This is a genomic window from Myxococcaceae bacterium JPH2, assembly GCA_016458225.1.
In the GTDB taxonomy this organism is placed as follows: domain Bacteria; phylum Myxococcota; class Myxococcia; order Myxococcales; family Myxococcaceae; genus Citreicoccus.
On record JAEMGR010000005.1, the window covers coordinates 343,682 to 572,828 of the forward strand.

At 70.3% G+C, this 229,147-nt stretch carries 192 protein-coding genes and 3 pseudogenes (1 of these 195 only partly in view); 96 read left to right on the top strand and 99 right to left on the bottom strand.

What is annotated here, in order from left to right; all coding sequences use genetic code 11:
• Positions 1–4: 4 nt before the first annotated feature.
• The 3 genes from radA to JGU66_10325 all read left to right on the top strand — a co-directional run bounded on the left by radA (position 5) and on the right by JGU66_10325 (position 3,343).
• A complete protein-coding gene (radA, locus tag JGU66_10315) occupies positions 5–1,366 on the top strand; it encodes a DNA repair protein RadA (protein ID MBJ6761157.1) in 1,362 nt (453 codons plus the stop codon).
• Between the two features lie 116 nt (positions 1,367–1,482).
• Positions 1,483–1,797 (top strand): hypothetical protein, encoded by a 315-nt coding sequence (locus tag JGU66_10320; protein MBJ6761158.1) that lies wholly within the window; start codon positions 1,483–1,485, stop codon positions 1,795–1,797.
• A 43-nt stretch (positions 1,798–1,840) separates the two neighbouring features.
• Positions 1,841–3,343 (top strand): HAMP domain-containing histidine kinase, encoded by a 1,503-nt coding sequence (locus JGU66_10325; protein ID MBJ6761159.1) that lies wholly within the window; start codon positions 1,841–1,843, stop codon positions 3,341–3,343.
• On the opposite strand, the gene JGU66_10330 is transcribed toward JGU66_10325, so the two are convergent.
• The 3 genes from JGU66_10330 to JGU66_10340 form a co-directional block, all read right to left on the bottom strand.
• On the bottom strand, positions 3,273–5,123 hold the full coding sequence (locus tag JGU66_10330; GenBank protein MBJ6761160.1) for a methyl-accepting chemotaxis protein: 1,851 nt from the start codon (positions 5,121–5,123) through the stop codon (positions 3,273–3,275). The genes JGU66_10325 and JGU66_10330 overlap by 71 nt on opposite strands.
• A 228-nt stretch (positions 5,124–5,351) precedes the next feature.
• Entirely contained in the window at positions 5,352–6,155 is an 804-nt protein-coding gene (locus JGU66_10335; protein MBJ6761161.1) for an iron-containing redox enzyme family protein, read from the bottom strand.
• Between the two features lie 201 nt (positions 6,156–6,356).
• Positions 6,357–6,920: an NUDIX hydrolase gene (locus JGU66_10340; GenBank protein MBJ6761162.1), complete on the bottom strand. Its 564-nt coding sequence runs from the start codon at positions 6,918–6,920 to the stop codon at positions 6,357–6,359.
• 149 nt (positions 6,921–7,069) lie between these two features.
• Between JGU66_10340 and JGU66_10345 the strand changes: the two genes are divergently transcribed.
• Entirely contained in the window at positions 7,070–8,476 is a 1,407-nt protein-coding gene (locus JGU66_10345) for a sigma-54-dependent Fis family transcriptional regulator (GenBank protein ID MBJ6761163.1), read from the top strand.
• 175 nt (positions 8,477–8,651) lie between these two features.
• Positions 8,652–9,725 (top strand): TetR family transcriptional regulator, encoded by a 1,074-nt coding sequence (locus tag JGU66_10350; protein ID MBJ6761164.1) that lies wholly within the window; start codon positions 8,652–8,654, stop codon positions 9,723–9,725.
• Here the strand turns inward: JGU66_10350 and JGU66_10355 are convergent.
• Positions 9,722–10,261 (bottom strand): hypothetical protein, encoded by a 540-nt coding sequence (locus tag JGU66_10355; GenBank protein MBJ6761165.1) that lies wholly within the window; start codon positions 10,259–10,261, stop codon positions 9,722–9,724. The genes JGU66_10350 and JGU66_10355 overlap by 4 nt on opposite strands.
• Before the next feature lie 144 nt (positions 10,262–10,405).
• Between JGU66_10355 and JGU66_10360 the strand changes: the two genes are divergently transcribed.
• Positions 10,406–11,464 (top strand): hypothetical protein, encoded by a 1,059-nt coding sequence (locus tag JGU66_10360; protein MBJ6761166.1) that lies wholly within the window; start codon positions 10,406–10,408, stop codon positions 11,462–11,464.
• A 6-nt stretch (positions 11,465–11,470) separates the two neighbouring features.
• Here JGU66_10360 and JGU66_10365 read toward each other — a convergent pair whose 3' ends face one another.
• On the bottom strand, positions 11,471–11,785 hold the full coding sequence (locus tag JGU66_10365; GenBank protein MBJ6761167.1) for a tetratricopeptide repeat protein: 315 nt from the start codon (positions 11,783–11,785) through the stop codon (positions 11,471–11,473).
• 62 nt (positions 11,786–11,847) lie between these two features.
• Here JGU66_10365 and rsfS point away from each other — a divergent pair, with 62 nt between their 5' ends.
• Genes rsfS through JGU66_10380 form a run of 3 tightly spaced genes read left to right on the top strand, consistent with a single transcriptional unit; the run spans position 11,848 to position 14,083 of the window.
• Positions 11,848–12,384: a ribosome silencing factor gene (rsfS, locus tag JGU66_10370; GenBank protein MBJ6761168.1), complete on the top strand. Its 537-nt coding sequence runs from the start codon at positions 11,848–11,850 to the stop codon at positions 12,382–12,384.
• Between the two features lies 1 nt (position 12,385).
• The gene (locus JGU66_10375; protein MBJ6761169.1) at positions 12,386–12,850 is read left to right on the top strand and encodes a 23S rRNA (pseudouridine(1915)-N(3))-methyltransferase RlmH; all 465 of its coding nucleotides are present in this window, start codon (positions 12,386–12,388) and stop codon (positions 12,848–12,850) included.
• Positions 12,851–12,910: 60 nt separating this feature from the next.
• The gene (locus JGU66_10380; protein MBJ6761170.1) at positions 12,911–14,083 is read left to right on the top strand and encodes an RNA ligase RtcB family protein; all 1,173 of its coding nucleotides are present in this window, start codon (positions 12,911–12,913) and stop codon (positions 14,081–14,083) included.
• A 16-nt stretch (positions 14,084–14,099) separates the two neighbouring features.
• Here the strand turns inward: JGU66_10380 and JGU66_10385 are convergent, their stop codons facing one another.
• The 3 genes from JGU66_10385 to JGU66_10395 form a co-directional block, all read right to left on the bottom strand.
• Positions 14,100–15,449, bottom strand: coding sequence for a CotH kinase family protein (locus JGU66_10385; protein MBJ6761171.1), 1,350 nt, complete (start codon positions 15,447–15,449; stop codon positions 14,100–14,102).
• Positions 15,450–15,547: 98 nt separating this feature from the next.
• Complete coding sequence (locus tag JGU66_10390; GenBank protein ID MBJ6761172.1) at positions 15,548–16,195, bottom strand: HAD-IA family hydrolase; 648 nt, start codon at positions 16,193–16,195, stop codon at positions 15,548–15,550.
• Between the two features lie 39 nt (positions 16,196–16,234).
• Entirely contained in the window at positions 16,235–17,227 is a 993-nt protein-coding gene (locus tag JGU66_10395; protein ID MBJ6761173.1) for an AraC family transcriptional regulator, read from the bottom strand.
• Between the two features lie 172 nt (positions 17,228–17,399).
• Here JGU66_10395 and JGU66_10400 point away from each other — a divergent pair, with 172 nt between their 5' ends.
• From JGU66_10400 to JGU66_10410, 3 genes are all read left to right on the top strand, one after another.
• The gene (locus JGU66_10400) at positions 17,400–18,062 is read left to right on the top strand and encodes an SDR family NAD(P)-dependent oxidoreductase (GenBank protein MBJ6761174.1); all 663 of its coding nucleotides are present in this window, start codon (positions 17,400–17,402) and stop codon (positions 18,060–18,062) included.
• Positions 18,063–18,078: 16 nt separating this feature from the next.
• Positions 18,079–18,579 (top strand): DUF1772 domain-containing protein, encoded by a 501-nt coding sequence (locus tag JGU66_10405; protein MBJ6761175.1) that lies wholly within the window; start codon positions 18,079–18,081, stop codon positions 18,577–18,579.
• 72 nt (positions 18,580–18,651) lie between these two features.
• Positions 18,652–18,843 (top strand): hypothetical protein, encoded by a 192-nt coding sequence (locus tag JGU66_10410; GenBank protein ID MBJ6761176.1) that lies wholly within the window; start codon positions 18,652–18,654, stop codon positions 18,841–18,843.
• A gap of 10 nt (positions 18,844–18,853) precedes the next feature.
• On the opposite strand, the gene JGU66_10415 is transcribed toward JGU66_10410, so the two are convergent.
• Entirely contained in the window at positions 18,854–19,819 is a 966-nt protein-coding gene (locus tag JGU66_10415) for a TetR/AcrR family transcriptional regulator C-terminal domain-containing protein (GenBank protein MBJ6761177.1), read from the bottom strand.
• Between the two features lie 138 nt (positions 19,820–19,957).
• On the opposite strand from JGU66_10415, the gene JGU66_10420 reads away from it, so the two are divergent.
• The 4 genes from JGU66_10420 (at position 19,958) to JGU66_10435 (ending at position 27,342) form a co-directional block, all read left to right on the top strand.
• Positions 19,958–21,085 carry an FAD-dependent monooxygenase gene (locus tag JGU66_10420; GenBank protein ID MBJ6761178.1) on the top strand — a complete coding sequence of 376 codons (1,128 nt, stop codon included), beginning with the start codon at positions 19,958–19,960 and terminating at the stop codon, positions 21,083–21,085.
• A 163-nt stretch (positions 21,086–21,248) separates the two neighbouring features.
• Positions 21,249–22,790 (top strand): 2,3-bisphosphoglycerate-independent phosphoglycerate mutase, encoded by a 1,542-nt coding sequence (locus tag JGU66_10425; protein ID MBJ6761179.1) that lies wholly within the window; start codon positions 21,249–21,251, stop codon positions 22,788–22,790.
• A gap of 37 nt (positions 22,791–22,827) precedes the next feature.
• Positions 22,828–23,529, top strand: a complete 702-nt coding sequence (locus tag JGU66_10430) for a ComF family protein (protein ID MBJ6761180.1) — start codon at positions 22,828–22,830, stop codon at positions 23,527–23,529.
• A gap of 168 nt (positions 23,530–23,697) precedes the next feature.
• Positions 23,698–27,342 (top strand): DUF3857 domain-containing protein, encoded by a 3,645-nt coding sequence (locus tag JGU66_10435; GenBank protein ID MBJ6761181.1) that lies wholly within the window; start codon positions 23,698–23,700, stop codon positions 27,340–27,342.
• 22 nt (positions 27,343–27,364) lie between these two features.
• On the opposite strand, the gene JGU66_10440 is transcribed toward JGU66_10435, so the two are convergent.
• A complete protein-coding gene (locus tag JGU66_10440; GenBank protein MBJ6761182.1) occupies positions 27,365–29,533 on the bottom strand; it encodes a bifunctional alpha,alpha-trehalose-phosphate synthase (UDP-forming)/trehalose-phosphatase in 2,169 nt (722 codons plus the stop codon).
• 154 nt (positions 29,534–29,687) lie between these two features.
• On the opposite strand from JGU66_10440, the gene JGU66_10445 reads away from it, so the two are divergent.
• The 5 genes from JGU66_10445 to JGU66_10465 all read left to right on the top strand — a co-directional run bounded on the left by JGU66_10445 (position 29,688) and on the right by JGU66_10465 (position 36,388).
• Positions 29,688–30,947 carry a HAMP domain-containing protein gene (locus tag JGU66_10445; protein ID MBJ6761183.1) on the top strand — a complete coding sequence of 420 codons (1,260 nt, stop codon included), beginning with the start codon at positions 29,688–29,690 and terminating at the stop codon, positions 30,945–30,947.
• Positions 30,944–32,299 (top strand): sigma-54-dependent Fis family transcriptional regulator, encoded by a 1,356-nt coding sequence (locus JGU66_10450; protein ID MBJ6761184.1) that lies wholly within the window; start codon positions 30,944–30,946, stop codon positions 32,297–32,299. The genes JGU66_10445 and JGU66_10450 overlap by 4 nt, the downstream gene beginning before the upstream one ends.
• A gap of 802 nt (positions 32,300–33,101) precedes the next feature.
• Entirely contained in the window at positions 33,102–35,351 is a 2,250-nt protein-coding gene (locus tag JGU66_10455; protein ID MBJ6761185.1) for a hypothetical protein, read from the top strand.
• 5 nt (positions 35,352–35,356) lie between these two features.
• Positions 35,357–35,959, top strand: a complete 603-nt coding sequence (locus JGU66_10460) for a hypothetical protein (GenBank protein MBJ6761186.1) — start codon at positions 35,357–35,359, stop codon at positions 35,957–35,959.
• A gap of 66 nt (positions 35,960–36,025) precedes the next feature.
• Positions 36,026–36,388 (top strand): hypothetical protein, encoded by a 363-nt coding sequence (locus tag JGU66_10465; GenBank protein ID MBJ6761187.1) that lies wholly within the window; start codon positions 36,026–36,028, stop codon positions 36,386–36,388.
• A 6-nt stretch (positions 36,389–36,394) separates the two neighbouring features.
• Here JGU66_10465 and JGU66_10470 read toward each other — a convergent pair whose 3' ends face one another.
• Positions 36,395–37,411 carry an NADP-dependent oxidoreductase gene (locus tag JGU66_10470; protein MBJ6761188.1) on the bottom strand — a complete coding sequence of 339 codons (1,017 nt, stop codon included), beginning with the start codon at positions 37,409–37,411 and terminating at the stop codon, positions 36,395–36,397.
• An 86-nt stretch (positions 37,412–37,497) separates the two neighbouring features.
• Between JGU66_10470 and JGU66_10475 the strand changes: the two genes are divergently transcribed.
• Complete coding sequence (locus tag JGU66_10475; protein ID MBJ6761189.1) at positions 37,498–38,676, top strand: acyl-CoA dehydrogenase family protein; 1,179 nt, start codon at positions 37,498–37,500, stop codon at positions 38,674–38,676.
• Position 38,677: 1 nt separating this feature from the next.
• Here the strand turns inward: JGU66_10475 and JGU66_10480 are convergent, their stop codons facing one another.
• A complete protein-coding gene (locus JGU66_10480; protein MBJ6761190.1) occupies positions 38,678–40,153 on the bottom strand; it encodes a PLP-dependent aminotransferase family protein in 1,476 nt (491 codons plus the stop codon).
• A gap of 46 nt (positions 40,154–40,199) precedes the next feature.
• Positions 40,200–40,667, bottom strand: coding sequence for a rhodanese-like domain-containing protein (locus JGU66_10485; protein MBJ6761191.1), 468 nt, complete (start codon positions 40,665–40,667; stop codon positions 40,200–40,202).
• A 331-nt stretch (positions 40,668–40,998) separates the two neighbouring features.
• On the opposite strand from JGU66_10485, the gene JGU66_10490 reads away from it, so the two are divergent.
• From JGU66_10490 to JGU66_10505, 4 genes are all read left to right on the top strand, one after another.
• On the top strand, positions 40,999–41,430 hold the full coding sequence (locus tag JGU66_10490) for a 2,4'-dihydroxyacetophenone dioxygenase family protein (protein MBJ6761192.1): 432 nt from the start codon (positions 40,999–41,001) through the stop codon (positions 41,428–41,430).
• Positions 41,431–41,611: 181 nt separating this feature from the next.
• Entirely contained in the window at positions 41,612–42,313 is a 702-nt protein-coding gene (locus JGU66_10495; GenBank protein ID MBJ6761193.1) for a peptidylprolyl isomerase, read from the top strand.
• Between the two features lie 11 nt (positions 42,314–42,324).
• Positions 42,325–43,050, top strand: a complete 726-nt coding sequence (locus JGU66_10500; protein MBJ6761194.1) for a phospholipase — start codon at positions 42,325–42,327, stop codon at positions 43,048–43,050.
• A 27-nt stretch (positions 43,051–43,077) separates the two neighbouring features.
• Positions 43,078–43,494: a YjbQ family protein gene (locus JGU66_10505; protein ID MBJ6761195.1), complete on the top strand. Its 417-nt coding sequence runs from the start codon at positions 43,078–43,080 to the stop codon at positions 43,492–43,494.
• 11 nt (positions 43,495–43,505) lie between these two features.
• Here the strand turns inward: JGU66_10505 and JGU66_10510 are convergent, their stop codons facing one another.
• From JGU66_10510 to JGU66_10540, 7 genes are all read right to left on the bottom strand, one after another.
• Positions 43,506–44,138 (bottom strand): LysE family translocator, encoded by a 633-nt coding sequence (locus JGU66_10510; protein ID MBJ6761196.1) that lies wholly within the window; start codon positions 44,136–44,138, stop codon positions 43,506–43,508.
• Positions 44,139–44,180: 42 nt separating this feature from the next.
• Positions 44,181–45,791 carry a L,D-transpeptidase family protein gene (locus JGU66_10515; protein ID MBJ6761197.1) on the bottom strand — a complete coding sequence of 537 codons (1,611 nt, stop codon included), beginning with the start codon at positions 45,789–45,791 and terminating at the stop codon, positions 44,181–44,183.
• Between the two features lie 648 nt (positions 45,792–46,439).
• Positions 46,440–47,243, bottom strand: coding sequence for an ABC transporter permease (locus JGU66_10520; GenBank protein MBJ6761198.1), 804 nt, complete (start codon positions 47,241–47,243; stop codon positions 46,440–46,442).
• A gap of 5 nt (positions 47,244–47,248) precedes the next feature.
• Positions 47,249–48,019, bottom strand: coding sequence for an ABC transporter ATP-binding protein (locus JGU66_10525; protein MBJ6761199.1), 771 nt, complete (start codon positions 48,017–48,019; stop codon positions 47,249–47,251).
• Positions 48,020–48,030: 11 nt separating this feature from the next.
• Entirely contained in the window at positions 48,031–49,398 is a 1,368-nt protein-coding gene (locus tag JGU66_10530; protein ID MBJ6761200.1) for a sigma-54-dependent Fis family transcriptional regulator, read from the bottom strand.
• The gene (locus tag JGU66_10535; GenBank protein ID MBJ6761201.1) at positions 49,398–50,837 is read right to left on the bottom strand and encodes an MCP four helix bundle domain-containing protein; all 1,440 of its coding nucleotides are present in this window, start codon (positions 50,835–50,837) and stop codon (positions 49,398–49,400) included. The genes JGU66_10530 and JGU66_10535 overlap by 1 nt, the downstream gene beginning before the upstream one ends.
• A gap of 49 nt (positions 50,838–50,886) precedes the next feature.
• Positions 50,887–51,351, bottom strand: coding sequence for a hypothetical protein (locus JGU66_10540; protein ID MBJ6761202.1), 465 nt, complete (start codon positions 51,349–51,351; stop codon positions 50,887–50,889).
• A 317-nt stretch (positions 51,352–51,668) separates the two neighbouring features.
• Here JGU66_10540 and JGU66_10545 point away from each other — a divergent pair, with 317 nt between their 5' ends.
• From JGU66_10545 to JGU66_10560, 4 genes are all read left to right on the top strand, one after another.
• On the top strand, positions 51,669–51,902 hold the full coding sequence (locus JGU66_10545) for a hypothetical protein (protein ID MBJ6761203.1): 234 nt from the start codon (positions 51,669–51,671) through the stop codon (positions 51,900–51,902).
• A gap of 226 nt (positions 51,903–52,128) precedes the next feature.
• Entirely contained in the window at positions 52,129–52,722 is a 594-nt protein-coding gene (locus JGU66_10550; protein ID MBJ6761204.1) for a GAF domain-containing protein, read from the top strand.
• A gap of 120 nt (positions 52,723–52,842) precedes the next feature.
• Positions 52,843–54,696 carry a serine/threonine protein kinase gene (locus JGU66_10555; GenBank protein ID MBJ6761205.1) on the top strand — a complete coding sequence of 618 codons (1,854 nt, stop codon included), beginning with the start codon at positions 52,843–52,845 and terminating at the stop codon, positions 54,694–54,696.
• Between the two features lie 72 nt (positions 54,697–54,768).
• Positions 54,769–58,536 carry a tetratricopeptide repeat protein gene (locus JGU66_10560; protein MBJ6761206.1) on the top strand — a complete coding sequence of 1,256 codons (3,768 nt, stop codon included), beginning with the start codon at positions 54,769–54,771 and terminating at the stop codon, positions 58,534–58,536.
• A gap of 56 nt (positions 58,537–58,592) precedes the next feature.
• Here the strand turns inward: JGU66_10560 and JGU66_10565 are convergent, their stop codons facing one another.
• The 6 genes from JGU66_10565 to JGU66_10590 form a co-directional block, all read right to left on the bottom strand.
• Positions 58,593–58,874, bottom strand: a complete 282-nt coding sequence (locus JGU66_10565; GenBank protein MBJ6761207.1) for a DUF2277 domain-containing protein — start codon at positions 58,872–58,874, stop codon at positions 58,593–58,595.
• A 9-nt stretch (positions 58,875–58,883) separates the two neighbouring features.
• A complete protein-coding gene (locus tag JGU66_10570; GenBank protein MBJ6761208.1) occupies positions 58,884–61,727 on the bottom strand; it encodes a CHAT domain-containing protein in 2,844 nt (947 codons plus the stop codon).
• A 154-nt stretch (positions 61,728–61,881) separates the two neighbouring features.
• Positions 61,882–62,385: a hypothetical protein gene (locus JGU66_10575; GenBank protein ID MBJ6761209.1), complete on the bottom strand. Its 504-nt coding sequence runs from the start codon at positions 62,383–62,385 to the stop codon at positions 61,882–61,884.
• Between the two features lie 26 nt (positions 62,386–62,411).
• Entirely contained in the window at positions 62,412–63,137 is a 726-nt protein-coding gene (locus JGU66_10580; protein ID MBJ6761210.1) for a hypothetical protein, read from the bottom strand.
• Complete coding sequence (locus JGU66_10585; GenBank protein MBJ6761211.1) at positions 63,134–63,667, bottom strand: RNA polymerase sigma factor; 534 nt, start codon at positions 63,665–63,667, stop codon at positions 63,134–63,136. The genes JGU66_10580 and JGU66_10585 overlap by 4 nt, the downstream gene beginning before the upstream one ends.
• Before the next feature lie 133 nt (positions 63,668–63,800).
• Positions 63,801–64,925: an isoaspartyl peptidase/L-asparaginase gene (locus JGU66_10590; GenBank protein MBJ6761212.1), complete on the bottom strand. Its 1,125-nt coding sequence runs from the start codon at positions 64,923–64,925 to the stop codon at positions 63,801–63,803.
• Positions 64,926–65,192: 267 nt separating this feature from the next.
• Between JGU66_10590 and JGU66_10595 the strand changes: the two genes are divergently transcribed.
• A complete protein-coding gene (locus tag JGU66_10595) occupies positions 65,193–65,861 on the top strand; it encodes a type 1 glutamine amidotransferase (protein MBJ6761213.1) in 669 nt (222 codons plus the stop codon).
• A gap of 3 nt (positions 65,862–65,864) precedes the next feature.
• Here the strand turns inward: JGU66_10595 and sufT are convergent, their stop codons facing one another.
• Genes sufT through JGU66_10630 form a run of 7 tightly spaced genes read right to left on the bottom strand, consistent with a single transcriptional unit; the run spans position 65,865 to position 72,162 of the window.
• Positions 65,865–66,425 (bottom strand): putative Fe-S cluster assembly protein SufT, encoded by a 561-nt coding sequence (gene sufT, locus JGU66_10600; protein ID MBJ6761214.1) that lies wholly within the window; start codon positions 66,423–66,425, stop codon positions 65,865–65,867.
• A gap of 16 nt (positions 66,426–66,441) precedes the next feature.
• Complete coding sequence (locus JGU66_10605; GenBank protein MBJ6761215.1) at positions 66,442–66,894, bottom strand: SUF system NifU family Fe-S cluster assembly protein; 453 nt, start codon at positions 66,892–66,894, stop codon at positions 66,442–66,444.
• A complete protein-coding gene (locus tag JGU66_10610) occupies positions 66,891–68,120 on the bottom strand; it encodes a cysteine desulfurase (protein ID MBJ6761216.1) in 1,230 nt (409 codons plus the stop codon). The genes JGU66_10605 and JGU66_10610 overlap by 4 nt, the downstream gene beginning before the upstream one ends.
• The gene (gene sufD, locus JGU66_10615) at positions 68,117–69,436 is read right to left on the bottom strand and encodes a Fe-S cluster assembly protein SufD (GenBank protein ID MBJ6761217.1); all 1,320 of its coding nucleotides are present in this window, start codon (positions 69,434–69,436) and stop codon (positions 68,117–68,119) included. The genes JGU66_10610 and sufD overlap by 4 nt, the downstream gene beginning before the upstream one ends.
• The gene (gene sufC, locus JGU66_10620) at positions 69,433–70,212 is read right to left on the bottom strand and encodes a Fe-S cluster assembly ATPase SufC (protein MBJ6761218.1); all 780 of its coding nucleotides are present in this window, start codon (positions 70,210–70,212) and stop codon (positions 69,433–69,435) included. The genes sufD and sufC overlap by 4 nt, the downstream gene beginning before the upstream one ends.
• Before the next feature lie 4 nt (positions 70,213–70,216).
• Positions 70,217–71,653 carry a Fe-S cluster assembly protein SufB gene (gene sufB / locus JGU66_10625; GenBank protein MBJ6761219.1) on the bottom strand — a complete coding sequence of 479 codons (1,437 nt, stop codon included), beginning with the start codon at positions 71,651–71,653 and terminating at the stop codon, positions 70,217–70,219.
• Complete coding sequence (locus JGU66_10630) at positions 71,650–72,162, bottom strand: SUF system Fe-S cluster assembly regulator (GenBank protein MBJ6761220.1); 513 nt, start codon at positions 72,160–72,162, stop codon at positions 71,650–71,652. Before JGU66_10630 ends, sufB begins: the two co-directional genes overlap by 4 nt.
• A 208-nt stretch (positions 72,163–72,370) precedes the next feature.
• Here JGU66_10630 and JGU66_10635 point away from each other — a divergent pair, with 208 nt between their 5' ends.
• A complete protein-coding gene (locus tag JGU66_10635; protein MBJ6761221.1) occupies positions 72,371–73,558 on the top strand; it encodes an ABC transporter substrate-binding protein in 1,188 nt (395 codons plus the stop codon).
• A gap of 57 nt (positions 73,559–73,615) precedes the next feature.
• On the opposite strand, the gene JGU66_10640 is transcribed toward JGU66_10635, so the two are convergent.
• From JGU66_10640 to JGU66_10665, 6 genes are read right to left on the bottom strand one after another with little or no spacing between them, the layout of a single operon-like run.
• Complete coding sequence (locus tag JGU66_10640) at positions 73,616–73,804, bottom strand: hypothetical protein (protein ID MBJ6761222.1); 189 nt, start codon at positions 73,802–73,804, stop codon at positions 73,616–73,618.
• Positions 73,782–74,045 (bottom strand): hypothetical protein, encoded by a 264-nt coding sequence (locus JGU66_10645; protein MBJ6761223.1) that lies wholly within the window; start codon positions 74,043–74,045, stop codon positions 73,782–73,784. Before JGU66_10645 ends, JGU66_10640 begins: the two co-directional genes overlap by 23 nt.
• A gap of 22 nt (positions 74,046–74,067) precedes the next feature.
• Entirely contained in the window at positions 74,068–74,931 is an 864-nt protein-coding gene (locus tag JGU66_10650) for a hypothetical protein (protein MBJ6761224.1), read from the bottom strand.
• Positions 74,925–76,052 (bottom strand): hypothetical protein, encoded by a 1,128-nt coding sequence (locus JGU66_10655; GenBank protein ID MBJ6761225.1) that lies wholly within the window; start codon positions 76,050–76,052, stop codon positions 74,925–74,927. Before JGU66_10655 ends, JGU66_10650 begins: the two co-directional genes overlap by 7 nt.
• Complete coding sequence (locus JGU66_10660; GenBank protein ID MBJ6761226.1) at positions 76,049–77,611, bottom strand: hypothetical protein; 1,563 nt, start codon at positions 77,609–77,611, stop codon at positions 76,049–76,051. The genes JGU66_10655 and JGU66_10660 overlap by 4 nt, the downstream gene beginning before the upstream one ends.
• Positions 77,590–78,342, bottom strand: a complete 753-nt coding sequence (locus JGU66_10665) for a pilus assembly protein (GenBank protein ID MBJ6761227.1) — start codon at positions 78,340–78,342, stop codon at positions 77,590–77,592. The genes JGU66_10660 and JGU66_10665 overlap by 22 nt, the downstream gene beginning before the upstream one ends.
• Positions 78,343–78,538: 196 nt before the next feature.
• Between JGU66_10665 and JGU66_10670 the strand changes: the two genes are divergently transcribed.
• Positions 78,539–79,201, top strand: a complete 663-nt coding sequence (locus tag JGU66_10670; GenBank protein ID MBJ6761228.1) for a hypothetical protein — start codon at positions 78,539–78,541, stop codon at positions 79,199–79,201.
• 186 nt (positions 79,202–79,387) lie between these two features.
• On the opposite strand, the pseudogene JGU66_10675 reads toward JGU66_10670, so the two are convergent.
• The 3 genes and pseudogenes from JGU66_10675 to JGU66_10685 all read right to left on the bottom strand — a co-directional run bounded on the left by JGU66_10675 (position 79,388) and on the right by JGU66_10685 (position 83,809).
• Positions 79,388–80,071, bottom strand: a pseudogene (locus JGU66_10675) (hypothetical protein).
• A 30-nt stretch (positions 80,072–80,101) separates the two neighbouring features.
• Complete coding sequence (gene hemW, locus JGU66_10680; GenBank protein MBJ6761229.1) at positions 80,102–81,307, bottom strand: radical SAM family heme chaperone HemW; 1,206 nt, start codon at positions 81,305–81,307, stop codon at positions 80,102–80,104.
• A gap of 12 nt (positions 81,308–81,319) precedes the next feature.
• Entirely contained in the window at positions 81,320–83,809 is a 2,490-nt protein-coding gene (locus JGU66_10685; GenBank protein ID MBJ6761230.1) for a plectin 1 isoform 8, read from the bottom strand.
• A 195-nt stretch (positions 83,810–84,004) separates the two neighbouring features.
• Between JGU66_10685 and JGU66_10690 the strand changes: the two genes are divergently transcribed.
• Positions 84,005–86,605, top strand: a complete 2,601-nt coding sequence (locus JGU66_10690; protein ID MBJ6761231.1) for an insulinase family protein — start codon at positions 84,005–84,007, stop codon at positions 86,603–86,605.
• A gap of 299 nt (positions 86,606–86,904) precedes the next feature.
• Positions 86,905–87,516: a hypothetical protein gene (locus tag JGU66_10695; protein MBJ6761232.1), complete on the top strand. Its 612-nt coding sequence runs from the start codon at positions 86,905–86,907 to the stop codon at positions 87,514–87,516.
• Between the two features lie 807 nt (positions 87,517–88,323).
• Here JGU66_10695 and JGU66_10700 read toward each other — a convergent pair.
• Both JGU66_10700 and JGU66_10705 read right to left on the bottom strand, forming a co-directional pair.
• Positions 88,324–89,364, bottom strand: a complete 1,041-nt coding sequence (locus JGU66_10700; protein MBJ6761233.1) for a hypothetical protein — start codon at positions 89,362–89,364, stop codon at positions 88,324–88,326.
• Positions 89,361–89,726: a hypothetical protein gene (locus JGU66_10705; GenBank protein MBJ6761234.1), complete on the bottom strand. Its 366-nt coding sequence runs from the start codon at positions 89,724–89,726 to the stop codon at positions 89,361–89,363. The genes JGU66_10700 and JGU66_10705 overlap by 4 nt, the downstream gene beginning before the upstream one ends.
• 40 nt (positions 89,727–89,766) lie before the next feature.
• Here JGU66_10705 and prmA point away from each other — a divergent pair, with 40 nt between their 5' ends.
• The 10 genes from prmA (at position 89,767) to JGU66_10755 (ending at position 101,834) form a co-directional block, all read left to right on the top strand.
• Positions 89,767–90,636 carry a 50S ribosomal protein L11 methyltransferase gene (gene prmA, locus JGU66_10710; protein MBJ6761235.1) on the top strand — a complete coding sequence of 290 codons (870 nt, stop codon included), beginning with the start codon at positions 89,767–89,769 and terminating at the stop codon, positions 90,634–90,636.
• Between the two features lie 54 nt (positions 90,637–90,690).
• Complete coding sequence (locus tag JGU66_10715; protein ID MBJ6761236.1) at positions 90,691–91,755, top strand: AraC family transcriptional regulator; 1,065 nt, start codon at positions 90,691–90,693, stop codon at positions 91,753–91,755.
• 101 nt (positions 91,756–91,856) lie between these two features.
• A complete protein-coding gene (locus JGU66_10720) occupies positions 91,857–92,339 on the top strand; it encodes a DUF962 domain-containing protein (protein ID MBJ6761237.1) in 483 nt (160 codons plus the stop codon).
• Positions 92,340–92,358: 19 nt separating this feature from the next.
• Positions 92,359–92,871, top strand: a complete 513-nt coding sequence (locus JGU66_10725) for a DUF962 domain-containing protein (GenBank protein MBJ6761238.1) — start codon at positions 92,359–92,361, stop codon at positions 92,869–92,871.
• Positions 92,872–92,974: 103 nt separating this feature from the next.
• Positions 92,975–93,709: a 16S rRNA (uracil(1498)-N(3))-methyltransferase gene (locus JGU66_10730; GenBank protein MBJ6761239.1), complete on the top strand. Its 735-nt coding sequence runs from the start codon at positions 92,975–92,977 to the stop codon at positions 93,707–93,709.
• A gap of 109 nt (positions 93,710–93,818) precedes the next feature.
• A complete protein-coding gene (locus JGU66_10735; GenBank protein MBJ6761240.1) occupies positions 93,819–94,088 on the top strand; it encodes a GlsB/YeaQ/YmgE family stress response membrane protein in 270 nt (89 codons plus the stop codon).
• An 840-nt stretch (positions 94,089–94,928) separates the two neighbouring features.
• Complete coding sequence (locus JGU66_10740) at positions 94,929–95,813, top strand: RDD family protein (GenBank protein ID MBJ6761241.1); 885 nt, start codon at positions 94,929–94,931, stop codon at positions 95,811–95,813.
• Positions 95,814–95,879: 66 nt separating this feature from the next.
• Entirely contained in the window at positions 95,880–98,900 is a 3,021-nt protein-coding gene (locus JGU66_10745) for a FrgA protein (GenBank protein ID MBJ6761242.1), read from the top strand.
• Positions 98,901–98,922: 22 nt separating this feature from the next.
• On the top strand, positions 98,923–100,452 hold the full coding sequence (locus tag JGU66_10750; GenBank protein ID MBJ6761243.1) for a HAMP domain-containing histidine kinase: 1,530 nt from the start codon (positions 98,923–98,925) through the stop codon (positions 100,450–100,452).
• Positions 100,449–101,834 carry a sigma-54-dependent Fis family transcriptional regulator gene (locus JGU66_10755; GenBank protein ID MBJ6761244.1) on the top strand — a complete coding sequence of 462 codons (1,386 nt, stop codon included), beginning with the start codon at positions 100,449–100,451 and terminating at the stop codon, positions 101,832–101,834. Before JGU66_10750 ends, JGU66_10755 begins: the two co-directional genes overlap by 4 nt.
• Before the next feature lie 9 nt (positions 101,835–101,843).
• Here JGU66_10755 and JGU66_10760 read toward each other — a convergent pair whose 3' ends face one another.
• The 4 genes from JGU66_10760 to JGU66_10775 all read right to left on the bottom strand — a co-directional run bounded on the left by JGU66_10760 (position 101,844) and on the right by JGU66_10775 (position 108,416).
• Positions 101,844–103,208 (bottom strand): wax ester/triacylglycerol synthase family O-acyltransferase, encoded by a 1,365-nt coding sequence (locus JGU66_10760; protein MBJ6761245.1) that lies wholly within the window; start codon positions 103,206–103,208, stop codon positions 101,844–101,846.
• A 51-nt stretch (positions 103,209–103,259) separates the two neighbouring features.
• Entirely contained in the window at positions 103,260–104,258 is a 999-nt protein-coding gene (locus JGU66_10765; protein ID MBJ6761246.1) for a class I SAM-dependent methyltransferase, read from the bottom strand.
• A 157-nt stretch (positions 104,259–104,415) separates the two neighbouring features.
• Positions 104,416–105,210, bottom strand: a complete 795-nt coding sequence (locus JGU66_10770) for an ATP-binding cassette domain-containing protein (GenBank protein ID MBJ6761247.1) — start codon at positions 105,208–105,210, stop codon at positions 104,416–104,418.
• Between the two features lie 125 nt (positions 105,211–105,335).
• Positions 105,336–108,416 carry an aminotransferase class I/II-fold pyridoxal phosphate-dependent enzyme gene (locus JGU66_10775; protein MBJ6761248.1) on the bottom strand — a complete coding sequence of 1,027 codons (3,081 nt, stop codon included), beginning with the start codon at positions 108,414–108,416 and terminating at the stop codon, positions 105,336–105,338.
• A gap of 156 nt (positions 108,417–108,572) precedes the next feature.
• Here JGU66_10775 and JGU66_10780 point away from each other — a divergent pair, with 156 nt between their 5' ends.
• Genes JGU66_10780 through JGU66_10790 form a run of 3 tightly spaced genes read left to right on the top strand, consistent with a single transcriptional unit; the run spans position 108,573 to position 111,080 of the window.
• Positions 108,573–109,037, top strand: coding sequence for a hypothetical protein (locus JGU66_10780; protein MBJ6761249.1), 465 nt, complete (start codon positions 108,573–108,575; stop codon positions 109,035–109,037).
• 37 nt (positions 109,038–109,074) lie between these two features.
• Entirely contained in the window at positions 109,075–109,656 is a 582-nt protein-coding gene (locus JGU66_10785) for a hypothetical protein (protein MBJ6761250.1), read from the top strand.
• Positions 109,657–109,703: 47 nt separating this feature from the next.
• Positions 109,704–111,080: a hypothetical protein gene (locus JGU66_10790; protein MBJ6761251.1), complete on the top strand. Its 1,377-nt coding sequence runs from the start codon at positions 109,704–109,706 to the stop codon at positions 111,078–111,080.
• 18 nt (positions 111,081–111,098) lie between these two features.
• On the opposite strand, the gene JGU66_10795 is transcribed toward JGU66_10790, so the two are convergent.
• Together JGU66_10795 and JGU66_10800 are read right to left on the bottom strand one after the other, a co-directional pair.
• Positions 111,099–112,259: a site-2 protease family protein gene (locus JGU66_10795; GenBank protein MBJ6761252.1), complete on the bottom strand. Its 1,161-nt coding sequence runs from the start codon at positions 112,257–112,259 to the stop codon at positions 111,099–111,101.
• 171 nt (positions 112,260–112,430) lie between these two features.
• Positions 112,431–112,643 (bottom strand): DUF2892 domain-containing protein, encoded by a 213-nt coding sequence (locus JGU66_10800; GenBank protein MBJ6761253.1) that lies wholly within the window; start codon positions 112,641–112,643, stop codon positions 112,431–112,433.
• A 308-nt stretch (positions 112,644–112,951) separates the two neighbouring features.
• Here JGU66_10800 and JGU66_10805 point away from each other — a divergent pair, with 308 nt between their 5' ends.
• A complete protein-coding gene (locus tag JGU66_10805; GenBank protein ID MBJ6761254.1) occupies positions 112,952–113,623 on the top strand; it encodes a hypothetical protein in 672 nt (223 codons plus the stop codon).
• Here the strand turns inward: JGU66_10805 and JGU66_10810 are convergent.
• Positions 113,620–114,447 (bottom strand): polyphosphate kinase 2 family protein, encoded by an 828-nt coding sequence (locus tag JGU66_10810; GenBank protein MBJ6761255.1) that lies wholly within the window; start codon positions 114,445–114,447, stop codon positions 113,620–113,622. The two genes, JGU66_10805 and JGU66_10810, sit on opposite strands and share 4 nt — an antisense overlap.
• A gap of 166 nt (positions 114,448–114,613) precedes the next feature.
• Here JGU66_10810 and JGU66_10815 point away from each other — a divergent pair, with 166 nt between their 5' ends.
• The 5 genes from JGU66_10815 to JGU66_10835 all read left to right on the top strand — a co-directional run bounded on the left by JGU66_10815 (position 114,614) and on the right by JGU66_10835 (position 119,534).
• Positions 114,614–116,176, top strand: coding sequence for an acyl-CoA carboxylase subunit beta (locus tag JGU66_10815; protein ID MBJ6761256.1), 1,563 nt, complete (start codon positions 114,614–114,616; stop codon positions 116,174–116,176).
• A 127-nt stretch (positions 116,177–116,303) separates the two neighbouring features.
• Positions 116,304–116,900: a hypothetical protein gene (locus JGU66_10820; protein ID MBJ6761257.1), complete on the top strand. Its 597-nt coding sequence runs from the start codon at positions 116,304–116,306 to the stop codon at positions 116,898–116,900.
• Between the two features lie 38 nt (positions 116,901–116,938).
• Positions 116,939–118,453, top strand: a complete 1,515-nt coding sequence (locus JGU66_10825) for an acetyl-CoA carboxylase biotin carboxylase subunit (GenBank protein MBJ6761258.1) — start codon at positions 116,939–116,941, stop codon at positions 118,451–118,453.
• Positions 118,454–118,486: 33 nt separating this feature from the next.
• Entirely contained in the window at positions 118,487–118,996 is a 510-nt protein-coding gene (locus tag JGU66_10830) for a biotin/lipoyl-binding protein (GenBank protein MBJ6761259.1), read from the top strand.
• Between the two features lie 16 nt (positions 118,997–119,012).
• Positions 119,013–119,534, top strand: coding sequence for a YfbM family protein (locus JGU66_10835; protein MBJ6761260.1), 522 nt, complete (start codon positions 119,013–119,015; stop codon positions 119,532–119,534).
• 14 nt (positions 119,535–119,548) lie between these two features.
• Here JGU66_10835 and JGU66_10840 read toward each other — a convergent pair whose 3' ends face one another.
• Positions 119,549–120,433 (bottom strand): TSUP family transporter, encoded by an 885-nt coding sequence (locus JGU66_10840; GenBank protein MBJ6761261.1) that lies wholly within the window; start codon positions 120,431–120,433, stop codon positions 119,549–119,551.
• On the opposite strand from JGU66_10840, the gene JGU66_10845 reads away from it, so the two are divergent.
• From JGU66_10845 to yhbY, 3 genes are all read left to right on the top strand, one after another.
• The gene (locus JGU66_10845; GenBank protein MBJ6761262.1) at positions 120,432–121,244 is read left to right on the top strand and encodes a hypothetical protein; all 813 of its coding nucleotides are present in this window, start codon (positions 120,432–120,434) and stop codon (positions 121,242–121,244) included. The two genes, JGU66_10840 and JGU66_10845, sit on opposite strands and share 2 nt — an antisense overlap.
• 92 nt (positions 121,245–121,336) lie before the next feature.
• Positions 121,337–124,156, top strand: coding sequence for a DnaJ domain-containing protein (locus JGU66_10850; GenBank protein MBJ6761263.1), 2,820 nt, complete (start codon positions 121,337–121,339; stop codon positions 124,154–124,156).
• 67 nt (positions 124,157–124,223) lie between these two features.
• The gene (yhbY, locus tag JGU66_10855) at positions 124,224–124,514 is read left to right on the top strand and encodes a ribosome assembly RNA-binding protein YhbY (protein ID MBJ6761264.1); all 291 of its coding nucleotides are present in this window, start codon (positions 124,224–124,226) and stop codon (positions 124,512–124,514) included.
• A 12-nt stretch (positions 124,515–124,526) separates the two neighbouring features.
• Here yhbY and JGU66_10860 read toward each other — a convergent pair whose 3' ends face one another.
• On the bottom strand, positions 124,527–125,495 hold the full coding sequence (locus tag JGU66_10860) for a hypothetical protein (protein ID MBJ6761265.1): 969 nt from the start codon (positions 125,493–125,495) through the stop codon (positions 124,527–124,529).
• 201 nt (positions 125,496–125,696) lie between these two features.
• Between JGU66_10860 and JGU66_10865 the strand changes: the two genes are divergently transcribed.
• A complete protein-coding gene (locus JGU66_10865) occupies positions 125,697–126,080 on the top strand; it encodes a hypothetical protein (protein MBJ6761266.1) in 384 nt (127 codons plus the stop codon).
• Between the two features lie 12 nt (positions 126,081–126,092).
• Here the strand turns inward: JGU66_10865 and JGU66_10870 are convergent, their stop codons facing one another.
• Positions 126,093–128,585, bottom strand: a complete 2,493-nt coding sequence (locus JGU66_10870) for a cellulose binding domain-containing protein (GenBank protein ID MBJ6761267.1) — start codon at positions 128,583–128,585, stop codon at positions 126,093–126,095.
• A gap of 182 nt (positions 128,586–128,767) precedes the next feature.
• Here JGU66_10870 and JGU66_10875 point away from each other — a divergent pair, with 182 nt between their 5' ends.
• From JGU66_10875 to JGU66_10885, 3 genes are all read left to right on the top strand, one after another.
• Positions 128,768–129,349 (top strand): dihydrofolate reductase family protein, encoded by a 582-nt coding sequence (locus tag JGU66_10875; protein MBJ6761268.1) that lies wholly within the window; start codon positions 128,768–128,770, stop codon positions 129,347–129,349.
• Positions 129,350–129,409: 60 nt separating this feature from the next.
• The gene (locus JGU66_10880) at positions 129,410–130,600 is read left to right on the top strand and encodes an acyltransferase (GenBank protein MBJ6761269.1); all 1,191 of its coding nucleotides are present in this window, start codon (positions 129,410–129,412) and stop codon (positions 130,598–130,600) included.
• Positions 130,601–130,686: 86 nt separating this feature from the next.
• On the top strand, positions 130,687–131,121 hold the full coding sequence (locus tag JGU66_10885; GenBank protein MBJ6761270.1) for a DoxX family protein: 435 nt from the start codon (positions 130,687–130,689) through the stop codon (positions 131,119–131,121).
• A gap of 14 nt (positions 131,122–131,135) precedes the next feature.
• Here JGU66_10885 and JGU66_10890 read toward each other — a convergent pair whose 3' ends face one another.
• Positions 131,136–131,780 carry a YdeI/OmpD-associated family protein gene (locus JGU66_10890; GenBank protein MBJ6761271.1) on the bottom strand — a complete coding sequence of 215 codons (645 nt, stop codon included), beginning with the start codon at positions 131,778–131,780 and terminating at the stop codon, positions 131,136–131,138.
• Positions 131,781–132,316: 536 nt separating this feature from the next.
• Between JGU66_10890 and JGU66_10895 the strand changes: the two genes are divergently transcribed.
• The 4 genes from JGU66_10895 to JGU66_10910 all read left to right on the top strand — a co-directional run bounded on the left by JGU66_10895 (position 132,317) and on the right by JGU66_10910 (position 138,303).
• Positions 132,317–133,498, top strand: a complete 1,182-nt coding sequence (locus JGU66_10895) for an efflux RND transporter periplasmic adaptor subunit (GenBank protein MBJ6761272.1) — start codon at positions 132,317–132,319, stop codon at positions 133,496–133,498.
• Positions 133,495–136,680 (top strand): efflux RND transporter permease subunit, encoded by a 3,186-nt coding sequence (locus JGU66_10900; GenBank protein MBJ6761273.1) that lies wholly within the window; start codon positions 133,495–133,497, stop codon positions 136,678–136,680. Before JGU66_10895 ends, JGU66_10900 begins: the two co-directional genes overlap by 4 nt.
• A 154-nt stretch (positions 136,681–136,834) precedes the next feature.
• On the top strand, positions 136,835–137,350 hold the full coding sequence (locus JGU66_10905; GenBank protein MBJ6761274.1) for a hypothetical protein: 516 nt from the start codon (positions 136,835–136,837) through the stop codon (positions 137,348–137,350).
• A complete protein-coding gene (locus JGU66_10910; protein MBJ6761275.1) occupies positions 137,347–138,303 on the top strand; it encodes an HTTM domain-containing protein in 957 nt (318 codons plus the stop codon). The genes JGU66_10905 and JGU66_10910 overlap by 4 nt, the downstream gene beginning before the upstream one ends.
• Here the strand turns inward: JGU66_10910 and JGU66_10915 are convergent.
• The 5 genes from JGU66_10915 to JGU66_10935 all read right to left on the bottom strand — a co-directional run bounded on the left by JGU66_10915 (position 138,300) and on the right by JGU66_10935 (position 145,626).
• Positions 138,300–139,397 (bottom strand): Gfo/Idh/MocA family oxidoreductase, encoded by a 1,098-nt coding sequence (locus JGU66_10915; protein ID MBJ6761276.1) that lies wholly within the window; start codon positions 139,395–139,397, stop codon positions 138,300–138,302. The two genes, JGU66_10910 and JGU66_10915, sit on opposite strands and share 4 nt — an antisense overlap.
• A 119-nt stretch (positions 139,398–139,516) precedes the next feature.
• Positions 139,517–141,484: a sulfatase-like hydrolase/transferase gene (locus JGU66_10920; GenBank protein MBJ6761277.1), complete on the bottom strand. Its 1,968-nt coding sequence runs from the start codon at positions 141,482–141,484 to the stop codon at positions 139,517–139,519.
• A 123-nt stretch (positions 141,485–141,607) separates the two neighbouring features.
• The gene (locus JGU66_10925; protein MBJ6761278.1) at positions 141,608–142,651 is read right to left on the bottom strand and encodes an MBL fold metallo-hydrolase; all 1,044 of its coding nucleotides are present in this window, start codon (positions 142,649–142,651) and stop codon (positions 141,608–141,610) included.
• A gap of 157 nt (positions 142,652–142,808) precedes the next feature.
• Positions 142,809–143,348, bottom strand: coding sequence for a transglycosylase SLT domain-containing protein (locus tag JGU66_10930; GenBank protein ID MBJ6761279.1), 540 nt, complete (start codon positions 143,346–143,348; stop codon positions 142,809–142,811).
• A gap of 157 nt (positions 143,349–143,505) precedes the next feature.
• The gene (locus JGU66_10935; GenBank protein ID MBJ6761280.1) at positions 143,506–145,626 is read right to left on the bottom strand and encodes a catalase; all 2,121 of its coding nucleotides are present in this window, start codon (positions 145,624–145,626) and stop codon (positions 143,506–143,508) included.
• A gap of 127 nt (positions 145,627–145,753) precedes the next feature.
• Between JGU66_10935 and JGU66_10940 the strand changes: the two genes are divergently transcribed.
• Complete coding sequence (locus tag JGU66_10940; protein ID MBJ6761281.1) at positions 145,754–146,527, top strand: haloacid dehalogenase-like hydrolase; 774 nt, start codon at positions 145,754–145,756, stop codon at positions 146,525–146,527.
• A gap of 13 nt (positions 146,528–146,540) precedes the next feature.
• On the opposite strand, the gene JGU66_10945 is transcribed toward JGU66_10940, so the two are convergent.
• Positions 146,541–147,773, bottom strand: coding sequence for a hypothetical protein (locus tag JGU66_10945; GenBank protein MBJ6761282.1), 1,233 nt, complete (start codon positions 147,771–147,773; stop codon positions 146,541–146,543).
• Between the two features lie 30 nt (positions 147,774–147,803).
• Positions 147,804–149,351, bottom strand: a complete 1,548-nt coding sequence (locus tag JGU66_10950; protein MBJ6761283.1) for a right-handed parallel beta-helix repeat-containing protein — start codon at positions 149,349–149,351, stop codon at positions 147,804–147,806.
• Between the two features lie 287 nt (positions 149,352–149,638).
• On the opposite strand from JGU66_10950, the gene JGU66_10955 reads away from it, so the two are divergent.
• Complete coding sequence (locus JGU66_10955; protein ID MBJ6761284.1) at positions 149,639–150,769, top strand: AI-2E family transporter; 1,131 nt, start codon at positions 149,639–149,641, stop codon at positions 150,767–150,769.
• Between the two features lie 7 nt (positions 150,770–150,776).
• On the opposite strand, the gene JGU66_10960 is transcribed toward JGU66_10955, so the two are convergent.
• Positions 150,777–152,087: a neutral/alkaline non-lysosomal ceramidase N-terminal domain-containing protein gene (locus JGU66_10960; GenBank protein ID MBJ6761285.1), complete on the bottom strand. Its 1,311-nt coding sequence runs from the start codon at positions 152,085–152,087 to the stop codon at positions 150,777–150,779.
• Between the two features lie 164 nt (positions 152,088–152,251).
• Between JGU66_10960 and JGU66_10965 the strand changes: the two genes are divergently transcribed.
• The 6 genes from JGU66_10965 (at position 152,252) to JGU66_10990 (ending at position 162,491) form a co-directional block, all read left to right on the top strand.
• A complete protein-coding gene (locus JGU66_10965) occupies positions 152,252–153,628 on the top strand; it encodes an amidophosphoribosyltransferase (protein ID MBJ6761286.1) in 1,377 nt (458 codons plus the stop codon).
• A gap of 4 nt (positions 153,629–153,632) precedes the next feature.
• Positions 153,633–155,279: a sensor histidine kinase gene (locus JGU66_10970; protein MBJ6761287.1), complete on the top strand. Its 1,647-nt coding sequence runs from the start codon at positions 153,633–153,635 to the stop codon at positions 155,277–155,279.
• Positions 155,276–156,628: a sigma-54-dependent Fis family transcriptional regulator gene (locus JGU66_10975; GenBank protein ID MBJ6761288.1), complete on the top strand. Its 1,353-nt coding sequence runs from the start codon at positions 155,276–155,278 to the stop codon at positions 156,626–156,628. The genes JGU66_10970 and JGU66_10975 overlap by 4 nt, the downstream gene beginning before the upstream one ends.
• A gap of 136 nt (positions 156,629–156,764) precedes the next feature.
• Positions 156,765–158,111, top strand: coding sequence for a TolC family protein (locus JGU66_10980; GenBank protein ID MBJ6761289.1), 1,347 nt, complete (start codon positions 156,765–156,767; stop codon positions 158,109–158,111).
• A gap of 33 nt (positions 158,112–158,144) precedes the next feature.
• Entirely contained in the window at positions 158,145–159,338 is a 1,194-nt protein-coding gene (locus JGU66_10985) for an efflux RND transporter periplasmic adaptor subunit (protein ID MBJ6761290.1), read from the top strand.
• 18 nt (positions 159,339–159,356) lie between these two features.
• Positions 159,357–162,491, top strand: coding sequence for an efflux RND transporter permease subunit (locus JGU66_10990; protein ID MBJ6761291.1), 3,135 nt, complete (start codon positions 159,357–159,359; stop codon positions 162,489–162,491).
• Positions 162,492–162,543: 52 nt separating this feature from the next.
• On the opposite strand, the gene JGU66_10995 is transcribed toward JGU66_10990, so the two are convergent.
• Both JGU66_10995 and wecB read right to left on the bottom strand, forming a co-directional pair.
• A complete protein-coding gene (locus JGU66_10995; protein MBJ6761292.1) occupies positions 162,544–163,623 on the bottom strand; it encodes an RluA family pseudouridine synthase in 1,080 nt (359 codons plus the stop codon).
• Between the two features lie 58 nt (positions 163,624–163,681).
• Positions 163,682–164,806 carry a UDP-N-acetylglucosamine 2-epimerase (non-hydrolyzing) gene (gene wecB / locus JGU66_11000; protein MBJ6761293.1) on the bottom strand — a complete coding sequence of 375 codons (1,125 nt, stop codon included), beginning with the start codon at positions 164,804–164,806 and terminating at the stop codon, positions 163,682–163,684.
• Positions 164,807–165,030: 224 nt separating this feature from the next.
• On the opposite strand from wecB, the gene kdsB reads away from it, so the two are divergent.
• Complete coding sequence (kdsB, locus tag JGU66_11005) at positions 165,031–165,771, top strand: 3-deoxy-manno-octulosonate cytidylyltransferase (GenBank protein MBJ6761294.1); 741 nt, start codon at positions 165,031–165,033, stop codon at positions 165,769–165,771.
• A 2-nt stretch (positions 165,772–165,773) separates the two neighbouring features.
• The gene (locus JGU66_11010; GenBank protein ID MBJ6761295.1) at positions 165,774–166,616 is read left to right on the top strand and encodes a hypothetical protein; all 843 of its coding nucleotides are present in this window, start codon (positions 165,774–165,776) and stop codon (positions 166,614–166,616) included.
• A gap of 44 nt (positions 166,617–166,660) precedes the next feature.
• On the opposite strand, the gene JGU66_11015 is transcribed toward JGU66_11010, so the two are convergent.
• Positions 166,661–167,509, bottom strand: a complete 849-nt coding sequence (locus tag JGU66_11015; GenBank protein ID MBJ6761296.1) for an aldo/keto reductase — start codon at positions 167,507–167,509, stop codon at positions 166,661–166,663.
• A 161-nt stretch (positions 167,510–167,670) separates the two neighbouring features.
• On the opposite strand from JGU66_11015, the gene JGU66_11020 reads away from it, so the two are divergent.
• From JGU66_11020 to JGU66_11045, 6 genes are all read left to right on the top strand, one after another.
• Positions 167,671–169,377, top strand: coding sequence for an ATP-binding cassette domain-containing protein (locus tag JGU66_11020; protein MBJ6761297.1), 1,707 nt, complete (start codon positions 167,671–167,673; stop codon positions 169,375–169,377).
• 299 nt (positions 169,378–169,676) lie between these two features.
• Positions 169,677–169,910, top strand: a complete 234-nt coding sequence (locus JGU66_11025) for a hypothetical protein (GenBank protein ID MBJ6761298.1) — start codon at positions 169,677–169,679, stop codon at positions 169,908–169,910.
• Positions 169,911–169,993: 83 nt separating this feature from the next.
• A complete protein-coding gene (locus JGU66_11030; GenBank protein ID MBJ6761299.1) occupies positions 169,994–171,637 on the top strand; it encodes a CTP synthase in 1,644 nt (547 codons plus the stop codon).
• A complete protein-coding gene (gene kdsA, locus JGU66_11035; protein MBJ6761300.1) occupies positions 171,634–172,464 on the top strand; it encodes a 3-deoxy-8-phosphooctulonate synthase in 831 nt (276 codons plus the stop codon). Before JGU66_11030 ends, kdsA begins: the two co-directional genes overlap by 4 nt.
• 32 nt (positions 172,465–172,496) lie before the next feature.
• Entirely contained in the window at positions 172,497–173,078 is a 582-nt protein-coding gene (locus JGU66_11040; protein MBJ6761301.1) for an HAD-IIIA family hydrolase, read from the top strand.
• A 34-nt stretch (positions 173,079–173,112) separates the two neighbouring features.
• Positions 173,113–173,733 (top strand): response regulator, encoded by a 621-nt coding sequence (locus JGU66_11045; protein ID MBJ6761302.1) that lies wholly within the window; start codon positions 173,113–173,115, stop codon positions 173,731–173,733.
• Between the two features lie 104 nt (positions 173,734–173,837).
• On the opposite strand, the gene JGU66_11050 is transcribed toward JGU66_11045, so the two are convergent.
• Together JGU66_11050 and JGU66_11055 are read right to left on the bottom strand one after the other, a co-directional pair.
• A complete protein-coding gene (locus JGU66_11050; GenBank protein ID MBJ6761303.1) occupies positions 173,838–174,278 on the bottom strand; it encodes an Hsp20/alpha crystallin family protein in 441 nt (146 codons plus the stop codon).
• Between the two features lie 200 nt (positions 174,279–174,478).
• Positions 174,479–174,673 (bottom strand): CPXCG motif-containing cysteine-rich protein, encoded by a 195-nt coding sequence (locus JGU66_11055; GenBank protein MBJ6761304.1) that lies wholly within the window; start codon positions 174,671–174,673, stop codon positions 174,479–174,481.
• Between the two features lie 81 nt (positions 174,674–174,754).
• Between JGU66_11055 and JGU66_11060 the strand changes: the two genes are divergently transcribed.
• Positions 174,755–175,594 carry a general secretion pathway protein GspE gene (locus JGU66_11060; GenBank protein MBJ6761305.1) on the top strand — a complete coding sequence of 280 codons (840 nt, stop codon included), beginning with the start codon at positions 174,755–174,757 and terminating at the stop codon, positions 175,592–175,594.
• A 9-nt stretch (positions 175,595–175,603) separates the two neighbouring features.
• Here the strand turns inward: JGU66_11060 and serB are convergent, their stop codons facing one another.
• The 3 genes and pseudogenes from serB to JGU66_11075 all read right to left on the bottom strand — a co-directional run bounded on the left by serB (position 175,604) and on the right by JGU66_11075 (position 179,228).
• Positions 175,604–176,800 (bottom strand): phosphoserine phosphatase SerB, encoded by a 1,197-nt coding sequence (gene serB / locus JGU66_11065; protein ID MBJ6761306.1) that lies wholly within the window; start codon positions 176,798–176,800, stop codon positions 175,604–175,606.
• Between the two features lie 66 nt (positions 176,801–176,866).
• Entirely contained in the window at positions 176,867–178,441 is a 1,575-nt protein-coding gene (locus JGU66_11070) for a serine/threonine protein kinase (protein ID MBJ6761307.1), read from the bottom strand.
• Positions 178,442–178,527: 86 nt separating this feature from the next.
• A pseudogene (locus JGU66_11075) lies at positions 178,528–179,228 on the bottom strand (response regulator).
• Between the two features lie 104 nt (positions 179,229–179,332).
• Here JGU66_11075 and JGU66_11080 point away from each other — a divergent pair.
• The 7 genes from JGU66_11080 (at position 179,333) to JGU66_11110 (ending at position 187,609) form a co-directional block, all read left to right on the top strand.
• The gene (locus JGU66_11080; protein MBJ6761308.1) at positions 179,333–179,821 is read left to right on the top strand and encodes an NAD(P)H-dependent oxidoreductase subunit E; all 489 of its coding nucleotides are present in this window, start codon (positions 179,333–179,335) and stop codon (positions 179,819–179,821) included.
• Positions 179,822–179,856: 35 nt separating this feature from the next.
• Entirely contained in the window at positions 179,857–181,197 is a 1,341-nt protein-coding gene (nuoF, locus tag JGU66_11085) for an NADH-quinone oxidoreductase subunit NuoF (protein ID MBJ6761309.1), read from the top strand.
• Positions 181,194–181,700, top strand: a complete 507-nt coding sequence (locus tag JGU66_11090; protein ID MBJ6761310.1) for an NADH-quinone oxidoreductase subunit J — start codon at positions 181,194–181,196, stop codon at positions 181,698–181,700. The genes nuoF and JGU66_11090 overlap by 4 nt, the downstream gene beginning before the upstream one ends.
• 80 nt (positions 181,701–181,780) lie before the next feature.
• Positions 181,781–182,083 (top strand): NADH-quinone oxidoreductase subunit NuoK, encoded by a 303-nt coding sequence (gene nuoK / locus JGU66_11095; protein ID MBJ6761311.1) that lies wholly within the window; start codon positions 181,781–181,783, stop codon positions 182,081–182,083.
• Between the two features lie 25 nt (positions 182,084–182,108).
• The gene (gene nuoL / locus JGU66_11100) at positions 182,109–184,331 is read left to right on the top strand and encodes an NADH-quinone oxidoreductase subunit L (GenBank protein ID MBJ6761312.1); all 2,223 of its coding nucleotides are present in this window, start codon (positions 182,109–182,111) and stop codon (positions 184,329–184,331) included.
• A complete protein-coding gene (locus tag JGU66_11105; protein ID MBJ6761313.1) occupies positions 184,328–186,034 on the top strand; it encodes an NADH-quinone oxidoreductase subunit M in 1,707 nt (568 codons plus the stop codon). Before nuoL ends, JGU66_11105 begins: the two co-directional genes overlap by 4 nt.
• A gap of 15 nt (positions 186,035–186,049) precedes the next feature.
• Complete coding sequence (locus JGU66_11110; protein ID MBJ6761314.1) at positions 186,050–187,609, top strand: NADH-quinone oxidoreductase subunit N; 1,560 nt, start codon at positions 186,050–186,052, stop codon at positions 187,607–187,609.
• A gap of 508 nt (positions 187,610–188,117) precedes the next feature.
• Here JGU66_11110 and JGU66_11115 read toward each other — a convergent pair.
• From JGU66_11115 to JGU66_11140, 6 genes are all read right to left on the bottom strand, one after another.
• The gene (locus JGU66_11115) at positions 188,118–189,548 is read right to left on the bottom strand and encodes a sigma-54-dependent Fis family transcriptional regulator (protein MBJ6761315.1); all 1,431 of its coding nucleotides are present in this window, start codon (positions 189,546–189,548) and stop codon (positions 188,118–188,120) included.
• Positions 189,545–192,061, bottom strand: a complete 2,517-nt coding sequence (locus JGU66_11120; GenBank protein MBJ6761316.1) for a GAF domain-containing protein — start codon at positions 192,059–192,061, stop codon at positions 189,545–189,547. The genes JGU66_11115 and JGU66_11120 overlap by 4 nt, the downstream gene beginning before the upstream one ends.
• Positions 192,058–193,974 (bottom strand): selenocysteine-specific translation elongation factor, encoded by a 1,917-nt coding sequence (selB, locus tag JGU66_11125; GenBank protein ID MBJ6761317.1) that lies wholly within the window; start codon positions 193,972–193,974, stop codon positions 192,058–192,060. The genes JGU66_11120 and selB overlap by 4 nt, the downstream gene beginning before the upstream one ends.
• A gap of 269 nt (positions 193,975–194,243) precedes the next feature.
• A complete protein-coding gene (locus JGU66_11130) occupies positions 194,244–194,957 on the bottom strand; it encodes a phosphoribosyltransferase domain-containing protein (protein MBJ6761318.1) in 714 nt (237 codons plus the stop codon).
• A 118-nt stretch (positions 194,958–195,075) separates the two neighbouring features.
• Positions 195,076–196,107, bottom strand: coding sequence for a Glu/Leu/Phe/Val dehydrogenase (locus tag JGU66_11135; protein ID MBJ6761319.1), 1,032 nt, complete (start codon positions 196,105–196,107; stop codon positions 195,076–195,078).
• A 33-nt stretch (positions 196,108–196,140) separates the two neighbouring features.
• Positions 196,141–197,034 carry an Hsp33 family molecular chaperone HslO gene (locus JGU66_11140; GenBank protein ID MBJ6761320.1) on the bottom strand — a complete coding sequence of 298 codons (894 nt, stop codon included), beginning with the start codon at positions 197,032–197,034 and terminating at the stop codon, positions 196,141–196,143.
• 275 nt (positions 197,035–197,309) lie between these two features.
• Here JGU66_11140 and JGU66_11145 point away from each other — a divergent pair, with 275 nt between their 5' ends.
• Entirely contained in the window at positions 197,310–197,987 is a 678-nt protein-coding gene (locus JGU66_11145; protein MBJ6761321.1) for a succinate dehydrogenase, read from the top strand.
• Between the two features lie 116 nt (positions 197,988–198,103).
• Here the strand turns inward: JGU66_11145 and JGU66_11150 are convergent, their stop codons facing one another.
• Both JGU66_11150 and dacB read right to left on the bottom strand, forming a co-directional pair.
• Complete coding sequence (locus JGU66_11150) at positions 198,104–198,604, bottom strand: single-stranded DNA-binding protein (protein ID MBJ6761322.1); 501 nt, start codon at positions 198,602–198,604, stop codon at positions 198,104–198,106.
• A gap of 192 nt (positions 198,605–198,796) precedes the next feature.
• Positions 198,797–201,013 (bottom strand): D-alanyl-D-alanine carboxypeptidase/D-alanyl-D-alanine-endopeptidase, encoded by a 2,217-nt coding sequence (dacB, locus tag JGU66_11155; GenBank protein ID MBJ6761323.1) that lies wholly within the window; start codon positions 201,011–201,013, stop codon positions 198,797–198,799.
• 360 nt (positions 201,014–201,373) lie between these two features.
• Here dacB and JGU66_11160 point away from each other — a divergent pair, with 360 nt between their 5' ends.
• Positions 201,374–201,841 (top strand): D-tyrosyl-tRNA(Tyr) deacylase, encoded by a 468-nt coding sequence (locus tag JGU66_11160; protein ID MBJ6761324.1) that lies wholly within the window; start codon positions 201,374–201,376, stop codon positions 201,839–201,841.
• On the opposite strand, the gene JGU66_11165 is transcribed toward JGU66_11160, so the two are convergent.
• From JGU66_11165 to JGU66_11215, 11 genes are all read right to left on the bottom strand, one after another.
• Positions 201,838–202,908: an alpha/beta fold hydrolase gene (locus tag JGU66_11165; protein MBJ6761325.1), complete on the bottom strand. Its 1,071-nt coding sequence runs from the start codon at positions 202,906–202,908 to the stop codon at positions 201,838–201,840. The genes JGU66_11160 and JGU66_11165 overlap by 4 nt on opposite strands.
• Positions 202,909–202,978: 70 nt before the next feature.
• On the bottom strand, positions 202,979–203,824 hold the full coding sequence (locus JGU66_11170; GenBank protein ID MBJ6761326.1) for a hypothetical protein: 846 nt from the start codon (positions 203,822–203,824) through the stop codon (positions 202,979–202,981).
• A 22-nt stretch (positions 203,825–203,846) separates the two neighbouring features.
• Entirely contained in the window at positions 203,847–204,308 is a 462-nt protein-coding gene (locus tag JGU66_11175) for a PTS sugar transporter subunit IIA (protein ID MBJ6761327.1), read from the bottom strand.
• A 246-nt stretch (positions 204,309–204,554) separates the two neighbouring features.
• Positions 204,555–205,193, bottom strand: a complete 639-nt coding sequence (gene raiA / locus JGU66_11180; protein MBJ6761328.1) for a ribosome-associated translation inhibitor RaiA — start codon at positions 205,191–205,193, stop codon at positions 204,555–204,557.
• Positions 205,194–205,374: 181 nt separating this feature from the next.
• Positions 205,375–206,160 (bottom strand): hypothetical protein, encoded by a 786-nt coding sequence (locus JGU66_11185; protein ID MBJ6761329.1) that lies wholly within the window; start codon positions 206,158–206,160, stop codon positions 205,375–205,377.
• Positions 206,161–206,177: 17 nt separating this feature from the next.
• Positions 206,178–206,810, bottom strand: coding sequence for a GNAT family N-acetyltransferase (locus tag JGU66_11190; protein ID MBJ6761330.1), 633 nt, complete (start codon positions 206,808–206,810; stop codon positions 206,178–206,180).
• A gap of 39 nt (positions 206,811–206,849) precedes the next feature.
• On the bottom strand, positions 206,850–208,367 hold the full coding sequence (rpoN, locus tag JGU66_11195) for an RNA polymerase factor sigma-54 (GenBank protein MBJ6761331.1): 1,518 nt from the start codon (positions 208,365–208,367) through the stop codon (positions 206,850–206,852).
• A 250-nt stretch (positions 208,368–208,617) separates the two neighbouring features.
• Complete coding sequence (gene lptB, locus JGU66_11200) at positions 208,618–209,355, bottom strand: LPS export ABC transporter ATP-binding protein (protein ID MBJ6761332.1); 738 nt, start codon at positions 209,353–209,355, stop codon at positions 208,618–208,620.
• The gene (locus JGU66_11205) at positions 209,352–209,981 is read right to left on the bottom strand and encodes a hypothetical protein (protein ID MBJ6761333.1); all 630 of its coding nucleotides are present in this window, start codon (positions 209,979–209,981) and stop codon (positions 209,352–209,354) included. Before JGU66_11205 ends, lptB begins: the two co-directional genes overlap by 4 nt.
• Positions 209,974–210,522 carry a hypothetical protein gene (locus tag JGU66_11210; protein MBJ6761334.1) on the bottom strand — a complete coding sequence of 183 codons (549 nt, stop codon included), beginning with the start codon at positions 210,520–210,522 and terminating at the stop codon, positions 209,974–209,976. The genes JGU66_11205 and JGU66_11210 overlap by 8 nt, the downstream gene beginning before the upstream one ends.
• 12 nt (positions 210,523–210,534) lie before the next feature.
• Positions 210,535–211,461 carry a lysophospholipid acyltransferase family protein gene (locus JGU66_11215; GenBank protein MBJ6761335.1) on the bottom strand — a complete coding sequence of 309 codons (927 nt, stop codon included), beginning with the start codon at positions 211,459–211,461 and terminating at the stop codon, positions 210,535–210,537.
• 18 nt (positions 211,462–211,479) lie between these two features.
• Here JGU66_11215 and astB point away from each other — a divergent pair, with 18 nt between their 5' ends.
• A complete protein-coding gene (gene astB / locus JGU66_11220) occupies positions 211,480–212,802 on the top strand; it encodes an N-succinylarginine dihydrolase (protein ID MBJ6761336.1) in 1,323 nt (440 codons plus the stop codon).
• Positions 212,803–212,945: 143 nt separating this feature from the next.
• Complete coding sequence (locus JGU66_11225) at positions 212,946–213,467, top strand: YbaK/EbsC family protein (protein MBJ6761337.1); 522 nt, start codon at positions 212,946–212,948, stop codon at positions 213,465–213,467.
• Positions 213,468–213,485: 18 nt separating this feature from the next.
• Here the strand turns inward: JGU66_11225 and JGU66_11230 are convergent, their stop codons facing one another.
• On the bottom strand, positions 213,486–216,104 hold the full coding sequence (locus JGU66_11230; protein ID MBJ6761338.1) for an O-antigen ligase family protein: 2,619 nt from the start codon (positions 216,102–216,104) through the stop codon (positions 213,486–213,488).
• A 372-nt stretch (positions 216,105–216,476) separates the two neighbouring features.
• On the opposite strand from JGU66_11230, the gene JGU66_11235 reads away from it, so the two are divergent.
• On the top strand, positions 216,477–216,767 hold the full coding sequence (locus JGU66_11235; GenBank protein MBJ6761339.1) for a hypothetical protein: 291 nt from the start codon (positions 216,477–216,479) through the stop codon (positions 216,765–216,767).
• On the opposite strand, the gene JGU66_11240 is transcribed toward JGU66_11235, so the two are convergent.
• The 7 genes from JGU66_11240 to JGU66_11270 form a co-directional block, all read right to left on the bottom strand.
• Positions 216,764–217,930: an acyltransferase gene (locus JGU66_11240; protein MBJ6761340.1), complete on the bottom strand. Its 1,167-nt coding sequence runs from the start codon at positions 217,928–217,930 to the stop codon at positions 216,764–216,766. The two genes, JGU66_11235 and JGU66_11240, sit on opposite strands and share 4 nt — an antisense overlap.
• On the bottom strand, positions 217,927–219,225 hold the full coding sequence (locus JGU66_11245) for a UDP-glucose/GDP-mannose dehydrogenase family protein (protein MBJ6761341.1): 1,299 nt from the start codon (positions 219,223–219,225) through the stop codon (positions 217,927–217,929). The genes JGU66_11240 and JGU66_11245 overlap by 4 nt, the downstream gene beginning before the upstream one ends.
• 102 nt (positions 219,226–219,327) lie before the next feature.
• Positions 219,328–220,299 carry a nucleotidyltransferase family protein gene (locus tag JGU66_11250; GenBank protein ID MBJ6761342.1) on the bottom strand — a complete coding sequence of 324 codons (972 nt, stop codon included), beginning with the start codon at positions 220,297–220,299 and terminating at the stop codon, positions 219,328–219,330.
• 49 nt (positions 220,300–220,348) lie between these two features.
• Positions 220,349–221,407, bottom strand: a complete 1,059-nt coding sequence (locus JGU66_11255) for a nucleotidyltransferase family protein (GenBank protein ID MBJ6761343.1) — start codon at positions 221,405–221,407, stop codon at positions 220,349–220,351.
• Positions 221,404–222,891 (bottom strand): undecaprenyl/decaprenyl-phosphate alpha-N-acetylglucosaminyl 1-phosphate transferase, encoded by a 1,488-nt coding sequence (locus tag JGU66_11260; GenBank protein MBJ6761344.1) that lies wholly within the window; start codon positions 222,889–222,891, stop codon positions 221,404–221,406. The genes JGU66_11255 and JGU66_11260 overlap by 4 nt, the downstream gene beginning before the upstream one ends.
• A gap of 104 nt (positions 222,892–222,995) precedes the next feature.
• Positions 222,996–224,141 carry a glycosyltransferase family 4 protein gene (locus JGU66_11265; protein MBJ6761345.1) on the bottom strand — a complete coding sequence of 382 codons (1,146 nt, stop codon included), beginning with the start codon at positions 224,139–224,141 and terminating at the stop codon, positions 222,996–222,998.
• 32 nt (positions 224,142–224,173) lie between these two features.
• Positions 224,174–225,316 carry a glycosyltransferase family 4 protein gene (locus JGU66_11270; protein MBJ6761346.1) on the bottom strand — a complete coding sequence of 381 codons (1,143 nt, stop codon included), beginning with the start codon at positions 225,314–225,316 and terminating at the stop codon, positions 224,174–224,176.
• A gap of 131 nt (positions 225,317–225,447) precedes the next feature.
• On the opposite strand from JGU66_11270, the pseudogene JGU66_11275 reads away from it, so the two are divergent.
• Positions 225,448–226,609: pseudogene (locus JGU66_11275) on the top strand (acyltransferase).
• A gap of 32 nt (positions 226,610–226,641) precedes the next feature.
• Positions 226,642–227,235, top strand: coding sequence for a class I SAM-dependent methyltransferase (locus tag JGU66_11280; protein ID MBJ6761347.1), 594 nt, complete (start codon positions 226,642–226,644; stop codon positions 227,233–227,235).
• A gap of 61 nt (positions 227,236–227,296) precedes the next feature.
• On the opposite strand, the gene JGU66_11285 is transcribed toward JGU66_11280, so the two are convergent.
• Positions 227,297–229,147 carry the 3' end of an RHS repeat-associated core domain-containing protein gene (locus tag JGU66_11285; GenBank protein ID MBJ6761348.1) on the bottom strand. The gene runs 4,239 nt beyond the window's last position, so the window shows 1,851 of its 6,090 coding nt (coding positions 4,240–6,090); the start codon falls outside the window, past its right edge; the stop codon is at positions 227,297–227,299.

Genomic DNA, 229,147 nt, shown 5'->3' on the forward strand with positions numbered 1-229,147 from the left:
ACCCATGGCGAAGGCGAAGACGCACTACACCTGCCAGGCGTGCGGGTATCAGTCGGCGAAGTGGCTCGGGAAGTGCCCGGACTGTGGCGCGTGGAGCTCCCTGGTGGAGGAGTCCGAGGCGAAGGCGGAGGACAAGCGCCCGGCCTGGGGCGCCTCGGGCGGTGCGGCGAAGCCGGTGCTGCTGCAGGACGTGACGGGGGAGACGGAGGCGCGGCGCCAGACGGGCATCGCCGAGTTCGACCGGGTGCTGGGCGGCGGCGTGGTGGCCGGCTCGCTCGTGCTCCTGGGCGGAGACCCCGGCATCGGCAAGTCCACGCTGCTGCTCGCGGCGTTGGACCGGCTGGCGCGCCACGGCCCGGTGCTCTACGTCTCGGGTGAAGAGAGCCTCCGCCAGACGAAGATGCGCGCCGAGCGCCTGCGCGTGGAGAGCCCCGCCATCCACCTGTTCGCGGAGACGGACGCGGAGCGCATCCTGAACGCGGCCGAGGCGCTCAAGCCCCAGGCACTGGTGGTGGACTCCATCCAGACCATGTACCTGCCGGACCTGGGCAACGCCCCGGGCAGCATCACCCAGGTGCGCGAGGTGGCCGGGCGGCTGATGGCCTTCGCCAAGCGCAGCGGCGTGCCCACCTTCATCGTGGGCCACGTCACGAAGGAAGGCTCCATCGCGGGCCCGCGCGTGCTGGAGCACATGGTGGACACCGTCCTCTACTTCGAGGGCGAGCGCGGCCACCCGTTCCGCATCCTGCGCGCGCACAAGAACCGCTTCGGCTCCACCAACGAGATTGGCGTCTTCGAGATGAAGGGCGCGGGCCTCGTGGAGGTTCCGGACCCCTCCGCCCTCTTCCTGTCCGAGCGCCCCACGGGCAAGTCCGGCAGCGTGGTGACGAGCACGCTCAACGGCACCCGGCCCCTGCTCGTGGAGGTCCAGGCGCTGGTGGCCCCCACCGGCTACGGCACCGCGCGGCGCACGGCCATCGGCGTGGACGGCAACCGCGTGGCGCTGCTGGCCGCCGTGCTGGAGAAGAAGGAGGAGATTCCCCTCGTGGGCTGCGACCTGTTCGTCAACGTCGCCGGCGGCATGCAGTTGAGCGAGCCCGCGTGCGACCTGGCCGTGTGCGCGGCGCTGGTCAGCAGCCTCCAGAACCGGCCGCTCGACGGCAAGACGCTGGTGCTGGGCGAAGTGGGGCTCGCGGGCGAGGTGCGCGCGGTGGGCCAGGTGGAGGCACGCCTCGCCGAGGCCGCGAAGATGGGCTTCCAGCGCGCCGTGCTGCCCCTGGGGAGCGCGCGCCGCGTGGAGGGCTCGCGACTCCAGCTCGTCGGCGTGGAGACGCTCGGCGAGGCGCTGACCGCCATGTTCGACTGACCGCGCGCTCCACGCTCCGTCGCGGACACATTCACTTGAAGTGAATTTCATTTCACGGTGCGATGGGGCTCCCGGCTGCGCCAGACCCGGCGCCCGGTCCGCGACAGGGAGCAACCATGAAGCGCTGGATGACGTGGGCAGCAGTGGGGCTGGCGGCCATCACCCTCGGGGCGTGCGGCGACGTGGGAAGCATGGAGCCCATGGACGAGGCGCCGGCCCAGGTGGAGCAGGGCATCGGCACGTCGCCTCTGTGCACGTCCGGGCAGACGTTGCAGGGCAAGACGGAGGTGACGGGCGCCTGTGGGACGTGTACCCAGGGAGGAGCCGCGGGAGCCAAGGGCGCCTACTATGAGGCGTGCTGTGGCTCCGGCGGCTGTACGGGCTGGAAGCTCATCAAGATGGTCTGCGTGACGCCCTGTGAGCTGAACTGAGCCCCACCGAGGGCAACGAGGAGGGCCGCAAGGCTCCGCGCGGATGAAGCATCCCTTTGCATCCTCGCGCCCGTGGGAGGCGCTCGGCTCGCTGTCCGCGCGGCTCCTGGTGGCGTTCCTCGTGCCCACCCTGCTCTTCCTCACGCTCGCGGGCGTCACGGTGTACGCGTTGGCGCGCGCGAGCCTTGAGGACGAGCTGGGCACGGGCCTGTCCGCGCTGGCCGCGGCCACGGCCAGCCAGGTGAATGGCGAGCGCATGCTCACCATCGAGCCCGGAGATGACCAGGGCGGCACGCGCACGTGGCGAGCGCTCGCGAGGCTCCTGGATGGCGTGCGCACGGCCAGCGGGGTGCGGCGCATCTACGCGGTGGACACGGCGGGACGCGTGCGCGCGGACTCCACCGGCAGCCTCCCGGTGGGCGCCGAGGTGCCCGAACTCGCGAGGGACCGGCTGGAGCTGTCGCGCGTGTTCGCGGGCGGGCGCGCGGCCAGCCAGGTGCTGTTCACGGGCTCGGACGGACAGCTCTACAAGACGGGCTACGCGCCCATCCTCCAGGACGGACAGGTGGTGGGCGCGGTGGCCGTGGAGGGCAGCGCCGCGTACTTCGTCCCGCTGCGCCGGATGGGGCGCGCCTTCGCGGTGGCGAGCGCGGTGGCGCTCCTGGTGTTGGCGCTCATCGCGGTGCTCACCGCGCGCGGGCTGGCGCGACCGCTCGGGCGACTGATGGACTCGGCGCTGCGCATCGGCCGAGGCGACCTGACGACGCCGGTGCCCCCCGAGCCCACGCGCGAGATTGGCGTGCTCGCGCGCGAACTCGAAGAGATGCGCCGCGCGCTGGAGGGACGAGACCGTCAGCTCAAGCTCATGCTCGCGGGCGTGGCCCATGAGGTGCGAAACCCGCTGGGCGGAATCGCGCTGTTCAGCGGGCTCTTGGACGAGGACCTCAAGGCCGGCTCACACCCGGAGGCCGGCGCGCATGTCGCGCGCATCCAGCGCGAGGTGGCGTACCTGCAGCGCATCGTCGAGGACTTCCTCGCCTTCGCGCGCGAGCAGCCGCTGGCGCGTGCTCCCGTGGAGGCCCCCGCGCTCGTGGACGGGGCGTGTGAGCTGCTCTCGATGGAGGCGGAAGCCCGCGGCGTGGTGCTGGAGGTGGACGCCGCGCCCGCGCGCCTGGAAGCAGATGGAAGCCTGCTCACCGCCGCGCTGGTGAACCTGGTGAAGAACGCCGTGCAGGCCTCGCCGCCCGGTGCCCCCGTGCGCGTGACGGGCCACGCCCAGGATGGCCGCTACACCATCCACGTGCGCGACCAAGGCCCCGGCGTCCCGGAGACCCAACGCGAGCGCATCTTCGAGCCCTTCTTCACCACGCGCGAGCAGGGCACCGGCCTGGGCCTGCCGCTCGCGCGAAAGATTGCCCGCGCGCACGGCGGCGAGCTGGCGCTGACGTCTCAGCCCGGCGCCACCACCTTCCTGCTCACCCTGCCGCTGGCGCCCCAGGAGGCTCCGGAGCCACAGGCACGGGGTCCTCGTCCTCGTGGACGTTGAACTGCTCCGCCATCCGCTCCACTTCGTGTGACACGGACTGGAGCGCGCGAGTGGCCTCGCGGGTGGACTCCAGGCGCGTGAGCGTGGCGCCCATGATTTGGGACAGCTCGCCGATGGCGGTGAACACCTGGGTGAAGCCCGCGTTCTGCGCCGTGACGGCGGAGGCAATCTGCCGCGCGGCGGTGGAGCTCTCCTGGGAGATGCGCGACAGCGCGCGCAGCGAGTCCCCCGAGGCGCGCATCTGCTCCAGCCCCTCGGACACCTGGGCCTCGCCCACCATGCCCATGCGGGCCGCGTCACCGATGCCGCGGCTGATCTCCAGGAGGATGGAGTGGATGCGTCGGGTGGCCTGGATGGACTGGTTGGACAGCCCGCGCATCTCCTGCGCCACCACCGCGAAGCCCCGCCCCGCCTCGCCCGAGCGCGCCGCCTCGATGGCCGCGTTCACCGCCAGGAGGTGGGACTGGTCCGCCAGGTCCTTCACCGCCTCGGTGATTTCGCCAATCTGCGTGGTGCTGTCCGCCAGCCGGGACAGCCGCTGCTGGATGCCGTCCACGGCGCCGCGGATGGCGGTGAGGCCCTTGAGGCTCTGCGCCACCGCTTCCTCGCCGGTGCGGCCCAGCTCCTCGGCGCGCGCGGCCACCAGGAGCACGGACTCCGCGCGCTGCGCCGCCGCGACAGACGTGCGTTTGATCTCCTCGCTCGTCACCTGCGCCTCGCGCAGGGCGGCGGCCTGACGGGTGATGCTCTCGCGCTGCTCGTCGTTGGCGGTGCTCAGGTGACCACCGGCCTCGCTCAGCTGCGACGCGGAGGCTTGCAACGCCCGAGGCAGCCGCCGCAGCTTCGCGAGCACGGCGTTCATGCCCGCGGCCAGGTCGCCAATCTCGTCGGTGGAGACCCACGCGGGCGCCTGCGCGCGGCCCGCCGCGAGTGACTCGATGGCCGTGCGCACCGCGCCCGCCGCGCTCGCCTGTCGCCGCGCCAACAGCCACGTGGTGGCCGTGGGCAGCAGCAGGAGGATGCCGCCCACCCACGCCAGGGCCCAGCCCAGCTCGGATGCGAGCGCATCCCCCAACTCCAGCACCCGCGCCGCCGAGCGGTGCGCCCCATCCGCCACCATCTGCGCCATCAGCGTGTCTCGCAGGTGCAAGAGCTTCATCACCACCACGCAGCCGCTGAGCATGAGCGTGGACAGCGTGGAGCCCACGAAGGTGAAGGGCAGGAACCACGCGAGCCGAGGCCAGGACAGCCCTTGCCCCGTCAGCACCAGCTCCGGCTGACGGCGCTGCTCGGCCAGGGCCAACGGCAGGAGGGCCCGCTCCAGCGTGATGCAGATGGGGAAGCCCAGCACCACGCCACACGCCAGCCCGATGAGCGTGCCCACGCCCACGCGGAACAGGTCCTTCTGGAACCACAGACACACGGGCAGGCTGAAGAAGAACCCGCCCAGCGTCCACGCCACGCACGACGAGGCCACCGCCGCGCGCCACGGCAGCCGGAGGATGCGCTCCAGCCTCGCGCCCGGCGCATCCGAGGCGCGCGTCCGCAGGGCGTGCGTGAGCAGCGCGCGCAGGGCCACATAGGGATAGAGCAGGCCCAGCAGGACGACGATGGGCGGCAGCACCACGGCGACCGCGAGCACGCCGTCGCGGCCCGCCACGCCCATGGTCATTCCATTCAGGTATGCGGCCACGGGCGCCACCGGCAGCACCCAGGCCGTGAAGACGCCGAGCGCACGCCGGGAATGCACCCGGATGTCATTCTCTTCTTCCTCACGCATGGACGCGGCGCCCCCTCGTGGGCCCTTCGCGTCGCGGAAATGGAGGCGCGCGGCGCTCGGCCCGGCCTCAACACTGGCCCTCGTCGCCGACCTCCGCAGCGCATCGCGACGAAAGTCCAGCGCGCTGCCGGCTGGCTGACACGATTCCTCGCGCGGACGCGAGACAGCGGACACGCGTCGCGCCTCCGCGGTCCGGAGTCCGAGTCGCAGGGTGTGCGTCGCCGTCCGTCAATCGGAGACGCACGCGGCGATGGCCGTGGCATACAGCCGCAGCACCGTGCGCGCCGCGACCTCCACGCGCGCGGGCTCGTCGGTGGTGTCGTCGGTGGCGAGCTTGATGAGCTCCAGCGCCTCGTCCGGGTGCGCGTCGTCGTAGCGCGCGTGCGCCTTGAGCCACATCATCGACGTCGCGTCGATGCGCGCCCCATCCGCGGCGTAGGCCCGGAAGGGCTGCGCCACCTCGCGCGTCCACACGCCGGTGATGCCCTCGATGGCCCAGTTGGACGCGGCCACGCCCTCGGCCAGCGTGCCGCGCGCGCACACCGCCACGAGGTAGTCGTGCAGCGCGGCGACCTCCGGCAGAGGCTGTTGCTGGAAGAGCGCGGTCGGATCCACGCCCAGGGCACGCACCCAGTCGATGTACCACTCGGCGTGCCGCGCCTCGACGGCCAGGTTGCGCAAGAGCCACCGCCGAGCGCTCGCGTCGCCCTCGCGCTTGCCGTACGTCGTCTTCACCAACGACAGGGCCATGTACTTGGGGAAGGCCTCGACGATGACGAAGAACTGACTCAGCACCCGGCGCCAGCACCGCAGCGGTGGATGCTCACCGCGCGCGGTCTCCGCGAACAGCGCGGGCCAACAGGCCGTGCGCCACTCGGGCTCCAGCCGCGCCATCATCGCGCGCAACCACTCAGGATGCGGTGTGACCCTCAACTCGGCGGGGGCGTAGCGCTGGCCCTCCGCGCTCGCCCGCGAGGCCGCGACATTCCGGCCTGGCGCCGGATGCGCTCCCCCTTGAACAGTGAACGACATGGAACTCCCCCCTCCCGGTCTCCCGGGGAGCGATGGGCCTTCCCTTCGGCCTTCGCCCACCCCGACCCCACCTAGGGTGGATACAACTTTCTGCTTCGGCCATACCCCCGCCGCGCGGGCTCGCACGAAGCGCGCCGAGTGTGGCCCAGTAGAAGGCCACGGGTGTTCACCGGGGACCGTCGGCCCGTCCCCGGAGTGCCGTCACGCGAAGCGGCGGGCCTTCTCCAGCAAGCGGCGCAGCGGGGCCTCGTCGGCCCGGGCGAGCGCCTCGTCCCACGTGAGCCACTGCGCACCGAACGACTCCGCGGGGTCATGCGCCAGGGCTTCGGGGTCGTCGGCCACGAACAGGAAGCGCACATCGAGGTGCTCGTGGCCGGGCTCGTCCTTGCGCGCGGGGATGCCGTGCACGTCCACGTCCAACGGCACGGGCGCGGCGGGATGGGGCCTCACGCGGCAGCCTGTCTCCTCACGCGCCTCGCGCAGCGCGGTGGCCTCCATGCGGCCGCCGTCCGCGGGCTCGGCGTGTCCTCCGGGCTGCAGCCAGCGCTTCAGCTTGGCGTGGTGCAAGAGCACGAGGCGCTGCCCCGTGGGATCCACCACCACGGCGCTGCCGGTGAAGTGAGCGGGGGCCTGCGCGCGCGAGAACGGCAGGGGCAGCACGGCGGCGAAGTGGCGCATGCGCACCAGGTCCTCGCGCTCCTTGTCGTCCTCGGGGACGTGGCGCGCGAGCAGCTCCTGGAGCGGAGACGGAGTGACATCGGACATGCGGCGGGTAGACACCACCCCCGCGCGCGACGCCAGCGCCTTCGCATGCCGAGCGTGCGGGCGGCCACGACCGGTGTAGGGTGCCACGCCGGGCGCGCGCCCAGGCCACGCGTCCGCGATACTCCTTGCCCCTGGAGGCCCGAGCACCCATGGCCCGCATCCTCGTCATCGACGACCACGACACCCTGCGCGAGGGAATGACCGTCACGCTCACCCGCGCGGGCCACGCGGTCTCCGCGGCGCGCAGCGGCGCCGAGGGCCTGGCGGCCTACAAGAAGTCCCCGTTCGACCTGGTCGTCACGGACCTGAAGATGGACGGCATGGACGGCATCGCGGTGACGCGCGCGCTCAAGCACGCGGACGCCAACGCCGTGGTACTGGTGGTGACGGCGTTCGGCACCATCGAGACCGCCGTGCAGGCCATGCAGGAAGGCGCCTCCGACTTCATCACCAAGCCCTTCGCCCCGGACGTGCTGCGCGCCAAGGTGGACAAGGGCCTGGAGCTGGCCGCCACGCGGCGCCAGGTGGAGAAGCTGACCGCGCGCACCGCCGCGCACGACGCGGACGCGGCGCTCACCCACGGCAGCCTCGTGGGAGACAGCGAGCCGGTGCGCAAGCTCCTGGCCCAAGCGCGCAAGGCCGCCGCGACGGACGCCACGGTGCTGGTGCGCGGAGAGAGCGGCACCGGCAAGGAGCTGGTGGCGCGCATGCTCCACCAGGAGTCACCGCGAAAGGACGGGCCCTTCGTCGTGGTGCACTGCGCGGCGCTGGCCGAGACACTGCTGGAGAGCGAGCTGTTCGGCCACGAGCGCGGCGCCTTCACCGGCGCGGTGAAGCGCAAGCTGGGCCGCTTCGAGCTGGCTGACGGCGGCACCCTCTTCCTGGACGAGGTGGGCGAGATTCCCGCCTCCGTGCAGACCAAGCTCTTGCGCGTGCTCCAGGAGCGCGAGCTGCAGCGCGTGGGTGGCGAGGAGACGCTCAAGGTGGACGTGCGCGTGGTGAGCGCCACCCACCGCGACCTCCAGGCCGAGGTGAAGGCGGGCCGCTTCCGCGAGGACCTCTACTACCGCCTGCACATCGTCCCGCTCCAGCTCCCGCCCCTGCGCGAGCGCCCCGAGGACCTGCCCCTGCTGGCGCGTCACTTCGTCGCCAAGCACGGCCCCCGGGTGAACCGCCGCGTGACGGGCATGGACGACGGCGCGCTGCGAGCCCTCACTCGCCACGCGTGGCCGGGCAACGTGCGCGAGCTGGAGAACTGCATCGAGCAGGCGCTCGTCTTCGCCGAGGGCGACGTGCTCACCGAGGCGGACCTCCCCTCGCACCTCACCGGCGGCTCGGCCCGCCTGGACGCGGGGCTGCCCGTGCCGCACGGAGATCGCCCGCTTCCGGACATCCTGGAGGACCTGGAGCGCCAGCTCATCGCCCGCGCCTACGACAAGGCGGCCGGCGTGAAGACCGAGACCGCTCGCCTGCTGGGCATCAAGACCTCGGCGCTGTACTACAAGCTGGAGAAGTACGGCTTCCTCCCCAAGGGAGAGCGCCCCGAGGAGGGGTGAGCCTCGAAAATCCATCACTCCCGCCCCCGCACCATGACTTTCCACCAGCCTCCCGCCCACCCTCGCCCACCCTCGGGCGCGCCAAGTGCTTGGAGCGCGGGGGCTTTCGTCGACCCAGGGGGATTGGATAGGACACGGGCAGGCTGGCATCCGCCTTGCTGAAGGACCCCTGGAGATGAAGCTGCGCGCCCTCGTCATGCTGGCCTGTCTCGCGTTCGGGGCCCCCGCTGGGGCGGCCTCGGGGCTGGATGTGGCGCGCACGCGGGCCCAGGAAGCACGCGCGGAAGCCCGCTCGCTGCGCACCCGGCAACAGGCCCTGCGGGATGAGCTGAACGGACTGGCCGCGCGCATCGAGACACTCAAAGCCGAACACCAGGGCCGGCTCAGCCCCGGGTCGGAGCTGGAGACCGCGCTGCGCCGCTCGCAGGAGCTGAGCGGAACGCTGACCGGGCTGGCGCAGTCGGTGTCCGGCGCCGAGACCGAGGTGGAGCGCGCTCACCTCACGCTGCACACCGAGCTGTCCGATGAACTGTCGCGGCTGCGCGCGGCGTGGGACCGAACCTCGGAGCGCACCCAGCGGACGCAGTTGGTGGAGCAGATGCGCGCGGTCCGGATGGAGCGCGAGGCGGTGCGCGCCGCCCTGCCCGCCTCGCGCGTGCCCGCGCTGAACGAGGCCACGGCGGGAGGCGATGATCCCGAGGACCTGCTCGCGCGCGCGGACACGCTGCGCGACAGCCAGGACAAGGCGCGGCTGCGGCTCGGCGCCCTGCGCGCCCGCATCACCGAGGTGCGCGAGGAGCGCGACCTGGATCGCCGGATGAACGACTTCCTCGGCGAGGAGTCGATGTTCGACGAGCACGACCGGCACCTGCGACTGCGGACGAGCACGAGCCGGGGCCTCGAGGTGGAGACGACGCAGCGGCGCGGAGGCGGCTCCCTGGCGGATTCGCCTCCCATGGCCAACGTGGGGGAAAACGGGCCGGGACCGACGACGTCGCCCGGCGAGGAGCCCGGCAAGGGCGGCCCCACGAATCCTCCCCCGACCTTCAACACCTACCGGGCGAGCGACCGCCGCACGGACGTGGTCGCCCCGCGCGCGCAGGCGCTGGCCGCGGGTGCGCCCGAGGACCTCGGCGAGTTGGAGGCGGAGGCCACGCGGCTGGAGTCGCTGGTGCGTGACCTGGATGGCCGCGCCACCGCGCTGGAGCGCCGCGCGAAGGAGCTGATCGCTCCGGTGATGGCGCCCTAGAGAAGGCTCACGGCCACGTCCAGCACCACCGTGGCCTGCAGGCGAACTTCCTTCTCCGGCAGCCGACCACTGCCGCGCACGATGATGCCCATGGTGGGGGCGGCGACGAAGTCGCGCAGGTCCACGTCCTCGGCGCGCAGCGGCAGCTCGGGGTTGGGCAGGGAGAGCTGCACCTCCGCGATGCCCTCGCGGTGCGCCATTCTCGACTGCTTGTCTCCCGCGCGCGCGAAGAACTCGAGCGCGTCCAGGAAGCGCAGGTCCTGGTCGTTCGGCCCCAGCATCTTCAAGGTGACGGAGCGCACTTGGACGCCCTTCACGTCGGACTTGGAGACGCCCTGGTTCTTGAAGTCCTGGTTCTGGTCGAAGTCCAGCGCCGCGAAGCTGCTGATGGCGGGGAAGGCGTTGAGGGGCGTCTCGACCCCGGGGGGGCTCGCGGGCACGGTCGTCTCGCCTTTCACCTCCGTGATGAAGGACGAAGACGAGCAGGCGACGAGCCACGGGCAGGCCGCCGCCGCGAGGACAGACATGAAGCGCATGGGCGCAATCTATCGGGTGCCCGGGTGGCCCGTCATCGGAGAGGCGGCCGGGCCGCGTCCACTCGAAGGCCCGGCGAGGCCACGGGGGCCCGCCCTCCCGAGGCTGGGGCGTGCAGGCGGGGGCCGGGATATGGTGCGCGCGCTTTGGCTCGCCGCCTCCGCTCGCTGCTCATCGTCCTGGTCGCCGCGTTCGGGGGAGGTGTGCGCGCGGAGGGCTGGCAGACCGCGCTGAAGGGCACGGCCCGTCTGCTGGTGGACAGCAACGCCCCGCGCGACTACGCGTCCGGGCCCGAGGCGCCGTCCACCCTGGACCTCGCGCTCAGCGTGCTGGGCGCCGCCGAGGCACGGCGGACAGGCGAGCGCACGCAGCTGCTCGGCCGCTACGAGCTGGGCGCGCGCAAGTACAGCGCCTTCCCCGGCGAGGACACCCTCATCCAATCCGGCGCGGTGGAGGGCTCGCTCGCGCTCGGGACCGAGTGGGGCGTGGGCGTGGAGGGCCACGCCAAGGACCGCAGAGGCGGCTCGCGCGCGTACTCGGACCTGGGGGCGAGCCTCTTCGCCGAGTACGCCCCGGACGTACGGCTCGCGCTGCGACTCAACCTGGGGCCTCGGCGCTTCGTCTACCGCGCCAATCCCTCGGCGAACTTCGGCGGCCTGGAGGTGGGCGGGCTCGCGCGCTACCGCTTCAACCGGCGCCACAGCCTGAACGTCTTCGGGGGCTGGGGCTCGCGCGGCTACGGCACCCAGGCCCGGCTCCCAGGAGACGCGGTCCCCGAGACGTACACCCGCCGCCACGACGGCGCCATCCAGGTGGGCGCGGGCTACGCATACCGAGGCCCGGTGGCGCTGGGCCTCACGTACACGTACCAGGAGACGGACTCCAACAGCTTCGGGGAGACGATGCTCCGCCACCGCGTGACGGCCAACGCGGGGGTGCGCCTGCCGTGGCGGCTGTCGTTGTTCGTCCAGGGCTCGCTCGGGCTGTCGCGCTACCCGGACGGCATCTACCTGTCGCCCGAAATCATCCTCGTGGAGGAGGACGAGGGGCAGGACTCGCTCTCACTCAAGCTCACGCGACCGGTGAGCGAGCACGTGGACCTGGAAGTGTCCTGGGGCCTGTGGAGTACGCGACTGCCCCACAACGGGCTGTCGTATTCGCGTCAGCTCATGGGCGTGGGTATCACCTGGCGGGATGCCCCGTAGTCCCGCTCAGCCCAGGTCCTCGAGCCGCGCGTCAATCTCCTCGGCGAGCCCCGGGTGGTTCTGGGAGAGCGCGTGCGCACGGGCCCGGCCGAACACCTCGCGGGCCTGGTCCGTCTGGCCGGCCGCGGCATGGGCATCCCCCAGGGACACCAGGGCGGCGGCATAGTTCGGGTCCAGTCGGACAGCGGACTCCAGGGCCTGGATGGCCTCGGCGTACTCCCGGCGCTCCAGGTGCAGCTTGCCCAGGGAGAACCAGGCCATGGGGGCGGCGGGGAACTGGGCCACCATCTTCTTGAACTGTTCAAGGCGGGCGTCGCTCATGGACGGAAGCAGATAGAGGACCGCTGGCGGGTTGCCAAGGGTGCGGTAGGGTGCCGTTCCACATGGCTACGAAGAAGAAGACGAGCACCCCCAAGAAGACCGGCACGCGGGCCCCCGCGGGCAACAAGAAGCCGGCGGCCAAGAAGCCCTCGGCCAAGAAGTCCGCGGCCCCCCGGGCTCCCGCGCGCAAGAAGGCGCCGGCCAAGAAGAAGGCCCGCGTCGTCGCGCCGCCGCCGCCCCCCGCCGAGAACGCCCATGCGAAGGCGCTCGCCCACCGCATTGGCCAGCTCCTGCTCGACAAGAAGGCCCTGGACGTCGTCATCCTCGACATGCGCGGGATGACCTCGTACGCGGACTACATCGTCATCGCGTCCGGCGAGGCCGACCGCCAGGTGAGCGCCATGGCGGAGCACGTGCAGATCCAGCTCAAGCAGGGCCCGGACGCGGTCCGCGCGCTGAGCACCGAGGGCATGGAAACGGGCCAGTGGGTGCTGCTGGACTACGACGAGGTGGTGGCGCACCTGTTCCTCGGCGACGTGCGCGCCTTCTACGACCTGGACGGCCTGTGGGCGGATGCCCCTCGGGAGAAGCTGTCCTGACGTGAAGGTCCGTCTGCTCTCCATCGGCAAGGACCGCTCGGGCTTGTTCGAGCCCGCGGTCCAGGAGTACGCGCGCCGGCTCGGGCACTACACGCGCTTCGAGCTGGTGGAGCTGTCCGAGGCCAGCGGGAAGAAGCTCAAGGCCGGTGAGGCGAAGTCCGCCGAGGCCGACGCCATCCTCGCCAAGCGCAAGCCCCAGGACTGGCTCGTGTCCCTGGACGAGCGCGGCCAGCTCCTCGACTCCGTGGAGCTGAGCCGCTACGTGGGCAAGGCGCAGACGGGCGCCAAGGACCTGCTGTTCGTCATCGGTGGGGACGAGGGCCTGGATGACCGCGTGCGCGCGGCCTCGGACCGGGTCCTGTCGCTCTCGAAGATGACCCTGCCCCACCGGATGGCGCGCATGGTGCTCGTCGAACAGCTCTACCGCGCGTTCACCATCCTCAAGGGTGAGCCCTACCACAAGTAGGCGGGCAACCCCGTGGGGCGGACCGTCAGGCGCTCCGCGAAGCCCCCGTCGGAGCCGGCCATGTCGCCGCCCGACCTGAACCTTCCTTCCTCTCCGTCCTCCGAGCATCCCTCTTCCGAGCCGCTCGTCCGCGTCATCGCGTCGCCCCAATCGTGGGTGGAGGGCGAAGCGGTGCGACAACTGGAGGCCGTGGCGCGCTGGCCCGGCATGCGCCAGGCGGTGGGACTCCCGGACATCCACCCGGGCAAGGGCGCGCCGGTGGGCGCCGCGTTCGTGTCCGAGGGCTGCTTCTATCCGTACCTCGTGGGCGGCGACATCGGCTGTGGCATGGGGCTGTGGGACACGGACCTGCCGGTGCGCAAGGCGAAGGCGGAGCGCTGGGCCGCGAAGCTGGACCTGGAAGGCCCGTGGGCCGGTGACGCGGAGGCCGTGCTCGCCGAATACGGCGTGAAGCCCACGGGCTTCGAGACCGCGCTGGGCACGGTGGGCGGCGGCAATCACTTCGCCGAGGTGCAGCGCGTGGACGCGGTGCACGACGCCCGCGTCTTCGAGGCGCTGGGCCTCGCCGCGGACCGCCTGCTCCTGCTCGTGCACTCGGGCTCACGCGGCCTGGGAGAATCCATCCTCCGCTCGCATGTGGACCGTCACGCGGCGGGCGGACTGGCGGCGGACTCGGATGAAGCGCGGAGCTATCTCACGCGCCATGACGCCGCGGTGGAGTGGGGCCGGGCCAACCGAGCGGTGGTGGCCACGCGCCTCTTGGACGGAATCGGGGCGAGCGGCCGGCGCGTGTTGGATGTCTGTCACAACAGCATCACCCGCGTGCAGGAGCAGGACCGCGTGACGTGGCTGCACCGCAAGGGCGCGGCCCCCTCCGACGCGGGGCCGGTGGTGATTCCCGGCAGTCGCGGAGCGCTCAGCTATGTGGTGATGCCCGTGGGCAGCGGCGTGCTCAGCGCGCAAAGCCTGGCGCACGGCGCGGGCCGCAAGTGGACGCGCACCGCCGCGCGCGAGCGCATCCGCGAGCGCTTCACCGCCGAGTCACTCACGCGCACGACCTTCAAGAGCCACGTCATCTGCGAGGACCGCGACCTGCTCTACGAAGAGGCGCCGCCCGCATACAAGGCCATCGACCGCGTGGTGACGGACCTCGTCGAGGCGGGCCTCGTCCGCGTGGTGGCCACCCTGGCCCCGGTCCTCACCTACAAGACACGCGGACAGGCCGCGGAGTGAGCGCGCGCGAGGCACGTCAGCGAAGCTGCTGATCCACTCTCTCCCAGTGCTGCCGCACCCACTCGCGCAGGGCCCGCACCTCGTCGTCATGGCCCACGATGTCCGTCCGGTCGCTCCACCGCGGGAACGTGGCATAGGCCACGCCCCACTTGCCCTCGTCCTTGCGCGCCGCCTCCGCCAGCTCGCTCGCGGCGATGTCCACGAGCCCCAGGACGTTCTCGACCCGAAGGCTTCCGTGCAGCAACGCGCGGTAGCGCGCGCGCAGGGGGGCGGCGATGTCCGGGGCCGCGAGCATTCGCGCGAAGAGCTGGTTGGGGCCGGAGAAGTCGTCCCACGCCTCCGCGTCCACGCGGCGCGTGTCCCATTCCTGGCCGAAGCTCGCGTCCATGTCCCAGGGCACGAAGCGCCACTTCCCCTCGGGCCCGGAGTCGCGGAAGTGGTACGCGTTCTTCGCCACCGAGTCGCGCGCCTGGATGAGCGTGCCGAGGATCCACCAGTCCTCGTAGTCGCGAGACACCAGCCACTCCTCGCGGTGCGCGACGAAGTCCTCGGGTGACGCATCCGCGACGAACGCCGTGAGCGCCTCGATGTGGGCGAAGGCCGCGTCCCCCTTCTTGGGCTCCCCGTCCTTCTTCTCGAAGCCCTGGTTCAGCGAGTGCTTGGACCTCCCGCTCTCATCGAGCCGCGAGAAGTTGGCGTTCCAGTCCACGGCCTTGAACAGCTCGCCCTCCGCGTCCCAGCCTTGCTGGGCCAGGAGGTGCCGGTCGACGTGGTCCACCACGGTGTAGAGCCCCTCGTAGCGGCCATTCACGTAGACGACGGCGCTCGACGCCTGCACCTGCGCGTGCTCGGGCGACAGCAGGTTCCACAGCATGAAGGACAGGCGCGTGCGCAGATAGGAGTTGTCATTGAAGGGACTGATGAGGGTCACCTTGTGGCGCGCCGCATCGAAGGAGTCTCCCTCGAACTCCAGCGTGTAGCTGCGCTTGGGGAACGCCATCGACGTGCTGCCGTGCGCCTTCAGCGACAGCGCATAGCAGCGCCCCAGGTGATAGAGGCGCGCGGGGTGCTCGTCATCGTCGTCCGGCAGCGAGTCCGGGACGAAGAGGTGGAACACGGGGAGCCCATCCTCCTGCTGGTCCACGGCGGGATTCACGGAGGGCCGCGCGTCGTAGGCGCTCACGCCTCGCGAGCCGCCGCTGACCACCTCCCACGGGAGGCCCACCGCGGTCGGAGTCTCGCGCGGTCCCGCGCCGGGACAACCATCAGGCCAGGGGGCGGAACCGTCTCCCGGTGCACACGCGGCCAGCGTCATGCAGGCCATGCCCCACAGCACACCTTCGATGCCCGTTGCAGTTCGCCCCATGCTGGCTCCCTCGCAAGGCGCGAACCTACGCACGCCCCCTCGGTCGCGGCAGCGGCACTCCAGGCCGGGGCCATCCGGACAACACCTGCGACGACGGGTCAGCGCAGCGGAGGCAGCAGCTCCAGCAGTCGCAGCAGGTTGGGCTGCAGCTCATCCGGCCCCGCGGCCGTGAGCTCCTCGACGGAGTGCGTGCCCCACGTCACGGCGTAGGTGCGCAGCCCCGCCGCGCGCCCGGCCCCCAGGTCGAGCGAGGTGTCACCCACCATCCACAAGCCGCGGGTGCCCAGCGCGGCAAGCGCGCGGTGAATCACGTCCGGGGCGGGCTTGTGAGGAAAGCCGTCCGTGCCCTGCACGTGGTGCAGGAGCGGCGACAGTCCCATCGCCTCCACGAAGCGATGGGCCATGTCGCTGCGCTTGGTGGTCGCGACAGACAACAGATAGCCGCGCTCGCGCAGCACCTGCAGCACCTCCGTCACGCCCGGGAAGGGCCGTGAGCGTCGGTGGAAGTTGCGCGGATAGTGCTCGCGGTAGGTGACGCACAGCTCCGCCACCCGGTCCGCGGGCGCGAAGCGCGCATACATCGCCTCGAGCGGATGCCCGATGAGCGCGCGCACCTGCGCATGGGAGGGAGACTCCAGGCCCAGGTGCGTGAAGGCATGGAGGAAGCTGTCGATGATGTCCGGCAGCGAGTCGACCAGCGTGCCGTCGAGGTCGAAGAGGATTCCACGGGTGTCGGAGACGCTCACCCGGACGTGCATACGCCAATCCAGCGCGGCTGGGCAGCTTCACGCATCCGGGCCAGGAGGCGAAGGGAGCGCACCCGCGGCGCCTCGTCCCCCGCCTTTGCGCGCGGCGCCCGGGGATATCCCAAGGAAGCGCTTGAAGGCCCGACTGAAGGCCGCCTCGGACTGGTAGCCCATCCGGTTGGCGAGTTCCCCCAGCGAGACGCCGTCCTCCTCCTGCAGCCACGTGTGCGCGACGTGCATGCGCCAGCGCCCCACGTAATGCATCGCGGGCTCGCCCACGAGTTCGGTGAAGCGCGCCGCGAACGCCGAGCGAGACATGGCGACCTCCGCCGCCAGCGACTCGACGGACCAGGGCCGCGCCGGCTCGCGGTGGATGAGCGCCAGCGCGCGGCCAATCTGCGGATCCTGCAACGCGCCCAACCATCCCGTTCGCGCCGCGGGGTCCTGCTCCAACCACGCACGAATGGCTTGGATGACCAGGATGTCCGCCAGCCGCGTGATGACGGCCTCGCCCCCGGGACGCAGCCCGCGCGCCTCGGCCGCCATGAAGCGCAGCGTGCCTCCGAGCCACTCGGCCTGCGACTCGTTCGAGGCGTCCACGCACATGACGCGCGGCAGGAGCTTGACGAGGTGGCGCGCCGCCGGATGGTCGAAGCGCACCGCGCCGCAGATGAGGTTCGCGGGCGCGCCGCCCTGCCCGTGTCGCAGCACCTCGTAGCGCTCGCTGAGCAGCTCGCGCGGCAGGTCGAACAGGTTCGCGGCGGGGACGCCCGGCTCGCTCGTCAGCGCGTGCCCCGTTCCGTGCGGCACCAGCGCGAAGTCCCCCGGCTGCAACAGGCGGGGCTCCAGTCCATCCAGCTCCAGCCAGCACCGGCCCGACGTCACCACATGGAACATCAGGCAGTCGTCCATGGGCGGCAACGCCAGCCCCCACGGCGCGGTGAACTCGGAGCGGCAATAGAACATGCCGCTCATCCGCAGCAGGTGCAGCGCCTCGCCCACCGGGTCCACCCGAGTCCATGGATTCTTCATGGCCCGAGCATCGGTGTTGCCGCATCGTTCGTCCAGGCGTTCTGGACGAACGAGCATGAACCAGCGACTTCCAGGCATTGAGAAGCCAGCCCCAAAAACGCATCTTGGATGGCGTGCAGGGCGAGCCAACCGCGACTCCGCGGCGCTTCTCCTCCCTGCCTTGGAGTCACCAATGAAGGTCCTCGTTCTGGGTGCCACGGGCGGTTCGGGTCGTGCGGCGGTGGAGCAGCTCCTGTCCGCGGGCCATGAGGTCACGGCGTTCACCCGGCGCGCCGAGCCCACTGAGAACGCGCGCGAGCGCCTGCACACCTTCGTGGGGGACGTGATGAACCCCGAGGATGTGGAGCGCGCCGTGAAGGGGCAGGACGCGGTCATCATCACGCTGGGCATTCGCGAGAACCCGCTGCGCGTGCGCTTCTTCGGCGCGGCGCACACGCCCATGGACGTGCGCTCGGCGGGGACTCGGAATGTCGTCTCCGCGATGCGCCAGCACGGGGTGCGCAAGCTGGTGGTGCAGACCAGCTACGGCGTGGGCGTGACGCGCCATCGCCTGGGCACCGTGGACGCCCTGTTCTTCAAGCTCCTGCTCAAGCCGCAGATCGCCGACACGGAGAAGCAGGAGGAGGTGGTCCGTGAGAGCGGGCTCGACTGGGTGATTGCCCAGCCGGTGCACCTGACGGACGCGGCGGAGCAGCCCATGCCGGCGCTGTCCACGGAGGGAGACACCGAACTCATGAAGGTCTCTCGCAACAGCGTGGGCCGGTTCCTCGCGCACGCGGCGCAGAGCGCGGCGTTCATTGGCCGGTCCGTGGCCGTCTCCGGCGCCGCGGCCTGAGGTCATGAGGTCCCCCATGCTCGACCGCTCCGTCTTCATCGCGAAGCTCTTGGCCGCCGTTGGCTGCGGCCTCATGGCTGGCGTCTACCTGCCCTTCTCCACCTTCCTCATGCGAGCGCTGACGCGGCTGCCGCCCGCGCAGGGAATGGCGGCGATGCAGTCCATCAACGCCACCATCGTGAGCGGGGGGCGCCTTCATCCCGCGTTCGCCACGCCCTTCGCCGGAACAGCGCTCCTGTGCGTGGCGCTGATCATCTACGCCCTGACGCGAGGTCGGCAGGAGCCCCATGCCCTCCTCCTGCTCGCGGGCGGCGTGCTCTACCTCGTGGGCCACATCGTGGTGACGGGGCTGGGCAACGTGCCGCTCAACGAGGCGCTCGCGGTGGTGGACCCCACGAGCACCGAGGGCACTCGGCTCTGGGCGGACTACCAGGTGCGGTGGACGCTGTGGAACACCGTGCGCACCGTGGCCTGTCTTGCGTCCGCCCTCGCGTTCTCCCTCTCGCTGCGCGCTTGAACAGCTCGCTTGAATTGCATGAAATGCCGAGGTGGCGCGAATAGATCGCGCCTTTCCGGAGGAGCGGTCGTCATGCTGAAGCAACTGTGGGTGGGTGCCTCGCTGATGCTGGGCCTGGGGTTGGGCTTCGTCGCGGGAGGCCAGGAGCCCGCGGCCGCGGGCTGGAAGTGCACCATGAATTCTCAGTGCGACCGCGCCTGCGGCGCACCGCGATGTGGCATCTGCGACTACGAGGGCACGTGCTGGTGCGGCTGCATGCCGTAGCGGCACGTGACTATCTCGCGGCGGCTCTCCTCTTCCGCCGCTCGAGGGAATGAGCGAAGCCATCGAGCAGGGCCGCCAGCCCCTGCTCGAACAGCGCATCGAGGTTCAGCGTGTAGCCCTCCGCGGGCAGCTCTCGCAGGAGGGCAGCGAAGGTCGGGAAGCGCCCCGACTCCGCGATGGACTTCAACGCGGTCTCCTGGGTCGCGCCCCACTGGTCGTCCGACAGGCCCGTGGCCGCCTCGGCCTGGGCCTCTCGCTCCAGGTTGGCGGCGAGCCCCTGCATGTGACTGAAGAGCAGCACATGCGCGTCCAACAACGCCGGTCCTTCGAGTCGCAGGGCCTTCAGCGCGCGCAGCGACCACTCCGCATGCGACAGCAGGCCCGGCAGCGGCAGCGGCCTCGTGAGCGGGCTGAGCTGGGCCAACCACGGGTGACGCCGGAACAGCGACCACAGCGCTCGGCCCGCCAGCTCCAACTGCGCGCGCCAGCCCTCGGGTGGAGCCTCGGGGTAGACGTACTCTCCGAACGCGGCGTCGGCCATGAGCAGGACGAGCTCCTCCTTGTCGCGCACGTGGCGATACGACGACATGGTCGACACCCCGAGCCGTGACGCGACGCCGCGCATGGACAGGGCGGAGAGGCCCTCGGCATCGGCCATCTCGATGGCGACGCGCACGAGGCGCTCGCGCGACAGCTCTCGCTCGGGGTCCTCGGGAGGCCGAGGCGGCGGTGGCGGCGCGGGCACTCCGCGCGCGAGCACCACGATTCCGACGCGGGGCTCGCCACGCACCAACCCTTCCTGGTGCAGGACGTTGAGCGCCTTGGTCGCCGTGGCGAGCGCCACGCGCCACTTGCGAGCAATCTGCCGAGTCGACGGCAGACGCGCACCTGGCGCGAGGGCTCCGGAGGTGATGCGCCGCCGCAGCTCCTCGGCGATGCGCAGATAGGGAGGCGGCGTGGGCGTGCTCACGGGCACCTCGCCGCTGTCCTAGGACAGCCGTGCTCGCGCCGCGTCCAGACCATCGCTGTCCTAGGATAGATTCGCGTCCCGGCCAATTGGCACCCCTCCGCGTACGTCGTACACATCACAGCGTACACCGTACAGGGAGGCGACATGAAGACCGTACTGATTTCTGGGGCGAGCATCGCGGGGCCCGCGCTGGCGTGGTGGCTCCGTCACCATGGATTCGAGCCCACCGTGGTCGAGCAGGCCCCCGCGCCGCGACTCGGCGGACAGGCCATCGACATCCGCGGCGTCGCGCTCCAGGTCATCGAGCGCATGGGGCTCCTGGCCGAGGCCCAGCGGGTCCGCACTCGGATGAAGGGCATGTCCGTGTTGGATCCAGACGGGAACGAGCGGATGCGCACCGAGGAGATGACCTTCAGCGCGGGCCAGCTGGACAGCGCGGACCTGGAGGTGCTGCGCGAGGACCTCACGCGCATGCTCCTCGAGCGGACCCAGCCCCAAGTGGAGTACCGCTTCGGCGACTCCATCACCTCGCTCAGGCAGGACGCGCGAGGCGTGCACGTCGAGTTCAAGCATGGCCCCCCGCGCGACTTCGACCTCGTGGTGGGCGCGGATGGCCTGCACTCGAACGTGCGGCGCCATGCCTTCGGCCCCGAGTCACAGTTCGTGCGCCACCTGGGGACGCAGCTCGCCATCTTCCGCGCGGAGAACTTCCTGGGCCTGGACCAGTGGCAGGTGTGGATGCGCGATGGCGACGCGGGCTTCGGCATCTATCCCGTGCGGGACAACACCGAGCTGCGCATCACCGTCGGCTTCGGCGGTGGGGCCCAGGACACGTCCTTGCGCGACCCCGAGGCCCAGAAGCAGCTCGTGGCCGAGCGGCTCGCGCACCTGCGCTGGGAGACGCCTCGCATCCTCCGCGCCATGTGGGACGCCCCCGACTTCTACTTCGACGCGATGGCCCAGGTGCACCTGGAGCACTGGTCTTCGGGGCGCGTGGCGCTGCTCGGTGACGCGGCGTGGTGCGCCTCGCCGCTGTCGGGGCAGGGCACCAGCATGGCCCTGGTGGGCGCCTATGTCCTGGCCGAGGAGCTGGCTCGCGCGCAGGGCGACTTCACCGGCGCATTCCGTCGCTACGAGGAGCGCCTGCGCCCCTTCATCGCGCTCAATCAGGCCCTGGCCACGGAGAACCCGGGCGGCCGGCCCTCGGAGGAGTCGCTCGCTCGGGCGAAGGACGCCATCTGCCTGGATGCCCCGGCCCCCGCGCCACGGTGACGTGTGCCCAGGGCGGGCCAGCGGCCGGCCCATCGCCCCCATGACTCCACCGACGCGGCACGTGGGAGAGGCTCGCCAGGAGGGGCCAGCCGTCCCTCTCGAAAGCCCCGCCGCGCGACTTTTGTGCTCTCCGCCCCGGCGCCCGCGTGATTAGGGTTCGGGCATGACACCCGCCCACAAGGTCCTGCTCTGCATCCTGGACGGCTGGGGCATCCGCGCCGAGCGCGACGCCAACGCCATCCTGCTCGCTGGCACGCCGCACCTCGACCGGCTGACCCATCCCTACCCCTCCACCGAGCTTCAGACCGCCGGTCTCGCGGTGGGCTTGCCCGATGGCCAGATGGGCAACTCCGAGGTGGGCCACACCAACATCGGCGCGGGGCGAATCGTCTATCAGGACCTGGTGCGCATCAATCGCGCGGCGGCCTCTGGCGAGCTGGCCCAGAACCCGGTGCTGCGCGCGGCGATGGATCAAGCCAAGGCGGACGGCAAGGCGCTGCACCTCCTGGGGCTCGTGTCTCCGGGTGGCGTGCACTCCTCCATGGAGCACCTGTACGCGCTGCTGCGCGCCACGCGCGAGCGGGCCCTGCCGCAGGTCTACGTGCACGCCTTCCTCGACGGTCGCGACACGCCGCCACAGAGCGCGCTGGGCTACGTGGAGGAGCTGGAGCGCTTCCTCAAGGACACGAAGGCCGCGCGCATCGCCACCGTGAGCGGGCGCTACTACGCCATGGACCGCGACAAGCGCTGGGACCGCGTGCAGCTCGCGTATGAGGCGATGGTGCACGCCGCGGGCCCCAAGGCTCCGGACGCGCTGTCCGCCATCCGCGCCTCGTACGCGGAGAAGGTGACGGACGAGTTCGTGAAGCCCACCGTCATCACCCACGGCGATGGCTCGCCCGTGGGGCGCATCCAGGATGGCGACGTCGTCCTCTTCTTCAACTTCCGCGCGGACCGGGCGCGGGAGATGACGCGCGCGCTCGCGGATCCCAGCTTCAAGGATTTCGACCGAGGCGGTCTGCGACTGGGGCGCTACGTCTGCATGACCCAGTACGACGAGACCTTCGACTTGCCCGTGGCCTTCGGGCCGGATCAGCCGCAGGACATCTTCCCGGAGCTGCTGTCGCGCCAGGGGCTGCGCCAGCTGCGCACCGCCGAGACGGAGAAGTACGCGCACGTCACGTTCTTCTTCAACGGCGGGCGCGAGGTCGTCTACCCGGGCGAGGACCGCCACCTGGTGCCCAGTCCGCGCGACGTGAAGACGTATGACCTGAAGCCGGAGATGTCCGCGCGCGAGCTGACGGCCGAGCTGGTGAAGCGGCTGGACTCGGGCAAGTACGACTTCGCGCTGGTGAACTTCGCCAACCCGGACATGGTGGGCCACAGCGGCCGGCTGGACGCGGCGATGCAGGCGGTGCGCGTGGTGGATGAATGCCTGGGCATTCTCGGCAAGGCGTGTGAGCGCAACGGCTGGGTGATGGCCATCTCCGCCGACCACGGCAACTGCGAGCAGATGACCGACCCCGTCACGGGCGAGCCGCACACCGCGCACACGCTCAACCCCGTGCCGTTCCACCTCATCCACCCGGACTTCCGAGGACAGAAGCTGCGCCCCGGCATCCTCGCGGACATCGCGCCCACGCTGTGCAAGGTCATGGGCCTGCCCACGTCCGCGGAGATGAATCGCCAGGGCCTGTTGCCGTGAGGTCTCGGGCCCGTCGCCTCGGGAGGAGCTGCTCCGCGTGCTGACGGCGCTCCTGGACCTGCTGTACCCACCGGCGTGCATCGCGTGCGCCCGGGTGCTGTCTGGCCCGGGCTCCGCGTTCTGCGAGTCCTGCGACACCGCGCTGGAGCGCCTGCCTCCCGCGTGCTGCCGCGCCTGCGCCGAGCCCGGGACCTTTCCCGCCGAGACGTGCCCGCGATGTCGCGCCGCCCCACCGCCCTTCACCCGCGCGTGGGCGCCCTTCGCGCATGAGGGTCCCATCGCGCGCGCCATCCACCGGTTCAAGTACGAGGACCATCCCGAGCTGGCCGCGCCGCTCGGCGCCCTGCTGGCGGATGAAGCGCGGCGCTTCCTCGCCGACGCGACGGGCCCGGTGGTGGCGCTGCCGCTGCACACCCACCGCTTCCAGCAGCGCCAGTACGACCAGGCACACCTGCTGGCTGGAGCACTTGCGCAGGCCTCGGGTCGCGAGGCCCCGGTGGGCTGGCTCGAGCGCACCCGCGACACGCGGCGACAGGTGGGCCTCAGCGAAGCCGAGCGCGCCGCCAACGTGGCCACCGCCTTCCGTGCATCCTCCGAGGTCGCCGGTCGCTCGCTCGTGCTGCTGGATGACGTGTTCACCACGGGCGCCACGGCGCGCGCCGCCGCCTCGGCCCTGCTCACGGCGGGCGCGGTGCGCGTGGACGTGCTCACCCTGGCCCGGGCGTTCACGCTCACCTGAGCCCCCGCCTCCCCACTTCTCCCACACCGCCATCCGTTCTAGGTTGGCTGCTCGTCGCTCGGCGTTACGTGGCAGGGGAAGGCCCAGGGGGGGCCGCCTGTTCACCGCCGTCGTCGCCCCAGGCCCACGCGGGACCTCTCGCGCTGGACGCCCTACCGAGGAGAACGGATGTCGCGCTTCAAATGGCTGTCCGCAGTCTTCGTGCTCACCTGCCCGTTCCTGGTGCAAGCGAAGCCGAGCGCGGACGAGACGGCCAAGGGCTACATGGCCGAGGCCCAGCGCCTGGCCTCGTCGCCCCGCGGCGGCGCCGCCCTCCTCCGAGTCCATGGCCTCATCGACGACGTGGAGGACCTCACCCCGCTGGTGAGCACCTACCAGTCGCTGGCCTCGAAGCGCAGCGCGGACCCCGGCACGCGCGCCACCGCGCAGATGCTCCTGATGGACGTGGAGCGCTCCCGCGGTCGCCTCGTGCGCGCCAATGAAGTCCGCCAGTGGCTGGGCTTCATCGGGGACTACTACGTCGTCGGCGGCTTCGAGAACGAAGGCAAGGCCGGCTGCGACACGGACTTCGGGCCGGAGTCGGCCACGCTGGACCTGGGCGCGCGCTACCCCGCGGCCAAGGGACATGAGGCCGGGTGGCGCAAGCTGTCCGTCAGCCCGGCGGATGGCTACGTGGACCTGTCCGCGGCGGTGCGGCCCAACCGCGAGTCGGTGGCCTATGCCCTCACCTGGCTGGAGATGCCGCAGGACACGCGCGTCACGCTGGGCCTCGGAACGTCTGGCGCCTTCCGGCTGTGGGTGAACGGCCAGCAGGCCGCGAAGGAGGACCGCTACAACCTGCCCCGCCCCGACCAGGCGCGCGTGTCGGTGAAGCTGAAGAAGGGCCTCAACCGCGTGCTCCTCAAGGTGTGCCAGGAGTCCGGCCCCCTGGGCTTCTACCTGCGCTCCGAGTCCACCTCCGCGCGCGCCAACCTGCCCGCGAAGGCGCCCGCGCTGGAGCGCAACGCCGCGCCCGCGCCCCAGGCACTGCCCACCCTCACGTCCTCGCTGCGCACCCTGGTGGAGCGCAACCCGAAGGACGCTTCGCTGCGCGGCGACTACGCGCAGGTGCTGGCGTACTTCCGCGCGTATGACGAGCGCGAGCACACCGCCACCACCGAGGCCGCGCTCGCCGCCGAGGCCGCGCCGCAGGACGCGCGCCTTCAGTACCTCGCCAGCGAGACCCAGCGCGATGACCTGAACGACCGCCGCCGCTTCCTCGAGTCCGCCGTGAAGGCGGACCCCACGTACATGGATGCCCGCGTGGCGCTGGCCGAGCACGAGCTGGACCGCGGCCACCCCGAGCGCGTGCTGGCGCTCCTGGAGAACAACCTGGACTCGGCGGACGCGCGCCTGCTCCTGGCCCGCGCGTACGAGACGCTCGGTGAGCGGCCTCGGGCGCAGACGCTGGTGGAGGAGACGTTCCGCCAGTTCCCCCGCACGCCTGGCGTGGTGCGCGCCGCGGCGCAGGTGTCCCGTCAGCTCGGCCGTTCGAAGGAGGCCATGGACCGCATGCGCGTGGTGCTCGCGCTGCGCTTCGACGACACCGGCACCCGTCGCCAGCTCGCCTCGCTGCTCGCGGACGCGGGTCAGGTGGAAGCCGCCGAGCGCGAGTACGCGCAGCTCCTGGTGCTCAACCCCTTCGACAACGGCGCGCGCGTGCGGCTCGCGGAGCTGAAGGCCTCCAACGGTCAGGTGGACGAGGCCGCGGCCCTGTTCGCCGAGGCGAAGGCCCTGTCTCCCGACGAGCCCGAGGTGCACGAGCGCGAGGGCCGGGCGCTGCTCGCCGGTGGCAAGCGCGAGCTGGCGCTGGCCGCCTTCGAGCGCTCCCTGGTGCTGCGTCCGCAGAACCCGGGCCTGAAGGAAGCCCTGCGCACCCTCAAGGGCGAGGCCGAGGCCGCGGGCACCCAGTACCTGGTGGACGCGCGCCCGCTGCAGAAGGAAGCAGAGGCCTACGCCAACGAGGACGCCGTCTACCTGGTCGACAACACCTACGTCCGCGTCCAGAAGAGCGGCCTGTCCAGCCGCCTCCAGCAGATGGTGGTGAAGGTGCTGAACCAGCGCGGCGTGGACTCGTTCCGCAGCCTGCCCGTCACGTACTCGCCGGACCGGCAGGAGGTGCGCGTGCTGCGCGCCCGCGTCACCAAGCCGGACGGCTCGGTGGTGGAGAGCTACGGCGACAACGACCGCAACATCAACGAGCCGTGGACGGGCATGTACTACGACGCCCGCGCCAAGGTGATCTCCTTCCCGTCCCTCGCCGCCGGCGACACGCTGGAGCTGACGTACCGGCTGGACGACACCGCGCAGGACAACCTGCTGTCGGACTACTGGGGCGACGTGGAGAGCGTGCAGGGCGTCTACCCGAAGGTGCGCTTCCAGTACCTGGTGGACATGCCGAAGGAGCGGCCCCTGTACTGGAACAAGAGCAAGCTGGCCGGCGTGCAGCAGGCGCAGGAGACCGTGGACGCGGGCCGCGTGCTGTACCGCTTCAACGCGCGCAGCGTCTCCAAGGTGGTGCCCGAGCCCGGCATGCCCGGCTGGTCCGAGGTGGCGCAGAACCTCCACGTCTCCACGTACAAGACGTGGGACCAGGTGGGCCGCTACTGGTGGGGCCTGGTGCGCGACCAGCTCCAGCCCAACGCCGAGCTGAAGGCAACGGTGGAGCAGGTGCTCCAGGGCGTGGACCGCAAGGACGAGCTGGCGGTGGTGCGCGCCATCTACTCCTTCGTGGTGACGAACACGCGCTACGTGGCGCTGGAGTTCGGCATCCACGGCTTCAAGCCCTACCGCGTGGACCGCGTGCTCGCGCGCCGCTTCGGTGACTGCAAGGACAAGGCGAGCCTCATCCACGCCATGCTGAAGGTGGCGGGCGTGGACAGCCGGCTGGTGCTCCTGCGCATGCGCAACCTGGGCACGCTGGACGCGGAGCCCGCGTCGCTGGCGGCCTTCAACCACGCCATCACCTACGTGCCCAAGTTCGACCTCTACCTGGACGGCACGGCGGAGTTCCACGGCGCCAAGGAGATGCCCAGCGCGGACCGCGTGGCCAACGTGCTCGTGGTGGATCCGGACGGCAAGAGCAACTTCCTCGTCACCCCCGAGGCGAAGGCCGAGGACAACGCCACGCAGCTCTCCATGGACGTGACGCTCCGGCCGGACGGCGGCGCCGAGGTGCAGGGCGCCAGCACGGTGGCGGGCCAGTCCGCGCCGGACTACCGCCGCGCGTACCGCCCCGAGGCCACGCGCAAGTCGACCTTCGAGCGCGCGTGGGCGCAGAGCTTCCCCGGCCTCACCGTGCGCGAGGTGAAGCTCAGCGACACGACCAAGCTGGACGATGACGTCACGCTGAACTTCCGGATGAGCATCCCCCGCTACACGGAGGTGCTGCCCGGTGGCAGCCTGCGCTTCCTGCCCTTCGGCACGGGACGCACGTACCAGCAGGCCTACGCCGCGCTCGCCGAGCGTCGCTTCGACCTGGTCATGCAGGGCCCGTGGCTCAACACGTTCGCGCTGCGCTACACGCTGCCGGGCGGCTACACGGTGGCGGAGCTGCCGCAGGCCGTGGAGGAGCAGACGCCCTTCGGTCGCCTCAAGCTCTCCTACCGCGTGGAGCAGGGCACGCTCATCGCCGAGGGCGAAGTGGCCCTCACCCAGGCGCGCATCAAGGCGGAGGACTACCCGAAGTTCCGTGAGTTCCTCGGCCGCGTGGACCGCGCCTTCGGTCGCCGCGTCCTCTTGCAGGGCCCGGGCGTGAAGACGGCGTCGCGCTAGCGTCGTCCGTGACTCGCGGGGCTCAGGTGAGCAGCCCCGCGAGCAGGCGCCGCAGCTCCACGGGTCCCTCCTGACGGTACGCCGCGCGCGTGGGCTTGTTGCCCACGTGAATCGTCAGCCCGCCCTCGGGCACGGCGGCGAAGAGGTCCTCGTCCGTGCGGTCATCTCCGGCGGCCACCACCAGGGCGTCGTCGGGTTGGCCATCCAGGATGGACGTCACCACGCGGCCCTTGTGCACGCCGCGCGGCCGCACCTCCACCACCTTGTCGCCGGGGAGGATGTCCATGGGCTCCTGCGCGAAGACTTCGTACAGGTGCAGGCGCAGCTCGCGAGACTGGAGCGCACCGAACTCCGGGTCGACCAGTCGGTAGTGCCACGCGAGCGACGCGGTCTTCTCCTCCACGAACGAGCCCGGCACCCGCTCCGCGAAGGACTTGAGCACGGGCCTGGCGCGGTCCTTCCACTCGAAGGCCGCGCCCGGCAGCATCGCCCACGACTTCCCGGGCCCCTCGCGCGTCCACAGGCCGTGCTCGGCGTGCAGGCCCAGCGGCAGGTGTCCGAACCATGCCTCCAGCGTCTCGCGAGGCCGACCGCTCACCACGTGCACGGACGTGTTCGGCCGCGTGGCCAGTTGCTCCAACAAGGTCATCAACTCCGCGTCCGGCGAGGCCTGCTCCGGCGTGGGCGCGAAGCCCACCAGCGTCCCGTCGTAGTCCAGGAGGAGCACCAGGTGCGGCGCGGCCCGCATGCGCGCGAGCGCCTCGGCGCCGCTCTCCGGACGCGCCCTCGCCGTGACGGCGGGCAGGGACTGCAGGCGCTCCAGGAAGGCGTTCACCCACCAGTGCACGTCGCGGGTCTTCACCTGCTCGCGCAGGGCGCGCATGCGGGCGCGGCGCTCATCCTCGCCCATCTCCAGCGCTAGCTCGATGGCGTCCGCCATGGCCTCCACGTCGTACGGATTGATGACCACGGCCTCGCGCAGCTCGGCGGCGGCGCCGGCGAACTCGCTCAGCACCAGCACGCCATCCTCATCCGGACGCGCCGCGCAGAACTCCTTGGCCACCAGGTTCATGCCGTCGCGCACGGGCGTCACCAGCATGACGTCCGCGGCGCGGTAGAGGCCGGTGAGCTGCCGCTCGCCCACGGAGCGGTAGAGGTAGTGCACGGGCACGTTGTCCACCGTGCCGTAGAGGCCGTTGATGCGCCCCACGAGTTCGTCCACCGTCTCGCGATACGCGGCGTAGGCGTCCACCTGCGTGCGGCTCGGCACCGCCACCTGGATGAAGCGCAGCCGCGAGCGCCACGCGGGCTCGCGCTCCAACAGGCGCTGCACCGCGAGCAACCGCCGCGGAATGCCCTTCGTGTAGTCGAGCCGATCGATGCCCAGCAGGATGCGCTGCCCCTGCGCCCGACTGCGGATGGACGTCACCTCCTGGAGGACGCCGGGGTCCTTCGCCAGTGACTCGAAGGCCGCCGCGTCGATGCCCATGGGGAACGCGCCCACCCGCACCTGGCGCCCCTGCCAGTGGACACAGTCGATGTCCGTGTCCAGGCCGAGCTGCCGCGTCAGCGAGCCCGAGAAGTGCCGCACGTAGCTCACCGTGTGGAAGCCGATGAGGTCCGCGCCGAGCAAGCCGCGCAGGAGTTCCTCGCGGTGCGGCAGCGTGCGGAAGATTTCAGAGGATGGGAACGGGATGTGGTGGAAGTAACCGATGCGCGCCTCGGGCAGGCGCTGGCGCAGCAAGCCGGGCACCAGCATGAGCTGGTAGTCGTGCACCCAGACCGTGTCCCCGGGCTGATAGTGGCGCGCGACCAGGTCCGCGAAGCGCTCGTTGACCTTGCGATAGGTGTCCCAGTCGCGGTCCTGGCGGGGGATGCGGTCGAGCAGGTAGTGACACAGCGGCCAGAGGACCCGGTTCGAGTAGCCCTCGTAGTAGCGGCTCACTTCGCTGGCGGACAGGTACAGCGGCACGCAGCGCTGCGCCGCGAGCTGGGACTCCACCTGTCCGCGCTGCTGCGGCGACAGGCGCGACACGTCGCCAGGCCAGCCAAGCCACATGCCCTCGGAGCGCGCGTGGGGCCGACTCAGGCCCGTGGCCAGGCCACCGGCGCTGCGCACCACGGAGACGCTCTCCTTCTCCACCTTGACGGTGACGGGCAGTCGGTTCGAGACGAGAAGGAGTCGAGACATGGTCCCTCGACCTGTATTCATTCTCGTCGGGAATGGCTACCACTGGAGCGAGGGCGTGCCGGATGCTGGACCGCCCCGAGCGTCCGACTCCAGTACCAGGAGACTGTCACCCAACAGGGCCACGCGCGCGCGGGTGAGGTATGAACGGCCCATCATGCGCGGCCCTCCGTCGCTCTCCGCGTCCTCCACTGCGAACCTCGAACCGGGCGTGCCCGGGCCCGAGCGGCCGCCCCTGCGTTTCCGGCGGCGGTTGCTCGCGGTGATGCTCGTGACGGGGCTCGTTCCCCTCGTCCTCTTGGGCCTGCTCGCGCAGGGTGCGCTGGAGCGCGTGCTCTCCGTGTCCATCGCGCCCGTGGAGCGCGTGCTGGAGGACGTCGCCTCCGAGATGGATGCGCGAGGGCTTCCTCAAGATGCGCTGCGCGAAGCGCGGCTCAACCTCGCGCAGGCGGAGCTGGCACGGCGCGCCCTCGCGCGGAGGGTCCCCGCGTTCATCGCGGGCCTCGTGCTCGTCGCGGCCGTGCTGCTCGCGGGGGCGGCCGTGCTGCTGGGCCGCGCCCTCACCCGCCCCATCGTCACGCTCACCGACGGTATGTGGGCCTACGCGCGCGGAGACCTGGGCGTTCGACTGCCCACCCCGGAGCCTCCACGCGACGAGCTTCAGTTCCTCCTCGCGCGCTTCAACCACATGGGCCAGGAGCTGCTCGCCCAGCGAGATCGCCTCCGCGCCGCCGAGCAGATCGCCGCGTGGCAGGACGTGGCCCGCGCGCTCGCACACGAGCTGAAGAATCCGCTCACGGCAATGAAGTTGTCGCTCGCGCGTCTGTCCCGGACGGATGCGAGCACCGCCCCCGACCCCACCCGCATCGCCGAGGCCGTGGCCCTCCTCCAGGAAGAGGTGGACCTCCTGATGCGCATGACGCAGAGCTTCTCCACCTTCGCGAGACTGCCGGCCGCGCGCTTCCAGCCCGTCGCGCTGAGGCCGCTGCTCGCCGAGGTGTGCGCGCTCTATCAGGGCACCTCGCCCGTTCCGGTGGAGCTGCTCTCGGATGAGGACACCGCGCTGCACGCCGACCCCGATGGCCTGCGCCGCCTCTTCGGCAATCTCGTGAAGAACGCCACCGAGGCCTCGCTGCCCGGCGCGGGCCCCGTGCGCGTGCGCATCGAGCCGCGTGACGCTCGCGCGGTGCGCGTCATCATCCACGACCGGGGCCCCGGCATCCCGCATGTGGTGGAAGGCCCCGCGCTCACCCGCGGACTCTTCAGCACCAAGCCCGAGGGCAGCGGACTGGGCTTGCCCATCGCGCAGAAAATCGTCCACGAGCACGGCGGCGTGTTGCGCCTGGAGCCCTCACCCGAGGGCGGTACGCTGGCGCTGGTGGACCTCCCCCTCTCTCCGCCCACGCCCCTCGCATGAAGCCCGGCCTTCGCGTTCTCGTCGTCGATGATGACTCCGGCGTCCTCAAGGCCCTGCGCGGGCTGTTGGGGGACGAGGGCTTCACCGTCCTCGAAGCCTCGTCCGCCGCCGAGGCCTCGCGCCTCCTGCTCGATGCGTCCACGCCTCCGCCCGCGCTGATGTTGTTGGACCTGCGCATGCCCGGAGAGACGGGCCTGGAGCTGCTCGCGCGCCTGCCTCGGCCCCTGCCCGCGCCCGTGGTCGTCCTGTCCGGTGAAGCCTCTCCCGCCGAGGCGGTGCAGGCCCTGAAGCTGGGCGCCACCGACTTCGTGGAGAAGCCGCCGTCCCCCGAGCGGCTCCTCACCGCCCTGCGCAACGCGCTGGCGTTGGACACCCTGCGCGAGGAGCGCGAGCGGCTGCTCGGTGAGCTGGCTCGACCCGGGCACCTCGTGGGGGACAGTCCCGCCATGGAGTCGCTGCGACAGCTCATCACGCGCGTGGGGCCTCGCGACACCGCGGTGCTGATCACCGGCGAGACGGGCACGGGCAAGGAGCGCGTGTCGCGCGCGTTGCACCTCGCCTCGGGACGCAAGGGGCGACTGGTCGCCGTCAACTGCGCGGCCATCCCCGCCACGTTGCTGGAGAGCGAGCTGTTCGGCCACGAGAAGGGAGCGTTCTCCGGCGCGCTGTCTCGGCGCGTGGGCCGCATCGAGCAGGCCCAGGGCGGCACGCTGCTGCTCGATGAAATCGGAGACATGCCGCTGGAGCTTCAGGCCAAGCTCTTGCGCGTCCTGGAGACGAAGGAAGTGGAGCGGCTGGGCGGAACGACGCCCGTGCCGGTGGACGTGCGCATCCTCGCGGCCACGCACCAGGACCTGTCCCGAGGCGTGAAGGAAGGCCGCTTCCGACAGGACCTGCTCTTCCGCCTCAATGTCCTGCCGCTCCAGGTTCCGCCGCTGCGCGAGCGACTGGAGGACCTGTTGCCGCTGGCCCGCGCCTTCGCGGCGGAGTTCGCGGGCCATCACGTGTCCCTTGAACTCCAGCCGGGAGCAGAGGCCGCGCTGCGCGCCTATCCCTGGCCCGGCAACGTGCGCGAGCTGCGCAACGTCGTCGAGCGCGCCAACCTCCTGCGCGGCGAGGGCCCGCTGAGCTTGAGCGCGGCCTCGCTCGGCGCGCCGACCGCACCCGCGCGAGGACCGAGCCCGAAGCTCACCGAGAAGAGCTACCGCGAGCACGTGGAGGACTTCGAGCGCGACCTCATCCGCGCCGCGCTCCAAGAGGGTGAAAGCATCGCGGGCGCAGCGCGGATCCTCCAGGTGGATCGCGGCAACCTCTATCGCCGCATCCGAGCGCTGGGGCTCCCCGTCACCTAACCCGCGCTCACCAGCGCGAGGGCTGGGAGGCCAGCCAGTCCTCGCCTCCTCGAACAGATTCGACAGGCACCGCGTGCGCGCGGGCCCGCTTTCGCACCCAATGCTTGAAGTCATTCAATCATCCACGACACGAGCGCCCCGGGTCCCAGCGTGCAGCGCGCCCGACGCAGCGCACTCGGACCTTCCCTGCCCTTCATGTCGTCCGCCGCCCATGTGTTACGGCGGCACGAGCGAAGAGGCATGATGACGCCGCGCGGCCCCACTCCCTCAGGAACGTCCGATGTGGAACTCACATCGCGCGGGAACATCAGGATGTGGCCGTGACATCTCGCAGGCGAACTCTCGCCAGTCCTTTCGGGCACTTGCCCTGAACCTCCGGTTGGAACGGCCCGTGCTCTCTCTGTCGCGCATGAAACGCACCGCGCTTCTGATCTCGCTCCTCTCGCTGACGGCCACCGCGCAGTCCCAGCCGAACGCGGCTCCACCGGCCCCAGCATCGGCCCCCACACAGCCCAAGGCTCCGGCCTCGTCCGCGAGCCCCGGAGCAACGACCTCCGCGCAGCCCAAGGCCGCATCCGCGAGCCCCGCAGCGCCGACCTCCGCGCAGCCCAAGGCCACGCCCGCGAGCCCCGGAACGCCGACCTCCGCACCCGCCGCGCAGCCCGAAGCGCCGGCCTCCGCACCCGCCGCTCGCGCCGAGGCGCCGACTTCCGCTCCCTCAGAACAGACAGAGACGCCGGCCACTCGCTCCGAAGCGGAGACGCTGACCGCACGTGCTCGCGCGGACGAGACGGGCGCGACCGTGTCTTTCTCCGTCCGGGGTTCGGCGAACCGGCACCGCTGCCCCGAGCCGGACTGGGACGACGACGAGGACACCGGGGGCAGCTCGGTCCTCGCGCCGCTGCGACTGAGCATCGATGGCCGCGCGCATGACGTCGGCCGCATCGAGCTGCATGGACTCCAGCGCCTCGACGCGGGCCAGGTGCGCGCGCTCGTGGGCATCCCCGAGGCGGGCGCGGTCGATGCGCGACAGGCGGATGTCCTGCTGCATCGGCTGGCCCGCACGGGACTCTTCGCGCGCGTGGAGCCTCGCGTGCAGATGGCGGAGGGCGCCCCCACGGTGCTCGACGTCATGCTGGAGGAGAACCCGCTCGTCACCAGCGTCACCTTCGAGGGCCTCCAGGACGTGCAGGCCCGCGAGCTGATGGACTCCCTCTTCTTCCGCACGGCGGACCTCCGCGACGACGACTCGGAGGACGAGGACGACGACGAGCGCCCCGCGGGCTTCGTGGCCACCCTGCGCATCCACGGAGCAACCGGCTCCCTGTCGGTGTCGCGTCCGTGCGCGTCCAGCGAGCCACCCGCCGCGTGGCTCGCGCATGTGGAGCACGGCGTCTTCCGTCCCGGCCTCGTGCTGGGAGGAATTCCGCGCGCGCTGGAGCATGCGCTGCGCGAGCTGCGCGACGACGGCTACCTGCTCGCGAACCTGGACGCGGAGCTGGATGCCCAAGGCCGCTTGCGCGTGCGGGTGGACGAGGGCCGCTTGGAAGACGTGGACGTGCGCGGCGTGGACGCGGACACCGCGGCGCAGGTGCGCGAGGCCCTCGGGTTGAACAAAGGCGATGTGTTCCTGCGCAGCGATGCCCGCCGCGCGGCCCGCCGCCTGGAGTCGAGGCTGCCTTTCCTCCGACTGCAGAACGTGGGCGATGACGGCCTGGACCACAAGGGTGAGGTCCGCGCCACCGAGGAGTCCGTCCCCGACGGCGGCCGGCGCTATCACGCCGCCATCGCCGAGGAGCAACCGCGACACTCCACCCACGAGTCGACGGACGACGAGTGGAGATGGACGCGCTACTTCGGCGAGGGCTCGTGGGACTGGGACACGGAGGGCCTCTCGCTGGAGGGTCGCAAGCTCGTCGTCTACCTGCGCCCGCGCCCCATCTCGCTGCGGCTCCTCCCGCTGCCGGTCCACACGCAGGTGACGGGCTTCGCGCCCGGCGTGACGACGCAGCTTCGCGCCTGGGACCCGCGCAACCGAGTGAACCCCACGGTGGACGCGGCGCTCTTCATTCCGCTGCGCCTGCGGCACCAGGAGATTCCGGATGATCCCGAGGGCACGCGCCGGCAGCGCAAGCTGAACCTGTTGGCGGGCCTGAAGGTGCAGATTCCCGCCGCCGCCGTAGCGGAACTCGGCGTGCAGGCGCATGACTTCACCGACACGGCCGACCGCTGGCGCATGGGCGACATCGACTCGGCGCTCTATTCGTTCCTCATCAACCGGCCGGACCGAGAGTACTTCCGACGCAAGGGCCTCGCGGCCTTCGCCACGGTGCGCTGGACGGACACCGCGCTCGTCGGCGTCGAGTACCGCAACGACCGCTACGAGTCGATGCAGCCCTTCGCGCCGCCCCTGAGCCTGTTCCGTCGCGACTCCGCGCCCTTCATCAACTCGCCGGTGAGCGAGGGCCGCTTCGAGTCCGTGGTGGCGCGCCTGGAGTACGCCAGCGAGGCCAAGGCCTCGACGAAGGTGGGCTCGCTCTTCCGCACGCCGGAGACGTCCCTGTTCCATCTGGAAGAGGACGATGACCGCCGCCTCTCGCTGCGCAGCCTCGTCACGCTGGAGGTGGGCCACGGCCCGAATGCGGACGGCGCGGATGCTCGCTTCTGGAAGCTGCTGGCGGACACGACGGCGGAGCTTCCGACGGGGTGGCACTCGGGCCTCCAGCTCCGCGCGCGCGTGGCGGGCGGTCATGCCCTGCCCTTGCAGAAGCAGGAGAGCCTGGGCGGATGGACCGCGCTGCGCGGCTACGGCTTCAAGGAGTTCCGCGGCGACGTGTCGGTGCTCGGCACCTGTGAGTACCGCTGGCACGCCTTCGGCCTCTTCGCCGACGTGGGCACGGTGCACGGCACCGAGGGCTGGACGGATGCGCGGCTGGGCGCGGGCGGCAGCTTCCACTTCGGAGACGGCGTGCGCTTCGACGTCGCATGGCGCACGGACGACAAGGCTTCGGCGACGCCCGAGGCCCGCCTGTTCTTCGAGCGGACCTTCTGAGGCCCATGCGACGTTACGTGAAGCGGACCGGGCAGTGGCTCGGCGCGGCGTGGATGGCCGCGACGGGACTGCTCGCGTCCAACGCGCGCGCGGACGAGCCTCATGTCGCCTGCGTCGCGACGGTGTCCGGGCGGCGCGTGCTGGTGAAATCGCAGGCCTTCTCGTTCATGTCGTCGGAGCTGGACCGGTTGGTGCGACTGGGGCTCGCCGGCAAGCTGGAGGTCGAACTCACGCTCCTGCGCAAGCGCGCGCTCTGGTTCGACACGCGGGTGGAGGGCGCCGTGCTCACGCAGGTGCTGGCCTTCACGCGCGGAGGCTATGTGCTCGACGGGAGACCCCTCGCCTCGGCGACGGAGCCACTGGATTTGGAGCGCGTGGCCTGGTCGCTGGAGACCACTCCCGCCGCCGATGAGCGCTGGGTGGTGCGGATCAACGTACGGCTCCACGTGGTGACCGCGGCGAGCCTGGGCCGAGTCGCCGAGTGGCTCACCCAGGGCCCGGACGATGGCGAAGCCCGCTCGCCCTTGTCGAAGACCTTGCTGAGGTCCGTGGCCGAGGACCTGGCGCGCGACGCCTCTGGCCGGTGCGACGTCACCCGCGTCCCCTGAAAGTCCCAGCCGTCTCCACGTCAACTTTCACGCGCCCGGCCTCGTCGCCGGGCGCGAAGGAGCGTCATGCGCCTTCTCATTCCGCTGATGCTGCTGAGCCTCGGAGTCATCGAGCCACACCTGCCGCGCCTGCTGCGAGAGCCCGCGCGCAGCGCACGTCGCGCCCTGGAGACGCGCGACACCCCAGCCCCCGTCCCACCCGGAGCCGTGCGCGTCTTCATGCCCGACCCCTCAGCGCCGTTGGGAGCGCACGTGCCGGTCCTCTACCTGGGGGGAGGACAGGCGCTGTTCCTCCCCGAGGGCGCAAGAGAGGTCCGCGCGACCCGAGTGCCCTCCCCCAGCGAGTTGGTCTCACTCATCCGTCGCCGGGACATCGTCATCGTCACGATGGACGCGGAGGCGCCCTCGGCGGAGGTCATCCCGCGCTGACGCGCGCTAGGTCGCCACGCGCACGAGCGCGCGCCCGAAGTTCTCGCCTCGGAACAGGCCCGCGAAGCCCGCGGGCGCGGCGTCCAGTCCCTCCACCACGTGCTCGCGGTATCGCAAGCTCCCATCCCGCAACCAGCCCGAGAGTTCGGCGCGCGCCGCGGCGAAGCGCTCCGCGTGGTCCAGCACCACGAAGCCCTCCATCCGCAAGCGGCGGGTGATGAGATGCGTCGTGTTCTTGAGGCCCACGCGCTCGCGCGGTGGCACGCCGTAGTCCGCCACGAGCCCGGACACCACGACGCGGCCCCGCATCGCCATGCACGCAAGGCCCGCGTCGAGCACCGCGCCGCCCACGTTGTCGAGGAAGACGCTGGCCCCCGCGGAGCAGGCCCGCTGAAGCGCGGCCTCCAGGTCCACCTCCGCGCGATGATCCACGGCCACGTCGAAGCCCAGCGTGTCCACCAGCCAGCGGCACTTGGCGGCGCCGCCCGCGATGCCCACCACGCGCGCGCCCAGCCGCTTCGCGAGCTGCCCCGCGAGGGAGCCCACCGCGCCCGCCGCCGAGGACACCAGCACCGTGTCGCCTGCGTTCGGACGACCCAGCTCCAGGATGCTGAAGTGCGCCGTCATCCCGGGGATGCCCAACACGCCCAGCTCCGCGGACACCGGCTCCACGCCCGCCTCCACCTTGCGCAGCCCGCGAGTCCCCACCACCGCGTGCTCGCGCCACCCCCACGCGCCCACCACTCGGTCGCCCGCCGCGTAGCGCGGATGCCGTGACTCCAGCACCTCGCCCACCGCCGCGCTGGGGATGACCTCGCCGGGCTTCAGCGCGGGAGCGTAGGAGTCCACGCCGCCCAGCCGCGCGAGCGTGCCGGGATCCAACGAAGAGAACAGCGTGCGCACGCGCAGCTCACCGTCCCCGGGCTCCGGCACCGCGTCTGACTCGAGGCGGAACTGCTCCGGCTCCGGCAGCCCGGGAATGTGCCGAGCCAGGACGATCCGACGACTGGTGATGACACCCATGCGCGCCTCCCTCGTACCGAGGCGTCACCATGGTGTCTCCGTGGCCTCATGGCAACCGGACGGACGGCCCCCCTAGGCTGCCGCGCATGACGAGCCCTGCCCGTGAGCTGCCCTCCGACACCCCGCTGTGGACCCGCCTCCAGACGCTCGCGCCCCAAGTGGCCGCGCGCTCGGAGGAGATCGAAGCGGCACGCACCCTGCCCAAGGACCTCGTGCGAGCGCTGGCGGAGACGGGCCTCTTTCGCGCGGTGGTGCCCGAGGCCTATGGCGGCCTGGAGCTGCACCCCGCTCGGACCTTCGAGGCGCTGGAGCTGCTCGCGCGCGCGGATGGATCCGCGGGCTGGTGCGCGATGATTGGCGCGGCGACGGCGGTGACGTCAGGCTGGCTGCCCGAGTCGGCCGCGCGCGACATCTTCTCCGCGCCGGAGGTCATCACCGGCGGCGTGGCGGCGCCCTTCGGACGCGCCGAACGCATCGACGGCGGCTACCGCGCCACGGGCCATTGGACGTGGGCGAGCGGCAGCCAACACTGTGACTGGCTCGTGGGAGGCGTGGTGGTGACGGAGGGAGGCACGCCCCGCATGCAGGCCCCTGGCATCCCGGAGACCCGGCTGCTCTTCTTCCCCGCGAAGCACGTGGTGCTGCACGACACGTGGTTCGCGTCAGGACTCTGCGGCACGGGCAGCGGAGACATGGCGGTGACGGAGGTCTTCGTGCCCGAGACTCACGGCTTCTCGTTGATGACAGGGCGTCCCACCGTGGACCGCCCGCTGTTCCGCTTCCCCGTGTTCGGAATGCTCGCGCTGGGAATTCCCGCGGTCGCGTTGGGCATCGCGCGCCGGGCCATCGACGAACTCGTGGCGCTCGCGTCCCAGAAGAAGCTCCTCACGGAGCGGCGACTGCTGGCCGCGCGCCCCGCCGTGCAGGAGGCCGTGGCCGACGCCGAGGCCACCCTGCGCTCGGCCCGTGCGTTCGCGCTCGAAACCATCCACGCGGCCTTCGACGAGGCCACGCGTCAGGAGGTCTCGGTCCGCACGCGCGCGGAGCTGCGGCTCTCGCTCACCCACGCCACGCGGAGCGCCGCGCGCGTGGTGGACCGGATGTATGAGGCCGCGGGAGGCACCGCGGTCTTCCGCGCGAGCCCGCTCCAGCGCTGCTTCCGCGACATCCACACGGCCACCCAGCACGCCATGGTCGCACCGCCCACGCTGGAGTTGATTGGCGGCCATCTCCTGGGGCAGCCCACGGACACCTCGCGCCTGTGACTTAGAGCACCGACGCCAGCGTGGCCACGGCGGTCCGCAGCGAGGCGGTCTCCACGCCGGAGAAGCCCAGCACGAGTCCTCGCGTTCGCCGGGGTCCCAGGTAGTGGATGGACAAGGGCCGTGGATCCAACCCGCGCTGGGCCGCCCGAGCAACGAGCGCCACATCGTCCTCGCGCCCCGCCAGCGTCACGGCCACATGCATCCCCGCGTCCGCCGACCCCACCGGCCGCAGGCGCTCCGAGGCCGCGCGGCGAAGGCCATCCAGCAGGGCCTCGCGGCGCTCGGCGTACAGCCCTCGCATGCGTCGCACGTGCGCGGTGAAGTGGCCGCGCTCCATGAAGTCCGCCATGGCGGCCTGGGAGAGCGGCGCCGTGTGTCCGTCCGTCAGGGCCTTCGCGCGACTGAACGGCTCCACGAGCGCCTCGGGCAGCACCAGGTACGCCAGCCGCAGCGAGGGAAACATCACCTTGTTGAAGGTGCCCACGTACAGCACGCGTCCCGCGTCGTCCAAGCACTGCATGGCGGAGAGCGGACGGGACGTGTAGCGGAACTCGCTGTCGTAGTCGTCCTCCACCACCCACGCTCCCGCGCGCCGCGCCCAGTCGAGCAGCGCCAGCCGACGCGGCAGGCTCATCGTGAGGCCGAGCGGGTATTGATAGGACGGCGTCACGTAGGCCAAGCGGGCCTCGGGCGCGCGCGCGATGCCGTGCTCCACGCGCAGCCCCTCGTCATCCACCGGAACGGAGATGAGTCGAGCCCCAGCGAGTGAGAACACGGCGCGCGCGCCCAGGTAGCCTGGCTCCTCCAGCCACACCGCGTCCCCGGCCTCCAGCAGCAGGCGCGCCACCAGGTCCAGCGCCTGTTGCGTGCTGGAGACGATGAGCACCTGCCGCCATCCGCAGCGAACCCCGCGAGACGCCGCCACGTAGGCGGCCACGGCCTCGCGCAAGGGACGCCAGCCCGCCTCGTCGCCATAGGCCAGCAGCCGCGCGCCCTGGCTCCGCCCCTGGCGCTGGAGCGAGCGCCGCCAGAGCGACAAGGGGAACGCCTCCAGCGCGGGCATGCACGGGGTGAGCGGGAGAAGGTCCGCGGGCTGCTCCGGGAGGATCAGCTCGGACACCCGTCGCGCCCGCCCCTTCAACACAGGCGGGGGCACCGGGCGTCGCGAGGCCGCGCGAGTCGCCCCATGCGGCGGACGGGCGTGCTCGGGCAGCGCCACCACCGAGCCCGAGCCTACGCGCCGCTCCAACAGTCCCTCCGCGTCGAGCTGCGCGAAGGCCTGCTCCACCGTGTTGCGAGACAACCCCAGCCGCTCCGCCAACGCGCGCGTGGATGGCAAGCGGCTGCGCGGCGCCAGGCCGCCCGTGAGGATGGCCTCCCGCAGCCGCTCATAGAGCTGCCGATGCAGCGGGCCCTGCTCGTGGCGCAGCCCTTGGAGCGAGGGAAGGAAGAACGAGGGAGATGCGCCGCGTGGCATGTCGCGCGAGCCTAACGTGTCCCGAGCCCGAGCCGGGACCGAGCCGCTACACCTCGCCTTGCATCCCGAACACCGGGACGCCGCGCGGCAGCGTGCCCTCAGTGGGGAAGCCCTCCTTCACCCAATACTCGATGCCGCCCAGCAGCTCCTTCACGCGGAAGCCCAGCGCGGACAAACGCACGGCGGCCCGCGTGGCGCCGTTGCAGCCCGGGCTCCAGCAATACACGACGATGACATCCTCCTTGGACAGCGCCGCCGTCGTCTCGGCCGAGAGCGTGCGCGTCGGCAGGTTGAGCGCGCCCGGAATGTGTCGCCGCGCGTAGGCCTCGGGTGAGCGGGTGTCCACCACGACGAAGCCCTTGCACCCGCGCTCCAGGTCCAGCTTCAGGTCGGCCGCGTCCGTCTCCACCGACAGCTTGGCCAGGAAGTGCTCGCGCGCGGCCTCCGGCGACGCCGCGGGGGTTTCCAGCACGAAGGAGAAGTGGGGCGTGTGACTCGGGGTGGCGGGACGCATGATGGGCTCCTGGGCGGAACGACGAACGGGCGGCACTATCGTCCCGAAGTGGTCTCCCCAAAAGGTCCACTTCCGCTCGGAAGATGGGACCACTTTCGCTCGCCTGCTCGCTCAGTCACGGGCACCCCACGGGTTCCCCTGCTACCGCATGAGAAAATGCGACCCACGTCGTCACTCGGCGGACAGCATGCGTGAAATCTTCTGTTCCATGTCTTTGATTGAAGCCTGACGTGAAACACCGACACATTCCGTGTTGACCGAACTTGCAAGGTTTTCTGGTTGGAGCGTTAGAATGGTTGTCGCAACACGACGGTCAACCAAGGAGGCTGTCATGGCCAACAGGCAGATGATGGATGTCCTGGTGCACAGCTCGGAGCTCCCGTGGAAGCCGCTGGGCCCGGGAACGGCATACCGGCTGCTGAGGGTGAGCGCGGAGACGGGGGTGTGGACCGTGATGCTGAAGATGGAGGCAGGCGCCGTCTTCGCTCCGCACAAGCACCTGGGCGCCGCGGAGATCTTCATGCTCCAGGGCCTCACTCGAGACAGGCAGGGTCTGACCCGCACGGGGGACTACCTGTACGAGCCCATCGGCGTGGAGCACGAGGCCACCACGGCCATCGAGGACTCGCTCATCCTCTTCACCGCGCACGGCCCCATCGCCTTCTACAACGACAAGGGCGGCATCGGCATGGTGCTGGACTGGGAGTTCTTCGCACAGGCGGAGTCCCAGGACCCGAACCTGAGCATCAAGAAGGCCGCCTGAGACGGATTGCCACACACCTCACGGGCTGACTCGGGGTGTCTGGCTATCACCGGCGGTGTCTGTCTTTACCTGTCGTCCCCCCGCACGGCCGCGTCCTCTTCGTTCCATCGGGAACGGAGGGACAGGCCGCCTCGCATTCCGCGCCGCGCGCGCCCTCAAAGCAGCATAGGATGCGCGCGCCATGCGCACTCGCCTCCTGACCCTGGGTTTCCTCTGCCTCGCACTGACCGCCTGCTCCAAGGACAAGGAGAAGGAAGGACAGTCTGGGGGCAAGCCGTCCACGACGACCGCGCCGCAGAGCGTGGAGTTGAACACCGACGCCGCCACCGCCAAGGGCTGGCAGAAGAAGGCCCTGGAGGGCCAGGAGCTCTTCGCGACCCTGACGACGAACCAGGGCGTCATCGTCGTGAAGCTCTTCTCCAAGGACGCGCCCAAGACGGTGTCCAACTTCGTGGGCCTGGCCAGCGGCGAGCAGCCGTGGATTGACCCGGCCACGGGCCAGCGCGTGGAGGGACGCCCGCTGTACAACGGCCTCACCTTCCACCGCGTCATCCCCGGCTTCATGATTCAGGGCGGCGACCCCACCGGCACGGGCCGGGGCAGCCCGGGCTACCGCTTCGAGGATGAGTTCCAGGGCACCCACTCGTTCGACAAGCCGGGCATCCTGGCCATGGCCAACGCGGGCCCGCGCACGAACGGCAGCCAGTTCTTCATCACCACCTCCACGCCCGCGTACCTCAACGGCCGCCACACCATCTTCGGTGAGGTGGTGAAGGGCTACGAGGTGGTGGAGAAGATCGCCAACGTGGCCCGGGACGCGCAGGACAAGCCCGCGGAGCCGGTGGTCATCCAGTCCATCCAGGTGAGCGACTCGCAGCCGTGACGAACCTGCGCATGCGCCAGGTCGCGACGCGACTCGGTGACCTGGAGTGCCGCGTGGTGGACGCGCTGCCCGAGGGCGCCACGCCCTCGCTGGCCGTCGTCCTGTGCCATGGCTTCGGCGCGCCGGGGACGGACCTCGTCTCCCTGGCGCCGGAGCTGGCTTCGCTGGAGCCTCGGCTCGCCGAGTCCGTCCGCTTCGTGTTCCCCGCCGCGCCGCTGACGCTCGCCGAGTTGGGCATGCCCGCGGGGCGCGCGTGGTTCCACCTGCCGCCCGAGCTGCTCATGGGGCAGGAGCGGGACTGGACGCGCTTCACGCAGGAAGTGCCCGCGGGGATGCCAGCCGCGCGCCGCGCCGTGATGAACACCGTGTCCGCGCTGTCCGCCGCCACTCGGCTTCCTTACGGCCGCATCGTGCTGGGCGGCTTCAGCCAGGGCGCCATGGTGACGACGGACGTCTCGCTGCGATTGGAGGAGGCTCCCGCGGGCTTGAGCATCCTCTCCGGCACGCTCACGGCGGAGCCGGAGTGGCGGACTCGCGCCGCGGCTCGCAAGGGGCTGCCCGTGTTCCAGGCCCATGGCCGCTACGACCCGGTGCTGCCCTTCCAGGAGGCCGAGCGGCTGCGCGACCTGCTGGTGGAGGCCGGCCTGGCGATGGAGTTCCTACCTTTCGACGGGCCCCACACGATTGCGTCCGAGGAGCTGGAGCGACTGGCCGCCTTCCTCGTGGCGCGGCTGTAGCGGGCGCGAGCGACGCGGGAGGCGCGCATGTACCACGCGAGGGAGCTGACGGTGTCCACCCGAGGTCGCGACTTCGTGGACATCACCCGCGACGTGCAGGAGGCGGTGCGCGAGAGCGGCGCGAAGCAGGGCCTGTGCACCGTGTTCCTGCATCACACCAGCGCGTCGCTCATCCTCTGCGAGAACGCCGACCCAGACGTGCGCCGCGACCTGGAGGCGTTCTGCTCGCGGCTCGTGCGAGATGGGGATCCGCTGTTCCAGCATGACGCGGAGGGGCCGGATGACATGGCCGCGCACATCCGCACGGTGCTGACGCACAGCTCGCTCACCGTGCCGGTGAAGCATGGCGCGGCGGACCTGGGCACCTGGCAGGGCGTCTACGTCTGGGAGCACCGCACGTCGCCCCACCGGCGTCGCGTCACCGTGTCGGTGCTCGGCGGCTGAACGTCGCGCGGCTACTTTCGCTCCAGCAGCGCGAGCCGCAGCCCCAGGCCCACGAACACCGCGCCCGTGACGCGCTGGAACCACGGCGTGCCGCCGAGCCGCTGCTTCGTCCACCGCCCCGCCCCGCTCGCCACCCACGCCACGCACGCGAGCACCAGCGTGCCGGACACGTTGAACATCACGCCGAGCAGCACGAACTGCCCCGTCACCGCCCCGCGCGCCGGGTCCACGAACTGAGGCAGGAAGGCGAGGAAGAACAGCGCCACCTTCGGGTTCAGCACGCTGGTGACGATGCCCTGGCGGAAGATGGCGCCCATGCGCGCGCGCTCCACGACGGGGGCCTGGAGCGTGGCGGGCACCTTGCTCAACAGGGACTTGAGCCCGAGGAACACGAGATACGCGGCGCCAGCGTACTTCACGACCGCGAAGGCGAACGGCACCGCCATCAGCATGCCGGACAGGCCCGCCGCGATGGCGAACGTGTGCACCAGGCCACCCATCGCGATGCCGAACGCGGAGACGAAGCCCGCCTTGCGTCCCTCGCTGGCCGAGCGCGCGAGGACATAGAGCATGTCCGGCCCCGGCGTGACGTTGAGGGTGAGCGTCGCGGCGAGGAACACCAGGAGCGTGGAGATGGGGGGCATGGGCTCACTCTAATCCGAGCAAGTCCCTGTGGCCGTACCCGCTCAGCGCGTGTTCACCGCGACGGACACCTTGCGGCCGGGCTTGGACATGACGCGCGACTGCCCACGGATGCGCACCCAGGAGCCTGGGACGTCGTGCGTCGCATGGACCATGGACCAGCCCAGGGGAACCTCCGGTGCGGTCCACGCGTAGAGGGCCCGTGCGTCCTTGGGCGCCAGGTTGATGCAGCCATGGCTCACGGGCTCGCCGAAGCGGTCATGCCAGTAGGCCGTGTGCAGCGCGAAGTCGCCCTGGAAGAACATGGTCCACGGCACCGTGGCCACCGTGTACGAGGCCATGCCCGTGCGGCCTCGCATGTCGGCCTCCGCGAACTTGACCCAGATGCGATAGAGGCCCTCGGGCGTGTCGGTGCCCGGAGCGCCGGACGAGATGAGCGTCGCGTAGACAGGCCGCTCGCCCTCGTAGGCCACGAGCACCTGCGCATCCAGGTCCACGTCCAGCCAGCGCTCGCCGGGCTCGACCTGCGGCGGAGCCGGCAGATACCAGGCGACGTGCAGATCATCGCGCGCCACCCAGTGCTCCTCGGCGATGCGCACCCAGCGACCATCGGCGGACAGCTCGTGCATCGCGACCAGCGTGCGCGGAGGAAGCTGCGTCGCGCGAGGGGCCCGCGCATCGGGGGCACGGCGAACCTCCACGGCGGCGCGCGGCGTGACGCGAGACTGGGCCCACGCGAACGGGTTGGGCAGCTCGGCGAGCGTGTCCGCGTCAAGCCCGCTGAAGTCCGAGGGTCGGTACTCGCGCAGCGCGCGCGCCTCGAAGTAGCGGCCATCGGTGGTGCGCCAGAACGTGCGCCGCCCCACCTTCACCTGCCCACTCAACTTCACGGTCACCGAGCCCTTCAGGAGCACGCCTTTGCGACGCGCGCGAGCGAGTCCGAGGCTCGGGTACGCGCGCACGCGATGGCCCACCACGCGCGCGTAGATGCCCGGGGTCAGCTCGCCCTCCAGGACACGGGGCAGCTCGCGCACACGGGGCTCGCGGAAGTTGGGCTCCAGGTAGCGCTCGCAGACCCAACCCTGGGGCTCTATCTCCACCCACGCCTCGCAGTCAGGTCCACGCATGGCACCCTTCCAGCGCACGCGCATGTCCTGCGCCACCGTGCCCAGCGGCTCCGAGTCCTGCCGAGGCGCCGAGCGCACCGCGATGGAGCGGCGAACCCGCAGCGAGCCCGCATCGGGGGCATACGCGATGACCTCCACGCCCGCGTCCCCGCCCGATGTCGCCACGCGAGGCTCCGGCTCCAACGGAGGGACCTCGGACTCGACGGGAGCCTCGGCGTCCACGAGGGGCTCTCCATCCGGGCCCAGCGGCAGGATGGGGACATCGTCTTCGGTGATGACGACGGGAGCGTCCTCGCCGGGCAGGGCTTCCTCCTGCTCGGAGTGGGACGCGCCAGAAGCGTGAGGGCCCGCGCTGAGGGACAGCTCCTCCGCACCTGCGTGCGCGCCCTCTGGCTCGGAGGCGAGGTCCACCACGGGCGAAGGCTCACCCCGAGGCCGCCCTGACTCCGACTGCGGCTCCGTGCGGCGCCAGGTGGACAGCAAGTCACCATTGCCGCGCGGTGGAGCAGCAGCCGTGCCGCCCGCCATCGCATGCGGATCCGCGGAGGCCGCCACCACGTCCGAGACCGCGCCAGGAGCGCCCAGTGTCGTGGCCGCAGTCGCTCCCGGTCCTCCCGTTGGCGCCACAGCCGAAGGCGCCCCACCTGTTCCCTGTGGTGCACCTACCGCGGCAGGTGGATCCGACGGCGCAGGCCCGCCCCCTTCAGGATGCGCATGGCTGTCCCCCGCCGTGGCATCTGCTCCCGCCACGGCAGCGGGCCCATTCGGCTCGCGCATGCCCGGTGTGGCAGCAGTCGCCGGAGCGTCGCCCGAGGGGGGCGGTCGCTCCTCGCGGAGGCTGGCCTCCGTCGCATCCTCATGCGGAGAACGCGAGTCAGAGCCTCCTCTCAGGGAGGATGCACCCGGAGCGGCGGGAGCATCGGGAGCAGGAGCGGAACACGCGGCGATGAACAACGGCAGAGCGAGCGAGAGCCAACGCGTCATCTGCGAGACACGGTACGGATCCGCGCTGACAGTCTCAACGTCGTCTCAGGTGCGATCGCCTGCGCGGGACTCGGCGGGAGTGCGTATCCCGTGCGCCCTCAACGGTGCTTGCCGCGAGGAGTGGAAAGTCCGCCACCTCCCGTCGCATTGCAGGCAGCGACCCACGACCCGCGGGCGGGCCGGACGCCGCGCTCAGCTCAAACTTTCCGCGCTGTATCGAGCAATCAGTCCCGTGCGCACCGCGTGCCGGTACACCCGCGTGAAGAACCCACACGCGAGCAGGATGTGCAGCACCGCGAGCCCCGTGCCCCACACCAGCGACGACGCGGGGAACGTCTCACCGGCGAGGATGGCGCGCATGCCCTCGAACACATACGACGGCGGCAGCACGCGCGAGATGGCCTGCATCCAGGGAGGCAGCGTGGACACCGGATAGAAGACCCCGGCGAACGGCGACAGCAGGCTGGGGATGGGCCACACGAACCACTCCGACGCGGGCCCGAAGCGCAGCACCAGCGCACTGCCGAACACGCCGAGCGCGATGCCGAACAGGAACAGGATGAGCAGGAACGGCAGCAGCGCCAGCCCGTAGGCGGAGAAGGACAGCCCGAAGCCCGCCGTCGTCAGCACCAGCATCACGACGAGCCCCACCGAGCTGGTCGCGATGCTCGACGCCACCAGGCCCGTGACGTACTCGGAGATGGAGAGCGGCGTGGCGAAGAAGTTGAGGAAGTTGCGCGACCAGACGTCCTCGAAGAAGGCCATCGTCACCCCCTGCATCACGCGGGTGAAGAAGTCCCAGAGGAGCACCGCGCCCAGCAGCACCGGCACGAAGTTGAAGCCCGACGCCGTGACGCTGTTGAGGTAGCGGGTGATGAACCCCCACAGCACCATGTCGATGGCCACCCACGCGAACAGGGGCAGCACGCGCGCGGGGCTCCCACGCAGGAGGTAGAACTGGCGCAGCGCGATGGCGGCGACTCGGCCCAGACGCATGGCGCTCACGCCTTTCCCAGCGCGAGCGGCTCGCGCGCGACGGTGATGAAGAGTTCCTCCAGCGTCTGCTTGCCGTGCTCGCGCGGAAGCGTCCGCGGGTTCCCCTCGAGAAGGATGCGTCCCCGCGCGAGGAACAACACGCGGTCACACACCTCCTCGACCTCGTACATGTTGTGCGACGTCCAGAGGACACCGCCCGGCCCCTCGGCGGCGAACGCACGAATCTTCGCGCGCAGGTCCTGCGCCGTCGCGGGGTCCAACGACGCGGTGGGCTCGTCGAGCAACAGGAGGTGAGGACGGTTCAACAGCGCCTTGGCCAGCGCCACGCGCGTCTGCTCGCCCGAGGAGAGCACGCCGCACTTCACGTCCCGGAACGCCTGGAGGTCGAACTGCGCCAGCACCTCCTCGATGCGGGCCGCGAGCGCGGGCACCCCGTACAGCAACCCGAAGATGCGCAGGTTCTGGACGACGGTGAGGTTGCCGGGAAGCGGCGCGTACACAGCCGCGAAGTTCGTGCGCGCGAGCGCTCGCGAGCGCTCGGTGGCGAGGTTCACGCCCTCGATGTGGATGCTGCCCTCGCTGGGCTCCAGCACCCCGAGCAGCATGTTGATGGTCGTGCTCTTCCCCGCGCCGTTGGGCCCCAGGAGCCCGACAATCTCGCGAGGCTTCACGTGGAACGACAAACCCTCCACGGCCACGGCGTCGCCATAGCGCTTGCGCAGCGCCGCGACCGCCAGCACCGGGCGCGTGGAGACTTCTTCGGAAGGTGAGGACATGGGAACGGCCTTCAGCTCCGCCCCTCTCCCGAGGGAAGGGGGGGCTCGCCCTGCTCGGGCGTCTCCAGCAGTTTGTAGAGCGTCTTGCGATCCACCGCGAGCAGCCGCGCCGCCTCGCTCTTGTTGCCGCCCACGTGCTGGAGCACGTGCGCCGCATAGCGCCGCGACAGCTCGGCCAGGCTGGGGAGGTCTCCGGCCAGTCCGCCCGTGAGCCGCTTGGGCGCGTCCCCGATGGGCTCGGGGAAGTCCTGCGGCCCCAGCACGCCCGTCACGTTGAGCGCGAGCGCGCGCGCCACCACGTTCTCCAACTGGCGCACGTTGCCCGGCCAGTCATACGCGGTCAGCCGAGACATGGCGTCCGCGGTCACCACCGGCCGGGCCCCGCCGCGCGCGTGCAGCGACGCGAAGTGATCCACCAGCGAGGGGATGTCCTCGCGCCGCTCGCGCAACGGGGGCAGGTGCAAGTGCACCACGTCCAGCCGGTACAGGAGGTCCTCGCGGAACAGCCCCTCGGCCACGCGCGCCTTGAGGTCCTTGTTCGTCGCCGCGAGCACGCGCACGTCCACCTTCACGGGGACGCTCTCGCCCACGCGGCGAATCTCGCCCTCCTGGAGCACGCGCAGCAACTGGGACTGCACCTTCATCCCCACGTCGCCAATCTCGTCCAGGAACAGCGTGCCGCCGTGGGCCTCCTCGAAGAGGCCGCGCCGCGCGCCCGAGGCGCCCGTGAAGCTGCCCTTCGCGTGGCCGAACAGCTCGCTCTCCATCAGCGACTCGGTGATGGCGCCGCAGTCCACCGGGATGAACGCCGCCTGCGCGCGCGTGGAGCGCCGGTGCAGCGCGCGGGCCACCATCTCCTTGCCAGTGCCCGTCTCGCCCGTAATCAACACCGGGACGTTGCTCGTGGCCGCGCGAGCCACCTGCTTGTAGACCTCCAGCAGCGCGGGGCTGCGGCCCACCAGCGACGTGCGCTCCACCTGCTTGCGCAGCGTGCGGTTCTCCTCCACCAACCGCTTCTGCTCCAGCGCCCGCCGCGCCACGCGCAGGATGGCGTCCACGTCGAAGGGCTTGGGAAGGTAGTCGAACGCGCCCTGCTGGATGCTGTCGAGCGCGCCCTCGATGTTGCCAAACGCCGTCACCACGATGACGGGCGTGTCCGGCAGGTTCGTGCGCACCGCCTGGAGCACCTTGAGCCCGTCGCCCGGCTCCGGCATGGCCATGTCGGTGAGCACCAGGTCGAAGGGCTGCTCGGCGATGCGCTCGGCCGCGCTCTTCGGATCCGCCGCCTGCGTCACCGGCCCCAGCATGCCCAAGAGCCGCTGCAGCAGGTCCCGCGCATGCGGGTCATCGTCCACGACCAGGATTCGCGCTGTGCTCATCAGGGGGCCTTGCGCGCTGCACTAGCACGGTTCTGTCCGGACTCCACGGTCGCGAGTGCTCCCGCGGACAACGTGGAACCGGAGACCTTGGGGAAGCGCACCGTCATGCGGGTGCCCTTTCCCTCCTCGGAGTTCACCACCAACGCGCCGCCATGCGCCTCCACCACGCGCCGGGTGGTGGCCAGGCCGAGTCCGTGGCCTGGGATGCCGCGCACTTCGGGCGCCCGGAAGAACGGCTGGAACAGCGAGGCCTGCGTGGCGGCGCTCATGCCCAGGCCGTTGTCCGTCACCTCCAGCACCGCGTCCGTGCCCTCGGTGGCCACCCGCACCGTCACCCGAGGCTCCGGCCGGCCCGCCGTGTACTTCACCGCGTTGGACAAGAGGTTGCGCGCCACCACCTGCAAGAGCTGGCCGGGGCAATCCACCTCCACGCCCGCCTCCAGCTCGCGCTCCAGCGCCACGCCCTGCGCGGCGGCCGTCTGGCTCACCTCCAGGAGCAGCGTGCTCACCGCCGTGTCCAGCTCTCCCGCCGTGCGCTCGCCGCGCGTGCCGGCCCGACAGAAGCGCAGGAGCGCCTCGATGAGTTCGCCCATGCGCACCGCGCTCGACTCGCACTGGGCCAGCATCTCCAGCACGCCCGGGTTCTTCACCTCGCCCGAGCGCCGCACCAGCGTCAGGTAGCCCTTGAGCGGCGCCAGCGGGCTCATCAGGTCATGCGCCACGCGTCGGGTGAACGCGTCCAGCTCCTGGTTGTGCCGCCCCAGTTCCTCCAGCTGGCCCTGGATGGTGGCGTCCTGGCGGCGCAGCACGGACATGATGTGCAGGCCCACCATCAGGGACACGAGGATGGCCAGCAGCGTGGCCCCCGCGCCCAGCGCCGTGTTGCGCACGCGCAGCGTGGCCAGGTGGCCCAACAGCTCGCGCGTGCCATCCGAGTTCTCCTGCGCGAGCTGCCCCGCCAGCGCATCCACCTCGATGGCCATGGGGCGGATGCCCTCCACCAGGTGCCGGCGCGCGCGCTCCGCCTCGCGTTGGCGAGAGAACACCGCCGCCGCGCGGACCTGATCCGCCAGCCCCTGGCAGGCCGCGTTGAAGCGCAACCACACCGCCTTCTCCCCCAACGGCATGTCGCGCGTGTACGCGTCCGAGGCCAGCCGGATGTCGGAGAGGATCTCCTCCATCACCGCGTCGGCCTCCTTGCGCTCGGCGTCGTCCGTGGCGCGGATGTGCGCCTCGATGGCGGACTCCAGCGACATCACGTACACGCGAATGCGCCCGATGAGGTCCGCGCGGTTGAGCGCCTCGCGCACCAACCCGTCCACCTGGCGCCCGGTGCGCATCTCCGTCCACAGCGTGAAGCCGGTGACGGCCGACAGCAGCACCACCACGAAGAAGAAGCCCGCGCGGTAGCCGCGCAGCGGTGTCCGGGAGTTCATCACCACAGCGACTCCACCGGGCACGGCCCTTGGCGCCTCGGCCCTCGTTCCATCAATGAGAGGTCCCGTCCTCAGCACCCGCCGCCCCCCCATCCTCTCCCTGGCGATGAGGGAGCGGCGGCAAGGTCCGACGGCGCGCGCGCTCCAGCGCGGACTCGTACCAGACGTCCGACAGCTCCTCGTGCATCGCGGCCAGCTCGCGCTGCTTCGCCTGAAGCTGCGCGTTGTGCTCCTCCAGGGCGTGGCGCTCCAGCTCCGCGCGTCCCAGCTCGTCCATCCGCAGCGCGCGCTCCAGCAGCTCGGCCTCCGCTCGCTCCTGCGCCTGCTCCTCCAGCGCGGACTCCGTCGCGGCCAGGCGCACCGCCAGGGCCTCTGTGCGCTCACGCTCCAGTTGGTAGGCGCGCTGCCACCGGTCCGCCTCCATCACCTGGGCCTCCAGCCGCTCGGGTGCAATGCCCACCGCGGCACACCCCATCCCGACCCATGCCACGCCCGTTGCGACCAGGAGGTACCGCATACACCGTCTCTCCCTGCCCCTGGCCCCGCGACATGCGGAGCGAGAACGGGCCGGGCCTGCCATCGCATGATTCTGACGCGGACGGCCGACGCAGCTTGCTCAAGAGAGGGGGTGTCGTCAAAGCAACCCGCGCCTGCTTGGGGAGCCTGCACCCAATGTTTGCATTCCAACTGAGGAGTTTCTCCCCAGGCGCAACGGGAGGGCAACGCGCGAACCCAGCGGAGTTGCTGTGAATGCCGTCCTGGCATGGCGGGTGCTCAAGCCCCCGTCCGCAAGCCGACGCAATCCCGCGCCGGACCGTCGCATCGGAGCGTTCCATGAAGACCCTGATCGTCGCCGCTGTCCTCGCCGCCACCACCGCGTTTGCCAACACCCCGGCCCCGGCCGCCGCCGAGACCAAGCCGGCCGCCGCCGAGGCGAAGACGGAGGCCGCTGCCCCCGCTCCCGAGGCTGCTCCTGCCGCCGAGGCCAAGCCGGAGGCCAAGCCCGCGAAGAAGGGCACCAAGAAGGCCGCTGCCGCGAAGGACGCGGCCGCCCCGGCCACCAAGTAGTTCGCTGTCCTCCGCCTGTTCGCGGAGTCACCCGAGGGCGCCCTTTCAAAGGGGCGCCCTCGTGGCGTTTCTGGGGATTCCCTGTCCTCTCGGCGGCTCTCCGAGCCTTCCAGCATTGCTGTGATTTGACAGGACGGCGGGAAATCTGCTTAATACGACTTAAGCGAGTGACGTCTCATTCGCGACAGGTGTGGATCCCCCCCATCCCACCTATCGGGAGAGCCCCATGGTCGAAGCCTTCGTCAAAGTGTCCGAAGCCTCGCGGTTGCTGCTGGAGAAGGGGCTCGTCCCCGCGACCGGCGCCGAGGCTCTGGGCATGGTGGCGCACGCGCTGGGCGTTCACCGGGCCTTCATCTTCGAGAACCGCGCCCCCTCCTTCTCCACCAAGGGCCGCTTCGTGGCGGACCTGCGCCACGCGTGGGCCAAGCCCGGAATCGCCTCGCCGCTGGCGAACGCCTCCTTGCGCACCTTCGCCTTCCGGGACTTCGCGCCGGGCTGGGCGGACATGCTGGAGGGCGGGCTGGCGGTGGCGTGCCCCACGGTGGAGGCCCCGGTGATGATGCGCGAGCTGCTCGTGCAGCAGGGCGTGCACTCCTCGCTGCTCTGCCCCATCACCCCCGCCCGCGAGTGGTGGGGGTTCATCGGGTTCGAGGACTGTGAGCGCGCGCGGGTGTGGCGGCCGGAGGAGATCTCCATCCTCAAGTCGCTGGCCCGCGCCGTGGGCGCCTCCGTGCGCCAGGCGCAGATGCGCGCCTCGCTGAACCAGGTGCGCTCCACGCTGCGGGGCTCCGTGCTGCAGACGGCCTCCAGCGACTCGTGAGCCCGTCAGGCCCGCCTGCCTGACTGCTGGGGTGGGCTCTACCCGGGCCCATCGTCGGGGCGACAGTGCGCCGCCGCGCCGCCGCGAATCTGTTAGCCTGCGGGCCGCGCACGCCCCCCCATGTCCTCGATTGAACCCACGGCGATCAGCCGGCACCGCACCCCGGACCTCATCACCGGCTACCGCCTCGAGAAGCTCGTTGGAACGGGAGGCATGGGCGAGGTCCACAAGGCCACCCAGCTGTCACTCGGCCGAACCGTGGCGGTGAAGCTGCTCAACCCGGAGCTGGCGAAGGACCCGTCCTTCATCGCGCGCTTCCAGAAGGAAGCCGCGGCCCTGGCCGCGCTGAGCCATCCCCACGTCGTCTCCATCGTCGACAAGGGCAACACCACCACCACGTACTACCTGGTGATGGAGTTCGTGGACGGGCCCAGCCTGCGCGAACTCATGCGCACGCCCCCGCAGGACTCGCCTGTCCTCCTGCGGCGCATGTTGGAGATCTGTCGGGCCATCGAGTACGCGCACGGCCGCGGCGTCATCCACCGGGACCTGAAGCCGGAGAACATCCTGCTGGACCAGCAGGCCGGCGGCATCGCCAAGGTGTCTGACTTCGGACTGGCCTCCTTCCTCGACGACGCGAACGCCTCGTCGCGCTTCGCCCTCACGTCCACGCACGTGTCCATGGGCACCGTGTCGTACATGGCGCCCGAGCAGCGCGTGGACGCCAAGAGCGCGGACGCGCGCGCGGACATCTTCTCGCTGGGCGTCATCCTCTACGAGATGTTCACCGGCGAGGTGCCGCTGGGCACCTTCGACCTGCCCTCGCGCCGCCGGCCGGGGTTGGATCCGCGGGTGGACGGCATCGTCACGCGCTGCCTCAAGCCAGACCCCGCGGACCGCTATCAAACGGTGACCGCGCTCATCACGGACCTGGAGCCGCTGGTCCCAGGCAGCCTGCCGTCGCTGGCGCCGCTGCGGCTCACCCGCATGCAGCGCTTCCGCCACGCGATGCGCCGGCTGGTGGGCGCCACGCTGCGCGCCGCGGCCGTCGTGGTGGTGCTGGCCGCGCTGGCCGTGCTCGGCGTGGCGTGGCTGCGCGCCGGCGAGCGGCGCCCCTCGGTGGCACCGGGCGCCGCCATCATGGCGGACCTGGGGCCGCCCTCGCCGCGCACGGGCACGGGCCGCCTGGAGACGGGCTCGGAGAAGCGCAAGGTGGTGCTGGGCGAAGGCCCGGACGCCCCTTCCGTCCTGGTGGCGGGCCGCCCCGTGGCCTTCGAGGACAAGGCGCTGGTGTTCCCCGCCGTGGACGGGCAGTCGCGCGTGGGTCGCGCGCGCCTGGACGTGGTGGGCCTGGAGGGTGACATCGCGGAGCTGACCGCGCGCGTCCGCGCCGACGCGCCTCCGCCCACCTTCAGCCGCCGAGCGCGCGCCGTGCTGTATGGCCCCTCGCCGGAGCCCGTCGCCGCGCTGATGCTCGTGGGCAGCACGGGCCGCTACGTGGCGCTCCTGCACAACGGCGCGGGCGCGCCGCTGGCGCTCGAGTGGGCGCTGGGCGAGCGCCGCGGCACCATGCTCGGGCTCGCCTCTCCCGAGGGCGAGGCCCGGCTGGAGCTGGCCGTGGACGCCGACGGCGTGCTCCAGGCCTACGTCGGCAGCGGCAAGGACCGCCGCGCCATCGCCGAGCCGCTGGACCTGGGGCCCGGCTGGCAGGAGCAGTTCGGCGAGGCCCCCACCCCCGCGTTCGGCTGCGTCGAGGGGACGTGCCGCGCGGAAGGCCTCACCTACGCGGTCCGGCGCGCGCCCCCGCCCCCCGTGGACGCGCCCCCGGTCATCGCGACGCCGCCCCCGCGCACGGTGGCCGTGGCGGTGCCCACCAAGGCCGTGGTGCCCACCAAGCGAGTGGCCACCCCGCCCCCCCCGCCCAAGCGCCAGCCCGTCAAGCAGCCTCCCCCCAAGCCCCCCAAACGCCGGTAGCACCCGCGCGGTCGGAGAAGGCGCAGGGAATATGGCCTCGTGCGTGGGATTGCACTATCCCTCGACACTCCTATGCGCACCCTCCACCGCGGACTCGCAGCGCTCGCTCTCGTCGCCGGACTGACCGGCTGCCCCAAGCCCACCGTCACGCCCCGCGTCCTGGAGGCCGCCGCCGAGCGCGCGCAGAGCGGCTCCCCCGAGGCGCGTACCCTGGCCTTTGCCGGCTTCCACGCGTACCTCGTGGCGGGAGACGCGGCGCTCGCCCAGCAGCGCTTCGACGCGGCGCTCGCCAAGGATCCAAACGACCCGTACGCGCTCCAGGGCCAGGCCCTGCTGGCCCGCCGCGCGGGACGCACGGCGCCGGCGCTGACGGCCTCGCTGGAGCTGGTGAAGCGCGCGCCGAGACACCCGCTCGCGGTGCCCGCCGCGCGCTACGCGCTGGACCTGGTGGGCACCGCGCCCGCGATGGATGACGCCATCCTGGAAGGCGTCGAGGCCGCGCTGGCCGCGGGCGTCCAGGGCGAGGCGGCGTACCTCCTGCGAGGCGCGCGCCTGTCCATCCACAACTTCCGCGGCGACACCGCGCGCCAGGCCCAGGACCTGAAGGACCTGGGCGGGGTGAGCGAGGCGACGGTGGTGGGGCCCTTCTCGCCCTTCCACATCCTGTCCTTCCGGGATCAGCTCCCCCCCGAGAAGGACGGCTCGCTCGCGGGCCCGTTCACCGGCGCGTTCGGCCCGCTGGCCACGCGCACCGTGCACGCGCCGGACGGGCGCCTGGACCTGGGCGGTGAGCCGGGCCATGGGGACATGTACGTGCTCGCGTTCGACGCCGAGGTCACCGAGCCAGGTGACTACGTGGTGCGCTCGGTGAGCCAGACGTCGCACCGGGTGCTGCTGGATGGCACGCCCGTGCTGGAGCGCCAGCGGTGGACGCGCGCGGCCTCCACCGTGACGGCGCGCGCGGTGTCGCTGAAGGCGGGCAAGCACCGCATCGTGACCAGCGTGTCGCGCGACGAGACCACGGGCGTCTTCACCTTCGCGCTGCTGCGCGCGGACGGGAAGCCCTCCACCATTCGCTACACCGCGGCCACGGGCGCGGCCCCGGCGTGGGGCGGCGGCGTGAGCACCACCGAGGCCCCGCTCCACTACGCCACCACGGAGGACCTCGCGGCCGCGCTGCGCGGTGAGGCCGGCGACACCCTGGCCACCTTCCTCGCCGTGCGCGACGGCATGGGCCGCGATGGCGACGGCTCGCGGCGGCTCATGGGCACGCTGCAGCCCACCTCGCCCGCGCTGCTCGCCTTGCGCGCGGAGCTCGCGTCGCAGGACCGCACCATCCCCGCGAAGGTGGCCCGTGGCCGCGCCACGCGCGACCTGGAGGCCGTGCTCGCCAAGGACCCGGGCAACGTGGCCGCGCAGCTCCTGCGCGCGGACCTCTTCCTGGATGAAGGCCAGGCGGCGCAGGCCCTGGAGGCACTGAAGGCCGCGCGCGACGCGGCGAAGCCCACGGGCTCCGCCGTGCACCTGATGCTGGCCCGCGCGGCGCTCGCGCTGGACGTGGATCCGCAGGCGGAGGTCGCGCTGGAAGCGGCCCTGGAGGCCCAGCCCGGCCTCTGTGACGCCGTGGCGCTCCAGTACAACCTCGCTCGCAAGCGCGACGCGGTGTCGCGCGCGGACGCGCTCATGAGCGCGCAGGAGAACTGCCCCGGCGCCCTCGCGCGGCAGGCGGACCATGCGCGCACCCGCGGAGAGCCGGAGGCCGCGGCCCAGGCCTACGCCACCATGCTGGCGCGGGACCCGGACAACGTCACCACCGGCGCCGCGCTCGCCAACGCGTACATCGGCCTGCGCCGCTTCGATGACGCCACCCGCGTGCTGCGCTCGCTCTTCGCCATCTGGCCGCGCAACAAGGAGCTGCTGGAGCGCCTGGCCGACGTGCGCGAGTACGCGGGCGACAAGGCCGAGGCCCTGACGCTGCGCGAGCAGGCGCTGATGCTGGACGGAAGCGACCTCACCCTGCGCCGAGCGGTCGAGCGCGCGAAGACGGGCAAGGAGCTGCTCCAGGCCCACGCCATCGACGGACGCGAGGCCATCCGCGCCTACGAGGCCGCACCCGTCACGGGCGGCAGCGCCGCGGCCTACGTCCTGGACGCGGCCGCCGTGCAGGCCTTCCCGGATGGCTCGCTGGTCAACCGCATCCACACCATCCAGAAGGCGCTGGAGCAGTCCGGCGTGCAGGAGATCGCCGAGGTCAACCTGCCTCGCGGCGCGCAGCTGCTCGCGCTGCGCACGCTGAAGGCGGACGGCCGCGTGCTGGAGCCGGAGAACATCGAGGGCAAGGACACCATGAGCCTGCCCGGCGTGCAGGTGGGCGACTACGTCGAGGTCGAGTACCTGCTGGCCGAGGGCGACCGTGGCCCCGCGCAGCCGGGCTTCGCCGCGTCCGCGTTCTATTTCCAGATCGCCAACCAGCCCAACGCGTGGTCCACGTACACGGTGGTGGCGCCCAAGGGCAGCAACCTGCGCGTCGACGCGCACAACATGAAGGCGTCGGAGCCGGTGGTGCAGGGAGACCAGGAGGTCTTCCACTACGACGCGCGCCGCGTGCCGCCCTTCATCCCCGAGCCGGACGCGCCGCCCTCTGGCAACGAGTACCTGCCGTTCGTCGTGGTGGGCACCGGGGCCACGGGCAATGACGGGCTCGTGCAGGTGTACGGCGACGCGTTCCAGGACCGCTGGCAGCGCACGGCCGAGGTGGAGGCCTTCGCGAAGCAGGCCACCGAGGGAAAGACGGGCATGGAGGCCGTCAAGGCGCTGCACGCGGCGGTGATGAAGCGCTTCTCCGGCCGCGACACGGGGCTGGGCCAGTCCGCGGCCTCCACGGTGGCGCAGGACCGCGGCAGCCGCCTCACGGTGCTGAAGGCGGGGCTGGACGCGCTGGGCATCCCCTCGCGCGTGGCCGCCGTGCGCACCTTCAACACGCCCCCCGCGCCGTACCTCTTCCCCAACGAGCAGCTCTTGCCCTACGCCGCGCTGCACGTGGAAGTCCCGGGCGAGGCGCCGGTATGGGTGGACACCTCGGTGCGCTTCGGCCCCTTCGGCGAGCTTCCCGAGACGGCCATGGGCGAGCGCGAGGCGTACCTGATGCCCGAGCCCGGCAAGGCGCAGCAGAAGGTCACCACGCCCGCGCTGAAGGAGCGGCCGGGCAAGCAGGTGAAGCTGGACCTGGAGCTGTCCACGGACGGGAAGCTCACGGGCAAGGGCGACGAGGTCTACACGGGCTTCGAGGCGGCGCAGATCGCCGAGGCCTTCGAGCAGCTCTCCGCCGAGAGCCGCAACCAGGCGCTCCAGGGCGCGGTGTCGCGCTACTTCGGGGGCGCGGAGCTGTCCTCGGTGAAGCTGGACCGAGCGACCGAGGTGGGCGCGCCGTTCGTGCTGCACTACGAGTTCACCGTGCCGCGCTTCGGCCGCGTGGAGGGTGACCAGAAGATGGTGCTGGGCGCGCTGACCTTCCCCGCGCTCCTGGGGCGTCGCTACGTCGAGCTGAGCTCGCGAGACACGCCGCTGTTCATCGACAGCATGGAGGCCAGCCGCACGCAGGTGACGCTGACCATGCCCCAGGGCTGGAAGCTGGCGGATCCGCAGGCGTCGCTGAAGGTGGACAGCGACTTCGGTCACTTCGCCCGCACGGAGAAGCAGGAGGGCCGCACGCTGACCCTCAACGAGTCGCTCCAGGTTCCGCGCAACCGCATCTCGCCGCGTGACTACGAGAAGTTCTCGGCCTTCGCCGGGGACGTGGACCTCATCCAGGTGCGCGAGATGTTCCTCGTGAAGCAGTAGCGCCCACGACGGCGCGGTCATCTTCGGGGCCACGGGCACTCGCCCGTGGCCCTTCGTCATTCCTGGGGACGCGCGCGCTCGGCCTTCTTGAAGCGCAGGCGCTTCATGGACTCGAAGCGGGCGCGGTCACGAGGCGGAGTCGTCGCCACGAGCCCCTCGAGCATGCGCTTGGAGCTGCGGTAGATCTCCTCCACGGCGACCTCGAAGGCGTCGGTGTTCTGCTTCGACGGATTGCGAGTCCCGGCGATCTTCCGGACGAACTGGAGCGCCGCCGCACGGATGTCCTCGTCCGTGGCGGGCGGCGCGAAGTTGAACAGGGGCTTGATGTTGCGGCACATGCCTTCACCCTAACGCCCTTCATCGCGGCCGACATGCCTCCAACGCCAGCCCAGCCCTAGCGCGCTCGCGAGAACCAGCACGCCCACGACCCAGGCCCACTCCAGGCCGGCCCATCCACGCGCTGCGCGAGGTGTCACCGCGGCCCATGCCCCGTCGCCCAGGACGACGACACCCGCCCAGGCAGCGGCCGGCAGTCCCGCCTCTTGGGCATCCAGTTGGGCAGCACGCAGCGCGGCGGCGGCGCTCTGCCCCGAGGCCAGATGCGCGTGAAAGCTCCGCATGAGCGAGGCCGTCTCGTCGTCGCGCAGCGGCCACAAGCTCGCCACGACCGCGCGCGCCCCCGCCTCGAAGAACGCGCGGGCCAGACTGAAGACCCCTTCGCCCGGGAGCGCCGCACCCGAGGCACTGCGGCAGCTCGACAACACCACCAACGCATCCGAGAGCCCGAGCGAGACAATCTCGCGAGGCTGCAACATGCCGTCCTCGTCCGGCCCTCCTGGAGCGAGCACGAGGGCCGAGCGCTCGGGGTCCTCGGGGTCGACCGCCGCGTGCGCCGCCACGTGAAGCAAGCGGATACCGTCTGAAGCCGCCGTCTGCACGGAAGCGTCCGTCCCCCCGTGGCCTGGGGATGTCGCAGGCCGCGGCCCACCCGATGACGGTGCGGAAGCCTTCGAGACGGGCACGGCGGCACCCTCGCCCGGCCGTGCAGGCGGGACGGTCGCGGCCTCCTTCAGTGCTCGCTCGGAGGCTTCGGTGCCCACCAACAGGCGCGGAGTGAGCGAGGAGTCCCGCAGGATCTCCTCCACCGCGTGCCCCTCCGCGCGGGCCTGAGGGAGCGCACCGAGCTTCGTCACCTCATCGAAGACGCCTTCACGCGTCTGCGTCACGCGCTGCGCGGTCATGGTGCCCGCGCCTCGCTCCGGATCCGCCAGCACCAGCGCCTGCCCTCCCGGTGTGGGCATGGACCGCTCGCGCCAGTAACGCCACAGGCTCGCGGAGGGAACCCGCGCGAGCTCGTATCGCGCCACGAGCGGCGGTCCGTCCGGATGCTCGCGAAGCATGGCGAAGGGCATGTCATGCAGGGGACCATCTGGCACGAGCAACAGCCTGCGCACGCCCGGCGGGAGGTCCGTCAACGCGGGCGCGAGCAACTGCGCATACAGCGCCGAAGCCAGTCCCCCTTCCGAGCCATCCCGCCGCTCGATGAGCCCCGAGAGCAGCGCCGCCGCGGAAGTCAACGTGGAGCGCTCCGGCAGCCGATAGGCACGAGTGCCCGCACGCGTCACGGACATGACCCACGCCCCTCCCGCGGGCTCGTTGAACACGTCCCGCTCCGCGCCCACGAGAAAGACGAGCAGGGCCTCATCCTCGGCGAGCGCATGCTCCGTCGCGTCGAGCGAGACAATCTCCGAGACCGCGCGCCGAGGCCGGGGCCGCAGGTCGAGTTCCTCACGCTCCAAGTCGCTCACCTCGCGACGCGCCGCCTCACGAGCCTCCGCGGAGAGCGACGTCTCCAGCAGCTGCCGCTGCACCGCCACCAATCGACGCATGACCGCCGCGCGGGCCGGCGCCGTGTCCTGTCGCTCCGGCAGCGCTCGCGCCGACGCCAGCGCATCCAGCAACGTCCTCGCGCGCAGCCGCTCGCTGATCTGAAACGCCCGGGAGAGCGCCTCACGCGGAGGCACCCGGGGCGTCGGAGCTGTCCCGGCCTCCAGCATCAGCCCCGCGAGTCGATGGTAGTCCCCTACCCAACGCGCGAAGAGCTCCGCCTGACTGAAGGCGTCACCTTGCAGCTCGCGAAGCGCCTCGATGGCCCCCAGGAGGTGCTCGGCCTCGTCGAGCGCTTGGGGAAGCGGTCGGCCCCGCAACGCCACCGTGGCCCGCGCCCGCCACGCCGAGAGCACATAGAACGCACGGCCATGGTCGAGCGCCTGCCGGAGCGCCTCATCCGCTTCGCGCTCGGCGGCCACGGGATTCTCCCGAGCCATCCGCTCCGCACGCGTCCAGAGACAGGCGATGCGACGCTCGGGCTGGGACAGCTCATCTGCCAACGCCAGACAGCGCTGAAGACAGGCCTCCGCCTCGACCTTCGCGTCCGGAGTGTCGCCCAGAAGCTCGGCGATGAGCCGCAGCGCCTGGGCCTCGAAGACCTTGCTCCCCGCGGCTTCCGCGGCGCGAAGGGCCTCGCTCGCGAGCCCCAAGACCTCCGCCCGCACCCCAGGCTGCGGGTCCGTCTCTCCTCGGTACATCGCGAGGTTCGCGAGATCGAACCGCACCCGTGCCTCCGTCGCGGGCTCGCGGGTCGCGCGCGCGAGCTCCGCCAATCGGAGATAGACCTCGCTCGCCTCGTCCAGTCGCCCGAGCCGTTCGCTCACCCTGCCCAGCGCGGTGAGGCACTGCTTCTTCAAGCCGTCACTGCCCGAGGGGAACGTCAGCGCCTCCGCCTGCTTGAGCAGACGCCACGCATGCCCCAGGTCCCGCCCCGCGTCGGACAGCGCGGACGCCTCCAGGATGAGCGCACGCGCGCGAAGCTGAGGAACCCCGGACGCATTCGCGACCTCGCTCACCCGGAGTTCCCATTCCTTGGCCTCCTCCGTCCGTCCCTGCAGCGAGAGCACGTTGCGCAGGTTGATGCCCGCGAGCACCTCCCCTTCCGCGTCGTGCTGGGAACGGAAGCCCAAGGCCGCGCGGCGGTACGAGGACTCGGCGACCTTCGGCGTGGCCAGCACCTCCACATGACCGAGGACCAACGACAACCACGGCCGCTCGGGATGACGCGGGATGAGGGACGTGAGGCGACGCCGAGCCTCCTCGCGCCCCTCGGCGCCCTGCGCGTTGCGGTAGAAGCACATCGCGGAGTCGGAGTCCTCCGGATGCGCGAGGAAGCGCGCCTCGCACTCGGCCAGCGCCGAGGGCGCATCGGCCCATGCCACACCCCGCCCGGCCACTCCCGTCACGAGGACGAGGAGGGCCGCATGGAAAAGGACCTGTCGCGCTTCGGGCACATCAGATTGTGAACGCGAGCTGCCAGTACTCGCAATCCGTCACCGGCTCAGGAGTCCCCCCGGTCTCCTCGCGCGTCGGAACAGGACAGACGCGGTGCGGTGAGGTGAGAGTCCCAGGTCCCGACCAGCGCTCGAAGGTCAGGACCGGAGCGGCGAGCTGAATCGTCCCCACCGGGACGAACACCTGCGCACGCACCCCGTCCGCCGTCGCGGCCCGGTGGCGCAGCCGCAGTGGCGTGCTCGCGCTCACCCACCCGGACGACTCCGCGAGCACCGCCCCCGCGCTGTCCACCAGCCGCACCGTCACCAGGACGCTCGCGTTGGTCCGCACGCCGGTCTCCACCAGCGAGGCCACCACCGAGTCCCCCGCGCTGCCCTCCAAGGGCCGTGTCCGCACGCTCACGAAAGGCCCCGAGGTCTGCGCGAACGCGCTCGCACTCATCAACAGCCCCACGCTCAGGACAAACGCCCCCCAACCACTGCTCCACTTGCCTCGTGCCGCCATGGTCTCCCCCTCTGTGAAACACCGACTCAGTCGAGCCGGTTCATGAACGTCGCGCCGCGCCACACGCGGCCATCGGGCAGGTGCGCTTCCACCTGCCAGAACACACGGGCCCCCGACGGCAGGGGCGCGAGCACCTCCGCCGGAACCCGATACACATTGCGCTCCAGCCGCTCCACGCGGTGCACCACGCGCAGGTCCTCCGAGGAGAACCGCACGCTCCAACGCGTCCCCTCCGGCCCGCCCCGCCAACGCAAGACACAGTCAGCCCGAGCGAGCACCGCCCCTTCGCTCAACTCCGACACCACCGTGGCCGTCTCGGCGCCGCGATACGTGCCGGACCCCTCATCCACGCGCGTCACCCACAACCCCGCGAGCCCCACCACGAGCATGGCCGCCATCGCGCTCCACAGCGGCCGACGCATGACGAAGCGGGTGCGTCCCTCGCGCGCTCCCGGCTCTCGGGCACGAGCCGCCGTGCGCTCCCCCAGCGCGGAGTCCATCGGCGTGGCACTCGCCGCCGCCACCGACAGGGCATGCGCGAGCCGCCACGCCTGCGCCCAGGAGGGGTCCGCCGCGACACGCTCGAGCACCTCCGCGCGCTGCGCGGGCGTGGAGGCCCCCGTCACCACGAGCCAGATGCGCTCGGCCTCCTCGGAAGTGGGCACGACTCCCTCACCGGACTGGAATGCGGCGCGAAGCCGCGCGAGCGCGGCGCCATCGAGGACTGCGTCGTCGGGCGACTGCTCGCTCATGGTTCGATTCCCTTCTTGGAGAGGCACGCACGCAGCGCGCTCATGCCTCGGTAGACGAGGTTCTCCGTCCGCTTGTCCTCCCACCCCAGGAGCGCGGCGGCCTCGGGGACGCTGTGTCCCTGCAAGTGGAGCGTCACCGCCTGCCTGCGGTCGGTCACCAACCGGGACAGGCAGTCGCGCACGGCCCGACCAATCTGCGAGGCCCCCGCGGAGCGCTCGGGGTTATCCGGCGCCTCCGGCTGGGGTGCACCTGTCTCCAGGTCCTCGAGCGCCACCTCGCGCCGACGACTCTGCCGCCGCAGCTCGTCAATCAACGCGGTGTAGGCCACGCGGTACAGATAGGCCTGGGACAGCTGTGCGCGGTCCGGCTCGCGCCGCTGCAGCTCCACCACGCGAATCATCGCGGACTGGAGCAGGTCCTCTCGCCAGGCCCGCTGCGTCCCCGGACACACACTGGCCACCGCCCGTTCCAGGTCTCGCCGCAGCGCCTCGAGCCCTGGCTCTGGGACCACCGCCAGGGGCACGGCCATGCCATGTCTCGGTTCCACGTCGAGGACCTCCCTCACAACCCCATCAACGTGGCTCGCGATTATTTCCCCTCACCCTCCCCCGCGAAAATCTCCGGGCCCCGCTGTCCCACATCAGAGCCGAGGCGGCGCGCGGTCACTCCTGGAAGATGGCCACGTGCGGCACGCCATCCTCGCCGATGACGCCCCGGTACATGCCGCTGGAGTTGAAGGGCAGGGTCACGTTGCCCTGGCTGTCCATGGCGATGACCCCGCCCTCGCCGCCCGCCTTCACCAGCACGTCGTTGACGACGACGTGGGCGGCCTCGGCCAGCGGCAGGCCCTGGTACTCGACGCGCGCGCAGATGTCGCGCGCCACGGTGTAGCGGATGAAGAACTCACCATGCCCCGTGGCGGACACCGCGCAGCGCGGATCCGCGTAGGTGCCCGCGCCAATGACAGGCGAGTCGCCCACCCGTCCGAACCGCTTGTTCGTCATGCCGCCCGTGGACGTTCCCGCCGCCAGATTGCCCGAGGCATCGAGCGCCACCGCGCCCACCGTTCCGAACTTGTGGTCCCCCGTCACCGGATCCATCCCGGCCGGCAGCGACGACGAAGGAGATGTGCCCGGAGGCGCCGCTTGCTGCGTCTCGCGCTCCTTCTCCAGCGCGCGCTGAAGCGACTGCCAGCGCTCCTCCGTGTAGAAGTACTTCGGATCCACCCACTCCATGCCCTGCGCGCGCGCGAAGGCCTCCGCGCCATCGCCCACCATCATCACGTGCGGCGACTTCTCCATCACCAGCCGCGCCAGGTCGATGGGATTGCGGATGTGACGCACGCCCGCCACCGCGCCCGCGGCCCGCGTGCGCCCATCCATGATGGCGGCGTCCAGCTCGTTCACGCCATCGTGGTTGAAGACCGCGCCCTTGCCCGCGTTGAAGTACGGCGAGTCCTCCATCACATGAATCGCGGCGCTCACCGCATCCAGGCTGCTGCCGCCCCGAGCCAGCACGGCATGCCCCGCCTGCAGTGACTGAGCGAGCGCGGCACGCACCGCCGCCTCACGCTCGGGGGACAGGTTCTCGCGCGAAATCACGCCCGCGCCGCCGTGGATGACGAGCCCCCACTTCGGCTTCGGCCGGGGCGTCGCCTCATCGTGCGCCATCGCCTCGTCTCGCCGCGCGGAGACGGACCGCGTGCTGGCGGCGCAGCCCAGGGTGAGCATCACCAGCGAGGCAGCCACCAGGTGGCTCCAGGAACCAGACGAGAGTGAAGCAAGCATGCGAAGGGCCTCCAAGGCAGCCAGCGGCCGAGCCTCGGCGGACAGGAGCCGGAGCGAAGCCGCGCACGAGCCCGGTCGGTAGCACGCCCGCCCCACGCGGGACAACGCCACCTCGTCACAGCGCGCCCTCGACTGGACGCTGCCACGCCAGGGCGCGGGCAGGGGCTGGTCAGCGCAGCGCGGTGCGGTTCCCCTCGGCGCGCGCCATCCCCATCGTCTCGGACAGCAATGGGTCGTGCGACCACGCCCACCCCGAGGGAGGCCGCGATGAAGAAGCTGTCAGGGATGCGAGTGGCCGTGCTGGCGGCCGAGGGCTTCGAGCAAGCCGAGCTGACGCGGCCCGTCAGGAAGCTGGAGCACGAGGGCGCGACGGTGACGCTCGTCTCGCTCAAGCCCGGCGCGGTGCAAGGAATGGCGCGCCACGCCCCGGGTCGAGCCAGGCACGTGGACGCGACGCTGCGCGAAGCGAAGGCAGCGGACTTCGACGCGCTGGTGCTACCGGGCGGATTCTTGAGTCCGGACCTGCTGCGCCAGAACGCGCTCGCCTTGGACTTCGTGCGCGACGCGGACACGCTGGACCTGCCCATGGCCATCATCTGCCACGCGCCGTGGGTGCTCGTGTCCGCGGGGCTGGTGGAGGGACGCCGACTGACGTCGTGGCCCGGCATCCGCGACGACGTGCACAACGCGGGCGGCCTCTGGGTCGACGAGCCGGTGGTGCGCGACGGCAACTGGGTCACCAGCCGGGACCCTCACGACCTCGCGGCCCTGGAGCGCGCGATGGTGGACCTCTTCGCCGAGCACAGGGAGCGCAGGCCCGAGGTCGCCGACCGCGAGCCCTCACCCCCGAAGAAGCGCTGGCCCAAGTTCTTCGCGGGCGTCCTGGCCACGGCGGCGCTCGGTCTCACCGCGCGCCGTCTGGCCGCCGCGCGCTGACGCTCACATCCACCCGAGCTGGAGCCGCGCGACATCCGTCATGCGGCTCTGGTCCCAGGGCGGCTCCCACACCAGCTCCACCTGGGCCTCCTTCACGCCCGGCAGCGCGGACACCTTCGAGCGGACGTCCTCCACGAGCACCTGCCCCATGCCGCAGCCGGGCGCGGTGACCGTCATGTGGATGTCCACCCGCTGGCCACCTTCGGGCAGGGGCGTGGCCTTGCACACGTACACCAGGCCCAGCTCCACGATGTTCACCGGAATCTCCGGGTCGAACACGGTGCGCAGCTGCTCCCAGACCTTCTCCTCGCTGAACTCCTCCGCCGCAGCGTCCGACGCCGGAGCGCCCGCTTCGGGGACCTTCGCCGCGAAGTCCGCGCCCAGCGCGGAGGTGTCCTTCTCGTTGATGCGGAAGAGCTGACCGTAAGGGTCCTGAACGGTGACATTCCCGCCCAGCGTCTGCATCACCCGCAGCTCCGCGCCCGCGGGCAGCGACACCTTGTCCCCACTGGGGATGAGCATCGCGTCCACGTCGCGCTCGAGCACCGTCATCATGCCTCGCATGTCCGCCTCTCCTTCCCTATTCCGTGGACACCGAGGTCGAGCGGCCTTCCAGCGCGGCACGCAACGTGTGCCACGCCAGGCTCGCGCACTTCACGCGCGCGGGGAACTCGCTCACACCGGAGAGCACGGCCAACTTTCCCAGTGACTCCACATCCACCGCGCCGGGACCTTCCGTCACCAGGGTGTGCACCCGCTCGAACAGCGCCACGGCCTCCGCGAGCGTCCGGTCTTTCACTGCGCCCGTCATCAGCGACGCGGACGCGCGAGAGATGGCGCAGCCCTGTCCCTGGAAGCCGATGTCGCGGATGACGTCTCCCTCCATGTGCAGCGTCACGGAGAGCTGGTCGCCACACAGCGGGTTGTAACCCTCGGCTTGGCGGTTGGCGTCCGGCACCTCGCGGAAGTTGCGCGGGCGCTTGGAGTGCTCCAGCACCACCTCTTGATAGAGGTCCTGCAAGTCGGAGCTCACTGGAACACCTCCCGCACCTTGTGCAGCCCTCGGACGAGCGCGTCCACGTCCTCGGTCGTGTTGTAGAAGGCCAGCGACGCGCGCGCCGTGGCCGCCACGCCGAAGCGCTTCATCAGCGGCTGCGCGCAGTGGTGGCCCGTGCGGATGCACACGCCCTCGCGGTCCAGGATGGTGCCCACGTCGTGGGGATGCACGTCCGCGAGAGTGAAGGACAGGACGCCCGTCTTCTCGCTCGCCGTGCCCACCAGCGACACGCCCGGCACGGCGCTCAGCGCCTGCGTCGCGTACGTCAGCAGCGCCTGATCATGCGCGGCAATCGCCGCCATCCCCACCGACTCCAGATAGTGGATGGCCGCCGCCAGTCCCACCGCGCCGGCCATGTCCGGCGTGCCCGCCTCGAAGCGATGCGGCACGCGGTTGTAGACCGTCTTCTCCATCGTGACGGAGAGGATCATGTCCCCGCCGCCCTGATATGGCGGCATCGCCTCCAGCACGTCCAGCCGGCCGTAGAGCACGCCGATGCCCGTGGGCCCGAAGAGCTTGTGGCCACTGAAGGCATAGAAGTCGCAGCCGAGGTCCTGCACGTCCACCGGCAGGTGCGTGACGGCCTGCGCCCCGTCGAGCAGCACGGGGATGTTCTTCGCGTGCGCCATGCGGACCAGCTCGCGCACGGGGTTCACGGTGCCCAGCGCGTTGGAGACATGCGTCACCGCGAGGATGCGCGTGCGCTCGGTGAGCAGCGCATCCACCGCGCCCATCACCAGCTCGCCCCGGTCATCCACCGGAATCACGCGCAGCTTCGCGCCCACCGCGTCGCAGACCATCTGCCACGGGACGATGTTGGAGTGATGCTCCATCGCGGAGATGAGCACCTCGTCGCCGGGGCCCACGTGCTTGCGCCCGTAGGTGGACGCCACCAGGTTGATGGCCTCGGTGGTGCCGCGCACGAAGACAATCTCTTTCGCGTCGCGGGCATTGATGAACCGCCGCACCGACTCGCGCGCGTCCTCGTAGGCCTGCGTGGCGCGCTCGGAGAGGATGTGCACGCCGCGGTGCACGTTGGCGTTGTCGTGCGTGTAGAAGCGGGTCAGCGCGTCGATGACGGCCTGGGGCTTCTGCCCCGTGGCCGCGCTGTCCAGGTAGACCAGCGGTCGGCCCCGCACATCCTGATGCAGGATGGGGAAGTCCGCGCGGACGCGGCGCACATCGAATCCAGGCGTGCTCATGCCATCACCTCGAGCCGGGGCCCGCCCGGCAGCTTCAACGCCAGCATCGCTTCCACGCGAGCCCGGACGTCGCCCTCGGGCACGGCCCGCACCAGCTCACTGGCGAAGGCGTGCGTGAGCAGCCGCTCGGCCTGGACGCGGTCGATGCCGCGCGAGCGCAGATAGAACAGCGCGTTCTCGTCCAACCGTCCCACCGCCGCGCCGTGGGCGCACTTCACGTCGTCCGCGAAAATCTCCAACTGCGGTCGCGCGTCCACCTGCGCCGTCTCCGACAGCAACAGGTTGCGGCTCGTCTGTCGCGCGTCCGTGCGCTGGGCGTTCTCGCGAACCCGCACGTGCCCGTGGAAGGCGCCGTGCGCGCGGTCATCCAGCACACCCTTGTACAGCTCACGGCTGGTGCAGCGAGGCACCGCATGGTCCAGGTCCGTGCGGTGATCCAGGTGCTGCGTGCCCTGCCCCACGAAGAGACCATTGAGGGTGCAGTCACCGCCCTCGCCCGCGAACGCCGCGTAGACCTCGTTGCGAGCCAGCGCCGCGCCCAGATTGAACGCATGCGACGCGAAGCGGCTGTCTCGGCCCAGGCGCGAGTGCAGCATGCCCAGGTGCAGCGCCGCGTCGCCCTCCACCTGGAGCTTCACGTGATGCAGGCTCGCGTTGTCGCCCAGCGTCACCTCGGTCACCGTGTTGGTGAAGCTGGCGCCCGCGCCGGCATACGTCTCCACCAGCGTCGCCTCGCTGCCCTCCTCGGCCAGGACGACGACACGCGGGCTGGACAGCACGGACTCGTCCCCCGCGCGAGACAGGAAGAGCACCTGCACCGGCACCTCGCTGCGAACGCCACGCCCCAGCCGCAGGAACACGCCATCCTCCAGCAACGCGGCGTTGAGGGCGACGAAGGGATGCGCCTCCGCCCGGGCACGTTGTCCCAGGACCTCGGCCAGCACCGCCTCGTCATCGCGCAGCGCATCGCGCAGGGGCTTGAGCGTCATCCCACGCGGCAGGCCGCTCAGCACCGACAGCGATGAGTCCAGCCGTCCATCCACGAAGACCAGCCGGGGACCCGCGCTCGACAGCCGCGCCACCTCGGCCGCCACGTCCGCGCCACCGACGACCTCGCGAGCGAGCACGAAAGGCCGCGCCTCCACGGGCGCCACGCTCGTGTACTTCCACTCCTCGTCGCGCGGCGTGGGGAGCCCCTGCCGCTCGAACTGGCGCAGCGCATCCTCACGCAGGCGCTTCAGCCAGGCGGGAGCATCCGCGCGCTCCGCCTGGAAGCGCGTCGCCACGTCCAGGTAGTGGGCGAGGCCAGACGTCACGACCGCGCCTCCTTCGGCGCCTTCGCCTGCTCCAGGCCCAGCCAGCCGTAACCCTTCTCCTCCAGCTCCAGCGCCAGCTCACGTCCACCCGAGCGGACGATGCGCCCCGCGGACATCACGTGGACGCGATCCGGGACGATGTAGTCGAGCAGCCGCTGGTAGTGGGTAATCACCACCATGCCGCGCTCCTTCGAGCGCAGCGCATTCACGCCACCCGCCACGATGCGCAGCGCATCGATGTCGAGGCCCGAGTCCGTCTCGTCGAGCAGCGCGAGCCGAGGCTGCAGCACCGCCATCTGGAAGATCTCGTTGCGCTTCTTCTCGCCGCCGGAGAACCCCTCGTTCACCGAGCGGTTCATGAACGCGGTGTCGAGCTGCACGAGCTTCGCCTTCTCGCGAGCGAGCTGGAGGAAGTCCATCGCATCCAGCTCCTCCAGACCGCGCGAGCGGCGCTGCGCATTGAGCGCCGTGCGCAGGAAGTGGAGGTTGCCCACGCCCGGAATCTCCACCGGGTACTGGAAGCCGAGGAAGACACCGGCCAGCGCGCGCTTCTCCGCGGGCAGCTCGAGCAGGTCCTGCCCGTCGAACGAGACCTCGCCCTGCGTCACCGTGTACGCCTCGCGGCCAGCGAGCACGCCCGCCAGGGTGCTCTTGCCAGAGCCGTTGGGCCCCATGATGGCGTGCACCTCACCGGGGCCGACCTCCAGGTCGATGCCCTTGAGGATGTCTTTGTCGCCCACGCGGGCGTGCAGGTTGCGAACAGACAGCAGTGCCATGGTGTTACCCCACGCTCCCTTCCAGACTCACCCCGAGCAGCTTCTGCGCCTCCACGGCGAACTCCATGGGCAGCTCCTTGAAGACCTGCCGGCAGAAGCCGTTCACGATCATCGACACCGCGTCCTCCTGCGAGATGCCGCGCTGCCGGCAATAGAAGAGCTGGTCCTCGCCAATCTTCGACGTGGACGCCTCGTGCTCCACCTGCGCGGACGCGTTCTTCACCTCGATGTACGGCAGCGTGTGAGCGCCGCACTTGTCACCGAGCAACAACGAATCGCATTGCGTGTAGTTACGCGCGTCCTTCGCGCTCTTCAGCACCTTCACCAGCCCTCGGTACGTGTTCTGCCCGTGGCCCGCGGAGATGCCCTTGGACACGATGGTGCTCCGGGTGTTCTTCCCGATGTGCACCATCTTCGTGCCCGTATCCGCCTGCTGGCGGTGGTTGGTGAGCGCCACCGAGTAGAACTCCCCCACCGAGTTGTCGCCCTTGAGGATGACGCTCGGGTACTTCCAGGTGATGGCCGAGCCCGTCTCCACCTGCGTCCACGAAATCTTCGCGTCGCGGTGCGCGATGCCGCGCTTGGTGACGAAGTTGAAGATGCCGCCGCGCCCCTCGGCGTCGCCGGGGTACCAGTTCTGCACGGTGGAGTACTTGATGTTGGCACCGTCCAGCGCCACCAGTTCCACCACCGCCGCGTGGAGCTGATTGGTGTCGCGCATTGGCGCGGTGCAGCCTTCGAGGTAGCTCACCGTGGCGCCCTCGTCCGCGACGAGCAGCGTGCGCTCGAACTGGCCCGTGTCCGCCGCGTTGATGCGGAAGTACGTGGACAGCTCCATGGGGCAGCGCACGCCCTTGGGCACGTAGCAGAACGAGCCGTCGCTGAAGACCGCCGAGTTGAGCGCCGCGAAGAAGTTGTCCGAGTACGGCACCACCGAGCCCAGGTAGCGCTCCACCAGCTCGGGGTGCTCGCGCACGGCCTCGGAGAACGAGCAGAAGATGACGCCTGCCTTGTACAGCTTGTCGCGGAACGTGGTGGCCACGGAGACGGAGTCGAACACCGCGTCCACCGCCACGTTCTGCAAGAGCTTCTGCTCATGCAGCGGGATGCCGAGCTTCTCGTAGGTGCGGAGAATCTCGGGGTCCACCTCGTCCAGGCTGACCTTCTTCGGCTTCTGCTTCGGCGCCGAGTAGTAGCGGATGGCCTGATAGTCGATGGGCGCGTAGCGCACGGCCTGCCAGCGCGGCTCCTTCATGGTGAGCCAGTGGCGATAGGACTTCAGGCGCCACTCCAAGAGGAAGGACGGCTCCCCCTTCTTGCGCGAGAGCTGACGGATGACGTCCTCGTCCAACCCGGGAGGCAGCGTGTCCGCCTCCACATCGGTGACGAAGCCCGCCGAGTAGCCCCGGCGAGTCAGCTCCTGAAGGGTGTCGGTGCTCATGAACGAACTCCTGGAACGGAAACAGAAACAGCGGCGGAGGCCGGAGCCACCGCGTTCGAGCCACGGCCCAGCTGCACCAGCCGCTCGGGCATCCGCGGCGCGGGCGCGCACAGGTCCGCCAGCGTCAAGCGCCCCAACGCCTCTTGAATGGCCTGGTTGATCAGCCGCCAGTGGCTGCGCACCTGGCACACGGATTCCAGCTCACACGGGGCGCCGCCCGACGTGTGCTGGCCACATTCCGTGAGGGACACGGGCCCTTCCAGCGAAGCCACCAGCTCCGCCAGGGAGATGTCCGGGGCCGGCCGGGACAGGCCGTAGCCTCCGCTCGCCCCACGGTGCGAAACCACCAGTCCCGCCGCCAGCAGGCCCTTGAGCACCTTGCTGGCCGAGGGCAGCGGCACGCGAGTCCGCGCCGCCAGCTCGCGCGTCGTCCGGGTCTCCCCGTCTGCGCGAGCCAACTCGGTCATCAGCACGATGCCGTAGTCGGTCATCTTGCTCATCCGGAGCATAGGTGCGGAGTTCTCCTTCCTTCGCCGAGGCCCTCGGGCCGCTGCGGGCTCTTACGTAATGTGGACTGCTCTAGTCCACATTCAAATCAACGGGCAGCGCGGACCTGTCGGGAAGGAGGGCCTGCGCCCGAGGGGGCCCCCGGTGTTCCCGTCGGCGGGTAGGCGCTAGGGTGGGGCCTCGCCGCACTGCCCGTGAGGAGCACGAACAATGCGTCTTCCCCTGCCGCTGCTGCTCGCCGCATTGGCCCTGCCAATGCTGGCCTGTGAGAAGAAAACCGCGTCCGCCGCGCCCGCCCCCGATGGCGCTCAGGCCGCCGCGCCCCAGGCCGATTCCGCCTCGGACACGATTCTCATCGGCGAGGTGGGCAGCCTGACCGGCAGCGAGGCCACGTTCGGCATCTCGGCGCGCAACGGCATCGAGCTGGCGCTGAACGAGGCGAACGCCGCGGGCGGAGTGAAGGGCAAGAAGGTCGCGGTGCGCGTCTATGACAGCCAGGGTCGCCCGGAAGAAGGCGCGCAGGCGGTGACGCGGCTCATCGCGCAGGACCACGTGTTGGCCGTGCTGGGCGAGGCGGCCTCGTCGGTGTCCATGGCCATGGCGGAGAAGGCGCAGGCGGCGAAGGTGCCGATGATTACGCCCACCTCGACGAGCCCCGAGGTGACGAAGAAGGGCGACTTCATCTTCCGCGTCTGCTTCATCGATCCGTTCCAGGGCCTGGTGATGGCGAAGTTCGCGCGTGAGAACCTCAAGCTCGACAAGGTGGCGGTGCTCACGGACAACAAGAGCGCCTTCTCCGTGGGGCTCGCGGATGTCTTCAATCAGAAGTTCAAGGACTTCGGCGGCGAGGTGACGGGGAACAAGAGCTACTCCAAGGGCGACACGGACTTCCGCGCCCAGCTCACCGCGTTGAAGAAGGTGAAGCCGCAGGCCGTGTTCGTGCCGGGCTACTACACGGACGTGGGCATCATCGCGCGGCAGGCCCGCGAGATAGGGCTGACGGTGCCGCTGCTCGGCGGAGATGGCTGGGACTCGGACAAGCTGTTCGAGCTGGGCGGGTCGGCGTTGGAGGGCAGCTACTTCTCCAATCACTACTCACCGGATAATCCGGATCCGCGCATCCAGGACTTCCTCAAGAAGTACAAGCAGGCCTACGGCTCGGTGCCGGACAGCGTGGCGGTGCTCGCGTATGACGCCGCGCGGTTGCTGGTGGATGGCATGCGGCGCGCGCCCGACCTGAGCGGCCCGGCCATCCGCGACGCCATCGCCGCGACGAAGAACTTCCCGGGCGTGGCGGGCACCGTGAACCTGGACGCGAACCGAGACGCCGTGAAGGAGGCCGTGGTGCTCAAGGTGGCCAACGGCAAGGCGGAGTTCGTCACCACCGTGGCGCCCTGAAGCACCTGGAGCGCCGGCCCCGTCCCGCTCAGCGGGGGACGGGGCGCGGGCGAGACATCAGGGCACGGGCGACTGGATGACGAAGTACATCGACTGGAAGTACTTGTTGAGGCCGTTGATGAGCGCGACGGTGTACGGCCAGCTCAACACGGTGAAGCCGAACAGGGCCGCAGACACCACGGCATACTCCGTCATGGCTTGACCGCGACGGCGGCGGCGCAGCTCAGTGCGAGGAGTCGGCGTCATCGGTGTCTCCCTTGCGCGGGGTGTAGCCCCCCGTCTTGCAGTCCTTCTGGCAAGCGTCCTTTTCCTCGACGCACGCTTCAATGCACTTACCCGCCATCTTGCCGGCGGTCTTCTTGCACACGGCCTTGCAGACTTCGGCGTCGCTCTCACACTGCTTCGAGCAGGATTGAGCGCGAGCGGGAGCGCTCGCCAACGTCAGGGCCAGGGCACCCGCCAGGGTCCACATTCCAAGCAGCTTCATTTTCGCGTCCTCCGTTCGGCGCTCACTCAGAGGCCTGAGCGCGCTGCATCAGCGACAGGTTGAACTCCACGCCGGTGCCGGTCTGCCGCAGCAGCATCTGGCCCACGGTTCCATCATGGCTCACTTCAAACGAGCGGGACTGGCCCGCGGACTCTGCCGAGCTGCCCGCTTGCCAACCGCGAGCCTCCAGCGCCTTGCGCCAGTCTGACTCAGACTCGGCCAGCGAGTCCTCGGACATCTTGCCGGTCACGACGTGGTTGGTGGCGCCTTCCATCTTCAGGGAGATGAGCTGAGGCGCAACCGCCGAGGCCGGCATGGGCATCCAGTCCGGCACCTTCGAACCGCGGTCGGCCAGATTGGCCATCTGCCCCGCGGACACGAACACCAGCGTCTCGCCGCCCTGCGCCAGCACGGACACCAGCCGGATCTCATCATCCGCCGGGCTCCAGTAGCCCACGTAGCCGCCGTTGGTCCCCAGGTCCGCGCTCAGCGGGGGAAGTCCTGCATCCACCAGCAGGCCGCGGTAGTGCGACAGCACCTGGCGAGGCGAGTCCTTGGTGGAGAACCACGCGACCGCGATGGGGACATCCGGGCCCAGGTAGTCCGCCGCGAGGGCCTCGGGCGCTGTGGAGTCACCCGGGTACGGCGGGAAGCCCGACAAGGAGCGCTCCAGGATCGCCTGATCCTCCCGCGAGCGCTCGGGCGAGCGGGAGGTCGGAGGCAGCATCGCGGAGGCCTTCTGCTCCACCTTCTCGAGTGGCGACTCCGACTCGCGAGAGTAGACGGCGTCCTCCCAGGCAAAGCCCAGGAGCGCGCCCGCCACCGTGACTGCGAACAGCAACAGCGACAGCCGGACCGGAAGACTGGTGCGAAGCAGCTTCAGCACTTCTCAGCCTGCTTGCAGCCCATGTAGTTGTTCCCGCGCTTCTTGTAGCTGTCCCGGGTGCGGTTCTTGTCCCAGTCCTGCCACTCGGTGTTGAAGAAGCGGGTCTTCGAGCCTGCCACGGTGATCTCCTCCGTGGGCTCCGCGCCCTTCTGCGGGGCAATGGCCACGGCGGGCCGGGTCGGATCATCCGCCTCGAGGCCCATGATGGGACCCGTGAGCCGCGTCGCCAGCAGCGCTGGGCTCAGGAGCTGGTCGCTGATGGCGTTCGCGAAGAACTGCGCCGAGTAGGTGACCACCAGCGGGTAACCGATGTTGAACTTGTTCTGATAGATGTTCTCGACGCGATTATAGAACTCGCCCTTCTTGTCACCCGGGCGAATGTCCGCGTCGTCAGTCAGCGCCCACGTGTCCGTGAGGATCGCCAGCCTCTGTTCCTTGATGTAGTAGGCGTTGTCGCTGGACCCCTGCTGCGAGTTGGTGTGCGTCGCGGCGGCGCCGCCCTGCCAGTGCTTCTTGGTGAGCTTGTCCACCTCGCTGAACTGAGGGAACAGCGTCTCGGGCAAGAGGTAGTTCTCCACGATGGCGCGCGCGGAGCACTTGATGATGCCGCCGTTCGTGAACTTGCTCATGAACTCCTTGTGGATGGGCACGCCCAAGCCGCCCGCGCCCTTCTCAGGTGCCTCGCACGTGACCTGCTTCGCGTTGGCGTTGACCCAGCACACGTGGGCGACCAGCGCCTTGTGGTGGTCCGTGTCTGCGCAGTCCTTGTAATTCACCGTCTCATCGCCGTCCGGGTCGCTGCTGGGAACGGTGACGAACTCGGTGGGCCGGTCCGTGCCAGACTCGTGGTCGCAGAACATCAAGCGCGCCTGCTTCTGGACCACGCTGGCGCCACCCGCGGGCGCCTTGGCTCCGGCCTTCTTCAGGTCCTTCGAGTAGTCCTGCACGGTGAAGTCCCACACCGTGGAGAGCGCCGCTTCCTGCGAGTCCAGCGAGTAGCGCAGGAGGTCGTCCAGGAAGATGGCGTACATGAAGACGGGGATGAAGACGATCATGCTGAGGGCCGTCTCCACCGCCGCGGCCCCTCGCATGTGACGACGCTGACGCAGAAGCTTCTTCACAGGGACACCCCCGGAACGTTGGCGATCGTGGCGCCGTCCATGTTGCCCGCCAGCCCCAACACCTTGGCGGCCTCCTGGCCGTCACGGAACGGATGCAGCTTGGCGCGCCAGTACGGGTTGAAGAGCGTGGGCGCCTCCGCCCAGCCGTTCTGCCCGAAGCGATGGTAGTAGACGAGCGCCTTGGAGAGCGCAGCGCCCTCGTCCGCGGCGAGCACGAGCGTTCCGGTGCCCTGCGCGCCGTGGTTGAACTTGATGGTGGCGGAGGAGTTGATCTCCCAGTCCGCCTTCGACGCGTTGCCCACGCGCAGCTTCTTGGTGACGTAGCTGTAGGCGCGCGGCTGGCCGTAGTCCTTCTTCTCGTCCGTGCTCCCGCGGAACTTCATGAAGCAGTTGCCCGAGCCGATGCAGCTCGTCAGGGCCTTGGCCATCACGCCCTCGAACTTGTGGTTGCCCTTGTGCGCGTTGTTCGGCTTGTGACCGCCGTTGCCGCTGTCGCTGTAGACCTCAGCGCTAAAGGGCATCCACGGCGAGATGCCGTCCTTCCACTGGGCAAACATGGCGCCACCGTTCTCCCTGGACGTCACCACCTTGCCCTCCTTGCCGGACTTGCCCTTGAGCTTCCAGCCGCTCTTGTCCTCCGCGACAGAGCTGCCGCCCTTGCTGACGGCAGGAATGGGGAAGTGCAGTCCGTCCCCCGGGATGTCGTTCATCAGCTCCTGGAGGTAGGAGGGGTGCATGATCATCAAGGGGAGGATGGTGGCTGCGAACCCCGTCGCTCGGGTGGAGGGCCAGACCGGGCGGCTCGCGTTGGCGATCTCCGTCATGGTCTTGCTCGCGGCCTGGCGAGAGGTACTGCCCTCACCGCCCATGCACGGCAACCCATCCACGGCGCAGTTGAACTCGTTGGCGTTGAGCCCGCCCACGGCCGCCGAGAGCGTAGACGCGCCCGGGGCGTTGTAGTCGGTCAGATCCTTCAGGTTGCTCGAGCTTCCATCCAGCACCGTCTTCGCGGTCTTGAGATGCACCGCGTCCTGAGAGGCATGGATGGTGTCGATCATCCGATCCAGATTTTCGACGACCTTCTCCATGGTCTCGTCGAGGTCCTTGACCTTGTTCCCGTAGTTTCGAGATTTGTTTCCGTACTTACTGGCGATGCGTATCGCCTTGATGCCGTGGATGCAGTGCTTGATGCAGGTCCAGCAAGCGCACTGCGCGAACTCCATGGCGGCGATGATGTAGAAGTTGATCTTCTGTGCACTCATCATGTCCGAGGTCAGGCTCGCCGCGGACACGTACGCGTGCATGCTGGTCATCGCCACGTAGGAAGCGGCGATGGCCCGGTTGCTGGCCGCGTAGTAGTTCAGCGCGCGCGCCTCCATGACGGCCATGGAGTAGGCGAGGCTGTCGCTATGCTGTTGGAGGCTGACCTTCTCCCGCAGCGCGTGGCTGAGGTTGAAGCTCAACGTCGTCATCAGCGCCATGATGAGGAACGACAGGCAGGCCAGAACCAAGGACTGGCCACGCGCCTTGCGCTGCTTCATTGCCAGGTGAAGACGCATTCGTTTCTCTGGGGCAGGGGGTTTTGGGAGAGGAAGAAGTTGGACTGCATCCGCATCGTGTAGGTCGCGCGGATGGGAAGGACGTAGTGGCGCTGCGCGGCCGCGGCCTCGTACTGGCCATCGTTCTTGCGGAACTTGCGCTCATTCTGAGGCGTCTTTCCCAAACGGAGCACGGGCGGCAGCTCCCGGGCTCGGACGATTTGGTAGATCACCATGTCCGCGAAGGGGATGGGCATCCGATAGTTGAACGTGACCTGCACGCGCAGCTTGGTGCGCTGGCCCTGGGCCCAGTCATCGCTCGCGGAGTTCTTGGGGTTGTCGAAATCGAATTCCCCGCTCCCGCCACCCACCTCGTTGCGCAGGGGACCACAGATGGTCACCTCCGCGTACTTCAGGGCACTGTCCATCATCTTGTTGGCCATGACTTCGGGCCAGGCGAACTTGGCCGCGAACTCCGACCCGCTGGTCACGGTCTTGATGTACTCGGCGCCGCCCGAGGGCTTGCTCACCATGGGGAGCAGGACTCCGAGTGCGGCCTTTTCCATCTGCCCGACGTTGGCGCTGTGGATGGAGCCCGCTCGCACGGCCTTGTAGGCCGCGTACTTCGTCATCAGCCGAGCCTGATGCATCAGTCCAAGCTGGAGAGTCCCGAGGATCAGGAATACAAAGAGAGGCAGGACGATAGCCGTCTCGACGGCGGCCTGCCCATCCTCACGATTTCGCGCCTTCATCCCTGGAATCCACATATGCCCGGAGTGTACCGGCACTCGGATGGAGGACTGGCGAGGGAAAGCAGATGTCACACAAATGTCACATACGACCCGTTGTGTTTTTCCTCAAGTCCATGGCAGCCGGCTACTCGACCGATAGACGGGCTCCACTGGGCCGTGCAGCGGAGCGGTAGGAAGCGGCAAAAAGGAGCAGGGCATGAACTGGCACGTGGGTATGAAGGTGGGCCTGCTGGTGACGGTGTTGTGCGCGGTGGCCTGCAGCGACAAGAAGGATGATCCCGGAACTCCAGGCGAGGGTGTTGAGCGTCCCGGCATGGGGACGTCGACGAAGCCTCCGGAGGGGGCACCCTTCACGCTGCCCGCGGGGGTGGAGTGGATCAACCCCACCATCAAGAGCTACAACGCTGTATTCCCGGAGAAGTGCCACGACAAGAAGGAGTCGGACGGCCGAGGGAGCGGTGACCTGGTCCGGCTGTGCCTGGCGCTGCGCAACACGACGACCCAGCTCGTGCGCGTCACCTTCCCCGCCGGGATGATCTTCATCTCCGAGAGCCTGGACGTGCAGAACGGCGTCCTCGTCCAGGGAGAGACGGTGGAGTTGCCCCCCACGCAGGAGTTCTACGTCCCGCTGTTCCTCTACTGCCTCAACTCAGATCGCAGCGGCAGCTACCCGGATGATGAGTTCCGTCCCGGCCCCATCACCCAGTACAAGGACTTCCTGGACTTCTTCACGCTGCTGGCGAACAAGAAGCTGCCGCCGTCCTCGGCTGAGCTGCAGCAGGCCGTGTGGCACCTGTCCACTGGCGACGGCCTCAGCGACAAGGACCGGAACGTCATCAACGGCTTCAGCGCCAAGTAGCTGGCACAGTCCGCCCGAGGCGCTCCCGTGAGCGCCTCGGCGCGGGTGTTAGTCTTCGGCGCCGGACTCGTCCGCGCTGTCACCGGCATAGCGGTTCATGCCGTAGCCATAGCCGCCATTCGACGCGGGCGGGACGTAGTGGCGGGAGACGTAGATGCCCGCTCCCAGGACAATCAGCGCCAGCACCGCATACAGCGCGGGGCGGCTGGGATTGGCTCGCCATGCCCAGCCGCGCTCGCGACGGCGCTGGAAGCGCGGAGCTACCGAGTACTCGCGCCAGGCCTCCTCACGCATGTCCGCCGCGGCGTCCGCGTTGCCCTCCAGGGCCAGAGCGCGAGACAGGAGCCAGCGGCCCTCGACCGTTCCCTGACGGGCCTGAAGGAAGCGCGTGAGAGCTTCCTGCGCGCCCTTCGCGTCGCCTCGTGCCAGCCGGAAGCGACCGCGCTCCAGGTCGATGGCGCCTTGACGGTACGACTCATTCTGTCGCGCGGCCTCGTCCAGGAGGAGTTCGCCGCGACGCGAATCCCCCGCTCCGAGGTACGCCACGCCCAACAGGAACAGCGTGTCCACGTCGTCGTCGCCCGCGTCCAGGTTGGGCTTGAGGATGTCCACCGCTTCCGCGTAGCGCTTCTGTCCCACTCGGATGTCCGCCAGCTCGGCGCGGGCGCGGCGATCATGCGGGTTGGTGAGGATGGCGCCCGCCAGCTCCCCGGCACGCTGCCAGCGCTTGAAGCTCCGCAGCGGACTGGGCAGCACCTGCAGGGTGAAGCGGTCCATGCCCCAGAGGGTCACCACCACGAGGACCAGCGACAGGAGCGGACGCCCCGTCAGCAGCGAGAAGAACATCCACAACATCCAGGAGCTCGACATGGCGTTTCAGGTTCCCTCGGGCGCTGACCGCTAGAGCAGCCGGGCGCAAACGGCGCTGTGTACATCCAGGCCTCGGTCCGTCAAGGCCAGTCGCCCCTCTCGGAGCTTCGCGAATCCATGCTCAACCAACCGGGCTACCTCTTCCCGCCGCGACTCCACGGGTTGGCTGTATCGCGCACACACGGCCTCCCAGTCCACCCCTGACACCAGCCGCAACCCCATGGACAGTCGCTCCGCGAAGAGTTCCTCGGGCCCCAGGGACTCGCGGCTCGCTTCGGGCAAACGGCCCTCTTCCACCGCGCGGAGATAGACCTCTGGGCTGCGCTGATTCACGTACCGGTGCGGCTCGGGGGACAGCAGCATTCCCGTGGCGCCCACGCCCAGCGCGAGGTACTCGCCGCCCGTCCAGTAAAGCGCGTTGTGCCGCGAGCTGAGTCCTGGCCTCGCGTGGTTGGAGACCTCGTAGCGATTCAGGCCGTGCGCGCCGTAGACCTCGCGCAGCGTGCGCGCCATGGCCACGACCTCGTCGTCCTCGGGGAGATGGAGTTCGCCGCGCGCGAGCTGCTTCGCCAGCGGCGTGTCCTCCGCGAGCACCTCGCGCTCCACCGTCAGCGCGTAGGTAGACAGGTGCTCGGGATTGAGCGCGACCGCGCGCAGGGCGTCCGCCTCCACCTGCTCGCGCGTCTGTCCGTGCACGCCGTAGATGAAGTCCAGGGCGACCACCGGGAAGTCCGCGCGCCGGGCCGCGTCCACCGCAGCTTCCACCATGGCCGCGTCATGCGCGCGCCCCAGGGCCTTGAGTGTCTGGGGTTGGAAGGACTGGACGCCCAACGTCAGTCGATTGACGCCGGCGGACCGGAAGCCCGCGAAGCGCTCGGCATCCGCGCGCTCTGGGTTGCCCTCCAGCGACACCTCCGCGCCGGGAGATAGGGACAGGCGCGCCGCGAGGCCATCCAGCACTCGAGCCACATAGCGGGGATGCCACAGCGACGGCGTGCCTCCGCCGAGGAAGACGGAGTCGAGCGGGCGTGTGCGCAGGTCGGGCTGGGCCGCCAGCCGCGCATCCAGCTCCGCGAGCACGGCCGTCGCGTAGCGCTCCTCGGGAACCTGCTTGGCCACCGCCACCGCGAAGTCGCAGTACGGGCACTTGGCCAGGCAGTAGGGAAAGTGCAGGTACAGCCCGAAGCGCGCGGCGGCCATGCCCGTCAGCGGGTCGATGGGGGACGAGAAAGGCATGCGGACCAAACCCTACTTCCCGCCCTTCAATTGCGCCTCCAGGCGCGCCACCTTCGCCTTCAGGCTGGCCGCTGTCTCCAGTGCCGTCTCGGCGGCCATGAGCTTGCGCTTCATGGAGGCGACGTCCGCCTTGAGCTGGTCCCGCTCCGCCTCCCAGCCCGAAGGAGCGGCCGAACCCGCCGCGGCCGGCTTCGCCTCGACCGCCTGTCGCGCCGCCTGCTCGGCCTTCAGCGCGGCTTCCGCCTGCGCCAGCTTCGCTTCCAGCGTCGCTCGCGTCGCATCAACGTCCTTCGCTCGCGCCGCCTGCTCGGCCTTCAGCGCGGCTTCCGCCTGCGCCAGCTTCGCTTCCAGCGTCGCTCGCGTCGCATCAACGTCCTTCGCTCGCGCCGCCTGCTCGGCCTTCAGCGCGGCTTCCGCCTGCGCCAGCTTCGCTTCCAGCGTCGCTCGCGTCGCATCAACGTCCTTCGCTCGCGCGGCCTGCTCGGCCTTCAGCGCCGCTTCGGTCTGCGCGAGCTTTGCCTCGGCATCCTTGGCGCGCGCGGATTGAGCAGCCTGCGCCTCCGAGGCTCGGCGCTTGGACTCGGAGGTCTCCAGCGCTCCTTCCAACATCTTCACGCGCTGCTGGAGGCGATCCACCTTGTCGGCCTCCGCGCGCGCGGCGGCGAGCTGCTCGGTGATGGCCGCGAGTTGCTCTCGTGCGCCGTCCTCGCCCTGCGCGAGAGCGTCCACGCGGGCTTCGGTCTCCGCGGCTCGGAGCCGCTCGTCCTCGTGCGCGGCCTCGGCGGCTTCGCGGCGAGCCTGCTCCAGCGCGAGGTCTCCCTGCGCCTGCGAGACGACGCCCTGCAGTCGGGCCAGCTCCGCCTCGCGCTGCCCCGAGGCGGTCTCCAACATCGTCACGCGGGCCGACAGCCCCACGCGCTCCGCTTGCGTGGTGGCGACCTTCATCTCCACCACCGCGAGGTCCTTCTTCAGCGCATCCCGCTCGGCGCGCGCGGCCTCGACTCCGGCGGACAGCTCCGCGACCTTCGCCTCCGCCTCGTGCACCGCTTCGCCCAGGGCGGCTGCGTCGGACTCCATCCGGTCGCGCAGCGAGACCTGCTCCACCTCGGCGGCCTCCAGGTGCTCCTTCAGCGCCGCAATCTCAGCCGTCAGCTCTTCGGCGCGCCCGGCCTGGGCCTGGGCCTCTTCGCGGGCTCGGGCCAGCTCCGCGTCGAGCGCCGTCACCCGCGCTTGCGCCTGGGTCAGCTCCGCGGTCCGGTTCTCCAGGGCCTTGCGCAGCGCGGGCAGCTCCGCCGCCTCGGTCGTGCGCGCGGTGAGCGCGGCCCGCAGCCCCACGGCATCCGCGTCCTTCAGCGCGAGCGCGCGCTCCAGCTCGGAGACCTGCCCCTGGAGTCCTCGGAGCCCCTCCTCCACCACCGCGAGTTGGCGGCGCGCGTCGTCGCGCTCGGACTCCAGCGTCACCGCGCGCGACTGGGCTTCCTCGAGCGAGCTCTTGGACCAGTCGCTCTCGCTCTCCAGTGTTCCCAGTGCGCCTTGCGCCTCGGAGAGCGCGGCTTCCAATTGGGCGCTTCGCAGGGTCGCGGCGTCGCGCTCCTGGACGCTCGTGTCCAGCTCCGCCGTCAGCCGCTCCACGTCCGCCAGGTTGGCCTGGTACTGCTCCTGGACGGCCTCCAGGGCGCCCTTCGCCTCGGACTTCTCCGCGGCCAGTTCGGCGACCCGGTCCTGCGCCAACCCGAGGGCCTCCTTGGCTCCAACCAGCTCCTCGGCGAGCGCCCCACGGGACTCTCGCTCGGACTGGAGATCCGCGCCCAGCCGCGCCAGCTCGGCTTCGACTTCCGCCAGGGCCCGCGAGAGGTCCTTGCGGTCCGCCTCCACCGCGGCCAGCTCCGCTTCGGCCTGGTCGCGCTTCGCTTCCAGCTCGGCGGCCCGCGCCTCGGCCGCCGCGGCGCGCTTCTCCTCGCGCGCCGCCACCTCCGTGGCCTGCGTCAGCTTCACCGGCGAGTCCTTCACGCCGGCCAGGAGGGTGCGCGCCTCGATGGACTCCTTGCGCGCCTTCTCCAGGGACACCTTCACGCCGGCCAGCTCGCCCTCGCGCTCCGCGTACAGCGTGCGGGCCCGGGCCAGCGTCTCCGTCTTCTGCTTCACGACGGCGCGGAAGAACTCCAGCTTGTCCTCCGGCGAGGCGCCCATGGGCAGGCGCGGCTCGGGGGGCTCGCCGAAGGGGTCATTGCCCAGGGGTCGACGCACCACCGCGGCGGGGGCGGCCACGCTCGGGGCAGCCGGGGCCGGGCTCGCCGGGACGGCAGGAGCCGAAGCGGCCGGGCGACGCGGCGGCAGGGGCGGCGGAGCGGAAGCCGCGGGCGAAGGTGCGGAGACGGGCCTGGGAACCGAAGGAGGCCTGGGGGTTGCCGGAGGGGGGGAGGCAACGGCGGCGTTGCCATCGTCCAGCATGTCCCGCAGGTCCGCGAACGGATCCACCTCGTCCGAGGGTGACGACGGCATGTGCGTTCCGCAGGTTACCGGCCACGGGCGGTTTCCACCAGGGACGCGTGAAGCCCCCCAGCGCTTCCTCGCCCCCGAGGGAGTCCGGGTGCACAGTCTCCTCGACGCCAAGGCCACTGGACGTTAGCCAGTGAGGGAAACATCACACCTCGCCTTGCCTCACCGCAGGCGCGGTGACAGCTTCGGACGCTCCTTATGGCCATCCGCTACGCCCTGCCCAACGGGCTCACCGTCGTCTTCGAAGAGCAGCACGCCGCCAAGGTCGCGGCCTTCCAGGTCTGGGTCAAGGCCGGCAGCGCGGATGAGCGACCCGACCAGGCCGGACTCGCCCACCTCCATGAGCACATGCTCTTCAAGGGCACCGAGCGCCGGGGACCCGGTGAGATTGCCCGCGACGTGGAGGCCCATGGCGGGGAGATCAACGCCTGGACGTCCTTTGACCAGACGGTCTACCACATCGTCATCGCCAGCCAGTTCGCGCGCACGGGCCTGGACATCCTCGGGGACGCGGTGCGCCGCTCGTCGTTCGATGCCGAGGAGCTGTCGCGCGAAATCGAGGTGGTGTGCGAGGAGATCAAGCGCAGCCTCGACACGCCCACGCGGCGCGCCTCGCGCGACCTGTTCTCCACCGTCTTCCAGCAGCACCCGTACCGGCTGCCCGTCATCGGCACCGAGCAGAGCGTGCGCAGCTTCACGCGCGACAAGGTGCTGGAGTTCTACCGGCGCCACTACACGCCCAAGAACCTGGTGCTCTCGGTCTGCGGAGACCTGACCGAGGCCGAGCTGCGCGAGTGGGTCGACGACATCTTCGGCGGGGACTGGGGCCGTCCCTACGAGGGTCCCGTCGCGCGCGCGGAGGAGCCCGCCCAGACGGGCCGGCGCATCTCCCTGCGCGAGGATCCGGTGAAGGAAGCCCACCTGCACCTGGCCTTCCGCATCCCTCAGTCGGAGCACCCGGACGTGCCCGCGCTGGACGTGCTGGCGATGATCGCCGGCCAGGGCGACGCCTCGTGGCTGGTGCGCGAGGTGAAGCGCCGGCAGAACCTGGTGAACGACGTGCACGCGTACGCGTACACGCCCAAGAACCCCGGGTTCTTCGCCGCCTCGCTGCAGTTCCCCGCGCAGCATGCCGCGCGCGCCCTGGAGGAGACGGCGCGCGTGCTGTCCACGCTGCGCACCACGCGAGTTTCCGAGGAGGAGCTGGCCACCGCCAAGGCGCTGGTGGAGGCCGAGGCCGTCTACCAGCGGGAGACGGTGCAGGGCACGGCGCGCAAGATGGGCTCGTACCAGACGAGCCCCGGCGGGCTGGAGGCCGAGGCCCGCTATCACGAGGACATCCGCCGCCTCACGCCCGAGAACCTGCGCGACGTGGCCGAGCGCTACCTGCGCCTGGAGCATGCGATCGTCACCGGGCTGATGCCGCCGGACACGGGCTTCACCGAGGCCCACGTGAACGAAGCGCTGGACCGAGCCGCGAGCGGCGCTCCGCTCACGCCTCCCGCGCGGCGGTCTCGGCCTGCTGCCTCGGGGCCGTCATCCCTGCCCGGCGTGTCTCGGACGGGCAGCGCGTCCGCTGTGGTGGAGGAGCGCCTGCCCTCGGGCGCCCGCATCGTCGTGCGCGTGGAGCCCGCGGTGCCGCTGTTCGCCCTTCGCGCGGCGCTGCCCGGTGGCCTGCGCTACGAGACCGCCACGGACAACGGCATCTCCGCATTGCTCGCACGCAGCATCACGCGCGGAACACCCACGCACAGCGCCGAGGATATCGCGCAGCTTGTGGACGCCTACGCGGGCACGCTCAGCGGGCAGAGCGGCCGCAACTCCGTGGGCCTGCGCGGCGACTTCCTCTCGCGTCACTTCGAGGCGGGCTTCCGCCTGTTCGCGGACTGTCTGACGAATCCGTCGTTCTCCGAGGAGGAGGTCGCGCGAGAGCGCACCCTGCTCCTGCAGGACATCCTCACGCGCGAGGACAAGCCGTCCGGCGTGGCGCTCGACCTCTTCTCGCGGACGCTCTTCCACGCGCATCCGTATCGCTTGCCCACCACGGGTGAGCAGGCGGCGGTGGAGAAGCTCACGCCCGAGTCCCTCCGCGCGTGGCACGCGGCCCACCTGGACCCTTCACAGCTCACGCTGAGCGTGGTGGGTGACGTGAAGGTGGACGCGGTGCTCGCCCTGGCCAATGAGTACTTCGGCAAGTCGCGAGGCCGCGCCGCGCCGCCGCCCGTGATTCCCCTGGAGGCCCCGCCGAGCGCGGCCCGTCAGGAGAAGAAGCTCCTGGCGCGCGCGCAGTCCCACCTGGTGCTCGGGTTCCAGGCGGCGCGCATGAACGACCCGTGGCGATTCCCCCTGGAGGTGCTCTCCACCGTGCTGTCCGGTCAGGGCGGGCGGCTCTTCGTCGAGCTGCGCGACAAGCGGTCCATGGCCTACAGCGTGAGCAGCTTCTCCGTCGAGGGCGTCGACCCTGGCTACTTCGCCGTCTACATGGGCACCAGCCCGGAGAAGGTGGACGCGGCGCTGGCTGGCATCCGCGCGGAGTTGGAGCGCGTGCGTGACGAGCCCATCCCCGACGCGGAGCTGCTGCGCGCCAAGCGCAACCTCATCGGCGCGCATGAGATTGGGCTCCAGCGCAATGGCGCCCGCGCCGCGTTGCTCGCGCTCGATACCTGCTACGGCCTCAACCAGGAGAACTTCCTCCACTACGCCGAGCGCGTGGCGGCGGTGACTCCCGAAGAGGTGCGCGACGTGGCGCGGAAGGTCATCGACTTCGACCGGTCCGCGCTCGCCATCGTCGGGCCCTGAGCGCACCGCGCGCGGTCACTCCTCTCGCGGCATGGCGCGATGGGAGTGAGTCAGACAGCACCCGAGCCCATCACGCCCCTGAACGCGAGTCTGTCCGGCCTCTGGGCAGACCGCGTGTGGGGCTCGTGATAGGGATTGTGTGCTCCCTGGCACATCCGTCCCACTTTCATTGAACTGAAGGCCCGGGCTCCATGCGGAAGCAATTCAGAGGTCTCTTTCTGCAGGTCGAGAAAGACAAAGACGCCTTCAACCCAAGCCAGCACTAGGCCAGCTCACGGTTCGGTCGCGACTTCTCCTCGATGAAGTACCGCGCGTTGCTGGAGCACTATCAGGAAGCAGCCGAGGCGATTTCAAAACAGTTCGGCTGCGCCAACTGTCGGGGCACGGAATCGCTGCGCAGTTGCCTCGAGGCGTATCGGGTGCTCAAGCAAGTGAACGTCCAGGACGTCCCGGGCTGGACCCTGTTTCAGCAGAACCATGGGGGAACGCTCGACGGACTCACCCCGCTGCTCCAGAACACGTACGGCGCGAAATTCAGCGATGAGTTTGGCAAGACGTTCAGCCAGAAGACGCTGAAGGAGGGGATCTTCCACAACAAGCAGCCCGTCAACGCGCTGGGCAGCAAGTGGTACGGCGACCTCAAGGTGCTGCTGGTCTCGAAGAGCGGACAGCCGCCGCTGCGCAAGCACCTGCCCAAGGGCGTGGGTGTCGCCATCACCCAGGCGTCCGCCAAGGCGCACGCGGTCGTGGCTCGGTGTATCGCGCCGTCATCCTGGCGTTCGCGAAGAAGCAGGCCCGCGCGGGCGGATGGTCGGGCGGCGAGCCGCGCAAGGTGCTGGACCGCGCTCGCGCGCTCATCAGCTACTACCCGAAGACGCAGCCCACGGGCTCCAATCCCTTCATCCACTTGAAGGAGTTCGAGACCGAGTGCAGCAAGTCCGGAACCGGCGACGTGCTCGACGTGGTGGAGAAGCACTGCACCTCGGCGAACAACTGGTTGTCCGCGGGCGAGGTCGAGTTCGCCAAGCAGTGCGGCGAATGTGAGAACAGCCAGGGCGCGCTCGACCTCGTCGGCCGCTTCGTGGACAGCCGCGTGTCCCAGGGCGCCACACTCGACCTCATGGTGGGGGTGCTCTACTCGACCATGACGGAGACGGCGTCAACGGGGGACACCCCGTTCGACCTCGCGTGCGCCATCGCCTGTTTCACGACGACGACCATCTGCGAGAAGCTCCAGGGACTCGCGAAGAACTCGGACGTGGCGAAGCGGATGATGGAGACGTACCACGCCGAGGCGCCCCTCTTCGTCGCGTACATGGAGACGCTCTTGCTGGGCATGGGCCTGCAAGGCACCACACACCTGCCCAAGGTGATGGAGGAGGTCCACGAGCGCGACAAGGCGGGCGCGACCTTCCTCGGCGTGCAGACCCGGCCGCTCTCTTCGCTCGAGCAGTACCGCGGGCCGACGGCCAAGGCCATGGAGCTGGCGGCGACCACGCTGGGCCTGTCGTGGAAGGACCTGCGCATCGACGAGGACGCCCTCAAGACCCTCACGCGCGTATCGCCGAGAGGGGTTGATTGCCCATCCGGACAGGCCGCTGGGCAGCACCATCAAGTTCCAGAACGTCCAGGGCGCGCTGGACATCCTCAAGGAGTACTTCGGCGACGAGAAGCGCGCCAAAGAGGTCCTCGCCATCACCTGCGAGTGAGCGCGCGGCTCACGGGTGAGGGGGACTCGGCGCTCCGGGAGCGGGCGGTGCCTCGGACGGAGGCACCGCGCCTGACGCGGGCGGTGAGCCTTGCGGCGTTGGCCCTGCTCCTGGCGGGGGCGCGGGCTGCTCCAGTCGCGAGGGCACCTCTCCCGCGAGCGCCGCATCCAGTGCTTGCAACCAAGGCCCCGTGGGCGCGCCTGGAATCGCGGAGCAGCCGCGGATGAGCTGGCGCAGGCTTCGCAGTCGCTCGGGCGCGAGATGGGCCTCCTCCGCGAACTTCCGTGCGTCGGGCGATGACGTCAGCCAGGGCAGGCACGCGCGAAACAGCTCCAGCCGCGTCTGTCCATCGCCCATGAACAACACCGGGGCGGCATCCAGTTGCACCGCGGTCCACTCGCGGCGTCGCAGCTCGTCGGCCGTGAAGGTCACCTGTCCCTGCTGAGTCGCGCGGGGCTCGACCACGGGCCCCAGCGGGCCCGACAGTGTCACCGCACCTTCCGCGGGCGCGGGCTGACATGGCACTTCGCGCAGCGCGGTGAGTTCGTCCGCCGGACGGGTCTCGCGCTCCTCCTTCGCGGTGGCGAGCTGGATGATTCCGGTGACGAGCGCGGGCACGCCGACAATCAGCACGCCCACGCCCCACCCTGTCGCCACCTTGCGGCTGGAGGCACCGTAGTGCCCGTCTTCGTCGAGGGTGTCTCGATTGGGCTGATCCGAGAACAGCGTCCGGCCGATGACGAGGAAGCCACCCACCGCCGTGAGGATGCCTCCGGTGCTCACCGCCGCCGCCGCAGGCGTGGTGCGCCGCTGCGTGATGACGGTCTCCGTGTATTGCGTGTGCTGCTCGGTGCGGCAGATGTCCGCCGTGGAGAAGCGCAGCGTGAGCTGAGGCCAGGACGTCTCGACCGACGCGAACGTCACGCGCTCCCCCAGCGTGTGCTCGCGCGTCTCGGTGCGCAGCGCGGGGCCTCGTTCCACCCGGCGATCCGCGTCCAGCGAGGCACAGCCCACGGACAGCCCCAGCAGCACCACGCCCAGCCGCTTCATGGCGTCGCCCCCTGGAAGAAGGCCGCTATGTCCGGGCAGTCCGACAGCGCGCGCCGCACGTCCGAGCACGCGGGGAGCTGGTTCAGCTCCGTGCCCTGCCGGAGCAGCGGCTCGCGACACTCCAGGAAGCGCTCGCGCGAGGGGTCCACGAAGGTGAAGTCCTCCGCGCCGCAGCCCGTGCGCTCGCGCAGGGTGCCCGCGCAGTCCGCCGGGCCCACCGACAGCGTCCCCGCCACGCCCGGGCAGCTCAGCGAGGCGCACAGCCGGGTGATGACGTCCTGACAGACCGCGACGTCGGGGGCGGGGGGACCGGAGCAGGCGGTCAGGCACAGAAGGGGCCAGAAGACTTGAGCGAGTCTCACGGCGCTCCCACGCTACGCACGGTGCGGTAGAAGGGCCCGCATGTCCCAGACCTATCTGTCACTCACCGTGGAGTTGCCCGAGGAAGAGTCCGAGGCCGCACAGGACCTCCTCCACGAGGGCAACGCCCTGGGCCTGGAAGTCCGCGACCGCGAGCAGCCGACCATGCCGGGCGTGCGCGCCCCCGCCCCGGGCGAGGCCCTCATCGTCGCCTACTTCGAGGATCGCGAGACCGCCGAGGACGCCCAGGCCAGCATCGCCGAGTCCTTCCCCCACGCCCGCCACAGCCTGGAGGAGCAGCCCCAGCAGGACTGGAGCGAGCAGTGGAAGTCGCTCATCAAGTCCGTGCAGGTGGGCCGCCTCTGGGTGGGCCCGCCCTGGGAGGCGGACAAGGCGCCCCAGGACAAGGTGCGCATCGTCATCGAGCCGAAGATGGCCTTCGGCACCGGCGACCACCCCACCACCTCGCTGTGCCTCGCGGCCGTGGACACGTTCATGGCCACCCACCCGGGCGCCACGGTGCTCGACGTGGGCACCGGCACGGGCGTGCTCGCCATCGCCGCCAAGAAGCTGGGCGCGAGCACCACGGTGGGCACCGACAACGACCCCACCTCCGTGGAGCTGGCCCAGGAGAACTGCGTCGACAACGGCACCCCGGACATCGACGTGTCCGGCCGCGAGCTGACCCAGGTCTCCGGCACCTTCGACCTGGTGCTCGCCAACATCCTGGCCAACACGCTCATCGAGCTGGCGCCCCTCATCGTCGCCAAGGCCCACGGGCGGCTCATCCTGGCCGGAGTGCTGGCCCACCAGCGCCAGGACGTGGAGGACGCCTACCGCAAGCTGGGCTGCACCGTGCTCGAGGGCGCGCAGCAGGGCGAGTGGGTGCGCATCGACTTGGACAAGCGCTGAGCGCCATCCGCCCTTGGAACCTGGGGGGCGGGGCGCGCTAGCCTCCGCTCCCGCGTGGCGACGCCCCCCTCCTCCCAGCCTCCGCAGCCCTCGACCGAGGTGCGCTCCCAGCTCGTGGGACCGCTGCTCGCGCACCTGCGCGCGGCCGGACATGAGCCGGGAGCGCTGGTGCGTGAGTTCGGCCTGCCGCTCGACGCCCAGGCCCTGCCCGAAGTCCGCCTGCCCCTGCCCACCCTGCGCGCCCTGCTGGAGGCCGCCGAGCGCCTCAGCGGTGATGCCTTCCTCGGGCTGCACGTGGCGCAGGGGCTACCCCGAGGCACCTACGGCCTCGTCGAGTACATCGCCCGGGCCTGCTCCACGCTGCGCGACACGTTCCGCGCGCTGGCTCGCTACATGGCGCTGCTCGACCCGGCGTGGGCCTCGGCCTTCCGCGACCTGGGGCCCGAGGGCGGCACGTTCACCTATGGCATCCCCGGCGAGCCGCTCGCCTACGGGCGCCACGCCAGCGAGTTCGGGCTCGCGCTCTTCGTGCACACCGGACGTCAGCTCACCGAGCAGCCCTGGCGGCCCCGCGCTGTCGCCTTCGCGCATCCCGCGCCGGTGGACCTCACGCCGCTCGTGGAGCACTTCGGCGTGACGCCGACCTTCGGCGCCGGCCACAACGCGCTCACCCTGGACGCCGCCACGCTGGACCTGCGCGTGACCGGAGGAGATCCAGCCCTGCTCTCGGTCCTGGAGCGCGCGGCCACCGTCCCCCCGCCACCGCCCGCCCCCGAGCCCTCGCGCGGCGACTTCGCGGTCCGCGTGCGCGAGGCCATCCGGGCCACCCTCCAGGACGGCGCGCCCCAGATGGCCGAGGTGGCGCGGGGCCTCCACGTGAGCGCGCGCACGCTGCAGCGACGGCTGGCGGAGCAGGACACCACGTTCCAGGACGAGGTCGACGCGGTGCGCAACACGCTCGCGCGCCAGTACCTGGCGGATCCGCACCTGGGGGTGAGCGAGGTGGCGTTCCTCTTGGGGTTCGCGGAGCTGAGCACGTTCGACCGCGCGTTCAAGCGGTGGACGGGCAAGACGCCGAGGGCGTGGCGGGACGGGGCGGGCTCGGACGTGGCCCCCTGAAGTTGGCGTCCGGGGCCAGGAGTTTGGCGCGCCGGGCCAGGAAACCCGCGCGGACATCTCCTAGCTTAGAGAGTCGAAACGACTCTTTCCTTGGAGACCCCATGCTCAAGCCCCAGGTGGTCGCGCTCTTCGACGAGTACGCGTCCGCGCACCAGCACCCGACGAACCGGCTGACGCACAAGATTGCCATCCCCGTCATCGTGCTGCACATCGTGGCGATGCTCGACTGGGTGAAGCTTTTGGCCGTGCCAGTGCTGCCCGGCGGAATGCTGACGCTGGGGATGGTGGCGTGGGCGCTCGTGACGCTGTGGTACCTGCGCGCGGACGTGAAGCTGGGGCTGGCGGTGTCGCTCTACTTGGCGCTGTGCATTCCGCTGGGCCGCATGATGCCGATGTGGTCCGTGGTGGCCATCGCGGTGGGCGGCTGGGCCATCCAGTTCGCGGGCCACGCGGTGTGGGAGAAGAAGTCCCCGTCGTTCTTCACCAACCTGGTGCACGCGCTGGTGGGCCCGCTGTTCTTCGTGGCCCTGCTCACCGGGGACTACGCCCTGAAGTCGGAGACCACCGCGCCCGCTCGGGCGTGAGGCGCCCCTGGACCTCGCCATGACCTTCGCTGACAAGCTGCGCGCCTGGATGCCCCTGCACGAGAACGGCGTGAGCCGCGCCGCGCACTTCGTGGGCACGTATCTGTTCATCTTTTCGCTGTGCGTTCCGCTCGCGTGGGTGACTCTGCCGGGCGGCCTGGGCCTCACGGCCGCGCACGCGCTCGTGGCGGCGGTGGTGCTCTACGCGCTGACGCTGGAGTGGACCGCGGGCCTGCTCATGGCGCCGCTGCTGGTGCCCACGCTCCTGGCCGCCCTCGCGGTGGCGAGCCTGCCCACGGGCGTGGCGGCGGGCGTGGCCCTGGGCGTGATGGTGGCGCGCTTCGCGCTGGTGGTGGGCGCGCACGTCGTCTTCGAGAAGAAGACGCATGGCCTGTCCCTGGGCGGCCCGCTGCTGTTCTTCATCGAGCCCGTGTACCTGCTGACGCTCGTCCTCTTCGGAATGGGCTTCAAGCGCGAGCTGCACGCGCGGGCCACCTCGGTCGGGAGCGCCGCGCCCAGCGTCGCCGTGTAGTTCCCGTGTCGTTCCGAGGCGGTTCCGGGGACGCGCCGCGACGGGAGGCTGGCGCGCGGCGGCGTCCTGCTGAATCCTGCGGCCCTTCCAGGAGCCCGCCGCCGTGGTCCGCCTCTTCGTCCCGCTGCCTCAGCCCATCCCCTCCGAGGTGACGCTCACCACCGAGCGCCGCCACTACCTCGTCCACGTCCTGCGGCTGGAAGCGGGCGACGCGCTGGAGGTGTTCGATGGGCAGGGCCGCGCCTGCGACGCGCGCGTGGTGGAGCTGACGCCGGAGCACGTGCGGCTCTCGCTCGGCGAGGCCCGCGTGACGCCGCCCCGGCGCGAGGTGGCCGTGGTGCAGGGGTTGCCCAAGGGCGACAAGCTCGAGTGGGTGCTCCAGAAGGGCACCGAGCTGGGCGCCTCCGCGTTCTGGCCCGTGGACACCGCGCGCAGCGTGGTGAAGCTGGAGCCCAAGCGGGCCATGGAGCGCACGGGCCGCTGGATGAAGATTGTCGAGGAGGCCGCGCGCCAGTGCCGTCGCAATGACGTGCCGCCCGTCCACACGCCTCGGCCGCTGTCCGAGGCCGTGCAGGCGCTCACGCCGGGCACCGTGGTGTTGGTGCTGGATGAAGAAGAGTCCGCGGTTCCCCTGGGCGAGGCCTTCCGCGCCGCCGGCCCGGGCACGCCCGTGGCGCTGGTGGTGGGGCCCGAGGGAGGGCTTGCTCGCGAGGAGGTGTCCGCGCTGTGGGCGCTCGGCGCTCGGCCCGTCACGCTGGGAGCGCGCATCCTGCGCACGGAGACCGCCGCGCTGGCCGCCTTGGCGGTGATGATGCACCTGGACGGCGAACTCGGATGACGGCCGAGGAGCCAAGCGCTCCTCCCTCCCCGGTTCTCACGTCCGAGTTGGGATTCCTACGTTTCTCCCATCCGGGGCCGCGCGCGGTCCCACCACAGGAGAACCACTCATGGGGATCATCGCGTTCATCATCATCGGTCTCATCGCGGGCCTCATTGCCCGAGCCATCCTCCCCGGGCGGCAGAGCATGGGGGTCATCGCCACCACCCTGCTGGGCATGGTCGGCTCGCTGGTGGGTGGGCTCATCGGCTCCCTCTTCGAGCGCAACGGGAAGCTCTTCGAGCTGAAGACCTCGGGCATCATCATGTCCATCGTCGGAGCCATCATCGTGCTGCTCATCGTGCAGTCGGCAAGCAAGCACCGACGCGTCCACGCCTAGGGCGCGAGGGTGACGAGCCCCTGACGGTTCCCCGGGCGAGGGGCCTCGGGGGCTTGTACTTTTCTTGCTCCCCGCGCTGGGACGGCCTTTCATGGCGGCCGCTGCCTGCATCGCCGGGAGGAAACGTTGTCCAAGTGCTTGAAGTGCGGAGCCACGCTGCCGCCCGAGGGAGATTGCACCGCTTGCGCCACGACGCTGCGTGACGCGCCCGTGCCGGCCGTCCCCAGCCTGCTCAACCGGGACATCCACATCGACCGCCGCTCGCCCGAGCGCGCCGCGACTCCCAACGCCGTGCCGGCCTTCTCCGACCTCGCGCGCAGCCCGGTGACGCCGCCCGGGATGACTCCCGCGGTCCGCCCGTCCGCGCCTCGCGCCGCGCCGCAGGCGCCCGCGCCCCGCGTCGCGGTGCCCCAGCAGCCGCCCGTTCCTCGCGTGGCCGCGCAGCCGCCCGCTCCGGGAAGCGTCCCGGCCCCGCCTCGCATGGCCGCCCCCGCCGCCCCGGGGAGTGTCCCCGCGCAGCCCGCCGCCCCGCGCATGGCCCCGCCCGCGCAGCCGCGCATGGCCGCGCCCCATCCCGCCGTTCCGAGCGGTGTTCCCGCGCAGCCCGGCGTTCCGGGTGGAGTCCCCGCGCAGCCCGCCGCTCCGCGCGTGGCCGTTCCTCCTCAGCAGCCCGCGATGGCTCGGCCGGCCGCCCCCGTGGCCCCACAGCAGCAGCCGGTGCCGCGCGCCGCCGCGCCCCAGATGGCCCCTCCGGCCCAGGCGCCCGTGGCCGCGCCGCGCGCCGTGGCGCCTCCGCCCGCCGTTGCTCCGATGGCACCGCCGCCGGCCGTCGCGCCGATGATGGCTCCGCCGGCCGTTGCCCCGGTCGCCCCGCCTCGGGCCGCTCCCGTGGCGATGTCCCACGCGCTGCCCGGTGTCGCCGCGCCGCGCGCGCCCGCCCCGGACTACGAGCTGCCCCTGACGGGCTCTCCGATGACGCCCGCCTACGGGACCCCGCCGGTGCACCGCGCCTCAGCACCCGCGCCGACCGAGACGGATCCGCTCTTCCTGGACGTGCTGGGTTCCACGCCAGCCCCGGATCTCTTGCCACAGATGGATGACCTCCCGATGGAGGCCCCTGCTCACGCCGAGCCTCCCGCGGTGGAGCTGGCGCCCGCCCCCATCTCCGAGCCGCCCGCCATCGCCCGTCCCCAGGGCCCGCTGCCGGGGGTCGCGCTGAAGCCGCGCGTGCCCACGACTCCGGGCGTCGAGGAAGTGCACGCTCGGCCGGCCTCCCTGTGGCGCCGGGTGCTGTCCTTCAGCGTGGACACCGCGGCGATTGGCGCCGTGGCGGCTGCCTACATCACGCTCGCGTCGTCGGTGGCGGGCGTGAAGGCGCCGCACCAGGCGGGCCTCACGGGGCTGGACGCGTTCGTCGCGTGGCTGCGCGCGCTGCACACCGTGCTCTTGCCGGGCATGGTGCTGATGCTCGTGCTGGCCACCGCCTACTGCGCGGTGGCGGCCATCTTGTGGAACGGGCGGACGCTCGGACGGTTGCTGCTGGGGCTTCGGCTGGTGGACACGCACGGCCTGGCCCCCGCGCCGGGACGCGCCATTCTCCGTGCCATGCTGGCCAGCCTGTCCTTCTTCCTGTTCCTCGGCGGATTCTGGATGGCGCTGTTTGATCGCCGCGGACAGACGCTGCATGACAAGCTGACGTCCACCTTCGTCGTCCAACCGAGCTGAGCAACGACTCGCTGAGTAACGACTCATTGTTCCTTGCGGCCGCGGCCGTAAGATGCCGCGCCCTTCATGCCAGCCCGCCTCGCCCAGCTTCTCGTCTCGCGCACCCTGCTCACCCAAGAGAAGGCCGCGGAGGTCCTGCGTCAGCAACAGGCGCAAGGGGGCCATGTCGACACGGCGCTGCTGGAGCGCGGGATGGGCGAGCAGGATGTGCTCGCGCTGCTCGGTGAGGTCTCGGGCGTCAAGCCGGTGAACCTGATCGACTTCGAGCCGAACCCGGACGTCGCGTCCTTCATCCCGCCGAAGATCGCCGAGCGGCTGTGCGTGGTGCCGCTGTCGCTGGATGGCAACACGCTGCACGTCGCCTGTGGCTATCCGGTGCCGAAGAAGGAGCTGGAGGAAGTCGGGTTCCTGCTCGGCAAGCCGCTGGAGCTGTGGGTCGCCATCGAGCTGCGCGTCCGCGAGTGGATCTCCGTCATCTACCGGCAGCCGCTCGCGCCTCGGTTCTCGCAGCTCTCCGCGATGGTGGATCCAGAGCGGCAGGGCATGCCGCCGCCTCCACCTCCCGAGGCACACGAGGACTCGCTCACCGTGGACATGGTGGAGCAGTTGGCGCGCTCGGTGGCGCAGGAGCCCGTGCCCACCGAGGCTCGCCCCGCGCCCGCCGCCGTCCCGCCGCCCGCGTTCGTGCGCGAGCCGCTGCGCCTCAACAGCCCGCCGCCTCCGCCGCCGCCCGAGGCCAGCACGGTGCCGCCGCCCGCCTTCGTGCGAGCGCCGCTCCGGCTGAACATGCCGAGCGATGCCGCACCCGCGAAGCCGGCGACTCCGCCCGCCACGGGGACCGCGCCGTCGCAGCCCGCGCGCGCGCAGCAGGGACAGCCCGCCGCGAAGCCCGCGACCGCACCGACGGGGCCTTCGACCGCACCAGCACCGCAGGGCGCGCCTGGGCCGCAAGGACCTGCGTCCACGCAAGGCACGTCCTTGGCGCCCAGGGCGGCTTCCGCACCGGGCACGACCTCGTCGCAGGGGACTTCGTCCGCGCAGGCGTCGCCAGGCCCGATGGCCTCGCAGCAGGGCGCCTCGCACGGGACTTCCACCACGCAGGGGCAGAACGCAGCGGCTCCCGCGAAGGCTCCGCAGGCGGCTTCGTCCGCGCAGGCAAAGCCGAGCGCAGCACAGGGCGTCGCAGCGCCGGGAGGGGCACCTTCCGCCTCGCCCGCGCCGCAGCAGCCGCTGGCTCCGCCGAGCGGAACCACGGGGGCATCGCCTCAGGGGAACCGTCCTCCCGCGCCGCCCCAGGCTCCGCGCCCCGCCGAGCCCCCGCAGGTGTGGCCTCCGTCTCCAGCGCCCACCAGCCCCCCGACGATGCGCTTCGCGGCCATCGCGACGCCCGGTCGCAACGACCCTCCCGCGCCTCCGCCGCGCACCGAGCCGTCGTTCCTCGTCTTCAGCAACCCCGCTACCCCGAAGCCCGCGCGCGGGCCCGAGGGCGCCCCGTCGCGTCCCGCCGCGCAGCCGCCCTCCGGACAGGACGTCCCGGACTGGACGCTGGCTCAGGCGCGCGCCGCGCTGAAGGACGCGTCCAAGGACCGTGACAAGCTGATGGACGTGGCGCTGCGCTTCGGCCGCCGCACGTTCGACTACGTCTCCGCCTTCGCCGTCATGCGCGGCGCGGGCGTGGGCTGGGATGCCCGCGGTGAGGGCATGCTCGGCGAGCCGCTCCACCAGGTGTCCATCCCGCTCGACGCGAGCAGCGTCTTCCGCACCGTGGCCGTCACGCGCGGCAGCTACGCGGGCCCCCTGCCCCCGGACGCGCTCACCAAGCACTACCTGGAGCTCTTCGGTCGGCAGGCGCCGCGCACCGTGTTCCTGTACCCGGTCGAGGTGAAGGGCCGGCTGGTGGCCATCCTCTACGGCGACTGCGGACAGAAGCCCATCAGCCAGCGCCGCCTGTCCGACTACATCCTGTTCTGCCAGGACCTGCCCGCCGCCTTCCAGGAGCTCATCCTCTTCCGCAAGCAGCGCGTGTCCGAGCTGCGCGGCAACGAGCCCACCGACTTCTCCATCGACGAGGACGTGCCACCCGGCGCGAGCCTCCAGCCCGCTCCCGCGCCCGCCATGGCGGCCGGCCTGGGATGGAGCCCGTTCTTCGGACGCGGCGCCGCGGGCAACCTGGGCCGCGCCGCCACCGTGCCGCCTCGGGTGATGTCACAGGAGGAGCGCCCGCCTCCGGACTTCACGCCGCTGCTCCGTCGCCTCACCGGCCCGGACGCCGCCCAGCGCTCCAGCGCGATGGCGGAGCTGGCGCGCTCGCCCGAGGCCAGCGCTCGCGTGCTGGCCCAGCACTTCCCCGGTCCCACCGCGTGGAGCCGACTCCCCGTGGTCGAGTTGCCCGAGGCCGACGAGCTGGGCCCGATTCCCGGTGCCCTCTCCCGCCTGGGCCGCTCGGCCGCGCAGGCCCTGTCGCCGCTGCTGGACTCGAACGACGCGGACACGCGCTACTTCGCGCTGCTCACCGCGGGCAGCCTGCCCTTCGTCGAGCTGGTGGACGGCGTGCTGCGCGGCCTGTTCGACCTGGAGCCGGACATCTCCAGCGCCGCGCGCGTGGCCGCCGCCGCGCTCAAGCACCTGCCGCGCCTGGACGTGGCCCTGCGCGACCTGCGCCAGGAGCTGACGAATCGAGACCCACTGCGCCGCTCGCTGGCCGCGCGCGCGCTGGGCGCCCTGCATGACCGCGAGTCCATCGAGGGCCTCATCAACCTCACGGGCAGCGACGACGCCATGTGCGCGCAGGCCGCCGCCGAGGCCCTGCGCGAGGTGACGCGCGCCACGCTCGGACTCCAGCCGCGCCAGTGGACGGCGTGGTGGGCGGAGAACCGCAGCCGTCGCCGCGCGGACTGGCTCATCGCGGCGCTGCGACACCGCGAGCTGGACGTGCGCCTCGCCGCCATCGAGGAGCTGAGCCGCGCGCTCAACGACACGCTGGGCTTCTACGCGGACTCGCCCGAGGCCGAGCGCGAGCAGGCCGTGCGTCGCTGGGAAGCCGCCGCCGTGGACCTGGCCAACGCCCGCCGCCTGGGAATGCTCTGACCCAAGGGGACGTCCGCACGCCATGACGAGCGCGATGTGGCTCAGTCTGGTGGCGTGCGCGGGGCTGGTGGCCCTCGCGGGGCTCTCGCTCGCGCGCGTGGGGCGCGGCGTCCTGGCCCTCCCGCTGTCGCTGCTGTGCATCTGCCTGTCGACGTGGGACTTCGCATCCTTTGCACTGGTGCGCTCGGGGGAGTCCGACTGGCGGCTGGTGGGCGCGCTCGCCGCGCTGATGATGCTGCCCAGCGCGCTCCACTTCATCCTCGCCTTCGTGGGCCGCCGCAAGCGCTCGGCCTGGGCCATGTACGGCGCCTACGCGGTGATGGGGCTGGTGGGCTTCGCGCTGCTGGCGAGCCCGAGCACTCCGGCCCTGGCCGTGTGGCGCACCCCGTCTCGCCTCGCCCTGCTGATGGGCGCGCTGGCGCTGCCGGTGCTCGCCGCGGGCTTCTGGCTGCTGGGCGCGCACCTGCTCCGCGCTCGGCAGGCCGAGGAGCGGGCTCGCGCGGGGCTCGTGCTGTTGGGGCTCGCGCTGACCGTGGCCCTGCTGCTCACGGACTTCGCGGCGGACCTGGGCCTGCGCACGCCGAGGCTGGGAAGCCTGGGCACCCTGCTGGGCCTGCCGGTGATGGCCACGGTGGCGCTGCGCTTCCGACTCTTCGGCGAGGACGAGGGCGCCCGTGCCGCGCTGTCCGCGGGCGTGCTGGCGCTGCTGGGCGTGCTCGCCTACCTCGCGGTCTTCTGGCTCTTCGCCGGCGAGGCGGGCCCGTTGGTCATCGGCACCACCACCATCACCTTCGCGATGCTCGCGGCGGCTCGGCGCGGCGTCACCGCCTTCGTCACCCAGCGCGAGCGATGGGAGCGACTGGCCACGCTCGGGCGCTTCTCCGCGCAGATGGCCCATGACCTGCGCAACCCCATCGCCGCGATGAAGGGCGCCGCGCAGTACCTCAAGGAGGAGCACGCGCGCGGCCAACCCTGGGACGCGCACGGCGACTTCCTGGACCTGCTGCTGGAGCAGGTGGAGCGGCTGGACGGCGTGGTGGGCACGTACCAGCGGCTGGCGCGCGTGGAGCCGCTCATGCGCCCCCTGGACCTGCACCGACTGGTGGACAGCGTGCTGTCCCTCCAGGCCTTCGCCAACCCCGGGAAGGTGGTGCTGGTGCGCGCCCTGGCCCCGACGACGCATCCGCTCGCGGGAGACGAGGACCTGCTGACCCACGCGCTGGAGAACCTGGTGCGCAACGCGTTCGAGGCGATGCCCTCGGGCGGCACCCTCACCGTGCGCACCACCGTGGACGCGGGCGGCGTGACGCTCGCGGTGGAGGACACCGGCGAGGGCATGGACGCGCGCACGCGGGAGCGGGCCTTCGACGAGTTCTTCACCACCAAGGCCTCGGGCAGCGGCCTGGGCCTGGCCTTCGTGCGGCGCGTGGTGGAGGCGCACGGCGGCTCGGTGACGCTGACGAGCAACGAGGGGCGTGGCACGATTCTGAGCCTTCACCTGCCGACGTCCTCCGCGTCACCGGCCCGGCAGCCCCACGGAGATGCCGCGTGAACGAGCCGTTGAAGGGCCAGGTCCTGCTGGTGGATGACGACGCGGCCGTGGCCAAGGTGCTGGGCGCGCTGCTCGCGCAGGCCGGGCTGACGCCGCACGTGGTGACGAGCGCGGCCGAGGCGCTCACGTGCCTGGCTCGCCGCCCCATCGACGTGGTCATCAGCGACGTGCGCATGCCGGGCATGAACGGCATGGAGCTGCTCACCGAGGTGGCGAAGGGCTGGCCCGACGTGCCCGTCATCCTGCTGACCGCGCACGGCACGGTGCCGCTGGCCGTGGAGGCGATGCGAGCCGGCGCCGCCGACTTCATGCTCAAGCCGTTCGACCGGGAGGAGATCCTCTTCACGGTGCGCAAGGCGCTGGTGGGCGCGAACAGCGAGGCGCCGCGCGCGCCCCTGAAGTCCCGGAGCGCGTTCGTCGGCCAGGGCCCAGCGCTCTCCCAAGCCCTGGCGCTGCTGGCGAAGGCGGCCACGGGCACTGCCACCGTGCTGGTGCGCGGTGAGTCCGGCACCGGCAAGGAGCTGGCCGCGCGCGCGGTCCACGAGAACAGCCCCCGGCGAGAAGGCCCCTTCGTGAAGCTGCACTGCGCGGCCCTGCCGGACACACTGCTGGAGAGCGAGCTGTTCGGCTACGAGAAAGGAGCCTTCACCGGCGCCGCCACGCGCAAGCCCGGTCGCGTGGAGCTGGCCCACGGCGGAACGCTCTTCCTCGACGAGATTGGCGACATCTCCCCCGCCGTGCAGGTGAAGCTCTTGCGCGTGCTCCAGGAGCGCGAGTTCGAGCGGCTCGGGGGAACGCAGACGGTCAAGGTGGACGTGCGCTTCGTGGCGGCCACGCACCGACCGCTCGAGGAGATGGTCCGGCGCGGTGAGTTCCGCGAGGACCTCTTCTATCGCCTCAACGTGGTGCCGGTGTGGCTGCCGCCCCTGCGCGAGCGGCCCGAGGACCTGGAGGCGCTCGCCCTGCACTTCCTGGACGTGCACGCGAAGGCCAACGGTCGCCCGCCCTTCACGCTCACCCCGGACGGGCTGGCCACGCTCCAGGCCCAACCGTGGCCCGGCAACGTGCGTCAGCTCCAGAACTTCATGGAGCGCCTGGTGGTGCTCTCCGACGGGCCTCAGCTCACCGGCGCGGACGTGGCGCGCGAGCTAGGACGGCAGCCCGGCCTCGCCGCCGTACCCGTCGCGCCCGCGCCCGCGCTGGAGGCATCTCCCATGGGCGTGGAAGCCGGCACGCTGGAGTCACGGCGCAAGGACACCGAGCGACACGCCATGGAGGACGCCCTCAAGCGCGCGGGTGACAACCGCACGTTGGCGGCGCGGCTGCTCGGCATCAGCCGGCGCACGCTCTACAACAAGCTGGAGGAACACGGCCTGATGTGAGGCGAGGCGCTACGCGCACGCGGCGTCGAGCGCGTCCAGCTCCGCATGGAAGGCCGCGAGGAGCAACGCGGGCTCGGGCACACGCGACGCATCCGCCGCCACGCCCACCGTCACCTGCCCCGCGTAGCTGAAGAGACTCACGCCCAACCCCACGTGGCCCGCCTGCGGCACCCAGAACGTCAGGCCCTCCAAGCGGGTGCCCGCCAGCGACACGGGCTCTCTGGGGCCGGGCACGTTGGTGGCCACCAGCGAGGCCTTCGTCCCCATGACATCCACCACCCACCGCTCCACCGCGGCCGGCGTGTGCCCGAGGAACTCCAGCGCGCCGAAGGTGAGCACCGCCTCGGGAGACCGCTTGAGGGCCTCCATGCGACGGGCCAGCTCGCGCACGCGCCGCCGGGGCTCCTCGATGTGCACGGGCAGGCGCAGGAAGACGACGCCGAAGCGATTGCCCAGCGCTCGCGGCACGGGCTCGTCCAAGGGACGCAGGTTCACCGGCACCAGCACGTGCACGTCCTCGGCGGGAGCGTCGCGCGATTCCAGATAGCGCCGCAGCGCGCCGGCCAGCGCCGCCAGGAGCACGTCGTTCACCGTGCCCTCCAGCGCGCGCCCCAGCGCCTTCACCCGAGCCAGCGGGATGGGCGCGGACCACGCGGCGCGCTTCTCCTCACCGAGCGGCCCCCGCAGCGGCGAGGGCGGATCCGCCGGCATCACCAGGAGCTTGCCCAGCGCCGCGGCGCCCAGCGCGCCCTCGCGCATCAGGTCTCCGGCGAGGATGGGCTCCTGCACCCACTGCACGCCCTTGCGCAGCGCCGCGCGCGCCGTCCCCGCCACGTTCATCGCGCCGAGCGCCAGGCGCATCCACCCCGGCGTCTCCGCGCGCCGAGGCTCTGGGACAGGCACGTCCACCTCGGCCCCATCCGTGAGCGACAGCAGCACCCGCGCCAGCGCGATGCCATCCGCCATGCAGTGGTGCAGCCGGGCCAGCAGCACATCGCCCCCGTTCGCGCCCTCCACCACGTGCAGGTGCCACAGCGGCCGGGAGCGCTCCAGCGGCACGCTCATCCAGTGCCCCACCAGCGCCTCCAGCGCGGCGCGGTCACCGGGCGCGGCCACCTCCACGGAGGTCACATGGGCGTCCAGGTCCAGGTCGTCCACGTCCACCCAGTGCGGTGCACCGGGGCGCCCGGTCTCCACGCGCTGGCGGAAGCGTGGGTAGCGCTCGACCAACCGCTCGCGCACGGCGTCTCGCAGGCGATGCCGGTCCAGCCGCCCCTCGAACCAGAGCACCGCGGTGATCATCATCAGGTTGGCGGGCTCCTCCATCTGGAGCCACGCCGCGTCCGCGCTCGCCATCCGCTCTCGGGCCGACATGGCGTCCTTCTCGCCCGCAACCGGCCCGCGGAGCAAGGTCCGCGCGGAGGTTCAAAGAAACCGCCAGCGCCACGTGCGGACATCCGACGGGTCTGGCAGCTCCAGCTCGAAGGAGAGCATCTCGAAGCGCTCGTACTCGCGCGGGTCCACGCGCAGGAGCGTCATGCCCGTGTGGTTGCGCCCGCGCAGCGGCGACACCGTGAAGGACAGCTCCGCGTCGAAGGCCACTTTGTAGAAGAGGCACAGGCCATCCACGCGCCCGCTCTCCACCACGGGCCGCTCGTAGCGCACGACGCTGGGCAGGCCGTCCACGGCCATGGTCTCCAGGTCGAAGGCGAAGGACGGCTCGGGCTCGCACAGGAGGTGCTCCACCTCGTACGAGCGCACCAGCCGCGTGAAGTACGAGGGGCTCATCGCCTCGCGCAGCGACTGCAGGCAGCGGTAGTCCACGCTGGGGAAGCGCTGGCTCCAGATGAACGGGATGCAGGCCTCGTCGCGAAGCTGCACCGGCTCCACGAACACCTCGAAGCGATTGGGCAGGATGCGCCCACCTGGCCGCAGCAGGCGCGAGCGCAGGTCGAGCATCCGCGGCACCATGCCCGCGTCGAACAGCGCATCCCCCAGCAGCTCGTGCAGGAGCACGTCCGCGCGCTCCTGCGACTGGAAGCGACGGGGCGGCTCGCGCACGAAGTCGATGTGGTCCAGCCCGTTGCGCCGCGCCACCCACTGCGTGGTGTCCAGGAGCCGCGAGTCATCCACCGCGTACAGCTTGCGCGGGTGGCGCGAGGCGGCCAGGAACGTGCGCAGGCCCGTGCCCGTGCACACGTCCACCACCACCTGTCCGGTGCGCACGTAGCGCTCGATGGCCAGGCGCCACACCTCCACGCGCTCGGGGTCCGCGAGCATCGAGTCCTGGGGCGCGGGGCTCGACAGGTTGAAGCTCTCCGGAACGACGTTGCGCCGCTGGAGCTGAGACACCAGGGGCAGGTGGCTCAGCCGCGAGCGAAAATCCAGCAGTGCCTGGCGTGGCAGATCGAGCAGGTTCGGCATGACGTACCCCGAGGGCCGTGCTGGGCCCGCAGCTCGCGGGACGGGAGTCACCGCGCTTCCTCTCGACGATTCCGCACGATGCGGGCGCGATGGGTCCACTGCGTTCACGCCTCGCGCGCGGGGACTGTCCCGACGTGAACAGGCCCGCCCGGAACGTTCAGTGGGAAGCAGTCGAGTCCGCGGGGGCGTGCCGCGCGCGGCGCTCCAACCAGTCATGCAGGAAGGCGCGCACCGCGGGGTGACGGGACTGGCGGAACACGTCCGGCGGAGCGTGCTCCACGATGCGGCCTTCGTGCAGCAAGGCCAGGTGGTCCCCCACCTCGAAAGCGGTGGCCACATCCGGCGTGATGACGAGCGAGGTGGCGTGGAGCTGCTGCTTCGCCATGACCATGACGTCCACCACCGAGCGCGTCTTGAGCGGATCCAACCCCGCGGTGGGGTCGTCGTAGAGCAGCACCGACGGCTCCAGCACCATGGCGCGAGCGAACGCCGCGCGCTTGAGCATGCCGCCCGACAGCTCCCCCGGGTACTGGTCCGCCGCGGCCTCCAGGTCCACCATCACCAGCGCGCGCCGCACGCGCTCGCGCACCTGACGCTCGGGCAGACGCGCCCGCTCGCGCAGCGGGAAGGCGACGTTGTCGAAGACGGTGAGCGAGTCGAACAGCGCCCCGCCCTGGAAGAGGATGCCCAGCTTGCGCCGCACCCGGTCCAGGTCCACCACGCCCAGTCGAGACAGGTCCTCGCCCGCCACGCGCACGGTGCCCCGGTCCGGCTGGAGCAGCCCGTCGATGAGCTTCATCAACACCGTCTTACCGGAACCGGACACCCCGAGGAGTACACAGGTGGTGCCCTCGGGAACGACGAGGCTCACGCCCGCGAGCACCGACTGGTCACCAAACGACTTGTGCACATCCAGGAGCTCGATCGCCGGCCGTCGTCCGGGCTCGCCCATCGCGCATCCCCCCGTATGGCCCGGCAGCCTTCGCACGCGCCGGTGCCGGGGGAGCAGTGTGCCGCGCGTCGCGTCCGCGCGGCAGTGGTCCGAGGGGCTCGCTCCGTGTCAGCCAGACACCATCGTCAGCGCGAGCGCACCATCATCCCGAACGCACGCAGGCGATCCCTCGCGCGCAGGAGCTTGGCCATGGGAATGGAGAACACCGCGCGCACGCGCTCGGGGTCCCCGCACCACGCGCCGCCGTTGAGCACCACGCGCGTGTGCGTGTAGACGATGCGCGGCAGGTTCTCCGGCGTGAGGCGCTCCCCGTCCACCTCGCGCCCCAGCCACGCCGTCACGCGCGGCGCGAGGAACAGGCCGCCCACCTCGGCGGACTCAGCGAGCCCTGAGTCCGGCAGCACCTCCGCCAGCAGCGCGCGCTTCTCCGCCAGCTCGCGGCGCATCTTCCCCAGGAAGTCGCGCAGGGCGCGGTGTCGCGCCGCGTACAGGAGCTGTCCCTCGGGGCTGCGCGCATAGGCCGCGTAGAGGTACGCCGCCGCGCGCGCGGTGGGCAGGTGCAGCGCACCCGGTCCGCTGTCGCGCAGCGCTTGAGCGAGCGCCCGGTCCCTCGTGGCCAGCCAGCCCACGCGCAGCCCGCCCGCGGCGAACTCCTTGGACAGTCCGCCCAGGATGACCGTGCGCGCGCCCACGCCCGGCACCGCGCCCTCCAACGTGACGGGGCTGTGCACCGTCTCGGCGGTGGGGTTGGTGAGGTGCACCAGGCCGAAGATTTCGTCGGACACCAGCAGGCACCGCTGCTCCACCACGTACGTGGCCAGGGCCACCAGCTCCTGATGCGTCAGGTACGTGCCCGCGGGGTTGGAGGGCTGGGACACCACCACCGCATCGGGAGAACCCGCGCCCCGGCGCGCGAGCAGCGAGGCGAGCGTCCCCAGCTCCACCTCGCATCCCGCCGCGACAAACGTGGGCGGCAGGACGCCGTAGCAAGGCGTGGCCAGGAACACGCGGGGCGCGCGACCCAACCGCTGGCGCAGCGCCACACCGAGGTGATGCACGAGCGGCCACACGCCCGGAGCCAGCACCAGCTCATCCGGCGAATAGCGCGCGCCGCGCGTCTCCAAGAGGAACGACGTGAGCGCCTCGGCCAGGCCCGTCTGCGTGCCCGCGGCGGGCGGAGCGACACTGGCCGCGACGAGCCCCTCCACCAGCGGCGGCGGCAACGGGCCCTCGTTCTCGCCGTAGTCCAGCCGCACCAGCTCCGGATCCTCCTCGCGGAAGATGCGGGGCAGGAAGGCGGGGAACGTGGACAGGTGCGCGATGCGCTTCGAGCGCGGCAGCGGCACCTCGGGCTTCGGGCGCGGCGCGGGCGGCGCGGGCTCGGCGAAGGCGAGGCGGAAGGCGAGCAGCTCCGCGAAGGTGCGCTCGTAGAACCACTGCGCCAGCGTGCTGATGCGCGAGTACGTCACCTCCGCGGCCACCTCCAGGTCGGCGCGCAGGGGCTCGGGCACGGGCAACAGCAGCGTCAGCTCCAGGTCCGGCCACACTGCGTTCTTGATGAGGCCATAGAGGACCACCAGGTTGGGCGCGGGCACCTCGCGGGCGAGGAACTCGAACAGCGTGCGCGGCTCCACGCCGCCGGTGATGTTGAAGAAGGCGCTCTCGTCCAGCACCACCCAGATGCCACGCCGCGCGGCCTCCGCGACGATGTCGCGCAGCACGGCCAGGTTGGTGCGCTCGCCGGGCTCCACCGTGAGGAACACCGCCTTCACGTCGAACGCGGTCAGCAAACGCTGAATTTCTCCCAGCGACGTGTGCGTCACCGTGGCGCGCACGCCCGCCTTGTCCAGCGCGCGGGCGTAGAGCGGGTGCAGGCTGCGAGACACGAGCACCTCGTCGCCCGGATCGCACATGGACAAGAGGAGCGAGTACACCGCCTGCTCACGCTCGGGCGCGACGAACAGCGCGTCCTCGGCCAGTCGGAGGCCGAAGTAGCGATCCAGGTAGCGCGACACCAGGCGGCGGAACGGCGCGTCGCCCGCCTCGTGCGCGTACGGCAGCTCCGGCGTTCGCGCCAACCGCCCCGCCAGCGACGCCGCGAACCCGAGCTGCTCGGCGGACGCCGCCCCCAGGTCCAGCTCCTCCTGGAGCGAGGCGATGTCCAGCTTCCGCAAGGACGCACGCAGCGCCAGCGTCTCGCGAGGAAGGGCGAGGTTCGCCTCCCAGACGGCCACCTCGTGCCAGATGGGATTGCCCGCCTGCAGCCACCCGAGCGCGGTGGCGGCGCGCAGCGGCTCGGGGCTGTGGGCCTCCATGAAGAACTCGAACTCGCGTCCGGTGCGCTGCTCCAGCGCCACCAGCGGGCGGATGTCCGTGTCCGCCGCCTGCATCACCCGGCGCGCCACGCTCACATGGGTGGCGAAGCCTCGGCGCGTGAACATGCGCTCGATGATGGCGCGGCCCGGCCGGCCCGCGAGGTTCAGCAGCAGCCGGCCACCCGGCGCCAGTCGCTCCGGCGCCTCGTCCAACAGGCGCGCGATGAGGCCCAGGCCGAAGTGGTCCTCGTAGACGTTCTGGAGCGTGCAGTAATTGGAGAGGTCGTAGAGCGCCTGCTCATCCGCCTGGGACAGCTCCAGCTCCGCGGGGAGTCCCTCGCCGCGCAGCACCTGCGGGATGCATCCGACGATGAAGTCCCACGAGGGCGTCTCGGGCAGGCCACGCAACAGGTCGCTCTCGCCAAAGGACAGGCGCGACACGAGCTGCTCATCACCGTTGAGCCACGCGTTGCACAACCCGACCACCGGCGCGTGCGGGTTGAGGTCCATGCCATGGATGCGAGAGAGCCCGGTGAACTTCGCCAGCGCCAGGCAGATCCACCCCGAGCCCGAGCCCACCTCCACCAGCCGCTTTCCCGCGTACTCGTCCAGCGGCACCTTCAAGAGCCCTTCGAGGAAGGTGAAGGCCCACGCCTCGGGCGCGAAGATGGAGGGCAACAGGAACAGCTCCAGCCGCTCCTGCGACGCGCCCACCGCCACCACCACCTGCTCCAGGCGCAGCGGGGCGTTCTCGGGCTTGCCTCGTGCCAGCTCCGCCAGCGCGCGCAGCTCCGTCAGGGCCTGGCCGCGCCGCTCGGGTTGGCGCAGGTCCTCGGCGAGGGCTCGCAGCTGTTGGAAGGCTTCGCGGGGGGTCGCGGGATAGGTCGCCATGGCGCGGCGGACTGTCCCGATCGCCCCGCTCCCTGTCAACGATGCCCTCACGGGCACCCTACCCAAGGATTCCGGGCGGCCGCGTCATTACCTCGTGCCACCGGTCCGCGCCGGTGGCGCGCTGCGACGTACCCACGCGGATGGAGTGATGCATCGATGTCAGTCATGCCTGTGGACGGACCCCGTAGTGGAGAGGGGGCACTGATGGAGATGGCCTTGTGGATGCCAGGAGAGAAAGGCGCACCCCGCCTGGGCGCCGCGGATACGCGCTCGACGTGGGTGGCCAAGGACCCCGCGCGTCTGCGCTGGGAGGCGCAGCCGTGGAAGCGCCAGCTTCGCCATCCGGCGGAGTATGAGCACCCGGTCGCGCGCCAGGCGCTGGTGGAGGCGCTGGTGACGGATGGGCACGGGGTGGACGCCGAGGTGGCGCGCTTCGCCGGCGTGTTGGAGGACCGCTTCTACGTCAGCATCGCGCAGGTGGTGCGCTTCGCGGACGGGCTGACGCGGCGGCTCGCGTTGGCGCGCACGGATGACGAGGTGCTTCAACTGGCGCACCTGCGCCGCAACGCCGAGGATCTGGCGGAGCGGATGATTGAATGGGCCAACGCGGGTCGCCTCTAGCGCGCGCGTCCCAGGCCCCGTCGCGAGGAGGAGTGCGTTGAGCCAGTCCCACCGTCCGAGTCGCGTCTCCCGTCCCAAGCCTCTCCTCTCGCGCGCCGCTCGAACGCTGGCGCGCGGCGGAGTGTTGACCTTCGCGCTGGTCGCGGGACGCGCGAGCGCGCAGGACGCGACGCTCGCACCGGTCACCTCCGAGCCGAGCCTGCTGCGGCCCGCGGGAGCCTTCCTGGGAGGCGCGGCGGCGGGGGCGGTGCTGGGGCTGGGGCTCAAGGGGTGGACCACGCGGCAGGACTTCCCGTGGCACCGCATGCGCGGCTCGGCGCTGCTGCCGTCGTTGGGGTTGGGCCTGGGCGCGGGGCTGGGCACGTGGACGGTGGGCACGCTGCTGGATGGGCGAGGCAGCCTGCTGGCGGCGCTCGCGGGCGGCGTGCCGGGCACGGTGGCGGCCTTCGTCGGAGGCTCGCAGGACCGGGGCGCCACCTGGGTGCTGGTGGGCGCGCCCGTGGCCGTGCTGGGCGCGGTGGTGGCGTATGAGCTGACGACGCCGGACGCACTCGCGGTGGTGCCCACGTTGGCCCTGGACGCGAATGGCGGCGGCCTGACGTTGAGTGGCGCGTTCTAGGCGCCGTTCACCTTGACAGGGGAGGACGTCTGCTCTCACGTCGGGGAATGCTCGCGCTCGCCCTGGCCGCCTCCCTGGCCGCAGCCCCCGCTCCCCGCGTCGCCGCCTCGGCGAACACCGTCGTCCATGTGCCCCAGCTCGACCGGCTCCAGGGGCTGACCGCCTTCCTGGAGCGGGCGGGCACCTACTCGAGCCTGCTGCGTCCCTCGGCGTGGCGGCCGGAGCTGCACCCCTTCCTGGAGTTGGATCCCGCGCACCCGGAGGCGCTCGCCGCGCTGGGCATCGACGCCACGGGCCCCGCCACCGTGTCGATGCGGGGCGACGGTCGGGTGTCCTGCACGCACCTGAAGGACGCGAAGGCCTTCCAGGCCAAGGCCGCCGAGGTGCTGGCCCCCACGGGCGCGGTGAAGCCCGTCGTGGCCAAGGGCGTGACGACGGTGAGCCTGCCGCGTCCGCAGGGCGGCAGCGTGGGCTACGCCCTGAAGGGCGACGAGGCCTGCGCCTTCGGTGGATCCGACGAGCGCGGCGCGCTGCTGAAGGAAGCCGTGCGACTGGTGGGCCGCGCGCCCGCGACCAACGCGCGCATGAGCAAGGTGCCGGGCGTGCTGTATCTGCAGACGCCCGAGGGCGTGCTCGGCCTGGATGGGACCGCGAACTCGCTCCAGGTGGACGGCACCGCGTCCACGCTGCCGCTGCCGCCCTTCCAGGCGCTGGCCGCGAGCCCCTATGGCGCGGTGAAGCCCGAGGGCCTCCTCGTCGCGCGCGCGCAGATTGCCCCGGCGGGAGTGGCGCAGGCATTGGGCGCGGTGCGCACCGCGGTGCAGTCCGTGTGTCCGGAGTGCCCGGCGGACGGAGTGAAGGCCGTGGCCGCGGCGGTGGCCCGGCAGCTCACGGGCGCGGTGCTGCTGGATTTGGACGCGGTGCAGGTGCGCGGCTCGCTGCGCTCCGCCACGGGGCGCTTCTTCGCCGGACGTCAGGCCCTGGCCGCCGAGGTGAAGGACGCGGCGGCGGCGAAGGCCGCCTTGGAGCCGGTGGGCCGGTTCCCCGGCGCGAAGCCGCTGGCGGATGGCTGGGCGCTCGCGGTGAAGGGGGGCACGTTGGTGCTGCGCCTCAAGGGCAATCATCTCGTGATGGGCAACGACGAGGCGGTGACGCAGGCCCTGCTGGGGGTGGTGCCCGCCGAGCCCACCGCGCAGCAGCACGCGGTGGAGTTCGCGGTGGACCCCAAGCGCCTGGCGCGCGGCCTGTCGCAGGTGTCGCTCCTGGACGTCATGGGGGATGACAGCCTCGCGGCGATGTTCGCGGCCAGCTCGGAGCTGGGGCCGCTGCTCGCGCGAAGTGAGCGCCTCACCGGCTGGCTCGACAGCGCGGCGGGCGGAGGCCACCGCTTCGCGATGACGTGGGCCCTGCCGCCCGCGCAGTAGTCGCCGAGCGTCTCGGACTCAGGCGGGCCGCTCCTGACGCCAGCGCGGCCCTCGGCGCTCCTCGCGCTCCGTCCGCGACGCGTGCAAGGCCAGCGTCTGCTGCACGTCCGTGACGTCCACCGTCCCCGCCAGACGCCCGTCCTCCTCCACCACCGCGAGCTGCGGCACCTCGGCCTCGGCCATGCGCCGCACCGCCGTCCAGCCGTCGTCCGCGAGCGACACCGTCACCGCGGGCGACTGCATCACCTCGCGCGTGGTGCGGCGTCCGCGCGCGTCCTCGGGCACGGCGCCGATCGCCTCCACCGTCACCCGCCCCACCGGGCGCCCATCCTCCGTCACCGGAAGCATCGGCACGCGCTCGCGCCGCAGCGCCCACTGCGCATCCCACAGCGAGTCCGCCACATCCACGCTCACGCGCCGGGGCGACATGAGCTGCGCCACGGGGATGCCCTCCAGCGTCACCTTCATCCGCACCTGCCGCGCCTCACCCTCGGCGCCCATGAAGATGAAGAAGGCGATGACGACGAGCAGCGGGTTGAGCTGCACGAGCCCCCACAGGCCCATCAGCACCGCGAACCCGCGTCCCAGTCCCGCGGCCACGCGCGTGGCGCGCAGCGGGCCCCACCGGCTGGTGAGCACCGCGCGCACGATGCGCCCCCCATCCATGGGAAACGCCGGCAGCAGGTTGAACAGCCCCAGGAAGAGGTTGAGGGTGCCCAGGTAGAAGCAGGCGAACTGGAGGTTGAACGAGCGCAGGTCGCGCAAGAGCCACGTCGCGCCGCCGAGCACCGCGGCGAGCCCCAGGCTCGTCAGCGGCCCCATCAGCGCCATCCAGGCCTCGTCACGCGGACGCGGCGGCGCCTCGGACAGCTCGGACACGCCGCCCACCATCATCAGCGTGATGCCGCGCACCCGCCCGCCATGGCGGAGCGCATAGACGGTGTGCGCCAGCTCGTGAATCAGCACGGAAGCGAACAGGCCCACCGCCACGAGCAGGCCCCAGAGAAAGGGCGAGCCCGCCAGGCGCTCGGGAGGCACGTGCGCCACCTCCGCCGCGCGCCGGAACGCGCCGCCGAACAGGAAGGCCATCAGGGGCAGGATGAGCAACAGGGAGATGTGCGCGCGGATGGGGATGCCGCGGAACGACGCGAATTGAAGTCCCCCGCGAGTGGCTGGCATCGGCCCTCCTCCGGAGCATTCTGGCTCGGAGCATCCTGGTGGCACGCGCGGGCCACTGGAGGCACAGGCCCGGTCCGGAGTCTCAAGCTCCGTCCCACCGGCGACGCGCGCACGGGACAAGAAGGAGCCCGGTCGTCCGCTCGCCTCGGGCCAGGAGGGCACCCGAGCGCTTCACGGCAGGCCGCGCACGGCCTGCAGCCCGCTCGGCTGCGTGCTCACGCCGAGCAGCGCGTAGAGCGGGCAGTAGCCCAGCACGCCCGTGAGCAGCGGCACCAACCCCACGAGGCCCCACGGCGTGCGCGGTCCGGCCACCACCAGCGCCAACATCACCAACCCCTCCAGGACGCGCAGCGAACGGTCGACAGTGCTCTCGTTGCAGATCATGACGGCTCTCCTCTCCTCGCGATGGGTGGCGGCGGTGGGTGTCACTTCCGCGAGGTGAGGCTGACGAGGAGCAGCGCCGCACCGTGCCTGCCCCTTGTGCATCACGTGCGCCAACGAACGTTTCGCGGAGTTCCGAGGGGTTGCGCTCCGAGCCCCTCGCGCCCATTTCCCAATTCCGAGCAGCAGCGGGCCGGCGGTGTCCGCCTGCGGGCAGTCCTCCCGCAGACACCCGGTCGCCCCCGCGTACCGGGCGGCGCCGGAGGTTCAACGGCAGTGCGCTCGCGGCACCGCGAGCAGCGGAGAAAGCAATGCACAATCCCATCCAGTGGGCGAAGGCGGCCTGGCAGGCCACGCATGCGGTGCGCGACCCCACGCTGTTGACGAACATCCTGGAGCTGGCCCCCGTGCTGGTGCCACCCGAGTCACTCCAGTCCCTGGCCCGCAACCTCCAGCGCCACCCCACCGTGGCGCGCGCCTTCTGCGAGCGTCCGCGCGTGGGGCGCCTGGACCTGACCTGGATGGGAGCGCTCCCGCTCGGCACGTTGGGCCGCAGCTACTCGGACCACCTGCGCGTGAACGGGCTGGACCCCGCCGCGCTGCCGCGCCTGGATGCCCCCACGGACGCGCTCTACGTCCGCGCCCACCTCTTGGAGACGCATGACGTGTGGCACGTGCTCACGGGGTTCTCCGCAGACGTGGCCGGCGAGCTGGGGGTGCAGGCCTTCAGCCTCGCGCAGATTGGCAGCCCGTTCGCGCTCGCGGTGCTCACGGGTGGACTGGCCAACACCCTGCTCTACGCCTTCGCCGAGCGCGACGCGCGCCTTCGCGCCCTGGTGCGCGGCTGGCTCCTGGGCCAGCGCGCGCAGCCCGTGTTCGGCGCGGCCTGGGGACAGCTCTGGGAGGTGTCCGTCACAGAGCTGCGCGCGCGCTACGCCATCGACGTGGAGGCGGTGGACCGGCTGCTCTCCAAGCCGAACTAGCGCTTCTTGCGCCAGGCCTTCAGCTCCGCCTTCTTGCGCGCGCCCACCTCGTCCAGGCGCTCCTGCCACGCCTTGCGGTACGGCCGGAGCGCCTCCGCCACCCGCCGCGCCACCACGAGGTTGCGGTACCACTTCGAGTCCGACGGCACGAGCGTCCACGGCGCCCACGGCGTGGAGGTCTCCGCGAAGACATCCTGGTACGCCTGCGAGTAGTCGTCCCAGTGCCGCCGGTCATCCCAGTCGCCGGCGCTGATCTTCCACGCCTTGCGCGGCTCCTTCTCCCGGTCCAGGAGGCGCTGCTCCTGCTCCTCGCGGCTGATGTGGAGGAAGAACTTGAGGACGATGGTGCCGTGCTCGGCCAGCATCTCCTCGAAGTCGCGGATGTGACCGTAGCGCGCCTTCCACAGCGGCTTGGGCGCCAGCTTGTGCACGCGCACCGCCAACACGTCCTCGTAGTGGGAGCGGTTGAAGATGGCGAACTCACCCAGGCGCGGGGTGTGCTTGTGAACACGCCAGAGGAAGTCGTGCGCATTCTCCTCGGGCGTGGGGACGCCAAAGGACGTGACGGCGACGCCGCGCGGGTTCAGGTCCCCCACCACGTGCTTGATGGTGCCGTCCTTGCCCGCCGTGTCGCGCCCCTGCAGGACGATGAGCACCGAGTTCAGCCGGGCCCCCCATTGAAGGTCCTGAAGGTCGAAGAGCTCCGCGCCCAGCGCCTCGAACTCCTCCTTCGCGGACTCGCGCTTCACCTTCTTGTCCGGCGAGGTGGCGAGCTTGTCCAGCACGACCTTCTTGCCCTGCTTCGCGAGGGTGATGACGCTCATGAACGGCCTCCCAGCGCCAATCTACCCACCCGGCCGGCCCCGCGCCCCGGGGCAGGACGGCCCTCCCCCCCAGGCCATGCCGCACCGCGCCGCTTTGGACACGCGGGGGGCACGCGAGGGTTCGGGACACGCGCGGGCCGCGCGCCGGTGTGGTAGACGGCGCCCCATGGACGGAACCCCCGAGAAGGATCCTCTCCGCGCACGGCTCCAGCAGATGGAGCAGCAGGCCGAGCAAGGCGGCGGCGCTGACCGCATCGCCAAGCAGCACGAGGCCGGCAAGCTCACCGCCCGCGAGCGCATCGACCTGCTGCTGGACCCCGGCTCCTTCTGTGAGCTGGACAAGTTCGTCACCCACCGCTCGAACGACTTCGGCATGGGCGACAAGAAGATCCTCGGTGACGGCGTCGTCACCGGCTACGGCACCGTCGAGGGCCGCAAGGTCTTCGTCTTCGCCCAGGACTTCACCGTCTTCGGCGGCTCGCTGTCCGGCGCCTATGCCCAGAAGATCTGCAAGATCATGGACATGGCCACCCGCGTGGGCGCGCCGGTCATCGGCCTGAACGACTCGGGCGGCGCGCGCATCCAGGAAGGCGTGGAGAGCCTCGCGGGCTACGCGGACATCTTCCTGCGCAACACGCTCGCCTCGGGCGTGGTGCCGCAAATCTCCCTCATCCTGGGTCCGTGCGCGGGCGGCGCGGTGTACTCGCCCGCCATCACCGACTTCATCATGATGGTGAAGGACACCTCCTACATGTTCATCACCGGCCCGGACGTCATCAAGACGGTGACGCACGAGGAGGTGTCGAAGGAGGCCCTGGGCGGCGCGCTCACGCACAACCAGAAGTCCGGCGTGGCGCACTTCGCGGCGGAGAACGAGCAGGCGGCCATCGTGATGACCCGCGAGCTGCTCTCGTTCCTCCCCTCCAACAACCAGGAGGACGCGCCCGCCCAGCCGTGTGACGACGACCCGTTCCGCGCCGAGGAGTCCCTCAAGACGCTCGTGCCGAGCAACCCCAACAAGCCCTACGACATCAAGGAGATCGTCCGGGCGGTCGTCGACAACAAGCACTTCTTCGAGGTGCAGGAGCACTTCGCCAAGAACATCGTCGTCGGCTTCGCGCGCATGAACGGGCGCAGCGTGGGCATCGTCGCCAACCAGCCCGCGGTGCTCGCCGGCTGCCTGGACATCGACGCCAGCGTGAAGGCCGCGCGCTTCGTGCGCTTCTGCGACTGCTTCAACATCCCGCTCGTCACCTTCGTGGACGTGCCCGGCTTCCTGCCCGGCACCGACCAGGAGTGGGGCGGCATCATCACCCACGGCGCCAAGCTGCTCTACGCGTACGCCGAGGCCACCGTCCCCAAAATCACCGTCATCACGCGCAAGGCCTACGGCGGCGCGTATGACGTCATGGCCTCCAAGCACATCCGCGCGGACATCAACTACGCGTACCCGTCGGCGGAGATCGCCGTGATGGGCCCCGAGGGCGCGGTCAACATCATCTTCCGCAACGAGCTGCTCAAGGCGAAGGACCCCAACGCCGAGCGCGCGCGCCTGGTGGCCGAGTACCGCGAGAAGTTCGCCAACCCGTTCAAGGCGGCGGAGCTGGGCTACATCGACGAGGTCATCCGTCCCGAGGACACGCGCAGCAAGGTCATCCGCGCCCTGGAGATGCTCAAGGACAAGCGCCAGGAGAACCTGCCGCGCAAGCACGGCAACATCCCGCTGTAATCCCGCTGTAATCCCCAAGCGCCCGGGGGACCCCCTCCTCCGGACGCAGGGCAGGCAGGCGCGCGCCGTCCGGGAAATTCTCGGGCGGCGCGTGGGCTTTCAGGGAGCTACCCAAGGAGCTGCCCGCGTGACCCTGCGCCGCCTCGTTTTCTTCGTGTCCGACGTCGAAGGCCCTCTCCCCGCCCTGCACCCGACGATTCAGCGCGTCTGTGATGCGTTGGACGTCGCTCCGCCCGAGGCCCATTGGGTGCCCCACCGGCCGGACGGGCTGGCGGACGCGGGCTGGCACGTGGCCGAGGTGCCGCTGCCCAGCGGCAAGGGCCCCTCTCCCGAGGAGCACCTGGACGCGATCGCCAAGGGGCTGGCCCAGGAGTGTCGCGAGCGGACGCTCGGCATCTACGTGGACCGCGAGCACAGCTACGCGCGCGCCTGTCTCGCCGTCCCCGGCTACCCGCCGCGCGCATCCGAGGGTGAGTACCTGGATGTCGTGCGCCAGGGCGCGCGCTGGCTCGGCGTGGAGACGCCCACGCTCTCGCATCTGTTCACTGGCGACGCGGCGCGCAATCTCCTGGCGGCGGCCGTGGACTTCGGCTCGGGGGGCGCGGCGACCCAGCCGATGCTGCCCGCACCCGCTCCCGCTCCGGACGAGGATGACCTGTTCGTCGAGGGGAAGCTCGCGCAGGCGCGGGCCTACATGGAGCAGTACCGCGGCATGCGGAAGTAGGGTCGGCAAACCCGGGCGCCCGTGCTAGAGGGGCGCCCATGCCCAAGATCCGCAAAGTGCTCGTCGCCAACCGCGGCGAGATCGCCATCCGGGTAATGCGCACCTGCAAGGAGCTCGGCATCTCCACGGTGGCCGTCTACTCCGAGGCGGACCGCTCCGCGCTCCACGTCCGCACCGCCGACCAGGCGTACTTCGTCGGCCCCCCGCCCTCGCGTGAGAGCTACCTCGTGCAGGAGCGCATCCTCGAGGTCGCGAAGAAGTCCGGCGCGGACGCCATCCACCCCGGCTACGGCTTCCTCTCCGAGAACGCGTCCTTCGTGCGCGCCTGCGAGAAGGCCGGCATCACCTTCATCGGTCCGCCGGCCTCCGCCATGGACGCCATGGGCGAGAAGACTCGCGCCCGCGCCAACATGATCAAGGCCGGCGTGCCCGTGGTGCCCGGCTCCACCGAGCCCTTCGCCACCGAGGGCGAGGCCCGCGACTACGCCCAGAAGATTGGCTTCCCCATCATGCTCAAGGCCGCCGGCGGCGGTGGCGGCAAGGGCATGCGTCGCGTGGAGAGCCTCCAGGAGTTCGAGTCCGCGTGGCGCTCGGCCAAGAGCGAGGCGCTCAACGCCTTCGGCAACGACGCCGTCTACATCGAGAAGTACCTGGAGAAGCCACACCATGTGGAGATCCAGGTGTTCGCGGACCAGTACGGCAACACCATCCACCTGAACGAGCGCGAGTGCTCGGCGCAGCGCCGGCACCAGAAGGTGGTGGAGGAGACGCCCAGCCCCATCCTCACCCCGGAGCTGCGGGCGAAGATGGGCGAGGTGGCGGTGAAGGCGGCCAAGGCCGTCAACTACGTGGGCGCCGGGACGGTGGAGTTCCTGGTGGACGTGCACCGCAACTTCTACTTCCTGGAGATGAACACCCGCCTCCAGGTGGAGCACCCGGTGACGGAGTGGGTCACGGGCCTGGACCTCGTCGCCCTGCAGATCCGCGCCGCCGAGGGCGAGAAGCTGCCGCTGCTGGAGGCCCCCACGCCCAACGGGCACTCCATCGAGGTGCGCGTCTACGCCGAGGACCCCTCGCGCAACTTCATGCCCAGCCCCGGGAAGATTACCTACCTGCGCGTGCCGGGCGGACCGAACGTGCGCGATGACTCGGGCGTGTTCCCGGGCTTCACGGTGCCCAACTTCTACGACCCGATGATCTCCAAGCTGTCCGTGTGGGCGCCCACGCGGGCCGAGGCGATCGCCCGGGCGCAGCGCGCGCTGAGCGAGTACGTGGTGAAGGGCATCACCACCAACATCCGCTACCTGAAGGCGCTCCTGGCGCACCCGGAGTTCGTGGGCGGCGACTACGACACCAGCTTCCTCACGCGCAACCACGACGCGCTGATGGGCGTGGAGGATCCGCGCCTGAGCGAGGTGGCGCTGCTGGCCAGCGCCGTCTACGCGTACAACCGCGACCAGAAGCGCGCCAAGACGCTGCCGAGCGCCCAGGGCTCGGGCTCCGGCACGGGCGGCGTCAGCCCGTGGCGGCAGGCGCTGCGCAACCGTCGCTAGGCCGCATCCCCCTTCCCTCTCGGAAAACCTTCCATGCGTTACTTCACGAAGCAGCAGGGCCAGAAGGAAGCGGTGCCGGTCGACCTGGAGTCGCTGGGGAACGACCGCTACCGGCTCACCGTCAATGGCAAGACGTTCCAGGTGGACGCGCTGGCGCTGGAGCACGGCACCATGTCCATGCTGGTGGACGGGCAGTCGTACAGCGTCGAGTTCGAGGAGAACGGCGACGAGGTGGGCGTGCTGGTGCGCGGGCAGGTGACGCGCGTGGACGTGGCGGACGAGCGCCGGCTGCGGCTGCGCGCGGCCACCGCGGGCTTCTCCGTGGAGGGCAAGCAGCTCATCACCGCGCCCATGCCGGGCAAGGTGGTGAAGGTGCTGGTGAAGGTGGGCGACGAGGTGAAGGAGGGCCAGGGGCTCGTGGTCGTCGAGGCCATGAAGATGGAGAACGAGCTCAAGAGCCCCAAGGCGGGCAAGGTGACGGAGCTGTTCGCCAAGGAAGGCACCGCCGTGGAGAACAACGCCAAGCTCGTCGTCGTGGAGTAGTCAGGAGGTCATCGGGATGGAGATGCTCTGCACCCTGCGCAGCGCCACGGACGCGCAGCGACAGGCGCTGCTCACTGCCCCCGGGCGGCTGGAGGCCTTCCTCGATGACGAGGAGGACTTCGGCGATGCGCGCGGCGCCACCTTCCTCGAGCTGGACATCGGCGAGGCGTGGCACGGGCTCCAGTACCTGCTGACGGGTACGCCGTGGGAGGGCACCGCGCCCCTCGACTTCCTGGTGCGCGGCGGCGAGGACGTGGGAGACATCCCCTCGGACGAGGGCACGGCGCGCATCCTCGCGCCGGCCCAGGTGAAGCACCTGGCGGACGCGCTGAAGACCTTGAGCCCCGCCACGCTGCGCCAGCGCTTCGACCCGGAGGCGCTGCAGGCCCAGGACATCTACCCGGGCACCTGGGACGAGGAGACGCTGGAGGACGGCGTGGATCCGCTGGAGGAGCTGCTGTCCTACTTCGACGAGCTGCGGAAGTTCGCCGCGGCCGTGGCCCGGCGCGGGGACGCGCTGCTCGTGCACATCGGCTGACGTTCCGCGCGGGCTCAGCCGAGCAGCACGTCTCGGCCGAGCTTCAGCACCAGCGCCACCACCACGCCGAGCACCACGCGGCGCACCAGCCGGTCGCCGCCCTTCACGGCCAGGTGCGCGCCCATCCACGCGCCAGAGAACTGCGCGGCGGCCATGGGCAGCGCCACGCGCCACAGCACCACGCCCTTCAGCGCGAACAACGTCATCGAGGCCAGGTTGGAGGCGAAGTTGACCACCTTCGCGTCCGCCGAGGCCCGGGCCAGCGAGTGCCCCAAGAGCGACGAGAACGCGACGATGAGGAACGTCCCGACGCCGGGGCCGAAGAACCCGTCGTAGGTCCCCATCACGAGCGCGATGAGCGCGCCCACCGCCTGGGCGCGAGCGCGCGGCGTGGGCTCGGGGTGCTCCGCCCCTGAGGGCTGCTTGCGGAAGGCGAGGAAGAGGGCCACCGCGATGAGCAGCACGAGCACCAGGGGCTTGAGCACCTCGGGCTTCACCAGGAGCAACAGCCCCGCGCCCATGAGCGCGCCCAGCAAGCTGGAGGGAAACGTCACCTGCGCCAGCTTCCCGTCCACCAGCCCGGCGCGCGCGAAGCGCACCAGGGCCGCGAACGAGCCGAACACGGACTGGCCCTTGTTGGTGCCAAAGGCCATGTGCACCGGCAGGCCCGCGGTCAGCAGCGCTGGCAAGGTGATGAGCCCGCCGCCTCCCGCGATGGCATCCACGAGTCCAGCGCACAGCGCGGCCAGGCACAGCAGGAGGAGCTTCAGCGCGCTGATGTCCACATCCACCGGGGTCCACCTCCACCACGCAGGCGGCGGCCCGAGTATCACGCCCGGCCTCCAGCGTCCTGGTCGGTTGCTTGCGCCCGAGCACGCCTTGGGCGTCAATGCCCCCATGCTCTCCACCCTGGTCACCGTGCTGGCGCTGACGCTGGCCGCGCCCCCGACGCCGCCCGACCCCTCGCAGGCCACCTGCCGCTCGTTGGATGGACATGTGTCATGCGGCTATGGGTGCAAGTCGGACGGACAGCGGGTGCGCTGCGCTCGCACGCAGCAGGGCCGCTGCCAGGTGTTGGATGGACAGGTCGTGTGCTTCGACCCGCCGGCCTACGCGGTGAAGGCCTACGGAGCCGCGCTGCCCGAGCCCGAGTGCAAGACCATCGACGGCGTGGTGGCGTGCGGCTACGGCTGCGCCACCGAGTTCGGCAAGGTGAAGTGCGCGAGCACACCCGTGGGCCTCTGCAAGGCGCGCAACGGCGACATCACCTGCTTTGATCCGCCCGCCGCCGTCTTCGCCGTCTACGGCAAGGAGGCGCCCAAGGCCGAGTGCCGCAGCAACGGCATGCAGTCCGCGTGTGGCTACAACTGCGTCTCCGCGCCCGAGGGCGTGCGCTGCGCGAAGACCCCCGCGGGCGTGTGCAAGGCCCAGAACGGCACGGTCACCTGCTTCGACCCGACGCCCGCGGCGCTGTGTGCCTGGGGCAAGGCCATCCCCGCGCCCACGTGTCGGATCAGCGAGAGCGGCCCGGTGTGCGGCTACACGTGCACGGTGGCCTTCTCGAAGGTGGCATGCGCGGCGACGCCAGCGGGGGTCTGCAAGGTTTTCGACAGTGAGGTGTACTGCTTTGATCCGCCCGCGGAGCCGCAGGGCGACCCCGCATGCCTTGCCGTGGTGGGCATGGCCGCGCTGGAGGGCGCCGCGCCCTGACCGAGGGTGAGGCAATCTGGCCCCACAGCCGCTTTGAGCCGCAGGACGGGAGCGATAGGTTTCGATGACTCGACACGGGAGTGGAGCCGCGCATGGCGGAGGGTGAGGTCCGGCAGTACTGGGTCCGAAACGATCGGGGCACCGTCTGGGGGCCCCTGACCCCGCCCACCATCGAGTTGCTCGTCGACAGCGGCTCCATCAAGGGCACGCTCCAGGTCTCCGAGGACGGGCTCAACTTCGCCTTCCCGTGGCGCTTCCCGGATGTCCGAGACGTCTTCCCGCGAGAGATGTGGGGAGACGCGGGCGCGGCCACCGCCCAGGCCACCAGCACCGCCCGCGCTGTCGCGCCCATCGGGCACACCCCGGTTCCCACCAGCGCTGGAGCCATGGCGTCGGGAATGGGCGCCATGCCGATGGCGGGCCCCGGTGCCGCCCCGGTCGCGGCGCCGATGACAGGTCCCGCGGGTGCGCCCATGGCGGGGCCCGGCGCGCGTCCCGGTGCCATGCCGATGACGGGCCCCGGCGCGGGTCCCGGCGCCATGCCGATGGCGGGCCCAGGTGCCGCACCAGTCGCGGGTCCTGGCTCGATTCCGATGGCGGGCCCGGGTGCGGCTCCCGTCGCGGGTCCCGGCGCTGCGCCCATGGCAGGCCCCGGCACGGCGGCGAGACCTGGCGCTGCCCCCGGTGCTCCCCGAGGCGCCGCGCCAGTCGCGGGCCCCGGCGTCACGCGCCCCGCTTCCGGTCCCCTGCCCCCCAACGCGGCCCGGGCTGGCGCGCCCGGAACAGCGCCCCGCCCGCCACATCCCGCCGTCGCGGCCACCCGCGCTCCGACCGCTCCCGTCCCCCCCACCGCGGCGGCCCGTCCGCCCGCGCCAGCGAGTCCTCCCGTCGCGCCCCCAGCGGCCGCGAATCCGCCCGTCCCCACCGCGACCGCGCGCCCGCCCGCGCCCGCGAGCAGCCCCACGGTCGCGCCCGCGGAGCCCCCGGCCGTCGTTCCCGACAGCGAGTCCCCCCTCGCGCCGCCTTCACAAGGACGGCTCGAGCAGCACTCGCCCATTCGCCTCTACGGACGCATTGGCGCGGGCGAGCACACGGGCCTGCTCACGCTCACGCTGGCGGACCGCACGCAGCTCATCCACTTCCGCAAGGGCAACCCCGAGTTCGTCGACTCGTCGCATGCGGATGACGCGCTGGGCACCTCGCTCATGGGCGCGAAGCTCATCACCGGGGAGCAGCTTCATCAGGCGGACGCGGCTCGCGATCGCTTCGGTGGAGACCTGCTGACCGCGCTCTTTGGTCTGGGCCTGTTGCAGCCCGCGACGGCGTTCACGCACCTCACGCAGCGCGCGCAGCTCCTCCTCACGAGGGCCCTCCGCGCCGAGGCGGGAACCTTCACCTTCGAGCCCAAGGAGCTGCCCGGCGCCAAGGCGATGCCGCTCGGCAACCGGTGGGCCGTGCTGAGCGATGCCGTGCGGAGGCTTCCACCTGCGGACCTCAAGCGCCGGCTGGCCGCCGTGATGCAGCTCCCCATCATGAAGTCGGGGGGAATCGTCGCCGCCACCGACCTGCGCTTGACGCCGCACGAGGTCCGAGCCCTGTCCGTCATCGACGGCGTGCGCTCCGTGGCGCAGCTCCTCACCGACTTCCCGCAGGACGCGGACCACCTGCTGCGGCTCGCGTTCCTCCTGAAGGAGCTGGACGCGGTCTCGTTCGCCGCGCCGAACCGGACGCCCGCGGTCGCGGACGCCACGGCGGCCCAGCCCTCCACGGCAGGAGTCGCGAGCCCAGGCCCCCAGCCCGCCGCGAGCCCCGGCACGACACGTCCCGGCACAGGTCCAGGCGCGGCAAGCCCCTCCACGAACCAGGGCGCCGCCCCCACCGCGGGCCCAGGCGTCGCGAGGCCCGCAGCGGGTCCCACCGCCGGACCAGGAGCAGCCCCCACCGCGGGTCCAGGCGCCCGTCCCGCAGCAGCGGCGCCAGGAGCCGCGCGTCCCACAGCAGGTCCCGGAGCCGCCCCCGCCGCGGGCCCAGGCGCCGCACGCCCCGCCGCAGGTCCAGGTGCCACGCCCGGTGCCGCTCGCCCCGCGACCGCTCCAGCCGCAGCCCCCACCGCCGGCCCAGGCGCCGCGCGTCCCGGCACGCCTCCAAGCGCCCCGGCGCGCCCTGCCCCGCCCGTGGTCACCAGCCCCAGTGCCCCCGCCCCAGCCGCAGCGGCGGCCTCAGGACCGGGCGCCGAGGAGATCCCCGCGCTGCGCCAGCTCGCCACGGCGATGAAGCAGCAGAACCACTTCCAGCGGCTCGGGCTGTCCGAGCAGACCGAGGCGGGACCGGTGAAGCTGGCGTACTTCCGGCTCGCCAAGCAGTACCACCCGGACACCCTGCCGCAGGGCGCGCCGCCCGAGCTGGAGAAGCTCAAGGCCGAGGTCTTCGCGTACATCGGCGACGCCTACCGGACGCTCAGCGACGACAAGAGCCGCGCCAACTACCTCGAGGAACTCAAGAGCGGCGGCGCCGGCAACGAGGTGGACGTCCAGTCCATCCTCATGGCCGAGGAGCTCTTCCAGAAGTCCTGCATCCTCGTCAAGGCCCGCAAGTTCCCCGAGGCCGTGAAGATGCTGGACGAGGCCATCAAGCTCAACGCCGAGGAGGCCGAGTTCTACGCCTGGCGCGGCTACGCCCGGTTCTTCACCGCGGCGGACAAGAAGGCCGCCCAGCCCGAGGCTTTCCGGGAAATCCAGAACGCCATCAAGCGCAATGAGCGGTGCGCCCCCGCCCACTACTTCCTGGGCGTCATCGCCAAGCTCTGTGGGGACGCCACGAGTGCCCTCAAGCACTTCAAGCGAACGGTCGAGCTGCAGCCCGACCACATCGACGCGATGCGGGAGATCCGCATGGCGACCCAAAAGAAGTAGGGTGCGCCCCCTTTCGCCGGAGCGAGCCCCCTTGCTCGCCGCCGGCCCGAACCTCAAGGAGTCAGACGTGTCCCTTACCGGGAAGCAGCGGCGCCAACTGCGCGCCATCGGCCATCACCTGGAGCCGGTGGTCCTCGTCGGCCAGTCCGGCGTCACCGAGGGCGTCATCGCCGCCGTCGAGCAGGCGCTGAACGACCACGAACTCATCAAGGTGAAGATCAACGAGGGCCCCGAGACGCGCCACGAGGCCGCCGCGCGCATCTCCGAGGGAACTCACTCGGAGCTGGCGCAGTTGCTGGGCCGCACCGCGCTCTTCTTCAAGAAGCGCGAGAAGAAGTCCAAGTTCGAGGACCTCTGAGCCCGCCGAGCCTCACCGTCGGCTCGGCATCAGGTCCGAGCTGAACGAGAACCCAGCGAGCAGGTAGGGCATCGCATCGGCGCGGTTGGGGTGCTGGAGATACCAACCCGCGATGACGAGGAGCGTGGGCCGGTTGAACGAAGAGTTCTCCCGGGTGTGGAACGAATAAGCCACGAGCGGGCCCACGCGCATGTGGCTGTTTCCCTCGAAGTTGGCGGGCAGGGAGGCGTCCTCGCCGTAGCGCGGCCACACCGCGCTGAAGCGCGCCCCCACCGTCCACTCTCCGCCCAGGAAGAGCAGGTCCGTGTCATTGGCGAGCACCCAGCCCTTGCCCGGCACCAGGGTGTCGAGCGTGGCGTCGTAGAAGGTGCCGCCCTCGCCTTGCTTCAGGTTGACGTTCCAGTACTCGACGGCCAGCTTCGAGCGCAGCGCCACGGACTTCACCTTCGCCTGCAGCGTGGGCTCGAAGAGGAGGTGGTGTCCGGAGGTGCTGTACGCGCCGTCGCGGCCCGCGTCGCGCACGTCATCCGAGAAGTCATGGAAGGGCCCCGGATAGGACTGGAGGAAGCCCATCGTTCCGAAGAAACGGACGTACTCGTAGCCGGCGCGCAGGTTGAGCACCGTCAGGGGTTGAAGCTCCAGCATCGGGCCCACCTTCACGTAGGCGGGGCTCGCCTTGAGGCTCGCGGCGGCGCTGGCGAAGGTGTCTCGAAACAACAGCTCCGAACTGTCAAACAGTCGGCGCTGATAGACGAGCCGGTTCTGCGTCTCCAAGCCCAGCGGGTTGTAGCGAACCACCGTGAGGCTGGAGAGGAACAGGCGGGTCTGAGGAGGGAGCAACAGCGGCTCGGGCATCGGGCTCGCGGGCTCGGCGGCGGCCGGCGGCTCGGAGACAGGCGCCTCGGGCTCGGTGGCGCCCGCGACACTCCCCCACGACAGCGACAACGCCAATAGACAAGACAACGGGCTCGGAACCTTCATGCAGGAGTCTCCCGGGACGCGCAGCAACGGATCCACCGAGCGTACGCTGAATCCCCGAGAGAAAACTCCGTCCCCACTGCGACTGCGTGCGTCATGGCGCAGCCAGCGCTGCCGCTCCCACTGAATCAGCTACCCAATCCCAACCCCGGTGTTATGTCCGTTCCGCTTCTCAACCCAAAGAAGGAATGGATGAAGGCAAACTTGAACAGGGCGATTTGGGCATGTCTTGGATTGCTGGCGGGTGGCTGTGTCCCCAGAATCGAGTACGCCAAGACCACCTCCATCACGGCCCCGGCGCGCGAGGCGACCTGCCAGTTCGACATCATCACGACCCGCCCGGACCGGCCCTTCGACGAGTTGGGCGTCATCGACCTCCCCGCGCGCTCGAATCCAACGAGTCTGCCGAGCTCCGTCACGGAGTTCCGCGCCGTGGCGCAGCCGCATGTCTGCGCCGCGGGCGGGGATGGCGTCATCACCGAGGTGAATGGCTTTGGGCAGTACATCCGCGGCACGGTCATCCACTACCGTACCGCGGCACAGCCCGCGCCGACGCCCGCGCCCTCGGCTCAGTCGACCACGCTCTGAGCCGCAGACGCGTTACTCACAGGGGTTGCCGTTCAGCGTGCAATTGAATGGCAATCCCAGTCCCACGGTGGTGAAGCCGAAGTCCTTGCTCGCCCCGGCCTTGATGGTCGTGTTGAAGCTCACCGGGAGGAACGTGTAGTGGTTCCCGCTCTGGGTCATGGTGCAGGAGAACGGGCCCTGCGCCGTCGTCCCAGGCGGCAGGTCCATCTCCAGACGCCACCCTGTGACGGAGGCCGTGCCCAGGTTCTCCACGGTGTAACGGCCCGTGTAGCCATTGGCCCACGATGACGTGGAGGCAAAGTGCGCGACCAGCGTGGACGCGGCCGCCGCGGTCGTCACGCTGACGCTCGCGCTCGCCGGAGACACGTTGCCCGCGGCATCCCGAGCGGTGGCAGTGAAGACATACGTCGTGGCGGGGAGCAGGCCCATCAGCGTGACACCCGTGCCGCTGGGGGAAGCGAGCACCGCGCCGCCCGCGCTGACGGCGTAGCCGGTGACCGCCACGTTGTCCGTCGAGGCATCCCACGCCAGGGTGACCTGCGAAGAGGTCACCGCGGTCGCGTGAAGCGAAGTGGGGGCGGTGGGGGGCGTCGTATCGGGCGGAGGCGGCGTGCCTGCGCTGAGCAGGAAGAGAGAGTCCTCCGAGTCGGTACGCGTCGCGTCCACGCCATGTCCGCCGGAGTAGTCCGCCGTCTCATGGTGAGCCCAATCCGCGATGGGCGTCCCGGCGATGTCCAGGTGCTGGTAGCCCGAGCCCGACCAGCCGAATTGATAGACGCGCGCGGTCTCGGAATAGAAGTCCGTGTACGGCGCGGAGTCCGAGCCCAATTGCTTGCGCAGGCTGTTGTGAAAGAAGACGTTCTGGGGACCCGTCGCCCCAGACCACTTCACGGCCTTCTTGCCCGCGCCCCACCAGATGGGGAACCAGTTGGAGTCATCCGGACCGCCACCGCCCTCCTCGCCGCAGTTCGCGGTGCAGTTGCCCGAGCGGTGCGCATAGGGCACCGCGCTCGTGTTGCGCTCGAAGAGGTTCCGGCGCTCCCAGCCGCCGTGCAGGTTCAGGTCCGAGTCGAAGTCATTGCCAATCACGACGTTGTCCGAGGCGGACCACTGGAACGTGAAGTGGCGCAGGTTGCGCGAGCTGTTGCCCACATAGAGCGAATCCCAGACACGCGAGCCGCGGAAGTAGCCATTGCCTCCCTTGCCCTTGTTCCACGCGCCATCGAGCACGTTGTCCACGACCTGGAGGTTCTTGGCCTCCTCCGTGACGATGGGGTGCGAGCCGGTCATCTCCGTGCGGATGCCTCGGACCCAGCAGTCCACGGCCCACTTGAACACGAGCCCATTCATCGCATACGCGGGCGCCAGGTTGCCGTAGTTGTGCAAGGCATCCGCGCGCGTGAAGCCGGGCACCTCCTGCGTGAGGTACAGGCTCTCGAAGCCCACGCCCACGACAGGGTCCACCAGCGGCGACGCCTTGGAGTCATACACCGTGCCGTCGATGGCCGCCGAGCCATCCGAGGTGGACGTCACCGGGACGTCGTACTCCAGGGGCTTGTCCACGGTGAGCGTCTTGTTCGCCGTGTCCACGGCCACGATGCGGAAGATTTGCTGCCGCATGTGCAGGTTGGACAGCGCGTAGTCGGTGGGGAGCGCCTGCTGCTCCGCATAGAACGCCACGGTATTGGCGGCGCGGATGTTGACGTACTGCCCCACCGCCAGCGTGGACGCATTCGCGGCCAGGTACACCACGGTGTCGCCCGTGCGCGCGGCAAAGCCAGTCTCACCGGGCTTGGCCCGCAGCTTCACGCCCGCCTTCCAGTGGACGTTCACCGTGCCTTCGAAGAGGTCCTTCCGATTGGCGGGCGCGGAGGCGTAATCACTCGCATAGGCTGAGTGGACGCCGCGCGACTGCACCCGGAACAGGCCGCGTCCCGGCCACAGCCAGCCGCCCTTGCCCTGCCCGTACGTCATTCCATCCTCGTCCCAATCACCGCCGTCCGAGGTCAGCGTGTCGTAGCGGGTGTCCGCGTCGGGGCGGAAGACGAGCTTCGTGCCCGTGGCGGGGTCGGAGCCGGCGCCACGGATGATGAGATAGTCCGCGTCCACCGCAAGCTGCTTGGACACATCGAGCTGCCCCGCGGGCAAGGACAGCAATGACAGCTTCGTGTACGAGGCGCTCGGCGAGCAGCTCGTGCGCAGCATGTCGATGGCGGCTTGCAGGCCCGCGGTGTCATCGAGCCCGTCGTTGGGCACCACGCCGTAGGTCGTCGCCAGCTCGGCCGGGGTCACCTGACAGGCGGCATCCGGGTTGATGTCCGCGGGACCGGGCAGGTTCTGCCCGCCGCGATAACCCGCCTTGGACCAATCCGGCAGACCCGCCAGCGGGGCCCTCCGATTGACGGAGGAGACATCCAGCGATTCAGCCGCCAGGGCGGACACGGAACCGAACAGGGCGAGCGAGGGGAGCGCCAGCCAGAACACACCAACTCTGTGAAAGAACACGAACAGCTCCAGGAGTCATCGTCTTGGCGGAAAGACAGGGGAGACCGCCAAAACAAACTTAACGATGCCAACGGCGGCCTCGCCACGCTTCGTGGGGTGGGCGGGCCGCGCCGTGACCTCTTGGATTTGCTGTGGGACGAAGGCGCTCTCAGGCAAAAAGGGGCCCCAGAACCGGAGGAATCTTGAGACAGCTCACCTACTTCGTCGCCAGCTCGTTGGATGGATTCATCGCCTCGCCCCAGGGGGCGTTCGACTTCTTCTCCGCGGCCCCGGACTACTTCGACGCCCTCGTGGCCGAGTATCCGGAGGCACTGCCCGCCGGCTACCGCGCGTACCGCGGGCTCACTGGCCCAGGTCGGCACTTCGACACGGTGCTCGAGGGACGGCGCTCGTACCAGGTGGGCCTGGACGCCGGGGTCACCAATGCCTATCCCCACCTGGCGCACTACGTGTTCACCCGCTCCGGGGAGAAGAGCCCCGACCCCACGGTGACGTTCGCTCGGGATGCGCTCGCCACGGTGCGGGAGCTGAAGAAGCAGCCCGGGCTGGGCCTCTGGCTGGTGGGTGGAGGCGCGCTCGCCGCCGAGCTGCTTCCGGAGATTGACGTGTTCATCATCAAGCTCAATCCCGTCATCGTGGGCTCGGGAATCCGGCTGGTGGACTCGGGCTTCGCGCCGCACGCGCTGCACCTGAAGGAGACGCGCGCGCTCCCCAGCGGGGTCGTCTTCCTCACCTACGTTCCGGCAGCCCCGCGACCGAGCTGACCCTTCACCGAGGCGCCTCGGATTCCCTGGCGCCAGAGTTGGGGCAGACTGGCCAGCACGGTGACATCCTCGTCCACGGCCCGTCCCTCGCTGCATGCGCTCACGGGGCTGCGCTTCTTCGCGGCCCTCCACGTGGTGGCGTTCCACGTCGTCCCTCGCGAGGGCCTGCCATCGTGGGCCATCTCGCTGCTCGACGGCGGCCCCTCCAGCGTCACCCTGTTCTTCATCCTCTCGGGGTTCGTGCTGGCCTACAGCCACCTGGGCGCAGCGGACACGGGCCGAGTGTCCCGCCGCGACTTCTGGGCCGCACGCTTCGCGCGCATCTATCCGGTGTATCTCCTGGGGCTGGTGCTCGCCGCGCCGCCCTTCTTCCTCGCGGTGCTCCGGCAGGAAGGGGGCGCCTCGACGCAGGCGCTGCAACGGCTCGCGAGCGTGGGCACCGCGGTCTTCACGCTCACCCAGGCCTGGGCGCCGTCGCTCGCGTGCCAGTGGAACTGCCCCGGCTGGTCCCTCTCCGTCGAGGCCGTCTTCTACGCCCTCTTCCCCCTGCTCGCGCTGCCCGTCGCCCGAGCCCGGCCGCTGGGACTCGCCGCGCTCGCGCTCGCCACGGTGCTCGTGGGCGTGCTCACCGCTTCCGCCGCATGGGGCTTGGATGGCTGGCTCGCCGCGCACCCCGACAGCCTGCTCGGCGCCTCGGAGACGTGGCGGCACGTGGGCGCGTACCACCCCGTGCCACGGCTCGCGCAGTTCCTGTTGGGCGTGGTGATGGGGCGCGGCTTCGCGCTGAGGCAGGCCCACGGCCAGGCGCGCCCCGTGCCCGCGGGACTCCCGTTCGCCACCGTGGCCCTGGCCCTCGGCGTGATGCTGCCGCCCTGGACCGAGGCCACGCTCCCCCTGCGTGACGCGCTCCTCACGCCCCTGTTCGCGGGGCTCATCTGGGCACTTGCGCACGGGGCCGGTCCGCTCGCCCGGTTCCTGGAGCACCCCGTGACGGTGCGCCTGGGCGAGGCCAGCTTCGCGCTCTACATCCTCCACATTCCGCTGGCCTATTACGCGCGCGTGGCGGACCGGCTGGTGGGCCTGGGCATCGAGCGGGCCTCCCCCCCACTCTTCTGCGCGCTGTCGGTGGCGGCCACCCTGGTCGTCTCGCTCGCGGTCTTCCTGAAGGTGGAGGAGCCAGCCCGCCGCTGGCTCCGAGCCCGCCTCACGCCCCCGCGCCCGAGCGCCTCCGTCGCGCCTGGGACCGGCTGATGGCAAGAAGTGAATCCGGCGTGTCGATTTCTTCCGTACTCATTCGACGTCTCCCCGGAGCCTCACCCCTTCCTCGGAGCAAGCCCATGACGCAGTCCGCCGCCCCCTCCTCGACGTCCCTGGACACCGCCGCGCCCTCTCGCGGTCGCGGCCTGAACATCACCCTCTGGGTGCTCCAGGTCTTGTTCGCGGTGCTGTTCATCTTCGCCGGGAGCGGAAAGCTGCGGACCACGCCGGAGGTGGTGGAGAACTTCGACAAGATTGGCCTGGGGCAGTGGTTCCGCTACCTCACCGGCACGCTGGAGATGGCGGGCGGCCTCGGGCTGCTCATCCCTCGCCTGTCGGGACTGGCCGCGCTGGGGCTCTCGGGCGTCATGGTGGGCGCGGTGCTCACGCACCTGCTGGTGCTCCCGCCGGCCATCTTCGCGCTGGGCCCCGCGGTGTTCTGCCTCCTGCTCGACTTCATCGCCTGGGGACGCTGGCCCCAGACGAAGGCCCTGTTCGGCGGCACGAAGCGCTGACCCCGGCCCGCGCGCTACGGGTGGATCTTCTCGTGGCGCGCCAGCATCTCGACCAGCCGAGCGATGCGCCGCTGCCGCGTCTCGTCCGTCGTCGCGGTGTTCACGCGGTGGAGCACCGAGTACCGGTTCGCCGCGTCCAGCGCGGCGAAGAACTTCTCCGCGCGCGGATTCGCCGCGAGGGCGGCTTGAAGCTCGGGGGACACCACCGCCTTGCTCGCTGAGGCATAGGCCGCGTCCCACCGTCCATCCTTCCGGGCTCGCTCGACCTCGGCGAGCCCCGAGGGCTTCATCTCCCCGGACGCGATGAGCGCCAGCGCCTTGTCCCGGTTGATTTGCGACCACATGCTCTTCGGCCCGCGTGGCGTGAACCGCTGGAGCCACGCCGTCGCGTCGTGCGCGCGCTTCTGCCCGTCAATCCACCCCCACGCCAGCGCCACCTGGAGCGCCTGGGCATAGTCGATGGACGCCAGCCCGGAGCCCTTCTTTCCCAGCTTCAACCAGACGCCCTTCGAGGAGTCATGGTGCGCGGCCAGCCAGGTGGACCAGTCATCGGGCGTCGCGAAGCCGATGATGGGCAGCTCCGCCTTCGCCGTCGCACTCCCCTTCGCCTTCGCCTGGGTGGATTCCTTCGGGGCCGTCTTCTTCGCCGCGCGTGTCATGGCTGCTCTCATCCTGGGCTGCGAGGTCAAGTCCGCATATCGCCGCACGTATTGCCCGGGTGCATCTTGGAAGAACGCGACACGACTCGAACTCGGGACGCGGAATGCGTTGCGACGTTCGAGGGATCCGTCTTAGTTAGAGCGCATGTGGTGCGCCGTAATTTCTCCCCTTTTTCAATGCCAGATGGCGCCTGCCTCGGACCGCAGAGAGGCCGAGCAGGAAGCCGAACGTTCCCATCGGGTCCGCCCGGTGCTCGCACGTCGGCGCTCATGTTGCGACGAGATCTGAACCCCCAGGCATCCCGTCGGCGGTGACGCAGTCCCCGGTGTAATGGAACGCGAGGAAGCGCGTCTTTTGCGCCGGTCCTGAAGCAATCCCCCTTGTCCAGAACCCCAAGGCCCCACGAAAGCGCGCGCTTTCGCATGGCCCCGCCATGAGTCCCGGCTCGTGGCGCGATTCGTGACGGCCGCAGGAAGGCTCGCGAGCGCGAGCACACCCTCTCTGCGCGCGCGCCGTCACGCAACAGGAGTCACACATGCTGTCGAAACACACGATGGTGGGAGCGGCCCTCGCGGTCCCCCTGGTGGTTGGAGGAATCGTCCTCGCGAGCAACGAGGGCACCGGGCAGGCAACCGCCACGGCCGCCAAGCCCCCGCCGCCCGAGGTCGTCGTGGCCGAGGTCGTGACCCGCTCGCTGGCGGAGAACGCCGAGTTCACCGGAGCGCTGGCCGCCGTGCAGAGCGTGGAGCTGCGCCCGCGCGTGGGCGGCTACATCGAGGCGGTCCGCTTCACCGAGGGCGGCATCGTCAAGTCCGGACAGGTCCTCTTCGAGCTGGACTCGCGCGTCGCCGAGGCCGCCCTCGCCCGCGCCCAGGCGGACCTGCACCAGGCCGAGGAGGCACGCACCCTGGCGGAGCGCCGCTTCGAGCGGGCCGAGCACCTGGTGGGCCAGCAGGCCCTCGCCCAGGGTGACTTCGACGTCTTCGCCGCCGAGAAGGCCCAGAGCGGCGCGCGGGTGGAGGCGGCCAAGGCCGCCGTGCGCGCGGCGGAAATCGAAGTGCACGACACGCGGGTGCGCGCCCCCATCAGCGGTCGGGTCGGTCACGCCATCGTGACGCAGGGCAACCTGGTGAGCGGCGGCAACGCCAACGCCACGCTCCTGACGACCATCGTCTCGGTGGATCCGCTCTACGTCTACTTCGACGTGGACGAGCCCACCTACCTTCGCTTCGCGGGCGCCGCGGGGCGCCGGGCCGATGGCCGCGTGGCCCCCGCGCCGGTGCGCGTGGCGCTGACGGGCGAGGACGGCTTCCCTCATGAGGCCCGGCTCGACTTCCTGGACAACCGCGTGGACTCCAAGAACGGCACCGCGCGCGCCCGGGCGGTGCTCCCCAACCCGGACGGGAAGCTGACCGCGGGCCTCTTCGCCCGCGTGCGGCTGGAGACGACCACCGCGCAGCCCACCCTGCTCATCCAGGAGCAGGCGGTGGGGACCGACCAGCAGGGCCGCTTCGTCTACGTGGTCCGCCCGGACCAGTCCGTGGAGCAGCGGCGCGTGGAGCTGGGCGCGACCGAGAGCGGCCTGCGCGTGGTGCGCAAGGGCCTGTCGCCGCGTGAGCGCATCATCCTGAAGGGCTTCGCCCGGCCGGGAATGACCGTGACGCCCAAGATGGTCGCCATGGCCGAGACGCCGAGCACCGAGGGTCGTCAGCCATGAAGTTCGCCCACTTCTTCGTAGACCGGCCCATCTTCGCGGCCGTGTTGTCCGTGCTGCTGCTCATCGGCGGCGGCCTGTCCCTCACCCAGCTTCCGCTGAGTGAGTACCCCGCCGTCGCGCCGCCCACCGTGGTGGTGCGCGCGGCCTACCCCGGCGCCAACCCTGGCGTCATCTCCGAGACGGTGGCCGCGCCGCTGGAGCAGGAGATCAACGGCGTCGAGGGCATGCTCTACATGTCCTCCCAGGCCACCAGCGACGGCCGCGTGTCCGTGACCGTCACCTTCGCGCAGGGCGTGGACGCGGACCTCGCGCAGGTGCAGGTGCAGAACCGCGTGGCCCGCGCGCAGCCTCGCCTGCCGGTCGAGGTGCAGCGACTGGGGCTCACGACCGAGAAGACGAGCCCGGACATCCTCATGGTGGTGCACCTCGTGTCGCCGGAGGGGAAGCTGGAGCCGCTGTACCTCTCCAACTACGCGGTGCTCCAGGTGCGCGACGTCCTCCAGCGCATCCCGGGCGTGGGCAGCGTGGCGGTGTGGGGCGCCGGCGAGTACAGCATGCGCGTCTGGCTGGACCCTCAGAAGCTCGCCGCGCGCAAGCTCACGGCCAACGACGTGGTCAACGCCATCCGCGAGCAGAACGTGCAGGTGGCCGCCGGCGTGCTGGGACAGCAGCCGGACGCAAGCGCGCCCTTCCAGGTGACGGTCACCACGCAGGGCCGCCTCACCGACGAGGAGCAGTTCCGCGACGTCGTGGTGCGGGTGGGCGCGGACGGCCAGGTGACGCGCGTGCGCGACGTGGCCCGCGTGGAGCTGGGCGCCAGCAGCTACGCCTTGCACAGCCAGTTGGACGGCAAGCCCGCGGTGGCCATCGGCATCCTCCAGGCCTCGGGCTCCAACGCGCTCGAGGTCTCCGCGGCGGTGCGCGCGAAGGTCGCCGAGCTGAGCCAGTCCTTCCCCACCGGCATGGAGTACCAGATCGCCTACGACCCGACCCTCTTCGTGCGCGCCTCCATCAAGAACGTGGTGGGCACGCTGCTGGAGGCGGTGTTCCTGGTGGTGCTGGTGGTGGTGCTCTTCCTCCAGACGTGGCGCGCCTCCATCATCCCGCTGGCGGCGGTGCCCGTGTCGCTGGTGGGCACGGCGGCGGCGATGCACATGCTGGGCTTCTCGCTCAACACGCTGTCGCTCTTCGGGTTGGTGCTCTCCATCGGCATCGTGGTGGATGACGCCATCGTGGTGGTGGAGAACGTCGAGCGACACATCGAGCTGGGGGCCACGCCGAAGGAGGCCGCGCGCCGCGCCATGACGGAGGTGACGGGCCCCATCATCGCCATCACGTCCGTGCTGACGGCCGTGTTCGTCCCCACCGCGTTCCTGGGCGGCCTCACCGGCCAGTTCTACCGGCAGTTCGCGCTGACCATCGCCATCTCCACCCTGCTGTCCGCCTTCAACTCGCTCACGCTCAGCCCCGCGCTGGCGGGCGTGCTCTTGCGCGGCCACCACGACAAGAAGGACGTCCTCACGCGGTTCATGTCGTGGGCGTTCGGAGGCTGGCTGTTCCGGCCGTTCAACCGCTTCTTCGAGAAGGCCTCGTCCGGCTACGTGAGCACGGTGCGCAAGCTGGTGCGCATCAGCGCGCTCGTCCTCGCCGTCTACGCCGGCCTGCTCGTGCTCACGTGGGTGGGCTTCAACCGCGTGCCCACGGGCTTCGTGCCCATGCAGGACAAGTACTACCTGGTGGGCATCGCCCAGCTTCCTCCGGCGGCCTCGCTCGACCGGACGGACGCCGTGGTGAAGAAGATGTCCGAGATTGCCATGGCGGAGAAGGGCGTGGCCCACGTGGTGGCCTTCTCCGGCATGTCCATCAACGGCTTCGTCAGCGCCTCCAACTCGGCCGTCGTCTTCACGGTGTTGGACCCCTTCGAGCAGCGCACCACGAAGGACCTCTCCGCGTCCGCCATCGCGCACCGGCTGCAGGCCAAGTTCTTCACCATCCAGGACGGGTTCGCGGGCATGTTCGAGCCGCCGCCCGTGCCCGGCATGGGTGACCGCGCGGGCTTCAAGCTCCAACTGGAGGACCGCGCGGGCCTGGGCCCGGACGCGCTCTACGCCGCGAGCCAGTCGCTCGTGCAGGCCGCCTCCGCGCAGCCGGAGCTGATGGGGTTGATGTCCAGCTTCGAGGTCAACGTGCCCCAGTTCCGACTGGACGTGGACCGCGTGAAGGCGAAGACGCTGGGCGTGCCGCTGTCCGAGGTCTTCGACTCCCTGCAGATCCACCTGGGCTCGCTCTACGTGAACGACTTCAACCGCTTCGGTCGCACGTACCAGGTGAACGTCCAGGCGGACGCGCCCTTCCGCATGCAGCCGGAGGACATTGGCCGGCTCCAGGTGCGCAGCGTCCAGGGTGAGATGGTCCCGCTCGCCTCGCTGGTGAGGGTGGTGCCCGCCTTCGGTCCGGACCAGGTGCCGCGCTACAACGGCTACCCCTCGGCGGACCTCATCGGCATGGCGCGTCCGGGCGTCAGCTCGGGTCAGGCCGTGGCGGCCATGGAGCGCATCGCGACGCAGACGCTGCCCGCGGGCGTGGGCTTCGAGTGGACGGACCTCACGTTCCAGGAGAAGCGCGCGGGCAAGGAGGGGCTCTTCGTCTTCCCGCTCGCCATCCTGCTGGCCTTCCTCATCCTCGCGGCCCAGTACAACAGCTGGTCGCTGCCGCTGGCCGTGCTCCTCACCGTGCCGCTCGCGCTTCTCAGCGCGCTGGTGGGCGTGTGGTGGGTGGGGGGAGACAACAACATCTTCACCCAGATTGGTCTGGTGGTGCTGGTGGGCCTCGCGGCGAAGAACGCCATCCTCATCGTCGAGTTCGCTCGCGCCCAGGAGGATGAAGGCGTGGACGTGGTCCAGGCGGCGCTGGAGGCGTGCCGGTTGCGCCTGCGGCCCATCCTGATGACGTCCATCGCGTTCATCATGGGCGTGGTGCCGCTGGCTCGGGCCACGGGCGCTGGCGCGGAGATGCGGCAGGCCATGGGTGTGGCGGTGCTCGCCGGAATGCTGGGCGTGACGCTGTTCGGCCTCGTGCTGACGCCCATCTTCTACATCGTCATCCGCAAGCTGTCGGCGAGCCGGCCCGAGGAGCGGACCGAAGCGCTCGCGCCGGCGGTGCCCCAGGCCGAAGGCCACTGAGTCATCCCACCGGACGACGCGCCCACTGCCCCGCGGGGCATGGGGGTGTCGTCCGGTGATGCATTTCCCCCGGGCAACACTCGACCCGAGGGCAGATTGTGCCTTCCCCGCGCGTGGCCGAGATTGCCTCGCCAGTGACTCGCGGGGACGGCACATGCGGACGATGATGGCTCGCACGGCGTGGCGCGCGCTCGCGGCGGTGCACCTGCTGCTCGCGGTGGGAACGGTGCTCCACGTGCGGCCCTTCCCGCCCGGCTCGCTCGCGGAGGGCTTCCTCCAGGCGCACGCGCAATGGAGCGGCGTGAGCGCACGCTACGGCCTCTTCGCCCCGACGGTACGCCCCACGGTGCGCGTCTCCTTCGACGTGGGGCTCGGGCCAGGGCGCCGCGTGCGCGACGACCTCCCCTTCGCCAGCGACGTGGTGAACCAGCGCGTGCACTCGCCGCGGAGCACCGTCGCGCTGCGCGACGTGCAAGAGGACCTCGCGCGGGACTGGGCCACGGTCATGTTCCGCCGCCACCCGGACGCGCGCAGCGTCAACGTGATGGTGGATGAGCTGTACCTGCCGGCCATGGAGGACTACCGCGTGGGCAGCCGGCCCATGTGGGCGGTGGCCTACCGCGCGGAAGTCCCGCGCCGCGACTCGCAGCCCCGAGCGGACGCGCCATGACGGCCGCCCTCGACACGCGCGGGCTGGGCCGCAAGCTGGCGGCGTTCGTGACGGAGCCCGTGGCCCCGCATCCCCTCGCCTTCTTCCGCGTCGGCGTGGCCCTGGTGCTGCTCGCACAAGGGTGGATGCAGGCGGACACGCTCGTGTCCCTCTTCGGGGACCAGGGCCTCCTGCCGTGGGGCCTCTCCGAGCCGCTCGCCTCGCCGTGGGTTCCCCGCGTGGGCGTCCTCACGCATGCGCTGCAGTCCGTGGGCGTCTCGCCCAGCCAGTGCGTCACCGGCGTGCTCGTCGTCTACGGCGTGGCGCTGGTGGGGCTGCTGCTCGGCTGGCGCACGCGGGCCAGCGCCGCGGTGGCCTGGGTCGTCCACGCCGTGCTGCTCAACAGCGGGGCCCTCTTCGAGCACGGGCTGGAGGTCTTCGCCCCGCTCAGCCTGTTCTATTGCGCGCTCATGCCCGTGGGCGCCGCGCTGTCCCTGGACAAGCTGGCGGGCCGCGCGTCCAGCGCGCCCTCGGCGGAGGCGACACTGTCGCTGCGCGTGCTCCAGCTCCACCTGTGCCTCGTGTACCTGTCCACCGGCGTGGAGAAGGCGCTGGCGCCGTCGTGGCAAGACGGCACCGCGCTGTGGGCGACGTGGATGCAGCCCCCGCTCGCGCGGTTCGACCTCGCGTGGCTCGCCTTCCACCCGGGGCTCGCGAAGGCCGCCACGTGGGGCGTGCTCGGCATCGAGCTGGGCTATGCGCCGTGCGTCTGGTGGAAGGCGACGCGAGCGCCGTGGGTGGTGCTCACGCTGGGGATGCACCTGGCCACGGGACTGGTGCTGGGCCTGTGGCTGCCCAGCCTCCTGTTGTCCGTGCTCACCTTCGCGGCGTTCGGCTACCTGCCCTTCACGCAGGCCCTGACAGCCCGCGTGCAGACCCGCGCGATGGCGGCCGCCTACCAGCGCGCGCCCTAGCCGTTCCAGACCTGACGCTGCCCCGTGTCCGAGGAACGCTGGATGGCGTCCAGCAAGCGGTAGCGGTTCACCGCGTCCGTGAAGTCCGGCGCGGTGCGCGTGCCCTCCGCGAGGTCGCGCGCGAAGCCCGCGTACACGTGCGCCATGCGGTGCGCCTCCGGGTCCAGCGCGCCCAGCGGCAACCAGGAGTAGCGCTCCGGGATGGGCAGCGGCTCGAGCGCCTGGCCATCGCCGCGCGCCGCGAGCAGTTGGTAGTCGTCCGTCACGACGAGGTCTCCCTCGGTGCCGGTGAGCGTCCACCGGATGGAGCCGCCGTTGCGCTTGCCCGCCTCGAAGTGGGCGGACAACACCGCCCCATTTCGCAGCGTGCCGCTGAGCAGCACCTGGTCCGGCGTGCTCACCGGGAGCACCTCGCCCGTCTCGATGATGGTCGTGTGGTCGAACTGGCGCGCGACCACCGCGGAGAACTCACGCGGCTCGCCCACGGCGTGGAGCACCATGTCCAGGTAGTGGGCCGTGAAGATGGTCAGCGCGCTGGCGCCGTTGGCCACGTCGGCGGTGTAGGCCACGTTGGCGGCGCGCCGCGCGCCCAAGGGCGGCATGGCCGCGTGCAGCGTCACCGAGCGCAGCTTGCCCAGATACCCTTCCGCCAAGAGGTCCTTGAGGTAGCGCACGCTCGGCGCCAACCGCCGCTGCAACCCGATGGCGTGACGGACGCCGGCCTTCTCCGCCAGGGCATGCAGCGCGGTGGTCTGCGCGAGCGAGGCGCCCAGCGGCCACTCGCAGAAGACGTGCTTGCCCGCGTGGATGGCCGCGCGCACCCACCGGTCATGCTCCGGCGTCTTCACCGAGACCACCACCAGGTCCACGTCCGGGTGCGTGACGAGCGCCTCCGCGCCCTCGAACGCGTGCGGCACCCCGAAGCGCCGCGCCGTCTCCTCCGCGCTCGCCTTGCGCGTCGTGCTCACCGCGGTCAGCTCGAACTGCGGCAATGCCTGGAGCGCCGGCAGGTGCGCGTACATCGCCCACCCTCCGCTCGAACTGGCGCCAATGACTCCCACCCGAATCCGGCCCTGCGTGCGTGTCCCGCTCATGTGCCCTCCCGACATGCGCTCCGCGAGCCCAGGCCCGAAGCGGAGGCCACCTCCTGATAGAGAGGTCACCTCCGGATTTCAAGCCAAAGTCGAAGAAGACGACGCGCCGTCGAGGGGGCTCAGGGGCGGGGGGCCGCGGCCAGCTCGGACTGCGCGCCGTTGCGGAACGCGTAGCTGGCCGCCTGGTAGTACGCGATGGTCTCGTCCAGCAGGGCGTCATCCGAGCTGCGCGGGGTGAGCGCGTTCGTCTTGGGGTCGTAGCGGAACTGCGTCTCCTGGCGCACGGGCTTGAGCACGGCGAAGTTGCCGCGCTCCAGCAGCGCGAGCTTCTGGTACGTGCCCATCAAGGCGCCCGCCACGGCGGGGTCGATGCGGCGCACGTCCCGGCCGAAGAAGCGGCTCGGGTAGCTCCAGTTGAGGAGCCCCAGCAGCGTGGGCGCGTAGTCCACCTGGCTCGTCAGCGTGGTGATGTGGCCGGGGGCCACCTGACCACCGGGCGCGTAAATCATGAGCGGGATGGCGTAGCGCTGGATGGGCAGCTCGCTGCTGCCGGCGGAGCTGGCGCAGTGGTCCGCGACGATGACGAAGACGGTGTTCTTGAACCACGGCCGGGTGGACGCCTCACGCAGGAACTTGCCCACCGCGTAGTCGGTGTACTTCACCGCGCCAGCGCGGCCGGACGCCTTGGGCGGCAGGTCGATGCGGCCCTCGGGGTACGCGTACGGCCGGTGGTTCGACGTGGTCATCACGAAGTGGAAGAACGGCTTCTTCGCGGCGTCCGCGGCATCGGCCTCGCGCAGCACCCAGCGGAAGAGGTCCTCGTCGCAGGCGCCCCACGCGGTGGAGAACGTGACGTCCTCCTTCGCCACGGCGGTGCGGTCCACCACGCGGTAGCCGTTCTCGCCGAAGAAGTAGTTCATGTTGTCGAAGTAGCCGTAGCCCCCGTAGACGAAGGCCGTGTCGTAGCCCCGCGTCCGGAACACGCTGCCCAGCGTGAAGAGGTGCTCGTTGCCCGGGCGCTTGAGGATGGAGCGGCCCGGCGTGGGCGGCAGCGCCAGCGTGAGCGCCTCCATGCCTCGGTCCGTGCGGTTGCCCGTGGCGTAGAAGCGGTCGAAGACGAGGCTCTGCTGCGCGATGCGATCCAACTCCGGCGTCAGCTTGGAGCGCGCGTTGTAGGCGCCCACGAACTCGGCGCTCAGGCTCTCCACGGTGATTTGGATGACATTGGGCCTGAGCTCGGTGCCCGCGTTGCGCACCTCGTGCAGCGCATCGCGCGCGCCCGATGACGGCACGGACACCGTGGGGTCCTCGGCCAGCTCCGAGTGCAGCCGACGGAAGGCGTCGTCCACGGGCAGCGTCAGGTAGAACTGGTCGTACTCCAGCTCGTTGTTGCGGAAGGCGGAGAAGATGGCCCACACGCCGTTCTTCGCCAGCTCGCGGTTGTAGTTGTTGGCGAAGCTGGGCAGCAGGTTCGAGTCCAGCCCCAGGCCCACCACCGCCGCCACCGCCAGCCACACGCCGCCCGCGCGCAGGCGCTCACGCCAGGACTCCGCTGGAGCCTCCAGCCACACCCCCACCGCCCCGGAGCGGGCCACGGCCAGCGTGCCCAGCGCCGCCAACACCCCGAGCCCGGTCAGCGCGGCCGGGATGGGGTAGGACTCGCGGATGTTGGCGATGACCTCGTTCGTGTAGACGAGGTAGTCCACCGCGATGAAGTTGAAGCGCACGCCGAACTCGTCCCAGAACAGCCACTCCGCCGCCGCGATGAACAGCAGCGCGAAGAGCGAGACGAACACGCCCGCGTGCGCGAGCACCCGCGCCGCTCGCCCCTGAAGCAGCCCCTTGGGCAGCAGCGTGGACACCACCACGCCGGGCAGCGCGAACAGCACGCCCGCGCCCACGTCGAACAGCAGGCCCCAGAACAGCGACGCGACCAGGCTCGAGTCCAACGAGACCTGCCGCGCCGACTTCACCCACAACGCGATGCGCGTGAGCTGCGCCACGACGACGAACAGCAGGACGAACAACGCGGCATAGCCATGGCGTCGGGCGAGGAGTCGGCGTGCGAGCAGGGAGGGCTTCATCATGGGCGGGGCCTGGATGGGGCGGGGCGCCTCGGCCGCGGCGGCCCCTCCGTATTGCAAACCACAACACCGCTCGGAGGGCCAGTTGCCCCTGTGGGCCCCCTCCCCCGCTCGGGCCTCCCCGCCTCAGGGCGCGCGCACGTCGCGCCACCAGGGCGTGAGCCCCTCGACGCGGCTGGGCTCGATGACCTCGCCCAGCCGGGGGGTGAGCAGCCGCGCCCCTTGCGCCTCGGCCAGCCGGACGAGCGTCTCCGCCGGCTCATCCCAGGCGTGCAAGGCGAGGTCGAACGTGCCCCAGTGCACCGGCAGCAGCGCGCCGCCGCCCAGCATGGCGTGGGCCTTCAGCGCGTTCTCCGGGCCCAGGTGGATGGAGCCCCAGCTCGGATGGAACGCGCCGACCTCCAGCATCACCAGGTCGAAGGGCCCGTGCTTGCGGCCAATCTCCTCGAACTCGGGGGTCAGCCCGGTGTCCCCACTGAAGAAGACGCGGCGGCGCGCGGTGGTCAGCACCCACGACGCCCAGAGGGTCTGGTTGCGCCTCCCCACCCCGCGCCCGGAGAAGTGCTGCGCGGGCGTCGCGGTGAAGCGCACCGGCCCTACCGTGGCCTCCTCGCCCCAGTCCAGCTCGGTGATGCGCTCGGGCGCGACACCGAACGCCTCCAGGTGCGCGCCCACGCCCAGCGCGGTGATGAACGGCACGCCCATCGCCGCCAGCTCGTGGATGGTGGAGCGGCACAGGTGGTCATAGTGGTCGTGCGACACCAGCACCGCGTCCAGCGGCGGCAGCGACGCGAGCGACACGGGCGCGGCGTGGAAGCGCTTGGGCCCCACGAAGGACATGGGCGAGGCCCGCTCGCCCCACACCGGATCCGTGAGGATCCGCGCCCCGTCCAGCTCCAGGAGCAGCGTGCTGTGGCCCAGCCACGTCACGCGGAAGCCCGTCTCCACCGGGCGCGCCCACGACTCGCGAGGGTCCAACACCGGCAGCGGGCCCGGGGGCGTGCGCTGCGCGCCGCCAAAGAAGAACTCCCCCACCAGCGGCAACGGATTGCCCTGGACCACCGGGACCGCGGGGGCCGTGTTGCGAAACCGCCCGTCGGCGAACTGGCGGGAGGCCTGCACCCGCTCCAGTCGCGCACCCTGCACACGTCCACTCCGAGAAGAACCCATCCCGGCTATCTAATGGGCCCTCTGCTCCGGGGAAAGGCCACCACGCCCGGCGACCCGGCCGGCCTGTCGGGCGCCAACGCGAACGCCCCGCGAGGGACCGCTCCTGAGCCCAGGAGATGGTCCGCGCGGGGCGCGCGAGGAAGCGAAGCCGCGGAGCTCAGTAGCCCACGTAGGCGCCGCCCGTGCGCATCGCCTTGATGCCCGGCACGTTCGAGACCGAGCCGTAGCGCGCGATGGAGTACCGGACGCCCGCGATGATGTTGTCCACCGGGTTGCGGATGTTGTTGTGGCCCGGCAGCTTGTACGAGTCGAACGTCGGCTGGATGGTCTGCATCAGGCCGATGGAGGGCGTGCCCTTCTTCGCGTTCGAGTCCCAGTTGTTCTGCGCGTTCGGGTTGCCACTCGACTCGTGCTGGATGATGGCCGCGATGTCCTGCGGGTTCATCTTGTCGGCCGGCACGCCCGCGGCGGTGAGGATCTTCGTCGCCTCCTTGATCCAATCGCCCACCTGGCCCTTCGGGACGTCGCCCACCGGAGCACCGCTCTGGGTGCCCTGCGTGCCCTTCGTCCCGCCCGTGCCCTTGTCGCCCTTCAGGCCCTGGTTGCCGCCAACGAACTCATCCTTGCTGCCAGGGATGTTGAGCTTCTTGCCGGCGTAGATGAGGTCCGCGTTCTTGATCTGCGGATTGGCCTTCATCAGCGCGGCCACGCTCGTATGGTTACGCTTCGCAATTCCGCTCAGCGTGTCCCCAGACTTGATGCGGTAGTTGCTCATAAGAAGGTTCTCCTGGAAAGCCAGACACCGTTGAGAGGGTTATCGCTGGCACCCGCAAGGAGTTGCGCTCGCCTTTTCTCTAATTTTGGTGGGCCGAGAGTGGGAAGAGGCCGGGATCGGCACGATTCCAGTGTCTGTGTTTTGCGATGGCGTCACTGAACGCACGCACGAAGGCCTTGGCCTCTCCGGAGGCGGCGTCCGTTACCACGCCAGGCGCCATGGGATTGACCCCGCAGGCGCGCAGCAGCTCCACGCCCTCCTTCGCCACGCCCAGCGCCTTGCCATGGCGGTACGCCTCCCAGACGAAGTGCCGGGCCCGCGCGTCTTGTGACAGCGCCGTCACGCTCGCGCTCCCGCCGGGGATGAAGACGGCGTCGTACTCGACGGAGGCCGTGGTCATGGCGCTCACGTCCACCGCCAAGGGCTTGCCGCCCGCGTCCTTCACGGAGCCCAGGTGGCCCGCAATGACTCGCAGCGTCGCGCCCTGGGACTCCAATGCCTTGCGCAATCCCTGGAGCGCCGCGGCATCCACCCCCGGCGCCACCAACGCCGCGACGCGCCGCGTCTTGATGCTGTCCTTCACCGTATTCTCCAAGCTCAGCGCCGGTGATACGGCATTGGCCGAAACGGAGGGCACCACCGCGGGCGCTGGGGCAGGCAATCCCAGTCCCTCGGCGACCCGCGCCGCGAGCACGCCATCAATCTTCGCGAAGTGGCCCAGCACACGCTCGTGAACTTCTCGTGTCGCCACCTTGCCCAGCTCGAAACGACACGCATCAATCAGATGCGCCTGTTCTGTTTCGGACAGACTTCGGAAGAAGAGTCCCGCCTGGCTGTAATGATCCGCGAAGGACTCCCCACGGACGCGGGCCTTGAGGCCGCCCACGTGCTCGGCGTGGGGGACGTAGCCGCCCTGCGCCGAGGAGGCGAGGACAGGGCAGCCGCCGCCCAGCGAGTTGGGGTGGTAGTTGGCCCGCCCCGCGTTGCTGAGGCGCCGCCCGAAGCCGTCCTGCTGGTGGTTGTGCACCGGCACCAGGGGACGATTGATGGGCAGGTCCGCGAAGTTGGGGCCGCCCAGGCGCGTCAGCTGCGTGTCCAGGTACGAGAAGAGGCGGGCCTGCATGAGCGGGTCATCGGTGAAGTCGATGCCCGGCACGACGTTCGCCACGCAGAACGCCACCTGCTCCGTCTCGGAGAAGAAGTTCGTCGGGTTGCGGTTCAGCGTCAGCTTGCCGATGCGCTCCACCGGCACCAGCTCCTCCGGCACCAGCTTGGTGGGGTCCAACAGCTCGATGCCCAGGCGCTCCGCGGCGGCCTCTTCAATGACCTGCACGCCCAGCTCGAACTCCGGGAAGTGGCCGGCCTCGATGGCCTCCCACAAGTCGCGGCGGTGGAAGTCGGGGTCCCTGCCCGCCAGCGTCTGGCACTCGTCCCACACGAGCGAGTGCGCGCCGAGCACGGGCTTCCAGTGGAACTTCACGAAGCGGGACACGCCCCGCGCGTTGATGAGGCGGAAGGTGTGGACGCCGAAGCCCTCCATCATCCGGTAGCTGCGCGGCAGGGCCCGGTCGGACATCGTCCACATCACCATGTGCATGGTCTCGGGCACGAGCGACACGAAGTCCCAGAACGAGTCGTGCGCGGTGGCCGCCTGGGGCATCTCGTGGTGCGGCTCCGCCTTGGCCGCGTGGATGACGTCCGGGAACTTGATGCCGTCCTGGATGAAGAAGACGGGCATGTTGTTGCCCACCAGGTCGAAGTTGCCCTCGTCCGTGTAGAACTTCACCGCGAAGCCGCGCACATCCCGCACCGTGTCCGCCGAGCCCCGCGAGCCCACCACCGTGGAGAAGCGCACGAACACGGGCGTCCGCACGGAAGGGTCCTGGAGGAAGCGCGCCCGCGTCAGCTCGGCCTGTGAGGCGTAGACCTGGAAGTAGCCGTGCGCGCCCGCGCCCCGCGCGTGCACCACGCGCTCGGGGATGCGCTCATGGTCGAAGCGCGTGACCTTCTCTCGCAGGTGGAAGTCCTCGAGGAGCGTCGGGCCGCGCGTGCCCACGCGCAGCGAGTCATCTGTGTTCACCACGCCCAGGCCCTGGTCCGTGGTCAGCCGTTGCCCCGCTGGCTCGGAGCGGTCCTTCGCGAGCGCCTCTTCCTTGCTGCCTTCGTGGACTCGCACTCCGTCCGACTTGCCCCTGGCCATTCCGCGCCTCCTGTCTCGAGGAGGGCGCAGCCTAGGAGGCACCGAGCGGCTCGCGGCCGTGCTCCCGCGGACAAGCTTCCGCTGGGTGACAGTGACACCCCGGAGGACCTCCGGCGAGGATGCGCGCATGAAGACCGAACCCGTCGCCCAGACGCTGGAGCGCATCCGCGCCGAGCTCCTCCACACCCCCGGCGGCGTGCTCGCGTTCGACGCGGACGGCACGCTGTGGAGCGGAGACGTGGGGGACGACCTCTTCCTCGCGCTGCTGGAGCACGGCGACCTCCAGCCCGAGGTGCACGACGCCCTGGAGCACCTGCGCATCACGCACGGCGTGGACAAGGCCCCGGATGACCGCGAGCTGGCCCGTCGCCTCTTCGCCGCCCACGAGGCCGGCCGCTTCCCCGAGCACGAGCTGTACGCCATGGAGGCGTGGCTGTTCGCGGGCTGGCGCGCGGAGGACGTGCGCGCGTTCGCGCGGGACGTCGTCTCGCGCGTGCGCCTGGAGACGCGGCTGCATCCGGAGACGCGGCGCGTGGTGACGTGGGCACAAGCCGAGGGCGTGGATTGCTACATCGTCAGCGCCTCGCCGCGCGCGATGGTGGAGGCGGCGGTCCAGGCGACGCTGGGCCTCTCACCGGAGCGCGTGCTGGCGTGCACGCCTCGGGAAGCTGCGGGCCGGCTGTTGCCCTCGGTGGAGGAGCCCATCCCCTACGGGCCGGGCAAGGTGCGCTGCCTTCGCACGCGCACGACCCAGCCTCTTCATGCGGCCTTCGGGGACAACGTGTTCGACCTGGAGATGCTGGCCGCCGCGCGTGTCCCGGTCGCCATCCGGCCCAAGCCCCGCCTTCAGGCTCGCGCGGAGGAGCTGCCCGCGATGGTGCAGCTCCTCCCGGAGGCGTGACGCGAAGCCCGCGCTACTTGCAGGGCTTCGGGGACATCGAGTCGATCCAGTCCGCGATGAGCTTGGAGCCCTCCTCGTGGCGCAGGCTGCGGCCAATCTGCGGCATCATCTTCCCGGACTCCGTGGTGTCCATCCGGTACCAGAGGATGGACGTGGCGTGGTCACCGGGGACGATGTCGAACTCGCCACCGACGCCGCTGCCCGCCGAGCCCGGGCGCTTGCACTCGCCCAGGTTGAACAGGTCCGGGTTGTCGATGTTGAGGAACAGCCGGCTGGTGATGCCGGCCGTGCCCTGCGGGTTGTGGCAGTGCGCGCAGTTGATGTCCAAGTACGTGCGGGCGCGCGTGCTCAGGTCCGCCTGCGCGGAGTCGAACGGATCCGGCGCGTGCGGCACATCCGCCATCGCCGGCAGTCCCTCCAGCCGGCCGAGCTGCGCCAGGTGCTGGAGCTGGTTCACCTCCGTGCCCCCGTACGTGTTCGTCCGGTTGAGGTAGCGGGCCTTCACGCCGATGGGCAGCATCACCTGCTCACCCGCGGCGTTCTGGAGATGGTGGCAGGTGAGGCACTGGTTCCGGCTGGGCACCAAGTACGAGATCTTCTGCGTGGCGCCGTTCAGGTCGATGAACTCGACAGGCACCACGCGACCACCCGCCGCCATCCTGGCCTCCGTCTGGTCGGCGTTCCACAGGTACGGGTACGCCTCCCAGCCCGAGGGCTGGTGGATGAGCACGCGCGTCTCCACGGCGCGCACGGCCTGCGTCGGCGCGCGCAGGTCCGCCGGATACGAGAACGTCTTGGTGATGAGCGTCCCCACCGGCAGGTCCAGCACGGCCTTCGCGTCGTAGCGAGCGGCCTTGCCCGGCGGCACGAAGAGCGTGCGGGACTTGAGCGCGTAGTCGGAGAACAGCGGCGCCGTCAGCGTGTACGGCACGTTCCCGGCGACGGGGACCATCCCCCCATCGCCCGGGCTCCCCGTGAACAGCCCCAGTTCGGCGAGCGTGTCGGGCATGACCCGATCCGGCTCTCCCGCGTCGGGGCCGCCCGCATCCGGGGAGCCCGCGTCGGGGCTCCCCGCATCCGGAGCGCCCGCGTCTGGCCCCCCCGCATCCGGTGCTCCCGCGTCGGGATTGCCCGCGTCGGGAACGGTGTCGATCTTCTTCTCGGACGGCGTACCTCCGCAGGCCGCCAGCGCGAGGGCCAGCAGCACCGCGGAGATGCGAGGAAACAGGGGGGACAGCGCGCGCATGGTGTTCAAGCTCCGAGGTTGACGTGACGACTAGAGGCTGCCCGTGACGACCGGCGGGTTGAAGCCCGTGCAGCTGTACGGGCCCGTGCCCTGCGCGTAGTGCTTCGTGTAGCCCCAGGCCGTGGTCAGGTTCGGCGACGAGCCCGTCAGGTTCCCGGAGACCGCCTGGAGGTTGAAGTCCACCATGAAGCTCTTCGTGGACGGCGGCACGGCGTTCTTGCCCACGCAGAGGTTGATGGCGTTGGGGTGCGTCGGGTCACGCGGGGCCGGATCGATGCCGTCCCAGAGGACGTGCTCCACCTGCAGGATGCCCTGCGCCGCCGCCGCGTACTGGTACGCCGCGAACACGACCGCGCCAAACGGACGCTTCTCCTGGTCCGGCGCGCCGTTGTCCACCGAGTCACCGCTGCCGCCCTGGAACGTGTTGTCGTGGATGTAGATGTCGGACGTGCCCCAGTTGCCGCCACCGGCGCTCCACTGCGCGGGGTCCGGCTCGATGGCCAGGCCGCTCAGCACCGCGACGTCCACGGTGTTGTTGTTCGACCAGGTGTTGCCGGAGAACTCCACGCGGCGCGACGCCAGGATGAACGTGCCCGTGCCCGCCGGCACCTGAGACACGGTGCTGCTGCTGGCCGTCACCGACGCGAAGTTGGGGCGGTTGTTGTCGAGGATCTTGTTGTTCTGGAAGCGGATGTCCGTGCCCACGATGGGGTTGCCGGGCAGGTCGAACACCACCAGGCCCGTGGTGTTGTCCTGGGCCAGGTTGCCGTGCACGAAGGCGAAGCGCGTGTTCTCGATTTCGATGCCCGCCACGTTCTGCAGCGCCTTGTTGTTGCGCACGATGGCGTACTCGGTCTGGCCCACGTAGATGCCGGCATCCGCGGCGTTGTAGGCCTCGCAGTCATCGATGGTCACGTACTTCGACTTCACCGGGTAGATGCCGTACTTGCCGTTGCTCTCCTTGTTCTGCTGCGCCCACTCGGTGCGCACGCGCTGGATGAGCACGTCGGTGGAGTTCTCGATGCGCAGCGCGTCCTTCTTCGCGTTCCAGATGGCCACGTCGCGCACGGTGAACAGCTTGCCCACCACGTCCAGGCCGTTGGTGTTCGCCGCGGCGTTGGTGAAGACGAGCACCGTGCTGGCCGTGCCGCCCGTGGCCTCGCCCTTGGTGCCCTTGCCCGCGCCCGCGAACGTGATGCCGTCCTTGCGGATGGTGATGGCGTTGTCGAAGGTGTACGTGCCGGCCGCCAGCTGGATGGTGGCGCACTCCGTCAGCGAGTTCACGCGGTCCTGGATCTGCTGCTCCTGGCCCGGCGTGAAGTTGTACGTCTGGCCCTGCTTGCCAGCGCAGGAGAAGGTCCCGGTGACGCCGCCGTCCCACGGCGTGCCCGCGTCCACGATGACGCCCGCGTCCGTGCCCGCGTCGGTCTCCGTGCCCGCGTCCGTCCCGGCGTCCACCTTCGTGCCCGGCCCGGGCGGCTTGGGGTCATCTTCCTCGGAACATCCAGGCAGGGCCAACAGGCCCACCACGGTCAGCAGGGCGGCACAAGAAGCGCGAGTCAACGACAGACGGTGCATGGCGTTCCTCCGGAAACACCACCCACGGAGTCCTCGACAGGGCGAGGCGCGACGCGGAGCGGCGGGGAATGAGCGGAATTGTGGGAGCGAAAGCTTGCGAATCACAAGCATAAGCGCCCGCCGACTGGGATTGACGCACTGCAACTTGTGACGTCAGGCGAAAACACTACGCCGACGGTAATGATTGACGCGATGTATCAGATTTCTCGGCCCTCCCTTTGAGCCTGCGAGTGAGGGTCGAGCAGCACAACGGTTCAGGCCCTGGACCTGCTATCTGCCAGGGCACGATGACTCGACCCGACAACACCCAGGCCCGACGCATCTTCGTGGGACTCATCCTCGCGGCGCTGTTGCTGGTGGGCGTGACGTTGTGGCCCTTCATCCGGCCCCTCTTCCTGGCCACCATCTTCGCGGCGCTCCTCTGGCGCGCGCAGGAGGGGCTGACGCGGCTGCTCCGCGGGCGGCGCAACCTGGCGGCCACGCTGCTGTGCCTCGCCGTGGCGCTGGTCGTGGTGGGGCCGCTGGCGAGCCTGGTGGCCTACGTGGTGCGCGAAGGCGTGCAGGGCGCGCAGTCGGTGGCCTCGCTCGTGCGACAGGAAGGTCTGACGGGCGTGGTGGAGCGTGTGCCTCCCGCGCTCCAGCCATGGGCTCGCCGCGTGGTGGACAGCCTGCACCTGGAAGAGGCGCAGCTCAGCGAGGCGCTCAAGCAGGAGCTGAGCGAGCGCGGAGGACAGGCCGCGGAGGTGGTGGGCCGCGCCGTGTCCGCCACGGGCTCGGTGCTCGTGCAGGGCGTGATGATGCTGGTGGCGCTCTTCTTCCTGCTGGTGGATGGCGGCCGACTGGTGACGTGGCTGGAGGACCTCTCACCGCTGGCCCCCGGTCAGACGGCGGATCTGCTCACCGAGTTCCGGGATGTGTCGCGCGCCATCATCGTCTCCACCGTGGCCACCTCGGGCGTGCAGGCGCTGCTCGCCTTCCTCTCCTTCGTGGTGGGAGGTGTCCCGAGCGCGGTCTTCTTCGGGCTGCTCACCTTCTTCACCGCGTTCATTCCGGCCGTGGGCGCGGGCGGCATGTGCCTGGTGGCCTCCGCCATCGTCTTCTTCGATGGGCGCCCCGTGACGGCGCTGCTCGTGGCGGTGTGGGGCGTGGCGGTGGTGGGCACGGTGGACAACCTGGTGAAGCCGCTGCTCGCGCGCCGAGGGATGGACCTGCACCCGGCCCTCATCTTCTTCTCCATCCTCGGTGGCCTCTCCATCTTCGGAGGCGTGGGCCTCTTGCTGGGCCCGCTCGTCATGGCCACCTTCCTCGCGCTGCTGCGCATCTACCGCCGCGACTACGGCCGGCACGAGTCCACCCCCGCGAACGTCGCGCTCCCCACCCCCGCCGTCCCCGCGCCTCCGCGGCAAGACGTGGGCTGAGCCCGGTTCAGCGCGTGAAGCCCGCGGCGTCGGCGGCGACCTGGGCCGCCACGTTGAGTCGCTCCAGCAAGCCCGCGCCGAAGTACTGGCGCATGGACTCGCCTTCATGGGCACGCACCAGCTCGGGCGTGTCCACGTAGCCCACGTAGCCATTGGCGAGCGCCAGCACGTGCGTCGCGCCCGTCCGCTCGCGCAGCTCCACGCCCGCGCCCGTGGTGGGCTCGCCCGGCACCGTGACGAGCGACAGCGGCCCCAACCGCAGCGCATCCACCTCCGCCTCGCGAGGCGCCGAGGCACACAGCACGTTGTCCCCCGCCGAGCGCGTGAAGCCCGGCACCAGCCGCGTGGAGTCCGGGCGCGGCATGGCCGCGGACATCCGCGCCAGAGACAGCGTCACCGGCCCCTGCGCGGGCACCAACTCCGCGCGATCCGCCAGCGAGGACAACGCCCGCGCAAAGCCCTCCGCGCGCTCCACGCCCTGCCCCTCCGAGTACGCCACGGACGCATTGCCCACCGCGCCCTGGAGCAAGAGCGTCACGCCGCCCGAGGCCGTCTCGCGCAGCGCGCTGAGCCGGCCTGGATAGTCCGGATCCACCCGCTCGCGCTGCCGGGGAATCAGCGCGGGGTGCGCGGCGAACACGAGCAACTCCGCCACGGGCGCGCTGGCTCCACGCAGCACCACGCGCGTGAGCGCACCATCAGGCGCCTGACCTCCGGTGCGCGTGTAGACGAGCCCCGCGTCCTCGGCCTTGCCCACCTCCAGCGTGACGTCCGTCAGCGAGGCCGCCGCGCGCGCCACCGCCTCGCTCGCGCCCGCCACGGCGGACTCCACCGCGTCGCTTCGGTAGCGCCCCGTGCCCGAGACCTGCGCCACGAGCCGCGTGTCATATCCCCCAAAGGACGAGTGCGTGTGCGTGGCCATCACCAACACCTCGCCCACGCCCGACTCTCGCGCCCGCGCGCGCACCCGCTCCGTGACCTCCGGCGTGATGAACAGCAGCTCCAGCGACACGAGCCCCACGCGCACCCCGCCCGTCTCCAACACCACCGCGCGCGCGTGCAACGGCGGCTCGGCCACGTTCGCCTCGGCGCGCGGCGGGGGATAACCCGCCACCACCACCGGGAAGGGCGGCTGCAGCTCCACCTTCGCCGCGCCCGCGCGCAGCGGCCCTTCGCCACGGATCCGTGACAGGACAGTGGGCGCGTGCTCGACCCAGGGCCCGCACCAGTTCCACGACGCCAGCGCGTACGCGGCGCCAGCGGTCAGCAAGGCGAAGGGAACCAGGGTGCGCCACGGGAGACGTCGTCCAGAAGACATGCCCGGCCAGAGTAACCGCTTCCCACGCCTCCGCCGCTCCTACCTTTCCGGCCAGCGCCCTCACATGTGGCGTACGCGGTCCCATCAGGTGGACCGTGGAATACCCTTCGTCGTGGCGTGCGTTTTCGTTCCGCTTCCGGTCTGAAAGGGGTAAGGCACCGCGCATGTGCGGCATCTTCGGAATCGTGGGTCACGCTGAGGCTTCCAACCTGACGTACCTGGGCCTGCACGCCCTCCAGCATCGAGGCCAGGAGTCCGCCGGCATCGTGGCGTCGGACGGCCATACCCTTCGCGCCCATCGACAGATGGGCCTGGTCGCGGACATCTTCACCGCACCCGTGCTCGCCGGCCTGCCTGGCCAGGCAGCCATCGGGCACACGCGCTACTCCACCGCGGGCGGCAGCCGGCTGGAGAACGCCCAGCCCCTCTTCGTCACGTACGCGGGCGGGCAGTTCTCCATCGCGCACAACGGCAACCTGGTGAACGCGCGCGAGCTGAAGGACGCGCTCGAGGCCGACGGCGCCATCTTCCAGTCGGACGCGGACACGGAGGTGGTCATGCACCTCCTCGCCCGCTCCAAGCAGCCGACCTTCGAGGCGAAGCTCGTGGAGGCCCTCAAGAAGGTGGAGGGCGCCTACAGCATCCTGCTGCTCACCGAGAGCAAGCTCATCGCCGCGCGCGACCCCTACGGCTTCCGGCCGCTGGTGCTGGGCAAGATGAAGGAAGGCGCCTTCGTGGTGGCCAGCGAGACGACCGCGCTGGACCTCATCGAGGCCGAGCTGGTGCGCGAGCTGGAGCCCGGCGAGCTGCTCGTCATCGAGAACGGCGTCATGCGCACCAGCCAGCCGTTCGCGCGAGCGCCACGCCAGGCCCGCTGCATCTTCGAGCAGGTCTACTTCGCCAAGCCGGACTCCGTGCTCTTCGGCAAGAGCGTCTACGAGACGCGCAAGCGCCTGGGCATGCAGTTGGCCCGCGAGCAGCCCGCCCCCAGCGCGGACCTGGTCATCGCGGTGCCGGACTCGGGCGTGCCGGCCGCCATCGGCTTCTCCCAGATGAGCGGCATCCCCTACGACGTGGGCCTCATCCGCAGCCACTACGTGGGCCGCACCTTCATCGAGCCGCAGCAGTCCATCCGTCACTTCGGCGTGAAGCTGAAGCTGTCCGCCGTGCGCAGCGTGCTCAAGGGCAAGCGCGTGGTGGTGGTGGATGACTCCATCGTGCGCGGCACCACCAGCCGGAAGATCGTCAAGATGCTCAAGGCCGCCGGCGCCGTGGAGGTGCATCTGCGCATCTCGTCGCCGCCCACGCAGTGGCCCTGCTACTACGGCATCGACACGCCCAGCCGGCAGGAGCTCATCGCCTCCAGCCACACCACCGAGGAGATCGCCCGCTACGTGACGGCGGACTCGCTGGGCTACCTCTCGCTGGAAGGCCTGGGCACCGCGGTGGACGACCCCACGGGCTCCACCTTCTGCACGGCCTGCTTCTCGGGTCAGTACCTCACGGGCGGCTTCACGGCGGACGACAAGCTCAGCGCCTGACCCCATGACCGCCTCGTCCGCGCGGCCCGAGTTCATCCAGGCGGAGCGACAGTTCGTCCGCTCCGTGCTCGCGGGACTCGTGCTGCTGGGGCTCGTGGCGGTCGCGGGTCCCCTGCTCAGCTACCGCAGCGACGTGGCCGAGGCGCGCGCGCAGTTCCAGCTGCGCGTCGCGCGCGAGGCCCGCGTCTACGCCGAGGCGCTCGGCCTTCACCTCAACCTGCTCCAGACGGAGCTGCAGCGCGTCTCCGCGAGCGTGGGGCCGGACCTTCAGCACCCCGGCGACCTGGGCACCGAGGACCTGCTCGACCTCACCTCCCCCTCGGGCGGCCTGTTCCACGCGGGCCTCATGCTGCTGGACGGCGACGGCCGCGTCCGCTGGAGCGACCCCCCGCACATCACCGAGGAGTCCTCCTTCGCGGCGCGCCCCTGGTTCCGAGACGTGCTCGCGCGTCAGGTGCCCATCGTCGAGGCCATCGCGCCGGGCTCGTCGTCCTTCGTCGTCGCCGTTCCCATCACCCATGGCGGTCGCGCCGCGGGCGTGCTCGCGGGCCTGCTCGACACGAGCACCGCGCTGCCGGGCGGCCGGCCGCTGGGCGAGCACCTGGAGCTGCTCGTCCTCAACGCCGCGGGCGACCTGTTCCTCCCCGGCACGCCGCCGCGCTGGGCCACGCTCCCCCAAGCGGATGCCGAGCTGCGCGCCGTCATCCACGAGGGCATCCGCCCGCTCGCGTTGGGGCCGGACCTGGAGGTCTTCGCCGCCGCGACGAAGGTGCCGGGCACGGGACTCAACCTGGTGCTCGCCGCGGACGAGACCGCGATGCTCGCGGGCATCCGCAACCGCTTCCTCGTGCAGCTCATGGTGGTGGCGCTGCTCCAGCTCGGCACGCTGGTGCTCTTCAGCTTCCACTGGCGCCGCGTGTACGGACTCTTCCTCGACATGGAGGAGCGCGCCGCGAGCCACGAGAAGATGGCCGCGCTCGGCAGCGCCGCGAGCCTCATCGCGCACGAGGTGAAGAACTCGCTCAACGGCCTGAAGATGGCCGCGGGGCTGGTGTCTCACGAGGGCGAGGGCCCGCTGGTCGCGCGCACCATCAACGGCCAGGTGGACCGGCTGTCCCATCTGGCCACCTCGCTGCTGCACTTCGGCAAGCCGCCGGTGACACGGCGCACGGAGGTGGACCTGTCGCAGCTCGTGCGCGACGTCGTCTCTGGCCTGCGCGCCTTGCCCGAAGCCGACGAAGTCCGCCTGGATGTGGTGCTGCCCGAGCGCGCGCCCCTCTCGTGTGATCCGCTGCTGCTGGCCACCGCGCTGGACAACCTCTTGCGCAACGCCATGGAGGCCACGGTGGCCGCCAAGGACCTGGGGCAGCTCGCCGCGCCCGAGGTGCGCGTGGTCGCCACGCTTCGGGAGAACGAGGCCGTGGTCAGCGTGGAGGACAACGCGGGCGGACCGCCCACCACCGTGGAGGGCCGCCTCTTCGAGCCCTTCGTCACCTCCAAGGCCAAGGGCATCGGCCTGGGGCTCGCCATGACGCGGCAGGCCCTGGAGCAGCAGGGCGGGATGCTGACCTTCGAGCGCATTCCCGGAGGCAGCCGGTTCCAGGTACACCTGCCCCTGCCCCTCTCCTCCTCCGAGGCGCCCCGGACATGAGCATCCCCGCCCTCTTCGTGGACGATGACCGCGCCTTCTCCACCATCGCCTCGGTGGCGCTCCAGCGCGAAGGCTTCGCGCTGACGCTGGCCCGCTCGCTCCACGAAGCACGCGCTTCGCTCGCGCAGGCCACGCCCGCGCTGGTGGTGCTCGACCGACGCCTTCCGGATGGAGATGGGCTGTCGTTCCTGGGTGAGCTGAAGGCGCAGGCACCGGGCGCCGCGGTGGTGATGGTGACGGCGCACGGGGACATCGCCAGCGCGGTGGACGCGGTGCGCGCAGGCGCGGCGGACTACGTCACCAAGCCCGTGGAGCTGTCGGACCTGGTGCTGCGCGCGCGCCGCGCGGTGGACACGGGGCGCTTGAAGGACCGGCTGGAGGCCGCGGAGGCCGAGCTGTCCGGCCGCCGACGTCTCGTGCCGCCCGCCTCGGCCGCCATGCAGCGCGTGTTCTCCATGCTGGAGCGCATCGCCGCTTCGCCCCGCAGCCCCGTGCTGCTCCTGGGCGAGACGGGCGTGGGCAAGGAGCAGCTCGCGCGCCACCTGCACGCCCTGTCGTCGCGCGACGGCGGCGCCCCCTTCATCCACATCAACTGCGCGGCGCTGCCCGAGCAGACCGTGGAGAGCGAGCTGTTCGGCCACGAGAAGGGCGCCTTCACCGACGCGCGCGCCGCCCGCCGAGGACTCGTGGAGGTGGCCCACGGGGGCACGCTGTTCCTCGACGAGGTCGGCGAGCTGCCGCTCGCGCTCCAGGCCAAGCTGCTCACCTTCCTGGACTCGGGCCGCTTCCGTCGCCTGGGTGGCACCACCGAGCAGACCAGCTCCGCGCGCATCGTCGCCGCCACCAACCGCGACCTGCCCTCTCAGCTTCGCACGGGCACGTTCCGCGAGGACCTCTGGTTCCGGCTCGGCGTCTTCCGCATCGACGTGCCTCCGCTGCGCGAGCGCCGCGAAGACATCCCGTCCCTGGCCGAGGGCCTGCTCACCGAGCTGAGCCGCGAGCTGGGACGCCGCGACATGACGCTGGGCACCCGCGCGCGCGCCCGCCTCGCGCAGTACGCCTTCCCGGGCAACGTGCGCGAGCTGCGCAACATCCTGGAGCGCGCCCTCGTGTTGGAGCCCGGCCCCGAGCTGGAGCTGGAGGTGCTCGGCGGAGGCCCCGCGGCGCTCGCCCCTCCCCCGACGGAGGCCAGCCCCACCGACGCGTTCCGCGTGGAGCAGCCCCTCCCCATGGAGGACCTGGAGCGCGCCTACGTGCGCTGGGTGCTGGAGAAGCTGGGGGGCCGGCGCATGGAGGCAGCCAAGGCGCTGGGCCTCTCGTACCCCACGTTCCTCAAGCGGCTGGAGTGAAAGCATTTTGAAGTGCGCGGCGCCGCTGCAAGGAATTTGAACCGCGCGGCGGACGCAGCTCCTCGAAATCACTGAGGAATCCCCGGGCACGCGCCTTGCCATGGGACAGGCCGGTACCTCACCGGGAGCCTGCCTCGTGCGCCGTCCCTTGCCGTTCCTCGCCGCCCTCCTCGCCCTCGTCGGCCCCGCTGCTGGGGCGCGCGCGGAGTCGCCGCCTTCCACCTCCACGCCTTCCGCCGGAGCGGCGCTGTCGCTCGCGGCCCTGCCGGACGAGGACCACCTCGCCGCGCTCCTCTGGGAGCAATCGGCCGAGTTCGCCGCCGTCCGCGCGCGCATCGCCGCGACCCGCGCCGACCTCATCCGAGCCCACGTCCTGCCCAACCCGACGCTGGACGTGTCCATGAACACGATTCCCATCGGGGCCACCAACCCACCGGGGCTGCACCGCTGGACGGAGGTGCCCAACTACGCCTTCGGTCTCTCGGAGCTGGTGGAGCTGGGCAAGCGCGGCCCTCGCCAGGACTCGGCGCGCGCGGCGCTCGCGGCCTCCGCGCTGGATGCCCAGGCCACGCTGCGCGCGCGCACGTATGACGTGATGGACAAGGCCGCGGACGTGGCCGCCACCGAGGTGCGCCTCGCGCAGCTTCAGGAACTCGCCGACGACGCGGCGAAGCTGACCGAGCTGCAGCGCGTGCGGCAGCGCCACGGCGACGCGGCGGGCCTGGACGTGGACCGCTCGGTGTTGGAGGAAGAGAGCCTCCAGACCTCGCTGGGCGAGGAGCGCTCCCATCTGGCCGACGCGCTGCTCGCGTGCGCGCAGACCGCGGGCATGCCCTGCCAGCCCTTCGGAGGACGCAACGCGGCGGCGGCCTTCTTGGAGGCACGACTCGCCCGCGCGCCCTCGCCCGCGGACATCGAGTCGCGGCCTGACCTGCGCTCGCTGTCGGCGCAGGAGGACTCGGCGCGCGCGGCGCTGACGCTGGCCCGTCGTCACTGGGTGCCGGACCCCACGGTGCGCGCGGGCTACGTGCGCGACCAGTTCCTCGTCTCCGGCAACCAGCAGAACTCGCTGTTCGTCGGCCTCTCCATCCCGCTGCCCTTCTTCGACCACGGCCAGGCGGACGCGCACGTGGCCAGCGCTGCCATGGAAGCGGCGCGCGTGTCGCGCGAGAAGCTGGCGGCCCAGTCCGCGCGAGACGCCTCCTCTTTGGCGAACCAGCTCGCCGCGCTGCGCGAGCGCCGGGAGCGGCTGCGCAACCAGACGCTGCCCATGGCGGCGGGCGTGGTGCAGCGGTTGGACGCGGCGGTGCGCGCGGGCGGCGCGGCGCTGCAGGACCTGCTGCTCGCCCGACGCACCTACGGCGAGCTGCTGCTGCACGCCGCCGACCTCGACCAAGGCGCCTTCCACCTGAGCACCGGCCTGGACCGCGCGCACTCCGCGGGCCCGCGCGCGCCCGAGTCCCTCGCCGAGCCTCGCTCCTGACCTTCTTCCTCTTTCCTTCTTCGGAGTCACACCATGAGCCTCCCGGATTCGTCTCCTGTTCCTCCCCCCGCTCCCTCGTCCGACCAGCGCCGCCCTGTGTGGCTCGCCATCGCGGGCGCCGGCCTCATCGGCACCGCGGGCGTGCTGTACGCGCTCGCGCCCGCGCCCTCCTCGGCCGAGAGCGAGACCGCCAACCCGCGCCCCGCGGTGAACGGCGAGACCGTCCAAATCCCCGAGGGCGCACCTCAATGGCAGTACGTGGAGCTGGCCGTCGCCTCGGAGGCGCCCCCGCTGGCGCCCCTCCCCGCCCCCGCGCGCGTGCAGTTCGATGAGACCCGCACCGCCTCCATGGGCGCGCCGCTGGCAGGCCGCGTGGAGGAAGTGCGCGTGCGCCTGGGTGACCGCGTGAAGGCCGGCGAGCGCCTCTTCAGCGTGCGCTCCGGCGCCTACGCGGACCTCCAGAAGGAGATGCACAGCGCGGAGGCCGAGGCCGCCGAGAAGCGCCGCACCGCCGAGCGCCTGAAGGAACTCGTGTCCCTGCAGGCCGCGCCGGAGAAGGACCTGCTCGCCGCGCAGACCGAGCAGAAGCAGGCGGAGCTCGCCCTGGAAGCCGCGCGCGCCAAGGCCGCCAGCCTGCGCGTGTCCACCGAGGGCGACAACCTCTTCTGGGTGACGGCCCCGCGCGCGGGCACCGTGGTGGACCTGGATGTGGTGGCCAGCCTGGAGGTGACGCCGGAGCGCGACAAGCCGCTCTTGCGCCTCTCCGACCTGGACGAGGTGCTGGTGGTGGCGGACCTCCAGGAGGCGGACACGTCCGACCTGCGTCCAGGCGCGGCCGTGCTCGTCGGCACGCGAGACGGCACCACGCGGCCGGGCAAGGTGGACCGCGTCTCCGAGGTGGTGGACCCCACGCGCCGCACGGTGGAGGTCCGCGTGCGCGTGCCCAACACCGACCGCCTGTTCCGCCCCAACGCCTACGTGGAGGTGACGCCCTCGGCGCCGGACGACGTGAAGCGCGTGCGCGTGCCGGACAGCGCGGTGGTGACGGATGGCTCGCGCTCGGTCGTCTTCGTGGCGCGAGACGCCCACCGGCTGGAGCGCGTGGCGGTGACGCCCGGTCGTCGGCGCGGCGGTGAGGTGGAGCTGCGCGGCGGCCTCACGGTCGGCGAGCGCTTCGTCGCCCGAGGCGCGCTGCTCCTGGAGAACCAGATCGAACTGGCCGACTAGGCCCCGGGACTCTCAACCATGTTCGAGAAACTCGTCGAATTCAGTCTCAAGAATCGCGCGGCGGTGGTGTTCCTCGCCCTGCTCGCCGCCATCTGGGGATGGATCTCCTTCCGCGACCTCACGGTGGAGGCGTTCCCGGATCCCACCGACACGCAGGTCAACGTCATCACGCTCTACCCGGGCCAGCCCTCCGAGGAGGTCGAGCGTCAGATTGGCCTGCCCTTGGAGCGCGCGCTCAACGGCACCCCGGGCCTGGGGCGCCTGCGCAACCTCTCCCTCTTCGGCCTGTCCTTCGTCACGCTCACGTTCAACGACGGCGTGGACGCGCTCTTCGCGCGCCAGCAGGTGTTGGAGCGACTGCGCGACGCGGAGCTGCCCGAGGGAATCACTCCGGAGCTGGGCCCCCTGGCCACGCCCATCGGAGAGATTTATCGGTACACGCTCAAGGGCGCCAAGGGCGACCCCATGAAGCTGCGCACCCTGCAGGACTGGGTGGTGCAGCCGGGCCTCTTGCGCGTGGATGGCGTGGCGGACGTGGTGAGCTACGGCGGTCTCCTGAAGGAGATCCACGTGCAGCCCAACCCGGCGCGGCTCGCCACGTTCGGCCTGACGCTGGAGGACCTGGAGAACGCACTGAAGGAGGGCTCGGCCAACGCCAGCGGCGGCACGCTGGAGCGAGGCGCGGAGCAGTTCGTCGTGCGCAGCGAGGGCCTCTTCCACAACCTGGAGGACATCCGCGACGTGCGCGTCGCCACGCATGACGGCACGCCCATCTTCATCAAGGACGTGGCCGAGGTGGTGGAGGGATGGGCCCCGCGCCAGGGCGTGGTGAGCCGCGAGGACGCCAACGACGTGGTGGAGGGCATCGTGCTCATGCGCCGCGGAGAGAATCCCTCCGTGGTGCTCGCCCGCGTGCGCTCGGCCATCGAGGCGCTCAACACCCGCCTCACCCCCGACGACGTGCGCATCGATCCGTTCTACGACCGCACGGACCTCGTGAACACCACGCTCCACACAGTGGGCCACAACCTGCTGGAGGGCGCCATCCTGGTGACGCTGGTGCTCTTCGTCTTCCTGTTGGATTTGCGCGCGGCGCTGGTGGTGGGCGTGCTCATCCCGCTGTCGCTGCTCGCGTCGTTCATCTACCTGAAGCTGCGCGGCATGTCCGCCAACCTGCTGTCCATGGGCGCGGTGGACTTCGGCGTCATCGTGGACGGTGGCGTGGTCATCATCGAGAGCATCCTCTCGCGCCTGTCGGATCCGAAGCGCGAGGCGGAGACCCCCATGGAGCGCATCTTGCTGGCCACCAAGGCCGTGGTGCGTCCCACGGTGTTCTCGCTGCTCATCATCATCGCGGCCTACCTGCCCATCTTCATGCTCCAGCGGGTGGAGGGCCGCATCTTCGCCCCCATGGCGAACACGGTGGTGGCCGCGCTGGTGGGCGCCCTGGTGTTCTCCGTCACGCTCATCCCGGTGCTCGCCTCGTTCGTGTACCGCAAGCCCGTGCACCACAAGGAGTCGCCGGTGTTGCGCGCGGCGGACCGGGCCTATGGTCCCGCGCTGCGCTGGAGCCTCAAGCACCCCGCGTGGGTGTTGGCGGTGGCCACCGCGGGCCTGCTCGTGGCGGGCTGGATGTTGCCGCGCATGGGCAGCGAGTTCCTCCCGCAACTCAACGAGGGCGGCCTGTACCTCACCTTCACCCTGCCCTCCAACGTGTCGCTCTCCGAGGGGCGCAAGCTGGTGCCGCGCCTGACGCAGCTCATCCGCCGCGCGCCCCAGGTGGACGCGGTGCTCAGCCAGCTCGGTCGTCCCGAGGACGGCACGGACGCCACGCTGACGAACAACCTGGAGTTCTTCGTGAAGCTCAAGCCACCCGACCAGTGGCCCAAGCGCACGCCCACCCTGGCGGACGTCATCACGGAGATGCAGAACAACGTCGCGGAGGTGCCGGGCCTGGAGGTGAACTTCAGCCAGCCCATCAGCGACAACGTCAACGAGAGCATCAGCGGACAGTTCGGCCAGGTGGCCGTGAAGCTGTACGGCGACGACCTGAAGGTGCTGCAGGACCAGGCGGAGAAGGTGAAGAACACCATCGCCCGCGTGGACGGCGTGGCGGACCTGGGCATCGTGAAGAGCGGCGAGGTGCCGGACATCAAGGTCACCCCGGACCGCGTGGCCCTCGCGCGCTACGGCATGTCGCTGGGTGACTTCCAGCACGTCTTCCAGACGGCGGTGGGAGGTCGTCCGGTGAGCGAGTTCTGGGAGGGCGAGCGCCGCTTCGACGTGGTGATGCGCCTGCCCCTGTCCTCGCGTGACGACATCGAGAAGATCGCCCACCTGCGAGTGCCGGTGGAGGGTGGCGTCACGGTGCCGCTCAACGGGCTCGCCCGAGTGGAGACGGGCTTCGGCCGAGCCTCCATCAACCGCGAGAACGGCCGGCGCTACATCGGCATCCGAATGAACGTGCGAGGGCGAGACCTGGGCTCGTTCGTCACCGAGGCCCGAGCGCTGGTGGCCCGCGATGCGCCCACGCCAGCGGGGACCAGCATCGAGTGGGGCGGCGAGTTCGAGAACAAGGAGCGCGCGATGAACCGGCTGCTGTCGGTGGTACCGGTGGCGCTCATCCTCACGCTCATCCTGCTCTTCAAGGCGTTCAACTCGTTCGGTCGCGCGGTCGTCACGCTGATGAACGTGCCCTTCGCGCTGATGGGCGGGGTGTTCGGCCTCTACATCGCGGGCATGCCCGTGAGCGTGGCGGCGGCGGTGGGCTTCATCGCGCTCATCGGACAAGCGGCGCTCAACGGAGTGCTCGTGATGAGCGCCATCGCGGAGCGGCGCGAAGCAGGCGAGGCCCTGGATGACGCCATCCTCCACGGCAGCCGCGAGCGCCTGCGCCCGGTGCTGATGACCGCGGCGCTGGCGGCGCTGGGTCTGGTGCCCGCGTGCTTGAGCCAGGGCATCGGCTCGGAGACGCAGAAGCCGCTGGCGGTGGTCATCGTCTCGGGGACCATCTCCGCGTGCGTGCTCACGCTGGTGCTGTTGCCCGTGATGTTCCGCCTGTTCGCGCGCTTCACGGAACAGCTCGCGGATCGCATGCCGGCGAAGCTGCTGCGAGCAGTGCCCGGCACGGAGAACCTCCGCAAGGCGGGCTGACAAGTTGTTGGGGGCGGGCGGCATCCACGAGCAGGGATGCCGCCCGCGCAGTTCACGCCCCGGACTTCGGGGCCTCGGGCAAAGGCCGGCCCGCGATGAAGTCCTCGAGGTCCGCGGGGAGCGGAGCCTCGAACGTCATGGGCGTCCGCGTCCCCGGGTGCGCGAAGGAAATGCGCGCCGCATGCAACGCGTGCCGAGGCAGCCGAAGCCGCGCCCACGCCTCCGGCTCCAAGCAGCGCTTGCTGAACCGATCGAAGTAGCCCGGGTCCGGCCCGTACATCTTGTCCCCGACGAGCGGGTGCCCTGCCTCGCGAAGGTGGATGCGAATCTGGTGCTGGCGACCGGTCTCCGGGTAGCAGCGCAAGAGCGCGAACGGAGCACCATCGCGAGTGAACCGCTGCAACACCTCGAAGCGGGTGCGGCTCTCCTTGCCCTCCACGGGGTCGATGCGCACCGCGATGCGGATGAGGTCAGTGCCTTCCGCGATGGGAGCATCGACCACGAAGGAGTCCTCACGAGGATGGCCCTCGCAGACCGCGAGGTATTCCTTGTGGACATCGCGAGACAGGAACAGCCGCCCGAGCACGCGACACGACTCCGTCGTGCGGCCACACACCACGAGCCCACTCGTCTCCCGGTCCAGTCGATGCGCGGGCTCGGCGGCGCGCTCCTCGAAGCGCTCGCGCAGCAACGAGACGAGAGTGCCCTTGTGGTAGCGCGCGGTGGGGTGGATGGGCAGCCCCGCCGGCTTGTCGAGCACGAGCAGCCAATCATCTTGAAAGACGACCGCCACCTCCGTGGGCGTCTCGGGCTCCTCGCTGGCAGGGCGCCGCAAGCGGAACGCGAGCCCGGGATAGACAGGCGTGGAGGGCTTGAGGCGGCCCTCGTCACAGAACACACCCCGCTGGATGATGCCGAGCACGCGCTCGCGCGACGCACGCCGGAGCTTCTCGCGGAGATACCGCTCCAATCGCCAGCCCGCATAGTTGGGCTCGACGACGTAGAGGATGTCGGCGAAGCCCTCGGGCGGCTCCTCGGCGGAGGAGCCCGCGACATCCACAGACAGCGCTACCGCACCCTTCTCGGGCGCGGTCTCCTCGGAGGACTCGGCGGTGGGCTCCTTCGCGGTCATGGCCCCAGGGCTCTAGCACGCCCGACACGCGGCCAGGGGCCCCGACGCAGAGGCGCCGTCACGCGCTCGCGCGAGCGGGCCCCTGCGCGCCAACCGAGCGCGCATACAGGTCCGCGATGCGTTCGCCCGTACGCCCATCCCACAGTTCCGGCACGCGCCCCTGCTTGCCCTGGCCCGCGAGGATGCGGTCCACGGCATCGCGGATGCGAGCGGGGTCCGTGCCCACCACCTCGTTGGTGCCCACCTCCACGGTGATGGGGCGCTCGGTCTGCTCACGAAGCGTGAGGCACGGCACGCTCAGCGCGGTGGCCTCCTCCTGGAGTCCACCGGAGTCAGTGAGGATGACGCGAGCCTGCGACGTCAGGGCAAGGAACTCCAGGTAGCCCATGGGCTCCACCAGCTTCATGCCGGGAGCGCGCTCCAGCTCCGCCAGCAAGCCCTGCTCGGTGAGCATCTTCCGAGTGCGTGGATGGACAGGGAACACCAGGGGCAGACGCCGAGCCACATCGCGCAGCGAGCCAATCAACCCCACGAGCAGCTTCGGATCATCCACGTTCACGGGCCGGTGCAGCGTGGCCACCGCGTACTGGCGCGGGCTCAAGCCCAGGTCGCGCAGAGTAGAGAGCTGCTCGGCCTTCTCCTTCGAGGAGAGCAGCGAGTCGATCATCACGTTGCCCACGAAGTGGATGCGCGACGAAGGCACGCCCTCTTCCAGGAGATTGGCGTCCGCGTCGCGCGAGGGCGTGAGCAGGAACTCCGACAACCGGTCCGTGACGACGCGGTTGACCTCCTCGGGCTGGTAGCGCTCGCGGCTGCGCAGCCCCGCTTCCACATGCGCGAGCGGAATGGCCAGCTTGGAAGTAACCAGCGCGGCAGCGAGCGTGCTGTTGACGTCCCCCACGACCGAGACGAGGTCCGGCTTCTCGTGAAGGAAGACCTTCTCCATCTCGACCATCATCCGCGCGGTCTGCTCCGCGTGGCTGCCCGAGCCGATGCCCAGGTGAACCTCGGGCGCGGGAAGGCCGAGGTCCGAGAAGAAGACGTCGCTCATCTTGACGTCGTAGTGCTGACCCGTGTGAACCAGCCGCTGCTCGAGCACGCCACGCGCGCGGATGGCCTTGTAGATGGGCGCCACCTTCATGAAGTTGGGGCGCGCGCCAACGATATGGATGACCTTCCTCATGGGTCGGCAAGCTAGGCACGCTGTGCCACCTGCCTAGTGGGGCGGCCCCACCCTCCGGCTGAAGGTCTCGCCATGCGTCCTGAACCCGATAGACGGACAGGACACGCGAGCAACCGACCCGGTGCCGATTCCAGGGGCTGAAATCGGCGGGCCTCGCGGTCCGGCCTCCCTCGGGCATCCGCCGATTCCGGCTCTGGAATCGGAATCTGCTAGATGAAGGGGTCATGCCCGCGCCCCGCACCGTCGCCGTCATCCCTGCCCGCTATGCCAGCACGCGCTTCCCAGGCAAGCCGCTCGCCCGCATCGCCGGGGTCCCGATGATCGAGCACGTCTGGAATCGCTGTCGGGAAGCGAACGCCTTCGACGAGGTCTACGTGGCCACGGACGACGCGCGCATCCGCGACGTGGTGGAGGGCTTCGGGGGTCGCGCGGTGATGACGAGCCCGGACTGCGCCACGGGAACAGACCGAGTGGCCGAGGTCGCGCGCCAGCGACCGGACGTGGACGTCTGGGTGAACGTGCAGGGCGACGAGCCGCTCGTGGATCCAGCCGCGCTCAAGCTGCTCGCGGGACTCTTCACCGACGACACCGTGAAGATGGGCACGCTGGTGCGGCCACTCGAAGCAGACGAGGTGGACAGCCCCAACGTGGTGAAGGCGGTGCTGTCACGCAGCGATGACGCGCTGTACTTCAGCCGCGCCGCCATCCCGTTCGCGCGCGAGCCGGGCACGCTCGTGAATCGCTGGGGGCACATCGGCCTGTATGGCTACCGTCGTGACGTGCTGCTGCGGCTCGCCACGCTGCCGCCCACGCCACTGGAAGAGACGGAGAAGCTGGAGCAGTTGCGCGCACTGGAGCACGGCATCCCCATCCGTTGTGCGCGCGTGGCGTGGCGCACGGTGGCGGTGGATGTCCCCGAGGACGTGGCACGCGTCGAGGCAGTCATCCGAGCACGGGGGGAATAGTCATGGGCATCTTCAAGGACCTCTTCGGCGGAAAGGAACCCTCCGCTCCAGCCGAGCCAGCAACGGCGACACCCGTCGCACCAGAAACACAGACACCCCCTCCCCCGTCCCCACCGCCACTCGCGAAACCGAAGCCCCCCAAGCGGCAACCCCAAGAGGACGAGAACATGGAGGGTGTTCAGCGGTTGGTGGCAAGGCGCGTGGAGCGGCTGCTCGAGCTGCTCGGCACGGTGGCGACGCGCGTCCGCACGGGAGAGGAACTGCCCGCGTTCACCGTCACGTTGCACCTGGCCCATGGACACACGCTGACGGGTGAAGTGGTGGACTACGTGCCCAAGGAGGCGGTGCTGCTGGCGCTGGGCAAGGAGGGCCTCTTGCGCTCGGCCTCCGTGGCCTACGCCGACGTGAACACCATCGTCGCGGTGTCGGTGACCAACGCGGAGAAGCTGCTGGAGCTGCCGCAGCTCGTGCGCCCCATCCCCACGCGCCAGGACCTCGCCCAGCTCGCGGAGCGACTGGCGACCAGCATCACCGAGCAGTTCTGGCCGGGCGAGCTGTCACTGGGAGGCAAGGGCCTGCGCTTCGACGTCGATTGGGTGGGGCTCGATGACGAGCCCGGGCGTCGCGCGTTGGAAGGCTCGATCAACGTGACGAGCCACGCGTTGCGCGCGCTCGCCACCGAGAGTGGCCGCGAGGTCCTGCGCCGCATCACGGCCGTGAAGTTCGTGAAGGGCCCCAACGCGCGAGCGACGCGGGACGGAGAGACGGGCACGGTGACAGTCGCGCCCGGCAGCGGTGAGCCCACGCTGACCGCGTTCCGCAAGGGCCTCGGCGCGGGCCTGTAACCACCTCGGCGAGGCGCCACACCGCCGAGCCAGGCGAACCTCCGTCAGATGACCGGAAGGCTCGCGGGCTCGGCGCCCAGAGGAAAGGCCTCGTCGATGCGCCGCAGCTCGTTCGGCGTGAGATGGAGGTTCCCCGCCTCCGCGTTGTCGCGCGCATGGGCCTCACGACTGGCCTTGGGAATGGTGAAGACGGAAGGACGGCGGACGAGGAAGCGCAGCGCCACCTGGTACGGCGAGGCGTCATGGTCCTGCGCGATGTCCATCAGCACGCGGCCCCCGGGGCTGCGCGGCGACGGGAAGCGCCCGTTGCCAAAGGGGCTGTAGCCCACCACTGAAACACCGTGGCGCTCGCACCAGGGAATGACGCCATGCTCGATGGCGCGCTCCTCCAGGTGATACAGCACCTGATTGCACGCGATGCGATCCGGCCCGGCGATCGCCAGCACTTCGTCCAGCTCATCGACCGCGAAGTTGCTCACGCCCCACGCGCGAATCTTCCCGTCCCGCACGAGCCGCTCGAAGCCCCGCACGGTGTCCTCCAGCGGGTGCGAGCCCGGCCAGTGCAGCAGGTAGCAATCGAGATGGTCGGTGCGCAGGCGACGCAGGCTGCGCTCGCACGCGGCCAGCGTCCCAGAGAACGTGGCGTTCGACGGCATCACCTTGGACACGAGGAACACCTCGTCGCGCCGGCCCGCGATGGCCTCGGCGACGATGGTCTCCTCCACGAGCCCGCGGCCATACAGCTCCGCGGTGTCCAGATGCGTCAACCCCAAGTCGAGGCCGGCGCGCAGCGCGCGAATGGCGCCCGCGCGGTCGTCGTCCTCCATCTGCCAGGTGCCCTGCCCGATGACGGGAACGCGAGCCCCCGTCCGGCCGAATGCGCGTGTCTCCATGTCCCCCCCTGCGTCGGAAACCCTCGCAGGCTTAGCACCGAACGTGGGTCCGCCGCACACCGGCTGCACGCCTCACGCGAGCACGCTAGTCTCCGGCGGTGTCCTCTCCCGCTCCCCCGAACCCATCCAAGCGTCCCTCTCGACTGACCGTCCGCCGGCTGATGCAGCTGGCCCGGCCGGAGGTGCCCACGCTGGCCTTGGCCACCGTCTTCCTGATGATGGGAAGTGGCGCGAGCCTCGTGTATCCGCAGGCCATCCGCGTGCTCGTGGACGAAGCGCTCGGCGCGCGCGACCACGCCCTCATCGATCGCGCGGCGCTCATCATGATGGCCGTCTTCGTGGTGCAGGGCGTGGCCATCGCGCTGCGGGCCTACCTCTTCAACACCGCGGGTGAGCGCATCGTGGTGCGGCTGCGCCAGGACCTCTTCCGCAGCTTGATGAATCAGGAAGTGGCCTTCTTCGACGCGCACCGCACCGGCGAGCTCACCAGCCGGCTCGCCTCGGACACCACCGTGCTGCAGAACACGGTGAGCGCGAACATCTCCATGGCGCTGCGCAACGCGGCCCAGGCGGTGGGCGGGCTCGCGCTGCTCTTCTACACCTCGCCCAAGCTCGCACTGTTGATGCTCGGCATCGTGCCACCCGTGGCGGTGGGCGGCGTGCTGTATGGCCGCCGGTTGCGGGGCCTGTCGCGCAAGGTGCAGGACGCGGTGTCCGGCGCCAGCGAGGTCGCCGAGGAGAGCCTCTCCGGCCTGCGCACGGTGCGCTCCTTCGCCGCGGAGAAGGCCGAGGTGGAGCGCTACGGCAGCGCCATCCAGCGCACGTACGAACTCGCCCGCGAGCGCGCCGCGCAGGCCTCCATCTTCATCGGCCTCGCCTCGAGCGCGGGCTACGGCGCCGTGGTGGTGGTGCTCTGGTACGGCGGCAGGTTGGTGACGGACGGCCAGCTCACCATGGGCGCGCTCACGTCGTTCCTCGTCTACACCATGCTGATGGCGTTCTCGCTCAGCGCGCTGGTGGACCTGTGGGCGGACTTCATGCGCGCCACGGGCGCCGCCGAGCGCGTCTTCGAGCTGGTGGACCGCGTGCCCACCATCCCCGCTTCGGGCGGCGAGCGCCCCGCCACGCTGGACGGCCGCGTGGAGTTCCAGGGCGTGCGCTTCGCCTATCCCTCGCGCCCGGACGTCGAGGTCCTCCAGGGCATCGACCTCACCCTCAACCCCGGCGAGGTCGTGGCGGTGGTGGGCCCGTCTGGCGCGGGCAAGTCCACCCTCGCCTCGCTGATGTCACGGTTCTATGACCCGCTGCAGGGTCATCTGCGGCTCGACGGCAAGGACCTCACCACGCTCGACCCGGAGTGGCTGCGTCGGCAGCTCGGCATGGTGGCGCAGGAGCCGCTGCTCTTCGCCACCTCCATCGCGGAGAACATCCGCTACGGCCGCCCGGAGGCCACCGACGCGCAAGTGGAAGAGGCCGCGCGCGCCGCCAATGCGCACGACTTCATCGTCCGCTTCCCAGAGGGCTATCGCACCCTGGTGGGCGAGCGAGGCGTCCAGCTCTCCGGTGGACAGAAGCAGCGCGTGGCCATCGCCCGCGCCGTCCTCAAGGACCCTCGCCTGCTCGTGCTCGACGAGGCCACCAGCGCCCTGGACGCCGAGAGCGAGCACCTGGTGAAGGACGCGCTGGAGAAGCTCATGCGCGGGCGCACCACGCTCATCATCGCCCACCGCCTCTCCACCGTGGCGAGCGCCGACCGCGTGCTGGTGCTGGAGCACGGCCGCGTGGTGCAGAGCGGCAACCACGCCGCGCTGATGTCCGAAGAGGGCCTCTACCGTCGCCTGGTGGAGAAGCAGGTCGTCGCCGCCTGAACGTCTCGCAGCGCTCCGAGTGGCGCGGCATTTTCGGCGGGATTAGAAGAAGTCCCCTCAGAAAGGAGGTGATGCCTTGACCGACAGTAACCGCAAGGCGTCCACCTCCGCTGCGGTGGCTCGCTAGTCCGAGCCTCCCTGCGGATGGAGGGCGCTCGCTGTAACGGTCCGCTCCCGCTTCACTGCGGGGGCGGACTTTTTTTCGCGCTCACCCGCCGGGAATGTCCGCGCATTCCCCCTGTTCCGATGCCGCAGGGGGGAAGCCTACTCACTTCTGTGGCTGTCTTCCGGAGCGTGTCGTGTCCATCACCCCCTGCCCCATCCCGCTGCCCTCCGCCCTCCGCGACGAGGAGATGGTGGAGACCCAGCGCAACCTCTTCTGCCCCAACTACGACTCCTGCCTGCACGCCGTCGTCAAGAAGGGCTGGGAGGGCTGGAGCTGCCGCCAGTGCGACCTCCGTCAGTTCCGGGTTGGACAGCCGGATCCCCGTGAATTCGCGGTCTCCCGGCACGGCGGATGGGACGGCAACTGAGCGCTCTTCCACCCCCGCGCCAGCCCGCCCTCCGTTTCTCACAGAATCATTGACGCCTCCTGCCTCACTTGGCAGGAAGGGACATGCGCTCCAAGAAAACCAAGTTCATTTTCGTGACGGGCGGCGTGGTCAGCTCGCTCGGGAAGGGGCTCGCCTCGGCATCCATTGGCGCCCTGCTCGAGAACCGTGGGCTGACCATTACCCTCATCAAGCTGGATCCATACATCAACGTGGATCCCGGAACGATGAGCCCGTTCCAGCACGGTGAAGTCTTCGTCACGGAGGACGGTGGCGAGACCGACATGGACTTGGGCCACTACGAGCGTTTCACCAACGCGCGGATGAGCCGGCTCAACAACTTCACCTCCGGCCGCATCTACAACGCCGTCATCACCAAGGAGCGCCGCGGCGAGTACTTGGGCAAGACGGTGCAGGTGATTCCGCACATCACCGATGAGATCAAGGCCAGCATCCGCCAGGCCTCGCAGGACGCGGACGTGGTCATCGTCGAGGTCGGCGGAACGGTGGGCGACATCGAGTCGCTGCCCTTCCTCGAGGCCATCCGCCAGATGCGCTACGACGTGGGCAGCCAGAACACGGTCTACATGCACCTGACGCTGCTGCCGTACATCGGCGCGGCCGGCGAGGTGAAGACCAAGCCCACGCAGCACTCGGTGATGAAGCTGCGCGAGATTGGCATTCAGCCGGACTTCCTCCTGTGCCGCACGGACCGGGAGATTTCGCGCGAGCTGAAGGACAAGATCGCCATGTTCTGCAACGTGGACAACGGCAACGTGTTCACCTCGCCGGACGTGCGCAGCATCTACGAGCTGCCGCTGGAGCTGCACCGCCAGGGCCTGGATGACCGGCTCGCGGAGATCCTCAACATCTGGAGCCGCGCCCCGCACCTGCAGCACTGGGAGACCATCACCCGGAAGATCTACGAGCCCGCGCGCGGCGAGGTCTGCATCGGCATCGTGGGCAAGTACGTGAACCTCACGGAGAGCTACAAGAGCCTCAACGAGGCGCTCTTGCACGGCGGCATCGCCAACGACGTGAAGGTGAAGCTGCGCTTCGTGGACAGCCAGGACGTGGAGGTCGAGGGTCCTGAGAAGCTGCTCGCAGGCGTGGACGCGGTGCTCGTGCCCGGCGGCTTCGGCGTGCGCGGCACCGAGGGGAAGATCGCCGCCGTGCGCTACGCGCGCGAGAAGAAGATTCCGTTCTTCGGCATCTGCCTCGGCCTCCAGATGGCCGTGGTCGAGTTCACGCGCAACGTGCTCGGCCTGAAGGACGCCAACAGCCTGGAGTTCAACGAGCACACCCCGCACCCCGTCGTGACGCTGATGGAGAGCCAGGTGAAGGTGCAGGACAAGGGCGGCACCATGCGCCTGGGCAGCTACGACTGCGCGCTGAAGTCCGGCAGCCTGGCGCACCAGCTCTACGCCGCGGACCTCATCCAGGAGCGCCACCGTCATCGCTACGAGGTGAACAACACCTACCGCCCGAAGCTCCAGGACGCGGGCCTCGTCATCTCCGGTCACAACCCCGAGCTGAACCTCGTGGAGATGATTGAGCTCGGGGACCACCCGTACTTCGTCGGCTGCCAGTTCCATCCCGAGTTCAAGAGCAAGCCCTTCGCTCCCCACCCCCTCTTCTCCGGCTTCATTGGCGCCGCGCTCAAGCACCGAGACGCCGCCCAGGGTCGCTCGGCTCCGGTGCGCGCGTGAGCCTCCCCATCCAGCTCTGTGGTCACCCCGTGGGACCGGGCCAGCGCCTGTTCGTCATCGCGGGCCCGGACAGCATCGAGTCCGAGGACATGGCGCTGCGCCATGCCTGGATGCTCAAGGAGATCACCACCCGCCTGAACGTGCCGTACGCGTTCAAGTGCTCCTACGACAAGGCCAACCGGACGAGCGGCAAGTCCTTCCGCGGCCCCGGCCTCCGAGAGGGCTTGCGCATCCTCGCCCGCATCCGCAAGGAGGTCGGCGTCCCGGTCCTCACCGACGTCCATGAGACCAGCCACGTCGGGCCTGCCTCGGAAGTCGTGGATATCATCCAGATACCGGCGTTCCTCTGCCGGCAGACGGATTTGGTGGAAGCCGTGGCCAAGACAGGCAAGGGCGTGAACCTCAAGAAGGGCCAGTTCGTGGCCCCCAAGGACATCGTCCACTCGGCGCGCAAGGCGTTCGAGGCGGGCAACCCCAACGTCCTCGTCACCGAGCGCGGCTCCAGCTTCGGCTACAACAACCTCGTGGTGGACATGCGCGGCTTCAGCCAGATGCGCGAGGCCGGGCTCGCCGTCTGCTTTGACGCGACCCACTCGGTCCAGCTCCCCAGCGCCGGCAACGGTGAGACGGCGGGCGAGCGGAAGTACGTCGCCCTCCTCGCGCGCGCCGCCGCGGCCGCGGGGATTGACGCTTTGTTCACAGAAGTCCACGAAGACCCGGATCGTGCCCTCTGTGACGGTCCATGCTCCCTGAATCCCCAGATGTTCGAGGACGTGGTACGAAATGTGCTCAACATCCGCCGTGTGCTGGGGCACGAAGCTGGCTGATGGATGACGACGCGGGAGGAGTCGAACACACCATGTTGACGCACGCGCCATCCAAGCCAGGCATGGACGAGTTGACGTCGCTTGCGTCGCGCGTGCGCCTGTTGGTGTTCGACGTCGACGGTGTGCTCACCGACGGTGGTTTGTATTACGGACATGACGGAGAGGCGCTCAAGCGCTTCGACGTGAAGGATGGCCATGCGCTCGTCATGGCCCGGCTGGTGGGGTTGCCCGCCGCCATCCTCACCGCGAGAACGTCACGCATCGTCGAAGCGCGGGGCCGAGAATTGGGCTTCGCCGCCGTGTATCAGGGCCGCAAGGAGAAGGGCCTCGCGCTGTTGGAGTTGCTCGAGGAACTCAAGGTCCCCGCGGAGGACTGCGCCTATATGGGCGATGACCTCAACGACCTGGACCCAATGTCACACGTGGGGTTGGCCGCATGCCCTGCGGATGCAGTAGCGGAAGTGCGGCAGGAAGCTCACTTCGTTTCCCAGAGTGGGGGCGGAAGGGGGGCCGCTCGTGAACTCGTCGAACTCTGCCTTCGCGCAAGTGGCCGCTGGAACAACGCCGTGGGTCTGATGAGAAGATCTGATAAACGCAGGATGAAGGCGGGTTGAATTAACCCCGAATTCAAGGTAGGTGTTTATTTCCATGGCTAGTGGAACGATGCAATCCGAGGGGAGTACGGCGATGACGGACCAGCTCTACACGACGCACGACATCAGTCGTTTGCTTCAGGTGGACCCGTCGACGGTGAGCAAGTGGATCGATCGGGGCATCCTGATGGCCTTCCGCACGCCGGGCGGTCACCGGCGCGTGCGCTCGGCGGACCTGCGCACGTTCCTCATCACCCACCAGATGCCGGTGCCGGAGGAGCTGGGCAGCGGCACCGTTCGGCTCCTGGTGGTGGACGATGAGCGGCAGGTGCTGGACGCCATCAAGCGCGCGTTCAAGCCCTACGCCAACCAGGTCGAGCTGCAGACGACGACGAGCGGCGTGGAAGCGCTCCTGCTCGTGTCCGAGCAGAAGCCGCATGGGATGATCATCGACCTGAACATGCCGGACATCGATGGCCTGGAAGTCTGCCGTCGCATCCGCGCCCGCAAGCAGATGGAGGGCGTGCGGCTCATCACCATGACGAGCGCGCACTCGCCTGACGTCGTGGAGGCCTCGAAGCAGGCCGGCGCGGTGGCGTGTCTGGCCAAGCCGGTGGACGTGGCCCAGGTGCTCGAGCTGTTCCGGGTGCCGCTTGCGCTCAACGTCCGCAAGTAACCGACGAGGGCTTCCGCCTCCCCTTCTGCGGAAGCCCTCGATTGGACGGTGTTTACAGGAGTCGCCGCGCCCTCGGGACAGCGGCCTCCCGGCGGGTATGGGCATCAACCCTGGACCTTGACCTCGACGACGCGAGGCTTGGTTGCCTCACTCCGAGGCAGGGTCAGCGTGAGGACGCCGTTCTCGTAGCGGGCCTCCACGCGAGTGCTGTCGACGGTATCCGGCAGCCCGAAGGAACGGCTGTACACCCCCGATGCGCGCTCCTGGCGGCGCACGGTGACGCCCGACTCCCCGGGCTCGGCCTTGCGCTCGGAGCGCACGGTGAGGACGTCGTTCTCCACCTTCACCTGGATGGACTTCGCGTCGTGGCCCGGCAGGTCCACGCGGATGGTGACGCCCGCCTCGGCCTCGAGGATGTCCGCGGCGGGAGTGAGTTCGCGCGCGTCGTTGGCGCGCGGCGAGGCCAGCTCGCGGAAGAGCAGGTCGAAGTCGCGCATGAGCGGCAAGGTGACAGCGGCGTTGAACGGATGGCGATAGGTCTGCATGGTCTTCTCCTGTGCGTGTCGCCCCAACGGGCGCACGCCGTGACATGTGTCGACTGTTTCGAGATCGGCTCGCCGTGCCCGGGTTCGGGGCGGCATCGCCTCACCCCATCAACAGAACCATGCTTCGAAACGTGTCAAGGACAGGCCCTGGCCCCGCCTGGGAGCCGTCGCGCCCGCTCGCTCGCCCTACGGGCGCGACCTCAGTCGTCCTCGCGGCGCAGCGTCACCGCGGCGCCGTCCTCGCCGCGTGTCACCTGGACGACCCAGGGTCGGCAGCACACCGGACAGTCCTCGACATAGGACTCCGCGCTCGCGCCCAGGACGTCCACTTCGACTTCCACGTCCTCGCCGCAGTACGGGCACATCTGGAGGTCACCTTCCGCGAAGGGTTGCATCGCCGTGTCTCCTTGGCTCCGGAGCAAGTTCGACGCTCCGGACTCTTCGTCCACGCCTTCAGACGCTAGAATCCTCCTCCCATGGCGCCTCCTTCCCGCAATCGCATCGGTGACATCCTCGTCAAGGCTCGCGTCATCGATGAGCTTCAGTTCCGCAGCGCGCTGGCTTCGCTGGACCAGTGGGGCGGGCGCCTGGCTCGCACCGTCGCGGACCTGGGCCTCGCCACCGAGGACGTCATCACCGAGGCCATCTGCCAGGGACTCGGCATGCCGCGGGTGAGCCTGGGAAACCTCACCAAGGACGCGGGTGCGCTCGCGCGCGTGGACGTCGCCCTGGCGGAGCAGAAGGGCGTCTTCCCGGTGTCCCTCAAGGACAACGGCAAGACGCTGGTGCTCGCGATGTCGGACCCCACGGACCTGGCCACGTTGGATCAGGTGGCTGCGCGCGCCCGTGCACGCATCGTCCCCATGGTGGCGGGCGACCGCGAAATCGAGACCGCCATCCTGCGCCACTATCGCAACCAGGAGCCCTCGGTCAGCACGCGCTTCAATCCCACGCGGCGCAAGGACGCCGACACCACGACCAGCGATGAGGACGAGTTCAAGGTCGTGGACATGAGTGGCAACACCGTCGTCAAACGCATCTCCGACATCACCCCCCCCGCGGCGGCGAGCGCCCCCCGGGCCGCGGCGCCCGCGGAGAAGCCCGCACCCGCCAACTCCAGCGCGGCGGACATCCTGGATGAGATTCTCGCGGGGGGGACGCCGGCCAACGAGTGGACGGAGGAGAACCTGCAACGGCTCCAGACGGTGCAGCAGAATCAGGAGAAGAGTTCCAAGATTCTCCGCGCGCTGCTGGAGCTGCTCATCGAGAAGGGACAGCTGCAGCAGCGCGAGCTGGCCACGCGCATGCGGCTGTAGCCGCGAGCGTCAGCCCACTTCGCGCAGCTCGCGCGCGGTGAGCCCGAGTAGATACAGGATGGAGTCGAGTCCGCCCGCGGAGATGGACGTGTCCGCGGCCTCGCGCAGCCGGGGCTTGGCGCGAAACGCGATGCCCAGTCCCGCCCGCTCCAGCATCCGCAAGTCATTGGCGCCGTCGCCCACGGCGATGACCTGCTCCAGCAAGATGCCCTCCTGGCGCGCCAACGTCTCCAGCAGCTCCGCCTTGCGCTGAGCGTTGACGATGGGCCCGAGCGTGCGGCCGGTGAGCTTGCCATCGCGCTCCTCCAGCACGTTCGAGTAGGCGAAGTCGATTCCCAGCCGTGCACGGAGGGCCTCGGCCGCCACGGAAAAGCCACCGCTGATGACCGCCGTGCGATACCCCAGGCGCTTGAGGACGCGGATGAGCGTCTCGGCCCCTTCGGTGAGCGGCAGGTTCGCGGCGAGCTCCCTCAGCACCGCCGAGTCGAGCCCCGCGAGCATCGCCACGCGCTGACGCAGCGACTCGTCGTAGTCGAGTTCGCCGTGCATGGCGCGCTCGGTGATGGCGGACACCTGCGCGTGGACACCGTACGCGCGCGCCAGCTCGTCGATGACCTCGATGCGGATGAGCGTGGAGTCCATGTCCATCACCACCATCCGCTTGGCGCGCCGGTAGAGGCTCTCGCGCTGCAAGGCCACGTCGAACGAGGTGCTGCGCATGGACAGCGCCAGGAGCGCGCGCTTGAGCGCCTCGGGCTCACGCTCGCGAGGCAGCGCGATGTGGAACTCCACCGAGCCGAGCTGCGCGTCACTCAGGCGCACCACGCGGTCCAGGCGCGCGCCCTGCCCCGCCAGCTCCGTGGTCAATGCGTGCACCTCGGGCGCGCCCAACGCACGCCCCACCGCGGTGACGACGTAGCGCGGGGGGCCGTCATCGACATCCGCGGCGCGCGGCGGCTCCGCCACCTGGAAGTCCAGCTCGGCGCCCAGCTCTCGCGCCGCGAGCAACAGCTCCTTCAGCGCGTCCCTCGCCTCGGGGAGGCGGATGAGCAGGCAGAGGGTCAGCCGTCCCTGCACCACCACCTGCTCCAGGTCGAGCAGCTCCGCGCCCGTCTCGGCGAGGATGCCCGTGAGCCGGGCGGTGATGCTGGGATGGTCCTTCCCGGTGACGGTGACGAGGACGCAGTCGGACGCGCGCGAGGTCATGGCTGCGCGCCAGTCTGACAGTCCCCTGCGCATCGGGCGAGCCTCGCGTTCGGGCCCGCCCGGCCGCTACTCCTTCGGGAGATCCGACGAGAGGATGAGGTCTCCGCGGCTCAGGAAGTCGCGATCCGGGAAGGCCTTGTAGAAGTCCTCCAGCATCGCGTCCACGTCCGGATAGCGCTGCTCGCGCTTGTCCTGCGTGGCCTTGTCGAAGAGCTGATCCAACCCGCTCGGGGCTTCGGGGTTCACCTCCGACGGCAGCGGCGAGCGCCGGCCCGGAATCTGTCCGGTGAGCATCTCGTACAGCAGGATGCCCAGCCCGTAGACGTCCGCCGAGGCGCCCGGCTCCTTGCCGACCCGGTTGATCAGCTCCGGCGCCATGTAGACCATGCCGCCCGTGCCCACGAAGACCTGCGGCATGCCCTTGGTGGCGTCCACCTCCACCACGCGGCCCAGGCCGAAGTCCGCCAGCTTCGCGTTGCCGGCCGCGTCGAACAGGACGTTCTCTGGCTTGAGGTTGTGGTGCGTGAGGCCCGAGGCGTGCGCGGCGCGCAGCCCGTAGGCGAGCTGGAGGAACGCGCGCAACGCCAGCGGCACCTCGATGCCCTTGCCCCCGCCCGCGTCGAGCTTCTCCTTGAGGCTGCCGCGCATCAACTCCACGACGAAGTAGGGGCGAGCCACCTCGACGTTCTGATCCATGATCTGCACGACGCCCGGGTGCCGCACCTGCGCCTGCGCGCACAGCTCCTTCTTCAGCCGCTTGAGCACCTCGCCGCGCTGCAAGAAGGAGAAGTACCCGAAGATGTCCTTCAGCTCCTTGATGCAGATGTCCAGGCCCAGGGCGTTGAAGCGGCCCTTGAAGACGGTGCCCAGCGGGCCCGTGCCGATGGGATCGAACTTCTGGTAGCGGTCCAGCTCGGCGCCCTTGGGCGCGGCGGAGAGGGAGGCCGAGGCAACGGGGGCGGGCGCGGCGGGAGGAGGAACCATCGGGGAGGGGGCGACAACAGGCGAGGGAGGAGCGACCTGGGTGGGCGGAGCCGCGACCGGCGCGGGAGGCACGTCACGGCGCGGCTCGGGAGGCGGAGCCTCGACTCGGGCAGACGGGACCGCGGCCGACGGCGCGACGATGACGGACGGCGCCGAGGCGGCGGGCGGCGCAACCAGCTCGAGGGCCGGCATGGCGACCCGCGCGGTGCGCGGCGGCGGGATGGGCGGGGGCACCGAGGAAGTGGGTGCCCCGCCGGGTGCCTCGACCTCGGTCTCGTCGAGCAGGAGCTCCGGAGGAGGAGGAGGCAGCATCAGCTCCTCGCCCTGCGCGATGGGCGGCTGCTCGTCGCCGCCGTGGAGCTGTTCCTCGAAGTACTCATCCACTTCCAGGGCGAAGCGCTCCTGGAAGTCGCCACCCACCACCCGCTCGCCCTGATCGGTGAGCTTGAGCTGGGCCTCGCGGTCCATGGCGATGTAGTGGAACTTGCGCAGGAAGAAGAAGTAGTTGTCGAACTCCAGCGAGACGGACGGCTCGAGCACGGCCTTGACGTCAGCCAGCTTGTTCGAGCGTCCCAGGCGGCCGTTCTCCCGCAGGTTCTGCAGGATGAACAGCGCCTCGCCACTGACGGTGTCACGGTTGATGGCGGGCTTCGTCATGTCGGGTGCGCGAACTCTACGCCGCACCCCCGCCACGGCTCAACGCGCGGTGCGGAAAAATACTCCGCGCGCGAAAAACGCCCTCACTACTTGATGCGCAGCAGCTGCTTCACCGTCTCCAGGACTTCCACGAAGCGCACCGGCTTGCGCAGGTAGATGTCCACCCCGAGCTGCATGGCGCGCTCCTGCGCCTCCTTGCCCCCGGCGGAGATGGCGATGATCGGGATGCCGCGGAGCGCCTCTTCCTCGCGGATGCGCTCCACCAGGGCGAAGCCGTCCATCACCGGCATGTACAGGTCCGTCATGACCAGGCTGAAGCGCCCCTCGCGGAGCATCAACAGCGCGTGGTGCCCGTCCGGCGCGAAGTGGACCTCCAGCGGGACCTTCCCGTGCAGATCGTTGCTCGCGAGCTTCTTGAGCACGTAGCTGTACATCTCGATGATGTGCGGGTTGTCCTCGACGATGAGCACACGGTAGCCATCAGGCTCGGTGTGGGACGCGGTGCTGTCAGGTCCTGCCGCACTCAAGATGTCACCCAGTCGCCGCCAATCCTTCGCGTACGCCACGCGGAAGCCGACGTCCCCTCGGCACTCGGGGACACCGGCCGCACCTCGGCCACGGTTCCGCTGACTTCTACCGGATCCACGGGCCCCGGGAAAGAAAGTGCCAGCGAACCTCCTCCTCCGCCCTGGGTCCGCCTGCTCGCTCGCCACCAGATACGTCCACCCGCCCGCCGCCCGGCCGGAACCCAGGCCCGCACGCACCGGCGCGCACCTCGACAGCGCATAACAAGGGGTTGAAATCGCTCGGCAATTTGCTGATGGCGACCCAGTCTACAGCCGAGGGTTTATGTTGACAACGCGGCCATCGGGGCCATACGTACGCCCCGCCATGGCGGAGCCCCTGTTCACTCCTGAAGAGCAGAAGAAGTTCGACGCGGGGATCGCGGAGATCCTTTCGCACTATCCCCCCGAGCGCAAAAGCGCCGGCATGCTGCCCGCGCTGCGCCTGCTCCAGGAGCTCAAGGGTTGGCTCCCGCAGGACGGCTTGCGTCTGGTGGCGAAGCAGCTGGAGGTCACGCCGGAGCGCGCCTACGAGGTCGCCAGCTTCTACGTGATGTACCACCTGAAGAAGCCGGGCAAGTACGTCATCGACGTGTGCACCAACCTCTCCTGCTCCCTCTGGGGCGCGGAGAAGATGCTCGCGTACCTCGAGGACAAGCTCGGGCTCAAGGCGGGCGAGGCGAACGAGAAGTTCACCTTGCGCGAGACCGAGTGCCTTGCCTCGTGTGGCACGGCTCCGTGCCTGCAGATCAATGAGGATCACCACGAGAGCCTGACCAAGGCGAAGCTGGACGCCATCCTGGCGAAGCTCCCCTGAGTCACTGATCCTCACCTCTTCCTAGGACGTTCATCATGGCCTCTACGGCAAAGGCGATCGAACCGGTCATCTCAGCGGCCTGGGGCAAGCCCCAGTCCTGGACCCTGGACAGCTACCGTCAGCGCGGTGGCTACGACGGGCTGAAGAAGGCCCTGGAGATGGCCCCGGCGGCCATCATCGACGAGGTGAAGAAGTCCAACCTCCGCGGACGCGGCGGCGCGGGCTTCCCCACGGGCCTCAAGTGGAGCTTCGTCCCCAAGGACAGCCCCAAGCCCAAGTACCTCGCGGTCAACGGCGACGAGTCCGAGCCCGGGACCTTCAAGGACCGGTACATCCTCGAGAACGACCCGCACATGATGCTCGAGGGCATCGCCATCGCGTCCTACGCGCTGGGCGTGCACACCGCCTACGTCTACCTGCGCGGCGAGTTCAAGTTCCAGGCGGAGCGCACCCAGGCCGCCATCGACGAGGCCTACAAGGCCGGCATCTTCGGCAAGAAGATGCTGGGCAAGGACTTCGAGCTCAACTGCTACCTGGTGCGTGGCGCGGGCGCGTACATCTGCGGCGAGGAGACGGCGCTCCTGGAGAGCCTCGAGGGCAAGAAGGGCTGGCCCCGCCTCAAGCCGCCGTTCCCCGCGGTGGTCGGTCTGTTCGGCTGCCCCACGGTGGTGAACAACGTGGAGACGCTGGCCAGCGTGCCGTCGATCCTCGCCAAGGGCGCGGACTGGTACGCGAAGCTGGGCACGGAGAAGTCGGGCGGAACGCACCTGGTGTGCCTGTCCGGCTCCGTCAACCGTCCGGGCGTGTACGAGCTGCCCATGCAGACCACGCTGCTGGAGCTCATCCACGACGACAAGTACGGCCAGGGCATGCCCAAGGGCCGCAAGGTGAAGGCTGTCATCCCGGGCGGCTCCTCGGCGCCGGTGCTGGGCGCGGACGAGCTGGACGTGGCGGTGGAGTTCGAGGCCCTGAAGGTGAAGCAGACCATGGCCGGCTCCGGCGGCGTCATCGTCATGGATGACGCGACCTGCATGGTGCGCAGCCTGTGGCGCGTGGCCCGCTTCTACGCCGAAGAGTCGTGCGGCCAGTGCACGCCGTGCCGCGAGGGCACGCCCTGGCAGACGCGGCTCTTGCGCAAGATTGAAGAGGGCCGCGGCGAGCCGGGCGACATCGACATGCTGTCCAATGTCGCGGCGTCCATCGCGCCCTACCCGCCCATCGGCCTGGGCAACACCATCTGTGCACTGGGCGACGCCGCGGCGCTGCCCACGCACTCGTTCCTCATGCGGTTCCGGGACGAGTTCGAGGCGCACATCCGCGAGAAGTGCTGCCCCTTCGGTGACAAGCCGTGGGGTTCCTACGGAGACTGGTCGTGAACGTCGAGCTTGTCCTCTTCGGGGCGTTCGCGCTCCTGACGCTGCTGTCAGCCGGCCTGGTCATCCTCGCGCGGAGCCCCATCAACTCCGCCATGGCCCTGGTCTCCACGTTCTTCTTCCTGGCCGGCATCTACGTGCTGCTCTGGGCGCACACGGTGGCCGTGGTGCAGGTGCTGGTCTACGCCGGCGCCATCATGGTGCTCTTCCTGTTCGTCATCATGCTGCTGAACCTGGGCGAGTCGGCGCACCGCGGCAAGCCCACGCTGAGCCGCATCCTGGGAGGCGCCTCCGCGGTGGGCCTCCTGGGCGTGCTCGGCATCACCCTGAGCCGGGTGCCGGCACAGGCGGCCAACCTTGGCCCCCAGGCCCAGGCCACGTTCGGCACCATGGCGTCCATCGGCCAGAGCATCTTCACCCAGTGGCTGCTGCCCTTCGAGGCGGTGAGCTTGCTGCTCCTGGTGGCGATGGTGGGCGCGGTGGTGGTGGCCAAGTCGCGGATCTGATCCCGCCCCCGAACAACTTCTGCTAGATGGGCGCGGGCGTGTCTGCCACGCCCCGCCCGCCCGAAAGCCGAGCCCAGGCCATGGTCCCCATCACCTACTACCTCCTGCTTGCCGCCGCGCTGTTCTGCATGGGCATGTTTGGCGTGCTGGTGCGCACCAACGCGCTGGTCGTCTTCATGTGCGTGGAGCTGATGCTCAACGCGGCGAACCTCACCTTCCTGGCCTTCGCCCGCATGCACGGCGACGGCATCGGCCATGTGTCCGCCTTCTTCGTCATCGCGGTGGCGGCGGCGGAGGCAGCCATCGGTCTGGCCATCGTCATCGCGGTGTTCCGCAGCCGCGGGACCGTCAACGTCGACGACATCCGGACGATGAAGCACTGAGCCCCGTCTTTCCCTGAGCCCATCCATGGACGGAATCATCGATTTCTTCAGAACGGCCCCCATCCCCCCGGATGTGCTCGCGCCGTCCCTGTGGTTGATCATCGCGCTGCCGCTCTTGGGCGCCTTCGTGTGCGGCGTGTTCGGCCGGATGTTGGGCCGCGCCAACGTGAACCTCATCGCCTGCTCGGCGGTGGCGGGCGCGTTCGTGCTGAGCGTGCTCACGTTCTGGGCCACCAGCGACTCGGCCGGCGGCCGGGTGGTGAACTTCCCCAACCCGTTCGGCCTCGAGCGGGACGTGGTTCGCTACGCCCTGGCGCACGACTACGGCACCTGGTTCGCCGCGGGCGACTTCCGGGTCAACTTCGGTCTCTTGGTGGACCACCTGTCCGGGACCCTGCTGCTGGTCATCACCGGCGTGGGCTTCCTCATCCACCTGTACTCCACGAGCTACATGGAGCACGACGAGGGCTACGCGCGCTACTTCGCGTACCTGAACCTCTTCGTCGCCGCGATGCTCACGCTGGTGATGGCCGACAACCTCGTCCTGCTCTTCGTGGGCTGGGAGGGCGTGGGCATGGCCAGCTACCTGCTGATCGGCTTCTGGTACACGGACTCGGCCAAGGCGTGGGCGGGCCGCAAGGCGTTCGTCACCAACCGCATCGGCGACTTCGCGTTCCTCATCGGCACGTTCCTCATCGTCCTCCTGGTGGGCGCGTTCAACCGGCAGGCGGATCCGCGCGACTTCAACGCCGCGGGCACCAGCCGCGAGCGCTACGAGCAGGCGATGTCCGAGCGCGGGCCGGTCAACTTCAAGGGCCTGGAGAAGATGGCCCAGGGCCTGCCCGAGGGCACCGGTGGCAAGGTCTCGCTGGAGACGCCCATCGAGTCCGGTCCGCTGGAGGGTCGCACCTTTGGCGGTGTGATGACGGTGGCCATGCTGCTGTTCCTGCTCGGCGCCGCCGGCAAGAGCGCGCAGCTGCCGCTGTACGTCTGGCTGCCGGACGCCATGGCCGGCCCGACGCCGGTCTCCGCCCTCATCCACGCCGCGACGATGGTCACCGCGGGCGTGTACCTGTTCTGCCGCATGAGCTCGCTGCTCGTGCTCAGCCCCACCGCCATGGCGACCATCGCCATCGTGGGCGCGCTGACCTCGCTGCTCGCGGCGCTGATCGCCTTCGCGCAGGACGACATCAAGAAGGTCCTCGCCTACTCCACGGTGTCCCAGCTGGGCATCATGTTCATGGGCGTGGGCATGGGCATCTTCTGGGCGGCCGCGCTGCACCTGGTCACCCACGCCTTCTTCAAGGCCTGCCTCTTCCTCGGCGCCGGCAGCGTGATGCACGGCAACGGCGATGAGACGGACATCAAGAAGCTGGGCGGCCTGCGCCACGAGATGAAGTGGACGTGGGGCACCTTCCTGGTGGCCACGTTCGCCATCACCGGCATCATCCCCCTGTCCGGCTTCTTCTCGAAGGACGCCATCTTCCACGGCGTGGAGCACAACCACCTGCACGGCCTGCACTGGGTGTCGGAGGTGGTCTACGCGCTGGGCCTGGTCATCACCGCGTGCACCGCGTTCTACATGTCGCGCGTGTACCTGCTGACCTTCGAGGGCAAGCGCTCCAGCGAGGCCCGCGTGGCGCACGCTCACGAGAGCGCGTGGCACATGACGCTGCCGCTCGTGGTGCTCGCGGTGCTGAGCGTGGCAGCGGCCGTCTACGCCTTCCCGCTGATGCCCCGCGCCGGTGGCGGAATGCAGCCGGTGTTCGAGAACTTCCTCAGCCCGGTCCTCCGTCCGGCCGAGAGCGTCGCCAAGCTCGCGGAGACGGTGGAGCTGGACAACTCGACGCCGAGCTTCTTCGCGTACCTCACCGCGTGGCTGGTGGCCATCAGCGGCGGCGGGCTCGCGGCGTACTTCTACCTGAGCTTCTTCCCGAAGCGCGCGGGTCAGCCCGTGGGCGCCTTCGCTCGGGCGGTCCGCCGGGTGGCGCACAACAAGTTCTACGTGGATGAGCTGTACGAGTTCATCCTCATCCGCCCCATCAAGTTCCTGAGCTTCATCCTCTTCCGGGTGGTGGATTCCCTCGTCATCGACACCGTGTTCGTGCGTGGCACGGCGTGGGTGACGGCCCGCGTGGGCAGCGCGCTGCGCTACCTCCAGTCGGGCGATGCCCAGGCCTATGCCGCGGTCATGGCCGTCGCCCTTCTGGGCGGTGTGGCCTACGCGCTCATCCAGGTGCTGCAATGAGCTTCTTCGACACCCACCTGCTGAACGTCGTCATCTACCTGCCGCTCGTGTTCGCGGCGCTGGTGCTGATGCTGCCCGCGAGCGAGCCGGGGCAGATTCGCGCCGTCACCCTCGTGGGCATGCTGCTGGACCTCGTGTTCGGCGCGTGGGCGTACCTGCGCTACGAGCCAGGCGGCCCCGAGTTCCAGATGGAGTTCCGGGTGCCGTGGTTCGAGCACTTCGGGACGAGCTACCACCTGGGCGTGGATGGTCTGGCGGCCAGCCTGCTGATGCTCACCGTCTTCCTGGGACCGTTGGTCGTCCTGGCGTCGACCACGTACATCTCGCACCGCATCAAGGAGTTCCACCTGGCGCTGCTGGTGCTCCAGACGACGATGCTGGGCGCGCTGGCGTCGATGGACGTCCTGCTCTTCTACATCTTCTTCGAGGCCATGCTCGTCCCCATGTACCTGCTGGTGGGCGTGTGGGGCGCCGAGGACCGCCAGATGGCGGCGGTGAAGTTCTTCCTCTACACGCTGGTCGGCTCGCTGCTGATGCTGGTGGCCATCGTGTCGCTGTACTTCATCAGCGCCCCGCCGGGAGCGCGCTCGTTCGACTACGCGACGATGTACAACAACCTCCTGTCCGCCAACCGCTCGCTGGCCGCGTGCGTGAACGGACCTGAAGGCGCGTGCGCGTCACTCACCGGACTGGCGAAGCTGCTGCACACCTGGGGGCCGTGGATGTTCGGCGCCTTCGCGCTGGCGTTCGCCATCAAGGTCCCGATGTGGCCGGTGCACACGTGGCTGCCGGACGCGCACGTCCAGGCGCCCGTCGCGGGCTCCATGATCCTGGCCGGCGTCATGCTGAAGATGGGCACGTACGGCTTCTGGCGCTTCGCCATCCCGTTCTTCCCGGTGGCCGCGCAGCAGGCCCGGCCGTTCCTGGCCACGCTGGCCGTCATCGGCATCGTGTACGGCGCGCTGATGTGCCTGGCGCAGCGGGACATCAAGAAGCTCATCGCCTACTCGTCCGTGAGCCACCTGGGCTACTGCATGCTGGGCATGCTCGCGGTGACGGCCGAGGGCGCCACGGGCAGCGCGTACCAGATGCTGAACCACGGCGTGTCCACGGGCGCGCTGTTCCTCCTGTTCGGCTTCCTCTATGAGCGCCGCCACTCGCGCCTGATGTCGGACTTCGGCGGCATCGCCAAGGTGATGCCGGTGTTCACGGTGGCGTTCATCGTCATCACGTTCTCGTCCATCGCGGTGCCGGGGACCAACGGCTTCATCGGTGAGTTCCTGGTGCTGCTGGGCACCTTCAAGAGCAGCCTGAGCATGGGCTTCGGCGCGTTCGCCACGCTGGGCGTCATCCTGGGCGCGGCCTACATGCTGTGGATGGTGCAGAAGGTGTTCTTCGGCGCCCTCACCCACCGCGAGAACCAGCACCTGCGCGACATGAACCTGCGCGAGGTGCTCACCGTGCTGCCCTTCATCATCCTGGTGCCGGTGATGGGCCTGATGCCGCAGCCCTTCCTGGACCGCATTGCTCCGTCCACCGACCGGTTCGTGGCGCGCGCCAGCGTGGGCGCTCCCGGGGCGCAGGTGAAGGACGACCAGCTGCGCGTCGAGGCGATGGCCCTGCCCCCTTCCGCCACCGCGGCCGCGCCCTCCGCGCATGTGCCGCACGCCGCCCGCGCCGCGGCTCCCACGCCCCGGCCGTAGGCCCAAGAGACTCCCATGACCCTGCCCAACATCACCCTGGCAGACTTCCTCCCGCTGCTACCCGCCCTCATCATGGTGGTGGGCGCCTCCATCCTGTTGCTGTCGGAGGTGTTCCTCTCCTCCTCGGCGTCCCGCGGGTACCAGGCGGTGCTCACCGTGGCCACGGCGGTGGCGGCCGGCCTGACGGCCCTGGGGCTCATGTTCGAGCCGCCGCACGAGGTGTTCCTCGGCTACGGCGTGCTGGACCCCTTCTCCAGCTTCCTCACGCTGGTGGTCTGCGTGGGCCTGGCGCTGGCCGCGCTCGCGTCGGTGGGCTTCCTGCGCAAGCGCGGGGCGGAGCGCGGTGAGTTCTACGCGCTGATGCTCTTCGCCTCGGCGGGCATGAGCCTGCTGGCGATGTCCGCCGAGTTCATCACCCTCTTCGTCAACCTCGAGGTCCTCTCCGTCGCGACGTACGCGCTGACGGCGTACCTGCGGCGCGGGACGCGGCCCAGCGAGGCGGGCTTCAAGTACTTCATCCTCGGCGCGTTCTCGTCCGCGGTGCTGCTGTACGGCACGGCGCTGCTGTACGGCGCCACGGGCACCACGAAGCTGGCGGACATGGCCGGGCCGCTGTCGCAGGCGCTCGCCACCTCTCCGGCGCTCGTCTACACCGGCGCCATCCTGGTGGCCGCGGGCTTCGCCTTCAAGGTGGCGGCGGTCCCCTTCCACATGTGGACGCCAGACGTCTACGAGGGCGCGCCGACGCCTGTGACGGCGCTGATGAGCGCGGGCGTCAAGGCGGCGGCCTTCGCGGCCATGGTTCGCGTGTTCCTCACCGTGGGCAAGGGGATGGATCCGCACATGCCGCTGGCGCTGTTCTCCACGCTGGCGCTGCTGACCATGGTGGTGGGCAACCTGCTCGCCATCCCCCAGCGCAACGTGAAGCGCATGCTGGCGTACTCGTCCATCGCGCACGCGGGCTACCTGCTCCTGGGCGTGGCGGCGCTGTTCGTCACCGCGCCGGGCGAGCACTTCCGCATCCTGGGCGCCTCGGCGCTGACGGGCGGCACGCCGCTGGACGTGGCGCGCTCGGACGCGCTGCGCGGCATCCTGTACTACCTCCTGGCCTACACCTTCAGCGCGGTGGGCGCCTTCGCCCTCGTGTCCGCGCTGGAGCGCCGCGAGGACGAGGACAAGGGCACCGCGTGGGACCTGGAGCGCTTCAGCGGCCTGGCGCAGCGCCGTCCGGGTTGGGCGTTCGCCATGACTGCGTTCATGCTGTCGCTGGGCGGCATTCCGCCCACCATCGGATTCATGAGCAAGCTGCTCATCTTCCAGTCCGCCATCGACGTGGGCCTCGTGGGCCTCACCATCGTCGCGGTGCTCTCCAGCGCGGCGGGCGTCTACTACTACCTGCGCGTGGTCGTTTACATGTTCATGCGGCCGGTCCCCGAGGGCGCCCAGGCGCTGGAGCGCAACTGGGGCACGGAGGTGGCGCTCGTCATCTCCACCGTCGCCGTGGTGCTGCTGGGCATCATCCCCGGCCGCGTCAGCGAGTGGCTCGCCCACGCGGGCACCCTGTTCGGCCAGTAGCCCTCGGACACTTCGGCATCCCCCCCGCCCGCCCGGCCTCGTGCCTGGGCGGGCGTTGTCATTTCAGGGGCGACGTCAGCACTCCACCCGACACGTAGGCGCGTGAGAGCGACGGGCCGACATGCCAGGACACGGCGCTTGTGGCAGGAAGGGAAAAAGAAGGCGGCCCGGCACCCCAAAAGGGTGTCGGGCCGCGGGTCTTCTCAAGGTGACGCACCGGAAGTGCTGAAAGGGTGGGGGGGAACCACTTTCAGCCTCGCTTCGATGTGTCCCGCCGATTCCTTTAGCAGGCGCCATGCCATGCGTGCCGAGGAGGCAAACTCCAGTTTTCTCAAGCACTTGAAGGAGGTGGGACCTCCGACCGCCCTCCCCTGCCGATTTCACAGCTGAAATCGGGTTTCAGATTTGAAAAGCCCTAATGGATTCGGGCGGTTGCATTTTTCATGGATGAACCCGGTGGATTTCCCTGCTGCACTGGGTTCGGACAGGTGGCGGGGCGGGCTCGGGGCTAGTCCCGGGCGACGTCCGAGGGCGGCCGGAGGTTGAGCCGCTTCATCTTCCGCCAGAGGGTGGTGGAGGAGACGCCCAGCTCGTCCGCCACCCGCGCCAGGTCCACCCCGTGGCGCTCCAGGGATTGGGCGATCGCGCGGCGCTCGGCTTCTTCCACCGCCTCGGCGAGGGAGAGGCCCGTGGGAGTGCCCGAGGCGCGGTCCTCCTGGGCGGGAAGTCCGAGCGGCGGCGTCACGCGCCCCTGCGGGCGGAGCGGGAAGTCCTCGGGCAGCAGCTCATCCCCCTCGGCGAGCGCGGCGGCCTGCTCCACGAGGTTCTCCAGCTCGCGCACGTTGCCGGGGAACCCGTACGTCATGAGGTGCTCCACCGCCGACGCGGACAGCCGCTTCGGGCGGGGGCTCCGGGCGTTGGCGCGCTCCAGGAAGTGCTCGGCCAGGGCGGGCACGTCCTCCAGGCGCTCGCGCAGGGGCGGCACGCGCAGCATCACCACGTTGAGGCGGTAGTAGAGGTCCTGGCGGAAGCGCTTCTCGCGCACCTCCAGCTCGATGTCGCGGTTGGTGGCGGCGGCGATGCGCACGTCCACGCGCAGGGCCGTGGACTCACCGACTCGGCGCACCTCGCCGTCCTGGAGCGTGCGCAAGAGCTTGGACTGGAAGGTGGGGCTCGTCTCCGTCACCTCGTCGATGAAGAGCGTGCCGCCGTCGGCCTCCTCGAAGAGGCCCGTGCGCGCCTTCACCGCGCCCGTGAAGGCGCCCTTGGCGTGGCCGAACAGCTCGCTCTCCAGCAGCGTCTCGCTGATGGCGGCGCAGTTCACCGGCACGAAGGGACGCGAGCTGCGCCGGCTGTGCGCATGGAGCGCGCGCGCCACCAGCTCCTTGCCGGTGCCGCTCTCTCCCTGGATGAGGACGGTGGCGTCGCTCTGCGCGACACGCAGCAGGCGCGTGGTCAGCTCGCGCATGGCGGGGCTGCGGCCCACGAGCGCGGACAGGCCGTGGCGCTGGTTGAACTCGCTGGCGAAGGTGTCCACCGCCGCCTGGAGCTTGGCGCGCTCCAGCGCGCGCTCCACGCGGTAGCGCAGCTCGCCTTCCTTGAAGGGCTTGGTGACGTAGTCGTAGGCCCCCAGGCGCATGGCCTCCACCGCGCTCTCGATGGAGCCGAACGCCGTCATCATGATGACCTGGAGCCGGGGGGCGACCTCCAGCCCGCGCTTCAGGAGCGTGAGCCCGTCCATGGGCTCCATCTTCAAGTCCGTCAGCAAGAGGTCCACGGGGCCGCTGGCCAACAGGCGCAGCGCCTCGTCGCCCGTGGCCGCTTCGGAGACGGTGTAGCCCTCGGCGCGGAGGAGCAGCGCGGTGGTGGCGCGCATGTTGCGCTGGTCGTCCACCACGAGGATGCGTCCGCGGGGAAGCTGGGTGCTCGCGTTGGTCATGGGAAGGACGGGGGCTGCGACAGCGGCAGCCGGAAAGTGAAGGTGGTACCACGGCCGGGGGTGCTCTCCACGGCAATCTCCCCGTGATGCTCCTCGAGGATGCGCTTCACCACCGCGAGCCCCAGGCCGGTGCCTTGGGCCTTGGTGGTGAAGAAGGGCTCGAAGACGCGGTGGAGCAGCTCGGCGGGAATGCCCGGGCCCTGGTCCGCCACGTCGATGCGGAGCTGCTCGCGGCCATCGAGGGCCTCGCGGCGCGCGCGCACCTGGAGCAGCCCGCCCTGGGGCATGGACTGCATGGCGTTGACGGCCACGTTCACCAGCGCCTGCCGGATGAGTCGCCGGTCCATGGGCACCGCGGGCAGCTCCGGCTCCACCTCCGCCTGGATGCGAACCGGGCGGTCCGCCGCGCCCTGCGCACGCGCTGCCTCCAGCGAGTCCTGGAGCACGCGGCCCAGGTCCTCGGGCTGGAGCACGGGCTCGCGCGGGCGCGTGTAGTCCAGCAGGTCGCCCACGATGCGATTGAGGCGGTCGCTCTCCTCCCCCAGGATGTCGAGGAGCATGACCGCGTCTCCCTCGGGCTGGAGAAGTCGCCGCAGCGACGCCACCGCATTGAAGATGACGCCCAGCGGATTGCGGACCTCGTGGGCCACGATGGCGGACAGTTCACCCAAGGCCGCGAGCCGCTCCCGCTTCACCATCTCCGCGCGCGTGGCCGCCAACTCCGCGTAGCTGGCCCAGAGCGACTCGTACAGGCGCGCGTTCGCGATGGAGAGCGCGAGCTGTCCGCACGTGGCCTCGGCCAGGTCGATGAGCTCAGGCCCGAAGGCACGCGAGCGGCGCACGTCATCCAGCATCACCACGCCAATGAGTTCCTCGCGAGACGTCAGCGGCAGGGCCAGCAGCGCTTTCTCATGCAGCCGCTCGACCAACTCCGTGTCGTAGCCGCCCCGGCTCGTGGCCACGTCCTCGATGGCGATGGGCCGCCGCTCCCGAGCCACCCGCGAGGCCAGGCCATCGCCATGCAGCGGAATGGCCACCGAGCGGAAGAACTCGCGATGCGCGCTCGACGCGGCGGCGCCGCGCAGCAGTCGGGCCTTCTCGTCGTAGAGCAGGATGAAGCAGTTGGAGACATCGAGCAGGTGGACGAGGAAGTCCGCCGCCACGTCCAGGATGCTCGCGGTCTCCAGCACGCCCGAGGTCGTGCGGGCAAGGTCCAACAGCAGGCGCGTCTCGGTGAGCTGGCGCGCGGACTCGGCGCGCAGTCGGCGCTGTTCGAGCAGCGTCACGAGCAACTCCGCCAGCGTGGACAACAGGCGCGCATCACGCGCATCGAAGGGCCACTCGGCCGGACGCAGTATCTGGAGCGCGCCCACCACCTCGCCGCCCCGGGTGAGTCGGGCCGCCGCGCCGCTCCCCAGGTTCCCTCCCGAGAACTCCCGCAGCGCGCGAGCGTGCGCATCCTGGGACAGCACACCCGTTTCGACCGCGACGGCCCAGGGCGCCAGCACTCCCGCCAGCGCCTCCACCGAGCGGCCCTGCGCCACCACGGGCTCGAGCCCCACGTGCGCCAGCAGAGAGAGGGCACTGCCCGGCTCGGGCACGACGTGCAGCGTGACGGCGGTGGCGTGCAGCAACTCCGCCACGCGCGCGAGGAAGGCCTCGGGCGTGGGAGGCACCGGCTGCGCGACGAAGCGCGCCACCTCCGCCACGGCCTCCACTTCCCACCGACTGCGCGCGCCCTCCGCCTGCAAGCGCGCATCGGCGAGCGCGGCGCCCACCACCTTCGCGAACAGCGTCAGCACCGAGCCATGACGAGGCGCGACCCAAGGCCCCTCGACCCGCAGCACGTCCGCGAACTGCCCGCCGACGGGGAGATAGACGTGCGTGGGCTCGGAGCGGTCCGCGCCGCCGAACACAGGGCGCGCATCCGCCACCGCCTCCAACGCGAACTCCACGTCCGCGGGCGCGGGGTGGCCATCCGGAGACAGCAGGCGCTCGCCGTCCCAGCGCAGCAGTCGCGCGCGATAGCCCGCGGCGATGAGCCCCTCCACCGCGATGCGGCGCGCCGCCTCTTCCGAGTCCGCGGACACCAGCGCGGCGGAGGTCTCCACCAACCGCTCGGCGACCGCCAGCTCCATGGGCGGCTCGGGCAACACCAGACAGTTGACGAGCAGGCCCTGCCGCCCCTCCTCCAGCAGGATGGACGTGGCGCTGAGCACCACCTCGCGCGAGTGCCCGTCCACGCCGGGCACCAGATAGAAGTGCGACTGGCCTCCGAGCAGCTCGCCGGACTCCATGAGCCGGCGATAGCGCTCCCCTACCCGGCTGCGCTCCTCGGGCTGGACGAAGTCGAGGAAGGAGCGCCCTTCCACCTGCTCGCGCGCCAGGCCCAACAGGCGCAGGTAGGCATCATTGGCGGCACGCACGCGCCCCGCGTCCAGCACCACCATGGGGTTGCCGAAGGGCTCGATGAGGCCACGAACGGCCTGCTCGCTGTAGGGCTGGGAGTTCATCCGCGACGCAGGACTCGCTTCTCGCCGACCCGGAGCGTCACCTTCTCCCGATCGAAATATTCGGACAGGGGGATGACGAACTTGCGGCTCTGGCCCACCAGCTCCTTGAAGGCCTGGGTGGAGATCTCCCGATTCTCTCTCAGGTGCGCCACCAGCCGCTCGCGGAGCTCCGCGATGGACGCCGCGCTGAAGCACAGCTCGTCGCTCACCTGCACCACGCCTCCTTCCGCCACCATCACGTGCAAGAGCTCGCGCAGACGCTGCGAGGGGAGCTGGAGCTTCAGCGCCAGCTCATTGAAGGTCGGCGGCGCCAGCCCCGAGCCCGTCAGCTCCGAGGCGAGCCGCACCCGTGCCGCCTCATCTCCCAACGTCAGCGTGCGCCCACGGCCTTGCAGGCGCACCACGTCCTTCTCCCCCACCACCGTGCCCGCATCCACCAGCGCCTGCACCACACGCTGGAAGATGCGCGCGTCCAGCTCCAGGGACAGCCTCTGCCTCAGCTCCTCTCGCGACAACCCCTCGCGCAATGGCTCGCGCTCATGGAATGCGGCCAGCAGTGCCAGCGCCCGCTGCCGCAGTCCCTCGAACACCTCGCCGGAGACATAGAGTCGTCGCTCCCGGTCCACCAGCAGCACCGCGGCGCGGCTCCCGAGCAACTCCAGCGCGCGAGCCAGGACACGCGGCCCCAGCCCCGAGCGGCCGAAGAGTTCCGTCTGCGTGAGCCCTCGATAGCCCGCCTGCCGCAACAGCCACGCCACCAGCCCCGATGGGTCCGCGTCCAGCAGCGGCTTCACCAGTTCGGCGCCACCCTTGCGACGACGCGGCGGTGAGATGGCGAGCACGCGCCCTCCCGCCACCGTCGCGCCTCGGCCCGGCAGCGCTCGCGCGCCCCGCAGGATGAAGCGCTGGCCCACCAACGCACCCACGGGCGCATCCAGACGCAGCTGCGCCAGCGCCGTCTCTCCGGGCTCCAGCGCCTCCAGGTCCAGCAGCGCCACGGTGGCCTCCACCTGCGCGGTGCCCAGATGCAACAGCAGCTTGCGTCGCCGAGGCAGCGCCGACTCCGCCGCGGGCAGCAGCGACAACTCCACATCCAACATGCGCGTCTCGGGAAGCTCACCCGCGCGCACCAACACCATGCCGCGATGAAGCGCGTCAGCCTCCACGCCCGCGAGGTTCACCGCCGCGCGCTGCCCTGCTTCCACCGCCTGCACCGCGCGACCATGGGTCTGCAGGCCACGCACGCGCAGCGGCCCCGGCATCCCCGGCAATAGCGACACGGCGTCTTCCACCGACAACGTCCCGGACAGCAGCGTGCCCGTCACCACGGAGCCGAAGCCCTTGATGGTGAAGGCTCGGTCCACCGGAAGAAACGCGGGCCCCTCCGCGGGACGCCGAGGCAGCCCCGCCACAGAGCGCGTGAGCGATGCCCGCAGCGCGTCCAAGCCCTCGCCCGTCTTCGAGGACACCGGCACCACCGGCGCCCCCTCCAGAAACGTGCCCGCGGTGAGCGCCGCGAGGTCCGCCTCCACGAGCGCGCGCCACTCCGGCCCCAGCTCCGGCAACAGGTCGGACTTGGTGAGCGCGATGACGCCCGCGCGCACGCCGAGGAGCCGGCAGATGTCCAGGTGCTCGCGCGTCTGGGGCATCACGCCCTCGTCCGACGCCACCACCAGCACCGCGAGGTCCACGCCGCCCGCGCCCGCGGCCATCGCCTTGACGAAGCGCTCGTGGCCGGGGACGTCCACCACACCGGCGACCGTGCCGTCGTCCAGCGTGAGGTGAGCGAAGCCCAGCTCCAGGGTGATGCCGCGGCGCTTCTCTTCCTTGAGGCGGTCGGTGTCGATGCCCGTGAGGGCCTTCACCAGCGACGTCTTGCCGTGGTCGATGTGCCCCGCCGTCCCGATGATCATCTCGTGGCGGCCTCAGGTCCCGGAGCGGTCCGGGTCCTCGTTCCAGCGCCCGTGCTCCACTGCGCTCGGAGAACGCGGGCGGTCATGGATCGAGCCTAGGAAACCAAGGTGACGGGCGCAACGCGACAGCGGGCCCGGTCGACGGAGCAACCGCTGGCACTGCGCCTTGCACAGTCCGGGTGCGCGGCCCTGAGCCCACGTCGAGAGCACGGGGTGCGCTCGCTTCGTCCCGCCCTGCGCGGGCCCCAGGAGGACCCGCGCGCGGCGATTCAGGCGCCGGCCTTGTCCGGATCCTCCTCGAAACGTCCGTCACCCGTCACGGGTTCGTAGTCCCAGGGGAAGACAATCAGCGCATCGGTGGAGACCGCGCAGAACTCGGGAGCGAAGCCCTCGGGACGCGCCACGAGGCACGCGGTCTTCACCGCCTTCGCGCCCACCTTGAGCGCGAGCGCGGTGCCCAGCTCCAGCGTGTCACCGCTGGACGCCACGTCGTCGACGATGAGCACGCGGCGGCCCTTCAGCTCGCGCGGCATCTCGCCACTCACGCGCGCCTTGCTGGCCGCCTTGTCCGGCCCCGCGTTGCCCTTGTCGCGGCTGCGCCGACTGATGCGCACGGGGAAGAACTCACAGCCCAACGCGGACGACAGCGCGCCGCCCACGAAGACACCGCCATGCACCACGCCCACCACGGCCTGCGGCTCGTAGGTCTGGCGGATGGCGCGGGCAAGCTTCTGCACGGAGCGATCAAACTCGGCCCAGGACAGCTCCTGCACCCCCGTGGACTTCTTGCGGGAGTGGTCGCGCCCGGTGGGCAGTCGCGGTGCCTCGGCTTGCGGCGCCAGGACGAGGTCTCCTGGGATGGAGACCAGCTTCTGCGCCTGCTTGCGCGAGGCAGCGGGGCGACGAGACTTCGATGCGGATTTCGGGGAGGGCTTGCGCTTGCCCTGGGCCTTCGACCCAGGCGCTGCCCGCTTGGTAGCCACGGCGTGAGCTCCGGATGAGGTGCGGCCCCGTCATACCCCGAGCCTCGCGCCCTGGCCACATCCCGCGTGTCGCAAGCCTCCACTCGGCGTACCCGAGCGGAGGCCGTCACGCGACAGCTCAGGCCGCCAGCTTCTCTTCCACGATGCGATCCGCCACCTGCTCGGGCCGCAGACCGGACGACTTCGCGCGCGTCAGCACCTCGTCAATCGTGTCGAAGATGCGCTCGGCGCGGGCGTAGGCCTTGGCGCGGTCGTACCCGGCCCACTCCTGCGCCACGTTGATGAGGCCGCCCGCGTTGGCCGCGTAGTCCGGCACATACGTGATGCCGCGCTGCGCCAGCTGCTCTCCATGGCGAGGCGTCAAGAGCTGGTTGTTCGCCGCGCCACACACCGCCTTCACCTTCAGCAGCGGCAGGGTGGTGTCGTTGATGGCGCCGCCCAGCGCGCACGGCGCGTAGACATCCGCCTCCATCCGCAGCAGCTCGTCCGGGGTGACGGCAGTCGCGCCGTACTGCTTCACGGCGTGCTCGACGCTCGCCGCGTTGACGTCGCTGACCCACACCTTCGCGCCGCGCTCGTGCAGCTCCTTCACCAGCGGCATGCCCACGTGGCCCACGCCCAGCACCGTCACGCGCAGGCCCTTGAGGTCCGGGCGCCCGAAGACGTGCTTGGCCGTGGCCTCCATGGCGCGCGTCACGCCGAACGCCGTCACCGGCGACGGGTCCCCGCTCTGCTCCTTCAGGCCCACCACGTACTTCGTCTGCCGGCGCACGTACTCCATGTCGTCCGGGCTGGTGCCGCTGTCCTCCGTGGTGATGTAGCGCCCGCCGAGCGACTCCACCGCGCGGCCAAACGACTCGAACAGCTTCACCCGGTCGAACGGGCCCTTGGGCAGCATGATGACGGCCTTGCCGCCACCGTGCGGCAGGCCCGCCAGCGCGGCCTTGTAGGTCATGCCGCGCGCCAGGCGGAGCGCGTCGATGACCGCGTCATCCTCGCTGGCGTACGTGGCCAGGGCGCGCGTGCCGCCCAGGCCCGGGCCCAGCTTCGTGTTGTGCATGCCCACGATGGCGCGCAGGCCCGTCTTGGAATCCGTCAGGAGATGGACGGCCTCATAGCCGCCCTCGAGCAGGTGCGTGAAGTAACTCATGGCGCGCGCCTGTACCGGGCAAGGCCATACATGTCAAACCGCGCCGCTCGCCAGCATGCTGCGAATTTCATCTCCTGAAATGACATATCGCGTCGTGCAGAATTGGCAGGTCGCTTCCGCCTGCCCCTCCTTGTCCAACAAGTCCTGCAATTCCTCACGGCCCATGGCGAGCAGCGCACGCTTCACACGTTCAGCACTGCACGAGCAGGTGAAGCGCAAGGGATAGCGAGACATCACCTCCAGGTTCATTTCTGGAAACAGCGCGTGCAAGAGAACAGACGCGCTCTCGCCCGCATGGGCCTGGACCACGGGGAGGAACTCCTGGCGCAGGCGCTCGCCGTGCTCCTGGAAGGCCGCCAGGTCCCCGCTCGGCAGCGGCTGGACGAGCAGGCCCACCACGGTGCCGAGCGGATCCACCGCGCCGTCCACCTGCGATGGCACCTGGGCCATGAGCAGACGCGAGGCCACCTGATCGGACTGGTGGAAGTAGCGCTCCAGGTCCTCGACCAGGTCGAAGCGCTCCAGCTCGACGGAGGAGCGGTAGTACTCGCCGCCGCCCTGGTCCTTGAGGACGGACAGGAACCCCTTGTTCCCGAGCACGGGACGCCAGTGATACTGGCCCTCGGTGCCCACGTATTCGACGTAGGTGTTCTTCACGTAACCGCGCAGCACTCCCTGGCCGTCTCCGTCCGCGAAGAGGCCGCGCACCGGACCGTCGCACTCCAACTGGAGGTTGATGCGCGCCTGCGCGTCCTTCTGGAGCGACGCCATCAACGCGACGGCGGTGAGGCCCTGGGACAGGAGCGCGGCGGAGGCCTGGGCGCTCTGGTGGGTGGCACGGGCCTGCCGCGACAGGTCTCCCGTGGTGGCCAGCACCACGCGCAGGTCCGCCTTCTTCAACAGTCCACTGACAAGCTCATCGGGCATGGGGAAATCTTTAAGGGTGCCTCACCCCTCGCCGCCCGCCAACGGAAGACGGCGTCCCCGGCGGCGCTCGGCCGGCGGGTAGCAGCCGGACCGAGGGGAAGCATCGCCGGGACTTATGACTCCCTGTGTCCCGGCTGCCAGACGGGGCGCTCCGGGGGTGCGGAAGAAATCCAGCGGGGGGACGGGACCGGCTATAAACCGGCCCCAGAGCGTCACGTCGCCTTGACTCGGCCCCGCGGTCCGCATCCCGCGATCAGCCGTCCGCTGGAGATTCGATGAGCACCCAAGCCGCCACAGCCGACTCCGTCCCCGCCCGGACGCCCCTCCTCAAGTCCCGCCTGGGCTCGTTCCTCGCGGTGATGCCCCTGAGCTTCTGGGTCATCAACCACCTGTGGAACAACCTGTCCGCCTTCAGCGGCGCCGAGGCGTGGCAGGCCTCCGTGACGAGCTACGCGAACCCGTTCGCGCAGGCCTTCACGTTCCTCATCGTCATGCTGCCCCTGCTCCTGCACACCGGCTGGGGCCTGGTTCGCATCTTCAGCTTCAAGCCCAACAACAACCGGTACAACAACTACGGCAACCTCAAGTACCTGGTGCAGCGCATCGCGGGCCTGGGCGTGCTCGCGTTCCTGGGCGCCCACATCTGGCTGGCCTTCCTCCACCCGCGGCTGATGGAGGGTGGCGCCGAGCAGTTCGCCGACATCGCCAGCGAGATGCACCACCACATGCCCACGCTCATCGTCTACCTCCTGGGCACGCTGGGCACCTCGTACCACCTGGCCAACGGCATCCAGACGTTTTGCATGGGCTGGGGCATCCTCGCCAGCGAGCGCTCCATGCGCCGCTTCGAGCCCGTCTCCATCCTCATCTTCCTGGTGCTCCTGGCGATGAGCTGGGGCGTCATCTACGCGCTCTACACCGCGGGCGCGCAGTTCCCCCCGACGGTCGACTGACGCGAGCCTTCGCCTTCCTGGCGAGGGCCTCGCGCCCTCGCTCCCGGAACGCAAAACCGGCCGCCCCCTTCCCAGGGAGCGGCCGGTTCGCGTTTCAGGGCCTGTCGCCCGGGGCACTAGAACGGGATGTCGTCGTCCCCGCCGCCACCGCCCGGGGGGCCACCGCCCATCCCGCCATCGTCCATGGGGGGCGCCTGACCGAAGCCGTCGTCCATGCCACCGCCGCGCTGCGGAGGGCCGGAGCGACGTCCACCACCGCCGCCGCCCATGCCATCGCCGGCGTCGCGGCCACCGAGGAACGTCACCGACGTGGCGACCACCTCCGTGGTGTAGTTCTTCCGGTTCTCCTTGTCCGTCCACTCACGCGTCTGCAGACGGCCCTCGACGTAGCACTGCCGTCCCTTCTTCAGGTACTCGCCGCACAGCTCCGCGAGCTTTCCCCAGACGACGATGCGGTGCCACTCGGTGCGCTCCTGCTTCTGGCCATTCTTGTCGTTCCAGCTCTCGCTGGTGGCGATGCGGAAGTTCGCCACCGCCTGCCCCCCGGGAGTGAAACGGACCTCGGGGTCTGCCCCCAGGTTGCCGATGAGAATGACCTTGTTCACGCCTCCAGCCATGGTTCCTCCCGAGCACAGCCCCACCTCGGGGCAGTGACTACCTCCAGGGTGCACTCCCTGGCAGGTTTGCTTCCGCCTTAGCATCTCCCACTGACACCCGCGGGGCCAGATTCCGGCCGGTGTCAGAGCGCAGACTCGCCCGCCCGCCCCACCGGGGGACGGACGGGGCGGAAGCCCTCGGTGGGGGGTGGACTACCCTCCCGGGCGGGTCTCGGCGGTGGGCAGGTCGCGATCCGGTCCCGCGCGCGTGCCGGCGTTGCCGCTCGGGGCCACGACCTGCACGGGCTCTCGCGGCAGGGCCCGGGCCTCGGCCACCTTGGGCGCCAGCGTCGCATCCAGTCCCTTGCAGAAGGCGGCGAGCGGCGCGTCCGGCGAGCCCCCCAACCGGCGCAACGCCTTCCAGAAGGGATGTTCCGCGTCGCCCGTGCGGACGATGCCGCGCGCCAGCACCCCCGTGGACGCGTCCCGGTCCGCGGGGCTCGCGGTCCGGAGCGCCAAGACGAGCGCCTCGGGCGAGGTGCGCGCCAGCTCGCCCAGGGACTCCGCCATGTCGCGCTGCGCCTCCGCGTCCGCGCCCGCGGCGGCGGACAGCTCCACCACGCGGGACATCGCCTCGGCGTTCCCGCTCGCGGCCAGCTCCACCACGCTGCCGACGCCCGGGACCTCCACGGAGAGCACGCGCGCCACCTGGCGCAGCCGGCCGTAGACGTCGTCACCCGGCGAGTAGCTGTCGAGCAGCGTGCGCGCGCCCAGGTAGTCATGCGGGTTGGACTGGTAGAGGCCATCGGCCAGGACCGCGCGGACCGCCGGGTCCTTCTCGCTGCGCCACGCCGTGCGCAGGAAGCCGAGGTTGCGCGGGTCTCGCTGACGGGCCAGCTCCAGGTACGTCTTGATGCGCGTGGCCATCTCCGACACCGCGCCCGAGCGACTCCCGTCCCCCAGCGCCGCCACCGCCGTGGACGGGCCCAGCGAGGAGCCCGTGGCGGCCACCGCCGCGCCCAGCGCATCCAGGCCCGCCACCACCGGACCCGAGCGACCGGGGTAGTCATTCACCATGATGGAGAACGTGAACTTCTCCCCGCCTGCCGACTGGACGAAGCCGCTGAGGGCCGAGACGTTCTCCAGCGTGCCCGTCTTCGCGCGCAGGCGGCCCACGGCGTCGGTGCCCTCGAAGCGGTACTTGAGCGTGCCGTCCTTGCCCGCGATGCCGAGCGAGGACAGGTACTCGGGCGACACCGGGAAGCGCGAGTACATGTGCCGGAGGATGCGGTCGAGCTGCGTGGCGGAGAACCGGTTCGCGTCGTTGAGGCCGCTGCCGTTCTTCATCACGTAGGTGCCGCGCGGGATGCCCACGTCGCGGTCCAGGAACTCCTCCACCACGTCGATGCCCTTGGCGAACGAGCCCGGCGCGCCCCGCGCCTCCGCGCCCATCGTCTTGAGGAGCGTCTCCGCGATGAAGTTGCTGGAGAGCTTGTTGAGCCGCTTGAGGACGATGTCGAACGTGTCCGACTGGGCCACGTGCACCATGCGCGCGCGCGGAGGCGTTGCGCCCAGCTTCACCTTGCCCTTCACCTTCATGCCCCGTGAGACGAGCAGTTGCTTGAAGGTGTAGCCAAAGTACATGGGCGGGTTGTCGATCTTCTTCCAGACGCTCACGCTGCCGCGCTCGTCCGCGATCTGCCCGCGCACGACAATCTTCTGCTTGTCCCCCGAGGGGTCCGACGTGACGGAGACGCGGCGCGCCCGGCCGCTGCCCGTGACGACGTTGCTCTCGATGACGAAGTAGTCGCTCGGCGGCTCCATCTCCACCACGCCCCGCGCACCGGGCCCCGAGCCCGCGCGCAGGTAGATGGCCGCCGCGTTCCAGTTGAGGCTCACCGCCCCGGTGGGCGCCATGTACGCGCGATCCGAGTCCTCCTGGTCATAGCCCGGCGGCGTGCGCTCGGCGTCGAACCAGGAGTCGTCCACGACGATGTCCTGCACCTCGCGGATGCCGGCGTGCCACAGCTCGCCCGTGACGCCCCAGAGGCGCTCGGTCGTCATGGTGGGGTCGCCCTTGCCGCGCACGAAGAGCGTCTTCACCTTGCCGTCGGCGGGCAGCTCCGGCTCCACCAGGAACTCGGTGTCGAAGCGGTACTCGGGCCCCAGCGTGGACAGCGCCGCGGCGGAGGTGACGAGCTTCACGTTGGACGCGGGGTTGAGCAGCTCGTCCGCGTTGTGGGTGAACACGACGGAGCCGTCATCCAGGCTCTGCATGTGCATGCCCACGCGGCTCATCTTCAGCGGCGAGCGTTGGAGCACCTGGAGCAGCGCGTTCTTCAGCGCCTCACGCTCGGCGCGCTTGTCGGCGGGAGCGGGGGCGGCTCGCGCGATGAGGGGCAATCCCAAGACAATGGCCGCCGCCGCCATGAAGAATCTGGCTCGAAAAAACCGCACACTCGCTCCGGGAAGGTCGCCGGCCATTATGGGGAGGTCCCGAAAGGGGCGGCAAGGGAGGGTCTCATTCGCCGTCCATGTCTGGGCGCTCGCTCTTCCGCCAGGTTGAAAGCTTGTGACCTTCATGTGGCCTGGACCGCATTGCGCTCCCTGGCCAACAGGCTCCCCGCTGGGTCGTCGCGTTCTGAGAGTCCAAGACTGCACGGAGACAGCGTGCCCGCTGACTCTGACATGCACGGGTGTCGCGCACCCCACGAGGTCGCCCACTGGGAGCGCCGCGCTTGCCGCATCCGCACCGCCCTGGCAGGAAGGTGCCACGGAGGTGACGCGCGCATGAAGGCCGTGGTTCAGCGGGTGCTGGAGGCGTCCGTGACGGTGGAGGGCCAGCGGGTGAGCGAGATGGGCCCGGGGCTGCTCGTGCTCTTGGGCGTGGGCAAGGGGGACACCCAGGCGGAGGTCGCGTGGATGGTGGAGAAGCTCGCCACGCTGCGCATCTTCGAGGACGCCGCCGGGAAGATGAACCTCTCGCTGGAGGACACCTCGCGGCAGCTCATCGTCGTGAGCCAGTTCACCCTCTACGGGGACGCGCGGAAGGGACGGCGCCCCAGCTTCATCGACGCGGAGGAGCCCACGGCCGCCAAGGCCCTCTACGAGCGCGCGTGCGAGCTGCTGCGCCAGCGCGGCCTCACGGTGGGCACCGGCATCTTCGCGGCGGACATGAAGGTGGCGCTCGTCAACGACGGCCCCGTCACCCTCCTCCTGGAGAGCCCGCCTCGGACGGACACTCCCGCCAAGGCCTAGCGAACGCCCAGCGTCTGGGTGAAGAACTCGAGCGCCGCGTCTTGCGCGCGCGTGTGGATGTCCGCGCGCGCGCCCGCCACGGCGTCCCGGCACAGCTCGGGCGTCGCCCGAAGGCCCACCGCCGTGCACTCCGGCAGGAAGGAGTAGTGGCCGGCCTCGTTGACCACCCACACGCGCGTCGAGGCAGGCAGCTGCCCGGCCAGGCGCATCCCGCACGCCTCATGGGGCATCAGCTCATCCCCGCGCGCGAGCATCAAGGCGACGGGGACGGAGATGCCCGCCACGTCCCGTGAGGCATAGGTGCCCGCCATCCCGGGGGCCATCGCGAAGGCCGACTTCACGCGCGGGTCCCGGTACGAGGCGCGGGACACGGCCCGATCAATCTTGCTGTAGTCCACGTCGCGCAGCATCTCGCAGCCCGCGGACTCCCGGGTCGCTGGCGCGGTGCAGAACTGAGCGATGGGCTCCAGGTTGAGCGTCGCGCCCGCGAGCGCCAGCGCCGTGTAGCCGCCCATGGAATGGCCCGCCGCGCCAATGCGCTCCGGATCGATGCGCGGTCCCCAGGCCGGGTCCTTCAGCACCGCATCCAACACGAAGGTGAAGTCCTTGGGCCGCTCCCAGGCCCGCGCGTAGCCCTCCGGGCTGTTGTCCCCCGCCATGTTGCCCGCATGGTTCACGGCGATGACGATGAAGCCATGGGCGGCCAGGTGCGTGGCCAGCCACGACTGGTTGAGGGAGCTGCCCCCGCTGCCATGGGACATCAGCACCACGGGATAGCGCTCGCGGGCGTCCGCGATGGGCGCGCCCGGGGCCGAGAGGAAGGGGCTGAAGATGTCGGCGGCGGGCTGGAGCGTCATCTCCGTCCGCTCCGAGGCGGGGTACCAGAACACGGTGCGCAGCGAGCGCTGCCGGGCCTCGTCGCGGTACACGGCGGACTGGGTCCCCACGTGGAAGGGGGCCGCGCTGCGCACCGGCGGACTCGACCTCAAGGGCCCGGCACAGGCCGCCATGACGCAAGGGACCACGAGCAGCATCACGGCGGACAGGACGCGACGAAGAGCAGTCATAAGGGCGCACTGAGGACAACGGGTTCGCCGCGAACCTACGGCCGAATCCTGACACCGATTGCGCCCGCCCTCACAGGCGGACGGTGGTGCCGCGCGTCACGAGCGAGGCAAGCCCTTGTCGCGTCTGCGCGGCGGAGCGCACATGCGCGGTGAGCGCGCCCAGCTCGCGGATCCACGAGGCGGCCCGAGGCCCCAGCCCCGAGAAGGCCACGGTGAGCGGCGGCGGCTGCGGCACCTTGCCCAGCCAGTACGCGAGGACCTCGTCGCGCTCTGGTAACGAGCTCAGGCGCATGCGCTCCTGCTCGCGGGACAGCAGTCGCTCCAGCTTGCGCGGCAGGTTCACCTGCCAGTGCGCCACCGCGCGCGCCGGGCGCCAGGCCCAGTCCGCGAAGGCGAAGCGCTCGCGAGGCTGATACTCGCCGCGGCCCTGGGTCGCGAAGACGCGATCGGGCGGAAACTCGGGGAAGGGCTCCCACTGTCCGGCGAGCAGCGAGGCCAGGCCCACGTCGCCGCGGGGTCGCAGGCGGAAGGCATCCCGCACCGCGCGCGCCTCACGTGCCTCCCAGTAGGGATAGGCGGGGTCCTCCACCATCAGCGCGACGTGGAGGGCCTCGTCCCAATCATCGGCGTAGCCCTCGTGCATCCCGCCCACGTCCCAGCCGGCCGGGTCCTCTCGCCAGGGCATGAAGACGAGCCTGTCCACCAGGTCCATCCAGGCGTCGGTGTCCACCGAGTTCACGCCCCCGGGCACCGACGTGGCCACCAGTCGCTCGCAGAGGACTCGGGCCTGCGCATCTCCCAGGTGAACGCCGAGCGACTCGAGCGCGCCAGCCGCGTCGCCCATCGCACGGGTGAGGAACGGCAGCACCAACTCCTGGAGGAACCGGTCGTTGATGGGCCGAAGGACGACATCCATTCGTTCGTCCCCCCGGACGGCCTCAGGGCCGTGCGTCTTCCTGGATGATGAGGGCGTGGATGTCCGCGGCCGAGGGCGCCTCGAGGATGGAGGCGCGGAAGCGCGGGTTCTTGAAGAGCCGGGAGATGCGCGCCAGCGCCTTGAGGTGCACGCCCGCGCTGTTCTCGGGGGCCACCAGGGCGAAGAAGAGGTGCGTGGGCCGGCTGTCGATGGAGTCGAAGTCCACCCCGGCGCGGGACACACCGAAGGCGGCCTGGAGCTGCGACATCCCCGAGAGCTTGCCGTGAGGAATCGCCACGCCCTCGCCGATGCCGGTGCTGCCCAGCTTCTCGCGCTCGCGCAGCACCTCGACCAGCTTGTCCTCGTTGAGTTCCGGGTGCGCGCGCACCAGCGTGGCGCTCAACTCGCGCAAGACCTCGGGCTTCGTCCGAGATTGCATGTCCGCGATGACGGCTTGAGGGCTGAGGAACTCGGCGATTCTCAACTGGCGCTCCCGCGGCTGGCGCTCCTGGGCGGGCAATTACTCCTCACCCCGGATTCGCGCAAGAGTCGCCTGGGCCTCCCGGGCCGCTTCGCTCACTGCGCGGCACGCAAGGGAGGGATCCGCGCGACCCGCTGCCACCCCGGAGGTGAGGTTCCGGGGCGGCCGCGTCGGCCCTCTCGGCGGGTCGAGGGCGGAAGCATCCGCCCTCGTGGCTGGGTCGAGGGCGGAAGCCAGACAGGCAGACGCTCAGGCGCCGGGCGCGTGGGGCTCGATGATGCCGTACTGGCCATCCTTGCGACGGTAGATGATGCACATGGCATTGCCCGCTTCCACGTTCTGGAAGACGTAGAAGTCGTTGTCCATGAGGTCCATCTGCATCACGGCCTCGTCCACGCGCAGCGCCTTGACGGTGAGATGGGTGGCGCGGACCACCTTCGTCGCGGAGGCGGCCGGGGACGCCGCGGGGGCGCTCGCCACGGAGGGAGTCGCCGCGGGCGCGGCCTCGGCGCTCTCCGGGGTCTCGGGCATCTCGAAGACCGAGTGCCGCACCTTGAGCTGGTTCACCAATTCCTGACGGTGGTGCACACGCTCACGGCCGTGGTGGCTCTTGAGCTTGTCTCGGTAGCGGCGCAGCTGCCGTTCAATCTTGTCCATCGCCAGGTCGATGGACGCGTACATGTCATCGCTCTTGTCACGCCCCCGCAGGACCCACGCGCCCGAGTGGATGGTGATGTCCGCGTGATGGAGGTGACGCTCCAGGGAGAGAACCACGTGGGCGTCACCCGCCCTGTCCAGCAATCGGTTCACCCGTTCGACCTTCTCGCGGGCGTACTCTTTGAGAGAATCCGACGCTCCGAACTGACGGAAGGTGATGTTGAGCTGCATGCGCGGCTGCCTCCTAGGGTGAGAGGTAAGCTCCGTGACAAATCAGAGACGGAGCGCCTTGCGAAAGCAACCCGCCCCCCCAGGTTGGAACTTCCCGGACGCACCGCTCGCCCGACCCCAGTCATCCTCCCGACACCTCGGGTCGCTGGCATCGCTCCCGAGGGCAGGAGAGGCCGCCTGCTCAGGGCACCACGGAGACCGAGAAGTCCTGTGAGTGGAAGACGGCGCCCGAGCACGATGTCACACCCTGACAGTCCAGCACCTTCCCCGGGACGGTTGCGCTGAGCGTCAGCACGTGATTGGCCAGCGGCGTGCCCGCGGGCAAGGTGAAGCTGACCTTGCCACCCTCCTGAGTCACCGCGAGCGTGGCGGCCGCGCTGCCGCCCTCGCGCAGCAGTGTGGCGGTGATGGGGCCTGGCACCTCCGACTCGGGCTGCCAGACGAAGCTGTACGTCTGACCGCGACGCAGCCGGTCCACCGTGCCCGGCCCCTGGAACGCGAACAGGCGCTTCACCTTCGCGTCCTCGATGATGAGCGAGAGGGTGGCGGTGTCATCCTGGAGCAGGATGCGCGCATCCTCGGTGGGCTCGGTGGTCCACGCGGCGGGATCAAAATCGAACCACGCCCGCGTGGCCTCGCACGCATCGCCGCGGCCATCCACGTCCGGCGCGCCGCCCCCCTCCAGGTGCATGGGCTGCCCGTTGAAGGTGGCCGTCACGCCCTCCGCCAGCTTCGTGCACGCGTCACCCTCCGCCAGGGAGAAGGCCACCGTGAAGCGGTGCGCGCCGAGCGCGTCCGGCGTCTCCGCGTCATCCACATCCGCCAGCGCGAACGTGAGGGTCCGGTCCGAGAGGCCCGCCAACGAGACGGGCTCGGAGGCGGTGCGGCCACAACTGGCGAGCAGGCCCACCGCAGCGAGCGAGGCCAGTCCGCGCGACAGGCGGGAGGAAACAAAGGTCTGAGACATGGCGGCGGACCCTACCATCACCGCTGAAGGAAACCCTCCAGGCGAGCCTTCACCTCGGGCCAGTCCGTGTCGATGACGCCATAATACGCGCTGTCACGAACCACGCCGCCGCGCACGAGCATGTGGTTGCGCAGGATGCCCTCGAACTTCGCGCCCATGCGCTCGATGGCCGCGCGCGAGCGGGCGTTGTAGCGGTCCGTCTTGAGCTGCACGCGCATCACCTGGAGCTGCTCGAAGGCGTGGCGCAGCAGCAGGTACTTGCACTCGGTGTTCACCCGCGTGCGCCAGGACCGGCGGCCCAGCCACGTGGAGCCAATCTCGAGCGTCCGGTTGTCGCGCTGGATGTCCAGGTAGCGCGTGGAGCCCAGCGGCTCGCCGGTGGCCTTCTCCAGGATGACGAACGCCTGCTCGGTGCCTTGCTTGGCGGCCGACAGAGCGCTGGTGATGAACGCCTCCACGTCCGCGCGCGTGCGCAAGACGCGCGAGAACTGCGCGAAGACCTCCTCCTCACAGAGGGCCGCGAGCGCGGGCGCGTGCTCCAGGGCCAGGGGAGCAAGGCGCACGTCCCGCCCTTCCAGGGTGACGGGCGGGACGATGAGCGGCACGGGCTCCCGGTGAGAGCGCTCCGAATCAGGGGGAATCGAGGTCATGCCGCCGAGCGTGCCTCAGACACGCTCGGCGGTCATCCCTCAGTAGTAACGCTTGCGCTTGCTGCTCGGCAGGATGCCCAGGACCTCGCGGTACTTGGCCACCGTGCGCCGTGCGATCTCCGTGCCCTGAGAGCGCAGGAGCTCGACAATCTTCTGGTCCGAGTACGGGTTGCGCGCGTCCTCTTGCGACACGAGCTGCTTGATGTGGTGCTTCACCGCTTCGCTCGCGGTGTCCTCGCCGGACACGCGGGAGATGGACGAGTTGAAGAAGTACTTCAGCTCGAAGATGCCCTGCGGCGTGTGCACGTACTTGCTCGTCGTCACGCGGCTCACCGTGGACTCGTGCATCCCGATGTCCTCGGCCACGTCGCGCAGGATGAGCGGCTTCAAGTGCGCGATGCCCTTGTCCAGGAAGTCGCGCTGGAACTTCACGATGCTCTCGGTGACCTTGTAGATGGTCCGCTGGCGCTGGTGGATGGAGCGGATAAGCCACATCGCGCTGCGCAGCTTGTCCTGGATGAAGTCCTTGGTCTGCCCGGGGCCCACCGCGCCTGACTTGAGCGCGTTCCGATACGTGCCGGAGATGCGCAGCTTGGACAAGCCGTCATCGTTGAGCACCACCGTGTAGTCCTCGCCCATTTTGTAAACGAAGACATCCGGGGTGATGTACTGCGCGTCATCGCCGCTGAAGTTGCGCCCTGGCTTGGGGTCCAGCTTGGGCAGCAGCTTCACCGCCGACACCACCTCTTCCAAGGTCACCTTCAGGTCCTTGGCGATGGCCGGCAGGTTCTTGCTCTCCAGGTACTTCATGTGCCGCTTGATGATGAGCCCGAGCAGCGACGCGCTCGGCTCCTTCATGCCCTGCAGCTGGATGAGCAGACACTCCTGGAGGTCCCGAGCGCCGCAGCCGCGCGGCTCCAGCACCTGGATGCGCCGCAGCGTGCGCTCGGCCACGTGCATGGGCACGTCCGCCTCGTTCGCCAGCCGGATGAGCGCGTCCCCTTCCACGTCCGGCAGCTTGAGGTAGCCGTCGTCGTCGAGGTTGCCCAGAATCAACATGGCCACGCGGCGCTCGGCCTCGTTGAGCCGGAGCGTGCCCAGTTGCTCCTGGAGATGGTCAACGAGGTCCTCCTTCTTGACCATGTTGGCCTCGAACGACGGAAGGTCGTCCGTGGCCACGTTCCCCTTGTTGGAGGCGGTGGTGGGCTCGTTGAACTGATAGCTGTTGAGGTACGCCTCCCAGTCAATCTCCGGAGGACCCTCCCCGTCCGCCTTGAACTCCTGCGCCGTCTCCGGCGTCGCCGACGGCAGGTCCACATCCCGCGGCACTTCGGCGTTGTCTGCCTCCAGCGAGGCCTCGCCCGGCTCCTTGTCCCCTACCTCGCCCAGCACTCCCTCTTCGGGCTGCTCCAGCAACGGGTTCTGCTCAATCTCCTCACGCACCTGCTCGAGCAGCTCCATGCGCGACAACTGGAGGAGCTTGATGGCTTGCTGCAGCTGGGGCGTCATCACCAGCTGTTGGGCAAGCTTCAGGCTTTGTTTGAGTTCCATCGCCATGTGAGGCGTCTCCCCGAGCCTTCCTGTGTCGCTCGATGGGAACGGCCCATCAAGGACCGTGCCAACGTAACAAGGCCCCCTGACTTCGTCTAGTGGCGACCTCCATGGCCCCCTGCTTGCATATCTTCAATTCCACAATAAATTCAAATAGTTGGAAGCACTCAGAGTGCGCCCGGGCTGTTCAGCCCACGACGCAAAAGCGAGGCCAACCCACCTCGCAGCGGCCTTGTGTTGTTGTCCGGAGCGTGCTTCAGAGCGCCTGGAGTTGGAACCGCTCGCCCAGATAGACGGCGCGGGCGCGGGAGGACGCGGCGATCTGCGCCGGCGTGCCCTCTTCCAGGATTTGCCCCTGTGCGATGATGTACGCCCGATCACAGATGCCCAGGGTGTCCTGGACGTTGTGGTCGGTGATGAGGATGCCCAGGCCGCGCTCGCGCAGGAGCTGAATCTGACGCTGGAGGTCGCCCACGTTGATGGGGTCCACGCCGGCGAAGGGCTCGTCGAAGAGGATGAAGCGGGGCTCGGGGATGAGGCTGCGAGCAATCTCGGCGCGGCGGCGCTCGCCTCCGGACAGGGTCTCCCCGAGAGACTCGGCGACGTGGCCCAGTCCGAACTCCTGGAGCAAGGTGTCCGCGTGCCGGGACCGAGCGCGCGCGTCCAGGCCCTTCTGCAGCTCCAGGACGGCCAGGAAGTTCTGGCGGACGGTGAGCTTGCGGAAGACCGAGGCTTCCTGCGGCAGATAGCCCAGCCCGCGCCGCGCACGGCGGTGCATGGGCAGGTGCGTGAGGTCCTCGTCTCCCACGTGGACGCGGCCGGCGTCGGGGGACACCAGGCCCACCACCATGTTGAAGCTCGTCGTCTTCCCGGCGCCGTTGGGGCCCAAGAGGCCCACCACCTCGCCCGGGGCGACGTTGAAGGAGACGCCCTGGACGACCTTGCGTCGCCGGTAGGTCTTCTGCAGCCCCTCCGCGGACAGCTTCGCGCTCACTTCGAGCCGCCTCCCTGGGGTGGCGTGCCCGCCGTGGGAGGGGGGCTCCCGCGCTTGCGGCCTCCCAGCGGGGCGCCGGCCTGGGACTCCACGAGGATGCGGGCGTTCTCCACTTCCAGCCGCTCGCTGCCCAGCGTCAGGCGCACCTTGGTGCCCGTCACGTAGGTGGTGCCCTGGCGCGCCTCGGGGGAGCCCGTCACGACGAGCACGCCGGTGGGCACGTCGTAGTCGGCGCGGTCGCCTCGGGCCGTGCGGTCGCCGTCCACCGCGCGCACGTTGCCGGTGCACACCACCCGCGTCACCTCCTGCGGCTGGGTGTAGTAGGCGATCATCTTGTCGCACCGCAGATCCAACGTCCGGTGCTTCACCTGCACGTCGCCCGTGAGGATGGACTGCTTGCGGTCCCCCGTGACGAGCTGTGCGGAGATCTGCACCGGGTCGCGATAGTTCGTGGCCCCCAGCGCGCCGCTCGCGGGCGCGGGAGACGACGGAGGCGCGGCGGCCGGGACCTTGCCCGAGGCCGGCGTGGTCACCGGGGCCTGGCTCGCCGAGGGGGTCGTCCCCGTCGCGGCCACCACGGGCGACGGCGGGGCGAGGAAGAAGGCCATCACGAGGAAGTCAATCACGCTGCGCTCCCAGCACGGTCCGCACCGAGCCCTCGAAGGTGTACGACTCGTCAGGGAGCGACAACGCGAAGCGCTCCGCGCTCAGCCGGTAGTCCGGACCCTTCACCGTCAATCCCTCGTTTCCATGCGCATTCCGGGCAGTGGCGTCGTACGTCAACCGCGGCGTGTTCGCGACCATGCCCTCCTCGGTGCGAACCACCACGCCGCCCAGCCCGGTCCACTGCTTGGACGCCAGGCTGCCTTCCATCTGGGGGGCGTGGATGTCCACCCCGCTGGCCGAGGCGAACGGTGAGTCGCTCGCCCCCGGTGCGCGCGGCAGGTGCACGAGGACGGTGGTGCCCAGCACGTCACCGCTCGTCCGCTGATAGGTCACCTGCTCCGCCCGGCCGGACACCACCAGCGTCTCGCCCTCGAAGGAGCGCAGCCGCGCGCCGTGCAACGTCACGGTGGGCGGCGGCTCCGCGGACTCCTCCCGCGCGCGACGGGGCGTGCACGCGACCGCGAGGAGGCCCAGCGAGCTGACGAGGAGGATGCGCGACACGCCGTCTTCCTATCACCGCACCGCCACCGCTGGCGCGGTCGGACGTGTCTTCCAGCGCTGGTGCATCCACACCCACTGCTCCGGGGCGCGGCGGATGGCGGCCTCGATGCGCGCGTTGAGCGCGGCGGTGAGCGCGAGCACCCCCGCCTCTCGGTCCTCCGCCGGTGGGGCCGGAACCTCTTCCATGAACAGGCGGTAGCCCTTGCCCGAGCGCTGGCAGAAGCCCACCACCACAGCGGCGCCCGTGCGCAGCGCGAGGTCCGCGGCGGCGCGCGGCGTGGCGGCCAGTTCGCCAAAGAAGGGCACGAACACGGACTGCACCTTCGTGTCCTGGTCGATGAGGATGCCGAGGATTTCCCCCGAGCGCAGGGCCCGGAGCATCGCTCGGGCCGCGCCCTCCTGGCCGCGCCAGATGCTGCGCACCCCACCCCGCGCCCGGAAGTCTCCGACCAGTGCCGTGAGGCGGGGATCCGACGTCTCCTTCGCGATGCTCTGGCTGGGGTAGCCCGAGCGCGCCACGCGGCGGGCCAACAGCTCCCAGTTCCCCACATGTCCGGAGACGAAGACGACCCCCTTGCCCCGAGCCAACGCGGCCTCCAGCACCGCTCGGTCGGCCTGGGGCCACTCCACCCACCCCTCCAACGCCGGGTCGAGCGTCCGCGCGCACGAGACCTCCAGCGCGGCGGCGCCCAGGTGGCGGAAACAGGCCCTCGCCAGGGCCAGGCGCTCCGCCTCGGACTTCTCCGGGAAGGCCTGCGCCAACGACTTCAAGGCCTTGCGCCGCTCCCCGCCGGCCAGGTGGAAGCCCAGGGCGCCCAGGGTGGCTCCCAGGGACGTGGCCAACCCCAGGGGGAGGAATTGGAGAAGGACCAACACCCCTCGGATGAGCACGTAGCGGAGGAAACGCTTGAGGCGCTTTGCTAAGGGTGGTCGCTCCACAAGGCGTCTCCATATCCCATGCGCGAATACAACTTCGACGGGCTCGTCGGTCCCACCCACAATTTCGCCGGACTGTCGCCCGGCAACCTGGCGTCCCAGAGTCACGGCGGCGAGCCGAGCCACCCTCGCGAGGCCGCGCTCCAAGGCCTGGAGAAGATGCGCTTCGTTGCGGGGCTCGGCGTTGGACAGGCGGTGCTTCCGCCCCAGCCGCGCCCGTCGCTGCGCACCCTGCGTTCGCTCGGCTTCACCGGCTCGGATGAGGAGGTCATCACCCGCGCCGCGCGCGAGTCCGAGCACCTGCTGCGGCTGACCTCCAGCGCCTCCGCCATGTGGACGGCCAACGCGGCCACCATCGCGCCGTCCTCGGACACCGCGGATGGGCGCCTTCACGTGACGCCCGCGAACCTGTCCCAGATGTTCCACCGGGCCATCGAGGCGGACACCACGCACGCGGTGCTCCGCTCCATCTTCTCCGACGCGCGCCACTTCGCGGTGCACCCGCCGCTCCCGCCCGGCAGCCACTTCGCGGACGAGGGCGCGGCCAACCACACGCGGCTGTCCACGCCGGGCCACTCCGCCGTGCACCTGCTCGCGTGGGGACGCGGCGCGTGGCACGACGTGGCGGGGCCCAAGCGCTTCCCCGCGCGCCAGACGCTGGAGGCCAGTCAGGCCCTGGCGCGGCTGCACCAGCTGGACATGCGCCAGGTGCTCTTCCCCCAGCAGCACCCCGACGGCATCGACGCGGGCGCGTTCCACACTGACGTGCTCGCGGTGGGCAACGGCGCGTTCCTCATGCTGCATGAGCTGGCCTTCGTGGACCATCCCGGCCTGCTCCAGATGCTGCGCGAGAAGCTGGGCTCGGACTTCCGCGCCATCGTCGCCACGAACGCCGAGCTGCCCGTGCAGGACGCCGTGCGCGCCTACCCGTTCAACTCGCAGGTGCTGACGCTTCCGGACGGCAGCATGGCCATCGTCGCGCCGGTGGAGAGCCGGGAGACGCCCGCCGCGCGCCGCTTCCTCGAGCGCGTGGTGGCGGAGGACTCGCCCGTGACGGCGGTGCACTACCTGGACGTGCGCCAGTCCATGAACAATGGCGGCGGCCCCGCGTGCCTCCGTCAGCGCATCTCGCTCACCGACGCCGAGCGCGGCGCCATCACCGCCGACGTCTTCTACACGCCGGCCCTGCATGACTCGCTCGCGGCCTGGGTGCGGCGCAACTACCGCGAGGTGCTGCGCCCCCGCGACCTGCAGGACCCGCAGCTCGCGCGCGAGACGATGACCGCGCTCGATGAGCTGACGCGCATCCTGAAGCTCGGCAGCGTCTACGACTTCCAGCAGTAGCGACGTGTGCCGCCAGCCCGACGACGGTTGAGCCAGGGCGCTGCCTCCCTGGCCGCCTCGGGGGCTGGCGCGCACGGAATCTCTCCGGGGACGGCATCCCGCGGCCGGATGTCCACCTTCCGAAAGGGAGGCGACCGCCGGCCATGATTCCAGAATCCATCCAGCACTATCTGCAACGCCACCAGGTGCGCTTCGAGCGATACGCGCACGCTCGCGCCATCAGCGGGCAGGAACTCGCCGCGACCCTGCACGTGTCGGGTTGGCGCGTGGCCAAGTCCGTCATCGTGAAGGCGGACCGACGCCTGTGGATCGCCGTCGTCCCCGCCGCGGGCGCGGTGGACCTGGAGCAACTGGGACGGGCCATTGGCGCGAGCCACATCCGGCTCGCCACCGAGGCCGAGTTCCGCGACGCCTTCCCCGAGTGCGAAGTGGGCGCGGAGCCACCCTTCGGCGAGCTGTATGGGTTCCCCGTCGCCGTGGACGAGAGCGTCGGGATGAACGAGCGCGTGCTCTTCCGTGCGGGCTCACACGAAGAGGCGCTGGAGATGCGCTTCCAGGACTTCGCGACGCTGGAGTGGCCCGTCGTCGCGTCGTTCCTGCGCGATGCGCCCCATGCTCCGCCGCCGCTGTCCGTCTGGGAGATTGAAGCGCGCGTCGGGCCGTGAGGTGACATCCACGTCGCGCTACGGCATCGCGCCATCTCCGACGGCATCGGGGGTGCGGAGGTAGTGCTCCAGCTCCTGCGCGCGCGGGTCCTCGACGAGTTCCTTGCGCCGAGCCTCCACGCGTCCCCGCTCGACGGCCTCCAACCTCGCCGCCCATGCCTCCGCGTCCTTGCGCGTGCCCGGGGGCATCAGCCGCAGGCCGTCGTGCACTGAGCGCGCCGCCGCGTCGTAGCGCTGGAGCGCCTCCTGCAATCGCGCCACGGCGAAGTAGGCATCCGGGCTGGGCTGAAGCCGCGCGACGGACTGACGCCGCTCCACGGCGCGAGACAGCAGCCCCTCGTGCTCGAAGCACGCCGCCTCCAGGGCCAGCAGCCGCGCACGTTGCTGGAAGTCCGTGAGGAAGGGGCCGACACCGTCCAGCGTGTCGCGAGCGCGGCGAGTCAGGCCCGCGTCCAGCTCTCGCGCGGCCAGCGTGAAGGACAGCTCCACGTTGCCAGGGAAGCGCGCCAGCAAACGCTCCAGCGACTGCAGCGCCTCGTCGCCCTTGCCCTGGGCTCGCAGCACGTCCGCTCGCAGCAGCAGCGTGCTCAATGCCTCGGGCTCGCGCTGCTCCACTTCAGCGCATGCGGCGGAGGCGGCCTCGGACTCTCCGCGCGCGAGCCGGAGACGGGCCTCGCGCGCCCAGAGCGCCGCCATGCCCACACGGCCCTCGAAGTGCTCGCGAGCCCAGGCCAGATAGTCCCGCGCCGCGTCTTGTCTTCCGGGCGTGTTGAGCAACGCATCGGCGAGCCGCACCGCATCCTCGGTCGTGTCCGGCGTCATCGCCGACAGCTCGTCCACGGTGCGGGCACGCGGGAGGGCCTCGGCCAGCAGGACGTTCACGTCACCGGCCTCGTGCGCCAACCGGTACTCCAAGAAGCCTTGCGCGCGGCGCCCCAGGACGAGCAGCGCCCGTGCCGCCACGCGATGCGAGGGCGCGTCCACGGGCCGCAGGTAGAGCGCGCGGTTCACGAACGCGAGCGCGGATCCCGCCTGCGCGGAGCCCTGATTGGCGTACGCCACGCCCACCGCCTGGTACAGCAGGTAGTCGGACGGGTGCAGGTCGATGAGCGCCAGGCCCCGCTCGCGCACCTGCTCCAGTGGGGCCTTCGCAGCCACGAGCCCCACCAGCTCGGACTCCGCCGACTCCAGGTCGTGGCGCCCCAGCCACGCCGCCCCGAGCGACAGCGCGCCGAGCCCCACCGCCCAGGCCATCGCGGGCCGAGGCCGCACGCTGCGCAGCGCCGAACCCGCGCGAGCCTTGTCCTCGGAGGGACGCGCCACGGTGCCCAGCACCACCCACGCGGCGACCGCGCACGCGGGCAACTCCAGGCTGAAGTCGAAGAGGTTGTGCAAGCCCAACGCGGCCACACCGCCGAGCGCGGCCAGCTCCGCCGCGCCATGCCCCTCCTGCCGCAGCAGTCGCAGGAAGGCCCATGCGCCCAACACCAGCAGCATGAGCCCCGGGACACCGAACTCCGCGCCCCACTGGAGCACGACGTTCTCCGGATGGGTGAGCGTGTTGGGATTGGGCTCCGTCTGGTAGCGCGGGAAGGTGGGCTCGAACGCGCCGCGCCCCATGCCGAGCACGGGGAAGGACTCCGCGGCCCGCACCATCATCGGCCACAGCTCCACCTTGCTGTGGCGCAGCTTGTCCACGCTGTCCGCCGTGCGCGCCTCGGCCCACAGGCGATCCGCGGCCAGATAGGCGCCCGACGCCAGCACGGCCAGGAGCCCGAACAGCACCGCCGCGCTGCGCCCCCACATGGGCATCGGTCGGCCCTCACCGCCGCGCCGCTGCCGGATGAGCAGCAGCGCCAGCAGCACCTGACCGAACACGAAGAACACGATGCCGCCGCGAGACAGCGACAGCAGCACACCCGCGCCCGACACGAGCGCGGCCAGCGCAAACAGGAGCGCCCGCACCCGCTCGCCCACCGTCAACGCCAGCCCCAAGGACACCGTGGCCGCCAGCCCCAGGAAGCCCGCCAGGTGGTTGGGATTGGCGAAGAACGTCACCAGCGTCGGCTGCGCGTGCACCCACGGCAGCACGCCAAACAGCGCGTTGACGCCAAACAGCGCGTGACCGAATCCCACCGCCGCCACGCCCGCGCCCGTGAAGGCCACCACCGACAGCAACCGTTGCCGCGAAGCGCGCGAGCGACACACCTGCACGGCCGCGAGGAACGCCATGAGGTAGGCGAGGTGCTTCGCCAGCTCCCGCCACGTGGCCGGAGGATCCATCGACACCGGCCGAAGCCCCGTGAGCCCCAACGGAACGAGCGCGAACTCGCGCAGGGACGCCGCCTCGGGGCTGAAGACCTCGAGCACCGCCGTGGGCAACGGCACCAACTGCGCGAGACACAGCGCGATGGCGCCCACCAGCGGCGCCGCGAGCCAGGGCACCAAGAAGGACTGTCCCTGCCGCCGCGCGCCCACCGAGGCCAGCCCCAGTGCCAACCCGGCCACCACGCCCAGCGGCACGAGTCCCCAGCGAGCCGCGCCACCCAGGGACAAGGGCCCCATGACGACGAGCACCGCGAGCGCGGCTTCCGCGAACACGGTGAACCGAGAGGTACGACGAGAAGCGGGGGACATGGGGGCGCGCGCGATTATGTCACGAGCGCGCGGCCGCGCCCGATTCCGGCCCATGCTGGCTCCTCGGACGCCCGCCGAGCACGCGCGTCACGGCCCCTGAAACACGCCGGATGAAACAAGCTCAGAGCCCCCTGAGCGTCGGGCGCTTCGCCCTCGGGTCGCACACGCCTGGTCAAAGGCGGACACCCGGCCCCGCCCCGAAGGCAGCTCCATCACGCTTCTTCGAGCACGGGGTGGCCCTCGCATGCGGCCCACCCGGGACACGGGCTCCCAGGTCCGAGCCTCCAGGCGAGCGGGCAGCCCAGCCCTCCGCCCGCGCACACGAGGGACACCGGCGCGCTTCCATCGCTTGCATCCCGGGGGCCATCTGGCATCTTCCGCGAGCCCATGCGTCGCCTCGTCCTCACCGCCACCCTGCTCTGCGCCACCCTGTCCGGGCTCACCGCGTGCAAGAGCGCCTGCCGCGAGCTGTCCGAGAAGCTCTGCGATTGCGCCGTCAACTCCGTGGAGAAGCAGGCCTGCGAGCGCCGCGCCGCGCAGGAGGAGGGCCGCGTCGAGCCCACCGCTGACGACGACCTCGCCTGCGAGGCGAAGCTGGACGTGTGCGACTGCCACGTCATCGAGACGGACGAAGGCAAGCGCAACTGCGGCCTGGCCCGCTAGCCCTGGCTGGCGGACAGCTTCGCGGCGCCCTCCGCCTCCACCCACGGCTGGAGCGCGCGCCGCACCCGCGAGCGCCACGGCGTCTCCACCCAGTGGTGGACCGCCAGCGACGCGGGCACCAGCAACACCATCAGCAATCCCAGCCATCGCCACGGTGAGGACAGGTCCAATCGGGACTCCAGTCCGTGCACCACCTCGCTCACCGGGTACTGCAGCAGATACAGGGCATAGCTCGCACCGCCGAGCCGCACCGCGAGCGGCCGCGACAACACCCGGCCCAGCAGCCCTCCACCGCGCGCCAACCCATACACGAGCAGCCCGGACGCCGGCGCCAGCAGCGCGTTGTGCATCAGCGGGTACGGCAGCGCGGGCCCCGCAGCGAAGCCCGCCACGAGCAGACCCGCCCCCACCAGCGCCATCCAGGTTCCTGAGCGGGGACTCGCGGCCTCACGCTCGCGCACGAAGGCCACGCCCAGCATCACCCCCAGCAGGAACTCCGGCAGCCGCGCCAGCGGGCTGAACTTGAGGGCCGTCAGCCACGTGCCGGAGGCATACACGTCAAAGGGGCCCGGACCATCTGGCTGGAGCCAGAGGTAGAGCAGCGAGGGGACGAGCCCCAACCCCCAGACCCCCGCCAGCGCCAGGACGAGGCCCCCTCCGCGAGGTGTCCGCAGCCGACGCGCCAGGCTCGGGAAGACCGCGTAGAAGAAGGCCTCCACGGCCACGGACCAGCCCGGCGGGTTCCAGTAGAGCGCCAGCTTGGGCACCCACGCCTGGAGCAGCAGCAGCGTGGCCATCCCGGCGCTCCCGAGCTTGAGGGACGCAACCGCCGGCGCATTGACCGCCAGCGAGCGCCCCATCGTCGGTGGCGCCGAGAGCACGAACGCGAGCAGGAAGACGGGGTACACGCGGGCCAGCCGCGCGCTCCAGAACGCGCGAACCCCACCGCGCATCGCCCCGTCCGCGCTCACGTAGTTGTACGCGAGCACGAAGCCCGACAGGACGAAGAACACCCCCACCGAGGCGTAGCCCGCGCCCACGAGATGGCGCAGCCACGTCGGCGCATCGTCCATGCACGGCACGGCGAAGTGGAACAGCACCACATGCAGGGCCGCGTAGAAGCGCAGCCCCGTGAGTGCATCCAACGAACCGCCCGGCTTCACCGACGGCCGATGCTGAAGTGGGTGAAGCCCAGCTCCCGCATGCGAACCGGGTCGTAGATGTTGCGCCCGTCGAAGATGACCGGCGCCTTCATGAGCGCCTTCATGCGCTCGAAGTCCGGGTGACGGAACTCGTTCCACTCCGTGACGACGAAGAGCGCGTCCACGCCCTCCAGCGCCTCGTAGGGCACCGACGCGTAGCGGATGCGATCGCCGAAGACGCGCTTGGCGGCGTGCGCGGCCACCGGATCATGCGCCACCACCTGCGCGCCCTTGCCGATGAGCCCCTCGATGACCTCGATGGCCGGCGCCTCGCGCATGTCGTCCGTCTTCGGCTTGAAGGCCAGACCCCAGACGCCGAACTTCTTGCCCTCGAGCGAGCCGAAGTGCTTCACGGCCTTGGTCACCAGCAGCTTCTTCTGGCGCTCGTTGGTGCGCTCCACCGCGCGCAGCAGGTCCAGCTCCAGGCCGTACTCACGCGCCGTCGTGACGAGCGCCTTCACGTCCTTGGGGAAGCACGAGCCGCCGTAGCCCACGCCCGGGAAGAGGAACGGGTAGCCGATGCGCTTGTCCGCGCCCAGGCCCTTGCGCACGAAGTCCACGTCCGCGCCCACCTTCTCGCAGAGCGCGGCGACGTCGTTCATGAACGAGATGCGCGTGGCCAGCATCGCGTTGGCCGCATACTTCGTCAGCTCCGCCGAGCGCGTGTCCATGAACAGGATGGGGTGCTCGGTGCGCACGAAGGGGGCGTACAGCTCGCCCATCACCTTGCGCGCGCGCTCGGACTCCACGCCGATGACGACGCGGTCCGGCTTGAGGAAGTCGTCCAGCGCGGCGCCTTCCTTGAGGAACTCGGGGTTGGAGACGACGTCGAACTCGGCGCTCGCCACCTTCGCGATGGCCGCGCGCACCTTGTCGGCGGTGCCCACCGGCACGGTGCTCTTGTCCACCACCACCGTGTACTGCTTGATGGCGCGGCCAATCTGCTCGGCGGCGGCCAACACGTACTGGAGGTCGGCCTCGCCGCTCTCACCCTCGGGCGTACCCACCGCGATGAACACCACCTGCGCGGGAGCCACCGCCTCGGTCAGGTTCGTGGTGAACGCGAGCCGCTTCTCCCGCACGTTCTTGCGGATCAGCTCCTCGAGCCCCGGCTCGTAGATGGGCACTTCGCCCGCCAGGAGCATGCGAATCTTCCGCTCGTCGATGTCCACACACGTGACATCGTTCCCGGAGTCCGCGAAGCAGGTTCCCGCGACGAGCCCGACGTAGCCCGTACCGATGATGGCAATGCGCATTGAAAGACCCAGTCCCCAGCGTTGGGAGTGACGGCTCGGGACTCATACGCCGAGACCCACACCGAAAGGAAGTCCGTCCCGGGTACCAGGGTCCCGCCAGCCTCAGCGCCCCGCCAGCAGGCGCCGGAGCCGCTCCACCCCTCGGAGCGCCGTGGTCCGCCCCGGGGTGCTCACCGGACCCACCACGAGCCGGTCCAACAGCTCGCGGGTCGCGCCCCGCAGAGGCGGCATCGCCGCGGTGGCCTGCGGCGCCGCGTCCACGAAGATGCGCGCCACGATGGCCAGCGACGTGTACAGCGCGCGCTCCATGCGCCACGCCTTGGCCCGCTCCAGCAGGGCGGGGACATCCAGGGTCCGGGAGTACACCCCACCCATCCACGTCGCGCCCGTGACGAGTTCGCGCATGTCCACGAAGGACAGCCAGGGCACGTCATAGCCGCGGCTGGCCTGATCCAACGCGAGCAGCAGCACCGCGTCTTCCAGGTCGGGCCGGAACACCGAGGGCCCATACACTTTCATGGCCCGGGAGCGCTCGAACACGGCGGCGAGCTGCTCTCGGCGCTGCGGACCCAGGACGTCCGAATAGAGATAGATGGGGGTTCGCCCATCGGACACCACGCGCGTGGCGCCGCTGCCGGAGGTGTCCTCCTCGGGACGGAAGTCGTGGTTGGACAAAAAACCGGCGAAGCCATCCACATCCATCCGGCGCAGCAGCACCTGGATGTCGAGCACGGGCCGGAAGCCCACGTGCGGATAGAGCGCCTCGGCGAACGACGCGCCCCCCAGCAGGAGCAGCTTGCGTCCTTCCAGCTCGTCCACGATGCGCTTGAAGTGGACCAGCTTCATCACGTTGTCGTTCACCGACCCCTGATAGATGGTCATCAGTCGGTCGCGCGCCCACTCGGGCGCATGGCCGCCTCCCAACCGATACTCGAGGTTGTAGGCCGCCAGCGGCGCCAGGCCCTGGGCAATGGCCCAGTCCACGTACTCCTCCCAGGGAGCGCCCTTCAGCCCTCCACGGGGTGGATCAAACGCGGCAAGGGTGCGGACGGTATCGATGAGGCTCGGCGCCATGGTGCGGCCCCTTTAACGGGCGGAACGCACCCGCCGCAATGCCCGCATGTCACCCCGCACTGTTTCCCCGGAATCCGTCCAGTCGCGCCCGGGCCGCGGCCTCCAGGCGGCGCAGCGTGTACCGGGCCATGTCCCCCACGTGCGGCGCCAAGAGGAGCTTGGCCGCCATCCACGCGGGCTTGCTCTTCGCCAGCCCCGTGCTCAGCAACCGCGCTTCGGAGAAACAGCGCGCCGCCACCTCTCGCTGCCACCACGGAGGCGCCAGGGCCGAGAGCACGTCCGCGGGCACGGGCGCCGCCATCAGCCGGTGCGCCGCCTCCCACGCGTACCACGCCAGATGTGGCAGCGCCGTCTCCCGCGCGAGCGAAACCACCTCCGCCCAATCCAAGGGCGCCCGCGCCGCGCTCGGCAGCGCCAGGAGCTTCAGGTCGAACAGCCACGCCAACCGCTGGAGCAAGTGATTGCTGGCGTGCAGCGCCAGGTACACCGCCTCGTCCTCCGCGTTCGGATGGCGCACGCGCAAGCCATCCCACTCCTCGACCTCCGAGCGCGCCACCAGCGCATCGCCCTCCAGCGCGCGGCCGTAGCCCGCGAGCGCCCGGAAGTGCAGCTCCACCAACCCGGCGGCGCCCGTCAGCTCCAGGTGATGCGAGTCCTCATGGGCGTGCGCGGGGCCGCGGATCCGCAACCCCAGCCCCGTGAGCGCGCGCACGGAACGGTCCACCTCGGCGCGAGTCACCAGCAAGTCGACATCGCTCGTCGCGCGCTGGAGTGGGTCCGGATACAGCCGCCGCGCCAACCCGTATCCCTTGAGCAACACCGGCGTCACGCCTTCCGAAGCCAGCGCCTTCACGGCCTTCGCGAGCAGCGCCTTCACGCGCATCACGCGGGCAGCGTTGCCCAACGACTCGCGGCGGAGCAGCGCACGGGCCTCGTTGGGAAGTGTCCACCCCGCGCGCGACACCGCGTGCTCGACGAACCCCACGAGCCCATGCCGAACCGAGGCCTGGACGAACGCGACCGCGTGCTCGGGCGCCACCGACGCGGCCGGGGCAGCGGGCCACGCGCGCAGCAACGACACCAGCGCGAGCCCGCCCTCCGTGCTCACCGTCGGAGCGCAACCACGCGCGCGCCCGGAGCATCAGCAAGGAACAACAACGCCGCGGCACGCGCAGCCACCGCGTCCGCCACGACCTCCAGGGCCAGCTCCTCATCGCGGTTGATGGCCTCGCGCCCATCGCGCCAGCCGAGCACCAGCGCGCCGAGCACCGACTCCTGATGCTTCACCTCGATGCAGACCTCCAACGGCGCGGCCGTGTCCTGCCCAGGCCGCTGCGTCTCGAAGACCACGCCATCGGTCAGGCCATCTCGGACCTGCCGGAAGCGCAGCTCCTGGCGGGCCGCGTCCAGCGCTTCGGCCAGCGGGCGCACGGCGTTCCAGATGCCCTGGAGTGAGCCCGCGCCGCGCACCTCCGAGGTGACGTCGGTGACGAGCTGGCGCAGGCGGATGTTGCGCTGGCGCACCTGCTGAACCACCCCGGCGCTCTTGAGGTCCAGGTAGCCCAGCTTGCGCATCAACACGACGATGACGATGGCCATGCCGGTGAGCAGCAGGGCGCTCTGCGCGGTGTTGGCGAAGTTGAGCCCGAGCGCCGTGAGCGTGAACAGGCCGCAGAGGCCATACAGCACGAGCACGCTGCTGCGGTGGCTGAGCAACAGGCGGCTCATCAGGCGGTGGTGGATGTGCTCCTTGTCCGCGCTGAACAAGGGCCGCCCGAGCAACGAGCGGCGGATCATGGCCAGCAGGGTGTCCATGATGGGCAGGCCCAGCGACATGATGGGCACGAGCATGGCCACGGCGGTGCCGCTCTTCGTGCACGTCTTGATGGACACGGCCGCGAGCACGAAGCCGAGGAACATGCTCCCGGTGTCCCCCATGAAGATGGAGGCCGGGTTGAAGTTGAACACCAGGAACCCAAGGATGGCGCCCGCGAGCGCGGCCATCAGCAAGCACAGCAACACGTCCCCGCGAGCCAGCGCGAGGATGAAGTTGGTGCCCACGCCGAAGAACGCCACGCCGCCCGCGAGCCCATCCAGTCCATCGATGAGGTTGAGCGCGTTGACCACGCCCACCACCCACAGCACGGTGAACGGAAGGCTGAGCACACCGAGCGGCAGCTCGAGCCCGAAAGGATTGGCGAGCGCCTCGATGCGAAAGCCGAGCGCATAGAGGCCCAGCGCCACCGCGAGCTGCACGGAGAACTTCAGCCGCGCGCCGGCGCCGCGCAGGTCGTCATAGAGCCCCAGCGCCGCGATGATGGCGCCGCCGATGAAGAGGCCGGCGATCAGCGCGGTCTGCGCGCGGAACTGGAAGCCCACGCCCGAGTCCACGAGGAACAGCGCGCACAGCGGCGCGAAGAACCCACCGACGATGCCAATGCCGCCGAGCCTCGGAATGGGCCGGACATGCACCTTGCGACTCGAGTTCGCCTGGTCGAGCCAACCCCACGCATGGGCGCGGTTGCGCACCACGAGCGTGAGCACCAGGGCCACCATGAGCGAGATGAGGAAAGCGACGAAGAAGGTGACCATGCGAGTGGATGCCGGAGGTCATGGTGAGGGTCACTGCCCGGCGCGTCAACGTGTGTCATCCCCGAGCAGCGCGGTCGATCCCCTCCTCGGCGGGAAAGCTCAGTTCAAGACGTCGCGCGTGCGTTCAGCAAGGATTTGTAAAGCCCAACCATCCGCTCGGCGATATCTGGCCAGAAAAGTCCAGAGACAGCGTTCTGCGCGGCCCGCCGCAGGGCGAGTCGGCGTCCACCATCACTCGCGAGGGTGTTCACCGCGGCCACCATCGCCGACACATCTCCGATGGGCACCCGCAGGCCGGACTCCTCATGCGCCACCACTTCCTGCGCCACGCCCACCGGCGTCGTGACGGGCACGAGTCCACACGCCATCGCCTCCACGAGCGCCATGCCGTAGCCCTCGCTGTGGCTGGGGAACAAGAGCACCTCTTCGCTCGCGAGCAGCCGCGGCAGCTCCGCGTTGGGATAGCGGGAGATGACCCGCAGTCGCTCGCGTACGGCTGGAGGGAAGGACTCGAGCACCTCGCGCTCGGCCACGCCCGTGCCCAGCAGTGTCAGGGTGAAGGGGAGCCCTTGCGCGAACAGCGCCTTCGTCACGGCGACCAGCACCGCCGTGCCCTTGGCGGGCAGCCAGCTCCCCACGAAGGCCAGACGCAGCGGCCCGTCTTCGGGCACGGGCCGCGCGGGCGGCAGTCCATGGAAGACCGCGGGGAGCGCGTGCGGAATGACACTGAGGCGTGTGGCGGGCACCCCCAATCGCTCACGCGCGTAGGTCGCGTCCTGCGTGTTGAGCAGCACCGTGTGGTCGGCCAAGAGCAGCGACTGCCGCACTTCCCAGAGGCGAAAGCCGCCATGGTAGAGCGGGTACTTCCAGCTCAGGTGATGCAGCCCTTTGGACGAGTCCGCGCGGAGCCGCTCGGAATAGGTGTGCTCCAAGCCGTGACTGCGCGTCACCAGCACCTGTCCACGCGAGGCCCCGGGCCGCCCCGCGCGCGCCCAAGGCCAGCAATCGCCCGTCGTGACGTCGAGCACGTCATAGCGCCCCGCCACCCGCGCCAGATGCCGCGCGAGTTCCCAGGGGAAGCGCACGCCGTGCCACGCGGTGTACTCACGGGTGCCGGGAAAGGCTTCCGTGTAGCTGAAGTAGTCCACGACGCATCCGCGTGCCGCGAGCGCGTTCCCCAGCGCCAGCGTCACTCCCGGAGCCCCCATGTCCGGGTCGAGCGGATGATGAATGGCCAGGAGCACCCGCAGCCCACGGCCTCTGCCGTCTTGCATGCGCGTCCTCAGCCCAGACCGCGCTCGAACCGAAGTCGCTGACAGAACGACTCGGTGTCCTCGGCGGTCTGGTCCCACGTGCGTTGCCGCGCACGCTCCTGTCCGGAGCGACGAACGCGCGCCACCAGCTCGGGATTCCGAAGCGACTCGTCGAGAAGACGCTCCCAGCCCGCGGAGTCACCGGCTTCACAGAAGAGGGCATCTCGACCGTTGAGGGCGAGGTCGCCCAGGCCGCCCTCGTCGAAGCCCACCACACAGAGTCCGCTGGCCATGCCCTCGAGCCACGTCTTTCCAAAGCCCTCGAAGTACGAGGGGAACAGCAGCACGTCGTGCTCCGCGTACACCTGGCGCAACGCCGTGCGAGGCATCCACGAGTGGACGCGCAGACGCTCGCCGAACGCGGGCCCGTAGGCGCGACGGATGTGCTCCTCCGCCGACCCGTTCACGACGAACGTCAGCTCCAAGCCCGGATGGCGCTGCGCCAGTCGAGGCAGCACGTCCTCCATCAGCCCAGCGCCCTTGCGCCAGAGATAGCTGCCCACGAAGAGCAGTCGCGGCATGCGCACGGTCGGCTCGACCAGCGCATCCTCGAGGAAGTCCTGCCCCAGGCCGTAGCGGATGAAGCCCACCTTGCTCGCAGGCAAGGAGTAGGTGTCGCGAACGAAGTCCGCGCAGCGCGAGGACGGCGCGATGACGCCATGACACGCGCGCGCGGTGCGCCAGCAGGCCATGACCGCCATGGCACCACTGGCGCCCGAGAGCACCCGGCGGGAGGTCGCCTTCACGGGCTCATAGCCCAGGCGCTTCTCCGCCAGCAGCAAGCGGTGCTCCCAACCATGGGTGCGATTGAGGAAGAGCGTGTTCGGATGGTGCCGAGGCAGCAACTCATACGCGAGATAGGCCTGAGGCTGGCTCACCAGCACCACGTCGTAAGCCTGCTGCTTCAATCGGGACGACAGGGCCCTCAGCTGGCGTACAGGGGTCTCGAAGTGGCGCCGCAGCGCCGCATGGGGAACCACGCCTTCATCCGCGAACCACTCATAGTCGACCCCGTGGCCACGAGCGGCCAAGGCGTCGCCGACGGCCAGCACGGAGCCAGCCGAACCGCTGTTCGGATCCGGAGCAAACTGGGCTGCCACGAGGAATCGCATCACTCGACTTCATAGGACAGGACTCCGTGCCCTGGCGATAGGTCTCGCAAGGGCGCGTTCACGGACAGTCGTCCCGAGAGCGAACGGGCAATCACGGAGGCATTGCCGTCCCCGAGCCCGTGTGAAAGACAATGCGAGGCGCCCTTCATGCCCTCCCCTCACCCGCAGACCTCAGACTCGGGAGTCCTGTCCCCAGGGCCCTCACGCAAGGACGGCCTGGATGTGCTGCGGGCCTTGGCCATCGTCTCGGTGCTCTGCTTCCACGCCCCGGAGTCCGTGCGGCGCGCCCTGCCGGACATGCTCCGCGCGGGCTTCGACGTCGGCTGGGTGGGCGTGGACCTGTTCTTCGTCCTCTCCGGCTACCTGATTGGTCGGCAGGTGTTCGCGACGGAGGACGCAGCGCCTCTGGGACTTCAGCTCCGCACGTTCTGGCTCAAGCGGTGGATGCGCACGCTCCCGCTCTACTTCTTGGTCCTCGCCTTCCATGCACTGAAGCCATGGTTGCTGGGGACCCCCTTCGTGGGAGGAGGTTGGCACTACCTCGTCTTCCTCCAGAACTACGTCGGCGTGCGCGACTTCGTGCAGAGCTGGTCGCTCTGTGTCGAGGAGCACTTCTACGTGGTCCTGCCGTTGCTCGCCTTCGGCCTTCGTGCCCGCTCCGCTCCCGCCTGGGTCTGGATGATGCCTGGAGCCCTGAGCGTGGTGGCCCGAGCGTGGGAGGTACACACCGCCGCGCCCGGCCTGTTGCCCGTGGAACAGTGGGTGCGCTTGCAGTGGCCCACGCACCTCCACCTGGATGGACTCGCGGTGGGTGTCTTTCTCGCGAAGACCGCGCCGCGCTGGCAACGGTGGACCCCAGCTCGGCGCGGGGCCTGTGGCGTGATGGGCGCGGTGTTGCTCGGGGTGACCTTGGTGGCGTGCGTGCCTCACCTGCCGGACTGGGGAGGCGTGTGGATCTTCGCCGGGCTCGCGGTGGGATTTGGTGGATTGCTCGTGGCCACGGAAGCGATTGCGCTGCCCACGCCGCTGAGAGGCCTCGTGTACCAGGCCGCGGTCCTCTCGTATGGCACCTACCTCTGGTTCGGAGTCGTGGCGCGCGTGTTCGAGCGGCGGAACCTGACCCTGGGTGTATGGGGATTGGACCTGCTCGCCTTCATCGCGGTGACGCATGGGCTCGCGTGGGTGACGTACGTCGCGGTGGAGAGACCTGCCCTGCGGCTGCGGGATAGGCTGCTGGCGTGGCAGGCCTCGCGGGCAGAAGCGCGTGACGGGGTCGTGGAGCCTGGACGCTAACGAATTGGCCGTACCGACACAGGAGCAGGACCATGCGGGTCACCACTCACTTCGCCCTCTGGTTGGCGGGACTGGCGCAGGCTGAAACGCAGACCACCGCCGCCGAGCGAGCTTGCCTCGCCAAGCACGCCGCGGGACGGCGGAGGCTGGTGGAAGTCGGTGTCTGGCATGGCGTGACGACGCGGGTGCTGCGCGCGGTGATGGATCCGACTGCGACGCTCTGGGCCGTGGATCCCTATCCCGTGGGGCGCTTGAAGGTGAGCGTGCAGCAGGTCATCGCGCACCGAGAGGTCGCCAGCGTCCGCAACGGACACGTGCAGTGGGTGCGCACGACGGGGGCGGACGCCGCGCGAGAGCACCGTGCACAGGGCTTCCCTGCTCCGGATTTCATCTTCATCGATGGGGACCACAGCTACGAAGGGCTGCAAGCGGACTGGACCGGCTGGAGTCCGCTGGTCGCCCCTGGGGGCATCATCGCCCTGCATGACAGCCACTCCACGCCCCAGCGCCCGCTCGAGACCGCCGGTAGCGCTCGGTACACGAGCGAAGTCATCATGCAGGACAAGAACTATGAGCGAGTCGAGACCTCCGACTCGCTCACCGTGATGCGCCGCCGCGTGAGTTGAAGCGACGGCAGTAATCATGGCCGCGTCAATCACATCTGACGCGGCCATGACCGGAAAGGCGTCACTTTTTCGGATCGGGCTTGGTTGAATCCCTCAAAGGCACCCAGTCAGTCCTTGGGACATTTCCCACACCTTTTCCATCAATCCAATCCTGATCCTTCCATCCACCACGAGCCACCTGCCCGACTATCGCAACGAGGTTATTGGCCCCGACATCTGCAGCCGGATCGGGACTGTTCAACAACTCTACATCTGAGAGTGGGTGCGCTTCAGTCACTACCACTCCGCCAGGGTTCATTGCGACATCCACACCGTCCGTAGTCTTGAAGACAGCGCCTGGTTTATCTTTCGTCGCAACACCATCCTGAGGACCAACCCATACCTGACCAGGACTCACCGCAACCGGCACACTCGAGTTGTCGACCCTCACCGTCTTGATCAAATCCCCATGTGCATTCTCAATACGAGCCACTTGCCCATTTGCCTCGGGCTTCACCATGCACTCATTTACATTATCTTTACTACATGAAACATCTCGACCATCCACATCACTCATCACAATCGGATTGTTCGAAGCATAGCGATACACACCAACACCGCCTGCATTACTCACCATTTCGACAACCCACTTAGTACTCAAGAGCATGGGCTCCGGACCGAGATACCGTCCGCTGCGCGGCTCGTAGTAGCGATTCCAGTTCTCGAACAGGTCCGTCTCGGAGTCGTGGTACTGGCCCGGGAAGCGCAACGGCGTCCATGTCGGAGTCGCACCCGACTGGAAGCGGCGATACTCCAATCCCTCCAGCGAAGCCTCGCCTGTCGCGCCCGCCGTCGCCGGAGACTTGAAGCGCAACTGGAGCGTGCCGTCCGTCCCCGTCTGCGCCCAATCAGTCACGACCCCCGTCCCTGACATATTGCTCAACAACGTGGAAGCGCCCGATACACCATTCACCAAAGTCCCACTCCCATCCGCCAGATACACCCCGCTTCCGCTCGCGCTATCGAGGAATGCGAGCCGTGCGCGCATCTGCGTCACCGTCGCGGTCGAAGCCGGAGCCTTCAGCGCGGAGAACAGCGCATCCTGCCCCGTTCCCAGCACAGGCGAGCTGGCCACGCGGGTCGTGCGGTTGACCTGCCCATACGGGTCATAGTCGCCCACGCCCGCGACGCGCCGATACGAATCCAAGACCAGCACCGGCTTCCCCAGACCATCCGTGACGATGAAGTAGAGCCCGCACTTCGCCGGCTCTCCATTCCGCGGGCAATCTCCCACCAGGTCCTGTGCACGCTGACCACTGAGGCTGCTGCGACTCTTGAAGAAGGCGAGCGGCCGATTGTCGAGCCAGATGTACTCGTCGCGAACCGAGTCCGCCGTCGACAAGTCGAACCCCGTGTGCCCCCAGTCTTCCAGGAGCCGCGTCCCGTCGTAGAAGTACTCGTCCTCGGGCATCCCCGCCGGGGTATCCAGCAAGTAGCGCTTGAGGCGGCGTCGGCCCTGCGCGTCGTAGAAGTACTCATACGAGCGACCTTCGCTATCGGACACCATTCGATAGACAGCCCCGACGGCTGCATTGGCCCCCGTCGTGGAAGGATCCAGCGACAGCACATAGAACGGTGAGCCGACGGGATCCGTCTTCTGCTTGTAGTCAGCCACCTGCTTGACGCGACCATCGGCGTCATAGCCATAGCGCTGAGTCACCTTGAACTCGCGCGGGCACGAACCGCCCGAGCACGCATTCGGTGTCCACGAGCGAGTCATGAGCCAATCCACCCGAGGAGCCCCAGCGTCGTACTCGCTGACGTACTGCCATCCATCCAGGAACTCAGAGGTCCTGTTTCCGCGGGCGTCGTACTCGTATGCGCGCGACTGGTACGAGCCGCCTTCGTTCATGCCCGGGGACGTGAGCTGCTG

Excerpts from the sequence above, each read along its gene's own strand:
- JGU66_10760 (MBJ6761245.1), bottom strand. The coding sequence starts at position 103,208 with ATGTCGGCCCGAGAGCGGATGGCGAGCGCGGACGCGGCGTGGCTCCAG.
- JGU66_10550 (MBJ6761204.1), top strand. The coding sequence starts at position 52,129 with ATGGTCGAAGCCTTCGTCAAAGTGTCCGAAGCCTCGCGGTTGCTGCTG.
- JGU66_10825 (MBJ6761258.1), top strand. The coding sequence starts at position 116,939 with ATGCCCAAGATCCGCAAAGTGCTCGTCGCCAACCGCGGCGAGATCGCC.
- JGU66_10420 (MBJ6761178.1), top strand. The coding sequence starts at position 19,958 with ATGAAGACCGTACTGATTTCTGGGGCGAGCATCGCGGGGCCCGCGCTG.
- raiA (MBJ6761328.1), bottom strand. The coding sequence starts at position 205,193 with ATGCAGCTCAACATCACCTTCCGTCAGTTCGGAGCGTCGGATTCTCTC.
- JGU66_10895 (MBJ6761272.1), top strand. The coding sequence starts at position 132,317 with ATGCTGTCGAAACACACGATGGTGGGAGCGGCCCTCGCGGTCCCCCTG.
- nuoF (MBJ6761309.1), top strand. The coding sequence starts at position 179,857 with ATGGCCTCTACGGCAAAGGCGATCGAACCGGTCATCTCAGCGGCCTGG.
- JGU66_11080 (MBJ6761308.1), top strand. The coding sequence starts at position 179,333 with ATGGCGGAGCCCCTGTTCACTCCTGAAGAGCAGAAGAAGTTCGACGCG.
- radA (MBJ6761157.1), top strand. The coding sequence starts at position 5 with ATGGCGAAGGCGAAGACGCACTACACCTGCCAGGCGTGCGGGTATCAG.
- JGU66_10460 (MBJ6761186.1), top strand. The coding sequence starts at position 35,357 with ATGCGACGTTACGTGAAGCGGACCGGGCAGTGGCTCGGCGCGGCGTGG.
- sufB (MBJ6761219.1), bottom strand. The coding sequence starts at position 71,653 with ATGAGCACCGACACCCTTCAGGAGCTGACTCGCCGGGGCTACTCGGCG.
- dacB (MBJ6761323.1), bottom strand. The coding sequence starts at position 201,013 with ATGGCGGCGGCGGCCATTGTCTTGGGATTGCCCCTCATCGCGCGAGCC.
- JGU66_11165 (MBJ6761325.1), bottom strand. The coding sequence starts at position 202,908 with ATGACTGCTCTTCGTCGCGTCCTGTCCGCCGTGATGCTGCTCGTGGTC.
- JGU66_10440 (MBJ6761182.1), bottom strand. The coding sequence starts at position 29,533 with ATGTCTCGACTCCTTCTCGTCTCGAACCGACTGCCCGTCACCGTCAAG.
- JGU66_10405 (MBJ6761175.1), top strand. The coding sequence starts at position 18,079 with ATGCTCGACCGCTCCGTCTTCATCGCGAAGCTCTTGGCCGCCGTTGGC.
- JGU66_10935 (MBJ6761280.1), bottom strand. The coding sequence starts at position 145,626 with ATGGCCAGGGGCAAGTCGGACGGAGTGCGAGTCCACGAAGGCAGCAAG.
- JGU66_10970 (MBJ6761287.1), top strand. The coding sequence starts at position 153,633 with ATGACCGCCTCGTCCGCGCGGCCCGAGTTCATCCAGGCGGAGCGACAG.
- JGU66_11150 (MBJ6761322.1), bottom strand. The coding sequence starts at position 198,604 with ATGGCTGGAGGCGTGAACAAGGTCATTCTCATCGGCAACCTGGGGGCA.
- JGU66_10355 (MBJ6761165.1), bottom strand. The coding sequence starts at position 10,261 with ATGCGCTTCATGTCTGTCCTCGCGGCGGCGGCCTGCCCGTGGCTCGTC.
- JGU66_10830 (MBJ6761259.1), top strand. The coding sequence starts at position 118,487 with ATGCGTTACTTCACGAAGCAGCAGGGCCAGAAGGAAGCGGTGCCGGTC.
- JGU66_10505 (MBJ6761195.1), top strand. The coding sequence starts at position 43,078 with ATGTACCACGCGAGGGAGCTGACGGTGTCCACCCGAGGTCGCGACTTC.
- JGU66_10690 (MBJ6761231.1), top strand. The coding sequence starts at position 84,005 with ATGGCCATCCGCTACGCCCTGCCCAACGGGCTCACCGTCGTCTTCGAA.
- JGU66_11070 (MBJ6761307.1), bottom strand. The coding sequence starts at position 178,441 with ATGACGAAGCCCGCCATCAACCGTGACACCGTCAGTGGCGAGGCGCTG.
- JGU66_10425 (MBJ6761179.1), top strand. The coding sequence starts at position 21,249 with ATGACACCCGCCCACAAGGTCCTGCTCTGCATCCTGGACGGCTGGGGC.
- JGU66_10975 (MBJ6761288.1), top strand. The coding sequence starts at position 155,276 with ATGAGCATCCCCGCCCTCTTCGTGGACGATGACCGCGCCTTCTCCACC.
- JGU66_10530 (MBJ6761200.1), bottom strand. The coding sequence starts at position 49,398 with ATGAGCACAGCGCGAATCCTGGTCGTGGACGATGACCCGCATGCGCGG.
- JGU66_10995 (MBJ6761292.1), bottom strand. The coding sequence starts at position 163,623 with ATGACCGCGAAGGAGCCCACCGCCGAGTCCTCCGAGGAGACCGCGCCC.
- JGU66_10450 (MBJ6761184.1), top strand. The coding sequence starts at position 30,944 with ATGAAGCCCGGCCTTCGCGTTCTCGTCGTCGATGATGACTCCGGCGTC.
- JGU66_11050 (MBJ6761303.1), bottom strand. The coding sequence starts at position 174,278 with ATGCAGACCTATCGCCATCCGTTCAACGCCGCTGTCACCTTGCCGCTC.
- JGU66_10335 (MBJ6761161.1), bottom strand. The coding sequence starts at position 6,155 with ATGTCGTTCACTGTTCAAGGGGGAGCGCATCCGGCGCCAGGCCGGAAT.
- JGU66_11010 (MBJ6761295.1), top strand. The coding sequence starts at position 165,774 with ATGGGCATCTTCAAGGACCTCTTCGGCGGAAAGGAACCCTCCGCTCCA.
- JGU66_10990 (MBJ6761291.1), top strand. The coding sequence starts at position 159,357 with ATGTTCGAGAAACTCGTCGAATTCAGTCTCAAGAATCGCGCGGCGGTG.
- JGU66_10985 (MBJ6761290.1), top strand. The coding sequence starts at position 158,145 with ATGAGCCTCCCGGATTCGTCTCCTGTTCCTCCCCCCGCTCCCTCGTCC.
- nuoL (MBJ6761312.1), top strand. The coding sequence starts at position 182,109 with ATGGACGGAATCATCGATTTCTTCAGAACGGCCCCCATCCCCCCGGAT.
- JGU66_11225 (MBJ6761337.1), top strand. The coding sequence starts at position 212,946 with ATGATTCCAGAATCCATCCAGCACTATCTGCAACGCCACCAGGTGCGC.
- JGU66_10720 (MBJ6761237.1), top strand. The coding sequence starts at position 91,857 with ATGCTCAAGCCCCAGGTGGTCGCGCTCTTCGACGAGTACGCGTCCGCG.
- JGU66_10945 (MBJ6761282.1), bottom strand. The coding sequence starts at position 147,773 with ATGCGCGCGCTGTCCCCCCTGTTTCCTCGCATCTCCGCGGTGCTGCTG.
- JGU66_10590 (MBJ6761212.1), bottom strand. The coding sequence starts at position 64,925 with ATGCTTGCTTCACTCTCGTCTGGTTCCTGGAGCCACCTGGTGGCTGCC.
- JGU66_10545 (MBJ6761203.1), top strand. The coding sequence starts at position 51,669 with ATGAAGACCCTGATCGTCGCCGCTGTCCTCGCCGCCACCACCGCGTTT.
- JGU66_10350 (MBJ6761164.1), top strand. The coding sequence starts at position 8,652 with ATGAAGCTGCGCGCCCTCGTCATGCTGGCCTGTCTCGCGTTCGGGGCC.
- JGU66_10410 (MBJ6761176.1), top strand. The coding sequence starts at position 18,652 with ATGCTGAAGCAACTGTGGGTGGGTGCCTCGCTGATGCTGGGCCTGGGG.
- JGU66_10940 (MBJ6761281.1), top strand. The coding sequence starts at position 145,754 with ATGAAGACCGAACCCGTCGCCCAGACGCTGGAGCGCATCCGCGCCGAG.
- sufC (MBJ6761218.1), bottom strand. The coding sequence starts at position 70,212 with ATGGCACTGCTGTCTGTTCGCAACCTGCACGCCCGCGTGGGCGACAAA.
- JGU66_11110 (MBJ6761314.1), top strand. The coding sequence starts at position 186,050 with ATGACCCTGCCCAACATCACCCTGGCAGACTTCCTCCCGCTGCTACCC.
- JGU66_10665 (MBJ6761227.1), bottom strand. The coding sequence starts at position 78,342 with ATGAAGGCGCGAAATCGTGAGGATGGGCAGGCCGCCGTCGAGACGGCT.
- hemW (MBJ6761229.1), bottom strand. The coding sequence starts at position 81,307 with ATGCCTTTCTCGTCCCCCATCGACCCGCTGACGGGCATGGCCGCCGCG.
- JGU66_10695 (MBJ6761232.1), top strand. The coding sequence starts at position 86,905 with ATGAAGTACCGCGCGTTGCTGGAGCACTATCAGGAAGCAGCCGAGGCG.
- JGU66_10835 (MBJ6761260.1), top strand. The coding sequence starts at position 119,013 with ATGGAGATGCTCTGCACCCTGCGCAGCGCCACGGACGCGCAGCGACAG.
- rsfS (MBJ6761168.1), top strand. The coding sequence starts at position 11,848 with ATGGCTACGAAGAAGAAGACGAGCACCCCCAAGAAGACCGGCACGCGG.
- JGU66_10965 (MBJ6761286.1), top strand. The coding sequence starts at position 152,252 with ATGTGCGGCATCTTCGGAATCGTGGGTCACGCTGAGGCTTCCAACCTG.
- JGU66_11140 (MBJ6761320.1), bottom strand. The coding sequence starts at position 197,034 with ATGCCCGATGAGCTTGTCAGTGGACTGTTGAAGAAGGCGGACCTGCGC.
- JGU66_10685 (MBJ6761230.1), bottom strand. The coding sequence starts at position 83,809 with ATGCCGTCGTCACCCTCGGACGAGGTGGATCCGTTCGCGGACCTGCGG.
- JGU66_10915 (MBJ6761276.1), bottom strand. The coding sequence starts at position 139,397 with ATGAGCGGGACACGCACGCAGGGCCGGATTCGGGTGGGAGTCATTGGC.
- JGU66_11040 (MBJ6761301.1), top strand. The coding sequence starts at position 172,497 with ATGTTGACGCACGCGCCATCCAAGCCAGGCATGGACGAGTTGACGTCG.
- JGU66_10595 (MBJ6761213.1), top strand. The coding sequence starts at position 65,193 with ATGAAGAAGCTGTCAGGGATGCGAGTGGCCGTGCTGGCGGCCGAGGGC.
- JGU66_10645 (MBJ6761223.1), bottom strand. The coding sequence starts at position 74,045 with ATGAAGCTGCTTGGAATGTGGACCCTGGCGGGTGCCCTGGCCCTGACG.
- JGU66_10740 (MBJ6761241.1), top strand. The coding sequence starts at position 94,929 with ATGGCTCCGCCGGCCGTTGCCCCGGTCGCCCCGCCTCGGGCCGCTCCC.
- JGU66_10780 (MBJ6761249.1), top strand. The coding sequence starts at position 108,573 with ATGTCAGTCATGCCTGTGGACGGACCCCGTAGTGGAGAGGGGGCACTG.
- JGU66_11250 (MBJ6761342.1), bottom strand. The coding sequence starts at position 220,299 with ATGGCGCCGAGCCTCATCGATACCGTCCGCACCCTTGCCGCGTTTGAT.
- prmA (MBJ6761235.1), top strand. The coding sequence starts at position 89,767 with ATGTCCCAGACCTATCTGTCACTCACCGTGGAGTTGCCCGAGGAAGAG.
- JGU66_10400 (MBJ6761174.1), top strand. The coding sequence starts at position 17,400 with ATGAAGGTCCTCGTTCTGGGTGCCACGGGCGGTTCGGGTCGTGCGGCG.
- JGU66_11185 (MBJ6761329.1), bottom strand. The coding sequence starts at position 206,160 with ATGTCTCAGACCTTTGTTTCCTCCCGCCTGTCGCGCGGACTGGCCTCG.
- JGU66_10480 (MBJ6761190.1), bottom strand. The coding sequence starts at position 40,153 with ATGCCACGCGGCGCATCTCCCTCGTTCTTCCTTCCCTCGCTCCAAGGG.
- JGU66_10790 (MBJ6761251.1), top strand. The coding sequence starts at position 109,704 with ATGCTCGCGCTCGCCCTGGCCGCCTCCCTGGCCGCAGCCCCCGCTCCC.
- astB (MBJ6761336.1), top strand. The coding sequence starts at position 211,480 with ATGCGCGAATACAACTTCGACGGGCTCGTCGGTCCCACCCACAATTTC.
- JGU66_10495 (MBJ6761193.1), top strand. The coding sequence starts at position 41,612 with ATGCGCACTCGCCTCCTGACCCTGGGTTTCCTCTGCCTCGCACTGACC.
- JGU66_10565 (MBJ6761207.1), bottom strand. The coding sequence starts at position 58,874 with ATGTGCCGCAACATCAAGCCCCTGTTCAACTTCGCGCCGCCCGCCACG.
- JGU66_11030 (MBJ6761299.1), top strand. The coding sequence starts at position 169,994 with ATGCGCTCCAAGAAAACCAAGTTCATTTTCGTGACGGGCGGCGTGGTC.
- sufT (MBJ6761214.1), bottom strand. The coding sequence starts at position 66,425 with ATGCGAGGCATGATGACGGTGCTCGAGCGCGACGTGGACGCGATGCTC.
- JGU66_11190 (MBJ6761330.1), bottom strand. The coding sequence starts at position 206,810 with ATGACCTCGATTCCCCCTGATTCGGAGCGCTCTCACCGGGAGCCCGTG.
- JGU66_10840 (MBJ6761261.1), bottom strand. The coding sequence starts at position 120,433 with ATGGGGGCATTGACGCCCAAGGCGTGCTCGGGCGCAAGCAACCGACCA.
- JGU66_10960 (MBJ6761285.1), bottom strand. The coding sequence starts at position 152,087 with ATGTCTTCTGGACGACGTCTCCCGTGGCGCACCCTGGTTCCCTTCGCC.
- JGU66_10950 (MBJ6761283.1), bottom strand. The coding sequence starts at position 149,351 with ATGCACCGTCTGTCGTTGACTCGCGCTTCTTGTGCCGCCCTGCTGACC.
- JGU66_10910 (MBJ6761275.1), top strand. The coding sequence starts at position 137,347 with ATGACGGCCGCCCTCGACACGCGCGGGCTGGGCCGCAAGCTGGCGGCG.
- JGU66_11105 (MBJ6761313.1), top strand. The coding sequence starts at position 184,328 with ATGAGCTTCTTCGACACCCACCTGCTGAACGTCGTCATCTACCTGCCG.
- JGU66_10580 (MBJ6761210.1), bottom strand. The coding sequence starts at position 63,137 with ATGAGCGAGCAGTCGCCCGACGACGCAGTCCTCGATGGCGCCGCGCTC.
- JGU66_10330 (MBJ6761160.1), bottom strand. The coding sequence starts at position 5,123 with ATGCGTGAGGAAGAAGAGAATGACATCCGGGTGCATTCCCGGCGTGCG.
- JGU66_10955 (MBJ6761284.1), top strand. The coding sequence starts at position 149,639 with ATGACTCGACCCGACAACACCCAGGCCCGACGCATCTTCGTGGGACTC.
- JGU66_11015 (MBJ6761296.1), bottom strand. The coding sequence starts at position 167,509 with ATGGAGACACGCGCATTCGGCCGGACGGGGGCTCGCGTTCCCGTCATC.
- JGU66_11270 (MBJ6761346.1), bottom strand. The coding sequence starts at position 225,316 with ATGCGATTCCTCGTGGCAGCCCAGTTTGCTCCGGATCCGAACAGCGGT.
- JGU66_10640 (MBJ6761222.1), bottom strand. The coding sequence starts at position 73,804 with ATGACGCCGACTCCTCGCACTGAGCTGCGCCGCCGCCGTCGCGGTCAA.
- JGU66_10475 (MBJ6761189.1), top strand. The coding sequence starts at position 37,498 with ATGACGAGCCCTGCCCGTGAGCTGCCCTCCGACACCCCGCTGTGGACC.
- JGU66_10745 (MBJ6761242.1), top strand. The coding sequence starts at position 95,880 with ATGCCAGCCCGCCTCGCCCAGCTTCTCGTCTCGCGCACCCTGCTCACC.
- JGU66_11020 (MBJ6761297.1), top strand. The coding sequence starts at position 167,671 with ATGCAGCTGGCCCGGCCGGAGGTGCCCACGCTGGCCTTGGCCACCGTC.
- JGU66_10445 (MBJ6761183.1), top strand. The coding sequence starts at position 29,688 with ATGCGCGGCCCTCCGTCGCTCTCCGCGTCCTCCACTGCGAACCTCGAA.
- JGU66_10575 (MBJ6761209.1), bottom strand. The coding sequence starts at position 62,385 with ATGGCGGCACGAGGCAAGTGGAGCAGTGGTTGGGGGGCGTTTGTCCTG.
- JGU66_10485 (MBJ6761191.1), bottom strand. The coding sequence starts at position 40,667 with ATGCGTCCCGCCACCCCGAGTCACACGCCCCACTTCTCCTTCGTGCTG.
- JGU66_10525 (MBJ6761199.1), bottom strand. The coding sequence starts at position 48,019 with ATGTCCTCACCTTCCGAAGAAGTCTCCACGCGCCCGGTGCTGGCGGTC.
- JGU66_10500 (MBJ6761194.1), top strand. The coding sequence starts at position 42,325 with ATGCGCCAGGTCGCGACGCGACTCGGTGACCTGGAGTGCCGCGTGGTG.
- JGU66_10900 (MBJ6761273.1), top strand. The coding sequence starts at position 133,495 with ATGAAGTTCGCCCACTTCTTCGTAGACCGGCCCATCTTCGCGGCCGTG.
- JGU66_10800 (MBJ6761253.1), bottom strand. The coding sequence starts at position 112,643 with ATGATCTGCAACGAGAGCACTGTCGACCGTTCGCTGCGCGTCCTGGAG.
- JGU66_10925 (MBJ6761278.1), bottom strand. The coding sequence starts at position 142,651 with ATGGGTTCTTCTCGGAGTGGACGTGTGCAGGGTGCGCGACTGGAGCGG.
- JGU66_11135 (MBJ6761319.1), bottom strand. The coding sequence starts at position 196,107 with ATGAGTTACTTCACGCACCTGCTCGAGGGCGGCTATGAGGCCGTCCAT.
- JGU66_10570 (MBJ6761208.1), bottom strand. The coding sequence starts at position 61,727 with ATGTGCTTCTACCGCAACGCGCAGGGCGCCGAGGGGCGCGAGGAGGCT.
- JGU66_10340 (MBJ6761162.1), bottom strand. The coding sequence starts at position 6,920 with ATGTCCGATGTCACTCCGTCTCCGCTCCAGGAGCTGCTCGCGCGCCAC.
- nuoK (MBJ6761311.1), top strand. The coding sequence starts at position 181,781 with ATGGTCCCCATCACCTACTACCTCCTGCTTGCCGCCGCGCTGTTCTGC.
- rpoN (MBJ6761331.1), bottom strand. The coding sequence starts at position 208,367 with ATGGCGATGGAACTCAAACAAAGCCTGAAGCTTGCCCAACAGCTGGTG.
- JGU66_10490 (MBJ6761192.1), top strand. The coding sequence starts at position 40,999 with ATGGCCAACAGGCAGATGATGGATGTCCTGGTGCACAGCTCGGAGCTC.
- JGU66_10765 (MBJ6761246.1), bottom strand. The coding sequence starts at position 104,258 with ATGCCGAACCTGCTCGATCTGCCACGCCAGGCACTGCTGGATTTTCGC.
- serB (MBJ6761306.1), bottom strand. The coding sequence starts at position 176,800 with ATGACCTCGCGCGCGTCCGACTGCGTCCTCGTCACCGTCACCGGGAAG.
- JGU66_10660 (MBJ6761226.1), bottom strand. The coding sequence starts at position 77,611 with ATGCGTCTTCACCTGGCAATGAAGCAGCGCAAGGCGCGTGGCCAGTCC.
- wecB (MBJ6761293.1), bottom strand. The coding sequence starts at position 164,806 with ATGAGGAAGGTCATCCATATCGTTGGCGCGCGCCCCAACTTCATGAAG.
- JGU66_10555 (MBJ6761205.1), top strand. The coding sequence starts at position 52,843 with ATGTCCTCGATTGAACCCACGGCGATCAGCCGGCACCGCACCCCGGAC.
- JGU66_11230 (MBJ6761338.1), bottom strand. The coding sequence starts at position 216,104 with ATGTCCCCCGCTTCTCGTCGTACCTCTCGGTTCACCGTGTTCGCGGAA.
- JGU66_10585 (MBJ6761211.1), bottom strand. The coding sequence starts at position 63,667 with ATGGCCGTGCCCCTGGCGGTGGTCCCAGAGCCAGGGCTCGAGGCGCTG.
- JGU66_11120 (MBJ6761316.1), bottom strand. The coding sequence starts at position 192,061 with ATGAACTCCCAGCCCTACAGCGAGCAGGCCGTTCGTGGCCTCATCGAG.
- JGU66_11115 (MBJ6761315.1), bottom strand. The coding sequence starts at position 189,548 with ATGACCAACGCGAGCACCCAGCTTCCCCGCGGACGCATCCTCGTGGTG.
- JGU66_11170 (MBJ6761326.1), bottom strand. The coding sequence starts at position 203,824 with ATGGATGTCGTCCTTCGGCCCATCAACGACCGGTTCCTCCAGGAGTTG.
- JGU66_11280 (MBJ6761347.1), top strand. The coding sequence starts at position 226,642 with ATGCGGGTCACCACTCACTTCGCCCTCTGGTTGGCGGGACTGGCGCAG.
- JGU66_10320 (MBJ6761158.1), top strand. The coding sequence starts at position 1,483 with ATGAAGCGCTGGATGACGTGGGCAGCAGTGGGGCTGGCGGCCATCACC.
- JGU66_10700 (MBJ6761233.1), bottom strand. The coding sequence starts at position 89,364 with ATGAAGCGGCTGGGCGTGGTGCTGCTGGGGCTGTCCGTGGGCTGTGCC.
- JGU66_10395 (MBJ6761173.1), bottom strand. The coding sequence starts at position 17,227 with ATGAAGAATCCATGGACTCGGGTGGACCCGGTGGGCGAGGCGCTGCAC.
- JGU66_10750 (MBJ6761243.1), top strand. The coding sequence starts at position 98,923 with ATGACGAGCGCGATGTGGCTCAGTCTGGTGGCGTGCGCGGGGCTGGTG.
- JGU66_10810 (MBJ6761255.1), bottom strand. The coding sequence starts at position 114,447 with ATGAGCGTCATCACCCTCGCGAAGCAGGGCAAGAAGGTCGTGCTGGAC.
- selB (MBJ6761317.1), bottom strand. The coding sequence starts at position 193,974 with ATGATCATCGGGACGGCGGGGCACATCGACCACGGCAAGACGTCGCTG.
- JGU66_11160 (MBJ6761324.1), top strand. The coding sequence starts at position 201,374 with ATGAAGGCCGTGGTTCAGCGGGTGCTGGAGGCGTCCGTGACGGTGGAG.
- JGU66_10795 (MBJ6761252.1), bottom strand. The coding sequence starts at position 112,259 with ATGCCAGCCACTCGCGGGGGACTTCAATTCGCGTCGTTCCGCGGCATC.
- JGU66_10560 (MBJ6761206.1), top strand. The coding sequence starts at position 54,769 with ATGCGCACCCTCCACCGCGGACTCGCAGCGCTCGCTCTCGTCGCCGGA.
- JGU66_10905 (MBJ6761274.1), top strand. The coding sequence starts at position 136,835 with ATGCGGACGATGATGGCTCGCACGGCGTGGCGCGCGCTCGCGGCGGTG.
- JGU66_10770 (MBJ6761247.1), bottom strand. The coding sequence starts at position 105,210 with ATGGGCGAGCCCGGACGACGGCCGGCGATCGAGCTCCTGGATGTGCAC.
- JGU66_10610 (MBJ6761216.1), bottom strand. The coding sequence starts at position 68,120 with ATGAGCACGCCTGGATTCGATGTGCGCCGCGTCCGCGCGGACTTCCCC.
- JGU66_10520 (MBJ6761198.1), bottom strand. The coding sequence starts at position 47,243 with ATGCGTCTGGGCCGAGTCGCCGCCATCGCGCTGCGCCAGTTCTACCTC.
- JGU66_11060 (MBJ6761305.1), top strand. The coding sequence starts at position 174,755 with ATGGCGCCTCCTTCCCGCAATCGCATCGGTGACATCCTCGTCAAGGCT.
- JGU66_11260 (MBJ6761344.1), bottom strand. The coding sequence starts at position 222,891 with ATGGTCACCTTCTTCGTCGCTTTCCTCATCTCGCTCATGGTGGCCCTG.
- JGU66_10630 (MBJ6761220.1), bottom strand. The coding sequence starts at position 72,162 with ATGCTCCGGATGAGCAAGATGACCGACTACGGCATCGTGCTGATGACC.
- JGU66_11045 (MBJ6761302.1), top strand. The coding sequence starts at position 173,113 with ATGGCTAGTGGAACGATGCAATCCGAGGGGAGTACGGCGATGACGGAC.
- JGU66_10930 (MBJ6761279.1), bottom strand. The coding sequence starts at position 143,348 with ATGAAGGCCAATCCGCAGATCAAGAACGCGGACCTCATCTACGCCGGC.
- JGU66_10635 (MBJ6761221.1), top strand. The coding sequence starts at position 72,371 with ATGCGTCTTCCCCTGCCGCTGCTGCTCGCCGCATTGGCCCTGCCAATG.
- JGU66_10920 (MBJ6761277.1), bottom strand. The coding sequence starts at position 141,484 with ATGATGAAGCCCTCCCTGCTCGCACGCCGACTCCTCGCCCGACGCCAT.
- JGU66_10365 (MBJ6761167.1), bottom strand. The coding sequence starts at position 11,785 with ATGAGCGACGCCCGCCTTGAACAGTTCAAGAAGATGGTGGCCCAGTTC.
- JGU66_11145 (MBJ6761321.1), top strand. The coding sequence starts at position 197,310 with ATGAGCACCCAAGCCGCCACAGCCGACTCCGTCCCCGCCCGGACGCCC.
- JGU66_10670 (MBJ6761228.1), top strand. The coding sequence starts at position 78,539 with ATGAACTGGCACGTGGGTATGAAGGTGGGCCTGCTGGTGACGGTGTTG.
- JGU66_10845 (MBJ6761262.1), top strand. The coding sequence starts at position 120,432 with ATGCTCTCCACCCTGGTCACCGTGCTGGCGCTGACGCTGGCCGCGCCC.
- JGU66_10850 (MBJ6761263.1), top strand. The coding sequence starts at position 121,337 with ATGGCGGAGGGTGAGGTCCGGCAGTACTGGGTCCGAAACGATCGGGGC.
- JGU66_10380 (MBJ6761170.1), top strand. The coding sequence starts at position 12,911 with ATGTCGCCGCCCGACCTGAACCTTCCTTCCTCTCCGTCCTCCGAGCAT.
- JGU66_10815 (MBJ6761256.1), top strand. The coding sequence starts at position 114,614 with ATGGACGGAACCCCCGAGAAGGATCCTCTCCGCGCACGGCTCCAGCAG.
- JGU66_10540 (MBJ6761202.1), bottom strand. The coding sequence starts at position 51,351 with ATGCGGTACCTCCTGGTCGCAACGGGCGTGGCATGGGTCGGGATGGGG.
- JGU66_10385 (MBJ6761171.1), bottom strand. The coding sequence starts at position 15,449 with ATGGGGCGAACTGCAACGGGCATCGAAGGTGTGCTGTGGGGCATGGCC.
- JGU66_10510 (MBJ6761196.1), bottom strand. The coding sequence starts at position 44,138 with ATGCCCCCCATCTCCACGCTCCTGGTGTTCCTCGCCGCGACGCTCACC.
- JGU66_10890 (MBJ6761271.1), bottom strand. The coding sequence starts at position 131,780 with ATGACACGCGCGGCGAAGAAGACGGCCCCGAAGGAATCCACCCAGGCG.
- JGU66_10725 (MBJ6761238.1), top strand. The coding sequence starts at position 92,359 with ATGACCTTCGCTGACAAGCTGCGCGCCTGGATGCCCCTGCACGAGAAC.
- JGU66_10465 (MBJ6761187.1), top strand. The coding sequence starts at position 36,026 with ATGCGCCTTCTCATTCCGCTGATGCTGCTGAGCCTCGGAGTCATCGAG.
- JGU66_10325 (MBJ6761159.1), top strand. The coding sequence starts at position 1,841 with ATGAAGCATCCCTTTGCATCCTCGCGCCCGTGGGAGGCGCTCGGCTCG.
- JGU66_10470 (MBJ6761188.1), bottom strand. The coding sequence starts at position 37,411 with ATGGGTGTCATCACCAGTCGTCGGATCGTCCTGGCTCGGCACATTCCC.
- JGU66_10515 (MBJ6761197.1), bottom strand. The coding sequence starts at position 45,791 with ATGGCGGGCGGCACGGCTGCTGCTCCACCGCGCGGCAATGGTGACTTG.
- JGU66_10435 (MBJ6761181.1), top strand. The coding sequence starts at position 23,698 with ATGTCGCGCTTCAAATGGCTGTCCGCAGTCTTCGTGCTCACCTGCCCG.
- JGU66_10345 (MBJ6761163.1), top strand. The coding sequence starts at position 7,070 with ATGGCCCGCATCCTCGTCATCGACGACCACGACACCCTGCGCGAGGGA.
- JGU66_11055 (MBJ6761304.1), bottom strand. The coding sequence starts at position 174,673 with ATGCAACCCTTCGCGGAAGGTGACCTCCAGATGTGCCCGTACTGCGGC.
- JGU66_10805 (MBJ6761254.1), top strand. The coding sequence starts at position 112,952 with ATGCACAATCCCATCCAGTGGGCGAAGGCGGCCTGGCAGGCCACGCAT.
- kdsB (MBJ6761294.1), top strand. The coding sequence starts at position 165,031 with ATGCCCGCGCCCCGCACCGTCGCCGTCATCCCTGCCCGCTATGCCAGC.
- JGU66_10885 (MBJ6761270.1), top strand. The coding sequence starts at position 130,687 with ATGACGCAGTCCGCCGCCCCCTCCTCGACGTCCCTGGACACCGCCGCG.
- JGU66_10775 (MBJ6761248.1), bottom strand. The coding sequence starts at position 108,416 with ATGGCGACCTATCCCGCGACCCCCCGCGAAGCCTTCCAACAGCTGCGA.
- JGU66_10735 (MBJ6761240.1), top strand. The coding sequence starts at position 93,819 with ATGGGGATCATCGCGTTCATCATCATCGGTCTCATCGCGGGCCTCATT.
- JGU66_10860 (MBJ6761265.1), bottom strand. The coding sequence starts at position 125,495 with ATGAAGGTTCCGAGCCCGTTGTCTTGTCTATTGGCGTTGTCGCTGTCG.
- JGU66_11245 (MBJ6761341.1), bottom strand. The coding sequence starts at position 219,225 with ATGCGCATTGCCATCATCGGTACGGGCTACGTCGGGCTCGTCGCGGGA.